This is a genomic window from Serratia sp. 3ACOL1 (assembly GCF_003668775.1).
GTDB classification, from domain to species: Bacteria; Pseudomonadota; Gammaproteobacteria; order Enterobacterales; family Enterobacteriaceae; genus Chania; species Chania fonticola.
Genome location: NZ_CP033055.1, coordinates 4840238 through 5070923, shown reverse-complemented (window position 1 = coordinate 5070923; position 230686 = coordinate 4840238). Strand labels below are relative to the sequence as shown.

231 protein-coding genes, 7 tRNA genes, 3 rRNA genes and 5 pseudogenes (1 of these 246 only partly in view) are annotated in these 230686 nt (G+C 53.5%); 82 read left to right on the top strand and 164 right to left on the bottom strand.

Annotation, left to right across the window (positions count from 1 at the left end; genetic code table 11):
- Positions 1-174: 174 nt before the first annotated feature.
- The 7 genes from D9980_RS23020 to rlmE all read right to left on the bottom strand — a co-directional run bounded on the left by D9980_RS23020 (position 175) and on the right by rlmE (position 5987).
- Positions 175-251: transfer RNA gene (locus D9980_RS23020), tRNA-Met, on the bottom strand.
- 60 nt (positions 252-311) lie between these two features.
- Positions 312-398, bottom strand: a tRNA-Leu gene (locus D9980_RS23015).
- A 69-nt stretch (positions 399-467) separates the two neighbouring features.
- Positions 468-803: a preprotein translocase subunit SecG gene (gene secG / locus D9980_RS23010; RefSeq protein ID WP_024483369.1), complete on the bottom strand. Its 336-nt coding sequence runs from the start codon at positions 801-803 to the stop codon at positions 468-470.
- Positions 804-1052: 249 nt separating this feature from the next.
- Positions 1053-2390, bottom strand: coding sequence for a phosphoglucosamine mutase (gene glmM, locus D9980_RS23005; protein WP_024483368.1), 1338 nt, complete (start codon positions 2388-2390; stop codon positions 1053-1055).
- A gap of 7 nt (positions 2391-2397) precedes the next feature.
- On the bottom strand, positions 2398-3231 hold the full coding sequence (gene folP / locus D9980_RS23000) for a dihydropteroate synthase (protein ID WP_121608522.1): 834 nt from the start codon (positions 3229-3231) through the stop codon (positions 2398-2400).
- Between the two features lie 138 nt (positions 3232-3369).
- On the bottom strand, positions 3370-5301 hold the full coding sequence (gene ftsH / locus D9980_RS22995) for an ATP-dependent zinc metalloprotease FtsH (RefSeq protein ID WP_024529076.1): 1932 nt from the start codon (positions 5299-5301) through the stop codon (positions 3370-3372).
- A 56-nt stretch (positions 5302-5357) separates the two neighbouring features.
- Positions 5358-5987: a 23S rRNA (uridine(2552)-2'-O)-methyltransferase RlmE gene (rlmE, locus tag D9980_RS22990; protein ID WP_021179046.1), complete on the bottom strand. Its 630-nt coding sequence runs from the start codon at positions 5985-5987 to the stop codon at positions 5358-5360.
- A gap of 143 nt (positions 5988-6130) precedes the next feature.
- Here rlmE and yhbY point away from each other — a divergent pair, with 143 nt between their 5' ends.
- Positions 6131-6424, top strand: coding sequence for a ribosome assembly RNA-binding protein YhbY (yhbY, locus tag D9980_RS22985; RefSeq protein ID WP_121608521.1), 294 nt, complete (start codon positions 6131-6133; stop codon positions 6422-6424).
- Between the two features lie 115 nt (positions 6425-6539).
- Here the strand turns inward: yhbY and greA are convergent, their stop codons facing one another.
- Entirely contained in the window at positions 6540-7016 is a 477-nt protein-coding gene (greA, locus tag D9980_RS22980) for a transcription elongation factor GreA (RefSeq protein ID WP_021179044.1), read from the bottom strand.
- Positions 7017-7305: 289 nt separating this feature from the next.
- Here greA and dacB point away from each other — a divergent pair, with 289 nt between their 5' ends.
- From dacB to pmrB, 3 genes are read left to right on the top strand one after another with little or no spacing between them, the layout of a single operon-like run.
- On the top strand, positions 7306-8739 hold the full coding sequence (dacB, locus tag D9980_RS22975; protein WP_021807522.1) for a serine-type D-Ala-D-Ala carboxypeptidase: 1434 nt from the start codon (positions 7306-7308) through the stop codon (positions 8737-8739).
- An 11-nt stretch (positions 8740-8750) separates the two neighbouring features.
- Positions 8751-9413 carry a two-component system response regulator PmrA gene (gene pmrA / locus D9980_RS22970; protein WP_121608520.1) on the top strand — a complete coding sequence of 221 codons (663 nt, stop codon included), beginning with the start codon at positions 8751-8753 and terminating at the stop codon, positions 9411-9413.
- On the top strand, positions 9410-10474 hold the full coding sequence (gene pmrB / locus D9980_RS22965) for a two-component system sensor histidine kinase PmrB (protein WP_121608519.1): 1065 nt from the start codon (positions 9410-9412) through the stop codon (positions 10472-10474). The genes pmrA and pmrB overlap by 4 nt, the downstream gene beginning before the upstream one ends.
- 106 nt (positions 10475-10580) lie before the next feature.
- Here pmrB and cgtA read toward each other — a convergent pair whose 3' ends face one another.
- From cgtA to rplU, 4 genes are all read right to left on the bottom strand, one after another.
- The gene (gene cgtA, locus D9980_RS22960) at positions 10581-11753 is read right to left on the bottom strand and encodes an Obg family GTPase CgtA (RefSeq protein ID WP_024483364.1); all 1173 of its coding nucleotides are present in this window, start codon (positions 11751-11753) and stop codon (positions 10581-10583) included.
- Positions 11754-11769: 16 nt separating this feature from the next.
- Entirely contained in the window at positions 11770-12741 is a 972-nt protein-coding gene (locus D9980_RS22955; protein WP_021807524.1) for a DMT family transporter, read from the bottom strand.
- Positions 12742-12848: 107 nt separating this feature from the next.
- A complete protein-coding gene (rpmA, locus tag D9980_RS22950) occupies positions 12849-13106 on the bottom strand; it encodes a 50S ribosomal protein L27 (protein WP_004933559.1) in 258 nt (85 codons plus the stop codon).
- Between the two features lie 17 nt (positions 13107-13123).
- Entirely contained in the window at positions 13124-13435 is a 312-nt protein-coding gene (rplU, locus tag D9980_RS22945) for a 50S ribosomal protein L21 (RefSeq protein ID WP_004955927.1), read from the bottom strand.
- 269 nt (positions 13436-13704) lie between these two features.
- On the opposite strand from rplU, the gene ispB reads away from it, so the two are divergent.
- Complete coding sequence (gene ispB, locus D9980_RS22940) at positions 13705-14676, top strand: octaprenyl diphosphate synthase (protein WP_121608518.1); 972 nt, start codon at positions 13705-13707, stop codon at positions 14674-14676.
- 44 nt (positions 14677-14720) lie between these two features.
- Here the strand turns inward: ispB and D9980_RS22935 are convergent, their stop codons facing one another.
- A complete protein-coding gene (locus D9980_RS22935; RefSeq protein ID WP_121608517.1) occupies positions 14721-15095 on the bottom strand; it encodes a DNA-binding protein in 375 nt (124 codons plus the stop codon).
- 263 nt (positions 15096-15358) lie between these two features.
- Positions 15359-15715, bottom strand: coding sequence for a DNA-binding protein (locus tag D9980_RS22930; RefSeq protein WP_024483361.1), 357 nt, complete (start codon positions 15713-15715; stop codon positions 15359-15361).
- 181 nt (positions 15716-15896) lie between these two features.
- Here D9980_RS22930 and D9980_RS22925 point away from each other — a divergent pair, with 181 nt between their 5' ends.
- Positions 15897-16157, top strand: coding sequence for a helix-turn-helix transcriptional regulator (locus D9980_RS22925; RefSeq protein ID WP_071783710.1), 261 nt, complete (start codon positions 15897-15899; stop codon positions 16155-16157).
- A gap of 62 nt (positions 16158-16219) precedes the next feature.
- Here D9980_RS22925 and mdh read toward each other — a convergent pair whose 3' ends face one another.
- Entirely contained in the window at positions 16220-17158 is a 939-nt protein-coding gene (mdh, locus tag D9980_RS22920) for a malate dehydrogenase (protein WP_021179035.1), read from the bottom strand.
- Positions 17159-17623: 465 nt separating this feature from the next.
- Here mdh and argR point away from each other — a divergent pair, with 465 nt between their 5' ends.
- The 3 genes from argR to yhcN (D9980_RS22905) all read left to right on the top strand — a co-directional run bounded on the left by argR (position 17624) and on the right by yhcN (D9980_RS22905) (position 19158).
- On the top strand, positions 17624-18094 hold the full coding sequence (gene argR, locus D9980_RS22915; RefSeq protein WP_021179033.1) for a transcriptional regulator ArgR: 471 nt from the start codon (positions 17624-17626) through the stop codon (positions 18092-18094).
- Positions 18095-18497: 403 nt separating this feature from the next.
- A complete protein-coding gene (yhcN, locus tag D9980_RS22910) occupies positions 18498-18761 on the top strand; it encodes a peroxide/acid stress response protein YhcN (RefSeq protein ID WP_024483359.1) in 264 nt (87 codons plus the stop codon).
- Between the two features lie 133 nt (positions 18762-18894).
- Positions 18895-19158 (top strand): peroxide/acid stress response protein YhcN, encoded by a 264-nt coding sequence (gene yhcN / locus D9980_RS22905; RefSeq protein WP_121608516.1) that lies wholly within the window; start codon positions 18895-18897, stop codon positions 19156-19158.
- A 213-nt stretch (positions 19159-19371) separates the two neighbouring features.
- On the opposite strand, the gene mpl is transcribed toward yhcN (D9980_RS22905), so the two are convergent.
- A complete protein-coding gene (gene mpl / locus D9980_RS22900; RefSeq protein ID WP_121608515.1) occupies positions 19372-20751 on the bottom strand; it encodes a UDP-N-acetylmuramate:L-alanyl-gamma-D-glutamyl-meso-diaminopimelate ligase in 1380 nt (459 codons plus the stop codon).
- A 170-nt stretch (positions 20752-20921) separates the two neighbouring features.
- On the opposite strand from mpl, the gene fbp reads away from it, so the two are divergent.
- Complete coding sequence (gene fbp, locus D9980_RS22895; protein WP_029711176.1) at positions 20922-21926, top strand: class 1 fructose-bisphosphatase; 1005 nt, start codon at positions 20922-20924, stop codon at positions 21924-21926.
- A gap of 34 nt (positions 21927-21960) precedes the next feature.
- Here fbp and D9980_RS22890 read toward each other — a convergent pair whose 3' ends face one another.
- Positions 21961-23514 carry a methyl-accepting chemotaxis protein gene (locus tag D9980_RS22890; protein WP_121608514.1) on the bottom strand — a complete coding sequence of 518 codons (1554 nt, stop codon included), beginning with the start codon at positions 23512-23514 and terminating at the stop codon, positions 21961-21963.
- Positions 23515-23772: 258 nt separating this feature from the next.
- On the opposite strand from D9980_RS22890, the gene ppa reads away from it, so the two are divergent.
- The gene (gene ppa, locus D9980_RS22885; RefSeq protein ID WP_024483356.1) at positions 23773-24300 is read left to right on the top strand and encodes an inorganic diphosphatase; all 528 of its coding nucleotides are present in this window, start codon (positions 23773-23775) and stop codon (positions 24298-24300) included.
- Positions 24301-24350: 50 nt separating this feature from the next.
- Here the strand turns inward: ppa and D9980_RS22880 are convergent, their stop codons facing one another.
- From D9980_RS22880 to D9980_RS22870, 3 genes are read right to left on the bottom strand one after another with little or no spacing between them, the layout of a single operon-like run.
- Positions 24351-24701, bottom strand: a complete 351-nt coding sequence (locus D9980_RS22880; RefSeq protein WP_024483355.1) for a gamma-glutamylcyclotransferase — start codon at positions 24699-24701, stop codon at positions 24351-24353.
- A 2-nt stretch (positions 24702-24703) separates the two neighbouring features.
- Entirely contained in the window at positions 24704-28528 is a 3825-nt protein-coding gene (locus D9980_RS22875) for a translocation/assembly module TamB domain-containing protein (RefSeq protein ID WP_121608513.1), read from the bottom strand.
- Entirely contained in the window at positions 28525-30261 is a 1737-nt protein-coding gene (locus D9980_RS22870; protein ID WP_121608512.1) for an autotransporter assembly complex family protein, read from the bottom strand. The genes D9980_RS22875 and D9980_RS22870 overlap by 4 nt, the downstream gene beginning before the upstream one ends.
- Before the next feature lie 284 nt (positions 30262-30545).
- Here D9980_RS22870 and msrA point away from each other — a divergent pair, with 284 nt between their 5' ends.
- Together msrA and D9980_RS22860 are read left to right on the top strand one after the other, a co-directional pair.
- Positions 30546-31184, top strand: coding sequence for a peptide-methionine (S)-S-oxide reductase MsrA (gene msrA / locus D9980_RS22865; RefSeq protein ID WP_121609075.1), 639 nt, complete (start codon positions 30546-30548; stop codon positions 31182-31184).
- A 175-nt stretch (positions 31185-31359) separates the two neighbouring features.
- Positions 31360-32691, top strand: coding sequence for a hemolysin family protein (locus D9980_RS22860; RefSeq protein WP_065684098.1), 1332 nt, complete (start codon positions 31360-31362; stop codon positions 32689-32691).
- A gap of 187 nt (positions 32692-32878) precedes the next feature.
- Here the strand turns inward: D9980_RS22860 and D9980_RS22855 are convergent, their stop codons facing one another.
- Entirely contained in the window at positions 32879-33085 is a 207-nt protein-coding gene (locus tag D9980_RS22855; RefSeq protein ID WP_021179022.1) for a DUF1107 domain-containing protein, read from the bottom strand.
- Positions 33086-33415: 330 nt separating this feature from the next.
- On the opposite strand from D9980_RS22855, the gene D9980_RS22850 reads away from it, so the two are divergent.
- Positions 33416-33967, top strand: a complete 552-nt coding sequence (locus D9980_RS22850) for a YtfJ family protein (protein WP_024483351.1) — start codon at positions 33416-33418, stop codon at positions 33965-33967.
- Positions 33968-34008: 41 nt separating this feature from the next.
- On the opposite strand, the gene cysQ is transcribed toward D9980_RS22850, so the two are convergent.
- The gene (cysQ, locus tag D9980_RS22845; protein WP_024483350.1) at positions 34009-34749 is read right to left on the bottom strand and encodes a 3'(2'),5'-bisphosphate nucleotidase CysQ; all 741 of its coding nucleotides are present in this window, start codon (positions 34747-34749) and stop codon (positions 34009-34011) included.
- A gap of 254 nt (positions 34750-35003) precedes the next feature.
- On the opposite strand from cysQ, the gene D9980_RS22840 reads away from it, so the two are divergent.
- Both D9980_RS22840 and ytfE read left to right on the top strand, forming a co-directional pair.
- A complete protein-coding gene (locus D9980_RS22840; protein WP_162304312.1) occupies positions 35004-36956 on the top strand; it encodes a bifunctional 2',3'-cyclic-nucleotide 2'-phosphodiesterase/3'-nucleotidase in 1953 nt (650 codons plus the stop codon).
- A gap of 120 nt (positions 36957-37076) precedes the next feature.
- Entirely contained in the window at positions 37077-37742 is a 666-nt protein-coding gene (ytfE, locus tag D9980_RS22835; RefSeq protein ID WP_024483348.1) for an iron-sulfur cluster repair protein YtfE, read from the top strand.
- 44 nt (positions 37743-37786) lie between these two features.
- On the opposite strand, the gene D9980_RS22830 is transcribed toward ytfE, so the two are convergent.
- The gene (locus D9980_RS22830) at positions 37787-38407 is read right to left on the bottom strand and encodes a peptidylprolyl isomerase (RefSeq protein WP_021179017.1); all 621 of its coding nucleotides are present in this window, start codon (positions 38405-38407) and stop codon (positions 37787-37789) included.
- A 341-nt stretch (positions 38408-38748) separates the two neighbouring features.
- Between D9980_RS22830 and D9980_RS22825 the strand changes: the two genes are divergently transcribed.
- A complete protein-coding gene (locus tag D9980_RS22825) occupies positions 38749-39417 on the top strand; it encodes an OapA family protein (protein WP_024483347.1) in 669 nt (222 codons plus the stop codon).
- On the opposite strand, the gene D9980_RS22820 is transcribed toward D9980_RS22825, so the two are convergent.
- From D9980_RS22820 to D9980_RS26760, 6 genes are all read right to left on the bottom strand, one after another.
- Positions 39414-39773: a DUF488 domain-containing protein gene (locus D9980_RS22820; protein WP_024483346.1), complete on the bottom strand. Its 360-nt coding sequence runs from the start codon at positions 39771-39773 to the stop codon at positions 39414-39416. The two genes, D9980_RS22825 and D9980_RS22820, sit on opposite strands and share 4 nt — an antisense overlap.
- 110 nt (positions 39774-39883) lie before the next feature.
- Positions 39884-40336: a 50S ribosomal protein L9 gene (rplI, locus tag D9980_RS22815; RefSeq protein WP_004933629.1), complete on the bottom strand. Its 453-nt coding sequence runs from the start codon at positions 40334-40336 to the stop codon at positions 39884-39886.
- Between the two features lie 39 nt (positions 40337-40375).
- Entirely contained in the window at positions 40376-40603 is a 228-nt protein-coding gene (rpsR, locus tag D9980_RS22810) for a 30S ribosomal protein S18 (protein WP_000135199.1), read from the bottom strand.
- Between the two features lie 4 nt (positions 40604-40607).
- Entirely contained in the window at positions 40608-40925 is a 318-nt protein-coding gene (gene priB / locus D9980_RS22805; protein ID WP_065684090.1) for a primosomal replication protein N, read from the bottom strand.
- Positions 40926-40933: 8 nt separating this feature from the next.
- Positions 40934-41332 carry a 30S ribosomal protein S6 gene (rpsF, locus tag D9980_RS22800; RefSeq protein WP_004933634.1) on the bottom strand — a complete coding sequence of 133 codons (399 nt, stop codon included), beginning with the start codon at positions 41330-41332 and terminating at the stop codon, positions 40934-40936.
- A gap of 143 nt (positions 41333-41475) precedes the next feature.
- Complete coding sequence (locus D9980_RS26760) at positions 41476-41622, bottom strand: hypothetical protein (protein WP_162304311.1); 147 nt, start codon at positions 41620-41622, stop codon at positions 41476-41478.
- 181 nt (positions 41623-41803) lie between these two features.
- Here D9980_RS26760 and D9980_RS22795 point away from each other — a divergent pair, with 181 nt between their 5' ends.
- A complete protein-coding gene (locus D9980_RS22795; RefSeq protein WP_065684089.1) occupies positions 41804-42070 on the top strand; it encodes a DUF1471 domain-containing protein in 267 nt (88 codons plus the stop codon).
- A gap of 88 nt (positions 42071-42158) precedes the next feature.
- Here D9980_RS22795 and yjfP read toward each other — a convergent pair whose 3' ends face one another.
- On the bottom strand, positions 42159-42911 hold the full coding sequence (gene yjfP / locus D9980_RS22790) for an esterase (protein ID WP_121608510.1): 753 nt from the start codon (positions 42909-42911) through the stop codon (positions 42159-42161).
- Between the two features lie 99 nt (positions 42912-43010).
- Here yjfP and bsmA point away from each other — a divergent pair, with 99 nt between their 5' ends.
- Positions 43011-43319, top strand: a complete 309-nt coding sequence (bsmA, locus tag D9980_RS22785) for a biofilm peroxide resistance protein BsmA (protein WP_024483343.1) — start codon at positions 43011-43013, stop codon at positions 43317-43319.
- Positions 43320-43385: 66 nt separating this feature from the next.
- On the opposite strand, the gene D9980_RS22780 is transcribed toward bsmA, so the two are convergent.
- From D9980_RS22780 to nnr, 17 genes are all read right to left on the bottom strand, one after another.
- Positions 43386-43994 carry a hypothetical protein gene (locus tag D9980_RS22780; protein ID WP_121608509.1) on the bottom strand — a complete coding sequence of 203 codons (609 nt, stop codon included), beginning with the start codon at positions 43992-43994 and terminating at the stop codon, positions 43386-43388.
- Positions 43958-45916, bottom strand: a complete 1959-nt coding sequence (locus D9980_RS22775; RefSeq protein WP_121608508.1) for a filamentous hemagglutinin N-terminal domain-containing protein — start codon at positions 45914-45916, stop codon at positions 43958-43960. The genes D9980_RS22780 and D9980_RS22775 overlap by 37 nt, the downstream gene beginning before the upstream one ends.
- 395 nt (positions 45917-46311) lie before the next feature.
- On the bottom strand, positions 46312-47940 hold the full coding sequence (locus D9980_RS22770) for an isovaleryl-CoA dehydrogenase (RefSeq protein WP_121608507.1): 1629 nt from the start codon (positions 47938-47940) through the stop codon (positions 46312-46314).
- Between the two features lie 123 nt (positions 47941-48063).
- Positions 48064-48795, bottom strand: a complete 732-nt coding sequence (gene rlmB, locus D9980_RS22765; RefSeq protein ID WP_021179009.1) for a 23S rRNA (guanosine(2251)-2'-O)-methyltransferase RlmB — start codon at positions 48793-48795, stop codon at positions 48064-48066.
- A 60-nt stretch (positions 48796-48855) separates the two neighbouring features.
- Complete coding sequence (rnr, locus tag D9980_RS22760) at positions 48856-51375, bottom strand: ribonuclease R (RefSeq protein ID WP_074032086.1); 2520 nt, start codon at positions 51373-51375, stop codon at positions 48856-48858.
- A 59-nt stretch (positions 51376-51434) separates the two neighbouring features.
- A complete protein-coding gene (gene nsrR, locus D9980_RS22755) occupies positions 51435-51860 on the bottom strand; it encodes a nitric oxide-sensing transcriptional repressor NsrR (RefSeq protein ID WP_024483339.1) in 426 nt (141 codons plus the stop codon).
- Positions 51861-52079: 219 nt separating this feature from the next.
- The gene (locus D9980_RS22750) at positions 52080-53378 is read right to left on the bottom strand and encodes an adenylosuccinate synthase (RefSeq protein ID WP_065684083.1); all 1299 of its coding nucleotides are present in this window, start codon (positions 53376-53378) and stop codon (positions 52080-52082) included.
- Between the two features lie 97 nt (positions 53379-53475).
- The gene (locus D9980_RS22745) at positions 53476-53676 is read right to left on the bottom strand and encodes a DUF2065 domain-containing protein (protein ID WP_021179005.1); all 201 of its coding nucleotides are present in this window, start codon (positions 53674-53676) and stop codon (positions 53476-53478) included.
- A gap of 106 nt (positions 53677-53782) precedes the next feature.
- Positions 53783-54793 (bottom strand): protease modulator HflC, encoded by a 1011-nt coding sequence (gene hflC / locus D9980_RS22740; protein WP_021807553.1) that lies wholly within the window; start codon positions 54791-54793, stop codon positions 53783-53785.
- A gap of 3 nt (positions 54794-54796) precedes the next feature.
- Positions 54797-56065, bottom strand: coding sequence for an FtsH protease activity modulator HflK (gene hflK, locus D9980_RS22735; RefSeq protein WP_121608506.1), 1269 nt, complete (start codon positions 56063-56065; stop codon positions 54797-54799).
- A 92-nt stretch (positions 56066-56157) separates the two neighbouring features.
- A complete protein-coding gene (hflX, locus tag D9980_RS22730; protein WP_121608505.1) occupies positions 56158-57438 on the bottom strand; it encodes a ribosome rescue GTPase HflX in 1281 nt (426 codons plus the stop codon).
- Positions 57439-57536: 98 nt separating this feature from the next.
- Positions 57537-57848, bottom strand: coding sequence for an RNA chaperone Hfq (hfq, locus tag D9980_RS22725; RefSeq protein WP_021179001.1), 312 nt, complete (start codon positions 57846-57848; stop codon positions 57537-57539).
- A 113-nt stretch (positions 57849-57961) separates the two neighbouring features.
- Positions 57962-58903 (bottom strand): tRNA (adenosine(37)-N6)-dimethylallyltransferase MiaA, encoded by a 942-nt coding sequence (miaA, locus tag D9980_RS22720; RefSeq protein WP_121608504.1) that lies wholly within the window; start codon positions 58901-58903, stop codon positions 57962-57964.
- Positions 58896-60758, bottom strand: coding sequence for a DNA mismatch repair endonuclease MutL (mutL, locus tag D9980_RS22715; RefSeq protein ID WP_121608503.1), 1863 nt, complete (start codon positions 60756-60758; stop codon positions 58896-58898). Before mutL ends, miaA begins: the two co-directional genes overlap by 8 nt.
- Positions 60759-60786: 28 nt before the next feature.
- Complete coding sequence (gene amiB / locus D9980_RS22710; RefSeq protein WP_121608502.1) at positions 60787-62523, bottom strand: N-acetylmuramoyl-L-alanine amidase AmiB; 1737 nt, start codon at positions 62521-62523, stop codon at positions 60787-60789.
- Positions 62524-62530: 7 nt separating this feature from the next.
- Positions 62531-63001, bottom strand: a complete 471-nt coding sequence (gene tsaE / locus D9980_RS22705) for a tRNA (adenosine(37)-N6)-threonylcarbamoyltransferase complex ATPase subunit type 1 TsaE (protein ID WP_024483333.1) — start codon at positions 62999-63001, stop codon at positions 62531-62533.
- A gap of 10 nt (positions 63002-63011) precedes the next feature.
- Positions 63012-64526 (bottom strand): bifunctional ADP-dependent NAD(P)H-hydrate dehydratase/NAD(P)H-hydrate epimerase, encoded by a 1515-nt coding sequence (gene nnr, locus D9980_RS22700; protein ID WP_121608501.1) that lies wholly within the window; start codon positions 64524-64526, stop codon positions 63012-63014.
- Between nnr and queG the strand changes: the two genes are divergently transcribed.
- Entirely contained in the window at positions 64525-65664 is a 1140-nt protein-coding gene (gene queG / locus D9980_RS22695; RefSeq protein WP_059199518.1) for a tRNA epoxyqueuosine(34) reductase QueG, read from the top strand. The genes nnr and queG overlap by 2 nt on opposite strands.
- Before the next feature lie 288 nt (positions 65665-65952).
- On the opposite strand, the gene D9980_RS22690 is transcribed toward queG, so the two are convergent.
- The 4 genes from D9980_RS22690 to D9980_RS22675 form a co-directional block, all read right to left on the bottom strand.
- Positions 65953-66028 (bottom strand) — tRNA-Gly (locus D9980_RS22690).
- Positions 66029-66083: 55 nt separating this feature from the next.
- Positions 66084-66159 (bottom strand) — tRNA-Gly (locus tag D9980_RS22685).
- A gap of 64 nt (positions 66160-66223) precedes the next feature.
- Positions 66224-66299 (bottom strand) — tRNA-Gly (locus D9980_RS22680).
- 233 nt (positions 66300-66532) lie between these two features.
- Entirely contained in the window at positions 66533-67351 is an 819-nt protein-coding gene (locus tag D9980_RS22675) for a helix-turn-helix domain-containing protein (protein WP_121608500.1), read from the bottom strand.
- A 217-nt stretch (positions 67352-67568) separates the two neighbouring features.
- Here D9980_RS22675 and D9980_RS22670 point away from each other — a divergent pair, with 217 nt between their 5' ends.
- Positions 67569-68618 (top strand): efflux RND transporter periplasmic adaptor subunit, encoded by a 1050-nt coding sequence (locus D9980_RS22670; protein WP_121608499.1) that lies wholly within the window; start codon positions 67569-67571, stop codon positions 68616-68618.
- Positions 68602-70140: a DHA2 family efflux MFS transporter permease subunit gene (locus D9980_RS22665; RefSeq protein ID WP_121608498.1), complete on the top strand. Its 1539-nt coding sequence runs from the start codon at positions 68602-68604 to the stop codon at positions 70138-70140. The genes D9980_RS22670 and D9980_RS22665 overlap by 17 nt, the downstream gene beginning before the upstream one ends.
- 62 nt (positions 70141-70202) lie before the next feature.
- Here D9980_RS22665 and orn read toward each other — a convergent pair whose 3' ends face one another.
- Complete coding sequence (gene orn / locus D9980_RS22660; RefSeq protein ID WP_021182111.1) at positions 70203-70748, bottom strand: oligoribonuclease; 546 nt, start codon at positions 70746-70748, stop codon at positions 70203-70205.
- Positions 70749-70910: 162 nt separating this feature from the next.
- On the opposite strand from orn, the gene rsgA reads away from it, so the two are divergent.
- The 3 genes from rsgA (at position 70911) to mscM (ending at position 76275) form a co-directional block, all read left to right on the top strand.
- On the top strand, positions 70911-71960 hold the full coding sequence (gene rsgA / locus D9980_RS22655; RefSeq protein WP_021182110.1) for a small ribosomal subunit biogenesis GTPase RsgA: 1050 nt from the start codon (positions 70911-70913) through the stop codon (positions 71958-71960).
- Between the two features lie 63 nt (positions 71961-72023).
- Positions 72024-72917, top strand: coding sequence for an archaetidylserine decarboxylase (asd, locus tag D9980_RS22650; RefSeq protein WP_121608497.1), 894 nt, complete (start codon positions 72024-72026; stop codon positions 72915-72917).
- Between the two features lie 4 nt (positions 72918-72921).
- Positions 72922-76275, top strand: a complete 3354-nt coding sequence (mscM, locus tag D9980_RS22645) for a miniconductance mechanosensitive channel MscM (RefSeq protein WP_121608496.1) — start codon at positions 72922-72924, stop codon at positions 76273-76275.
- A 92-nt stretch (positions 76276-76367) separates the two neighbouring features.
- Here the strand turns inward: mscM and epmA are convergent, their stop codons facing one another.
- Positions 76368-77345: an elongation factor P--(R)-beta-lysine ligase gene (gene epmA, locus D9980_RS22640; RefSeq protein WP_065684070.1), complete on the bottom strand. Its 978-nt coding sequence runs from the start codon at positions 77343-77345 to the stop codon at positions 76368-76370.
- Positions 77346-77748: 403 nt separating this feature from the next.
- Here epmA and frdA point away from each other — a divergent pair, with 403 nt between their 5' ends.
- The 5 genes and pseudogenes from frdA (at position 77749) to blc (ending at position 81687) form a co-directional block, all read left to right on the top strand.
- Positions 77749-79551: a fumarate reductase (quinol) flavoprotein subunit gene (gene frdA, locus D9980_RS22635; RefSeq protein WP_024484775.1), complete on the top strand. Its 1803-nt coding sequence runs from the start codon at positions 77749-77751 to the stop codon at positions 79549-79551.
- Positions 79544-80278, top strand: a complete 735-nt coding sequence (locus D9980_RS22630; protein ID WP_024484774.1) for a succinate dehydrogenase/fumarate reductase iron-sulfur subunit — start codon at positions 79544-79546, stop codon at positions 80276-80278. The genes frdA and D9980_RS22630 overlap by 8 nt, the downstream gene beginning before the upstream one ends.
- Positions 80279-80294: 16 nt before the next feature.
- Positions 80295-80687, top strand: coding sequence for a fumarate reductase subunit FrdC (frdC, locus tag D9980_RS22625; protein ID WP_021182104.1), 393 nt, complete (start codon positions 80295-80297; stop codon positions 80685-80687).
- A 12-nt stretch (positions 80688-80699) separates the two neighbouring features.
- The gene (frdD, locus tag D9980_RS22620; RefSeq protein ID WP_021182103.1) at positions 80700-81059 is read left to right on the top strand and encodes a fumarate reductase subunit FrdD; all 360 of its coding nucleotides are present in this window, start codon (positions 80700-80702) and stop codon (positions 81057-81059) included.
- Between the two features lie 95 nt (positions 81060-81154).
- Positions 81155-81687, top strand: a pseudogene (gene blc / locus D9980_RS22615) (outer membrane lipoprotein Blc).
- Here the strand turns inward: blc and sugE are convergent.
- From sugE to efp, 4 genes are all read right to left on the bottom strand, one after another.
- Positions 81681-81998 (bottom strand): quaternary ammonium compound efflux SMR transporter SugE, encoded by a 318-nt coding sequence (gene sugE / locus D9980_RS22610; RefSeq protein WP_021182101.1) that lies wholly within the window; start codon positions 81996-81998, stop codon positions 81681-81683. The pseudogene blc and the gene sugE overlap by 7 nt on opposite strands.
- 228 nt (positions 81999-82226) lie before the next feature.
- On the bottom strand, positions 82227-82358 hold the full coding sequence (locus tag D9980_RS22605) for an entericidin A/B family lipoprotein (RefSeq protein WP_021807577.1): 132 nt from the start codon (positions 82356-82358) through the stop codon (positions 82227-82229).
- 120 nt (positions 82359-82478) lie between these two features.
- Positions 82479-82610, bottom strand: coding sequence for an entericidin A/B family lipoprotein (locus D9980_RS22600; RefSeq protein WP_021182099.1), 132 nt, complete (start codon positions 82608-82610; stop codon positions 82479-82481).
- Between the two features lie 69 nt (positions 82611-82679).
- The gene (gene efp / locus D9980_RS22595; protein WP_024484772.1) at positions 82680-83246 is read right to left on the bottom strand and encodes an elongation factor P; all 567 of its coding nucleotides are present in this window, start codon (positions 83244-83246) and stop codon (positions 82680-82682) included.
- Between the two features lie 42 nt (positions 83247-83288).
- Here efp and epmB point away from each other — a divergent pair, with 42 nt between their 5' ends.
- Positions 83289-84320, top strand: a complete 1032-nt coding sequence (epmB, locus tag D9980_RS22590; protein WP_121608495.1) for an EF-P beta-lysylation protein EpmB — start codon at positions 83289-83291, stop codon at positions 84318-84320.
- A gap of 107 nt (positions 84321-84427) precedes the next feature.
- On the opposite strand, the gene D9980_RS22585 is transcribed toward epmB, so the two are convergent.
- From D9980_RS22585 to D9980_RS22570, 4 genes are all read right to left on the bottom strand, one after another.
- On the bottom strand, positions 84428-84772 hold the full coding sequence (locus tag D9980_RS22585; protein WP_024484770.1) for a DUF4156 domain-containing protein: 345 nt from the start codon (positions 84770-84772) through the stop codon (positions 84428-84430).
- Between the two features lie 302 nt (positions 84773-85074).
- Entirely contained in the window at positions 85075-86721 is a 1647-nt protein-coding gene (groL, locus tag D9980_RS22580) for a chaperonin GroEL (protein ID WP_024484769.1), read from the bottom strand.
- A gap of 48 nt (positions 86722-86769) precedes the next feature.
- Complete coding sequence (locus D9980_RS22575) at positions 86770-87063, bottom strand: co-chaperone GroES (protein ID WP_004952634.1); 294 nt, start codon at positions 87061-87063, stop codon at positions 86770-86772.
- Positions 87064-87399: 336 nt separating this feature from the next.
- A complete protein-coding gene (locus D9980_RS22570) occupies positions 87400-87891 on the bottom strand; it encodes an FxsA family protein (protein WP_024484768.1) in 492 nt (163 codons plus the stop codon).
- Positions 87892-88242: 351 nt separating this feature from the next.
- Here D9980_RS22570 and aspA point away from each other — a divergent pair, with 351 nt between their 5' ends.
- From aspA to D9980_RS22540, 6 genes and pseudogenes are all read left to right on the top strand, one after another.
- The gene (gene aspA, locus D9980_RS22565; RefSeq protein WP_021807586.1) at positions 88243-89679 is read left to right on the top strand and encodes an aspartate ammonia-lyase; all 1437 of its coding nucleotides are present in this window, start codon (positions 88243-88245) and stop codon (positions 89677-89679) included.
- Positions 89680-89801: 122 nt separating this feature from the next.
- On the top strand, positions 89802-91103 hold the full coding sequence (locus D9980_RS22560) for an anaerobic C4-dicarboxylate transporter (RefSeq protein WP_024484767.1): 1302 nt from the start codon (positions 89802-89804) through the stop codon (positions 91101-91103).
- 126 nt (positions 91104-91229) lie between these two features.
- Positions 91230-91553 (top strand): divalent cation tolerance protein CutA, encoded by a 324-nt coding sequence (gene cutA / locus D9980_RS22555; protein WP_021807588.1) that lies wholly within the window; start codon positions 91230-91232, stop codon positions 91551-91553.
- A pseudogene (locus tag D9980_RS22550) lies at positions 91529-93243 on the top strand (protein-disulfide reductase DsbD). The gene cutA and the pseudogene D9980_RS22550 overlap by 25 nt, the downstream one beginning before the upstream one ends.
- Before the next feature lie 40 nt (positions 93244-93283).
- Positions 93284-93859, top strand: a complete 576-nt coding sequence (locus D9980_RS22545; RefSeq protein WP_021807590.1) for a transcriptional regulator — start codon at positions 93284-93286, stop codon at positions 93857-93859.
- A gap of 180 nt (positions 93860-94039) precedes the next feature.
- Positions 94040-94115: transfer RNA gene (locus tag D9980_RS22540), tRNA-Phe, on the top strand.
- Positions 94116-94196: 81 nt separating this feature from the next.
- Here D9980_RS22540 and D9980_RS22535 read toward each other — a convergent pair.
- From D9980_RS22535 to D9980_RS22480, 12 genes are all read right to left on the bottom strand, one after another.
- The gene (locus D9980_RS22535) at positions 94197-95630 is read right to left on the bottom strand and encodes an anion permease (protein ID WP_121608494.1); all 1434 of its coding nucleotides are present in this window, start codon (positions 95628-95630) and stop codon (positions 94197-94199) included.
- 183 nt (positions 95631-95813) lie between these two features.
- Complete coding sequence (acnB, locus tag D9980_RS22530) at positions 95814-98390, bottom strand: bifunctional aconitate hydratase 2/2-methylisocitrate dehydratase (protein ID WP_121608493.1); 2577 nt, start codon at positions 98388-98390, stop codon at positions 95814-95816.
- A gap of 44 nt (positions 98391-98434) precedes the next feature.
- Positions 98435-99013, bottom strand: a complete 579-nt coding sequence (locus D9980_RS22525; protein ID WP_121608492.1) for an alpha/beta hydrolase — start codon at positions 99011-99013, stop codon at positions 98435-98437.
- Between the two features lie 25 nt (positions 99014-99038).
- Complete coding sequence (citG, locus tag D9980_RS22520) at positions 99039-99911, bottom strand: triphosphoribosyl-dephospho-CoA synthase CitG (protein WP_121608491.1); 873 nt, start codon at positions 99909-99911, stop codon at positions 99039-99041.
- Positions 99883-100431, bottom strand: a complete 549-nt coding sequence (citX, locus tag D9980_RS22515; RefSeq protein WP_121608490.1) for a citrate lyase holo-[acyl-carrier protein] synthase — start codon at positions 100429-100431, stop codon at positions 99883-99885. The genes citG and citX overlap by 29 nt, the downstream gene beginning before the upstream one ends.
- Positions 100428-101951 carry a citrate lyase subunit alpha gene (citF, locus tag D9980_RS22510; RefSeq protein WP_121609074.1) on the bottom strand — a complete coding sequence of 508 codons (1524 nt, stop codon included), beginning with the start codon at positions 101949-101951 and terminating at the stop codon, positions 100428-100430. Before citF ends, citX begins: the two co-directional genes overlap by 4 nt.
- 29 nt (positions 101952-101980) lie before the next feature.
- A complete protein-coding gene (citE, locus tag D9980_RS22505) occupies positions 101981-102856 on the bottom strand; it encodes a citrate (pro-3S)-lyase subunit beta (RefSeq protein ID WP_024531090.1) in 876 nt (291 codons plus the stop codon).
- Entirely contained in the window at positions 102856-103146 is a 291-nt protein-coding gene (gene citD / locus D9980_RS22500) for a citrate lyase acyl carrier protein (protein WP_121608489.1), read from the bottom strand. The genes citE and citD overlap by 1 nt, the downstream gene beginning before the upstream one ends.
- A 66-nt stretch (positions 103147-103212) precedes the next feature.
- Positions 103213-104259: a [citrate (pro-3S)-lyase] ligase gene (citC, locus tag D9980_RS22495; RefSeq protein ID WP_121609073.1), complete on the bottom strand. Its 1047-nt coding sequence runs from the start codon at positions 104257-104259 to the stop codon at positions 103213-103215.
- 80 nt (positions 104260-104339) lie between these two features.
- A complete protein-coding gene (locus D9980_RS22490) occupies positions 104340-105200 on the bottom strand; it encodes a fumarylacetoacetate hydrolase family protein (protein ID WP_121608488.1) in 861 nt (286 codons plus the stop codon).
- Positions 105201-105281: 81 nt separating this feature from the next.
- Entirely contained in the window at positions 105282-106526 is a 1245-nt protein-coding gene (locus tag D9980_RS22485) for an MFS transporter (protein WP_121608487.1), read from the bottom strand.
- Positions 106527-106613: 87 nt separating this feature from the next.
- Entirely contained in the window at positions 106614-107705 is a 1092-nt protein-coding gene (locus D9980_RS22480; RefSeq protein ID WP_121608486.1) for a 4-oxalomesaconate tautomerase, read from the bottom strand.
- Positions 107706-107867: 162 nt separating this feature from the next.
- Here D9980_RS22480 and D9980_RS22475 point away from each other — a divergent pair, with 162 nt between their 5' ends.
- On the top strand, positions 107868-108794 hold the full coding sequence (locus D9980_RS22475; RefSeq protein WP_121608485.1) for a LysR family transcriptional regulator: 927 nt from the start codon (positions 107868-107870) through the stop codon (positions 108792-108794).
- Positions 108795-108922: 128 nt separating this feature from the next.
- On the opposite strand, the gene D9980_RS22470 is transcribed toward D9980_RS22475, so the two are convergent.
- From D9980_RS22470 to D9980_RS22440, 8 genes are all read right to left on the bottom strand, one after another.
- Entirely contained in the window at positions 108923-109417 is a 495-nt protein-coding gene (locus tag D9980_RS22470; protein ID WP_238393663.1) for a hypothetical protein, read from the bottom strand.
- Between the two features lie 110 nt (positions 109418-109527).
- Positions 109528-110307: a helix-turn-helix transcriptional regulator gene (locus D9980_RS22465; protein ID WP_098929025.1), complete on the bottom strand. Its 780-nt coding sequence runs from the start codon at positions 110305-110307 to the stop codon at positions 109528-109530.
- 16 nt (positions 110308-110323) lie between these two features.
- The gene (locus D9980_RS27120; RefSeq protein ID WP_238393662.1) at positions 110324-111076 is read right to left on the bottom strand and encodes an MFS transporter; all 753 of its coding nucleotides are present in this window, start codon (positions 111074-111076) and stop codon (positions 110324-110326) included.
- Positions 111058-111690, bottom strand: a complete 633-nt coding sequence (locus tag D9980_RS27115; protein WP_238393661.1) for an MFS transporter — start codon at positions 111688-111690, stop codon at positions 111058-111060. Before D9980_RS27115 ends, D9980_RS27120 begins: the two co-directional genes overlap by 19 nt.
- The gene (locus D9980_RS22455) at positions 111687-112598 is read right to left on the bottom strand and encodes a hypothetical protein (protein WP_121608483.1); all 912 of its coding nucleotides are present in this window, start codon (positions 112596-112598) and stop codon (positions 111687-111689) included. The genes D9980_RS27115 and D9980_RS22455 overlap by 4 nt, the downstream gene beginning before the upstream one ends.
- A 13-nt stretch (positions 112599-112611) precedes the next feature.
- Positions 112612-113520: a TauD/TfdA family dioxygenase gene (locus D9980_RS22450; protein WP_121608482.1), complete on the bottom strand. Its 909-nt coding sequence runs from the start codon at positions 113518-113520 to the stop codon at positions 112612-112614.
- Between the two features lies 1 nt (position 113521).
- On the bottom strand, positions 113522-115081 hold the full coding sequence (locus tag D9980_RS22445; protein ID WP_121608481.1) for an AMP-binding protein: 1560 nt from the start codon (positions 115079-115081) through the stop codon (positions 113522-113524).
- Positions 115078-115761 (bottom strand): thermostable hemolysin, encoded by a 684-nt coding sequence (locus D9980_RS22440; protein ID WP_121608480.1) that lies wholly within the window; start codon positions 115759-115761, stop codon positions 115078-115080. Before D9980_RS22440 ends, D9980_RS22445 begins: the two co-directional genes overlap by 4 nt.
- 511 nt (positions 115762-116272) lie before the next feature.
- On the opposite strand from D9980_RS22440, the pseudogene D9980_RS27110 reads away from it, so the two are divergent.
- The 4 genes and pseudogenes from D9980_RS27110 to D9980_RS22420 all read left to right on the top strand — a co-directional run.
- Positions 116273-116532 (top strand): annotated as a pseudogene (locus tag D9980_RS27110) (phosphonate ABC transporter, permease protein PhnE); the annotation flags it as partial.
- Positions 116533-116755: 223 nt separating this feature from the next.
- The gene (locus tag D9980_RS22430) at positions 116756-117859 is read left to right on the top strand and encodes a hypothetical protein (protein ID WP_121608479.1); all 1104 of its coding nucleotides are present in this window, start codon (positions 116756-116758) and stop codon (positions 117857-117859) included.
- A 429-nt stretch (positions 117860-118288) separates the two neighbouring features.
- The gene (locus tag D9980_RS22425) at positions 118289-118582 is read left to right on the top strand and encodes a DUF1778 domain-containing protein (protein ID WP_121608478.1); all 294 of its coding nucleotides are present in this window, start codon (positions 118289-118291) and stop codon (positions 118580-118582) included.
- Positions 118579-119067, top strand: coding sequence for a GNAT family N-acetyltransferase (locus D9980_RS22420; RefSeq protein ID WP_121608477.1), 489 nt, complete (start codon positions 118579-118581; stop codon positions 119065-119067). Before D9980_RS22425 ends, D9980_RS22420 begins: the two co-directional genes overlap by 4 nt.
- A 90-nt stretch (positions 119068-119157) precedes the next feature.
- Here the strand turns inward: D9980_RS22420 and D9980_RS22415 are convergent, their stop codons facing one another.
- A complete protein-coding gene (locus tag D9980_RS22415) occupies positions 119158-119760 on the bottom strand; it encodes an NAD(P)H-dependent oxidoreductase (RefSeq protein WP_121608476.1) in 603 nt (200 codons plus the stop codon).
- 108 nt (positions 119761-119868) lie between these two features.
- On the opposite strand from D9980_RS22415, the gene D9980_RS22410 reads away from it, so the two are divergent.
- Both D9980_RS22410 and D9980_RS22405 read left to right on the top strand, forming a co-directional pair.
- Positions 119869-120492 (top strand): TetR/AcrR family transcriptional regulator, encoded by a 624-nt coding sequence (locus tag D9980_RS22410; protein WP_238393660.1) that lies wholly within the window; start codon positions 119869-119871, stop codon positions 120490-120492.
- A gap of 36 nt (positions 120493-120528) precedes the next feature.
- Positions 120529-121062, top strand: a complete 534-nt coding sequence (locus D9980_RS22405) for a metal-dependent hydrolase (RefSeq protein ID WP_121608475.1) — start codon at positions 120529-120531, stop codon at positions 121060-121062.
- A 25-nt stretch (positions 121063-121087) separates the two neighbouring features.
- Here the strand turns inward: D9980_RS22405 and D9980_RS22400 are convergent, their stop codons facing one another.
- Together D9980_RS22400 and gltP are read right to left on the bottom strand one after the other, a co-directional pair.
- The gene (locus D9980_RS22400) at positions 121088-122362 is read right to left on the bottom strand and encodes a hypothetical protein (RefSeq protein ID WP_121608474.1); all 1275 of its coding nucleotides are present in this window, start codon (positions 122360-122362) and stop codon (positions 121088-121090) included.
- Positions 122363-122479: 117 nt separating this feature from the next.
- The gene (gene gltP, locus D9980_RS22395; RefSeq protein WP_121608473.1) at positions 122480-123796 is read right to left on the bottom strand and encodes a glutamate/aspartate:proton symporter GltP; all 1317 of its coding nucleotides are present in this window, start codon (positions 123794-123796) and stop codon (positions 122480-122482) included.
- Between the two features lie 889 nt (positions 123797-124685).
- On the opposite strand from gltP, the gene acs reads away from it, so the two are divergent.
- The 3 genes from acs to actP all read left to right on the top strand — a co-directional run bounded on the left by acs (position 124686) and on the right by actP (position 128796).
- Entirely contained in the window at positions 124686-126644 is a 1959-nt protein-coding gene (gene acs / locus D9980_RS22390; RefSeq protein ID WP_024484748.1) for an acetate--CoA ligase, read from the top strand.
- A gap of 191 nt (positions 126645-126835) precedes the next feature.
- Entirely contained in the window at positions 126836-127147 is a 312-nt protein-coding gene (locus D9980_RS22385) for a DUF485 domain-containing protein (RefSeq protein WP_024484747.1), read from the top strand.
- Positions 127144-128796 carry a cation/acetate symporter ActP gene (actP, locus tag D9980_RS22380; RefSeq protein WP_121608472.1) on the top strand — a complete coding sequence of 551 codons (1653 nt, stop codon included), beginning with the start codon at positions 127144-127146 and terminating at the stop codon, positions 128794-128796. The genes D9980_RS22385 and actP overlap by 4 nt, the downstream gene beginning before the upstream one ends.
- Before the next feature lie 407 nt (positions 128797-129203).
- On the opposite strand, the gene rrf is transcribed toward actP, so the two are convergent.
- The 4 genes from rrf to D9980_RS22360 form a co-directional block, all read right to left on the bottom strand.
- Positions 129204-129319: ribosomal RNA gene (rrf, locus tag D9980_RS22375) — 5S ribosomal RNA — on the bottom strand.
- 102 nt (positions 129320-129421) lie between these two features.
- Positions 129422-132329, bottom strand: a 23S ribosomal RNA gene (locus D9980_RS22370).
- 242 nt (positions 132330-132571) lie between these two features.
- A tRNA-Glu gene (locus D9980_RS22365) sits at positions 132572-132647 on the bottom strand.
- 145 nt (positions 132648-132792) lie between these two features.
- Positions 132793-134333: ribosomal RNA gene (locus D9980_RS22360) — 16S ribosomal RNA — on the bottom strand.
- Together the 16S, 23S and 5S rRNA genes with 1 tRNA gene alongside form the textbook arrangement of a ribosomal RNA operon.
- A 517-nt stretch (positions 134334-134850) precedes the next feature.
- On the opposite strand from D9980_RS22360, the gene D9980_RS22355 reads away from it, so the two are divergent.
- Positions 134851-135393 carry a gamma carbonic anhydrase family protein gene (locus tag D9980_RS22355; RefSeq protein WP_121608471.1) on the top strand — a complete coding sequence of 181 codons (543 nt, stop codon included), beginning with the start codon at positions 134851-134853 and terminating at the stop codon, positions 135391-135393.
- 33 nt (positions 135394-135426) lie between these two features.
- On the opposite strand, the gene aroE is transcribed toward D9980_RS22355, so the two are convergent.
- From aroE to dprA, 5 genes are read right to left on the bottom strand one after another with little or no spacing between them, the layout of a single operon-like run.
- Positions 135427-136245, bottom strand: a complete 819-nt coding sequence (gene aroE, locus D9980_RS22350; RefSeq protein WP_121608470.1) for a shikimate dehydrogenase — start codon at positions 136243-136245, stop codon at positions 135427-135429.
- A gap of 11 nt (positions 136246-136256) precedes the next feature.
- Positions 136257-136826, bottom strand: coding sequence for an L-threonylcarbamoyladenylate synthase type 1 TsaC (gene tsaC, locus D9980_RS22345; protein WP_121608469.1), 570 nt, complete (start codon positions 136824-136826; stop codon positions 136257-136259).
- Positions 136827-136833: 7 nt separating this feature from the next.
- The gene (locus D9980_RS22340; protein ID WP_024531126.1) at positions 136834-137379 is read right to left on the bottom strand and encodes a type I DNA topoisomerase; all 546 of its coding nucleotides are present in this window, start codon (positions 137377-137379) and stop codon (positions 136834-136836) included.
- 25 nt (positions 137380-137404) lie between these two features.
- The gene (locus D9980_RS22335; RefSeq protein WP_021182206.1) at positions 137405-137878 is read right to left on the bottom strand and encodes a DUF494 family protein; all 474 of its coding nucleotides are present in this window, start codon (positions 137876-137878) and stop codon (positions 137405-137407) included.
- Entirely contained in the window at positions 137850-138971 is a 1122-nt protein-coding gene (dprA, locus tag D9980_RS22330; protein WP_121608468.1) for a DNA-protecting protein DprA, read from the bottom strand. The genes D9980_RS22335 and dprA overlap by 29 nt, the downstream gene beginning before the upstream one ends.
- 132 nt (positions 138972-139103) lie before the next feature.
- Between dprA and def the strand changes: the two genes are divergently transcribed.
- The 5 genes from def to mscL all read left to right on the top strand — a co-directional run bounded on the left by def (position 139104) and on the right by mscL (position 143939).
- Entirely contained in the window at positions 139104-139613 is a 510-nt protein-coding gene (gene def, locus D9980_RS22325; protein WP_024485624.1) for a peptide deformylase, read from the top strand.
- A 17-nt stretch (positions 139614-139630) separates the two neighbouring features.
- Complete coding sequence (gene fmt, locus D9980_RS22320; RefSeq protein WP_121608467.1) at positions 139631-140575, top strand: methionyl-tRNA formyltransferase; 945 nt, start codon at positions 139631-139633, stop codon at positions 140573-140575.
- A gap of 72 nt (positions 140576-140647) precedes the next feature.
- The gene (gene rsmB / locus D9980_RS22315) at positions 140648-141937 is read left to right on the top strand and encodes a 16S rRNA (cytosine(967)-C(5))-methyltransferase RsmB (RefSeq protein ID WP_121608466.1); all 1290 of its coding nucleotides are present in this window, start codon (positions 140648-140650) and stop codon (positions 141935-141937) included.
- Positions 141938-142007: 70 nt separating this feature from the next.
- The gene (trkA, locus tag D9980_RS22310) at positions 142008-143384 is read left to right on the top strand and encodes a Trk system potassium transporter TrkA (protein ID WP_021182211.1); all 1377 of its coding nucleotides are present in this window, start codon (positions 142008-142010) and stop codon (positions 143382-143384) included.
- Between the two features lie 138 nt (positions 143385-143522).
- Positions 143523-143939: a large-conductance mechanosensitive channel protein MscL gene (gene mscL, locus D9980_RS22305; RefSeq protein ID WP_021808121.1), complete on the top strand. Its 417-nt coding sequence runs from the start codon at positions 143523-143525 to the stop codon at positions 143937-143939.
- Positions 143940-144014: 75 nt separating this feature from the next.
- Here the strand turns inward: mscL and D9980_RS22300 are convergent, their stop codons facing one another.
- The 41 genes from D9980_RS22300 to fkpA form a co-directional block, all read right to left on the bottom strand.
- On the bottom strand, positions 144015-144221 hold the full coding sequence (locus D9980_RS22300) for an alternative ribosome-rescue factor A (protein ID WP_021808122.1): 207 nt from the start codon (positions 144219-144221) through the stop codon (positions 144015-144017).
- A 79-nt stretch (positions 144222-144300) separates the two neighbouring features.
- A complete protein-coding gene (gene zntR, locus D9980_RS22295) occupies positions 144301-144732 on the bottom strand; it encodes a Zn(2+)-responsive transcriptional regulator (RefSeq protein WP_039996322.1) in 432 nt (143 codons plus the stop codon).
- A 151-nt stretch (positions 144733-144883) separates the two neighbouring features.
- Positions 144884-145273, bottom strand: a complete 390-nt coding sequence (gene rplQ, locus D9980_RS22290; RefSeq protein ID WP_004929726.1) for a 50S ribosomal protein L17 — start codon at positions 145271-145273, stop codon at positions 144884-144886.
- 40 nt (positions 145274-145313) lie between these two features.
- Positions 145314-146303, bottom strand: a complete 990-nt coding sequence (gene rpoA / locus D9980_RS22285; RefSeq protein ID WP_002919219.1) for a DNA-directed RNA polymerase subunit alpha — start codon at positions 146301-146303, stop codon at positions 145314-145316.
- 26 nt (positions 146304-146329) lie between these two features.
- Complete coding sequence (gene rpsD, locus D9980_RS22280) at positions 146330-146950, bottom strand: 30S ribosomal protein S4 (protein ID WP_021182216.1); 621 nt, start codon at positions 146948-146950, stop codon at positions 146330-146332.
- A 33-nt stretch (positions 146951-146983) separates the two neighbouring features.
- Positions 146984-147373 (bottom strand): 30S ribosomal protein S11, encoded by a 390-nt coding sequence (rpsK, locus tag D9980_RS22275; RefSeq protein WP_004929731.1) that lies wholly within the window; start codon positions 147371-147373, stop codon positions 146984-146986.
- A gap of 16 nt (positions 147374-147389) precedes the next feature.
- On the bottom strand, positions 147390-147746 hold the full coding sequence (rpsM, locus tag D9980_RS22270; RefSeq protein WP_021182217.1) for a 30S ribosomal protein S13: 357 nt from the start codon (positions 147744-147746) through the stop codon (positions 147390-147392).
- A 146-nt stretch (positions 147747-147892) separates the two neighbouring features.
- Complete coding sequence (rpmJ, locus tag D9980_RS22265) at positions 147893-148009, bottom strand: 50S ribosomal protein L36 (protein WP_002227352.1); 117 nt, start codon at positions 148007-148009, stop codon at positions 147893-147895.
- Between the two features lie 33 nt (positions 148010-148042).
- The gene (gene secY / locus D9980_RS22260; RefSeq protein ID WP_021182218.1) at positions 148043-149374 is read right to left on the bottom strand and encodes a preprotein translocase subunit SecY; all 1332 of its coding nucleotides are present in this window, start codon (positions 149372-149374) and stop codon (positions 148043-148045) included.
- A gap of 8 nt (positions 149375-149382) precedes the next feature.
- Positions 149383-149817: a 50S ribosomal protein L15 gene (gene rplO, locus D9980_RS22255; RefSeq protein ID WP_021182219.1), complete on the bottom strand. Its 435-nt coding sequence runs from the start codon at positions 149815-149817 to the stop codon at positions 149383-149385.
- A 3-nt stretch (positions 149818-149820) separates the two neighbouring features.
- Positions 149821-150000 (bottom strand): 50S ribosomal protein L30, encoded by a 180-nt coding sequence (gene rpmD / locus D9980_RS22250; RefSeq protein ID WP_004956161.1) that lies wholly within the window; start codon positions 149998-150000, stop codon positions 149821-149823.
- 6 nt (positions 150001-150006) lie between these two features.
- On the bottom strand, positions 150007-150507 hold the full coding sequence (gene rpsE / locus D9980_RS22245; RefSeq protein ID WP_021182220.1) for a 30S ribosomal protein S5: 501 nt from the start codon (positions 150505-150507) through the stop codon (positions 150007-150009).
- A gap of 14 nt (positions 150508-150521) precedes the next feature.
- Positions 150522-150875, bottom strand: coding sequence for a 50S ribosomal protein L18 (gene rplR / locus D9980_RS22240; RefSeq protein ID WP_021182221.1), 354 nt, complete (start codon positions 150873-150875; stop codon positions 150522-150524).
- A 9-nt stretch (positions 150876-150884) separates the two neighbouring features.
- Positions 150885-151418 carry a 50S ribosomal protein L6 gene (gene rplF / locus D9980_RS22235; protein WP_021182222.1) on the bottom strand — a complete coding sequence of 178 codons (534 nt, stop codon included), beginning with the start codon at positions 151416-151418 and terminating at the stop codon, positions 150885-150887.
- Positions 151419-151432: 14 nt separating this feature from the next.
- Positions 151433-151825 carry a 30S ribosomal protein S8 gene (rpsH, locus tag D9980_RS22230; protein ID WP_021182223.1) on the bottom strand — a complete coding sequence of 131 codons (393 nt, stop codon included), beginning with the start codon at positions 151823-151825 and terminating at the stop codon, positions 151433-151435.
- Positions 151826-151855: 30 nt separating this feature from the next.
- Positions 151856-152161, bottom strand: a complete 306-nt coding sequence (rpsN, locus tag D9980_RS22225; protein ID WP_021182224.1) for a 30S ribosomal protein S14 — start codon at positions 152159-152161, stop codon at positions 151856-151858.
- A gap of 13 nt (positions 152162-152174) precedes the next feature.
- Positions 152175-152714: a 50S ribosomal protein L5 gene (gene rplE / locus D9980_RS22220; RefSeq protein WP_021808125.1), complete on the bottom strand. Its 540-nt coding sequence runs from the start codon at positions 152712-152714 to the stop codon at positions 152175-152177.
- 14 nt (positions 152715-152728) lie between these two features.
- Positions 152729-153043 carry a 50S ribosomal protein L24 gene (gene rplX, locus D9980_RS22215; RefSeq protein WP_021808126.1) on the bottom strand — a complete coding sequence of 105 codons (315 nt, stop codon included), beginning with the start codon at positions 153041-153043 and terminating at the stop codon, positions 152729-152731.
- Positions 153044-153053: 10 nt separating this feature from the next.
- Complete coding sequence (gene rplN, locus D9980_RS22210; RefSeq protein WP_020837240.1) at positions 153054-153425, bottom strand: 50S ribosomal protein L14; 372 nt, start codon at positions 153423-153425, stop codon at positions 153054-153056.
- Positions 153426-153591: 166 nt separating this feature from the next.
- Entirely contained in the window at positions 153592-153846 is a 255-nt protein-coding gene (rpsQ, locus tag D9980_RS22205; protein ID WP_021182227.1) for a 30S ribosomal protein S17, read from the bottom strand.
- A gap of 1 nt (position 153847) precedes the next feature.
- Complete coding sequence (gene rpmC / locus D9980_RS22200; RefSeq protein ID WP_002218942.1) at positions 153848-154039, bottom strand: 50S ribosomal protein L29; 192 nt, start codon at positions 154037-154039, stop codon at positions 153848-153850.
- Positions 154039-154449 (bottom strand): 50S ribosomal protein L16, encoded by a 411-nt coding sequence (rplP, locus tag D9980_RS22195; protein WP_004929764.1) that lies wholly within the window; start codon positions 154447-154449, stop codon positions 154039-154041. The genes rpmC and rplP overlap by 1 nt, the downstream gene beginning before the upstream one ends.
- Before the next feature lie 12 nt (positions 154450-154461).
- Positions 154462-155160 (bottom strand): 30S ribosomal protein S3, encoded by a 699-nt coding sequence (rpsC, locus tag D9980_RS22190; protein ID WP_004956187.1) that lies wholly within the window; start codon positions 155158-155160, stop codon positions 154462-154464.
- 17 nt (positions 155161-155177) lie between these two features.
- Complete coding sequence (gene rplV / locus D9980_RS22185) at positions 155178-155510, bottom strand: 50S ribosomal protein L22 (RefSeq protein WP_004391423.1); 333 nt, start codon at positions 155508-155510, stop codon at positions 155178-155180.
- Positions 155511-155524: 14 nt separating this feature from the next.
- Positions 155525-155803: a 30S ribosomal protein S19 gene (gene rpsS, locus D9980_RS22180; RefSeq protein ID WP_004929772.1), complete on the bottom strand. Its 279-nt coding sequence runs from the start codon at positions 155801-155803 to the stop codon at positions 155525-155527.
- 14 nt (positions 155804-155817) lie between these two features.
- The gene (gene rplB / locus D9980_RS22175; protein ID WP_021182228.1) at positions 155818-156642 is read right to left on the bottom strand and encodes a 50S ribosomal protein L2; all 825 of its coding nucleotides are present in this window, start codon (positions 156640-156642) and stop codon (positions 155818-155820) included.
- An 18-nt stretch (positions 156643-156660) separates the two neighbouring features.
- Positions 156661-156963, bottom strand: coding sequence for a 50S ribosomal protein L23 (gene rplW, locus D9980_RS22170; protein WP_021182229.1), 303 nt, complete (start codon positions 156961-156963; stop codon positions 156661-156663).
- Positions 156960-157565 carry a 50S ribosomal protein L4 gene (rplD, locus tag D9980_RS22165; protein ID WP_021182230.1) on the bottom strand — a complete coding sequence of 202 codons (606 nt, stop codon included), beginning with the start codon at positions 157563-157565 and terminating at the stop codon, positions 156960-156962. The genes rplW and rplD overlap by 4 nt, the downstream gene beginning before the upstream one ends.
- Before the next feature lie 10 nt (positions 157566-157575).
- Positions 157576-158205 carry a 50S ribosomal protein L3 gene (rplC, locus tag D9980_RS22160; RefSeq protein ID WP_004956193.1) on the bottom strand — a complete coding sequence of 210 codons (630 nt, stop codon included), beginning with the start codon at positions 158203-158205 and terminating at the stop codon, positions 157576-157578.
- 31 nt (positions 158206-158236) lie between these two features.
- On the bottom strand, positions 158237-158548 hold the full coding sequence (gene rpsJ, locus D9980_RS22155) for a 30S ribosomal protein S10 (protein ID WP_001181005.1): 312 nt from the start codon (positions 158546-158548) through the stop codon (positions 158237-158239).
- Between the two features lie 362 nt (positions 158549-158910).
- The gene (gene bfr / locus D9980_RS22150; RefSeq protein WP_024485621.1) at positions 158911-159390 is read right to left on the bottom strand and encodes a bacterioferritin; all 480 of its coding nucleotides are present in this window, start codon (positions 159388-159390) and stop codon (positions 158911-158913) included.
- 74 nt (positions 159391-159464) lie between these two features.
- Positions 159465-159659, bottom strand: a complete 195-nt coding sequence (gene bfd / locus D9980_RS22145; RefSeq protein ID WP_024485620.1) for a bacterioferritin-associated ferredoxin — start codon at positions 159657-159659, stop codon at positions 159465-159467.
- Positions 159660-159792: 133 nt separating this feature from the next.
- Positions 159793-160977, bottom strand: coding sequence for an elongation factor Tu (gene tuf / locus D9980_RS22140; RefSeq protein WP_046808028.1), 1185 nt, complete (start codon positions 160975-160977; stop codon positions 159793-159795).
- A 71-nt stretch (positions 160978-161048) separates the two neighbouring features.
- Positions 161049-163163 carry an elongation factor G gene (gene fusA, locus D9980_RS22135; protein WP_121608465.1) on the bottom strand — a complete coding sequence of 705 codons (2115 nt, stop codon included), beginning with the start codon at positions 163161-163163 and terminating at the stop codon, positions 161049-161051.
- 90 nt (positions 163164-163253) lie between these two features.
- Positions 163254-163724: a 30S ribosomal protein S7 gene (gene rpsG / locus D9980_RS22130; RefSeq protein WP_021181637.1), complete on the bottom strand. Its 471-nt coding sequence runs from the start codon at positions 163722-163724 to the stop codon at positions 163254-163256.
- A 91-nt stretch (positions 163725-163815) separates the two neighbouring features.
- Positions 163816-164190 (bottom strand): 30S ribosomal protein S12, encoded by a 375-nt coding sequence (gene rpsL / locus D9980_RS22125; RefSeq protein WP_021181638.1) that lies wholly within the window; start codon positions 164188-164190, stop codon positions 163816-163818.
- A gap of 144 nt (positions 164191-164334) precedes the next feature.
- A complete protein-coding gene (gene tusB / locus D9980_RS22120) occupies positions 164335-164622 on the bottom strand; it encodes a sulfurtransferase complex subunit TusB (protein ID WP_121608464.1) in 288 nt (95 codons plus the stop codon).
- 9 nt (positions 164623-164631) lie between these two features.
- Positions 164632-164991: a sulfurtransferase complex subunit TusC gene (gene tusC, locus D9980_RS22115; RefSeq protein WP_121608463.1), complete on the bottom strand. Its 360-nt coding sequence runs from the start codon at positions 164989-164991 to the stop codon at positions 164632-164634.
- 9 nt (positions 164992-165000) lie between these two features.
- On the bottom strand, positions 165001-165390 hold the full coding sequence (tusD, locus tag D9980_RS22110) for a sulfurtransferase complex subunit TusD (protein WP_121608462.1): 390 nt from the start codon (positions 165388-165390) through the stop codon (positions 165001-165003).
- A complete protein-coding gene (locus tag D9980_RS22105; RefSeq protein ID WP_162304310.1) occupies positions 165390-166112 on the bottom strand; it encodes a transcriptional regulator in 723 nt (240 codons plus the stop codon). Before D9980_RS22105 ends, tusD begins: the two co-directional genes overlap by 1 nt.
- A gap of 326 nt (positions 166113-166438) precedes the next feature.
- A complete protein-coding gene (fkpA, locus tag D9980_RS22100) occupies positions 166439-167317 on the bottom strand; it encodes an FKBP-type peptidyl-prolyl cis-trans isomerase (protein WP_121608460.1) in 879 nt (292 codons plus the stop codon).
- A 317-nt stretch (positions 167318-167634) separates the two neighbouring features.
- Here fkpA and D9980_RS22095 point away from each other — a divergent pair, with 317 nt between their 5' ends.
- Positions 167635-167862 (top strand): SlyX family protein, encoded by a 228-nt coding sequence (locus D9980_RS22095; RefSeq protein ID WP_024482693.1) that lies wholly within the window; start codon positions 167635-167637, stop codon positions 167860-167862.
- 45 nt (positions 167863-167907) lie between these two features.
- Here the strand turns inward: D9980_RS22095 and slyD are convergent, their stop codons facing one another.
- From slyD to kefG, 4 genes are all read right to left on the bottom strand, one after another.
- Complete coding sequence (slyD, locus tag D9980_RS22090; protein ID WP_021181645.1) at positions 167908-168495, bottom strand: peptidylprolyl isomerase; 588 nt, start codon at positions 168493-168495, stop codon at positions 167908-167910.
- Positions 168496-168589: 94 nt separating this feature from the next.
- A complete protein-coding gene (locus tag D9980_RS22085) occupies positions 168590-168793 on the bottom strand; it encodes a YheV family putative zinc ribbon protein (protein ID WP_037376686.1) in 204 nt (67 codons plus the stop codon).
- A gap of 14 nt (positions 168794-168807) precedes the next feature.
- The gene (gene kefB, locus D9980_RS22080) at positions 168808-170616 is read right to left on the bottom strand and encodes a glutathione-regulated potassium-efflux system protein KefB (RefSeq protein ID WP_024482695.1); all 1809 of its coding nucleotides are present in this window, start codon (positions 170614-170616) and stop codon (positions 168808-168810) included.
- On the bottom strand, positions 170616-171170 hold the full coding sequence (gene kefG, locus D9980_RS22075) for a glutathione-regulated potassium-efflux system ancillary protein KefG (RefSeq protein ID WP_024482696.1): 555 nt from the start codon (positions 171168-171170) through the stop codon (positions 170616-170618). Before kefG ends, kefB begins: the two co-directional genes overlap by 1 nt.
- Positions 171171-171304: 134 nt before the next feature.
- Here kefG and D9980_RS22070 point away from each other — a divergent pair, with 134 nt between their 5' ends.
- Entirely contained in the window at positions 171305-173224 is a 1920-nt protein-coding gene (locus D9980_RS22070; RefSeq protein ID WP_024482697.1) for an ABC transporter ATP-binding protein, read from the top strand.
- A gap of 129 nt (positions 173225-173353) precedes the next feature.
- Here D9980_RS22070 and D9980_RS22065 read toward each other — a convergent pair whose 3' ends face one another.
- Positions 173354-174874: a nicotinate phosphoribosyltransferase gene (locus tag D9980_RS22065; protein ID WP_121608459.1), complete on the bottom strand. Its 1521-nt coding sequence runs from the start codon at positions 174872-174874 to the stop codon at positions 173354-173356.
- Positions 174875-175008: 134 nt separating this feature from the next.
- Positions 175009-175869 carry a ribose-phosphate diphosphokinase gene (prs, locus tag D9980_RS22060; protein ID WP_121608458.1) on the bottom strand — a complete coding sequence of 287 codons (861 nt, stop codon included), beginning with the start codon at positions 175867-175869 and terminating at the stop codon, positions 175009-175011.
- 138 nt (positions 175870-176007) lie between these two features.
- Between prs and D9980_RS22055 the strand changes: the two genes are divergently transcribed.
- Complete coding sequence (locus tag D9980_RS22055) at positions 176008-176727, top strand: NUDIX domain-containing protein (RefSeq protein WP_121608457.1); 720 nt, start codon at positions 176008-176010, stop codon at positions 176725-176727.
- A gap of 1065 nt (positions 176728-177792) precedes the next feature.
- On the opposite strand, the gene D9980_RS22045 is transcribed toward D9980_RS22055, so the two are convergent.
- Positions 177793-178113, bottom strand: coding sequence for a hypothetical protein (locus D9980_RS22045; protein WP_162304309.1), 321 nt, complete (start codon positions 178111-178113; stop codon positions 177793-177795).
- A 338-nt stretch (positions 178114-178451) separates the two neighbouring features.
- Between D9980_RS22045 and D9980_RS22040 the strand changes: the two are divergent.
- Positions 178452-179557: pseudogene (locus tag D9980_RS22040) on the top strand (glycosyltransferase).
- A 22-nt stretch (positions 179558-179579) separates the two neighbouring features.
- Here D9980_RS22040 and D9980_RS22035 read toward each other — a convergent pair.
- The gene (locus D9980_RS22035; RefSeq protein WP_370454359.1) at positions 179580-180818 is read right to left on the bottom strand and encodes an alpha/beta hydrolase-fold protein; all 1239 of its coding nucleotides are present in this window, start codon (positions 180816-180818) and stop codon (positions 179580-179582) included.
- A gap of 637 nt (positions 180819-181455) precedes the next feature.
- Here D9980_RS22035 and D9980_RS26885 point away from each other — a divergent pair.
- The 6 genes and pseudogenes from D9980_RS26885 to D9980_RS27355 all read left to right on the top strand — a co-directional run.
- The gene (locus D9980_RS26885) at positions 181456-181719 is read left to right on the top strand and encodes a microcin H47 (RefSeq protein ID WP_071783764.1); all 264 of its coding nucleotides are present in this window, start codon (positions 181456-181458) and stop codon (positions 181717-181719) included.
- A gap of 581 nt (positions 181720-182300) precedes the next feature.
- On the top strand, positions 182301-183491 hold the full coding sequence (locus D9980_RS22020; RefSeq protein ID WP_238393659.1) for an MchC protein: 1191 nt from the start codon (positions 182301-182303) through the stop codon (positions 183489-183491).
- A gap of 14 nt (positions 183492-183505) precedes the next feature.
- Entirely contained in the window at positions 183506-183943 is a 438-nt protein-coding gene (locus tag D9980_RS22015) for a toxin-activating lysine-acyltransferase (protein WP_121608452.1), read from the top strand.
- 111 nt (positions 183944-184054) lie between these two features.
- Entirely contained in the window at positions 184055-185329 is a 1275-nt protein-coding gene (locus D9980_RS22010) for an HlyD family secretion protein (RefSeq protein ID WP_121608451.1), read from the top strand.
- Positions 185322-187421 (top strand): peptidase domain-containing ABC transporter, encoded by a 2100-nt coding sequence (locus D9980_RS22005; RefSeq protein WP_121608450.1) that lies wholly within the window; start codon positions 185322-185324, stop codon positions 187419-187421. The genes D9980_RS22010 and D9980_RS22005 overlap by 8 nt, the downstream gene beginning before the upstream one ends.
- Positions 187422-187614: 193 nt before the next feature.
- Positions 187615-187704, top strand: a pseudogene (locus D9980_RS27355) (NUDIX hydrolase); the annotation flags it as partial.
- 3 nt (positions 187705-187707) lie between these two features.
- Here the strand turns inward: D9980_RS27355 and tauD are convergent.
- The 9 genes from tauD to D9980_RS21955 all read right to left on the bottom strand — a co-directional run bounded on the left by tauD (position 187708) and on the right by D9980_RS21955 (position 196731).
- Positions 187708-188556 carry a taurine dioxygenase gene (gene tauD / locus D9980_RS21995; RefSeq protein ID WP_121608449.1) on the bottom strand — a complete coding sequence of 283 codons (849 nt, stop codon included), beginning with the start codon at positions 188554-188556 and terminating at the stop codon, positions 187708-187710.
- Positions 188553-189386: a taurine ABC transporter permease TauC gene (tauC, locus tag D9980_RS21990; protein WP_024482702.1), complete on the bottom strand. Its 834-nt coding sequence runs from the start codon at positions 189384-189386 to the stop codon at positions 188553-188555. Before tauC ends, tauD begins: the two co-directional genes overlap by 4 nt.
- Positions 189383-190150 (bottom strand): taurine ABC transporter ATP-binding subunit, encoded by a 768-nt coding sequence (gene tauB / locus D9980_RS21985; RefSeq protein WP_121608448.1) that lies wholly within the window; start codon positions 190148-190150, stop codon positions 189383-189385. The genes tauC and tauB overlap by 4 nt, the downstream gene beginning before the upstream one ends.
- Before the next feature lie 10 nt (positions 190151-190160).
- The gene (gene tauA / locus D9980_RS21980) at positions 190161-191156 is read right to left on the bottom strand and encodes a taurine ABC transporter substrate-binding protein (RefSeq protein ID WP_121608447.1); all 996 of its coding nucleotides are present in this window, start codon (positions 191154-191156) and stop codon (positions 190161-190163) included.
- A 93-nt stretch (positions 191157-191249) separates the two neighbouring features.
- Positions 191250-192377, bottom strand: coding sequence for a Gfo/Idh/MocA family protein (locus tag D9980_RS21975; protein ID WP_121608446.1), 1128 nt, complete (start codon positions 192375-192377; stop codon positions 191250-191252).
- Positions 192374-193438 carry a sugar phosphate isomerase/epimerase gene (locus D9980_RS21970; protein ID WP_121608445.1) on the bottom strand — a complete coding sequence of 355 codons (1065 nt, stop codon included), beginning with the start codon at positions 193436-193438 and terminating at the stop codon, positions 192374-192376. Before D9980_RS21970 ends, D9980_RS21975 begins: the two co-directional genes overlap by 4 nt.
- Positions 193435-194511, bottom strand: a complete 1077-nt coding sequence (locus D9980_RS21965; protein ID WP_121608444.1) for a Gfo/Idh/MocA family protein — start codon at positions 194509-194511, stop codon at positions 193435-193437. The genes D9980_RS21970 and D9980_RS21965 overlap by 4 nt, the downstream gene beginning before the upstream one ends.
- Positions 194504-195766, bottom strand: coding sequence for an MFS transporter (locus D9980_RS21960; protein WP_121608443.1), 1263 nt, complete (start codon positions 195764-195766; stop codon positions 194504-194506). The genes D9980_RS21965 and D9980_RS21960 overlap by 8 nt, the downstream gene beginning before the upstream one ends.
- Positions 195767-195813: 47 nt before the next feature.
- The gene (locus tag D9980_RS21955; RefSeq protein WP_121608442.1) at positions 195814-196731 is read right to left on the bottom strand and encodes a GNAT family N-acetyltransferase; all 918 of its coding nucleotides are present in this window, start codon (positions 196729-196731) and stop codon (positions 195814-195816) included.
- Between the two features lie 329 nt (positions 196732-197060).
- Here D9980_RS21955 and D9980_RS21950 point away from each other — a divergent pair, with 329 nt between their 5' ends.
- Positions 197061-198041, top strand: coding sequence for a LacI family DNA-binding transcriptional regulator (locus D9980_RS21950; protein ID WP_121608441.1), 981 nt, complete (start codon positions 197061-197063; stop codon positions 198039-198041).
- Here the strand turns inward: D9980_RS21950 and D9980_RS21945 are convergent.
- A complete protein-coding gene (locus D9980_RS21945) occupies positions 198033-198815 on the bottom strand; it encodes a PhzF family phenazine biosynthesis protein (RefSeq protein ID WP_121608440.1) in 783 nt (260 codons plus the stop codon). The two genes, D9980_RS21950 and D9980_RS21945, sit on opposite strands and share 9 nt — an antisense overlap.
- Before the next feature lie 9 nt (positions 198816-198824).
- Positions 198825-199427: a LysE family translocator gene (locus tag D9980_RS21940; RefSeq protein WP_121608439.1), complete on the bottom strand. Its 603-nt coding sequence runs from the start codon at positions 199425-199427 to the stop codon at positions 198825-198827.
- Positions 199428-199544: 117 nt separating this feature from the next.
- On the opposite strand from D9980_RS21940, the gene D9980_RS21935 reads away from it, so the two are divergent.
- From D9980_RS21935 to D9980_RS21925, 3 genes are all read left to right on the top strand, one after another.
- A complete protein-coding gene (locus D9980_RS21935) occupies positions 199545-200525 on the top strand; it encodes a hydrolase (RefSeq protein WP_121608438.1) in 981 nt (326 codons plus the stop codon).
- A complete protein-coding gene (locus tag D9980_RS21930; RefSeq protein WP_021808044.1) occupies positions 200522-200755 on the top strand; it encodes a YheU family protein in 234 nt (77 codons plus the stop codon). Before D9980_RS21935 ends, D9980_RS21930 begins: the two co-directional genes overlap by 4 nt.
- A gap of 151 nt (positions 200756-200906) precedes the next feature.
- Entirely contained in the window at positions 200907-201776 is an 870-nt protein-coding gene (locus tag D9980_RS21925; protein ID WP_021808045.1) for a phosphoribulokinase, read from the top strand.
- Between the two features lie 36 nt (positions 201777-201812).
- Here the strand turns inward: D9980_RS21925 and D9980_RS21920 are convergent, their stop codons facing one another.
- Both D9980_RS21920 and D9980_RS21915 read right to left on the bottom strand, forming a co-directional pair.
- Positions 201813-202991 (bottom strand): amidohydrolase, encoded by a 1179-nt coding sequence (locus tag D9980_RS21920; protein WP_121608437.1) that lies wholly within the window; start codon positions 202989-202991, stop codon positions 201813-201815.
- Between the two features lie 5 nt (positions 202992-202996).
- The gene (locus D9980_RS21915) at positions 202997-204187 is read right to left on the bottom strand and encodes an MFS transporter (protein ID WP_121608436.1); all 1191 of its coding nucleotides are present in this window, start codon (positions 204185-204187) and stop codon (positions 202997-202999) included.
- A 192-nt stretch (positions 204188-204379) separates the two neighbouring features.
- On the opposite strand from D9980_RS21915, the gene D9980_RS21910 reads away from it, so the two are divergent.
- A complete protein-coding gene (locus D9980_RS21910) occupies positions 204380-205288 on the top strand; it encodes a LysR substrate-binding domain-containing protein (RefSeq protein ID WP_121608435.1) in 909 nt (302 codons plus the stop codon).
- 2 nt (positions 205289-205290) lie between these two features.
- Here the strand turns inward: D9980_RS21910 and D9980_RS21905 are convergent, their stop codons facing one another.
- Positions 205291-205698 carry an OsmC family protein gene (locus tag D9980_RS21905; protein WP_021181673.1) on the bottom strand — a complete coding sequence of 136 codons (408 nt, stop codon included), beginning with the start codon at positions 205696-205698 and terminating at the stop codon, positions 205291-205293.
- A 381-nt stretch (positions 205699-206079) separates the two neighbouring features.
- Here D9980_RS21905 and crp point away from each other — a divergent pair, with 381 nt between their 5' ends.
- Together crp and D9980_RS21895 are read left to right on the top strand one after the other, a co-directional pair.
- The gene (crp, locus tag D9980_RS21900) at positions 206080-206712 is read left to right on the top strand and encodes a cAMP-activated global transcriptional regulator CRP (protein ID WP_005969523.1); all 633 of its coding nucleotides are present in this window, start codon (positions 206080-206082) and stop codon (positions 206710-206712) included.
- Between the two features lie 56 nt (positions 206713-206768).
- On the top strand, positions 206769-208844 hold the full coding sequence (locus D9980_RS21895; RefSeq protein ID WP_121608434.1) for a YccS/YhfK family putative transporter: 2076 nt from the start codon (positions 206769-206771) through the stop codon (positions 208842-208844).
- Between the two features lie 31 nt (positions 208845-208875).
- Here D9980_RS21895 and D9980_RS21890 read toward each other — a convergent pair whose 3' ends face one another.
- On the bottom strand, positions 208876-210093 hold the full coding sequence (locus D9980_RS21890) for an aspartate aminotransferase family protein (protein WP_059199471.1): 1218 nt from the start codon (positions 210091-210093) through the stop codon (positions 208876-208878).
- A gap of 94 nt (positions 210094-210187) precedes the next feature.
- Positions 210188-210763 (bottom strand): aminodeoxychorismate synthase component II, encoded by a 576-nt coding sequence (locus D9980_RS21885; RefSeq protein WP_059199470.1) that lies wholly within the window; start codon positions 210761-210763, stop codon positions 210188-210190.
- Between the two features lie 216 nt (positions 210764-210979).
- Here D9980_RS21885 and D9980_RS21880 point away from each other — a divergent pair, with 216 nt between their 5' ends.
- Positions 210980-211339 carry a type II toxin-antitoxin system RelE/ParE family toxin gene (locus D9980_RS21880; RefSeq protein WP_121608433.1) on the top strand — a complete coding sequence of 120 codons (360 nt, stop codon included), beginning with the start codon at positions 210980-210982 and terminating at the stop codon, positions 211337-211339.
- On the top strand, positions 211323-211646 hold the full coding sequence (locus tag D9980_RS21875; RefSeq protein WP_021181678.1) for a DNA-binding transcriptional regulator: 324 nt from the start codon (positions 211323-211325) through the stop codon (positions 211644-211646). Before D9980_RS21880 ends, D9980_RS21875 begins: the two co-directional genes overlap by 17 nt.
- Before the next feature lie 209 nt (positions 211647-211855).
- Here the strand turns inward: D9980_RS21875 and D9980_RS21870 are convergent, their stop codons facing one another.
- From D9980_RS21870 to ppiA, 4 genes are all read right to left on the bottom strand, one after another.
- Positions 211856-213382, bottom strand: a complete 1527-nt coding sequence (locus D9980_RS21870) for a helicase HerA-like C-terminal domain-containing protein (protein WP_121608432.1) — start codon at positions 213380-213382, stop codon at positions 211856-211858.
- Between the two features lie 135 nt (positions 213383-213517).
- Complete coding sequence (btsR, locus tag D9980_RS21865; RefSeq protein ID WP_021181680.1) at positions 213518-214243, bottom strand: two-component system response regulator BtsR; 726 nt, start codon at positions 214241-214243, stop codon at positions 213518-213520.
- Positions 214243-215928: a sensor histidine kinase gene (locus tag D9980_RS21860; protein ID WP_024482722.1), complete on the bottom strand. Its 1686-nt coding sequence runs from the start codon at positions 215926-215928 to the stop codon at positions 214243-214245. Before D9980_RS21860 ends, btsR begins: the two co-directional genes overlap by 1 nt.
- A 296-nt stretch (positions 215929-216224) precedes the next feature.
- A complete protein-coding gene (gene ppiA, locus D9980_RS21855; RefSeq protein WP_021181682.1) occupies positions 216225-216794 on the bottom strand; it encodes a peptidylprolyl isomerase A in 570 nt (189 codons plus the stop codon).
- Between the two features lie 311 nt (positions 216795-217105).
- Between ppiA and D9980_RS21850 the strand changes: the two genes are divergently transcribed.
- From D9980_RS21850 to tsgA, 6 genes are all read left to right on the top strand, one after another.
- Entirely contained in the window at positions 217106-217411 is a 306-nt protein-coding gene (locus D9980_RS21850; protein WP_024482723.1) for a PTS sugar transporter subunit IIB, read from the top strand.
- Positions 217412-217427: 16 nt separating this feature from the next.
- A complete protein-coding gene (locus D9980_RS21845; protein ID WP_024482724.1) occupies positions 217428-218753 on the top strand; it encodes a PTS sugar transporter subunit IIC in 1326 nt (441 codons plus the stop codon).
- 25 nt (positions 218754-218778) lie between these two features.
- Positions 218779-219117: a PTS lactose/cellobiose transporter subunit IIA gene (locus tag D9980_RS21840; protein WP_037411230.1), complete on the top strand. Its 339-nt coding sequence runs from the start codon at positions 218779-218781 to the stop codon at positions 219115-219117.
- Positions 219114-220424, top strand: a complete 1311-nt coding sequence (locus D9980_RS21835) for a 6-phospho-beta-glucosidase (RefSeq protein ID WP_024482726.1) — start codon at positions 219114-219116, stop codon at positions 220422-220424. Before D9980_RS21840 ends, D9980_RS21835 begins: the two co-directional genes overlap by 4 nt.
- An 89-nt stretch (positions 220425-220513) precedes the next feature.
- Positions 220514-221494, top strand: a complete 981-nt coding sequence (locus tag D9980_RS21830) for a LacI family DNA-binding transcriptional regulator (protein ID WP_121608431.1) — start codon at positions 220514-220516, stop codon at positions 221492-221494.
- Positions 221495-221727: 233 nt separating this feature from the next.
- Complete coding sequence (gene tsgA / locus D9980_RS21825) at positions 221728-222912, top strand: MFS transporter TsgA (protein WP_024482728.1); 1185 nt, start codon at positions 221728-221730, stop codon at positions 222910-222912.
- 119 nt (positions 222913-223031) lie between these two features.
- Here the strand turns inward: tsgA and D9980_RS21820 are convergent, their stop codons facing one another.
- Positions 223032-224315, bottom strand: coding sequence for a cytosine deaminase (locus D9980_RS21820; protein ID WP_121608430.1), 1284 nt, complete (start codon positions 224313-224315; stop codon positions 223032-223034).
- Positions 224316-224602: 287 nt separating this feature from the next.
- Here D9980_RS21820 and nirB point away from each other — a divergent pair, with 287 nt between their 5' ends.
- From nirB to cysG, 4 genes are all read left to right on the top strand, one after another.
- Positions 224603-227152, top strand: coding sequence for a nitrite reductase large subunit NirB (gene nirB / locus D9980_RS21810; protein WP_121608429.1), 2550 nt, complete (start codon positions 224603-224605; stop codon positions 227150-227152).
- Positions 227149-227478, top strand: coding sequence for a nitrite reductase small subunit NirD (gene nirD / locus D9980_RS21805; protein ID WP_121608428.1), 330 nt, complete (start codon positions 227149-227151; stop codon positions 227476-227478). Before nirB ends, nirD begins: the two co-directional genes overlap by 4 nt.
- Positions 227479-227976: 498 nt before the next feature.
- Entirely contained in the window at positions 227977-228777 is an 801-nt protein-coding gene (nirC, locus tag D9980_RS21800) for a nitrite transporter NirC (protein ID WP_024482731.1), read from the top strand.
- Positions 228778-228830: 53 nt separating this feature from the next.
- Positions 228831-230234 carry a siroheme synthase CysG gene (cysG, locus tag D9980_RS21795; RefSeq protein ID WP_121608427.1) on the top strand — a complete coding sequence of 468 codons (1404 nt, stop codon included), beginning with the start codon at positions 228831-228833 and terminating at the stop codon, positions 230232-230234.
- Positions 230235-230356: 122 nt separating this feature from the next.
- Here cysG and trpS read toward each other — a convergent pair whose 3' ends face one another.
- Positions 230357-230686, bottom strand: the final stretch of a protein-coding gene (trpS, locus tag D9980_RS21790; RefSeq protein WP_021181695.1) for a tryptophan--tRNA ligase. The gene runs 675 nt beyond the window's last position; only the last 330 of its 1005 coding nucleotides appear in the window; its start codon lies off the right edge, out of view; the stop codon is at positions 230357-230359.

Sequence of the window (230686 nt, the reverse complement as noted above, 5' to 3'; positions counted from 1 at the left end):
TTCTGTTGCCAAATAACAAAAAACCCCGAAAATTCGGGGCTTTATGCAACTGGACCCTGTTTGCCGCAAAGCGGCTTCGGTGCAACTTTCTAGCAAGTGTCATTTTCAAATGTTGATCGAGAAAAGCGGAATTCAATCGAAAAGTGTATTTGAAAATAGACACTTAAAGGAAAGTGGTTGCGGGGGCCGGATTTGAACCGACGACCTTCGGGTTATGAGCCCGACGAGCTACCAGGCTGCTCCACCCCGCGTCCGAAAACGTGGCAAATATTACGCCGATAATTGCAAAAACGCAAGTTATCTCTGGGATTTGGTACCGAGGATGGGACTCGAACCCACAAGCCCGTTAGGGCACTACCACCTCAAGGTAGCGTGTCTACCAATTCCACCACCTCGGTACTGATTTTTACTGCTAACGGCTATTTCTATTGAGGTCGAAAACAACCGTTTTAAAACTTTTCAGCGGCTTACTGCGGGATATCACTGACCGGCTTAGCTGGTGCTGCCGGCGTGCTAGTCTGCTCAGTTTGCGCTGGCTGACCCAGGTTTTCCCACTCGCTGCCTTTCTTGCCCTGATTGGTGCTCAGGTTGCCCAGGATCAGACTGATGACGAAGAACAGCGTCGCCAGAACAGCCGTCATGCGGGTCATAAAGTTGCCTGAACCGGTCGATCCGAAGAATGTGCCAGAAGCACCTGCTCCGAATGAGGCTCCCATATCAGCGCCTTTACCTTGCTGTAGCATGATCAGAGCGACTAGCCCGATCGATATCAGCAAGAAAATTACCAGAAGAGCTTCGTACATAGTGGTACCTGTATCCTTGCGGGTTCACCGCGTGCCAAATGCTTCTCACCCCAGATGCTTCCAAACTAAAGAAGGCGTGGCGTGTCACTAAAACAGCCCACTGAAGCGGGTGTGAATACTAACCAAAGCCATCAAAGCGCGCAAGGGCAATTTGCAACCGCCGATGCGTTTGCGGAAAAAAACAGCAAAAGCAGGGCTAAACGGGAAATTACGCAGGCACTGACAGCGTACCTGCGTAAAAACAGCGTGTTAACCTGCCAACTTGACCGCATCGGCGATACGGTGCGCCAACGCGATAACCTGCTGTTCATCTTCGCCTTCCACCATCACGCGGATCAGCGGTTCAGTGCCCGATTTACGCAGTAGTACGCGGCCACGACCCGCCAATTCGGCTTCGACCTGCTCAGCGACCTTCAACACCGCCTCTGACTCCAGCGGGTTATGCTCACCGACAAAGCGCACGTTGACCAGGATCTGTGGCAATAATTTCATACCGCTGCACAGGTCGTGCAGGCTCATGTTATTCCGCACGATTGCCGTCAACACTTGCAGGCCAGCGACGATACCGTCCCCGGTGGTGGTTTTGTCCAACAGGATCACGTGGCCGGAGTTTTCCGCCCCAATGCGCCAGCCCAACTCTTGCAGTTTTTCCAGTACGTAGCGGTCCCCCACCTTGGCACGGGCAAACGGGATACCGAGCTGCTTCAGTGCCAGCTCCAGACCCATGTTACTCATCAGGGTCCCCACAGCACCGCCGCGCAGTTGCCCCTGGCGCAGGCCTTCACGAGCGATGATGTAGAGGATCTGATCGCCGTCGACCTTGTTACCCAGGTGATCCACCATCATCACGCGGTCGCCATCGCCATCAAAGGCCAGGCCAACATGTGCCTGTTCTTCCAGCACGCGAGCCTGCAGTTGACGCACATCGGTAGCGCCACACTCTTCGTTGATGTTCATGCCATCCGGCTCACAGCCGATAGCGATCACCGTGGCACCCAGCTCACGCAAAACGCTTGGGGCAATGTGATAGGTAGCACCGTTAGCACAGTCCACCACGATCTTCAGCCCGTTCAGGCTCAGTTCGCTTGGGAAGGTGCCTTTACAGAATTCGATATAGCGCCCTGCGGCATCGACAATGCGGCTGGCTTTACCCAACTCGGCAGATTCGACGCAGGTCAGCGGTTTTTCCATTTCCGCTTCAATCGCTTCCTCCACATCGTCAGGCAGTTTGGCGCCGTCGATGGAGAAGAACTTGATGCCGTTATCGTAAAATGGGTTATGTGAGGCAGAAATCACGATCCCGGCTTCCGCACGGAACGTTCGGGTCAGATAAGCTACCGCTGGGGTTGGCATCGGGCCGGTAAACGAAGCGGACAGCCCCGCCGCCGCCAGCCCGGCTTCCAACGCCGACTCCAGCATATAGCCAGAGATACGGGTATCTTTACCGATGATGATTTTGCGGGAACCATGGCGCGCCAATACCTTACCGGCCGCCCAACCTAGCTTGAGGACGAACTCAGGGGTTATCGGGCTGTCACCCACCTTGCCACGAATGCCGTCGGTACCAAAGTATTTGCGTTCGCTCATGTTTCTACTATCCCTTAGCTGAAAGTGTTGCCTCGACGACACGCATCGCCTCGACGGTTTCTTTGACATCATGCACTCTGACTATCTGCGCCCCCTGCATCGCGGCAATCACCGCACAGGCAACGCTGCCGATAACCCGCTGTTCGGGTGGGACATTCAATAGCTGCCCAATCATAGATTTACGCGACATCCCCACCAACAGTGGCAAGCCAAAGTGATGAAATTCCGCCAATCGGGCCAGAAGCTGATAATTATGCGCTAAATTCTTACCGAAACCGAAGCCTGGGTCGAGTAACAATTTCTGTTTTGCTATGCCGCCTGCAATACAGCGGTCGATATGCTGCTGGAAAAACGCATTAACGTCCGCCATCAGGTCATCGTAATGCGGTGCCTGTTGCATGGTACGCGGCTCGCCTTGCATGTGCATCAGGCACACTGGCAGACCGCTTTCGGCGGCTGCCTGCAGCGCACCAGGCTCCTGCAATGAGCGAACGTCGTTGATCAGATGCGCGCCAGCTTTGGCGGATTCGCGGATCACGCCGGCTTTTGAGGTATCCACCGAGATAAAAATCTCAAACCGCTGCGCCAAGGCTTCAACTACCGGCACGACGCGCTCAATCTCTTCTTCTTCACTGACTTCGGCAGCACCCGGGCGCGTGGACTCGCCCCCTACATCGATCATCGTTGCACCCGTCGAAATCAGCGCATGCGCATGCAGCAGAGCATCATTCAGCGAATTATGTCGCCCGCCGTCAGAGAAGGAGTCTGGGGTAACGTTGAGGATCCCCATCACCCGAGGATGGTTAAGATCGAGGATTTGGTCGCGCACGGTTAACTGCATGATTAATCTACCTTGGAGTCAATACTACTCTGTTGCCTGGAGTGGATCCCGCCCCTCTCACCCAGGAGAGGTCGCAATTTTCAGCCAGCAATAAAAAACCCCGGCTGGCCGGGGTTTTATTTTACGCTACAGCCGATGTTACTTGTCGAGCTGTTCAGACATGGTGTTGCCTGGGTTTGGCGTACGCGGCTCATCTACCGGCGTTGGCGCTTTTGGTGTGCCACCGTTGTCGGAGTTGTTGCTTTTCGCCACGTCGTCCCAACCTGCTGGCGGACGCACATCTTTACGGTTCATCAGGTCGTCGATTTGTGGTGCATCGATGGTTTCATATTTCATCAGTGCATCTTTCATCGAATGCAGGATGTCCATGTTTTCCATCAGCAACGCACGTGCACGAATGTAGTTGCGCTCAATCAGGGATTTGACTTCCTGGTCGATGATACGTGCGGTTTCGTCCGACATGTGTTTCGCCTTGGCCACGGAACGGCCCAGGAACACCTCGCCCTCTTCTTCCGCATACAGCAATGGCCCCAGCTTCTCAGAGAAGCCCCATTGGGTCACCATGTTGCGGGCGATCGAGGTAGCGACTTTAATATCGTTCGATGCACCGGTAGAGACTTTTTCCGGCCCGTAAATAATTTCTTCTGCCAGACGGCCACCGTACAGGGTGGAGATTTGGCTTTCCAGCTTCTGACGGCTGGCGCTGATCGCATCCCCTTCCGGCAGGAAGAAGGTCACGCCGAGCGCACGGCCACGAGGAATAATCGTGACTTTATGCACCGGGTCATGCTCAGGAACCAGGCGGCCAATGATGGCGTGGCCCGCTTCGTGATAGGCGGTCGATTCTTTCTGTGCTTCCGTCATCACCATGGAGCGACGTTCCGCACCCATCATGATCTTGTCTTTGGCTTTTTCGAATTCCACCATCGACACCACGCGCTTGTTGCCACGTGCTGCGAACAGGGCCGCTTCGTTGACCAGGTTGGCCAAGTCCGCACCGGAGAAGCCCGGAGTACCACGTGCAAGCACAGAAGCATCAACATCTGGCGCCAACGGCACGCGACGTGAGTGCACCTTCAGGATTTGCTCACGGCCACGTACGTCTGGCAGCCCAACTACCACTTGGCGGTCGAAACGGCCTGGACGCAGTAACGCAGGGTCCAGTACGTCAGGACGGTTGGTTGCCGCGATGACGATAATGCCTTCGTTGCCTTCAAAGCCGTCCATCTCAACCAGCATCTGGTTCAGCGTTTGCTCACGTTCATCGTGACCACCGCCCAGACCCGCGCCACGTTGGCGACCTACGGCGTCGATTTCATCAATAAAGATGATGCACGGTGCTGCTTTCTTGGCCTGTTCGAACATGTCACGGACGCGGGATGCACCCACACCGACGAACATTTCGACGAAGTCAGAACCAGAAATGGTGAAGAACGGGACTTTCGCCTCGCCGGCAATCGCTTTCGCCAGCAGGGTTTTACCGGTACCCGGAGGGCCAACCATCAGCACGCCTTTCGGGATCTTACCGCCCAGCTTCTGGAAACGGCTCGGTTCGCGCAGGTAGTCTACCAGTTCACTCACTTCTTCTTTTGCTTCGTCACAGCCTGCAACGTCGGCAAAAGTGGTTTTAATCTGGTCTTCCGTCAGCATACGGGCCTTGCTCTTGCCGAAGGACATCGCGCCCTTGCCGCCGCCGCCCTGCATTTGCCGCATGAAGAAGATCCAGACCCCAATCAACAACAGCATTGGGAACCAGGAAATAAAGATGGAAGCCAGCAAACTTGGCTCTTCCGGTGGCTCACCAACAACTTTCACGTTTTTGGTTAACAACGTATCCAGCAACTTCGGATCGTTGACCGGAATGTAAGTGGTGTACTTGTTGCTGTCTTTACGGACAACGTTGATTTCACGCCCATTAATGCGCGCTTCACGGATCTGATCTTGGGTCAGTTCGGTCATGAAGGTAGAGTAATCTACCCTACGGCCATTAGACTCGCTGGGCCCAAAGCTCTGGAATACCGACATCAAAACGACCGCGATGACTAGCCAGAGAATTAGGTTTTTCGCCATGTCACTCAAGGGATTAACCTCATATTACAACTGTGTTAACAAACAGCGTTAGGGTACTACAGTTTCCGCCCTGTCGCTACAATGTACACTTCACGCGAACGTGCGCGAGAAGCGTCTGGCTTACGAATCTTAACCTTCGTAAACAGGGAGCGAATTTCCCGTAGGTACTCGTCAAAACCATCTCCCTGGAACACCTTCACCAGGAAACTACCGCCTGGTGCGAGAACATCACGACACATTTCCAGTGCTAATTCCACCAGATACATCGATTTTGGGATATCGACCGCCGGGGTGCCGCTCATATTCGGGGCCATGTCAGACATGACTACCTGAACCTTACTATCACCTACACGTTCCAACAGTGCTTTGAGGACCAGTTCATCACGAAAATCGCCCTGAAGGAAATCGACGCCAACGATAGGATCCATTGGCAAAATATCACAGGCAATGATACGCCCGTTACCACCAATCTGGGTTACCACATATTGCGACCAACCGCCCGGTGCAGCCCCCAAATCAACGACCGTCATACCCGGCTTGAACAGTTTGTCACTTTGCTGTATTTCATCAAGTTTAAACCAGGCGCGCGAGCGCAGCCCTTTTTTCTGCGCCTGAAGCACATATTTATCGCTAAAGTGTTCTTGGAGCCAGCGACTGGAACTGGCCGAACGCTTTTTATTTGCCATCGAGTATTCCAACTATCCTAAAAAGAGTCTCATGCCAGGTTCGCTTCTCACGTAAACTCAATTCGGTGCAGACCGATTTGGTGATACACATGAGATGGCGGTAGAATGTACCGTTTTCAATCCCAACTTAAGCAAAAAAGACAATGAATCTGAATAATAAACAAAAACAACACCTGAAAGGCCTGGCACATCCGTTAAAACCGGTGGTCATGCTGGGTAATAACGGTCTCACCGAAGGGGTGTTGGCTGAAATTGAGCTGGCTCTGGAGCATCACGAGCTGATCAAAGTAAAAATTGCTGCCGAAGATCGCGAAACCAAAACCCTGATCGCCGACGCTATTGTGCGTGAAACGGGTGCCTGCAATGTGCAAGTGATCGGCAGTACGCTTATTCTTTACCGCCCGGCGAAAGAGCGCAAGATCACTTTGCCGCGCTAATCCGCAATCTGTTTGCTGAGACGGTGCCATGCGCCGGGCTCAGATAAAAGGCCGCTTGCGGCCTTTTTCCTTTCTTTACAAAACCCTGCTGAACTTTTAACCAACTCGGGCGAAATTAAAGATATTCCACTTTCAGAATTTCGTATTCTACATCACCACCCGGGGTTTTGATGACAACAACATCATCCTGCTCTTTGCCAATCAGGCCACGAGCCATCGGTGAGTTGACAGAGATAAGATTTTTCTTAAAGTCTGCTTCATCATCACCCACGATGCGGTACGTCACCTGATCTTCGCTATCCAGGTTCATCACCGAGACGGTAGCGCCAAAAATCACGCGGCCAGTCTGAGGCATTTTGGTGATGTCAATCACCTGCGCATTGGACAGTTTGGCCTCGATTTCCTGGATACGCCCTTCACAGAAACCCTGCTGTTCACGAGCGGCATGGTACTCGGCGTTTTCTTTCAGGTCACCGTGTTCGCGTGCGGTAGCGATGTCGGCAATGATTTTCGGGCGACGCACACCTTTCAAATATTCTAGTTCTTCACGCAGCTGTTCTGCGCCAAACAAGGTCATCGGGATCTGTTTCATCGTTAAATACCTCTAAATCTATCCTGTTCAAATATACCCGTGGTGTAGCAAGCATCCCCAGGGCATTAGCGTCATCCTGACGTGTTCGTATGAAATTACGGCAGGCGTTGCGCCTTCCGTCTCCAGGCGATAAACAAAAGAAACCGAGCTCGGAGGTTTGCTCCAAGTCAGCGTCGATTTTGCATTTTGATACGCATTTTAGCCTAGAGTTCCTTAAGGGTCATCGTTTACTTTATCCCTTGATGCACCGTAGTATGACAGCACGTTATCCAGCTGTTACCCCGAGATTATGCGTTTTTCACGAATTGTCAGTGTATTGGCCTGCGCATTTGCTGTTAATGCCCATGCGGCCCCGGTTGAAGATTACACCCAATATTTGCCTGATGGGGCGAACCTGGCCCTGATCGTTCAGAAGATTGGCGCGACCACGCCAACCATCGACTATCACTCACAGCAAATGGCACTCCCGGCCAGCACCCAGAAGGTGCTTACCGCGCTGGCGGCTTTGTTGCAGCTCGGGCCGGATTATCGCTTCACCACGACACTGGAAAGTCAGGGCAACATCACGGATGGCGTGTTGCGTGGCAACCTTATCGCCCGTTTCAGCGGAGATCCCACCTTCAAGCGGCAGAATCTGCGCAATATGGTGGCGGAACTGAAAAAACAGGGAGTGCGCGAAATCAGCGGCGATGTGCTGGTCGATACCTCGGTATTTGCCAGCCATGACAAAGCGCCCGGCTGGCCCTGGAACGATATGACCCAGTGCTTCAGCGCCCCGCCAGCGGCAGCGATTGTCGATCGCAACTGTTTCTCGGTTTCCCTTTACAGCGCCCCTAACCCCGGTGAGATGGCGTTTATTCGCGTGGCTTCATTCTACCCGGTCAATATGTTCAGCCAGGTAAGAACGCTGGCGAAAGGCTCTCCGGATGCCCAATATTGTGAACTGGATGTGGTTCCGGGCGAATTGAACCGCTTTACACTGACGGGATGCCTGACCCAGCGCAGTGAGCCACTGCCGTTGGCATTCGCCATTCAAGACGGGGCCAGCTATGCCGGCGCCATCCTGAAAGATGAGTTGGTCAAGTCAGGGATCCAGATTGGCGGCCATTTGAAACGCCAAACCCAGCCAGGCATGACGGGCACGGTCATCGCCCAGACGCAGTCTGCACCGTTGCATGACCTGCTGAAAATCATGCTGAAGAAGTCGGACAACATGATTGCCGATACCGTGTTTCGTACCATCGGCCATGAACGCTTCGGCGTACCGGGCACCTGGCGCGCGGGGGCTGATGCAGTACGTCAGGTTCTGCGCCAGAAGGCCGGGGTAGATCTGGGTAACAGCATCGTGGTGGACGGCTCTGGCCTGTCGCGCCACAACCTGCTGGCACCTGCTACCATGATGCAGGCGTTGCAATATATTGCTCAGCACGACAGCGAGCTCAACTTTATCTCGATGCTGCCGCTGTCCGGTTATGATGGCACGCTGCGCTATCGCGGTGGCCTGCACGAAGCCGGGGTCGACGGTAAGGTTTCTGCCAAAACCGGGGCGCTGCAAGGGGTCTACAACCTGGCTGGCTTTATCACTACGGCCAGCGGTCAGCGCCTTGCCTTTGTCCAATATCTCTCTGGTTACGCGGTGCCACCAGAAGATCAGAAACAGCGCCGAGCGCCGCTGGTGCGGTTCGAAAGCCGGTTGTATCGGGATATCTATCAGAACAATTGAGGCCCAAGGGCATGAAGCTACTGATTGTTGAGGACGATGAGTTATTGCAGCAAGGCGTGGCGTTGGCAATGTCCAACGAAGGCTACGCCTGTGATTGTGCGGCCAGTGCTGCGCAGGCCAATAGCCTGATCGTCACCAGCCAGTACAGTATGGTGATCCTTGACCTCGGCCTGCCAGATATTGACGGTGCCACCCTGCTGCGGCAGTGGCGTCGTCAACACATCAGCATCCCGGTGTTGATCCTCACCGCTCGTGACGCGTTGCAAGACCGTGTCGATGGCCTGGACGCCGGTGCCGATGACTATCTGGTCAAACCCTTTGCGCTGATTGAGCTGCAAGCCCGGGTGCGCGCTTTGATCCGCCGCTATCAGGGCCACAGCGATAACCTGCTGCAACAGGACGATCTGACGCTCAACCTGTCCAGCCAGCAGGTGTATCTGCAACAGCAGGCGATAGACGTCACGCCGAAAGAGTTTGCCATTCTGTCGCGTCTGATGATGCGGGCCGGGCAAACCGTCAACCGTGAGCTGTTGCAACAGGATCTCTATACCTGGAACGACGATCTGGGCTCGAATACCCTCGAAGTGCATATGCACAACTTGCGCCGTAAACTGGGCAAAGATCGTATCCGTACCATACGTGGCATCGGTTACCGTCTGGAGCCCGCATCTTGATCAGCATGCGCCGTCGTTTGCTGCTGATGTTGGCCCTGATCCTGCTGGTCACCCAGCTCATCAGCGCGTTTTGGTTATGGCACGAAAGCCAGGAGCAGATCAGTTTCCTGGTGGATGAAACCCTCTCAGCCAAAGCCCGCAACGAGCGGGTCGATACCGAGATTGCCGAAGCGATAGCTTCTCTGCTAGCTCCTTCATTGATCATGATGGTGGTGACCTTGCTGGCCTCCTTCTGGGCCATCAGCTGGATTATCCGGCCGCTGAATCAACTGCAGGAAAAGCTGGAGAAACGTTCGGCAGATAATCTGACCCCTTTGCCGGTATCCAACGACAGTCTGGAGATGATGGCGGTTACCAAGGCACTGAATCAGTTATTGTTACGCCTTGACCATACCATCCAGCAGGAACGCCTGTTTACGGCCGATGCGGCCCACGAATTACGCACGCCGCTGGCGGGGATCCGTTTGCATCTGGAACTGATGGAGCAACAGGGGGCCACGGGCAGTAAGCAGCTGATCTCCCGCATTGACCAACTGATGCACGTGGTTGAGCAATTGCTGATGCTGTCACGTGCCGGGCAGGATTTCGCCAGTGGCCATTACCAACAGTTTGACTGGGTGGCCAACGTTATCAAGCCACTGCAGGGTGAGCTGGAGGAGCTTGCCGCTCTACGCGGGCAAAAGATTGTCTGGCAACTGCCAGCCAGTGCCCCGACCCATGGCGATCCGGTGCTGCTGCGCTTGATGCTGCGTAATCTGGTTGAAAATGCGCACCGTTATGGCCCTGAGAAGAGTGTCATTCGTGTTCAGCTCACCCCCGAGAATAATGGACAACGCTTACAGGTTCTCGACGAGGGGCCGGGTATCAAACAAGAGATGGCGGGAGAGTTGACTCAGGCCTTCCGCCGGATGGACCAGCGTTATGGTGGCAGCGGGCTGGGATTGAATATCGTGATCCGTATCGTTCAGTTGCACCGCGGCTGTCTACGTCTGGAAAACCGCACCGATGCCAGCGGCCTGGATGCACAGTGCTGGTTACCCGATAATATTTTAAATCAGTAAACACCAGGGCGCAGCATGCAGCGCCCCTACGTAACAGATTTTCAGCCGTCCAAAAAACAACAAGGGCCCGGTTCATCGAACCGAGCCCTTACTTTATTACGCAGAATTACTTCTGGTAGACGATTTCGACGCCTTCGTCGTCATCTTCATCCCAGTCATCATCCCAATCGTCATCCGCTTCAGCTTCCACTTCAGCGATCTGCTCACGGTGGTAATCATCCCACATGAACTCGACTTTTTCTGGCGCGCTTTCTTCGATCGCCATGGCTTTAGGTTGCGTATTGATGAAGTTCATCACGTCCCAGCACAGCGCGTTAACGCCTTCGCGGTTCGCAGCGGAGATCATGTAGTACTTACCTTCCCAACCCATGCCTTCTACGATCGCCTTGGCGCGCTCGGCGGCCTCTTCCTCGTCCAGCAGGTCAACTTTGTTGAACACCAGCCAGCGTGGCTTGTGCGACAAATTCTCGCTGTACTGGTTGAGCTCGTTGATGATCACCTTGGCATTCTCTACCGGATCGGACTCGTCGATCGGCGCAATGTCCACCAGGTGCAGCAACACGCGGCAGCGCTCCAGGTGTTTCAGGAAACGGATCCCCAGCCCAGCACCTTCATGTGCGCCTTCGATCAGGCCAGGAATGTCCGCCACCACGAAGCTTTGTTCATGGTCCATACGTACCACGCCCAGGCTCGGTACCAGCGTGGTGAACGGGTAGTCCGCCACTTTTGGCTTGGCGGCAGAAACCGCGCGAATGAAGGTCGACTTACCGGCGTTCGGCAGGCCCAACATGCCCACATCCGCCAACAGCAACAGCTCCAGCAGAATATCGCGCATCTCGCCCTTGGTACCCAGCGTTTTTTGGCGCGGAGCACGGTTTACCGAGGATTTGAAACGGGTGTTGCCCAGGCCGTGCCAACCGCCCTTCGCCACCATCAGACGCTGCTGATGGCGGGTCATATCACCGAGGATCTCACCGGTGCCCTGATCCTGTACACGGGTACCGACCGGCACCTTGATTTCGACGTCTTTACCGCGTTTACCGGTACAGTCACGGCTCTGACCATTCTGGCCACGTTCGGCACGGAAAGATTTTTCAAAGCGGTAATCGATAAGGGTATTCAGGTTTTCGTCTGCCACCAGGTAGACGTCACCGCCGTCACCGCCGTCACCGCCGTCTGGCCCACCGTTCGGGATGTATTTTTCGCGGCGGAAGCTGACGCAACCATTACCGCCATCACCTGCCACGACCAGGATCGTTGCTTCATCTACAAACTTCATTTACCGTCTCCGTAACTCATTCACCGGGCCGCTTCAAAGAAGCAACCAGGTTGGTTTCTGCCCGTCGCGGCCACCAACGGTGACCAATTGCGGAAAACATGGCACCTGCAACCACCACAAAAGCACCTACATAGCCAACGACATTCAATGCCGGGGCCGTAAATACCTGTGGCCAGGCCAGCGCCAATAAATCTGAAAACAGCAGGGTAAACAGGGGAGTCAGCGTGATTAACGCACTCACCTGGGCCGCCTGCCAGCGCGCCATCGCTTCCGCCAGCGCACCATAACCAATCAGCGTGTTAGCACCACAGAACAGCAGACAGGCCAATTGCCAGCCGCTGAGCTGGAAAATCACCGCTGGCTTCGCAAGCGGGAATAACGCGATCGCACATAAAGTGTACAACAAGACCAGGATCTGCGGTGAGGCCAATCGACGCAGTAATACTTTCTGCGCCACGCCATAGGTCACCCAAACCATGGCTGCACACACGCCCAACAACACACCGAGCGTGTAATCTGTGAACTGAGTGAAGATCTCGATCAGGCTGACGTTGAAAAACAGCATCAGCCCGCAGATCAGCATCAGAGCGCCAATCACCTGAGTGATACGCATCCTTTCTTTCAGGATCAATACGCTGGCGAACATCATGCCCACCGGCGAGAGTTGGCCGATAACCTGCGAGGCCGTCGGACTCAAATATTGCAGCGAAGAGCTGAAGAAGACAAAGTTGCCCAACAACCCGGCAGTGGCGATCGCCAGCAACAGCAACCAGCGGGGTTGACGGAACATTTTCACCGGGGGTAAACGCCCGCGCACTGCCAGGATCATCCCCAGGCCGATGGCGGCAATCGTAAAGCGATACCAGACGATGGTAAACGGCTCCATCACTTCCAGCACTTCTTTCATTGCGATAGGCAGTGCGCCCCAGCAAACCGCTGTGGTGACCGCCAGAAAAATACCAACGCCAGCCTGCTGTTTTTTTTCCATCTTCTCACTGTCTGTGCGTTGTGCCGCCAAGCACAAGCAATCTATAAATGTAAAAAGCCCCGCAACGAATTGCGGGGCTTAACATCTATTTCGTAAGGCTCGAAAAATTATTCAGCTTCGATGCTGATAAATTTACGATTGCTCGGGCCTTTAACTTCGAATTTGACTTTACCGTCTTTCAAAGCAAACAGAGTGTGGTCTTTGCCGCAACCCACGTTGGTACCAGCGTGGAATTTGGTGCCGCGCTGACGAACGATGATGCTGCCTGCCAGTACTGCTTCGCCGCCAAAGCGTTTTACGCCCAGACGTTTAGCTTCTGAATCGCGACCGTTACGAGTCGAGCCGCCAGCCTTTTTGTGTGCCATTAATCCGCTCTCCTAACTTAAGCGCTGATGCCGGTGATTTTAACATCAGTGAACCACTGACGGTGACCTTGCTGCTTACGATAGTGCTTACGACGACGAAACTTAACAATCTTGATCTTTTCGCCACGACCGTGAGCAACCACTTCAGCTTTGATCTTACCGCCATCGACGAAAGGAACGCCGATTTTGATATCTTCGCCATTAGCGATCATCAGAATCTGGTCAAACTCAACCGCTTCACCAGTTGCGATGTCCAGCTTTTCCAAGCGAACGGTCTGACCTTCGCTTACTCGGTGTTGTTTACCACCACTTTGGAAAACCGCGTACATATAAAACTCCGCTTTCCGCGTGCCCAACTGTTCAGTACAGAGCGCGCTATAAATATTCACAATAGGGCGCGAATTCTACGCAATAATCCCGCATATGACAAGAGCAGATTAGGGCCAGAAGGTGAAAAAAGAAGAAAAAAAACACAGTTTCTCTCACAACGTTTATCTGGGCCGATTTTCAAGTACAATCAACAGGACAGTTACCGCCATGTACCGATGTGAGCAGCGTTCTCATCGCGGTCAACAGAAACACAGCTGAAAAAAATACAATGAACCTAGAACAAATTACTGAGTTAACCGCGCAAGATATGGCGGCCGTGAACGCAACAATTCTCGAACAGTTGAATTCCGATGTCACGCTCATCAATCAACTTGGCTATTACATTATCAGCGGTGGCGGTAAGCGCATTCGCCCGATGATCGCCGTTCTGGCGGCACGGGCCTTGCACTATCAAGGCGATAAACACATTGCCGTTGCTGCCCTGATAGAGTTCATCCATACCGCTACCCTGTTGCATGATGACGTGGTGGATGAGTCCGACATGCGCCGTGGCAAGGCGACCGCCAACGCGGCGTTTGGCAATGCCGCCAGCGTGCTAGTGGGCGATTTCATTTATACGCGTGCTTTCCAGATGATGACCAGCCTGGAATCGCTGCGCGTGCTGGCAGTGATGTCCGAAGCGGTCAACGTGATCGCCGAAGGGGAAGTGCTGCAGTTGATGAACGTCAACGATCCGAATATCAGTGAAGAAAACTATATGCGGGTCATCTACAGCAAAACCGCTCGTCTGTTTGAGGCGGCAGCCCAGTCATCAGCCATCCTCTCAGAGGCTAACCCGGCCGAAGAGCAGGCGCTGCAAGACTATGGCCGCTATCTTGGTACGGCATTCCAACTGATCGACGATCTGCTGGACTACAGTGCAGACGGCGTGACCCTGGGTAAAAATACCGGCGATGACTTGAACGAGGGCAAGCCGACGCTGCCGTTGTTGCATGCGATGCATAATGGCAATGCCGAGCAGTCTGCGATGATCCGTGGCGCGATTGAACAGGGGAATGGCCGCCATCTGCTGGAGCCGGTTCTGGCTACCATGCAGGAGTGTGGTTCACTCACCTATACACGTCACCGCGCAGAAGAAGAAGCGGACAAGGCGATCGCCGCATTGCAGATTTTGCCCGACTCGCCATATCGAACCGCACTGGAAGGATTAGCGCATCTGGCGGTTCAACGAGACTTTTAAGAAATTTAAGTTTCTTAATATTCAAATAGGCCTGTTTTGCAGGCCTATTTATTTGCCTTGCTAATGAGATCCAGCAGCCCCGCAGCCCCATTCTCCGCCAGAAAACTCAATAAAACCGCGTATTCGTCAGGTTTCATACCTGCCAGATAGCTCTGCAAACGTGCCCAAGGATCGCCATCACGGGAGACGGTATAAGCCGCCGGTTCCTCTGCGGCAAGAGGATATCGCTGGGGATACAACTCGTTTTGGGTCGAGAGGGGCAGGCTGCTGATATGATACTCCTTAGTCACTCCCTGCTTGCCAAAACGCCGCTGCCATCGCCAGTTTTGCTCACGTGCTCGCTTATTGACCCCTTGCGGGGAGCTACCCAATTCGCCCTTCTCTTTCAGTTCGTTGGCGGTAAACCACTCCTGGTCCATTCCCCCCTCCTTGATCTCGGCGTTGCCCCTAACTGACTTATCAGACCTTCCAGTTGCATGAACAACTAATGCCAATAAGTTAGTTATAACATTAACCAAGCCGTTGCCAATAACCAAAAATTTGGCGAAATACTCAAGAAACACTTACCAAATAAGGAGGATGAAACAGAGAGGCGACGCAGAAAGGTGCTTGTTGGGAGCACCATATGGCTACTCGGGCGCACATGCGGCGCCCCTACAAAGTGCACGTCAGCTGAGGAGATTTACTGTTTGTTCTTTTCGGCAATCCAGGTCAGCAGGCTATCCATACCTTCACGCATCAAAAATGCCATCACTTGACCACGCTCACTGTCTGAAAGGTGGTAATAGTATTCGATCCACACCGCCAGTGGGTCCTGACGTCCGGCCTCATAGATCGCAGGCTCTTCGCGCAATACCAGCAGGTTTTTGACGCCGGTAGGCAAGCTGTCGATATGGTATTCCAGCGCCTTGCCTTGCACGCCTTTGCGGCGACGGCTGAGCCAATTTTCGCGCCGGGCCATCAGATTGATTCCCTGTGTAGAGGACGGTAATCCTGCGATGCCTATCAGCTCCTTGGCAGCAAACCACTCGTTTTTCATAGCCATGATCTCGGGACAATTGTGTGGCAAGACAAATTTTTCAGAAACCATAAGGTATTTTTGGGAAACTTGGTGGTATCCTAGTTTCTGAATAAACGCTTCACGTTGTTCAAACGATTAATACTTACCTGTTAGTTATACCACTAACAGAACTTTCTCTAATCAAAAAAGGAATGAAAATATGAATTCACGGGACCCAGATTGGCATCCAGCAGACGTCATCGCGGCTTTGAAGAAGAGAGGTACCACTCTGGCTGCGGTTTCACGGGGGGCAGGGCTAAGTTCATCGACGTTGGCCAACGCGCTGTCACGTCCTTGGCCCAAGGGAGAGTGGTTGATTGCTGATGCACTGAACGTACATCCGGCAGAGATCTGGCCGAGCAGATATTTTGATCCGCTCACCCATCATCTGCGAGATCGGAAAAGTCGAATCAAATCATGATAAACATAAGAAAGCCGCCGGATTCGGCCCGGCGGCTTATCAAAACATCACATACTGAGGGATCAGTTGTTGATAAACTTCTCACCCAGTTCGATATCTTTGTGCAGCACGTCCAGCATTTCGCTCAACGCTTTTTGCTCGAAGGCACTCAGGGTACCGATGTCTTTACGCTCTTCGATACCGTTTTTACCCAGTAGCAGCGGCTGTGCAAAGAAGCGGGCATATTTGCCATCCCCTTCAACATAGGCACATTCCACTACGCCTTTCTCACCGCTCAGCGCACGTACCAGAGACAGGCCAAAACGTGCAGCAGCCTGGCCCATAGACAGGGTTGCAGAACCGCCACCGGCTTTGGCTTCAACCACTTCGGTACCCGCATTCTGGATACGTTTGGTCAAGTCAGCCACTTCCTGATCGCTAAAGCTTACGCCTGGGATCTGCGACAGCAGAGGCAAGATGGTCACGCCTGAGTGGCCGCCAATCACCGGTACGTTCAGCTCTTCCGGTTGTTTGCCTTTCAGTTCCGCGACGAAGGTGTTGGAACGGATGATGTCCAGCGATGTGATACCAAACAGTTTGTTTTTGTCGTACACACCCGCTTTCTTCAACACTTCTGCCGCAATGGCCACCGTGGTATTCACCGGGTTGGTGATGATACCGATGCAGGCTTTCGGGCAGGTTTTAGCCACTTGCTCAATCAGGTTGCGTACGATGCCAGCGTTAACGTTGAACAGATCGGAACGATCCATCCCTGGTTTACGCGCAACGCCAGCAGAAATCAGCACCACGTCCGCACCGTGCAACGCAGGAGTTGCATCTTCGCCACTGAAGCCTTTGATTTTAACTGCGGTTGGGATGTGGCTTAAGTCAACGGCAACGCCTGGGGTAACAGGGGCAATGTCGTAGAGGGAGAGTTCAGAACCTGAAGGAAGCTGGGTCTTGAGTAGAAGGGCGAGGGCCTGGCCAATACCGCCAGCAGCACCGAGAACTGCAACTTTCATCCTATACTCCTTTATTGTCTTAAATATAAAAGCGCCGTGAATTCTTTGGTCACGGACCTTAATTTATCACGCCTTTAAAAACAACCTCTTAACAGTCGGTTTTAGATCTGGCGCAATAAAATGGCCGATGTTGCGAGCATTTTAAAGTAAATAGCTTATGCATTAAGGGCATAGCGCACACTAATCGAAAATAGTGCCAAGCTTTTCACGATCGCGTTAACCGGCGGTTACATTACACCCTTACGTAACATCAGAACAACATCATTTTAATAACATTTTCGTTACCGGAGAGCTGACTCGCTTCCCGCACCGAAAGGGCATATTCATGAGCAACGGATTTTGTTAAAATCGCGCTCTTGCCTTTCTGTCTGGGCATTTTTGATTTTCCAGACGGCCCCCATATTGCATAAAAATGCATTTATATGCATAATAATCAGCTCTATTACCAACATTCCACGGTGCAAAATGCGTAATCCCGCAAAGCAGGAAGATCTGATCAAGGCGTTTAAGGCGTTATTGAAAGAAGAAAAATTCAGTTCTCAGGGCGAGATCGTTTTGGCGCTGCAAGAAGAAGGCTTCGAGAACATTAACCAGTCCAAGGTATCACGCATGCTGACCAAGTTCGGGGCGGTACGCACGCGTAATGCAAAAATGGAGATGGTGTACTGCCTCCCGGCCGAACTCGGTGTCCCAACCACCACCAGCCCGCTCAAGAATCTGGTGCTGGACGTGGACCATAACGACGCGGTGGTGGTGATCCATACCAGCCCAGGTGCGGCGCAGCTGATTGCCCGTCTGTTGGACTCACTGGGCAAATCCGAAGGGATCCTGGGCACCATTGCCGGTGACGACACTATTTTTGTCACTCCGGCCAGTTCATTTACTGCACGCCAACTGTTTGAAGCCATTCTCTCCTTGTTCGAACAGGAACTTTGATGCATTCAGCGCAGCCTGCGGCGCTCCGTCGCGGGCTGTGCATCCTTTATTAACCCTTCATTTACTTCTTCCGCACTGCCTACCACGTTTAAAACTGCCAAAAAGCCGACCTGCAGCACATTTCAATGACATTTCTGGGTGACTGGTGATAGTGACTGGAAGCTTCCGCACTTTTAGTCAAAAGCACTTAGCTCATTGAAATTACAAAAATTTAACATCAAAAGTGTATTTTATCGCCGTTTTTTATTCCATTAGGTTATTAAAAGTAACGGCCACCCCAATAAAGTTTCACTAGAAACTGTTAGTCAGCTATTAATTTTTGCCGTTACTAGATGTATACTCATTTTCGTGACGTAAATCACAGTTCATTGGAACTGATAAAAGAATACGAAGAGGATAAATCATGAAAATTAAAACTACCGTAGCAACAATTAGCCTACTGTCCATGCTGTCTTTCGGTGCATTCGCAGCACAATCCGTTGATGCTTCACAGGCTGAAAAACTGCAGTCTGCCGGTACCATCACCGTGAGCGGCGTCGGTGCAGCACCTTCTGATATCCGTCAGGCACTGTCTGCCAAAGCCGATGCCCAAGGCGCGACTGCTTACCGCGTGATCGAAGCTCGTAACGAAGGCAACTACCACGCTACCGCCGAGATTTACAAGTAAGTACAAGATGTTATGTGAGCATTGCACGACAACTCTCTGGTAAAAAACCAACTAGATAACGGCCTTCAAGTATAAAAAACGCTGTAAAGCCCTTCCAGGCCGTTATCTCTGAACGATTAAGGATCCAAGTATCATGAACATGAAAACTACTCTCGTTGCACTTAGCCTGCTGTCTGCCGTTTCTTTCGGTGTTTCTGCGGCTAACCTGGTCACTGATGCCCAAGCCAGCAATCTGCAGTCTGTCGGCACCATTACCGCTAGCGGCGTGGGTGGCGCACCTTCTGATATCCGTCAGGCGCTGTCTGATAAAGCGGACCAGCAAGGGGCCAAAGCCTACCGCGTGATCGAAGCCTATGAAAATGGCAACTGGCACGCAACGGCTGAAATCTACAAGTAAAACACCGAGGTCGCGCTTACTGAACTGACTACCCTCGTCACTGCCACTGCCGAGTTCTCAGGTAAACGTTATATCCTCGGAAATTGTCGTCGTCCTATCCGACGACCCCCATTGCCCTCGCACGCGAGGGCTTTTTTATGGGTATAAAAAAGGCCGCATCAGCGGCCTTGGTATTGGAACAAGCGCCGCACGCGACGCCTGTTTAACTAAACGCTAGTAGGTTTCTTTCGGTTCGGCCTTGTTAGCCAGGCCTGCCAGCAGTTTGTCATGAATGCCGCCAAACCCGCCGTTGCTCATCACCAGAATATGGTCACCCGGCTGCGCGGTTTTCACAATCATCTCCACCAGCGTATCCAGATCGGCACTCCAGTGCGCGGGCTGGACGCAAGCTTCGGCAACTTCCGCTACCTGCCACGGGATGTGGTGAGGCTGGAACAGGAACACTTCGTCGGCACGGCCAAGTGAAGGTGCCAAATCGTTTTTGCTGATCCCCATTTTCATGGTATTTGAGCGAGGCTCCAGCACGGCCAGGATACGTGCGGTGCCGCCCACTTTGCCACGCAGCGCCGCCAAGGTAGCCAGAATGGCTGTCGGATGATGAGCAAAGTCGTCATACACCGTGACGCCGTTGGCTTCACCACGCAATTCCAGACGGCGGCGAGCATTGATAAAGTCACCCAGTGCCCGGCAGGCATCGGCTGGCTGTACGCCAACATGGCGGGTGGCGGCGATCGCCATCAGGCCGTTATGCATGTTGTGTTCGCCCACAAGCGACCAGTTAACCTCCCCTACCTTCTCGCCGTTGAGGAACACTTCGTAATGGCTGGCATCCGTCGTCAGTTTGTGTGCGCGCCACGCGCCCCCTTCCCCGACCCATTCCTGTTCGCTCCAGCATCCCATCGCCATCACCTGTTTCAGATGGGTGTCGTTTTCCGGCAGGATAATCTTGCCTTGGCCCGGCACCAGGCGTACCAGGTGGTGGAACTGCTTCTGAATGGCTTTCAGATCGTCAAAGATGTCGGCATGATCGAACTCGAGGTTGTTCATGATCAACGTGCGCGGGCAGTAATGAACGAACTTGGAGCGTTTGTCGAAGAAGGCACAGTCATACTCATCGGCTTCGATGACAAAGAACGGGCTGCCGCCAAGACGGGCCGAGACATCAAAATTGCCCGGTACGCCGCCGATCACAAAGCCCGGCTGATAGCCGCAGGCTTCCAGGATCCAGGTCGCCATCCCGGCGGTAGTGGTTTTACCATGTGTTCCCGCTACCGCCAGCACCCAGCGATCGCGCAGGACATAATCATGCAGCCACTGGGGGCCAGACATGTAAGGAATGCTCTGCTCCAGCACCGCTTCTACGCATGGATTACCACGGCTCATGGCATTGCCGATAATCACCAGATCCGGAGCCGGATCCAACTGGGCAGGATCGTAACCCTGGATCAGATCGATCCCCTGCTTTTCCAGTAAGGTGCTCATAGGAGGATAGACGTTGGCATCTGAACCGGTCACCTCATGCCCCAGTGAACGAGCCAACATGGCTAGCCCACCCATAAAGGTGCCACAGATCCCAAGAATATGTATGCGCATTAGGTCTCTCATTTTAGTGCAACGATTTACTGCCTATTCTAGCGCTCAGAATCGCTCAGAAGAAATGGATTTGCCTATGAATCGCAAGTTGCTTTGGGCTACACTGCTGACGAAAACGTTGGCGGTATGTTAACAAGCCGCTATCCATCCGTAGATTCAGGGATTGTGTCATGAAAACGTTAGGCGAATTTATCGTCGAGAAACAACACGACTTCTCTCACGCCACCGGTGAGCTGACCTCATTGCTTTCTGCCATCAAACTGGGTGCCAAGATCATTCACCGTGATATCAACAAGGCGGGTTTAGTTGATATCTTGGGGACTAACGGCATTTCCAACGTTCAGGGCGAAGTTCAGATGAAGCTGGACCTGTTCGCGAACGAAAAGCTGAAAGCAGCGTTGAAGGCTCGTGGTGAAGTTGCGGGCATCGCGTCGGAAGAAGAAGACGAGATCGTGATTTTCGACGGCGAGCGAGCTGAGAATGGCAAGTATGTGGTGCTAATGGATCCGTTGGACGGCTCGTCCAACATTGATGTGAACGTCTCGGTCGGGACGATCTTCTCTATCTATCGCCGCATCACTCCGATTGGCACGCCAGTCACCGAAGAAGATTTCCTGCAGCCTGGCCATGCACAGGTAGCGGCCGGTTATGTAGTTTATGGCTCTTCCACCATGCTGGTATACACCACCGGTTATGGCGTACATGCCTTCACCTACGATCCGTCGCTAGGGGTGTTCTGCCTCTCCCACGAGAAAGTGCGCTTCCCGGAAAAAGCCAATATGTATTCCATCAACGAAGGTAACTACATCAAGTTCCCGCTCGGGGTGAAGAAATACATCAAATACTGCCAAGAGCAGGATGAAGCCACCCAGCGCCCTTATACCTCACGCTATATCGGTTCACTGGTTGCCGACTTCCACCGTAACCTGCTCAAAGGTGGCATCTATATCTACCCAAGCACCGCCAGCCACCCACAGGGCAAGCTGCGTCTGCTGTATGAATGCAACCCGATGGCGTTCCTGGCTGAACAGGCCGGGGGTAAAGCCAGCGATGGCAAAAACCGCATTCTGGATATCGTGCCGCAACAACTGCACCAGCGTGCGCCATTCTTCGTCGGAACCAAATCGATGGTAGAAGACGCCGAACGCTTTATTGCTGATTTCCCAGACCAGTAACGCTATAAAAGGGGCGGCATGCCGCCCCTTCACATCACAGTTTGAACACAGCCATACTCTGTGCCAATAGCTGCGCCTGCTCTTCCAAAGAGCGCGTTGCTGCCGCAGACTCTTCCACCAGCGCCGCATTCTGCTGTGCCACCTGATCCATTTGTACTACCGCCAGGTTAACCTGCTCGATACCACTGCTTTGTTCGCGAGTGGCCGCCGAGATTTCACGCATCAGCGCCGTGACGCGCCCGACTTCGCCCGTTATTCCGTTCATGGTCTTCGCCGCCGTAGCCGCCATCTGTTCACCTTCCCGCACACGGTGTTGTGAAACTTCGATCAGCCCTTTGATCTCTTTGGCCGATTGCGCACTACGTTGGGCCAGGTTGCGTACCTCACCGGCCACCACGGCAAAACCACGGCCTTGCTCACCGGCACGTGCCGCCTCTACCGCCGCGTTGAGCGCCAGGATATTGGTCTGGAAGGAGATACCGTCCATCACGCTGATGATATCGGCGATGCGTCGGGAGCTGTCGGTAATGGCCTGCATCTTGCTCATCACCTGGCTGACCACGTCACTGCCCTGCTCGGCAATATCGGAGACGCTCAGTGCCAACTGGTTGGCCTGTTCGCAGTTTTCAGCATTCATTTTCACCGTAGAGGTCAACTGCTCCATACTGGCGGCGGTTTGCTCAAGCGAAGCGGCCGATTCCTCCGTACGCTGCGCCAGATGAACGTTACCCGCAGCCAACTCACGGGAGCCGGTGTCGATCTGGCTGCTGGCATCGCGGACTTTACTGACCGACATCACCAGCGATTGCTGCATACGCTGCATGGCGCTTACCAGGCGCCCCATTTCGGTATCACCTTCACCGCTAATTTCGTGGGTCAGATCCCCGGCGGCGATATGCTCCAATTGGACGATCGACTCATCTAACGGGCGCAGCAAGATCACACGCATAGCAAACCAGGCCAGCACCGCCAGTAACATGCTGAGTAGCCCAGCCGCAACGATCAGGATAATCTTGGTGCTGGCATTACTTTCTGCCTCACGCGCATGCTGCTGGCCAATCTCCATGGCAAACGCGCGGAATTCACTAAGATCGGCTTCAAAAGCAATGCTCAACTTAGAGATATGATTTTCTTGAATGGCGTAATAGTCATCCAACTTCCCCGCCTTTATCGCCGCCGCCATGGGCGCAATGCCTTGCTCCAGATAGGCGCGATAGCTCGCCTGCATCCGCATTGAGAATTGGCGACCTCGTTCGGTCACCGTTCCCACGTCGACAAAGCGCGCCATTTCCTTTTTCGACTGTTCCAGATAGCCATAAATGCGCCCCACCGAGGCGTCAGCAACCTCAATCTGACCAATCTCGCGCTGGCGTACTGCAAGCGAGGCAGCCGTTCTGGCCCGTAGCGCCAGGTTGGAGCTGTTGGCCAACGAACCCAGCTCTTCCCCCAGGATCTGGTTCAGAGTCTGTAGCGAACGTGTTCCGTCGTTAATGGCTTTAACCCCGATGATGCTGACAACAATCAACAGCAACGTCATCAGGCTCAACAGGGCAATCAGCCCGGCCTTAACGGTGATCTTCTTTAACATGAGTGTTTCCCGGCTTTAGAAAAAAGTAGCTTCAGATGTAGAGGAGGCAAGAAGGCAGGGTCAGCTAGCTGCTGGACCGTTATTATTTGAGGAAGTTATCGGCAGCCGGGGAGTAAACTTCAATCAATGAGGGATTAATCTGGAAAAGGTGCTGTTATCGGCCAGGCAGCAGCTCAATGATGAAAAGGACGGGAAATCACAAAAGACTCCGCTATAATAGCCGCCACTCCATTTCTGGTTTGATTAAAGGAAACCGACATGAGCTTGAACCTGGTCCCTGCTGGCAAAGACCTGCCAGAAGACATCTACGTAGTTATCGAAATCCCGGCTAACGCCGATCCAATCAAATACGAAATCGACAAAGAAACCGGCTCGCTGTTCGTTGACCGTTTCATGTCCACGGCGATGTTCTACCCGTGCAACTACGGTTACATCAACCACACTCTGTCACTGGATGGTGATCCGGTAGACGTGTTGGTGCCAACCCCATACCCACTGCAACCAGGCTCAGTGATCCGCTGCCGCCCAGTTGGCGTGCTGAAAATGACCGACGAAGCCGGTGAAGATGCGAAACTGGTTGCCGTACCGCACAGCAAACTGACCAAAGAGTACGATCACATTAAAGATGTGAACGACCTGCCAGAACTGCTGAAAGCGCAGATCACCCACTTCTTTGAACACTACAAAGATCTGGAAAAAGGCAAGTGGGTAAAAGTGGATGGTTGGGCAGACGCTGCTGCAGCCAAAGCTGAGATCGTTGCCTCTTTCGAGCGCGCCAAGAAGTAATTCTCGCCCGAACTGATAAAAAAACACCGCCCAGATGAGCGGTGTTTTTTTTACTGCTTTTCGTCAAGACGCTTGAGCCAGTCACCGCTTTCAATCCGCGGGAAACCGTCCACGCTGTGTCTATACAGGTAGATCCACGCACTGCCATAAGGCGTACGGATCAGCTCGCGCTTGTAGTCTTTGGTATTGCTTTTCAACTCGTCCAGCTCGGCCAGAATCGATGAGTTAATACGATACACTTCGCAGTGTACCGTGCCCTCTCCAGGGATCGCCGCCGGGTAGTGCCCCAGATTATAAAGCTGGTAGCCTTCTAACTCATGTTCACCCAACCATTGGGCGTTGGTCATCCAATGGCTGTTTCCCTGTTTGCGTCGTAAACTGCCGTAGACAATTATTCGCATAGCTAAAACTCAAACTGATAGAGCACATCCAGTGCCTGGTCTAGACCAGACACCGCTTCCAGATACAACCTAGGCATCAGGCGGTATCGCAACGTCAGCGTGGCCAATGAGTCGAAGATCCCCACCCCATATTTTACTTGTAAGCCAGGGAGGACATAGCCGCTCACCACTACCTGAGAGCTGTCGCCAACTCCCTCGGTATCAAGGGCCAGATTACTTACGCCAAACGCCTCGCCGATTTTACCCACAAGTTGACCACTTTGTGCAACCCCCATACCAATTAACATTGAGGTCATGGCGTTGCCATCAGCACCGCCAGCCCCTAATCCCTGGCCACGCAGCAGGTAAGACAGCGCTTCTTGCTGAGACATGGCCGGATCGGAGAACACCTCAAGCCTTGGCGCATCGGCCATGCCGGTCACGCGGACACCAGCGGTCACGTCATTTTCCGTAGCATCCGGATTACGGATCGCCTCAATATTCAGCAGCGGTTGATCTGGTGGCCCAGAGAATATCAGTTGGCCTTTACGCACGAGCAGATCCTGGCCATACGCATGGAAACGCCCCGATGGAATATTAATCTGGCCATGTACTCCCAGACCATTCTGGTCCTGTGCCACACGCAGATCGCCACGCAATCTGGCTTTCAGGCCAAATGCATCCAGACGCACGTCGTTACCCACGCGGATCGTCAGATTGCTGTTGATTGGGATCCCTGCCGTCGCCGGTTGGATCGGCTTGAGCTGGTTATTCAACATCACTTCATCAGGAGAAACTCCGACTGCGCTTTCTGGCAGCTCCTGCACCGTGATGCGCGCCCAAGGGATACCTACGCTACCATTGAGTGAGAACAGCTGCGGTGTGGCTTCGAACACCACATCTGGTGAAACATCAATACGGACCATTGGCGGCAGGGTCACCCGCAGCCGATCGCCCTTGGCTGCAATACGTGCACGCCAGGCATTGATATCCCGCCAGTCGGCATCCCCGGACAGATTGAGCTGCCCATGCGTGGTCGCCAGCAATCCTTCCAGGGTCGAAGTCATCCCGTTGAAGTTCAGCGCCAGGCGGCCTTCGGTCATATCGAACGGCATCCAGTGGCCAACGATCGCCACCTTATCCAGCGCCAGACGGCCAAACACCAGCGGGTTCTGCGCATTGCCGCCTAATTGCAGGTTGGCATTCAGCAGCCCCGCGGCTTTCTCGCCCTGCGTCAGTATCGGGTTAAGCAGCGCCAGCGACACATTGGTGATATTGACGTTGCCGCTGATGGTACGACGTACCTGCGGATCGGCAATCTGAACGTTACCGTTAAACTGCCCGTTATTAGTCAGTTTGATCAGCCAGTCTGCCTGTGCCCGGCCATTGTTCAGGCCCGCATTGAGGTTTAGCGTGTCAAAGGCGATCGGCAATGCGGCGCCCTGCACCTGCTGCACCACTTTTACTCCTTTGCCAACCAGTGAAACCTTCGCCTGTGGCAATGCGCCCCCCGGTTGCCAACTTACGTCAGCTCGGCCAGTAAAGACCCCGTTCATGGCGGTATCCGGCCCCAGGAACGGTTTGATCATTGCCAGGTCGAAGCGGTTGAGTACCACGCTAGCCTGGCCGCTGGCCCCCGCCTCGATGGTTCTAGGTACGCACAGCTCGGCATTCGGGTTCACCCAGCAATGCGGCCCTACGCTGATTTTCTGTTGCGTATTCAGGTAATCCAACGCGATGGCACGGCTAAGACGCCATTCCCCCACCGGTGTATCAAAATGAGTGTTGTTCAGGTTGCCTCGCCAGCGTTGTTGCTGACGATCAAAGCTGCCCTCCAGGGCCAACTGCCCGGAGACTGGCTTGCCATCGATGTTCAATTGCAGCCGATGTTGGCGCTCGCTGCCTCTGGCATCCAACGTCAACAAATTGACCTGCAGCGCGTCCTGTTTGAGCTGTTCAACCCGTACCGCCAGTTGCCCCTGGATCTGATCGCTGGAACGGACATCGCCGTTGACCTTCACCCGATTGATGTGCAGCGCCTGCCATTGCAAGCCTGTCGCGGTAAGATCTGCCAACAGCTGTGGTGCCTGCAAATTCCCGCGCAGCTTCAACTGCCCGCGGACATTTCCAGCAAGGCCCGGCAAGGCGCCGTCGAGATGCGCCGCATCAACATTGGCATCCAGCACCCAGCTTTTCTCATCCAACTGGCCTTTAATGTTGAGCGTATTGCGCCCCAACGCCAGATCGATACCCGGGATCGTCCACTGCCCGGCCGCATTGCCACGCAGGGAACCGCGCGCCGATACCTTGTTTTGTTTCACATTGCCATCGAGCTGCAGCACCGGCACCTGTAATTGCCAACTGCCGCCGTGCAGGCTGCCACGGGTGGTGATTTTCCCTTCCAAACGCGCTGGCCATTCCGGCCATTGCTTGGCGGTATTAATGCCTGAAAGCGTCAGCTGTGATGTCCAACTGATCGCTTTGCTCCAGTCCACCAGCGCCGTCAGATCGGTGTTCCCCTCCAGCGCAACCAACCGCAGGCGCTCGAGTCTGAACTGTTCAAGATTACCTTTACCATCCAGCTGTAGCACAGCCGGTGGCAGATCCTGGCCTTTGAAATTGGCGCGGGTAGAGAGCGCATAATCTGCGGCCTTGCCGTTAAAGCGCAGGCGGAAGTCATTGACCTGATACTGTGGCTCGCCAGTCAGCGGCCATTTCAGCTGTTTGCTTTGCAGTGTCAGCGCCAAGGGTAAACCCACCTCTGCCAACTGGGTTTGCACATCCAGCTGCGCACCAACGGGGCCAGACAGGTTAAGCGCCACTTTCAGCTCTTCACGCAGCCCACCAGACACATTCAGCTTCGCCTTCTCGCCTTTCAGCGGATCGATATTCAGCGTGCTGTTGGCCACCATTTCCACCGGCCAACTGCCGGTCAGCGTTGCCTGCCCTTTGGCGGAAAGCATGCCTTGCGGCGATCTCACGTCAAAACGATCCAGCTGAATGTGCTGATCTTTGGTGCTGGCCTGCAGCTGCAAGCGGGTGATCGACACCTCAGTGTCCCCGGTCAGATGTAGCTGCTCGCCGTTGATTTCCTCAACGGTAATATCCAGCGGCAGGCGAATTTCTGGCAGATCCGGCAGCAGCGGTTTGGCAAACAACGCCTTCAGAGTTTCGCCCAACGGTTGCTCTTCCGCTGGCGGTGGCACCAATGCTGGCGCAACCGTCGTTTTCTCTGCCACCTTGTCTGCCACTTTCTCCGCTGCGGGCTGCAGTGCCTCCGGCAAAGGATTCACCGGCGTTTTTGGCAACGCGATCAGCAAAGCGCGCACCGTAGTTGGCATCAACGTCAATGCACGTTCCTGCCACTGTGCGCCAGTGCTGAATTCTCCCAACGAGATCGCCGTATCGTCCACGGTAACCTTGACGTTATTCAACGCCAGCTTACGCAGGGTAATGGGATAAGGCGTGCTGAGATCGCCGATCGGCTCGTTGCTTTCCTCAACCGGCGCAGAAGGCGCCATTTCGGCGGTTTTCACCACCACATCAACATCCCGTGCGGTCAGCGCATTGACGCACAATGAACTGCGTTTAAAACAGGAGAGATCTAGCGAGAGATGGAACTGCCCGGCGTTAACTGCCACACCCGGCATCTGATACTTCACACCTTTCAGGGTCAGATCGCGCCAGCCACCACTGACCGCCGCAATTTCCAACCCGGGTACCCAGCGGGCAGCCCCGTTGATCACCATATGCAAGCCGGTCGTGGTGCCAAGCAGAAACGCCAACGTGCCGATCAGCAGCAACAGCAGGATCAAAAATCCCAGACAAATCTTTTTTATCAGGCTCATAGTTCAGGCCCCAAACCGATATAAAACTGTAGGCCGTGGGTTTCTTGATCCCCAACCGGCGCGGCGATATCCAGTTTCACCGGCCCTACCGGCGATTGCCAGCGCACGCCAACGCCCGCACCGGTCTTGAAATTGCTGTCTGAGAATTTATTGACCGCCTGCCCGGAATCCACAAACATCGCCCCCCACCAGCGGCCAGTGACGTTATATTGATACTCCAGCGAACCCGTCACCATTTTAGAGGCACCGGTCAGTTTGCCGTCATCTCCCCGCGGGGAAATGCCCTGGAATTTATAACCACGGATACTGCGATCGCCACCGGCGAAGAAGCGTAAATCCGGCGGCACTTTGTCAAAATCGTTGGTTTCGATCCAGCCAACCTGACCACGGACCACAAAGCGGTTTTTCTCCCCCAAGCTACGGATCCAGACGTTTTGTGCCTGCAATAGCGCAAAGTCCACCCCGGAGCCCCAGGTAGTATCCGACACGTCGATGGAATAGCGCTGGCTGTCACCCCACACAGGCATCAGGCCTCCCCGTGAACGCGTTCGATTCACGGTCACCCCAGGATAAAGCAGCATGGTGGTATTGGTGACAGAACCCTGGGTAAAGTGGTCCAGACGCCAACTGAGGTTCACCGCATGTTGCCAGCCGCTGGAGAGATCCCAGTTACGCGAAGCCACGATCTTGGTACTGTCAGATTGGGTGTCGTTCAGATCGGTACGTTTGAAACCGCCCTGTAACAGGTAATACTGTTCTAGCGGGTTGCGTAGCAATGGGATTTTATAGGTCAGATCCAACTGCTGCTCCGGCTGAGAGATACTGGCAGCGGTTACCAGGCTGTGGCCACGATCGTTCAGCCAGGGCTTTCTCCAGGTTCCTAGCACCCGTGGACCAATGTCGGTAGAAAAACCGCCACCTAGCTCCACGATATTGCTGCTACGCGGCGTCACCACCGCATCTAGCGGCAGGATCTTGCTCTCTTTAGAGTCGGTAAAGTCTGGAGACACCACCACCGAGTTGAACCAGTTAGTGGCGGATAAACGGCGGTTCAGCTCGGCAAGATCGTTCGAACTGTAATAATCCCCCTGATGGAAGGGAAGCAGATTTTGCAGATAGTCCTCGCGGATTTGCGAGCCCTTGAAAATCACTTTACCGAAGTGATAGCGCTCACCGCTGTCGAAATCTATGTCCCAGAACGCCTTATGCAACTCTTCCGCCACGCCAAGTTGGCTCTTGAGCATTTGAGCATCAAAATAGCCTTTACGCAGCGCCAGGTTGGTCAGCGAACTTTTAAAACTGTCGAACTGGCCATGGTTGAGGATCTCGCCAACCGTTGGCCGATCGGTTCTGACCAGATTCAGATAATCTTCGTCGGTTCTGGCCCCGCCTTGCAGCTGGATATCCACACCTGCAATACGCACCGGTTCACCCGGATCGACCTTGGCGATCAATACCGGACGCGAAAGCTTCGGGTTATCATCAAAGGTGAATTCAATCGTAGGCTGATAATAGCCCAACGGCCGCAACCCCAGGCGGATGGCAGCATCCACTCGAGCGCGAAAACGCCCCTCGGCATTAACCTCTTCCGGCGTGATCGCTGAAAGGCGCACACGAACGTTGCGCTCCAAATCCCCACTCAGGCCGTCAACCTGCAGCCGCACATTCGCCGCTAACACCGACGGCGTAACGAATAGCGCACATAACACGCAAAGGACACGATATCGTGGCACAGGTGCTCCTTAATTGATTTTTCTGTCCTGTCAGTACCTTTGCTCTGGTGCTGGGGCGGTGCTATCAGACTGCCCCCCTTACCTTTAGATCCCAGACGTTGCCCATACGGCATCGACCGTTACCGAAAACAAGACGCATTCTTAGCTTTTGGCGCTCAAAATACTGCGTTAAGCTGATACATAAACCTTAGATAGGGCTTATTGTGGGCAAAGAAGCGGCCAGTTACAACTGACACGCGTTCCTATTAGGCTAATTCTTATTATGGCAACAGGAGTCAAACGTGGTGCAATCTTTTGATAAGTCTCAAAACATCGATAAGGCGAGTGCGCTTCCTGGCCGTACTACGCCGATGCCCGTCGCTACGCTTAACGAGGTGACCGGCCATTCCATGACCTTCGTGCCCGAGGGGATGGCAACGGCCATCTTTGGCATGGGCTGCTTTTGGGGCGTTGAACGCCTGTTTTGGCAACAGCCAGGGATTTATAGCACTGCCGCAGGCTATAGCGGTGGCTATACGCCAAATCCAACCTATCGCGAGGTATGCAGCGGCCAGACTGGTCATGCCGAAGTGGTACGCGTAGTGTTTGACCCGCAGGTCATCAGCTACCGCCAGCTGTTACAGGTCTTCTGGGAAAACCACGATCCTGCGCAGGGCATGCGCCAGGGCGGAGATATCGGTACCCAATACCGCTCTGCTATTTACTACCTGGATGCAGAACAACAGGCCGAAGCGGAGCAAAGCCTGCAAGCGTTCCAACAGGCGATGGATAAAGCGGGCGATCAACGCACCATCACCACCGAAATCGCACCGGCACTGCCTTTCTACTATGCAGAAGATGACCACCAGCAATACCTGCATAAGAATCCAGGCGGCTATTGTGGCCTGGGCGGCATTGGGGTTTGCCTGCCTCCACAGGGTTAAACTGTTAATTTTTAACCACTGGCGGCCCTCACGGGGCAACTGCTATACTGTGTTGGGCCGCGTTTGCGGCCCGCTTTTGTGGGCGCGTGATATAACGCCCCTTGGATCCACCTTTTTAAACGGTATGACCCCTCCGAAAGATCGCCGACATCCCGTCGGTACGAATGGATAGACTATGTTAAACAGTATTTTACTGATTCTTTTTCTGATCGCAGTGAGTGCGTTTTTCTCGCTTTCAGAAATCTCTCTGGCTGCGTCACGCAAGATCAAACTCAAACTGATGGCTGACGAAGGCAACATCAATGCCGCCAGAGTCCTTAAGCTGCAGGAAACCCCTGGCCTCTTCTTTACCGTGGTGCAAATCGGCCTCAACGCCGTAGCCATCCTCGGCGGGATCGTCGGCGATGCCGCCTTCTCCCCTAGTTTCAAATTGATTTTCGACCGCTTCCTGTCACCCGAGATTTCCGAGCAGGTAAGCTTTATGTGCTCGTTCGTGATGGTGACCAGTATGTTCATCCTGTTCGCGGATTTAACCCCGAAGCGCATCGGTATGATTGCACCAGAGACGGTTGCCGTCCGGATCATCAACCCGATGCGTTTCTCGATCATGCTGTTCCGCCCGCTGGTCTGGTTCTTCAACGGCATGGCCAACCTGATTTTCCGCATGTTCAAGCTACCGATGATGCGTAAAGACGACATCACCTCCGAAGATATTTACGCGGTGGTGGAAGCCGGCGCGCTGGCCGGGGTACTGCGCAAACAGGAACATGAGCTGATTGAAAACGTCTTCGAGTTGGAATCGCGTACCGTGCCCTCTTCGATGACGTCCCGCGAAAGCGTGATTTACTTCGACCTGCGCGAAAGTGAAGACAGTATTAAAGAAAAGATCTCCACTCATCCGCATTCCAAGTTCCTGGTGTGCGACGGCCATATCGATCAGGTCGTTGGTTATGTTGACTCCAAAGACCTGCTGAACCGCGTTTTGGGCAACCAGAGCCTGGTACTGAGCAGCGGCGTGCAGATCCGCTCGGCGCTGATCGTGCCGGATACCCTGACCCTGTCAGAAGCGCTGGAAAGCTTTAAAACCGCCGGTGAAGACTTTGCGGTGATCCTCAATGAATATGCTTTGGTGGTCGGGATTATTACGCTGAACGATGTGATGACCACGCTGATGGGCGACCTGGTCGGCCAAGGTCAGGAAGAGCAGATCGTGACGCGTGATGAGAACTCGTGGCTGATTGAAGGTGGGACGCCAATCGAAGACGTGATGCGTGTACTGCATATCGATGAGTTCCCACAGGCTGGCAACTACGAAACCATCGGCGGCTTCATGATGTACATGCTGCGCAAGATCCCGAAACGTACCGACTTTGTGAAATATGCCGGGTACAAGTTTGAAGTGGTCGATATCGACAGCTACAAAATTGATCAGCTATTGGTCACCAGGCTGGTCGACAAACCGATCACTGTGCTACCAAAAGCCCCCGACGAAACGCCTCAGGCATAAACATTAACGGCCCCTTCGGGGCCGCAGTTACTTTTGCTTTGCAGGTGGCTCTACAATTACCCTAAGAATTTCAAGTCGCAGCTAGGCGACAAGCTTGTTCATCCCCAGGAGCTTACTATTGTAAGTGACTGGGGTTAACAAGTGCAGGTAACAACGCTGCGGCTTGAAAGGCGACGGGTATCGCGCTTTAGCCCATTTCGGCCTGTAGCAACAACACCTGCCGGTTAACTTCTGACATCACGTTGAAGTGGCGCTTGTCACGAACCTTCGGCAACAGGATTTTCCCCTTGTCGAATTCGAACGCCCCCACATCCTTGATGTACAGCCGCCCCCGGAACAGGGTTTTTACATACGTAGCCACTTTCAGTGGGTTATAACGCTGGAAGATTCTCATAGTTGTTACTCTCCTCCCGTTGGATCCATGCGCTCAGCGAGCGGCCAAAGTGGCCACCTCGACATTCGGAGCGCAACTTGATTGCTTTCTAGTAGACTGAGTAAAGCCTATTTCGTTCAACTCTGCCTGGATTTCTATCCTGGATTTACACTTTCTGACAGAATTGTGTATACCTATTTATAACCTTTGCAGTATATCCATTCAAAAATCGCGTGATTGCCCCCAGAAGGAAAAACTGCGATCCGGTTAACAGGACAGACCTCGGATGAGCACCTATGCTTTAATCACCTTGAGTCATATTGAGACTTATTTCCCTCTGCAGGAGAATGCATGAAAAATAGCATGCTGATAATATCGCTGCTGTTGGCCCCGATGTTGGCCTCTGCTCACAACCTTCAACTCCACCAACGCGTGGCACCGATCGGCGTCAGCGATAAGGGCGAGTTGGACTATGTTGATAATAAGTTTAGCTACAAAGGTTGGAATAGCGCGCAGCTTGGTGGAAAAGTGCGAGTGGTGCAGCATATTGCTGGCCGCACTTCGGCCAAAGAGCTCAACGATCCGCTGATTGAAGCCATCAAGACCGCTAAGCTACCGCACGATCGTTACCAAACGACGACCATCGTCAACACCGACGACGCCATCATCGGCACCGCCATCTTTGTGCGTAACAGTATTGAAGACAGCAAGAAAGAATTCCCTTGGTCGCAGTTCATTGTCGACAGTAATGGCAACGTCAAAAAAGCTTGGGACCTGCAACCAAAAGGCTCGGCAATAGTGGTGCTAGACAAAGAAGGCAAGATCCAGTTTGCCAAAGATGGCGCACTGACGCCGCAAGAGGTGCAGCAGGTGATGGAGATGCTGCACCAGTTGCTGAAATAGCGCTTAAACGGCGTCCCGCAGGGCGATGAGCGGGGCGCTGCCTAAAACAGAGAAACCCTAAAGCCAGGGTTCAGGAAAGACTCACGCGGGGTGTATAACAGCGGCTTGCCCTGCCAATCGTGGATCTGAGCCCCGGCAGCAACAGCTACCGCGTGCCCTGCCGCCGTATCCCAGATATTGGTTGGCCCAAACCGTGGGTAAAGCTGCGCCCGCCCTTCCGCCACCAGGCAGAACTTCAGTGATGAGCCTACCGAGATGGTTTGGTGTTCGCCCAACTGTTGCAGGTAATCCTGTAATTCCTCATCGCTATGAGAGCGGCTGACCACCACCAACGGTAGCTCGGCATTACTGACGCTAATCTCACGACGTCGGCCCCCTTCTTCCTTCCAGGCTTTGCCGCGTTCAGCCAGATACAGCACGTCCATCGCCGGAGCGTAGACCACTCCCATTACCGCCTCACCCTCTTCGATCAGCGCGATATTGACCGTGAACTCACCGTTACGATTTAAAAACTCTTTGGTACCGTCCAGCGGATCGACCAGCCAGTAACGCGTCCAGTTGCGGCGGACTTCCCAGGCGGGAGGGTCTTCCTCTGACAGCAGTGGGATCTCCGGCGTCAGTGCCGCCAGACCCCGCTTGATAATATGGTGCGCGGCCAAATCCGCGGCGGTCACCGGTGAATCATCTTTTTTCTGTGCCACATCAAGCGGTTGTTCACCATGATATACCGCCATGATCGCCGTACCCGCTTCGCGGGACAGCTGGCAAATCTGCTCCAACATAGTGCACCTCAGACATTAAGTTCCATGGGACATTTCCCCTTTCTATAGCTTGCAGCCTAGTTTTTTTTTGGCGGAATATCCATCTCAACTCGCTAAGCTGCGGTATTTATTCAAGTCTTCTCCGTCACAACTTTGCATATCGGTAGGTTACATTCGGCCAATTTATGCCAGACTTCACAGTTTACTGAGAGAGGTAGTGGTAATTACATACCCCCTTGAGATGCCCCTCGAAGAATAATCCAATGGAGATAACCATGATCAAGCGCCCTTTGGGACTATCTGCCCTGGCCCTGCTGGTCTGCGCCTCAACGCAGGCAGCCACGGTTGACCTGCGCGTGCTGGAAACCAGCGACCTACACGGCAATATGATGGACTTCGACTATTACAAGGATAAGCCCACCGATAAATTCGGCCTGGTGCGCACCGCCAGCCTGATCCAACACGCTCGCCAGCAGGTGACCAACAGCGTACTGGTCGATAACGGTGACGTCATCCAGGGCAGCCCAATGGCTGACTATATGGCTGCCAAGGGCTTGAAACCCGGCGACCTGCACCCGGTCTACAAGGCGATGAATACCCTGGATTATGTTGTGGGCAATATCGGTAATCACGAGTTCAACTACGGGCTCGACTACCTGAAGAATGCCCTGGCCGGAGCCAAATTCCCCTACGTCAACGCCAACGTTATTGATGCCACCACGCAAAAACCGTTGTTCACTCCCTATATTATTGTCGATACCCCGGTAAAAGACCGTGATGGCAAAGCTCATACTTTACGTATCGGCTATATCGGCTTTGTGCCGCCGCAGATCCTGGTGTGGGACAAAGCCAACCTGCAGGGGAAAGTGACCGTCAACGACATCACCGAAACCGCCAAACGCTACGTACCGGAAATGCGTCAACAAGGGGCCGATCTGGTCGTCGCGATCCCCCACTCTGGCCTTTCCAGCGACCCCTATAAAGCCATGGCGGAAAACTCGGTGTACTACCTCAGCCAGGTTCCAGGCATCGATGCCATCATGTTCGGCCATGCGCACGCAGTGTTCCCCAGCAAGGACTTCGCCAATATCAAAGGCGCGGATATCGATAAAGGTTTGCTGAACGGCGTGCCTGCAGTGATGCCCGGCCAATGGGGCGATCATCTCGGCATCGTGGATCTGCAATTGAATAACGATGGAGGAAATTGGAAGGTTATCGCAGCGAAGGCGCAAGCCAGACCGGTTTATGACAAAGAGAACAAGCGTTCGTTGGCAACAGAAGATCCCGCATTGATCAAGGTGTTAGAGGAAGATCATAACGGAACGCGTGAGTTCGTCAGCAAGCCTATCGGCAAGTCCGACGGCAATATGTACAGCTATCTGGCCCTGATCCAGGACGATCCTACCGTGCAGATCGTCAACAATGCGCAAAGAGCCTACGTTGAGCACTATATTCAAGGCGATCCGGATCTGGCCGATCTGCCGGTATTGGCCGCTGCTGCACCGTTCAAAGTAGGTGGCCGCAAGAACGATCCCGCCAGCTTTGTCGAGGTGGAAAAAGGCCAGCTCACCTTCCGCAATGCCGCCGATCTCTATCTCTACCCCAATACCCTGGTGGTGGTTAAAGCCAGCGGTAAGGAAGTGAAAGAGTGGCTGGAGTGCTCCGCCGGGCAGTTCAACCAAATTGACGTTAATAGCAGCAAACCGCAAGGGCTGATCAATTGGGACGGTTTCCGCACCTATAATTTCGACGTGATCGACGGCGTCAATTATCAGATTGACGTCAGCCAACCGGCGCGTTACGACGGAGAGTGCGCGTTGATCAATGACCAGGCAGAACGTATCAAGCAGCTGACCTACAAAGGCAAGCCGATCGATCCTGACGCCCAGTTCCTGGTTGCGACCAACAACTATCGTGCCTACGGCGGCAAGTTTGCCGGAACGGGCGATAAGCATATCGCCTTTGCTTCACCGGATGAGAACCGCGCGGTATTAGCGGCCTACATCAGCGAAGAAACCCAGAAGCACGGCGCGGTGCATCCACAGGCAGACAATAACTGGAGTTTGGCGAGCTTCCACAGCCCACAGCCGCTGGATATCCGCTTTGAGACCTCCCCTAGCGAGAAGGCTGCTGCATTTATTAAAGATAACGCGCAGTACCCGATGAAGTCAGTGGGTAACGACAGTATCGGCTTTGAGTTGTATAAGATCGACCTAAAAGCCAAGTAATTGAGCGTTAGGCGCGTTACGGCGCGCCTTTTTGGTTCTACCCCTTTTTAACCATGGCGCACCCTTTAAATTGCATTTAAAATGCATGTTATAAATTTCTTCCTTTAAAGGGGCATCATCATGGATTACCGTAACCAATCCCTAGGCGCACTCGCCATTGCAATCCCACGAGCCAGCAAGCTGTTCCGCGACTACGATCTGGACTTCTGCTGCGGGGGTAAGCAAACCCTGGAGCGCGCTGCCAGCCGCAAAGAGCTGGATCTGGATAAGTTGGAAAGTGAGCTGGCCGCACTGGCGGCGGACCCGGTGGATACCCGCGATTGGCGCCTGGCCCCGCTGGCTGAGATCATCGATTACATCCTGCCACGCTTCCACCAACGCCACCGCGAACAGCTGTCAGAACTGGTGTTGATGGCGGAAAAGGTTGAACGCGTCCACGGCGACAAGCCCACCTGCCCACGCGGGCTGGCCAAGCAGCTAAACCTGATCCGGCTGGATCTGGAAAATCACATGATGAAGGAAGAACAGATCCTGTTCCCGCTGATTAAACAAGGCATGGGGCAACAGGCGGCAGGGCCGATTTCGGTGATGGAACATGAGCATGATGAGGCTGGCGAACAGTTGGAGGTGGTGAAATTCCTCACCAACAACGTCACTCCACCGGAAGGGGCCTGTAATACCTGGCAAGCGCTGTACAACGGTATCAATACGTTTATCAGCGATCTGATGGAGCATATCCATCTGGAGAACAACCTGCTGTTCCCGCGCGCACTGAGCGGCAGATAAAACCAGGGCGCCGTGAGGCGCCCTTACTGTAACACTAGAGCCGATTACAGAATTTCGAGCAGCTCAACGTCAAACACCAGCGCGCTGAATGGCGGGATGGATGCGCCTGCACCACGCTCGCCATAGGCCAGGTTGTGAGGGATATACAGCTGCCACTTGGAGCCAACCGGCATCAGCGTCAGGGCTTCGATCCAGCCTGGGATCACGCCGCTGACCGGGAACTCGGCAGGTTGACCACGTTCAACGGAGCTGTCGAACACATCACCGTTGATCAGGCGGCCGGTGTAATGCACACGCACGCGATCCTGACGTGATGGGATTGGGCCATTGCCCTGCTCCAGTACGGAGAACTGCAGGCCAGACTCGGTCAGCGTCACTTCGTCACGCTTGGCGTTATCTTCCAGGAACTTCTGGCCTTCAACGGCCATCGCCTGCTGTCGCTCAAGGCGTACAGCATCCGCACGTTCGTGGATTTCGCGCAGTGCACGATGGACCACATCTACCGGAACCGCCGGGGCATTCCCTTCCAGCGCGTCACGCAGGCCAGCCAGCAGAGCTTCTGGTTGTAAACCTTGCAGGCCGGACTCTTGCAGTTGCTGACCGACCTGTAAACCAATCCCGTAACTTGCTTGCGCTTCAACGCTATCAAAAGAAGGGGTTGTCATGGGGTTTTCCTTTAGTCTGTAAAAAGTCGAAAGCGCAGCATAACAGCGCGGCAAAGCCGGGTAAAATCTTGTGTGGAGAATGATGACTTTTGTCGTAGAAAAAGAAACAATAACCTGCTGTTAACGTTTGGTGTCATTATTCTCTCGGCTACCAATCGCTTCAAACAGTTAGCGATATAGACCCGGTACGGCTCAAGGCCGGCACCGAAGTGGCGCAGTACAGAGACTATTCGCCCCTCAAGGTGCACAAGTGCACTGCGGCTTGAAACCATAGGGTATACTGGGGTCAGCGATACACTTTTTGTAAAGTGACAAATTTACGCAGTTGAAGAGAGGTCACCATGGGCAGAATCGCGCCCAGGAGAAGGAAAACCACCCGTGTCTACCAGCCATTGCTGCGCACCTGGCTGAACCTGAGCCAACGCCTGAAGCCTGGCCCGGCACCGGAAACGCCAGCAACCACAGATGAGCCGGACTCACCACCGCCACAGCAGAGCGGCAAGGGGCAAAGGCTCAAAGCGTTGTTGCTGAAAATATGGCACCTGCCGGACAGCCTCCACTGGATGGAACCGCTGCCCTATTTTCACCGCCGTTGGGTGATTATTTTTGGTGCTATCCTGCTACTGTCGCTGCTTTGGCCGTATTCCGACGATAACGCGCGTCCGTTCCCGGTCACCAGCCAGGAAAACCAGATACCGTTGCAAGCTCAGTTACAAAACGATGGCCAACAAACGGCAGGCGAAAGCGATAGCTGGCAGCGATATCAGATCCAGGCTGGCCAAACTCTGGCGCAGCTGTTCCGTGACAACAACCTGCCGGTGAACGAGGTGTTTGCCATGGCGCGAGTTGAAGGCAACGATAAGCCACTCAGCAATCTGAAGGCCGGGCAAGAAGTGCGTATCGAACGCAATGCCAACGGCGTGATCACCGCGCTCTCAGTCACCACCGTGGATAACAGGGAAGCCCTGTTCCGCCGCCAGAACGATGGCAGTTACCTGCGCGTTCGCTAATCTTTAAGCTGGTCCAGCAAAAAATCACGCAGTACAACCCCCTGGTTGTGCTGTGTGTCCTTGCTGCCATACAGCAGGGTCAACGGCTCACCTCGCTTTAACAACGCCACCAGCGGCTGCCAGGCCTCATTGGCGACCAACTGTTGGCGATAGAGTGCAACAAACTCATCCCATTGGTCGGTATGCTGATGAAACCACTGGCGTAACGCCGTATCCGGTGCCACCTGCTTAAGCCAGATGACTCCCTGCAATCTCTCCTTACTCACACCGCGCGGCCATAGCCGGTCGGTCAGATAGCAGTGCTCCGGTGCCGGGCCGCTGAAATCGTAGACTCGCTGTAAGATAATTTCTGCCATTTTCGCCTCTCCTTGCCAACAGATGGCCTCAGAGTAGCGCGTTTTACCCGGCGCTGAAAAGCAAAACGCCAGCACTAGGCTGGCGTTTTAACTTGGTGTACTAAAGCCGATTAAGCTTCAGCAACCACAACTACATTCAGCTGTGCGAACACGTCGCTGTGTACCTGGAAGTGCACTTCGTGCTCACCAGTGGTACGCAGAACGCCGTTCGGCAGACGAACTTCGCTCTTGGCAACTTCAACGCCTGCCGCAGTAACTGCGTCAGCGATGTCGCGGGTGCCGATAGAGCCGAACAGTTTACCTTCGTCGCCTGATTTAGACGCGATGGTGACTGAACCCAGTTCGTTGATCTTGGTTGCGCGAGCTTCAGCAGCAGCCAGAACGTCAGCCAGTTTGGCTTCCAGTTCAGCACGGCGTGCTTCGAAGAACTCTACGTTTTTCTTGGTAGCAGGAACAGCTTTGCCCTGTGGTACCAGGAAGTTACGGGCATAACCCGCTTTAACGTTAACCTGATCACCCAGGCTGCCCAGGTTTGCTACTTTATCAAGCAGAATAACTTGCATTACCTTATCCTCTCAAAGTCGTTAATGGACAGTGGCCGATTACTGATGACGATCAGTGTACGGCAACAAAGACAGGTAGCGCGCGCGCTTGATAGCACGGGCCAGCTGGCGCTGATATTTTGCACGAGTACCGGTGATACGGCTCGGGACAATTTTACCACTTTCAGTGATGTAGTTTTTCAGCGTAGCGATGTCTTTATAGTCAATCTCTTGAACGCCTTCCGCGGTGAAACGGCAGAACTTGCGACGACGGAAATAACGTGCCATTTGGCTAGTCTCCAGAATCTATCAATTCAATCTGCTCGGCATGCAGGACCAATTTGTTCAGCCCGTTGCGCCCTTGATGGCAGCTAACGAAGCCTTGAACGGTAACCTGACTGCCGACCGTTAATCTTTGAGTTAAAGCTTGTGACTGTTGTCCGCTGACAACCACGGGCATTCGGCACCATGCTTGCCTGCTGAATCCGGCTTCCATCTGCGACGATCGGTGCTCAAGCACAAATTGGCAGTGGGGTATCCCGGAAGGACTCACTTTTCGCACCGGCGTCTTGCACACTGTGCCAGACAACACCAGACGATTAGCCGTCACGACAGCAATTACTCTTCAGAATCCCCAGCATCTGCATCATCTGCGGTTTCGTTAGCGAAGTCTTCGCGGCGATCGCCACGACGTTCGTCTTTCGCTTTAACCATCGGAGATGCTTCAGTTACCGCGTGCTTAACGCGCATAACCATGCTACGGATAACGGCGTCGTTGAAGCGGAAGTTAGTTTCCAGCTCATCGATCGCTTCCTGCGGAGCTTCAACGTTCAGCAGAACGTAGTGGGCTTTGTGCAGTTTATTGATCGGGTAAGCCAGTTGACGGCGGCCCCAGTCTTCCAGACGGTGAATCTGACCTTGCGCGTTAGTGATGGTAGCACTGTAACGCTCGATCATGCCCGGAACCTGTTCGCTTTGGTCAGGATGGACCATAAAAACGATTTCGTAATGACGCATCGAATTGCTCCTTACGGATTATTCAGCCTCCTGTCAGGGTCAACCGCGGCCCATGGAAGCAAGGAACGTGTGTATGTGTGCGGCTGAAAAATGACGCGTAATCATACCGGCGCAAGGGGGGGAACTCAAGGACTGAGTAGGATTTATTGAGGTTTATGCGTAAGGCCACGAGAAATAGCACGATTTGCTGGCAGAAAAAGCGATGTATACCGATCCATAGGTTTTAAAAATCCTTCAACAAAATCATCAGCCCACTGGAAATCATTATCATTTTTTTTGAATAAGGCCATCAAAATCTCCCCCTATTTAATCCTGACTATCGGACTAAAGTTAAATTATCCGCCGCAGAAAGCGCAGCGATAAAGGGTTGCAGTTATTCAATATTGATAAATAACTTTTTGCTTAATGAGCAGTATATCGGCTGCGGGCCAAGTGACACGCCGCTGTAGCAAAGAGTTAAGAGAGGCACCTATGAAACGTATCACCATCGCTACCGCTATCGCGTTGCTGCTTTCCGCCAACGCCATGGCCGCCACTGAAATCACCGCACACCAGGCCGCAGAACGCCAAAGCATTGGCTTCGTCAGCCTGACTCAGGAAGTGGTTTCGCCCGACGACGCGACGTCCCAAATCAACAAGATTGCCGATCAACGCGGCGCCAGCGCTTACCGGATTGTTGCGCTACATGAGCCAGGCAGCACCGCGTCTATCCACGTCAGCGCCGAGCTTTATCGCTAACCGAAAAATGCAGCACCAGGGAACCCTGCCGCACCAAGAGGCGGTCGATCAGTAACAGCCATGCCTTGCCCCCTCCCTCGGGGGCTTTTTACAGTGCATCCTGGAAGAAAGCTGCGGTAGCGTTCAACGCCCCAGGGGTAATACGATGGCGTACTTCCGCTTCAGTGAGGTAGGTCAACCTCCGATCCAGGCCGCGCTGGCGTAACTCACTGGCCAAGCGCTCACTCTCCGTCGCTGGCACCACATCATCGGTTTCACCATGCCATAACAGCAGTGGCCGCCCGGCAAAACTCTCCCAATGCTGTTCAACCTCATAAGAGACCAAGGGCGCAAGACGCGCCTTGAGCGCGGGCTGCTCCAGCGGCTGGCCCTGCGCATCCAATGGCGGATAAAGCGTCTGCGCCAGTGAGGTAAAGTAGCCCGATCCCATCAGGCTGGCGGCCGCTTTCACCCAAGGATAACGGGTAAATGCCCCTAAAGTGGTCATGCCCCCCATCGAAGCGCCCGCCACGCCAATGCGATCCCCGGCAATTAGCCCACGCTGCTCAAAGTGCGTTTTGAGCGCGGGTAACTCATCGACGTTACTTTTGAGGATTTCCCAGAAATGCGCCAGCCGCCGTGCTTCATCACCATCAAACCGCTCACCGTGCATCGCACAATCGGGCAGCACCACCCGGAAACCGACCTTGGCCAGCGCATAGGCAAAATAGGCGTACACCTCTTTCGATGAGGTATAGCCGTGATAGAAGAAGATCGTAGGCAACGGTTGCTCATAGCGCCCGGCAGGCACAGCATGGATCACCGCAACATCACCCACCCGCTCATCATGGATCTCGATCATGTATTCCCCCTGTGCTCAATCTTCTCTATGATGGCAAAAATCGGCCCGAAACCTTAGTTCAACCCATTCTACTCTATGCGAAAGAGTAATGAGGCCAGCATGAATCTTTCCCGTACGTTGATCACCCTATTGCTGTTTGGTTTGTTATCCGGCTGCAGCGTATTTAAAACCACACCCAAACCCCCACCACCGCCTACCTCTCAGGCACAAGAGATCACCCGCGCCCAAACCACCGAGTTGGAGAAAATGGGAACGATCAGCGCGCTGGTGCATGGCAGTCCGATGAACGTGGAAGCCGAGATCCAGCGCAAAGCTAACGCCAGCGGGGCACGCTATTACATGATCATCATGAACAGCGAAACCATCGTGCCGGGCCAGTGGTATTCACAGGCGATACTTTATCGATAGCGCTGGCTCTGAGAGATAAGTAAAAACGGGTGCCTGAATAGGCACCCGTAAAAGAGATTTACGCGATTACTCTTTGATTACCGGCCCAGTGACATCACCGTTATTGGTGTATCTCCCCGTCAGATTCAGTTTCACACCTTCCAGGCCGCCGATCACCGCGCCGCGCCGGTTAGTTAAATTCTGGCTGTTGATCGTGGTGACCTTCTCGGACCATAATTGACCGCTGTTGGTCAATGCCCCGTTGATGCGAATATCCAGCCCTTCTCTACCGTGGACCAAGCCGCTGTTGGTAAAGGCTGAAGTCACTTCTACGCTACTGCTACCTGTTGAAGAGATCGTGCCATTGCCGTTATCCAGACGGTTAGCCAGCAGCGACAGAGAAGCCACACTTGAAAGGGTGCCGCGGTTATTATCCACGTTGCCGGCATACTTCATGTTCAAGTTGCCGCCGCTGGCGGCAATCAGACCCCGACTGTTGTACACCCGGTTACCGGTCATGCTCAGATCGCCCATGCTGATAATGCCCCCCTGAGTGTCCTCCGGCATATCGATATGCACGCCCATCACTCGACCAAAATTCTCACCATTACGGTTATAGAGAGTCGCCGCCTTTATTTCTGCCGTCTTCTCGGCAAAAATCAGCCCCTCGTCATTGCGCAATGTGTCGGTATGCACATGAACCTCCTGCCCCCCAACAAGCCCGCATTGTTGTTGACCGTGCTGGCATACAGCTCCGTGCTACCCAGCGCGCTACGGATCACGCCATAGTTGTTATTAAGGGCATTGTTGATGCGAACGTCATTGCCCTTGTCCAGGGTTAACCCACCCGTGCGGTTATCCAGGCTGTTTGCTCGCAGCAACAACTTACCCTCACCGCTAACACTGCCATCCCGGTTGTCCATGGCGTTGATATTGTCGAGCTGGATATCCCCCATTGCAGAGATCTGCCCACTCTCGTTGAGCAGGTTACTGCCGTTGGTGTTTACGTTCAGCACCTTGGTCGCTTGCAGACTACCGGTTCTATTGGTCAGTAGCCCACTGTTGATATCCAACACCCCAGCCGACTCAATCAAGCCGTTGGTGTTATTGAACGCAGCTTTGTTTGTTGTCAGCTTAAAATCGTCACCTGCACTCATTTTGCCGTTAGCGCTATTGTTCAACGTACTGCTGGTAGACAGATTTACCTGATGTTGAGCCGCTATTTCGCCGCCACGGTTATCAAGCGTGCCGCCAACGGTCATCGACAGATCGGACGACGAAGAACCAAACGCAAAAATCTGCCCATTACGGTTATCCAGTGCACCGCTGATGATAGTGGAGTTACCACTGGTGGTGATCCGGCCATGGTTATTGTTCAACTGACCCGTTTTCAGGGTCATACCCAAGGTGCTGTAAATGCCGGTATCGTTATTGCGACCAGTATTGGTCAGCAACTGCCCATTGGTATCGATAGTGACCTGTGAACTGGATTGCACCATACCGTTGGTATTGTTCAATTGCCCACTATTGATGCTCACAGAGCCGATGGCGGCTATGTTGCCGTTGGTATTGGTAATGCGGTTTTTAAGGGTATTGATAGTGATACCACCGTTCCCGCCGGTGATTTTCCCCCTGGTATTATTAATAGTGCCTGTGGTGTTCAGTGTGTTGGCGTGTGCGGCGGATAGGGTCCCTGAACGGTTATCCAGCACACCATTAACGTCCATCACCAGATCTGAGGTGGAAGCCGCGATGGTACCGGCATTACGAACACCCACACCGCTTTCTGTACCCACCAGGGTGATCTTGCCAGCATACATCCCCCCCAATGCGGCAACGTCAATCCCGACGCCAGGTCTGCCCAACGCCGAGGCCAGCGCAGTCGCCTGGGTGTTGTCCGCATTGACGTTATTACGGCCAGTGGTCACTTTCAAATCCTTGGCCCAGACACCGGCATTAATCGCCACCGAGCGAGCAATCAAATCGGTATAATTACTGTCGCCGCTGTTCAGGCCATTGCCATTAATAACAATGCTGCCTTTTTCCGTTTTATATCCCTGTATGGCACCATCGGCAATCTGGGCAGTACCGGTGGTCAGCGTTGCTCTGCCAGCATTAATAAACCCGCAGCCGCTACAGGTAATACCGGCCGGGTTAGCAATAATTACCTGAGCCTGCTGACCTGCAACTTCCACCATGCCATTTAACACGCTGGCCCGATTAGAGTTGACCTCATTAAGGATCACCGAGGCCGCCCCACCGCTTAAATTTGCATTACCCGCAAGACTTCCCGCCAGTTGGCTATTCGCACCATCGACGCTGTTATTCAGCACCACACCGTTTTTATCAACGTTGAACTGGTTGAAGATATTATGCGAAACACCGCCTTTACCCGCTGCGTTGATATTCACCACGGTCGCCCCATTCGCCCCTGCATTAACCGCGGGGCTAGACGCCTGCCCGGCATCGGCAACGATAGCCGCATTAGCCACGGAGACGCAGCCAAAAGCCAGCAGCCCGGCAAAGTAGAGTGGTGAAAGATTCATCTGCAGAGATGAATTGTGCTTTTCCTTACGTGTCGATAAATCGGTAGTGGACGAGTGTTTACTATATGCCATGCTGTTAATTCCTTTTACACAATAGGAAAGCCTGTAGATTGCCCCGAACAAGCTGCAATAAAAACAAGACTTTCCCAAATAAATAATTAGCACAGATTGGCACTCACGAGCCGTGCTTAATCTCCATTACATTAAAAATGTAACATACAACCCGTTACCCACTCAGCCAATTAGTTAATCAGAACCCAAAAAAGGGTATACCCCATACATTAACGAGAATCATCCTTAAAATCACACCGAAATACATCTTGGGTGCTTACACGAAATTAATATCACGCGGGATATTTCTATAATTAATCATTCGAGCTGAAATCAGGCAGGAAATTATACATCCAATGCCATCAGCCTATTATCTGATGGCATTTCCCTCTAGGCTATAAGCCCCGTGTTCCTGTTTATCCCCCCATAGCCCGCTGGAGTAGCGTATCGCACACCTCAGCAGGCAGCACTCTATCTCCACGATAATCCAGAGTTAAGTGGCACCAGGCTTCTCCAATTGGCGGGCTGGCATGCTGCAGCAGTTGGGCGGCACAGCACAGATCGAATAACTGCTGGGTTAGCAAACGCCCCATTTCTTCACGCGGTTGGCGCATACGTTGTTGCCATTGCCGCCAGGCGCGATCGAACAACCTGTTCTGCCCGCGCACCGGCAACAGTTCCTGCTGCAGCAACTCTAGCGCACCAGGCAACTTGTGCAGACTGCGCATCACGTCCAGGCACATGATGTTGCCCGACCCTTCCCAAATGCTGTTTACCGGTGCTTCTCGATACAGACGCGGCAGCTCGCTGTCTTCGCAATAGCCAATCCCTCCCAGCACTTCCATGGCTTCCCCGATAAATGCCGCACCTTGATGACAGATACTGTATTTTGCCGCCGGGGTCAGTAAGCGGCTGTAGACCACTTCGCCTTCATCCCCCCGGCTTTCCCAGGCTCGCGCCAAACGGAGCAGCAAAGCGGTATGCCCCTCAAGCCGTAACGCCATACGGGCCAACACCTGCCGCATCAACGGCTGTTCAATAAGGCATTTACCAAACGCCTGCCGTTGCAGAGCATGGTACAGCGCCACCGAAAGGCTGCGGCGCATCAGTCCATGGCTACCCAAAGCGCAATCGAAACGGGTCATCCCCCCCATCTTGAGGATTTGCCTGACGCCATCCCCTTCATCGCCCAATAACCAGGCCGTTGCGTCCTGAAACTCGGCTTCGCTGCTGGCATTGGAACGGTTGCCCAGCTTGTCTTTAAGTCTCTCCAGGCGGATGGCATTGCGAGTGCCGTCAGGAAGGAGCCGGGGTAGGAAGAAACAGGAAAGCCCTCCCTCCGCCTGTGCCAATATCAAATGGGCATCGCTTTGTGGCACCGAAAAGAACCATTTATGGCCCACCAGGCGATAGGCCTCCCCATTGCCGCGACTGGCGAGCGGCACGGCGGTGGTGGTATTACTCAGCACGTCCGAGCCGCCCTGCTTTTCCGTCATCCCCATACCGATCAACAGCCCGCGCTTCTGTGCACCGGGCAGCAGATGAGGATCATAACGATCGGAAAGTAACGGGGATAGCCAGGATTGATACTCCTTTGGCAGAGAACGCTGTAGCAGTGGGATAGCGCCAAAGGTCATGGTGATAGGGCAGAGCGTGCCAGCCTCCACCTGAGCGTGCAACACAAAGCGGGCGGCACGGGCCACCAAGGAGCCAATACGGGCATCTTCCTGCCACGGCAGGTTGTGCACCCGGTTAGCGACCAGCCCCTGCATCAGGATGTGCCAGGCTGGATGAAAGCGCACGTCGTCCAGGCGTTGCCCGGTGGCGTCATAGCGCAGCAACTCCGGTGGGTTGGTATTGGCCAGCCGCCCCAACTCCAGTGACTCCTGTGTGCCTAGCTGTTGCCCAAGCGAGGCTAAAACATCGCTATCCCAACCCGCCAACTCGCGCTGCAACGCTTCACGCAACGGCGTATCAGACAGGAAAAGGTTGCTGTTCCCCAAGGGCTTGGGTTGGTTAAAGACGGTATGCGTAGTCCAGACCATGAGATTGCTCCCTGATTAACGCTTCAGGGGTAATTATGGTCATTAGCTGGATTTCTGCCGCTGGCGGGATCACAAGATAGGAGATTAGAGGTAGGGGTGACAGGTTTCACCCCTATTAAATCATCAGCTGCGCTGGCGCACCGCTTCAAACAGACAGACACCGGTCGCTACCGAGACGTTCAACGAGGAAACCGTACCGGCCATCGGAATGCTGATCAGTTCGTCGCAATGTTCACGGGTCAAACGACGCATACCTTCACCTTCCGCGCCCATCACCAGCGCCATCGGGCCGGTCATTTTGCTTTGATACAGCGTGTGGTCGGCTTCACCCGCCGTGCCCACGATCCAGATGTTCATCTCTTGCAGCAAACGCAGGGTACGAGCCAGGTTGGTGACGGTGATCAATGGGACATTCTCGGCCGCACCGCAGGCCACTTTCTTCGCCGTCGCATTCAGTTGGGCAGAGCGATCGCGTGGGACGATCACCGCATGGACACCAGCAGCGTCGGCACTACGCAGGCAAGCCCCCAGGTTATGGGGATCGGTAACGCCGTCCAACACCAGCAGGAATGGCGTTTCAACGCTTTCCAGCAGCCCAGGCAGATCGTTCTCCTGATATTTCCGCCCTTCACGCACCCGCGCAATAATGCCCTGATGGACGGCCCCTTCGACCTTCTCATCCAGCCATTGGCGGTTAGCCACCTGGATCACAATACCGGTCGCTTCCAGCTCGGCAATCAAAGGCTGTAAGCGGCGATCGTCACGCCCCTTGAGAATAAACACTTCCAGGAAACGTTGTGGATCGTTGTCTAGCAGGGCTTTGACAGCGTGAATACCGTAGATAATTTCGCTCATGATGCTCTTTTAACTGTGCGGCCGGGGGTGACCCGGCCGGGGATAATAACGTGCGGCAGGTTAACCCTGCTCGGCACCTTTCTTCTTGCTGGCACGCTTGGCTTTGGTCGCGGCCGCTATCTTTTTGGTTTTATCAGACGCTTTTTTGGCTTTCGCCTTCGGATCGGTTTTCGCTTTCGCCTTCGGGTCTGGCTTCACCTTGTCTGCGGGTTTGGCCTTGGCCCCGTCTTTTTTACGGAAGGCGCTGTCTGGCTCAAAGTTGGCAGGCGTCTTGCCGCCACGGCGTTTACGTTGAGCCTGACTACGGCCCGCTCCGGCACCGTCGCGCAGCGTACGCTGGCCGCCATTCTTGGCACGTTCGCGCTCGGTTTTGCCTTCACCACGCGGTTTGCGGGTGCTGGAAACCAGGGCGAAGTCGATCTTGCGTTCGTCCATATGTACGGCCTCAACACGGATCTCCACCGTATCTCCCAGGCGATAGACCATGCCGGAAGATTCGCCGATCAGACGCTGGCCGATATTATCGTAGCGATAGTAATCGTTATCCAGCGTGGACACGTGTACCAGACCATCGATAAACAGATCGCTCAGGCGGACGAAGAAACCAAAGCCGGTGACGCTGGCAATAACGCCGCTAAACACTTCACCGACGTGATCCTGCATAAAGTCGCACTTCAGCCAGTCCGCCACATTACGCGTAGCTTCATCGGCACGGCGCTCGGTCATCGAACAGTGCATACCCAGTTGCAGCATCTCTTCCAGATCGCTGTGCCAGCCTCCGGTTGGCGTCCAGCGCTCTTTCTGCTCACCTTGCTCCTTCGCCAACACGTACTTGATGGCGCGGTGCAGTGACAGGTCCGGGTAACGACGGATAGGCGAAGTAAAGTGGCCATAAGAAGCCAACGCCAGGCCGAAGTGGCCACGGTTTTCCGGATCGTAGATCGCCTGTTTCATCGAACGCAGCAGCATGGTTTGCAGCATTTCACGGTCCGGACGTTCCGATACTTCGTCCATCAAAGTGGCGTAATCTTTCGGCTGCGGCTTCAGGCCTCCGCCCAGGGTCAGGCCCAGTTCGCTCAACACGCTGCGCAATGCAGAAATGTGATCGTCGCTTGGGCGATCGTGCACGCGGAACAGCGCAGGTTCGTTATGCTTTTCAACAAAGCGTGCCGCCGCAACGTTCGCCATGATCATGCACTCTTCGATCAGTTTGTGCGCGTCATTACGTACCGTTGGCTCTACGCGCTCAATACGGCGTTCGGCGTTGAAGATAAACTTGGCTTCTTCGGTTTCGAAGGCGATACCACCGCGTTCGGCTCGAGCCTGATCCAACACTTTATACAGCGCATGCAGCTCCTGCAGGTGTTTGACCAACGGATGATACTGCTCGCGCAGCTCCTGATCGCCCTGCAAGATATGCCAGACCTTAGTGTAGGTTAAGCGCGCATGGGAGCTCATTACCGCTTCGTAGAATTTAAACGAAGACAGACGGCCCGATGCGGAGATGGTCATCTCACTCACCATACACAGGCGGTCGACCTGCGGGTTGAGCGAGCACAGGCCGTTGGAAAGCACTTCCGGCAGCATTGGCACCACTTCCGACGGGAAGTAGACTGAGGTGCCACGGCTACGGGCTTCGTCATCCAACGCCGTGCGCGGACGCACATAGTAGCTGACATCGGCAATCGCGACCCACAGGCGCCAGCCGCCACCGCGTTTCTTCTCGCAGTACACGGCATCATCGAAATCGCGAGCGTCTTCGCCATCAATGGTGACCAGCGGCAGGTGACGCAGATCCACACGCCCTTTCTTGGCGGCTTCCGGCACCTGCTCACTGAGGTCGGCAACCTGCTTCTCCACCTGAGGTGGCCAGGTATGCGGGATCTCATGGGTACGCAATGCGATATCCACCGCCATGCTGGTGCCCATTTTATCGCCCAGGATCTCGACGATCTTGCCTACGGCTTTGGTGCGGCGCGTTGGGCGCTGGGTCAGCTCGACCACCACCATAAAGCCCATCCGCGCCCCGCTGACCGAGTCGGCAGGGATCAGAATATCGAAGCTCAGGCGGCCGTCATCCGGCACCACGAAGCCGGTACCGGCATCGGTGAAGTAGCGGCCAACAATCTGGCTGGTTTTGGGCACCAGGACGCGCACGATACGCGCTTCGCGGCGGCCTTTGCGATCTTCGCCCAGCGGTTGAGCCAACACCACATCGCCGTGGATGGCCATTTTCATTTGCTCGGCGGAGAGATAAAGGTCGTCTTTACGCCCTTCAACCCGCAGGAAGCCGAAGCCATCGCGGTGGCCGATCACCGTGCCACGCAGCAGGTCCAGACGCTCCGGCAGGGCATAGCACTGGCGGCGGGTAAAGACCAACTGGCCATCACGCTCCATCGCACGCAGGCGACGGCGCAAGGCTTCCAGCGCTTCTTCGCCGGATAAGTTCAGTTCATTGCCCAATTCTTCGCGGCTGGCCGGCGTTTCACGTTTCGCCAAATGGGCCAGGATAAATTCGCGGCTAGGAATTGGGGATTCATATTTTTCTGCTTCTCGTTCCAGGAATGGATCTTGTGACATTGAGGTTCCTCCGTTGTCATCAGCAGGGTGTCGCTGAGCCTTGTCTTCTCAGTAACGCTTTATTCGACAAGCAAAAGCTTGTAGAGCGGTGAATTGTCTTCGACCATGTCGGCCAATGTGTGACTATCCAGCTCCTCAAGGAAATTCTTTACCGCCTGCTGGAGCACTTGCTTCAAACGGCAGGCTGGAGTGATATGACAAAAATCGCTGCTGCAGTTAACCAACGAAAGCGGCTCCAGCGCCCGCACCACGTCGCCAATACGGATGCTCTCAGCCGGTTTACCCAAGCGTATACCGCCGTTTTTACCCCGTACGGCGGTCACAAAGCCTTCACGGCTCAGCTGATTGATAATTTTTACCATATGGTTACGGGAAACCCCGTACACCTCCGTAACCTCAGAGATGCTGGTCATTTTGTCCGCAGGCAATGATGCCATATAGATCAATGCCCGTAGGCCATAGTCAGTAAAACTTGTTAACTGCACGTTTACCTCTGGGTATCTGCCGATTTTCGGCGATTTTCTTTACTATCTTATTGGATGATAAACCAGCCGGAGAGTTCGCAGCTAATTATTTAGCGCATAGGTGACTCTCAACCGGAGCAACGAAGGGATTTTGTGAGGTGAAAACGCCATCGGGGAGGATACATGAGGCAAACAAACCGGGACTTGGCCCGGTTTGTTTGGTGACAGTAGGTAAACAGATTATGCGTCGAACGGATCGCGCAGGATCATGGTTTCGCTACGGTCTGGGCCAGTAGAGATAATGTCTACCGGTACATCAGTCAGCTCTTCGATGCGTTTGATGTAGTTCAGCGCTGCCTGTGGCAGTTTGCTGTAATCTTTCACACCAAACGTCGTTTCGCTCCAGCCCGGCATGGTTTCGTAGATTGGCTCGATACCTTCCCAACCTTCTGCAGCCAGTGGCGTGGTGGTCATTTCGCGGCCGTCCGGCATGCGATAGCCCACACAGATCTTCACTTCTTTCAGGCCGTCCAGCACGTCCAGTTTGGTCAGGCAGAAGCCAGACAGGGAGTTGATCTGCACGGCACGGCGAACGGCAACCGCATCCAGCCAGCCGGTACGACGGCGACGGCCAGTGGTAGCACCAAACTCATTACCCTGTTTGCACAGGTATTCGCCGGTTTCGTCGAACAGTTCGGTTGGGAACGGGCCTGCACCTACACGGGTAGAATAGGCTTTCACGATGCCCAGCACATAGTCCACGTAACGCGGGCCAATGCCAGAACCGGTTGCTACGCCACCCGCGGTGGTGTTGGAAGAAGTCACGTACGGATAGGTACCGTGATCGATATCCAGCAGCGTACCCTGCGCACCTTCGAACATGATCAGGTCGCCACGCTTGCGCGCACCGTCCAGCAGTTCGGAGACGTCTACTACCATCCCGATCAGGATATCGGCAATCGACAGCACATAGTCAAGGGTGGTCTGGTAATCAACGGCTTCTACTTTGTAGTAGTTAACCAGTTGGAAGTTGTGGTAATCGATGATGTCTTTCAGCTTGGTAGCGAAGGTGGCTTTATCGAACAGGTCGCCAACGCGCAGACCGCGACGAGCAACTTTGTCTTCGTAAGCCGGGCCGATACCACGGCCAGTGGTGCCGATGGCTTTGGCGCCACGCGCTTTCTCACGCGCATTATCCAGGGCGACGTGATAAGGCAGGATCAGCGGGCAGGCTTCAGACAGTAACAGACGTTCGCGTACCGGGATGCCGCGCGCTTCGAGTTCACCCATTTCCTTCATCAATGCGTCTGGCGCCAAAACCACACCGTTGCCGATGACGCTGGTCACGTTTTCACGCAGGATACCTGAAGGAATTAAATGAAGAACGGTTTTTTCACCGTTGATAACCAGAGTGTGGCCAGCGTTATGGCCACCTTGGTAGCGCACAACATATTGAGCCCGTTCAGTCAGTAGGTCTACGACCTTACCCTTACCTTCGTCACCCCATTGGGTGCCCAGTACGACGACGTTCTTACCCATTTTAAAATCACCAGGTTGCTTAAAAATGGATTCTACCACCCTAATTCTTCAGTTTCAGCACTTTTAGCATACGATTGCGTACTTTTTCGGCTAAACTTTAAACCCCCGTGTGTGCACGCAACATGTAGTAGATCACACAGCCTGCAACCACTAATCCCCCACCAAAACGCCGCAGCGTGGCATCGGGTAGTTGCGACATTGTCTGAACCATTTTACGCCAGGCCTGTGGGAACAACATCGGCCCCAGCCCTTCCAGCACCAAAACCAACCCAAGCGCCAGCCAGATTGTCGAATTCATCGTTCCCCCAAAAAAAGAAAGGCCCGCGTTTAAACGGGCCTTGGTTCTACCCCTGTTCTTTCAAGCCATGGCCTGAAAGCTATCGGGGATCGCCATCATGCTGACGTTATCTGTTGCGCGTAGCAACCGGCGACTTCATGTAGCGGAAGAAATCGCTGTCCGGGCTCAGCACCAACACGTCCTGGTTGCCAGGGCCGAAGCTGGTTTCATAAGCACGCAGGCTACGGATGAAAGCATAGAAATCCGGATCCTGGCTGAAGGCATCGGCAAACAGTTTAGCGGCTTCCGCATCGCCCGCACCGCGGGTGATACGCGCCTGACGCTCTGCTTCCGCGATGGTACGGGTCACTTCGTAGTCAGCGGTGGCTTTGAGCTTCTCGGCCTCTTCCTTACCTTGTGAACGGTGACGACGGGCTACCGCCTCACGCTCTGCACGCATACGCTGGAAGATCGCATCGGACACTTCTGCAGGCAGGTTGATCTGCTTGATACGGACGTCCACCACTTCAATACCCAGTGCCGCCATGCTGTTCGGGTTAACCGCTGGCTGTTTGCCATTGGTTTCACGCTCAACACGGGCTGCAGCAGAAGCAATAGCGTCATCGGCTTCGGTAGCGGCGGCTTCTTCGCCGTCACCCACGGTACCGGTGTTCAGCGCATCACGCACGTCTGCCATCAGACGGCCACGGGAGTCGGTCACGATGTCACGCACGTCCAAACGGCCAATCTCGGAACGCAGACGGTCGTTGAACTTGCGTTTCAGCAGCAGTTCCGCCTGAGAAACGTCACCACCACCGGTGGCCAGGTAGTAGCGGCTGAAATCACTGATACGCCATTTCAGATAGGAGTCGACGATCAGGTCTTTCTTCTCGCTGGTCACGAAGCGATCGGCCTGGTTGTCCATGGTCTGGATACGAGCATCCAGCATTTTCACGGTTTCAATAAACGGGATCTTGAAGTGCAGACCCGGAGCATAAACCAGCGGTTTGTTTTCGCTGTCGCGCAGTACTTTACTGAAACGCAGCACGATGCCGCGCTCGCCTTCCTGAACCACAAACATTGAGGCGTAAAGGGCTACCAACACCACCGCGAGGATAACTATGAAAGACTTACGCATTGATTATTCTCTCCCTACGCGTGTGTTGTCGCTACGCTGCGCATTAGCCCGGCGTTGGTCCATGATGGAACCACTGCTAGAACTGTTGGTGCTCGCCTCCGATGAAGAAGTCGAAGCTGGCGCAGGGGCGAGAAGGTTCTGTCCGGCATCTTTGCTGCCTTCGGTAGCCGACTTACCGGCACCGCGCAGCATCTGATCCAGTGGCAGCACCATCAGATTGTTATTGCCTTTGTTGTCTGCCACCAACACCTTACGGGTGTGGCTCAGCACTTTTTCCATGGTTTCGAGGTACAGGCGCTCACGGGTAATTTCCGGTGCGGCTTTGTACTCCGGCAGCAGCTTGGCGAAACGAGCAACCTCACCCTGGGCTTCCAGAACGGTCTGGGCCTGGTAGGCGCGCGCATTTTCCAGCAGGCGTTGTGCAGCACCGTTGGCACGTGGCTGGACTTCGTTGGCGTAAGCTTCTGCTTCACGAATGGATTGCTGCTCGTTCTCACGTGCGGCGATCGCATCATCAAACGCGGCTTTCACCTCTTCCGGCGGACGTGCAGCCTGGAAGTTGACGTCCAGCAGAGTGATACCCATTTTGTACGGACGGATGGTCTCTTCCAGTACACGCTGAGTGTCGCTACGGACGATGGTACGGCCTTCGGTCAGGATCTTGTCCATGGTGTATTTACCGATAACACCACGCAATGCGCTGTCTGTCGCCTGTCTCAGGCTGTCGTTGGCATCGGTTACGCTGAACAGATAGGCTGCCGGATCGGAAACGCGGTACTGCACGTTCATCTCGACACGAACCACGTTCTCATCAGAGGTCAGCATCACACCGGACGCGGACAGGTCACGGACTGACTCCACGTTAACCGGGCGAACCTGATCGATAAACGTCGGTTTCCAGTTCAGGCCTGGCTGCACCAGATGGCTGAATTTACCAAAGCGAGTGACCACACCACGTTCGGCTTCTTTGATGGTATAGAAACCGCTGGCGGCCCAGATCACCACCACTGCAACCGCAGCGATGCCGACAATCTTGCCACTGAAGCCCGGCCCGATTGAACCCGTTCCACCGCTGTTGTTGCCGTTGGAGCCTTTGCCACCGCCGGTCAGGCTGCTCAATTTCTTGCTCAGCTTGCGGAAGATATCGTCTAAATCCGGTGGCCCTTGATCGCGACCGCCTTTATTGTTACCGCCAGAGTTGCCGCCATTATTATTGCTGCTCCCCCACGGGTCGCGGTCCTGTCCGTTATTACCGGGCTGATTCCACGCCATGTTTTAGCTCCATTATTCTGTGATTGGGTACTTCAGGCTAATGCTTAGCCCACTCTTCTATTGAGCGGGCACACAAATGTAACAGGATATGATCATACGATAAAGTTAATCAGTTCCTGTTCCTGCTTGCAGAGGCGACGCCACTCCACGATCGGCATACGCACCACCACGCCGATACTGCCGTCCTCTTCATTCCACTCTTTTTCGATCGCCTGAAGCTGGTAGAAACGGCTACGAAGACGGCCTGCCTGTGGCGGTAAGCGCAGCTCATAATGCGCGATTTCCCCCGATAAGCGCTCCGTCAACGCCTGAAATAGCAACGGGATACCTTCACCGCTGGCGGCGGACAGCCACACTCGGATCGGTAAATTTTCCTCGTTGCGATCGATACGCGGGACAAAATCATCCAGCATATCTATTTTGTTCATCACTAACAGTGTAGGGATTTCATCCGACTCAATCTCTGCCAACACGGAGTTCACCGCTTCGATGTTTTCATCCACCCGGGTATCCGCGGCGTCGATCACATGTAACAACAGAGAGGCCTGGCGCGTCTCTTGCAGTGTCGCTTTGAACGCGGCAACAAGATCGTGCGGCAAGTGCCGGATAAAGCCTACGGTATCCGCCAACACGGTATCGCCTACGTCCGCCACGTCAATACGCCGCAGGGTAGGATCCAGGGTGGCAAATAGCTGGTCCGCCACATACACTCCGGCAGACGTAATTCGGTTAAACAGGGTTGATTTGCCGGCGTTGGTGTAACCCACCAGCGATACGGTTGGCACATCGGCACGGGTACGCGCTCGTCGCCCTTGATCGCGCTGCTTCTCTACGCGCTCAAGGCGCTTAAGGATCAGGCTGATGCGATCGCGTAGCAGACGACGGTCAGTTTCTAACTGAGTCTCCCCCGGCCCGCGCAGGCCAATCCCCCCTTTCTGACGTTCAAGGTGAGTCCAACCACGAACCAGACGAGTGGCAATATGACGCAATTGCGCCAACTCTACCTGCAGCTTACCTTCATGGGTACGGGCACGCTGGGCAAAGATGTCGAGAATCAACCCGGTGCGATCGATCACCCGGCATTCACACAGGCGTTCGAGATTTCTCTCCTGCGCTGCGGAAAGGGCGTGATCAAACAGGACAACAGACGCGCCGCTGGCTTTCACCGCATCTGCAATTTCTTCGGCCTTTCCTTCACCGACAAAGTATTTTGGGTGAGGTGCTTTGCGGCTACCAGTAACCACTTGCAAAGCCTCGACGCCCGCAGAGGACACCAGCGATTCGAACTCACTGAGATCTTCTGTATCTTTGTCTTGCGAGAAATAGATATGAACCAGGACGGCCTGCTCACCGGCTTCATAACGGTCAAACAAGCGTGCAACCTCTCAAACGGAACAAAACCGCGAGTTTGGGGGACATAAACAGCACTGCGCTGCTTATGCTCCCCGTCATGGTTGACTCGCAACGCGCTTTATTCAGCGTCATCGCTTTCCTGCTGCGGCTGTTGCGGCGCAGACGGGTTGTTACCATGGTGATAATTGCTGGTGCCGCCGCTGCTCGGGGTGTTGCTGTGGTGCGATACCGGGCGCGATGGAACAACGGTAGAGATAGCGTGCTTATAAACCATCTGGCTCACCGTGTTCTTCAACAGGATGACAAACTGGTCAAAAGACTCAATCTGGCCTTGCAGCTTAATACCATTCACCAAATAAATAGAAACCGGAACACGTTCACGACGCAATGCGTTCAGGAACGGATCTTGCAAAGATTGCCCCTTAGCCATTCTATCTTTTCCTTATTTGTTTGTTGTTTTTAACCAAGAACCTGTCGGCTCAAAATAAACGACCTAAAAAATTTGCGCGCTGAATACTCATCAATTGTACACAATCACTCAACCTATGCACTAACAACCTGTGTTACCGAGTCTAAAGCCTCTCCCGGCTTTTCACTGTCCAACCACCGAACCGACTCCCAACCCCGTAACCAGGTCATCTGGCGTTTGGCCAACTGACGTGTTGCGCAAATACCTCGAAAAACCATCTCATCGTAACTAATCTCGCCAGAAAAATATGACCACATCTGGCGATAACCGACACAGCGAATGGAAGGCAAATCCGTATGCAAATCACCCCGTGCAAAAAGTGCACGCGCTTCCGCCTCAAAACCCGCCGCCAACATCTGATTGAACCGCAGCTCGATACGTTGATGCAACAACTCCCGGCTGACTGGCGCTATCGCAAATTGGTGAACATGATACGGCAACGATTCACCCGAAATTTTAGTCAGTTCAGTTAAAGTTTTACCCGAAATCAAAAAAACTTCCAGTGCTCTGGAGAGTCTCTGTGGATCATTCGGATGAATACGTAACGCGGAAACCGGGTCTATCGTCTGCAATTGGCGGTGTAAAGCCTCCCAACCAAGCTCTGCCGCCTGCTGCTCAATCTGCTCGCGCACGGCGGGATCGGCAGAGGGTAACGGCGATAAACCTTCCAGTAACGCCTTAAAGTAAAGCATTGTGCCCCCCACCAACAGCGGAATACGCCCGGCGGCAGTAATATCGGCCATTTCCCGCAACGCATCGGCACGAAAATCGGCCGCCGAATACGCTTGCGCAGGATCGCGGATATCGATCAAACGGTGTGGTGCCTGGGCAAGCTCTTCCGCCGAGGGTTTGGCGGTGCCGATATCCATACCGCGATAAATCAGGGCGGAATCGACACTGATCAGTTCGACGGGCAAGCGCTCACGCAGCGCCATCGCCAAGGCGGTTTTGCCTGAGGCCGTTGGCCCCATGATAAAAATGGCTGGGGGACGAGGGGTCATTTCAATTTCAGTCATGCTTAAGTGCTGCCAATGCAGCCTGCAAATCAACGGGTTGTAAAAGAGCGGCAGGAGGGGATTTGACCAGTTGCGGGCAAAGTCGTTCAACTTCTGTCAACAATTGTATCGCTTGCGAGCTGTTCCATACTTCGTGTTCGCTGCCTAATTGGCTGGCGATCCAGATGGATAGCACTGTTGGCGACATCTCCTGATGTTCGGCCAGATAGCCTAACAGCTCGGGTATCAACTTTTGTAAATTTTGTTGGCGTAATGGTAAAGGTACTGCGCGCAAAGTCACACGCCCGTGATCGGATTGCAGCTCCAACCCCATTTTGGCCAGCAGCGCCTGGTGTTGCACGCAGGCGGCCGCTTCATTTTTATTCAACGTCAGCTTAATCGGGATCAACAGCGGCTGTGGCCGTAATCCCTCTTCCGGCGGGCAAAGCTGCGCCTGACGCAGCCAACGTTCGGCCATGGTCAGATTCAGTAACGCCAGCTGCTGACGCTGTTCAACCAGCGCATAGCTCGGCGGGCAGATCATCAGGACACGGCCAAAACTGTGCTGACTACCGGCGAGCGGAGTTTCCTGCACGGCGTTAACCGGCGGGAACAGCGGCTGTTTTACCGTATCTGCTGGCGGCGTAGCCTGCAACAGCTTGCCATACAGCTCGCCTTCACGTTTTTGGTAACCCGCACCTGCCTGATAGGCTGGCTGCGGGGCACGTTCACGGGCAGCGGAGGGTTCAGCAGGCTGACGTTCACGCTGTGGCGCAGGCTGGGAGAAGTGGTTGCCACCGGCAGCAACGCGGTTCTCCGGCTGCCAGACGGGAGCCTCTTGCGCAGCGGACTCTTCAGCCATTGGCAGCGCGACATTACCCGCCTGCTGCAGCACCGTGGTAACCGCCTGGTAGATAAAATCATGTACCAGCCGAGCCTGATGAAAACGCACCTCATGCTTGGCCGGATGGACGTTGACATCTACCTGATGCGGATCCACTTCCAGATACAGCACATAGGCAGGCAGTTGATCGTCTTTCAACTGATCCTGATACGCCTGACGAATGGCATGATTAATTAGCCGATCGCGCATCATCCGGCTGTTGACGTAGCAATATTGCATTTCGCCAAGCTGACGCGCCCCTTGCGGATCGGCCACCCAGCCGCGAATGCTGAGATCGCCATGCTGCCAGGAAATCGCCAACGCATGCTGCAAGAAGGCGGGACCACAAATGCTGGCCAGACGCCGCTCATGCTGGCTTTCTTCTTTTGCCGCGCGATACTGACGCATCAGCTTGCCGTTATGGCTGAGGTTGATCGCCACATCGAAACGCGCCAGCGCTATGCGCCGCACCACTTCGTCGATATGGCCAAATTCGGTTTTTTCGGTGCGCATGAACTTGCGCCGTGCGGGGGTGTTGTAAAACAGATCGAGCACTTCGAGCGTGCTACCCACCGGATGAGCTGCCGGTTTGACGGTGACCGCCTGATCGCGCCCTTCCGCGTAGGCTTGCCAGGCTTCGCTCTGTTCCGCCGTGCGTGAGGTCAACATCAGACGGGACACCGAGCTGATACTGGCCAACGCTTCGCCGCGAAAGCCCAGGCTGACTATGGCCTCCAGATCGTCAAGCGTACTGATTTTACTGGTAGCATGACGTGCCAGGGCCAAGGCCAGATCGGCTTTGGCAATGCCGCAGCCATTATCACGGATGCGGATCAGTTTGGCCCCGCCGCGTTCGATATCAATATCAATCCGCGTTGCCCCGGCATCCAGACTATTTTCTACCAGTTCCTTCACTACCGACGCAGGCCGTTCGACCACTTCTCCGGCGGCAATCTGGTTGGCTAGCTGTGGCGGTAACACCTGGATAGGCATGGGGCTCCCTCTGTTGTTGGCATCAAGCCTACGGAATGATCAGCGTCCGATCCAGCGGCGCAACATCCGACTTTAATTTGTTAACCCGTTTAAGATCGCTGACGCTGACGCCATATCGCGCGGCGATGGATGACAGCGTATCACCGCGAGTCACCTTATGTTTGCTCGGTTTAGCGCTTTTTGCCTTGGCCTTGGCCTGAACCGGTGCTGCTGCCGTTTTTCCGGCAGGGACCTTCAGGCGTTGGCCGACCCAGACGCCATCTTTTTTCAGCTTGTTCAGCTCACGTAGCGCCGCCATGCTGGTGCCATAGCTATCGGCAATGCCGGAAAGCGTTTCCGCCCGCTTCACCACATGGATCTGCGTTTTTCCTACGCTGGCGCGACTTCTGGCCGGGCTGGTCACCGGCTCAGGCTGTCTGAGATCGTCTGTTGTGGAGTTAACCGCCGCTGCGACGTCCAGCGGGCGGTTTTCCACCTTTGGGTCGGCTTGTAGCGGATGCGCCAGGAAATAACCGCGCAGGCCGTTGTGGATCGCCCGTGCAATTTTATCCTGATATGCGCTACTGCCCAGCAGTCGCTCCTCCGTGCTATTACTGATAAACCCGGTTTCCACCAGTAAAGATGGAATATCCGGTGAACGCAGCACTCCCAGGCTGGCGTGTTCCGGACGGCGTTTGTGTAATGAACCTACGACCTGTAACTGCTGTAATACCTTGACGGCTACGTCATAACCGACGCGCTGCGAATGACCGAACTGCAGATCCAACACCGCCTGGCTCAGATAAGGGTCGGCTTGGCTGTTGGCCAACAGATCGCCCGCACCACCCAGCAGTTCGGACTGTTTCTCGTGCTGTTCCAACCAACCGGCCATCTCGCTGTTAGCCCGGCGATTGGACAATACCCAAACCGAAGCCCCTTTGGCGCTACGATTCGGCGCAGCATCCGCGTGGATGGACACCAACACGTTTGCCCCCTGCTTGCGCGCCACGTCAGAACGGCCCATCACCGAAATAAAGTAATCCCCGTTACGCGTCATCACCGCTTTGAACATCGGATCGGCATCCAACAACGCACGCAGACGATGCGCGATGGCAATGGTGACATTTTTCTCTTTCAGGCCGTTTGGCCCGATAGCGCCAGGATCTTGTCCACCATGGCCTGCATCGATCGCCACCACTACCCGATCGCCAGAACCGGCGGACACCCGGCTGCTACGTGGGGTAATGCTGGTTGCCGTACCTGATACCGCAGCCGACTTCGGAGTAAATGGATTGGCGTTACTCGACGTAACCGGCGCTTTACGCACTGGCTCAGTCACCACCGGCACAGGCACCGGTGCCTTACGAACGGTGTTGGTCGTCGTCTTGGCTTCTGAGGTGATGGTGAAGACAACAATGTAACTGTTACCCTCTTGACGCGTCGACACACGGGTTTTGGCATGTTGGGTTAAATCAAACACCAAGCGTACGGTTTGCGCATTTTTCGGCTGACTGGAACGAATTCTTTTTACCAGGTTTTGGCCGCTGAAGTTCAACGGCAGGCCGCCCACCTTGCCAGTTTGGGTAACGTCCAGCACCACCCGATCCGGGCCATGTAACGTGGCGAAGGTATACTCCGGAGGGCCGGTAAAGCTCACCGATACCGTGGCCTCACGCTGAGCATTGGTCACTTTGACGTCGGAGAGGGACGATGCCGCCCAGGCACCGAACGGCCCCAGCAACGCAAGCAAGGCAATCACAGCAAATCTTCTTAACCCATACATCATTGCTGCGTCATCCTTGTTGCTCCTGGATACTTTCTAATAATTGTTCGCCATAGGCGGAAACTGCCTGGAGCTTCGCCTGACGCCCTTCGTCATGGTAACTGAGATGCAGTTCCAGATCGGGATCGGGCAGCACGCCGGTACCCTGCTGCGGCCACTCGACCAGGCAAATCGAGTCCTGGGCAAAATAGTCGCGGATACCCATAAATTCGAGTTCTTCCGGGTCGGCCAAGCGATAAAGATCAAAGTGATAGACCGCCAGCGGTTGCAGCGCATAAGGTTCCACCAGCGTATAGGTTGGGCTTTTCACATTGCCCTGATGGCCTAACGCCTGCAAAAAGCCGCGGCTGAAGGTGGTTTTACCGGCACCCAAATCGCCATAAAGATAAATCACGCTGGCACGATCGCACGCCTGGGCCAAGACGGCCCCCAGTGCGACTGTGGCTGCCTCATCCGGCAGCGGTAAAACGAGTTCTTTCATTCGATAATGTCTATTTTGCCAACTCAGAGTTAACGTAATGAGGGATCACCGGCAGCAGATCGGTGGCCAGTAATCCCCTTGTTCCTTGTTTTGCAGCAATATGATCCGCTGCTGCGCCGTGCACTACGCAACCCGCGCAGGCAGCATCATACAGCGGCAGCTTTTGCGCCAGCAAACCGCCAATGATACCCGACAGCACATCTCCCATGCCACCGGATGCCATGCCAGCATTGCCAACGTCGGCGATCGCCATCTGTCCATGCTCATCGGCGATCAAGGTGCCTGCGCCTTTCAGCACCACAACGCCGCCGTATTGCGCGACCAACCTGCGGGTTGCAAGTAAGCGATCACTCTCAATATCAGCGGTGCGGCAGCTCAATAATCGCGCGGCTTCACCAGGATGCGGGGTAATAATGCGATTCTGACGCTTCTCGGGGTGTAATGCCAGTAAGTTAAGCGCATCCGCGTCCCATAATGTTGGTTTATCACTGGCTTGCAGCTGTTGCAACGCATTGCGGCCCCAATCACCCTGGCCAAGCCCCGGGCCAATCACGACCACATCGGCCCAGTCCAGCGCCGGTTGCAGGATATCATCACTCAGACGCTGCACCATCAACTCAGGCCGGGCGGTCAGCAGCGGCCCAATGTTTTCACTGTGAGTAAGCACTCGCACTAGTCCAGCCCCAGCACGCAGTGCGGCTTCCGCAGCCATGCGGATTGCCCCGCCAAAGCCGTGATCGCCCCCCACCAGCAGTAAACGACCCTGCTCCCCTTTATGAGAACAAGGGCGGCGAGGCTTCAGCCACCTGGCCAAATCGCCAGCCGTAATACGCTCGATCTGCGGGGACTGTGTTGCCAGCCAATCCACCAATCCTAGCGTACTGTAATGAAGTTGCCCCACCCAATCACGAGCCTGCCCGGTCAGCAAGCCTGGTTTGAGTGCAATAAAAGTCAGCGTATGGGCCGCACGGATCGAGGCTCCCGGCACGGCTCCGCTTTCAGCCAGCAGGCCAGAAGGAATATCCAAAGCAACCACTGGCGCATCGGCTCGGTTGGCCGCTTCGATCAGGGCATCATAGGGCGCTCTGGGGGCTGCCCCCAACCCGGTACCTAACAATCCATCAATGATGAGATCGACATCCTCTGGCCAACGGCTGGTCGCTGGCAGGGCTTCTCCGCCACTTGCCAACCAGGCTTGCCGGGCGTTGGCAGCCTCTGGGGGCAATGGACGAACGCCTTCGCAGGCGATGAGCGTCACCTTGATACCCGCCGCACGGGCCAGACGAGCAACCACATAACTATCGCCACCGTTATTGCCATGCCCACACAGCACCAGCCAATGCCTGCTGGCCGGATACCGGTCGCACGCCAGCTCGTAAGCCGCCGCACCGGCACGCTCCATTAACGAATACAAGGAGAGGCCCAGCGTTGCGGCAGCAGCAGGTTCTGCCTGGCGGATCCAGTCTGCAGACCAAACAGAGTGTGGTAAACTGGAACAGTATTGTTTCTCACTATGGCCCGTCATGACACACCCCCTCGATCTCGATCAACTAGCCCAACATATCAAGCAATGGGGGCAATCGCTAGGATTCCAGCAGGTGGGGATCTGCGATACCGATCTCAGCGCGGAAGAACCCAGATTGCAGGCGTGGCTGGATAAGCAATACCACGGCGAGATGGAGTGGATGGCACGCCACGGCATGATGCGCGCACGGCCACATGAATTATTGCCCGGCACACTGCGGGTGATCAGCGTGCGCATGAACTATCTACCCGCGAAAGCCGCGTTCGCCAGTACGTTAAAAAACCCGCAGTTGGGCTACGTTAGCCGTTATGCGCTGGGGCGTGATTATCACAAGCTGCTACGCCAGCGGCTAAAAAAGCTCGGCGATCAAATCCAGGCTTACTGCGGTGAACTGAATTTCCGGCCCTTTGTGGATTCGGCCCCCATCATGGAGCGAGCCTTGGCCTCAAAAGCCGGCATTGGCTGGGTTGGTAAACACTCACTGATCCTCAACCGCGACGCTGGCTCCTGGTTTTTTCTGGGCGAGTTGTTAATCGATTTGCCCCTGCCGGTGGATAAGCCGCAGGAAGAGCAGTGTGGCCGCTGTGTCGCCTGTATCACTACTTGCCCCACCGGTGCGATAGTTGCCCCTTACACCGTCGATGCCCGGCGCTGCATCTCCTACCTGACCATCGAGCTGGAAGGCGCTATTCCAGAAGAATTCCGCCCTCTGATGGGCAATAGAATCTACGGCTGCGACGATTGCCAGCTCATTTGCCCATGGAACCGCTTCTCGCAGTTAACGGATGAAGACGATTTCAGCCCCCGCGCTGCGCTGCATGCCCCGCAACTGATCGAGCTGTTTGGCTGGAATGAGGAGAAGTTTCTACGTATCACCGAAGGCTCTGCCATCCGACGCATCGGCCATTTGCGCTGGTTACGCAATATCGCGGTAGCACTCGGCAACGCCCCTTATCTGGATCAGATCGTTATCAGCTTGCAGACCCGGCAAGGTCAGGATCCGATGCTGGACGAGCACATCAGTTGGGCACTGGCTCAACAGCTTGCACGCCGTGAAGCTCTGGCGGTTGAGGTGCAGACGATGCAGAAAAAACGTTTAATTCGGGCGGTCGAGAAAGGATTACCGAGGGATGCCTAGAAAACCCTCAGACTCTCCCTGTGGATTTGTGCATAAAAATAAAAATGCGTTGTCTTTCAAGCGTCACAAAAAGAGCAAGTGATCGAGATAACGTTTTATAAGAAATAAATATTGATGATTATCAATAAGATATAAATTTCATTTGTGAGGCGTTGCAATTTTGCACAGAAGGTATTATGTACAGGATCTGTGGATAACTCTGTTCACAACATATTTTCTGAGTATGTATAACTGAAAGAAAGTCACACCGGAAGCGGCGTAGGATTGAATCTAAACTGGAGATAAATTTGGAGCGGGAAACGAGACTCGAACTCGCGACCCCGACCTTGGCAAGGTCGTGCTCTACCAACTGAGCTATTCCCGCATTGATATGCTTGAAGCATGCGGCCAACAATGAACAACATGGCCTTTGAAATTTTTGGAGCGGGAAACGAGACTCGAACTCGCGACCCCGACCTTGGCAAGGTCGTGCTCTACCAACTGAGCTATTCCCGCGTCGCATGGGTGTTACTTTAACTACTTTTTCTTCATCATGCTACATCAGCAGCATTTTTGAAGTTGGAGCGGGAAACGAGACTCGAACTCGCGACCCCGACCTTGGCAAGGTCGTGCTCTACCAACTGAGCTATTCCCGCCCGGCGTAACGATGGTGAATGGAACGAAATTCTTCATCGGTACGGGGTGCGCATTATACGAGAAATCCTTTTCGCCGCAAGCCCCTGAAAGCAAAAAAACGCGAATTTTGTCTGATTGCTGCTTTAAGCACCGAAATGGTGAATTTTCGCGCCGGGATAGGCAAAAACCTGTTTTGCGGGCAACCAAGGTCAGGATTTGGTCCCTCATCACGGTGAACAACCAATGGTTCAACTCACAGCGACTTACGCTTGGAGAAATAATGGGCGGGAGAATCGCCGAAACACCGTCTGAACATCGCGATAAAGTTGCTGGGGGTCGCGTACCCCAGGGCATCAGCAACACTGCTCACAGACATACCATTAGCCAGCATTTCCAACGCGTGAGACAACCTTGCCTGTTGACGCCATTGTGCAAAACTGTTGCCCGTCTCGGCCATAAACAAACGCGACAGGGTGCTGGGGGAAAGCCCTCCCCAAGCTGCCCAAGCTTGCAAGGTCCGCGTGTCATCAGGTTCGGCAAGGATCGCATTGGTGATCCGCAATAAGCGCCGGTCGGTAGGCATTCTCAAATGCAGCGGCTGATGAGGCGAACGCCGGATTTCATCCAACAACACCGCAATCATCCGCTCCTGTTCAACCTGCAAAGTCTCTTCAAACGACCAAGATACCGCACGGCGTACCAACGCATTCATCAACTCACTGATACCAATCACGCAGGGTTGATCGGGCAACGCTTTGCTCGCATCAGGCGTAATCAGCACCGTCCAGCCGCTCATGACGCCGCTGATGCTGACTTTGTGCGGCTCATGTGAGGGTATCCAGCCGGCGCGGTTCGGTGGTAACAGCCAGGATCCCTGTCTGGTGCGAACATGCAACAAGCCGTTCTCCACGCAGAACAACTGCCCCCGCAAATGCTGATGCCAATCGTATTCACGCGTCCCCAGACGAAACTCAAGACCCGGATCGTCTTCACCCCACATAGCAATCAGCGAAGGGCCATCGGCACGTTCACTGAGATCGGATGGATGATTGGCAAGCGCCGCTACCGTCATGACTACTTCTCATTATTTTTAGCATAAATAACGTTATCCAACTTTTCGCCAGTTGTCCATTATTCATACTTTCTCCGCTCTTTGACCAACCAGAGGTGCCTAATGAACAATGTTAAGACCACTCCCCCCACCCCGCGAAAAGTAAACGCCCTTGGCTGCTGTATTTACTGGGGGCAGCCTGTCTGCTTGCCGCCATCCTCTGGGGGGATGGTATGGCATGTATGGTCGCTGGTATGCCAGCACCGATAACGCCTATGTTCAGGGGGATGTCGTACAGATCACGCCACAGTTTCATGGCACCGTGGTCTCCATCAACGTCGATGACGGCGAATGGGTGTTCGCTGGCGATACGCTGGTTATGCTTGATCCTGACGACAGCCAACTGGCACTGGACAATGCCGAGGCCCATCTGGCCAACGTGGTGCGTAAAGTGCGAGGTTTGTTTAGTGCGGTCAGCGGTGCCAAGGCCGAAATCGCTGCCCGCCAAGCCACGCGGGACAAAGCGCGCGCTGATTACCAACGACGCCGCGCACTAACCGTTTCCGGTGCCATCTCCAAAGAGGAATTAGCCCACGCCAATAACGCCTTTCTGGAGGCACAGAGCGCGCTGGAGGCTATCGAGCAACAGTACCAGCAAAATCTCTCATTAGTGGATAACACCAGCCTGGCTTCACACCCAGAAGTGCTGGCAGCAATAGCGGCATTGCGTGTCGCTTTCCTCGATCGCTCACGCACCACCATCGTTGCCCCGGTCACGGGGTATGTCGCCAAACGTAAGGTGCAGTTGGGCCAGCGAGTACAGCCAGGCGAAGCGCTAATGGCCGTCGTACCGCTGGATAAAGTCTGGGTCGAGGCTAATTTCACCGAGGCCCAACTGCGTGATATTCGCATCGGTCAACCAGTAGAGATCTATGCCGATGTCTATGGCAAAACCATTCGCTATAACGGTCAGGTACAGCATCTGGGTATTGGGACCGGTGCTGCGTTTGCGTTGCTGCCCGCACAAAACGCCACTGGGAACTGGATCAAGATCGTTCAACGGGTGCCGGTACGAATTGCCCTCACCCAGCCTGAGCAGCTTATCAGCCACCCGTTGCGCGTTGGCTTGTCCATGCAGGTCAATGTTGATTTGCATGACCGTAGCGGTGCGCTATTAGCTCAACGCTCGCCAGAGCCCTTGCTGGCTACCGATGTCTACCGCGATCAACTGAGCCAGTCAGACACCTTGATCGAACGGATCGTTAAGGCTAATGGGGGGAATTTATGAGTCCCACGATCCCCGCCCAGGATTTCCGCCCCCCAGCGTCAACTGGACCACCTTTGGTCTGGCTCTGGCGGTATTTATGTACGTGCTTGATGGCACTATCGCCAATGTCTCCCTGCCGACCATCGCCGGTAATCTGGGAGCCAGCAGTAGCCAAAGCGCCTGGGTGATCACCAGTTTTGCCGCCAGCAACGCGATTGCCTTGCCACTCACGGGTTTTCTGGTGCGTCGCATTGGCCAGCTGCGGCTGTTTCTCTGGTCAATGGGATTGTTCACTGCCGCCTCATTAGCATGCGGAATGGCCATCAATATGGAAATGTTAATTCTCTGCCGTGTGTTACAAGGAGCCGTAGCCGGGCCACTGATCCCGACAACCCAAGCGCTGATGTTGTCGATTTACCCGCCAGAAAAACGAGGGTATGCCCTGTCCATGATCGCCATGGTCACCGTGGTCGCTCCAGTTGCGGGCCCCTTGCTCGGTGGGTGGATCACCGATTTTTATTCATGGCGCTGGACCTTCCTGATCAATATCCCGGTCGGCATTTTTGCCTGCACCCTGGTTGCCAGCCAAATGCATGGCCGCCCCGAGAGCACCATGCGTGCCAAGGTGGATCGCGTTGGGCTACTCGCGTTGATCCTGGGGGTGGGCGCACTCCAGATCTTGCTGGATAAAGGCAATGAAGAGGATTGGTTCAACTCTACCCAGATCGTCTTGCTGGCTATCGTCGCCGTGGTCAGCTTGCTGTTTTTTGTGATCTGGGAACTGACCGACTCACAACCGATCGTTAATTTGCAGCTATTTCGGCATCGCAATTTCCGGGTGGGCACGCTTGCGCTGATAGGTGCCTATTCCGCTTTTTACGCCACCAACGTCATCATGCCGCTTTGGCTACAGCGTACCTTGGGCTACCCCCCCATCTGGGCAGGGTTAGCCGTTGCCCCCATGGGGATTTTGCCGCTGCTGCTGATGCCCTTTATGGGCAAATATGCGCCGCGTTTCAACATGCGCTGGCTGGTATGCGGCGCTTTCATCCTGCTGGCCACGGCCTCTTACCTGCGCTCAGGCTTTGTCATTGATATTGATTTCCAACATATCGCGCTGATCCAACTGCTGCAGGGGCTCGGGCTGGCACTCTTTATCATGCCGATCAACGCCATCTTGCTCTCCGATCTCAAGCCGGACGAGATTGCGGCAGGCTCAGGGCTTGCCACCTTTATGCGTACGTTAGGTGCCAGCCTGGCAGTCTCCATTACGACCTTGATGTGGGATCGCCGTGCGGTTTCCCATCACGCCCAATTAGGCGAATCCCTGACCGTCTACGATCAAGAGACTCGTCAGGCGGTCACAACTTTAGAGCTGGGCCAGGCGCAGTCAGGCTATGAACGCCTGAATAATCTGGTCTCCGAACAGGCCGCACAGATCGCCTTCAATGATATTTCTTATGCGCTGGCTGGCGTGTTTCTGCTAGCCATCGTGCTGGTTTGGTTCGCCAAACCGCCCTTCGTACCTAAAGCCAAACCCTAGATCCCCAATAGAAAAGGGGGCGTGGATTACTCCTCCGCCCCCTTTTATGAACCTGATCCCGGCTACAGCTGAATAAAATGCTCGCGGTAGTACGCCAGTTCCGCAACGGATTCGCGGATATCATCCAACGCCTGGTGAGTGCCCTGCTTTTTGAAGCCTGGCAGGATCTCCGGTTTCCAGCGGCGCGCCAGCTCTTTCAGGGTGCTGACATCCAGATAACGATAATGGAAGTAGGCTTCCAGCAGCGGCATATAGCGGAACAGGAAACGGCGATCCTGACCAACGCTGTTGCCACAGATAGGTGATTTACCTGCTGGCACCCACGCTTGCAGGAAAGCGATAGTCGCCAGCTCGGCGGCACGATCGTCATGCTTGCTGGCTTTAACGCGCTCCACCAGCCCACTGCCGGTATGCGTGCGCACATTCCAGTCATCCATTCGCGCCAGTTGCTCATCTGATTGATGCACCGCGATCACCGGTCCTTCGGCAAGGATATTCAAATTGGCATCGGTCACCAATGTCGCGATCTCGATAATGCGATCGCGTTCAGGGTCCAACCCGGTCATCTCCAGATCGATCCAAATCAGGTTGTTTTCGTTTCCTGTCATGATTTTTCCTGCGTAAAAGCCGAAAGATAAACAAACCACGGGCAAACCCGCGGCTAATGCCAGCGTGCGTGGCGGTCAAGAACGGTTATTTAATATAAAATAGCGTGTATCATAGCCTTTTTGCTCGCCCCGAGCGATAAATGCCGATTCAAGTGAGGCTCAGTGAGTAAGAACAAACTGTCCAAAGGTCAAGAACGCCGCGTACAGGCCAACCATCAGCGTCGCCTGAAGCGTACTGACAACAAGCCGGAGCTGGATGATTCCCAATTGGGCGAACCGCAAGACGGGATCGTCATCAGCCGCTTTGGCATGCATGCCGACGTGGAAGCCGCAGACGGCGTCCAGCATCGCTGCAACATTCGCCGCACCCTACGTTCGCTGGTTACCGGCGATCGCGTGGTCTGGCGCCCTGGTGTAGGCACTCATGCGGGGGTCAAAGGCATCGTAGAAGCGGTGCATGAACGCACCTCGGTGCTGAACCGCCCTGATTTCTACGACGGCGTTAAACCCATCGCCGCCAATATCGATCAGATCGTCATCGTGTCGGCCATTTTGCCCGAACTTTCACTCAATATGATCGATCGCTACCTGGTCGCCTGCGAAACGCTGCAAGTCGAGCCACTGATCGTGCTCAACAAGATCGACCTGCTGGACGCCGCAGCACGTAAGGTGGTCGACGGAATGATGGACATCTATCGCCATATTGGCTACCGCGTTCTCGAAGTGTCCAGCCAGACCCGCGAAGGGATGGAAGCCTTTGAACAGGCGCTGGTCGACCGTATCAGCATCTTTGCCGGGCAGTCCGGTGTGGGCAAATCCAGCCTGTTGAACGCCCTGCTGCCGCAGACGGAAAAGCAAATTCTGGTAAATCAGGTTTCCGACGTCTCCGGCCTGGGGCAACATACCACCACGGCGGCGCGCTTGTATCACTTCCAACATGGCGGTGATGTTATCGACTCCCCTGGCGTGCGTGAATTTGGTCTGTGGCATCTGGAGCCAGAGCAAGTCACCCAGGCCTATGTCGAATTCCGCGACTATTTGGGCGGTTGTAAATTCCGCGACTGCCGCCACGACACCGATCCGGGCTGCGCCATTCGCGCCGCGATGGAAAGTGGCGCGATAGCCAAAGAGCGTTTCGACAACTATCACCGCATCCTGGAAAGCATGGCGCAGGTTAAAACCCGCAAAAACTTCCCGGACGCAGATAACTGATCCACAGTGCGGGGGTTGCGCTAATCGCCCCCTCGCCCTTATATCCCCTTTCAAGAGGTTAATGTGCTGGATAGCATCAAGATTAAATTACAGTATTGGCTGCCAAAGCTGGCGTTAACCCGCCTGGCGGGCTGGGGCGCAGATAAAAAGGCCGGTTGGCTGACAAAGCTGGTGGTAAAAGCGTTTGCCCGCTATTACCGCGTGCAGATGCAGGAAGCACAGAACCCGGATTTAGCCTCCTATGCCACATTCAATGAATTCTTCGTTCGTCCATTACGTGATGGCGCACGCCCGATCGTAGCGGAGCCTCACGTGCTGGCACTGCCAGCAGATGGTGCCATCAGCCAGCTCGGTGCGATCCGCGACGATCAGATTTTCCAGGCCAAAGGCCATAACTACACGCTGGAAGCCCTGCTGGCCGGCAACTATCTGTTAGCGGAGCCTTTCCGTAACGGCCTGTTCGCCACCACCTATCTGGCCCCAAGCGACTATCACCGCGTCCATATGCCTTGTGACGGCACACTGCGCGAAATGATCTACGTGCCGGGCGATCTGTTCTCGGTTAACCCGCTGACCGCCGCCAACGTGCCGAATCTGTTTGCGCGCAATGAGCGTGTGATCTGCGTATTCGATACCGCCTTTGGGCCGATGGTGCAGATCCTGGTCGGTGCGACTATTGTAGGCAGCATCGAAACCGTCTGGGCCGGTACCGTCACGCCACCCCGCGAAGGCATCATCCGCCGCTGGACCTATCCAGCCGAAGGCATGGAAGGCGCGATCCAACTCGTTAAAGGTGAAGAGATGGGCCGCTTCAAACTCGGTTCCACGGTCATCAACCTGTTCACACCTGGCAGCGTACAGTTCGCTCCACACCTGAACAACGGCACCGTAACCCGGATGGGCCAGGCTTTTGCTGAAGCCGCAGCCGCACCAGAAGCCACCTTCGAAGGGAATTGATGCTGTGCGCCTGATTATCGCTTTATTGCTCAGCCTGCTACTGATCCAGCCGGTTCTAGCCGCCGCGATCCCCAACGAGTCCCAGTTACGGCAAGAATTGAAGCTGGCCGAGGGCAATAAAAACGCGCCTAATCAGGCGGAAACGGTTGAGGCGCTGCAAAGCGCCATCAACTGGCTCACCGAACGCAAAGAGTCGCAGAACAATTCCCAGCAGTATCAGCGGGTGATCGACGATTTCCCGAAGATGACGCAGGAACTGCGCCGCCAACTCACCCTCGAAGAAGCCAAAATCCTGCCCAACGGCGAGAACCTGCCCGCCAGCGATCTGGAACAGTTAATTCTGCAAACCAGCAGCCAACTGCTGGAACAGGCCCGCCTGTTGCAACAGGAGCAGGACCGGACACGCGAGATCAGCGACTCTCTCAGCCAACTGCCACAGCAACAAACCGAAGCCCGGCGTGCGTTAACGGAAGTTCAGCGCCGTCTACAAGCTCAGGGCAATAACCAAACTACGCCATTGGCACTGGCGCAGCTTGCCCTGTTACAGGCAGAGGCGGCGGCACGTAAAGCGAAAGTGGATGAGCTGGATCTGGCTCAACTCTCGGCCAATAACCGCCAGGAACTGGCGCGGATGCGTGCCGATGTCTACAAAACGCGGCATGAAAAAATTGATGTCCAGTTACAGGCGCTGCGTAACAACCTCAACAGCCAACGCCAGCGGGAAGCGGAACGGGCGCTGGAAAAAACCGAGCAATTGGCCGAACAGAACGGCGATTTACCCGCCAGCCTACGCAAGCAGCTGCAAATCAACCGTGAACTTTCTGCTGCGCTGAACGATCAGGCGCAACAGATGGATCTGATCTCTTCCCAACAGCGCCAGGCCGCCGCACAAACGCTGCAGGTGCGCCAGGCATTGAGCACCATCATTGAGCAGTCCCAATGGTTGAGCGCCTCTACTGCGCTGGGGGAAACCCTGCGCGCCCAGGTCGCCATCTTGCCAGAAATGCCAAAACCCCGGCAGTTGGACAGCGCCATGGCCGATCTGCGCGTTCAACGCCTGAATTTTGAAAACCAGCTGGAAAGCCTGCCACAGCGCGCCAAAGAGTTTAAACAAGACGACGGTAGCCCCCTGACCAGCGCCCAACAGCGTATCGTCGATGCTCAGCTACGTACCCAGCGTGATCTGTTGAATTCGCTGCTGTCCGGCTGCGATACCCAGATCCTTGAGCTGACCAAGCTGAAGGTGGCCAACACCCAGTTGGTCGATGCGCTGAACGAAATTCAGGATGCAGCGCACCGCTATCTGTTCTGGGTGCCAGACATCAGCCCTATCACCCTGTCGTATCCGCTCAATGTGGCACAGGATCTGACCCGTGTACTGTCACTGGATACCCTGACGCAGCTCAGCGGCGCCTTCGTGATGATGGTCACTAGCCGGGAAACCTTGATCCCGCTGTTTGGTGCGGTGCTGTTGGTGATTTTCAGCATCAGTTCGCGTAAGCATTACCATGCGTTCCTGGCGCGGGCCAGCAGCAGAGTGGGCAAGGTCACGCAAGATGAATTCCTGCTGACGTTGCGTACCGTATTTTGGTCGATCCTGGTGGCCTTGCCGCTGCCGGTATTGTGGGCAGCGTTGGGCTTTGGCTTGCAGAATGCCTGGCCGTATCCGGTTGCTGTTGCAATCGGTGAGGGCGTCACCGCCACGCTGCCAGTGCTGTGGATCTGTATGATCAGCGCCGCCTTCGCCCATCCGCAAGGGTTGTTCATCGTGCATTTCCGCTGGCCGGTGAAACAGGTTTCCCGCGCCATGCGTTATTACCAGATGTCGATCTGGCTGATCGTGCCGTTGATTATGGCGCTGATCACCTTCGACAATCTCAACGATCGCGAATTCGCCAATACCCTTGGCCGCCTGTGCTTCATTCTGCTCTGTCTGGCGCTGGCACTGGTCACCAACAGCTTGAAGCGGGCCGGTATTCCACTGTATCTGGATAACAAAGGCTCCGGCGAAAACATGATCAACACCGCGTTGTGGGGGCTGTTGCTTTCCGCACCGCTGATTGCTGCGTTGGCTTCCACCGTCGGCTATCTGACCACCGCACAGAAACTGTTGGCACGCCTGGAGACCTCGGTTGCCATCTGGTTCCTGCTGTTGGTGATTTACCACATTATCCGCCGCTGGATGCTGATCCAACGCCGCCGCATCGCCTTTGACCGTGCCAAGCAACGCCGTGCCGATATCCTGGCGCAGCGTGCCAAAGGCGAAGAAGAATCCACACATACCCCTAACAGCATTGAAGGTGCGATTGAGGTAGATGAAACGGAAATCGATCTGGATGCCATCAGCGCCCAGTCGCTGAGGTTGGTGCGTTCGATCCTGACGATGGTGGCACTGGTCTCGGTGATCGTCCTGTGGTCAGAGATCCACTCGGCCTTCGGCTTCCTGGAAAATATCAAGCTCTGGGATGTCAACTCCACGGTGAATGGCATTGATATTGCTCAGCCGATCACCTTGGGGGCACTGCTGATCGCCATCCTGGTGCTGATCGTCACCATGCAGCTGGTGCGTAACCTGCCAGCGTTGCTCGAGTTGGCGGTGTTGCAGCACCTGGATCTGACGCCTGGCACCGGCTACGCCATTACCACCATCACCAAGTATCTGTTGCTGCTGTTCGGGGCGATCCTCAGCTTTTCCTGGATCGGTATCGAGTGGTCGAAACTGCAGTGGGTGGTCACCGCGCTCAGCGTGGGCTTGGGCTTTGGTATGCAGGAGATCTTCTCCAACTTTATTTCTGGCCTGATCATTCTGTTTGAAAAACCGATCCGCATCGGCGATACGGTGACGATCCGTAACCTGACGGGCACCGTCACCAAGATCAATACCCGCGCCACCACTATTTCAGACTGGGACCGCAAAGAGATTATCGTGCCTAACAAGGCCTTTATTACCGAGCAGTTTATCAACTGGTCGCTGTCGGACACGCTGACCCGTGTGGTGCTGACCGTACCGGCACCGGCAGAGGCGAATACGGAAGAGGTGACCAAGATCCTGATCAACTCGGCCGAACGTTGCTCACTGGTGCTGGATAACCCAACACCGGAAGCCTATCTGGTCGATCTGCAACAGGGTATTCAGATCTTCGAACTGCGTATCTACGCCGCCGAAATGGGCCACCGCATGCCGTTACGCCATGAGATCCACCAGTTGATCCTGGCAGGTTACCGTGAACACGGCATCACGCTGCCATATCCACCGTTCCAGGTTCGCACCGAGACGCTGTCGCGCATGACCAGTAATGGCCGTACGCCGCCTTCAACCCCACCGCGCAATACACGCCGCGAGTCGGGCGGGCTATAAAAGCAAAAAGGGTTCGGCAACAAACCGAACCCTTTTTACTGGATAAAAAACGGGCGCAGCATGCAGCGCCCCTACATTGCACGAGGACGCGGTTATGCCCGGCTGACCGGAAACGCGATCACTTCGCTCAGGCTTTCGGCTCCCAACGCCAACATCACCAAACGATCGACGCCCAATGCCACGCCCGCACACTCCGGCATACCATGCTTCAAGGCATCCAGCAGATTGTTATCAATCGGGTGCTCCGGCAAGCCACGCGCTACGCGTTTACGATTGTCCTGCGTAAAGCGCTGGCGTTGCTCATCGCCGTCGGTCAACTCGCGGAAACCATTCGCCAACTCAAGGCCTTTGAAATAGACCTCGAACCGCTCCGCGACACGGTGATCTTCGGTGCTGATCTCTGCCAGCGAGGCCTGTGAAGCCGGGAAGTGGTAAACGAATGCCGGTTTATCACGGCCGATATGGGGCTCGACGCCCACGGTAAACAGCAGTTGCAGCAAGGTATCGCGGTCTTCTTCCGTATCGGCAATGTTGCTCAGATCGAGCTTGGCCGCAGCCTCGCGCAGCTGTGCCTTCTCTGCCGACAGCGGATCGAGATCCAGATGGCGCAGGAACGCCTGCTGATAGGACAGGGTTTCGGCACTGTCGCAATCCAGTACCTGTTGCAGCAAATCGTCCACCTCGTTCATCAGGCGGTACATATCATAGTGCGGGCGATACCATTCCAGCATGGTGAATTCAGGGTTGTGATGCCGCCCCGCTTCTTCATTACGGAAGCTGCGCCCCATCTGATAGATCGGGCCGCTCCCTGCCGCCAGCAGGCGCTTCATGTGGTATTCCGGGCTGGTCATCATGTACAGCGTCAGGCCATCTGCCGCGCCCGGGCCGACGAAACGCGTCTGGAACGGGACCAGGTGGATGTCGGTGACTGTCGCCTGGCTCATGGCCGGGGTCTCAACCTCCAATACGCCACGATCGGCAAAGAAACGCCGGATCTCAGCCAGTATCGCTGCGCGCTTCAACAAATTGGCGATAGGTGCACTTGGCTGCCAGCTTGCCGTTTCGCTCATGGTAATTACTCCGAAATCAAACAGGGGGTGCAGTCTACTCGCATCCTCTCAAGCAAACAAATTCTTGGCTATTGTGTGCGCTGGTCTACATTAAAATCATAAAAAACATATAAGCCATATAAACCACCGACAATCGCGCTAATCAAAGACAAAGGCGAGGCAACACCTTATTTTTGCAGGAATGCCTCTTGCGTAACGGTTAAAAGGCAAAACAATCGATCACATCAAATTTCTACTACTTAACTTTAGGTATAGTGATAACCCTATATTCGGTAGCAGTTATCTATCCTTAGTGTTTAGTTTAAAAAGTCACTGAATTTAGCTTAGCACCCGAAGCACCTTTATAAATATTAAGCATAGATTAATTAAATTGTCGTTTTAACGAGAACATTGGAGGAGTGCAGTGCAAACCTTTAACGCCGACCTAGCCATCATTGGTGCCGGGGGAGCTGGTTTACGGGCCGCTATAGCCGCCGCGGAAGCCAATCCCCAACTGAAAATCGCGCTGATATCTAAAGTATATCCAATGCGTAGCCACACGGTAGCCGCCGAAGGGGGCTCCGCCGCAGTCACTCAGGATCACGACAGCTACGACTATCACTTCCAGGACACCGTAGCCGGTGGCGACTGGCTGTGTGAGCAGGACGTAGTCGACCACTTTGTTCACAGCTGCCCACGTGAAATGGCCCAGTTGGAGCAATGGGGTTGCCCGTGGAGCCGTAAGCCAGACGGTTCGGTCAACGTGCGCCGCTTTGGTGGCATGAAGATTGAACGTACCTGGTTTGCCGCCGATAAAACCGGCTTCCACATGCTGCACACCCTGTTCCAGACTTCGCTGAAGTATCCGCAAATCCAACGTTTCGACGAGCACTTCGTGCTGGACGTACTGGTAGATGATGGCCAGGCGCGCGGCGTGGTTGCCATGAACATGATGGAAGGCACCCGAGTGCAGATCCGTGCCAACGCCGTCATCATGGCCACCGGCGGTGCTGGCCGCGTTTATCGCTATAACACCAACGGCGGCATCGTCACCGGCGACGGTATGGGGATGGCGTTCCACCACGGCGTGCCACTGCGCGACATGGAGTTTGTGCAATATCACCCAACCGGCCTGCCAGGCTCAGGCATCCTGATGACTGAAGGCTGCCGCGGTGAAGGCGGTATTCTGGTTAACAAAGACGGCTACCGTTACCTGCAAGACTACGGTATGGGCCCGGAAACCCCGCTGGGCGAGCCAAGAAACAAATATATGGAGCTGGGCCCGCGTGACAAAGTGTCGCAGGCTTTCTGGCATGAATGGCGTGCTGGCCGCACCATCGCCACCCCGCGCGGCGACGTGGTCTATCTGGATCTGCGCCACCTGGGCGAGAAGAAACTGCTGGAGCGTCTGCCGTTCATCTGTGAACTGTCGAAAGCCTACGTGGGTGTCGATCCCGTTAAGGATCCAATCCCGGTCCGTCCAACCGCGCACTACACCATGGGCGGTATCGAAACCGATCAGAATTGTGAAACCCGCATCAAAGGCCTGTTCGCCGTCGGCGAATGTTCCTCGGTTGGCCTGCACGGCGCGAACCGCCTGGGTTCCAACTCGCTGGCTGAGCTGGTGGTATTTGGGCGTGTGGCAGGTGAACACGCAGCCCGCCGCGCGCTGGAAAGTGGCCCGGCCAACGGCAGCGCTTTGGAAGCACAAGGCCGCGACGTGGAAACCCGCCTCAGCAACCTGATGAAGCAGGAAGGTAGCGAGAACTGGTCGAAGATCCGCGATGAAATGGGTCTGTCGATGGAAGAAGGCTGTGGTATCTACCGTACGCCGGAGCTGATGCAGAAAACCATCGATAAGCTGGCAGAGCTGAAAGAGCGCTTCAAGCGCGTCAAAATTACCGACAACTCCAGCGTGTTCAACACCGATCTGCTGTACACCATCGAGCTGGGCTATGGCCTGGACGTTGCCGAATGTATGGCGCACTCGGCCTTCAACCGTAAAGAATCGCGCGGCGCACACCAGCGTCTCGACGAAGGTTGCACCGAGCGTGACGACGTGAACTTCCTGAAACATACGCTGGCGTTCCATAACCCGAACGGTGCACCACGCCTGGAGTACAGCGACGTGAAAATTACCAAACTGCCACCGGCCAAGCGTGTTTATGGCGCAGCAGCCGAAGCGCAAGACAAAGAGAGAAAGGATAAGGAGCAGGCGAATGGCTGAGCTGAAAACCCTGAAAATCGAGGTCATGCGCTATAACCCGGAACGCGACGCCGAGCCGCATTTCGAGACCTTCAGCGTGCCTTACGATGAGCAGACTTCGCTGCTGGACGCACTGGGTTATATCAAAGATAACCTGGCACCAGACCTGTCCTATCGCTGGTCGTGCCGTATGGCCATCTGTGGCTCTTGCGGCATGATGGTCAACCGAGTGCCTAAGCTGGCCTGTAAAACCTTCCTGCGTGAATATACCGATGGCATGAAGGTTGAGGCGTTGGGCAACTTCCCGATCGAGCGCGATCTGGTGGTGGATATGACCCACTTTATCGAGAGCCTGGAAGCGATTAAGCCTTACATCATCGGCAACGATCGCAAGCCGGAAGATGGCCCGAACGTGCAGACCCCGGCGCAAATGGCGAAGTATCACCAGTTCTCCGGCTGCATCAACTGTGGCCTGTGCTATGCCGCTTGCCCACAGTTCGGCCTGAATCAGGAGTTTATCGGCCCGGCAGCGATTACGCTGGCACACCGTTATAACCTGGATAACCGCGACCACGGCAAGAAACAGCGTATGCCGCTGCTTAACGGCCAGAACGGTGTCTGGTCCTGTACGTTTGTTGGCTACTGCTCTGAAGTCTGTCCAAAACACGTCGACCCGGCCGCTGCGATCCAGCAGGGCAAGGTAGAGAGTGCCAAAGACTTCATGATCGCAATGCTGAAACCGCAATAAGGGAGGGGAGACAGCAATGACAACACAACGTAAGCCCTATGTGCGTACCATGACGCCAACCTGGTGGCAAAAGCTGGGTTTCTACCGTTTCTACATGCTGCGTGAAGGTACTTCGGTGCTGGCGGTGTGGTTCAGCATCGTGCTGATCTACGGCGTCTTTGCCCTGAAGGGTGGCCCTGAAAGCTGGGCCGGGTTTGTCGGCTTCCTGCAAAACCCGCTGGTGCTGCTGATTAACATCATCGCCCTGCTGGCCGCCGCGCTGCATACCAAAACCTGGTTCGATCTGGCACCGAAAGCCGCCAATATCGTCGTCAACAGCGAGAAAATGGGGCCGGAGCCAATCGTTAAGGCGCTGTGGGCAGTGACGATCGTCGTCACCGTGATCATTCTCGCCGTAGCGTTACTGTAATCCGGAGGAAACATGATAAATCAATCACCTAAGCGCTCTGACGAGCCGGTTTTCTGGGGATTATTTGGCGCTGGCGGTATGTGGGGAGCGATCGTTGCTCCGGCTATCGTGCTGCTGGTCGGCATCCTGTTGCCACTCGGCCTGTTCCCCGGCGAAGCTTTAGGTTATGAGCGCGTCCTGGCGTTTTGCCAAAGCTGGATCGGCCGCCTGTTCCTGCTGCTGATGATCATTTTGCCATTGTGGTGCGGGCTACACCGTATCCACCATGCCATGCACGATCTGAAAATCCACGTGCCTGCAGGCAAATGGGTGTTCTACGGCCTGGCAGCTATCCTGAGCGTCGTTACCCTGATCGGGGTCGTCACGCTGTAATACCTCTGGCGGCCAACTCCCGTTGGCCGCCTATTCCGCTACTCCCACTCTTTCGACTACACTGTTTATCTGTAACTGAAAAACAGGAGTCACCCATGCGTTTTTGGTCAAAGCTGTGCGTCATTTTATCCGCCCTCGTTTCCGTTGCCTGTAGCGTGACACCCCGAAGGACGTCAAGGTCATAGATAACTTCGATAGCAAACGCTATCTGGGCACCTGGTATGAAATCGCGCGTCTGGATCATCGCTTTGAACGAGGCCTGGAGCAGGTTACGGCCAATTACAGCCCGCGTACAGATGGTGGCCTGAAGGTGATTAACCGGGGTTTCGATAGCAAAAAACACCAGTGGCAGGAGAGCGAAGGCAAGGCGTACTTTATCGGCTCGCCGCAGACGGCCTCGCTGAAAGTTTCATTCTTCGGCCCTTTCTATGGCGGCTATAACGTCATCGAACTCGATCCGGAGTACCGTTATGCGCTGGTTTGTGGCCCAAACCGCGACTATCTGTGGATATTGTCGCGCACGCCGACGTTGGAAGCCGCCACGCGCGACAGACTGGTGCAGATTGCCAAGGGCTACGGCTTTGATACCGAAGCGTTAATCTGGGTCAATCAGCAGCCCACTCATTGACTGCTGAATTTTAGCCCCAGGATCCCGGCCACGATCAGGCACAGGCTGAGAATACGCATGATGTTGGTCGACTCACCGAGCAGCACCATGCCCATTACCGCCGCGCCCACCGCCCCAATCCCGGTCCACACGGCGTAAGCCGTGCCCGCAGGCAACGTTTTCATGGCGTGCGCCAGCAACACCATGCTCACCACCATCGCAGCGACGGTAATCAAACTGGGGGTCAAACGGGTAAAACCGTGGGTATATTTCAGGCCAATAGCCCAGACGACCTCTAACAGGCCCGCAAAAAGCAAAATTATCCATGCCATGACACTGGCTCCAGAACTGATGGGGTCGTCCCCAGACAACAGAAGCGCAGGCGGGTCGTCCCACTTGGCTGATTGAAGACGTGGATTATAACCAACGAAGATGGCAAGTCACAAGGCGACGAAATGGCGAGGTTGCTCATATTTGCCGGTGCCGAACATGCTCGACTGTAGGGGCGCTGCACGCTGCGCCCGTTTAGCAACATGCAGTGCCCCAATGTGCGGTCTTAATTACTGTGCGCTACGCTGGATCGCCTGACCACCAGCTTCAACATCTTTGCCCACGCCTTCGGTAGTATTACAGCCCACCAGCGATGACAGGATCAACAAGGAAAAAATGGCGAAAATAGTTTTCTTCAGCATAAGATTACCCTTATTCGTTATTAGTGAAAAAGTGTAGCTCTCTAAGCGTAGTAAAAATCAGGAGGGTTGCCGGAATAAACGGATTTTTCTGTATTATCCGATTAATGGCGCTAATTGATTTCAGCCAGCGCTGCGGGAAATCGCACCGCCGAGGTGTTGAACGTCTTCACCAAAACCACGGAAGGTATTACAGCCGCTGAGAGACATCAGCAACAACAGAGAGACCACGGCCAACAGCGTTTTCTTCATCATGCGGTTCTGCCAACGAGTGACGGGAAGGGATAATACAGAGGAACCACGGGGGTTCCTCTGTATTGAAACTTATTTAACGCGGGAGACGTATTCGCCAGAGCGGGTGTCAACCTTGATCACTTCGCCAATCTGCACGAACAATGGCACTTTAACTACTGCGCCGGTGCTCAGGGTAGCTGGCTTGCCGCCGGTACCTGCGGTGTCGCCTTTCAGGCCTGGATCGGTATCAGTGATTTCTGCTTCGATAAAGTTCGGTGGCAGCACAGCGATAGGACGGCCATCCCAAAGGGTGACGATACATTCCGCGTTGTCCTGCAGCCATTTAGCCACGTCAGAAACGGTTTTCTCTTCAACCTGATGCTGTTCAAAAGTCTCAGGGTGCATGAAGTGGTAGAACTCACCGTCGTTGTACAGGTAGTTCATGTTGGTATCTACCACGTCCGCGCCTTCGCAGGAGTCGGTAGACTTAAAGGTTTTCTCAACGCGGGTGCCGGTCAGCAGGCGACGCATTTTTACACGCGCAAAAGCCTGGCCTTTACCTGGTTTAACGAACTCGCTGGATTCGACAGCGTAAGGTTCGCCTTCGAACATGATTTTAAGACCCGGACGGAAATCGTTGCTAGAATAAGTCGCCATGATGGCCCTCTGAAAATTTAAACTGGTAGCTTAGCCAAAAAAATGGCACACATTATAACCCAAAACACGGCGCATAGAGAAGATTGGTTGCATCAACTCGCCGATGTTATTACCGACCCAGATGAATTACTGCAGCTTCTGTCACTAAATACGCACCCGGAACTGCCACAGGGGCGCGATGCACGCCGCCTGTTTGCGCTACGCGTACCGCGAGCCTTTGCCGCGCGTATGCAACCCGGTGATGCCAATGACCCGCTGCTGCGCCAGGTACTCACCGCCAGCGCAGAATTCATCGATGCCCCAGGCTTCACGACCGATCCGCTGGATGAACAGCGCAGCGTGGTGCCGGGGTTGCTGCACAAGTATCGCAACCGTGCCCTGCTGTTGGTAAAAGGCGGCTGTGCGGTTAACTGCCGCTACTGTTTCCGCCGTCATTTCCCCTATCAGGAGAACCAGGGCAACAAGGCAAACTGGCTTCAAGCGTTGGAGTATATCCGTCAACACCCGGAACTGGATGAAATTATTTTCTCCGGGGGCGATCCGCTGATGGCCAAAGACCACGAACTGGATTGGCTGATCGGGGAACTGGAGGCCATCCCACACCTCAAACGCCTGCGTATTCATACCCGCTTGCCGGTGGTGATCCCCGCCCGCATCACCGCCACGCTGTGCCAACGCTTCTCGGCATCGCGCCTGCAGGTGCTGATGGTCACCCATATCAATCATGCCAACGAGATTGACCCACCGCTGCGCGCCAGTATGGCACAGTTGCGTAGCGCCGGAGTGACGCTGCTGAACCAAAGCGTGCTGCTACGAGGGATCAATGATAACGCGGATACGCTGGCAACGCTGAGTAACGCCCTGTTTGATGCGGGGATCCTGCCCTATTACCTCCACGTGTTGGATAAAGTGCAGGGCGCGGCCCACTTTATGGTCAGCGACGACGAGGCTCGTGCGATCGTGAAAAGTTTGCTGGGCAAGGTTTCCGGCTATCTGGTACCCCGCCTGACCCGTGAGGTCGGCGGCGAACCCAGCAAAACGCCGTTGGATCTGCGCCTAACGCAAAGCTCGTAGGGGCGCACACGCTGCGCCCGTTTAATAACATGCCGCACGCATATGAATGCAAAAAGAGGAATGCCTGGGCATTCCTCTTTTGTTTTATACGGGTGCTTATGCCAGCGTTACGGGCACTTATACACCTGGCCGATCATTTTGCTGTCCAACGGTGCAAAACTTGAAAGCAGGTTCTGGCTTGGGCTAGTCGCACCGTAAATCACGTTGCCGCCCATTGCTGCTGCCTTGTTGCGCAGATCGTTAGCCGCGCCGCGCATGGAGCTGCCCTCACCACCACTCCCCGACAGCCAGTTGCTCTGAGTGCCGGTGACTTCGCCTACCAACTGGCATTCTGCGGCAGGCTTGGTGTCGGTAAATTTGACCTGTTGACCTGCGGCGGTCAGTTCATTGGTGCTGCTGCACCCTGCCAGCAGCAGCGCTGCCGATAGACCCAGTAAGGCTTTAATCCGCATCTTGTTCCCCATATGATGTTGAGAATTACGCAAAAGCTTATCAGAAAGCGTTGCCATCTCTTAAGCATCCGTTGCCACCGGCCACAGGTGCCTGGTCAACGTCTTGAGCGACAGCTGATGAACTATCAGTTTACACGCTTAATAGATACGGTCTGCAAAAATATCATCAAATTCAGCACTGACGCATCGGTAGCCGCTGACGATGATAAAAACAGACGCAGCAATCAGCCCCCACACGAAGAGGGTAATAAAAAACCCGGCCGAAGCCGGGTTTTGTGGTTAGCTCACAGAGGTGAGGGGAATTACATCATTCCGCCCATACCACCCATGCCGCCCATACCACCAGCGCCACCCATGTCTAACTTGTCTTCTTTCGGCAAGTCAGTGATCATGCACTCGGTGGTGATCATCAGGCCAGCTACAGAGGCCGCGTACTGCAGAGCAGAACGGGTCACTTTAGTTGGATCCAGGATACCCATCGCGATCATGTCGCCGTATTCTTCGGTGTAAGCGTTGTAGCCGAAGCTGCCTTCGCCTGCTTTCACCTTATTGGCAATCACAGAAGCTTCTTCACCGGCGTTGATCACGATCTGACGCAGTGGAGATTCCATAGCACGCAGGGCAACTTTGATACCCACGTTCTGGTCTTCGTTATCGCCTTTCAGGCCAGAAATTTTGTCTGCTACACGGATCAGCGCTACGCCACCGCCAGCAACCACGCCTTCTTCTACCGCAGCACGGGTAGCGTGCAGGGCATCTTCAACGCGGGCTTTCTTCTCTTTCATTTCAACTTCAGTTGCGGCGCCAACTTTGATAACGGCAACGCCGCCAGCCAGTTTAGCAACACGCTCTTGCAGTTTTTCACGATCGTAGTCAGAGGTCGCTTCTTCGATCTGCTGACGGATCTGGGAAACGCGGCCCTGAATGGTGGTTTCGTCGCCCACGCCATCGATGATGATGGTGGTGTCTTTGTTGATTACGATGCGTTTTGCCTGACCCAGATCTTCCAGGGTAGCTTTTTCCAGCTCCAGACCGATCTCTTCAGAGATCACGGTACCGGCAGTCAGGGTAGCGATGTCTTGCAGCATGGCTTTACGGCGGTCGCCGAAGCCAGGTGCTTTAACCGCAGCCACTTTCACGATGCCACGCATGGTGTTAACCACCAGGGTCGCCAACGCTTCGCCTTCAACATCTTCAGCAATGATCAGCAGTGGTTTGCCCGCTTTCGCAACGGCTTCCAGCACTGGCAGCATTTCACGGATGTTGGAGATTTTCTTGTCAGCCAGCAGGATGAACGGGCTTTCCAGCTCGATAGAACCGGTTTCTGGCTTGTTGATGAAGTACGGAGACAGGTAGCCGCGATCGAACTGCATACCTTCAACCACGTCCAGCTCGTCTTGCAGGCCGGTGCCTTCTTCAACGGTGATCACGCCTTCTTTGCCCACTTTCTCCATCGCTTCTGCAATCAGTTTACCCACGGTTTCGTCGGAGTTTGCAGAGATGGTGCCTACCTGAGCGATAGCTTTAGAGTCAGAGCAAGGTACGGATAATTTTTTAAGCTCTTCAACCGCAGCGATAACCGCTTTGTCGATACCGCGCTTCAGGTCCATCGGGTTCATGCCGGCAGCCACAGCTTTCAGGCCTTCGGTGATGATGGATTGAGCCAGTACGGTTGCAGTGGTGGTACCGTCGCCCGCAGCGTCGTTCGCTTTAGAGGCAACTTCTTTCACCATTTGTGCACCCATGTTCTCGAACTTGTCTTCCAGTTCGATTTCACGAGCAACAGATACGCCATCTTTGGTGATGGTAGGAGCGCCGAAGGATTTATCCAGCACTACGTTGCGGCCTTTCGGGCCCAGAGTCACTTTTACTGCATCAGCGAGAACATTCACGCCGCGGAGCATCTTCACGCGAGCGTCATTGCCGAATTTTACATCTTTAGCTGCCATTGGTATTTCCCTTCAACTCGTTCAGTTCAGAAGATTTATAAAGCGTTATTACGCTTCAACAATTGCCAGAATGTCGCTTTCGGACATGATCAACACTTCTTCATTGTCGATCTTCTCTGCTTTCACGCCGTAACCGTCGTTGAAAATCACGATGTCGCCTACTTTCACATCCAGCGGCTGGATGTTGCCGCTTTCCAGAACACGTCCTTTACCAACGGCTACCACTTCACCACGAGTAGATTTACCCGCTGCAGAGCCAGTCAGAACGATGCCGCCAGCAGATTTTGATTCAACTTCTTTGCGCTTGACGATAACGCGGTCATGCAATGGACGAATACTCATTGAACGCTCTCCTGTAAGAAGGTTTCTATCAGATTTAGGGTTGTGCGCCAGATTATTGATACCGGCTCCGTGGGATTTGAAATGGGGGCGTTCCATCCCCCTTCAAGGGGCAGCAGCAAAAAAATTTTCGATTTGATGGCCTGCGGTGAACGCCATTAGCAAAAACGCGGCCGATCTCCCCTCACCCCGACCCTCTCCCACTATACGGACCGGATAACACATGGGTACTTGTTTAGGGAGAGGGGGTAGTCCAGAGTCGCGGTCAGGTACCGGGGGCAATTGTAGCACGTTCAGTCCCCTCTCCCTTTGGGAGAGGGTTAGGGTGAGGGGAAATTATCAGCGGTCGTCACGCTTGTCGCGATCGTCGGGTTGATGATCCAAGGTGTAGCGGTCGTCTTGCTTGCGCTGGAATTCACCGTCGAAGGTATTGCCATTGGCGGCTCCGCCGTTCTGGCCCCAACCGCCTGGGCGATAAACGGCGAGATGCGGCATCAGCTTCAGCGTCAGCGATTTCTGCACCGGCGGCAACAGCAGCAACAGGCCAAGGAAATCGGTGAAGAAGCCCGGTATCACCAGCAGGAAACCCGCCAGCACCAGTGAAACGCTTTTCACCATCTCCGCTGCCGGGCTTTCGCCCGCTGCCAGCTTCTGTTGCATCTGCACAAAGGTCTTCATGCCCTGATTACGCACCAGGGAAACACCGACGCAGGAAGTAAACACCACCAGCAGCAGCGTCATTGCCACGCCGAACACGGCGGCAACTTTAATAAACAAGGATATCTCTATGTAAGCCAGTAGAAATATCAGCAGTAACGGTAACCAGCGCACCTGGTTCTCTCCTCTAGGTAGAGTCGGCGTACCCGCCCGATGGCGCATACGTGATAAATGGGGCCGCTAATCGGCCAACCTTTCTACAATGGGGGCTTCCCGCCGCCATTTCAACCGGGCGATCTTTTTTATTCTCTTTGCCGCAAACGTGAAGCCCTTCACAGAAACCAAAAGCTGTCATTTGCTGAAGCACCATATAGTGATCTACGTTCATTCATTTATTACCAACCAGCATATGATCTGGGTAGCGACAATAGCTGCGGTCAATACTTCCGCAGTAGACCCGCTCGGCAACATTATTTTGTTATCCTGCACATAATTATATTCGGCAGCAACATAGAGAAGGTTCTCATGTCAAACAACATTCGTATCGAAGAAGACCTATTAGGAACACGTGAAGTCCCAGCAGAAGCCTACTACGGTGTTCATACTCTGCGTGCGATTGAAAACTTCTATATCAGCAACAGTAAAATCAGCGACGTTCCTGAGTTTGTACGCGGCATGGTGATGGTAAAAAAAGCCGCCGCCATGGCAAACAAAGAGCTGCAAACCATCCCACGTAAAATTGCCGACGTCATCATCCAGGCATGTGATGAAGTACTGGATAAAGGCAAATGCATGGACCAATTCCCGGTGGATGTGTTCCAGGGCGGTGCTGGCACCTCGCTGAACATGAACACCAACGAAGTACTGGCAAACATCGGCTTGGAGCTGATGGGCCACCAGAAGGGTGAATACCAATACCTGAACCCTAACGATCACCTCAACAAGTGTCAGTCTACCAACGACGCTTACCCAACCGGGTTCCGCATCGCGGTTTACGCCTCCAACCAGAAACTGATCGATGCTATCAACCAACTGCGTGAAGGGTTTGACCGTAAGGCCAAAGAGTTCGAAACCATCCTGAAAATGGGCCGTACCCAGTTGCAGGACGCGGTGCCAATGACCCTGGGCCAGGAATTCCACGCCTTCAGCGTGTTGCTGAATGAAGAAACCCGTAACCTGCACCGTACCGCAGAGTTACTGCTGGAAGTGAACCTGGGTGCGACGGCGATCGGTACCGCGCTGAATACCCCGGAAGGTTACCAACACCTGGCTGTTAAGAAACTGGCGGAAGTCAGTGGCCTGCCGGTGGTACCTGCCGAAGACCTGATCGAGGCCACCTCCGACTGTGGCGCCTACGTGATGGTGCACAGTGCGCACAAGCGCCTGGCGGTCAAACTGTCCAAGATCTGTAACGACCTGCGTCTGCTGTCTTCCGGCCCACGTGCTGGCCTGAACGAAATCAACCTGCCTGAACTGCAGGCCGGTTCTTCAATCATGCCAGCCAAAGTGAACCCGGTGATCCCAGAAGTGGTTAACCAGGTTTGCTTTAAGGTGATCGGCAACGACACTTGCGTTACCATGGCCGCCGAAGCAGGCCAGCTGCAGTTGAACGTGATGGAACCGGTAATTGGCCAGGCGATGTTTGAATCAATTCACATCCTGACCAATGCCTGCTATAACCTGCTGGAAAAATGCATTAACGGTATTACCGCCAACAAAGAAGTGTGCGAGTACTACGTATTTAACTCTATCGGTATCGTCACCTATCTGAACCCGTTCATTGGCCACCACAACGGTGACATTGTCGGCAAGATCTGTGCTGAAACCGGCAAGAGCGTACGTGAAGTCGTGCTGGAACGCGGTTTACTGACCGAAGCTGAGCTGGATGACATCTTCTCCGTAGAGAACCTGATGCACCCGGCATATAAGGCGAAACGCTATACAGATGAAAATGAACAATAATAGACTCATCCGGTAGCCTGAAAGGCACGCTAATCCTCTGGATAGCGTGCCTTTTTTCTTTCCGAAAACACAAAGCTGTAACGTTTGGTTTTCATAAAAATCCATTTTAAGGGGTAAACACTATGCTAGTAGTAGAATTGGTGATCGTTCTACTGGCCATCTTTTTGGGGGCCAGGCTGGGCGGTATCGGAATAGGCTTTGCAGGCGGTCTTGGGGTGTTGGTGCTGGCGATGATTGGCGTTAAGCCAGGCAGCATCCCCTTCGACGTTATTTCAATCATTATGGCGGTTATCGCCGCTATCGCCGCTATGCAGGTCGCTGGCGGGATGGACTATCTGGTGCAGCAAACCGAAAAACTGCTGCGTAAAAATCCAAAATACATCACTATTCTGGCCCCCATCGTCACCTATTTCCTGACCATCTTCGCCGGTACCGGTAATATCTCCCTCTCGGCCCTGCCGGTCATTGCAGAAGTGGCTAAAGAGCAAGGCATCAAACCTTGCCGCCCTCTGTCTACTGCCGTGGTTTCTGCGCAGATTGCCATTACCGCCTCGCCTATCTCAGCAGCGGTGGTGTATATGTCTTCCGTTATGGAAGGCCACGGCGTGAGTTACCTACACTTGCTGATGGTGGTGATCCCTTCCACCTTCCTGGCTGTGATACTGATGTCGCTGCTGGTCACTTGGTTGTTTGACTCCAAGCTGTCTGACGATCCTGTGTATCAAAAGCGCTTCGAAGAAGGTCTGGTTGCCCTGCGTGGTGAGAACGTCATCGTGATCAAACCGCGTGCGAAAACCTCCGTGCTGCTGTTCCTGGCTGGCGTACTGAGCGTAGTGGCTTATGCCATCATCAACAGCCCAAGCATGGGGCTGGTGACGACGCCGCTGATGAACACCACCAATGCCATCTTGATCATCATGCTGAGCGTGGCCACCCTGACCACCATCCTGTGTCGCATCGAAACCGACCTGATTTTGAACTCCAGCACCTTTAAGGCCGGGATGAGCGCCTGTATCTGTATCCTGGGCGTAGCCTGGTTGGGTGACACCTTTGTGCAGGCCAACCTTGACTGGATCAAAGAGACTGCGGGTACTGTGATCCAATCCCATCCTTGGTTACTGGCGGTGATCTTCTTCTTCTGTTCGGCGTTGCTGTACTCTCAGGCCGCCACTGCCAAGGCGTTGATGCCGATGGCGCTGGCCCTGAACGTCACCCCGCTGACGGCGATCGCTTCCTTTGCTGCCGTTTCTGGCCTGTTTATTCTGCCAACCTACCCTACCCTGGTGGCGGCGGTACAGATGGACGATACCGGGACGACACGCATCGGGCGCTTCGTGTTTAACCACCCGTTCCTGATCCCTGGCACCTTGGGCGTGGCGTTTGCCGTCATCTTCGGCTTCCTGATTGGTAGCGTTATTCTGTGATCCTCAAGCGGGGCTTCGGCCCCGCTTTCTCCTCCTCATTCCCCTGCTGTTGATAATCTAACCTTCTAGCCAACACCGCTTCAGGGTATAGTGCCCTGTTACCAAACCTGGTTGAGAGGGCCGAAGATGTCTGATTGCGAAGCTATCGTCATACTCTGTACCGCACCCGATGAAGCCACAGCGCAAGAGCTGGCGGCACGCGTCCTGGGGGAGAAACTGGCGGCCTGTGCCACGCTGCTGCCTGGGGCAACATCGCTGTATTACTGGGAAGGGAAACTACAACAGGAATACGAAGTGCAGATGCTGTTTAAAAGCGATCGCCAGCATCAACAAGCGCTACTCACCTACCTGAAACAACATCACCCGTACCAGACACCCGAACTGTTGGTGCTGCCGGTGATGGCTGGAGATAAAGATTACCTGTCATGGATCAACGCCTCATTAAACTGATATTGCTGCTGTGCAGCCTGTTCTTCCTGCCCACTGCGGCTCAGGCTTCACTGTTCGGCCAAAGCACGGGGAACCAGTTCGTCCCCGTCGATCAGGCATTTGCCTTTGATTTTAAACAACAGGGCCCCCAGCTGACGCTAAGCTGGCAAATCCGCCCTGGTTACTACCTGTACCGCCAGCAAATCAAGCTGGTGCCACAGCAGGCAACACTAGGCCAGTTCGAGCTGCCCGCCGGGCTGAAGCATAAAGATGAATTCTTTGGTGAAGTGGCGATATTCAAGGAACCCTTGGCCCTGAGTATTCCCCTGTTGCAGGCGGGTGACAATGCCAGCCTGAGCGTCACTTACCAAGGGTGTGCTGAGGCCGGATTCTGCTATCCACCTGAGACCCGTGTGATCCCGCTGAGCGCAGTGGCACTTGCCGCAGAGCCCGCAGCACCGGTAGCCATAGCACCAGCAGAAACAGCACCTGCCAATCTGCCCTTCTCCCCCTTTGGGCCTTGTTGATTGGCATCGGTATTGCGTTTACCCCTTGCGTGTTGCCGATGTATCCGCTGATTTCCGGCATTATTCTGGGCCGTGAGCGGCCACACAGCAGCGGGCGCATTCTGGTGCTGGCCGTGGTGTATGTGCAAGGCATGGCGCTGACCTATACCCTGCTCGGCCTGGTGGTTGCCGCCGCCGGGTTGCAGTTCCAGGCCGCGCTGCAACACCCTTACGTGCTGATCGGTCTGTCGGTGCTGTTTGTCGCCCTGGCACTGTCCATGTTCGGCTGCTACTCCTTGCAGCTCCCCTCTTCACTGCAAACGCGGCTGGCCAACTGGAGCAACACCCAGCAGGGTGGCTCGCTGGTGGGCGTGTTTGTGATGGGCGCTCTGGCAGGCCTGATCTGCTCGCCATGCACCACCGCCCCGCTCAGCGCCATCCTGTTATACATCGCCCAAAGCGGCAATATGTGGGCCGGTGGCGGCACGTTGTATCTGTATGCCCTAGGGATGGGTATCCCATTGGTGATCGTGACGCTGTTCGGCAACCGCCTGCTGCCTCGCAGCGGCCCGTGGATGCAGTACGTCAAGGAAGCCTTTGGCTTTGTGATCCTGGCGCTGCCGGTGTTCCTGCTTGAGCGGGTGATTGGCGACGTCTGGGGGCTGCGCCTGTGGAGCCTGCTCGGTCTGGCGTTCTTCGGCTGGGCATTCGTCCTGAGCCTGAAATCATCCCGTGGCTGGACACGAGCCATCCAGGTGCTGCTGTTAGCGGCGCTGGTGATTTCGGCGCGCCCATTGCAAGACTGGGCATTCGGCAGCACTGCTTCTGAGCAGACGGCCCAGCCGCATCTGAATTTCACCCGTATCAATAACGTTGAGCAGCTTAACCAGGCGCTACAACAGGCACAGGGCAAGCCGGTGATGCTGGACCTGTACGCGGACTGGTGTGTCGCCTGCAAAGAGTTTGAGAAATACACCTTCAGCGATCCAGCGGTGCAGACCCAATTGGCCGATACGGTGTTGCTGCAGGCCGACGTAACGGCCAACAATGCCGAGCAGGCAGCCTTGCTCAAGCACTTGCAGGTGCTTGGCCTGCCGACCATTTTGTTCTTTGACCGAGATGGCAAAGAGTTACCCGCAGCCCGCGTGACGGGCTTTATGAACGCAGAAGCCTTCGACGCACATTTGCAGAAAACCACTCGGTAAACGACACTGAGTTTCAGAACATTTTTTGGAGGGAGCACTAGTGCAACGTGAACAGGTTTTAAATACAGCCTTGGAGCTGTTGGAAAAACAGGGCCTGGCGACCACCACCTTGGAAATGCTGGCAGAAAAACTGGGTGTGCCATACAGCGACTTCAAACCGTTTTGGCCGGACCGTGAAGCATTGCTGTATGACTGCCTGCGCTACCACGGCCAGCAGATTGATACCTGGCGCCGCCAGTTGCAGCTTGATGAGACGTTGAGCCCGCAGCAAAAGCTGCTGGCGCGTTATGACGTACTGGCTGAGCACGTGCAGAATGAACGCTACCCTGGCTGCCTGTTTATTGCCGCCTGTAGCTTCTTCCCTGAGAGCGACCACCCGATCCATCAACTGGCCGAGCAGCAGAAGATCACCTCGCTGGACTTCACCCGCGATCTATTGCGTGAGATGGATGCCGACGACGCCGACTCGGTAGCGCAGCAGATGGAACTGGTGCAGGAAGGCTGCCTGAGTAAATTGCTGATAAAACGCCAGTTGCAGGATGTGGCTGTCGCCAAGCGGCTGGCCGAAGATATCTTGCATATTGCCCAGTGCCGTCAGTTTGGTGCGTTAAGCTAAAGCCTCCCTTACCGGGCTTACCACGTAGGGGGCGCTGCATGCTGCGCCCGTTGATAACCAATGGGATAAGGCCGTATTCTGCGCGCTTTGCCTGAAAAGCCAGCAATCGGCGCTGTTTTCACGTTTTTCGTCACAAATCCGTTGACGCCGCACGGCCAATACGGTTTAATGCGCCCCGTTGCCCGGATAGCTCAGTCGGTAGAGCAGGGGATTGAAAATCCCCGTGTCCTTGGTTCGATTCCGAGTCCGGGCACCATCATTTAGAAGAACCCGCCTATGGCGGGTTTTTTGCTTTTGGGTTAAAACTTCCCCGCTATAAGCCCGCTAAACGTTCCCTCTACAAAAAGCCCTGACTGATTAAAAACTGCCACCACGGCATACCAATCATCACGTGAACAACGAACGTGAGTAAGGCAATCACAGTCCCGGTGATCCACCATGATTTGATGTCATTATAGCCAGCAGAAAATACGATAGGCCCTGCGGCGCCACCATAGTGAGTAATGCACCCACCATAGGAGTTGGAAAATAATATGGCTAAAGCCAGGATCATCGGCGGTGCCCCTGCCACCATGCCGACAGTGGCAAAAACCGGTACCATCGCGGCGACATAAGCACCGCCGGAAGCAAACAGATAGCGGATAAAAATGCTGATCAACAGCAGTATAATCACCACGTAATTGCCTGAACCGCTAAAGGTAAAGTGATGAGAAAACCAATCGGCTAACCAGGTGAAAAAACCGGTCTTGGATAAGGTACTGCTCAGGCCAATAATCCCGCCATACCAAATCAGCGTGCTCCATCCACCTTTGTTTTTTAGAATATCATCCCAACTGACCACGCCAGAAAGCAAGGCAAGCACCATCACAATAATCGCAACGGTCGCCGCATCAATCCCTAACTCACCGGAGAATATCCAGCCTAGTAATGCCAACAGAAATATAATCATCAACCCTTTTTCCCTCTTCGTCATAGGGCCTAAGGTCGCCAAACCTTCAGCAGAGAGGGTTTTATTGTCGATACATTTCAACTCTGGGGGTGAGATCTTATAAGTGATGTAGGGAATAACCGCCAGCATAATTAACCCCGGTATCCCTCCGGCCAACGCCCAACCCAGCCAACTTATCTTGATATGAAAGATGTCGGACATCAGGCTCAATGCCAACGCATTGCCGGCAAAGCCAGTTAAGAACATATAACTGGTGGTTTTCGTCACCATATAGATATTGATCATAAGAAAACGCCCGGCCTTACGCGGGCTCTTCTCTGGATCGGAGCCTAAGGCTACCGCGATACTATTGATGATAGGAAAAATTATGCCACCAGCTCGGGCGGTGTTTGACGGCGTCGCCGGGGCAAGGATCAAATCAAGCAATACCGTGACATAGCCGAGCCCCAGCGTGGTACTGCCTATCCGCCCAATCAGTTTATAGGCAATACGCTTTCCAAGCCCTGTGGTGACGAAAGCAGCGCTTAGGGTAAATGCGGCAAAAACCAGCCAGGTAGTCCCTGATGCATAGCCGCTTAACGCCGCACTGAATTTTAGTTTGCCATCACCCAACGTCTCAATCACCACAGCGGATGCGGCAACCGCAGTCAATAAAACCACCGGTTCGGGGTAGGGCTTAATCACCAATCCGATAATCGCTGCCAAATAAATCCCCAAAAGCTTCCAGGCCATTGGAGAAAGACCTTCGGGTGCGGGAATAGCAAATACCAGCAGAGGGATTACCAAGATCAATCCCATTTTCCATACATTGGTTTTTATCATAATCACTCACCTAGATATCATATTAATCGCTGAAGTAATTGGCTATAGAACTCACCATCCTATTTCCCTCAAACGGATTAAGATAATTTTTGATAATATTAACGCGAATACCCCTCAGGCATTGCCGATAAAAGCCTGAGAGGCACGACCATTTAATCAAGAATGCACAGCGTACCGATTAATTTAACTGGCATTACCCTCCAGATAAAAAGGCATGCGGTTAAATGACAAATAGCGATAAGTATCCTGAGCGGTATCACTTATATTCGCCATGTAGCCAAGATATTCCTCCACCTCAGGAAGTTGCCCCGTCATGGCCGTTATCGCACTTAATTCAGCAGAGGCTAGATAAACCTTGGCATCCACACCTAACCGATTGGGAAAATTGCGGGTTGAGGTTGAAACGACACGGCTTCCCGGTTTAACCCTGGCCTGATTCCCCATACAAAGTGAACAACCTGAGGGCTCGATCCTGGCTCCTGACTTGATAAAATGACTGAAGTAACCTTCATTACTCAACTGTACCGCATCCATTTTTGTTGGCGGAGCTAGCCAGAAACGTGTCGCAACCTCACCTTTGTGCTGCGCTAACAGCTTACCGGTGGCACGAAAGTGACCGATATTGGTCATGCATGAGCCAATAAACACCTCGTCAATTTTTTCGCCTGCCACTTCAGAAAGTAAATGAACATCATCAGGATCGTTGGGCACACACAGGATCGGCTGTGTTATTTCAGACAAATCGATATTGATAACAGCGGCATACTCGGCATCAGAGTCTGCACTCAATAACTGAGGATTGGCCAGCCAGGCCTCCATTTCCTTGATTCGTTGCCGGAGAGTCGGCTGATCCTGATAACCCTGTGTCATCATCCAATTCAGTAACGCCACGTTGGATCTTAGATACTCTTCGACTTCGGGCTGGCCGAGTTTAACCGTACACGCCGCCGCAGAACGTTCAGCTGAAGCGTCGGCCAGTTCAAATGCCTGCTCAACCTTCAGCCCCGTCAACCCCTCAATTTCGAGGATACGGCCTGAGAACACATTCTTTTTATCCTGCTTTGCAATCGTCAGCAGGCCCTCTCTGATGGCGAAATATGGAATGGCGTGCACTAAATCACGCAGAGTGATCCCCGGTTGCCTCTCACCATGAAAACGGATCAAGACCGATTCGGGCATATCCAATGGCATAATCCCGGTTGCCGCCGCAAAAGCCACCAGCCCCGAACCTGCAGGAAATGAAATGCCTATCGGGAATCGGGTATGAGAGTCAGCCCCGGTCCCCACGGTGTCCGGCACTAGCATACGGTTTAACCAAGAATGCATGATACCGTCGCCGGGGCGCAGTGAAACACCACCTCGTTGAGTCATAAAGTCAGGTAATGTCTGTTGCAGATTAACATCGACTGGCTTTGGATAAGCCGACGTGTGGCAAAACGATTGCATCACCAGATCGGCAGAAAATCTCAGGCAGGCAAGGTCTTTCAACTCATCCCTCGTCATGCCACCAGTGGTGTCCTGCGAGCCTACCGTGCTCATTTTGGGTTCGCAATACTGACCCGGGCGCACCCCTACGGTGCCACAGGCTTTACCCACTATTTTTTGTGCCAAGGTATAACCGGTGTGCTTTTCTGCCGGAACAACAGCCTGCCGAAACACGTCACTAGGCGGCAATCCCAATGAAGTACGCGCTTTAGCAGTGAGATCACGGCCAATAATCAGTGGAATGCGTCCGCCCGCCCTGACTTCATCCAAAAGTACCGGGCTTTTTAACACAAACCGGCTCACGACTTCTTCACTGTCATGGCGACGGATCTCGCCTTGGGCTGGATAAAGGTCGATCACATCGCCCATCGCCAGTGAGGTGACGTCTACTTCAATCGGCAGTGCCCCCGAGTCCTCCAACGTATTGAAGAAGATCGGCGCGATTTTTCCCGCCAGCACTATGCCGCCACAGCGTTTGCCGGGTACAAAAGGAATATCCTGGCCGATATACCATAAGATCGAATTGGTTGCCGATTTGCGCGATGAACCGGTGCCGACAACATCCCCCACATAGGCTAAAGGATGACCGGCCTGGCTTAACGCCGCTAACTGGCTGACTGGCCCGATGATGCCTGGCAGATCGGGCGTGATGCCTTCACGGGGAACACTCAGCATCGTCAGCGCATGCAGTGGAATATCAGGGCGTGACCAAGCTTCTGGCGCAGGAGACAAATCGTCAGTATTAGTTTCTCCCGTCACCTTCATGACCGTTAAGGTGATTTTTTCTGCTACCGCAGGGCGAGAGGTAAACCATTGCGCGTCGGCCCAAGAAAGAAGAACCTGCTGAGCCATTACATTACCTTGCCGAGCCTTGCTTTCAACCTCGGCAAATTTGTCGAAAACCAGTAACGTCGCAGCCAGCTCTTTGGCCGCCAAAGGGGCTAACACCCCGTCATCAAGCAAGTCTATCAGTGGCTGTACGTTATATCCCCCCTGCATCGTACCTAAGAGGCGCACCGCTTCTTCTCGGATTATCAGTGGGGAATCAGCTTTTTGCTGCGCAATATGGTCAAGAAATTCTGCCTTGATTTTTGCGGCATCATCTACCCCGGAAGGCACATGGTGAGCTAATAATTGCAGTAAGAAATCCCCTTCATCCGGTACCGCTGATTGCAGCAGTTTAACCAGTTGGACCACTTGTTCGGCCGTTAACGGTTTGGGTGGGATGCCTTTTTCGGCGCGCTCAGCGCTATGTTGCTTATAGTCGGCTAACATTGCTTTCTCCTGAAAATCCATTAAATATTCATGTTAAAAATATTTTACTCATTGAATTTATTGATCACTTGCTTGGCAAACTGCCCCACCCGTGTCAGGCCGTAGTCCCAGGGACCAAACCCGGATTCCGCATTGATATGCCCTGCCTCACCGACATCAACCAGCTCACTACCCCATGCCTGTGCCCAATATTCTGCGCGAGCAAAACGCATTAACGGGTCGTTATGGCTGGCGAATGCCAGGCTCGGTACCGCCAAAGGTTGGTTATTGATGCGCTCTTCTAATTCAAAACGTAGCGGCTCGGCCGGTGCTACCAATACCACTCCGGCCACTCCCGAAATCCCACTCTGGACGACATAACAGGACGCCAAGGCACCAAAGCTGTGTCCGATCAAAATGGCCGGTTGCTTACAGGCCAATAGCTCCCGCCGGATGGCTAATCCCCAACTGTCCAAATCGGCCTGAAACCAGTCCCGTTGGCGGATCCTGCGCCACAATGGAAAACGCCGGGACCAGTGGCTTTGCCAATGCTCCTCACCGCTGTCGCGCACCCCAGGGACCAGTATCATGGTCAGGTGTGCCGCCACCTCGGCCAGTGCGTTGTCCACTTCTGTCATGTGCATCAGGCTCGATCCTTGTTAAAACCCGTCAGCATGGGTACTGAGCCAATAGCCAGGTCACAGCCAGCAGATCGGCACTGCCACCGGGGCTGAGGTTATCCGCGGTCATCCGTTGATCCAGCATAATCAACGCCCTGCGACGCTCGGCAAGCCCGGCGTCCTTCATCTCTAACAGTTGCCGGGCCTGGCGTTGCACAAAGCGCAAGCCAGCAAGCCCGCCACGCGATACCAGATTGGTATCGCAGTTATGCGCCATCAGCGTCAGCAGCACATGCCATAACACCTGTTCTTCTGCGTAGCCGGCTTTGCAAGCCTGCTGCCACGCCGGTAATGCGTATTGCCGTACCGTCATGAACCCGCTGGCTGCTTCCCCCCTGGCCCCCTTCATGCCGTATTGCTGATACAACCGCTCGCCTACCGTGACAACCCGACGCCCCTGAACCAGCTCCTGCTCCACCAGATGTGCGCTCAGGGACGACACGGCCTGGCAAAGAGTGGTGCTGGTGATCGCTTGCTGCTGCCCCGCCAGGCGCCCCGCCGCCGTACACAACAAGCCCAGCGAGAAAATGCCCCCCTTGTGAGTATTCACTCCGCCAGTAGCCCGGAACATATCCTGCTCACACGCCAACCCCACCGGCCTCACCCTGCTTAACGCCACGTAGCCTTTCTCGTTGGCCGACAGTTCCCCCGCCGTGACGAAACGACTGAACCAGGGAGCTATCGCCGCGATACTGCGGTGAAACAACGGCAAATCCATATCACGATGGGCACCGTTACCATCCCGGTCCACCAAGCCCGGTTTGGGAGTCAGTTCTACTTCACGGCGTAAAGCTTCGACGGACAATTGTGCAATGGCGCCAGCAGTAATGGGCTCACACTGATGAGCTGTTGACGTAGTCATCAATCTTGTCCTCTATACTCTGTAACAACCGCGATAGCGGGTGTTTGCCAGAACGGGCACAAGCATGCGCGGGTTCATCGCAAACCAGACAGGGACGAGCGGGCTGCCCGAAAAGACTGCGGCTCAATAACCCATCTTGTGGGCTAAAAACATCCATATCCCATAACCGCCCTAAAGAGTGATGGTTCTCCAACGCAATCGTGGCACGTTTTACCGCCGCTGCAGGTGCGGTTACCGCCCAGAAAGCCTCCGCGCCTTCAGGCAACCAGAAAACCTGATGCTGACTGATCCCCCACCCGGCTCCCTGCACCAACTGCCCGAACGTCATTAATGCCACCTGCATGACCTGACGGGCTTGCGGGCTATCTTTAACCTCGCCAGGCCAGACTAACGTCAGTGAAACCAGGGTCTCTTGCCAGCGAGCCAACCAGACTCTTTGCCGTTCGGCCCGTCGATCCCGGGCCGCCAACAACGCCTCCAGAGTCACCGGGGTTGGCGCAACAGCAGGGACGTTACTCATGGCTGTTTAACCTGGCGGACGACGTCAATAACGCTACCATCGCGGTAACGGATCACTCCGACAATGCGATCCTCAAACTCGATGGGTTTCGGCTCACCGGAAATTTCCAATGTCCGCTCATGCAGTGCTTCAATGCTCATTAGCGGCAGGCCGGCAACCAACAGGCGTTGGTATACCTCCGGGCGTGCAGGGTTCACCGCAATACCATGGTCGGTGACCAAAACATCAATGCTTTCGCCAGGGGTGACGCAGGTCGTCACGTGGCGCACCACCGTAGGAATACGGCTGCGGATCAAGGGCGCGACCACGATGGTCAGATTTGCGGCGGCAGCCACATCACAATGCCCGCCCGAAGCCCCGCGCATGACACCGTCCGATCCGGTTATCACGTTTACGTTGAAGTCGAGGTCAATCTCCAACGCGCTGAGGATGACGATATCCAACTGATCACAACAGGCCGCTTTAGCTGCCGGGTTGGCGTAAACGCTGGTCGAAATTTCCACATGTCGCGGATTTTTTGCCAGTGAGGAGGCTGCGCTACTGTCAAAGCTTTGCGTATCCAGCAGGGTTTCAATCAAGCCTTTCTCGTGCAGATCGACGAGGCTGCCGGTGATCCCTCCCAACGCAAAACTTGCCACAATGTTTTGGCGTAGCATGCGGGCTTCAAGAAAACGGGTGCAGGCCGTTGATGCAGCACCAGAGCCGGTTTGTAGCGAGAAACCGTTGTTGAAATAGCCCGAATGCTCGATCACATCGGCAGCAGTTCGGGCAATCATCAGCTCACGCGGGTTACTGGTCACACGCGCCGCCCCTACGCTGATTTTCGCCGGGTCACCAACCTCCGTGACCTGCACTATGCTATCTACCTGAGTCTGCAAAATACTGGCAGGCATATTGGGGAATGGGACGATTTCCTCGGTCAGCAGCACCACGTGGCGAGCATACTGTGCATCCACCATCGCATAACCAAGTGAGCCACAGCGTGACTGGCCTGCTGTCCCGTTGGCATTGCCATACTCATCGCTGCAAGGCACGCCGAGGAAGGCCACATCAATGGTGATTTCACCACTTTCAATCAGCTTCACCCGCCCGCCATGAGAATGGATCTGCACCGGTTCCTTCATCAGCCCGTTAGAGATAGCCTCTGCCAACGGACCACGCATGCCCGAGGTATAAATTTTGCTGATAACGCCGTTGCGAATATGTTCGATCAGTGGCGCATTGCAGGTCATCAGAGAGCTGGAAGCCAAAGTGATGTTTTTCAGTCCCTGCCTGGCCAGCAGGTCCACCACGGTATTGATGACTTTATCGCCCTCACGAAATCCATGATGAAAGGAGATCGTCATACCGTCGCGCAAACCACTGCGGGTAATAGCGTCTTCCAGGCTGGCACACAGTTTGCGCTCATGCTTTTGACGGGCATCGGCCAGGTAAGGAGTATGGACGTTGGCACCACTGAATAGCGTCCAGTGATGCTCATCGGCACAGTGCTGGCGCAATGAATCAATTACATTAATCATCGACTTTTCCCGTTGGTTCCGTTTAATCATCATTGACGTACACCTGATGCATGGGCGCGATCGAGTACGATGCGGGCATGATTAATGATCGGGGCATCAATCATTTTCCCATTCAGTGAGATGACCCCAAGTCCTGCACGTTCACCTTCTTCTGCGGCGGCAATCACCCGCACTGCGTAATCCACGTCTTCCTGTGTCGGCGCGTAGGCGTTATGCAACAACTCTATCTGGCGGGGATTAATCAGGGATTTGCCGTTAAAGCCCATCCGGCGGATCAAATCCACCTCACGTAAGAAACCCGCTTCATCATTGATATCGGAATACACCACATCAAATGCATCAATTCCTGCCGCCCGAGCCGCATGCAGCACCGCGTTACGGGCATAGAACAGCTCGGTTCCGTCACCCCGTTCAGTTTGCATATCCATCACATAATCAAACGCGGCCAAAGCAATCCCCATCAGACGTGGAGAAGAGCGGGCAATTGCCACCGCATTGATTACGCCAACAGCCGATTCAATCGCCGCCATCAAACGGGTTGATCCCACAGGGCGACCGCAAGACTCTTCAATGCGGGCGACTTCATTTTCCAGTTGGTAAATATCATCCGGGCTGTCGGTTTTTGGCAGACGAATTACATCAGCACCGCCGCGAACGGCTGCCTGCAAGTCTTTCAAACCAAATGGCGTATTTAGCGGATTGATGCGTACCACCGTTTCAATGTCGCGATACATCGGGAGCTGCAGTGCATGAAAGACCAAAATACGGGCGCTGTCTTTTTCCCGCAGAGACACCGCATCTTCCAGGTCAAACATGATTGAATCCGGTTTATACACAAATGCAGTCGACAACATGGCCGCATTTGAACCGGGGAGAAATAACATGCTTCGACGCAACTTTTTCATCACAACACCTCCCAGTTGAGCGTTTCGTCCTGTGTGCCGCGTAACACCGCACACTGAACCCTGGCTCGGATAACACAATCCAGCGCACCTTTGTCATCAATGATCACCAGCCCATCCGTGACATCGAGCGCCCTCAGGGTTTGGTGCACGACTGCCGCTATCTGCTCACCAAACTGCTTGAACACTTCACTGTTAATGACGACGTCCAGCCCTCCCTCTGACGGACTCACCTTGACCAACAAATCGCTGGACTCAAAGGTGCCAGCCAGAGCCGCCTTAGTTATTTTCATGGTATGAATTCCTGCCTCGAGACATTGGTAAAATGGGTAACCTTATTGACGGTTGATGAACGCATTTCAGGATGTACAGACCGGTAAGCAATAGGATTGTAGATAGGGCAACGTGGTCTTGGGCACAATGTCCTCAATAGCCTCGGCCTGATGTTGTCGTAATAGCTGGCGTACATCGGAAGCGGAAATCGCCCGGCCATTCAAGGTGGTTTTACGGTCGATCTCCACCACGCTTATTGCCCGTGAGATTGCGTTGTCTGAGCCTTCCAGCCAGTAATGCATGGCATCGTTATATTGTGCTGTGACTGCGCAATGGGGTTCCGTGCCGACAAAACGGTGAGTGATCCCTAACGCAGGCGCGATATAGCGGCGGAAAATAAGCAGATCCATCGCTGAATAGGTTTCGTTAATCACCTTCTGTTCTTTGAGGAAATAACTGGGGAATGTTGCCCGGGAAATCATGTAACAAGTGCCGGGGTGGACCGTCAGGCCACTGAGGTCGGCCACACCTTGGCGTACCATTTCCAACCGTTGCGCGAACGGGAACAGTGAAACATCCTCACTTACGACAAAGATATGCAACCAATCACAGGCTTGCAGTGCCTGCTCGACCAAATAACGGTGGCCGAGAGTGAAGGGGTTGGCATTCATCACGATACAGCCGATACGCATGCCCGGCTGCCTGAACGGCTGGAGCGAGGCGCGATACCGGGCTATACCCACCGGCGTGTTTTCCAGCAACACGCTGATACCTGGAACCTCAGCTATCGGGAAAAAACCGCATCCGCGGAAGAAAATCTTATTTTCAGGGCGGGTATACAAGAAAAGGTGTATGTTGCCACGCTGGGCGGCCAGCTTAGCCACCTCTTCGACAATCCGTACGCTGAGCTTTTCCCCACGCCAGGCAATATCCACGGCCACACACTTGATGGTGTTACCCGCCAAACCGGCACAGGCGATGATGTTCTTGCCCTTACGGGCAATGACAAACAGCTCAATGTCCCGATCTACCCCCAGATGGCAATGCTGTAAAAACGAGTGTATCTCTCCGATCCAAACGACATCATCGGTAACTGAAATCACTTCAAATTCAACGGAGTCAATGATATCCATCAAGGGTACTCCCAGGCTGCCGTCCATAACGTCACTCCCACCTTTTTGACATCTCTGCTGATGTTCTGGAGCCCGTTTTATTACGCAGGAATGTTGCATCGTGAACTGGCTTCAACAATTGAGTTGCGTAAATGGCCAATGTTTTCAATCTCTACTTCGATACAATCCCCCGATTTCATAAACAGTGGAGGATTACGTTTTTTCCCAACCCCACCCGGCGAACCAGTGATGATGACGTCACCAGGGCTGAGGAAGGTGAAGGTGCTGATGTACTCAATTAATTCAGCGACTTTGTAGATCATGCTGCTGGTATGGTCGTCCTGGACCAAGTGGCCATTCAGATAGGTACGGATAGATAAAGCGTGGGGATCGGGAATTTCATCGACCGTAGTGAGAAAAGGCCCGAAAGAGCCGGTTTTACGCCAGTTCTTACCGGCGGTATACCAACTGTGCTGCCAATCGCGTACCGAGCCGTCCATATAGCAGCTGTAACCCGCGACATACTCAAAGGCCTGCTCACGACCAATGTTCTCACCTGACTTACCAATAATGACCGCCAACTCACCTTCGTAATCAAACTCCTTGGTTAACCCAGGTTTGATGACATCGGTATCGTGGCCGGTTTGAGAGTCGGCAAAGCGGACGAATAACGTGGGTGCTGGGTTCTGTTCATTAAACTCTTTACGTTTCTCCGCATAATTCATGCCGACACAAAGGATTTTACCTGGCTGTTCAATGACCGGCAGGAAGGTAAGATCATCGAGAGAAATATCAGGCTGGCAACGGATAAATTCACGAGCCAACGCAAGAGAATCACCTTCCAACAATGATTTCAAAGTGGGGTACCGCGCACCAATTTTATCCCCCAGATCGATAATGCCGTTGGGAGTATAAATACCGTAACTTTTTTGACCACCGTGGCTATAGCTTGCGAGTTTCATAAAAGCGCCTATTGGATTTTCCTGGGCCGGCAAGAAACACGCTCATTGCCGGCAATAATAATTCACTGCTTAAAAACGGGGCTATTCATTACTCTTGGCGGGGACAAGTTGGATGTTACCCACAGCCCCTAAATAATTGGCTACCACAATCCCAATCCCCAGCAAGGCGATAATGAACCCTGTCATCCCTGGCCAGCCGAATGTGGCAAAAACCATTCCATTGCAATAACCGATTACCGAGCCCCCCATATAGTAGAAGAACAGATATAACCCCGTTGCTTGCCCACGAGAATGGGTCGCGTTTTTACTCACCCAGCTTAAGCCGATTGAGTGACAACCGAAGAAGCACCCGGTAAAAATGACTGCACCAACAATGAATACGGCGGTATTTTGTGTCAACGTCAGCAACATCCCGACAATCATCATCACGAAAAGGCCAGCCAATACTTTCATTCCACCAAACTTCGCAGATAAACGCCCTGCCTGTGGTGCAGTGAAGAAACTCAAAGCAAAACTGAATGAAATCAATCCAGCTTGCGCATGTGACACATTAAACGGCTCTTTAGCCAAGAAGAAAGCAAGATAGTTATACAAAGAGGTAAATACACCAAAAATAATAAAACTGACGACAAACATTAGCGCCAACTTTTTATTTTTAAAGTGTTGCGCGCCTTCTTTCAGAACACGGGTGAAATTTATACTTTTTGATGCCTGGAATTTTTGGGACTCCGGCAAGACAAAATACACCATCAACGAGACCAGCATCAAAAGCACGGCAAAGCCGTAGAAGATGATGTCGATGGAGACATAGTCAATGAGTTGGCTGGCTAGAACACGTCCTGACATACCGCCTATCGAGTTACCAAATACAAAGTATCCGGTGACCACCCCAGCGACGACGGGAGCCACTTCCTCACTGATATAAGCGGTCGCCGCTGCCGCTATACCGCTGAGCGCCAACCCAATAACACCGCGTAGCATCACCAACAACGCCCAGGATTCAACGAGGGGGCATAGGAGAGTGAGTACGCCACCGGTAAACAGCGACACTATAATTAACCGTTTCCGTCCAAATCGGTCTGAGAGCGTGCCGGTAAATAGCAAGCCTATCGCCAATAACGCGGTCTCCGCGGAGAGAATAATACTGACATGGCTAACGGCAACGTCATACTCAATGGCTAAACGAGGAAGCAGAGGTTGTATAAAAAATAAAGAGGCTAGTTCAGCCAACCCTGAGACAGCCAGGGCCAGTATTACGCGATAATAATTTCTGGCACTGACACCGCTGCCTTTTCCTGGCAGATCAGCCGATTTGGACACAGTCATTATGACCTCATATTTATATTAAGTGTAGGTACAGAGAGATAAATCACAGTTAAATAAAACATGTCTACTCATTGAGACAATACGAAATCAATAAGCGTCTTCCGTTTCTAAATCCCCTTCAGCCACACACACATTACCAACAAATAATTTTCGGGCAGTCCTTATCACTGAGGCACGGACACTTTCCATTTCACTCCCTGTTTTAACCAAAGAGATATCAATTTTTCCGCTGGGGTGCTCAATGACGACGTGTTCGAGAAAGACACCCGCCGGTTGGTCAACGAATTGATTGGCTATACTCCCTGGCATCAGGCAGGCGGTAGCAATGCCTACTGAGCCCGTAATGGCTAATGATTTATGACAATTATGGGGCATAAAATAACGGACTTTTAAGGTGCCACCTGCGCTAGCTTCACTTAATAATACCGGTTTAGGTATCACCTTTTTACTGACATCGCCCAACCCCATGGCCAACCCGGCTTTTAATCTGATATTTTCGAGCGCCTGAAGAAAGTTTTTATCCGCGTCTAATGCCTGTGGCGATTCGTCACCGCGTTTACCTAAATCGCGGGCGTTGATTAACACCATGGGCATAGCCATATCAATGCAAGTCACACCGATACCCTCTATAACATCGATGACCTTACCTGTCGGGAGTAATTTACCCGTTTTGGAGCCGGCAGAATTCAAGAAAGTCAGCCCAACCGGTGCCGCACTACCTGGCACGCCATCGATCGTGGTATCGCCTTCATAGGTCACAATTTTATCAGGGGTCTGAATATCAGCATCGATCAGGGTTCCGGTATTGAGATTACGAATTCGCACCCGGGTCACGGGATCGGTAGCAACCACCAAGCCCTTTTCAATAGCAAAAGGCCCAACGGCACACAGCATATTGCCGCAGTTTGGCGTGGTATCCACATGCCGCTCTTTTACCATCACCTGTGCAAACAGATAATCGATATCAGCATCAGCGCTGGTCGATGGGCTCACTATCGCCACCTTACTGGTTTGCGGGCTTCCACCGCCGATGCCATCGATTTCAAGTTCATGACCGGCCCCCATCAGGGACAAGAGTATTTCATCTCTTGCTTCCCGCTCCTGAGGTAAGTCGCTGGCCAATAATACGGGACCTTTAGAGGTCCCTCCACGCATGAGCACACAAGGGATCTGCAACATAATTAATCATCTCGGCAGTGAACAACTTTTGATGACACAAGATTCCCATAAGGTGATCAATTACTCTAATGCCGAAAATCGGGAGATTGATTCGATTTTGACATTAATACCGATGCTATCATTGGGGTTAAACAGGCCTCTTTCTTCATTTAGGGTTAAGCGATGCAGCATGAGCTACAAGGGATCCAAGCTTTTGTAAAAGTTGCAGAATTTTGTTGCTTTACCAAGGCCGCTGAGGCGCTGAACGTCACTCAACCCGCGCTAACGCGCAGAATTAAAAAGCTGGAAGAGAGCCTGGGTACGCCGCTGTTTGAACGTTCGACTCGCCGGGTCAGTCTGACCGCTGTCGGCAAGAGTTTTTTACCTAATGCACGGAATTTGCTCAATTTATTTGAAAATTCAGTGTTAAATATTAAAGAGATGGCCTCGCACCAGGTTGGGAAAGTCACGTTGTCTTGTCTGCCTACTGCCGCATTCTATTTCCTACCTACCGTTATTCGTGACTACAATGCCTCTTATCCAAATATTCGTGTGCGGATCCTTGAGCACGGTACAAATAATTGCCTGGAAGCGGTGCTAAATGGCGATGCTGACTTCGGCATTAACATGATCAATGTCACACATCCAAACGTTGAATTTATGCCGTTAGTTAATGAGCCCTTTGTGCTGGCTTGTCGACGAGACCATCCTTTGGCTCAAAAGCCATTGGTGATGTGGGAGGAATTGGATGGGTACCCACTTATTGGTGTGAGACGTTCCAGCGGTAATCGCCTTCTCATTGAGAAAGCCCTGGAGAATACCAAGTGGGATCCGAATTGGTTTTACGAAGTTCGCCATCTTTCTACCTCGTTGGGGCTGGTTGAGGCGGGCTTGGGAATTGCGGCACTTCCCAGCCTGGCCATGCCGAAAGATGACCACCCTACCTTGGTGAGTCGCCCCTTGATTGAACCGGTGGTGAGAAGAACGCTCGGTTTGATTCAACGCCGTGAAACCTCACTTAGCCCGGCAGCAGAACGATTCAAGGAGATGCTGTTACAACTGTGGTCAAACGACCGGAATAGCCCTTGGGTCGGGAAATTCAACCTGTGACTGTAGAGGTAGAACTTCACGACAGCAATACGAAGTTCCAGAGTGTGACGGGGTTTGCCCATAAAAATGCACCTTACTCAGTTGGTGCCCAACTTTTTGGGGTGCAGTTCATGTACGGCGGGGAGCAGTTACCCAAGCGAACGGGCAAATAGATTAAACGCTAATAGGTTTATCTGTAACTGGCTGTGTAGCAGCATGATGACAAGGATCAACAAGGTACATACCATTTGAGTGATCACCGCGTTATGTAAGCGAGCAGTGTTCTCATCCCAACCAGGTTCGCCGGGTTGTAGCGTGGTCAAAGCCTTGTTAGCTGGATCGCGCAAGCGTTTTTCGGCAAGTGAATCAATGATAAATACCAACACACTGAGGATGAACCACAGTTGAAACACTCGGTGCCAATCTTGTAACCAAAACATGACGATCCCACTAAGCATAAGTACCCAACCGGCAATATTGTAATAAGTATCAGCCGCACTCAAGCCGTTTAACAGCAGGGTTTTATTCCCCCCTTGGCAACGTTTTAAACGTGCGGAAAGCCAAGGAGAAAACAGCAATGGCCCAGTTGCAGCAACAGCCGCCAGAACATGTACTACTTTGATAAAATCGTAATTTAACATCATTTTCTCCACTCATATCAGCATTGCGCTATACAGTACGTGAGAAAATAAATGGCAGGAATGTTCAAAATAAACAATTTATAGAATGAAACGGACAATTTGCCGTTGTCTGATTAATCAATCTTACGCAAGGGATAATCCTGCAAACATTTCCGGACTCTCCCTGGGCAATTAGCGGCGACTCGTCGAAACCAATGGCCAAAAGAATCTCCAGAGGAGAAGCCTAACATTGCAGAGATCTGACCGTTAGAAAGCCCTTTAGCCAACCCCTGCCAGGCTACTGCAAGCAGTAGACGATTATGCCACTCGGTATAACGCATCCCGGTCTCTTTGAGAAACAGGCGGGCTAGCGTGCGCTCTGTTGCCCCAACCAGACTCCCCCACTCACTCAGGCTACGGCGCTGGGCTGGGTTATCTATTAGGCTACAAGTGACCTTTTTAAGGCGACTATCTTTCGGTAGTGGCAAAGATAGATTGCTATCGGGTTGTTCTTCGATCTCTTCAAACAGCATTTGCAACATACTGTTGCGACGTGCCTCTGTGAGAGGCTGCTTAGCAGCCGCCAACCGCTCACATAACGCCACGATAAGTAATGAAGAATCAAGCAGTTTAATTTGGGAAGTGGGTGCGTAGCACAGTTCTGGCGTAATGTAGAAGACTGTCAGATCAACACGGTTATAGGCCCGTCCCCAATGTATTGTATTAGGAGGTATCCACACGGCCATCCCGGGTTTAAGCAACCAGTGTTGCTCCGGCGTATGTCCGTAAAGTACCCCGTGATTAACCAAAACGAATTGCCCAAGCGGGTGGCTGTGGGGTAAATTTTCCTCCGCCACCACCCTGTCTAGCACTCGTTCAATCACCAATGCATCGTAATCTGTTGTTTCATCCATTTCTTCCACCAAATACTTATTTTTTCGGGTATGTGCGGGGCAGTAACAGCGTAAAACACAAACCCACCAGCATACTCACCCCCAGAATACCGAAGCAAACCTGAAAAGCATGAACACCGGATAAATGAAGCTGTATGGTAGCCAGAGCATTTACCCCCAATGCAGCCCCCAAATTACGTAAAAACTGCACGGTTGCGGTCCATGTTCCTAAACGATCGGTTGGTGCTATATTTTGTGTAAAAACCAACGTGGTGGTAGCCGTAAAGCCCATTCCCAGCCCGATCAACAGAAGCGCAAAAGCCACCAACGCGGTCATATGGTGCCCCAAGGCTGGGATCATCAAAAGTGCTCCTGCCGCCAGCAAAAGCATGCCGAAAAGCGCCATATACAAATAGCCTGTTCGGGACAACTTACTGCCACAGAATGCCGCCCCTATCACCCATCCCATCGCTGCCAGCATAATCAGTAGACCGGCTACTACTGCCGAACCCGCTTGTTGGCTCAGAGCCAAGGGTATCAACGTGACCGAGCCATATAAACACGCACTGGAAAGTAACACCAAAATAATGACTGAAAACAATGCCCTACGCTGAAGGAATGGTAACGGAATGGGACTACTTTCTGGACATGCGCGAACACGCAACCCTAACAGCAGCAGAGACACCAACATCATGCCCCATAATATCGGTATGATCCCGTTCATACCTTTAGGCTGGCTCAAGAGCAATAACAGGCTGCTTGCTAAAATCATCAACAGCAATTGTGCCAATATATCGACACGTACCCTGCCCCCCTTTTTCCTACCGTCGGGGTTACCCATAACATCAGCAATGCCAGAAGGCCCACAGGGAGATTGAACCAAAAAATCATGCGCCAACCAAGCGTGCTTGCAAGCACGCTTCCCAATAGAGGCCCCACAATCGCAGAAAGCCCCCATACCCCACTCAACATGCCCTGCATTTTCCCTCGTTTCTCAATGTCAAACAGGGCTGCTAGCAGCGAATAAGACAATACAATAATGCCTCCAGCCCCCACTCCCTGCAACGCCCGCGCCAGAATCAATACAGGCATGCTTGGGCTCAATGCAGCGAGAACCGAAGCCGCTAAAAATAACATTAGGAAAAGCTTGAGCGTTGCTGAAACACCGAGTCTATCGCCACAGGCTCCCGCTAACGGAGCCACCAAAGCAACTGGTAACAGGAAAGCAGACATGACCCAGGGGTAGAGGGCAGGATGGCCCAATTGTTGACCGATTGTAGGTAGCACAGTGGCAACAATAGTGCTATCCACGGCCGCCAAAAATAGCGCGGCGATCACTGCCAATACGCCCAAACTCTGCTTCTTTTGCGGTATTTCTGCCGCTATTAATGTTTGCTCTTTCATAAATGCCTCAACCCCGTATGAACCCGCGACGCCTGAGAGAACTGGCGAACAATTGCCGCAGTCTCTTCATCCATATAGTCATCCACTTTGCGGATCAAATCGCCAGACTGAACGATTTCACGAAAGCGCATGGTCATATCCAACTGGGTTTTCGCCGCGTGATTCCCTTCTGTGTAATCCAAATCAAACGCCGCTTTCACCGTTTCAGCACTTGCCTTCGCCAATTGAGTATTCAGCGCCTCCGTTTCTTGGATCAAGTGATGCATGCGCTTACGTTCTGCCGCCGTGAAGGTAGGGATTACCTGCTCAAAAATAGCGTGGTCACACTGAATATGGCGCGCTTCGTCGAGCCCATGGAAATGCAGCAGCTTCGTCAGAAAACTATGTTGCATAGGATCCAACACTTTGAGTCGATGCTCGAAGACAGTAATAATCGATTCGCCCACATAAGCCGTGGAGCACAATGCCGCCAGCTTAATTAGCGGTGCATCATTCTCATCGCAGTAAAGTTCGACACGCTGTTTGAACAGGTTGTTCTCCAGTTTGATATCGCGCCCCGATAGGTGGCGAACATACTGATAGAAACTGTTGGCGTGGTTAATTTCTTCCGCTGCGAAACACGAAACCGCGTGATAAAGGCCATCCTCCGCCATAAACGGAGTGTTATCGGCCTGCAATTCACACAAAGTGCGGCTCATAACAGTGGCCACATGCATTTCAATTTCAGCCAATTGCGCCAGTTCTTTGTACAGATAGGCCACGGCCTTATCTTCCTGACCAGCTTCTCCTACCAACGCGCACGAAAGGAAATCCAGTTCGTCACCCACTGCCGCTTGCTCCCACGGCATTCGGTTAGGATGTAGATAGTTGAGATGAGCGTATTCATTGATCTGTTTGAAAATATTCATGAGGAATGTTCCATCAGGCAATATAAGAAAGCGCATTGAAAATAGTGCGGGATTTATCTTCGATCTGGCGGCGACCATGCATCACGCGGGTGTTGTCGATCAACACTATGTCACCGTGCTGCCAACCAATGTCATAAGTGAAGCGATCGCACACAGCCTCGGCTTCTGCGAGTAGATCAGCCGGGATTTCCTCGCCATCAGCAAAAGTGATCAACGGCTTCTCATAGTTGTTGGATGGCCCAAATATGCTGTTAGCAAAGTTGAGTGCCTCACGCGGATTAATGCGGCTGGAGCGGATAGCAGGCGTCTCGAACTGATAGCGAATAGCGCCGTCATCGTTAAGCGTAATACTCGCCCCTGGAGTACCCACGACCAGCGATAATAGGTGATCCAGTGTGGTCTCCTCTATGCTGGCAGGAGCATTTGGCTGACTGGCAAGCACGTGGAAAGCATACGTTTTCCACTTTTTTTCTTCCACGCGACGGGAGTACATGATGTCTTGTGCGCTAAACGCAGCACGAGCATGCGGGCTAAGGTGCTGATAGACCTGTTTGCCATCGCAGACGGTGGTTTGTGAACCATGCTCAGGTGCCTTCTGACAATAAAACCAGCAAAGATCGGGCCAAAACGGGCTGTTTCCATTCTCACAGTGCAGGCCCACTTTATCGTAACCGGCATCAACCTTTTGCGCTGTATCACCGTTAAAGCTACGAGCTGGATCAAGACTAATACGGCCACTAGTTTGGCGTACCAGACGCGAGAAGAGTTCAATGCTGTGTTTAAAACCACGTAATACAATATAACCGTGCCTCGTAAGTTGTGAGAACAGGTAATGTGGCAATAGACTGGTGACATCACCCTCGTCCAGAGAAGTAACTATCAGGCCGGTATCACTGACATGTGTAGTTTCACGAATATTCATGCTATGGCAGTCTCATGTTGGGCAAAAAATCAAATACGGCGTTACGGCGCGGGCGACCAGTAACGGTAAACAGGTGTTCCATAATTTCGGGGCTATGTGGTAGTAAGACCGGTTCAGCAATCTGTTCGATCTCATTGAGATTTTCTCGGGCAAACGTAATGATGGCCTGACGTATGGTTTGGGCTTGTGCAATGTCATCCACCACAAAGATGCCGCTGAGGAACTGCTGCTTATCACCATAGACGATGGCCTGCAAAACTCCGGGTACAGTGCGGTAGGCTGACTCCAGCCACTCAGGCGAGATGTTGCGTCCATTCGCAGTAATGATCATGGTTTTCTTGCGGCCAATGATCGAGATATAGCCTTCGTCATCCTGGGTCGCCAGATCGCCCGTATGCAGCCATCCGTCCTCATCGATTGAGCAACTGCTGGGATCTTCATTCGAATAGCCTGCAAATAGTGAAGTGCTACGCAAGCAAAGCTCACCCTCTTCACTGATTCTGACTTCGACGTGTGCTAGCGGCTTACCCACGGTGCCAATACGGTTGGCATTGCGCGAGTTCCAGGTGGCAACAGAACTGTTTTCGCTCAAACCATACCCCTGATAAATTGGGATACCGAGCCGCTCCAACTCGAACAAGATATCTGCGTTAACCGGTGCACCACCGGCTGCCAACAGTGGCACCGTTTCTCGCCCAAACAGTGCAGTCATCAGGCCCGGCTTATCGCCATGTGCCTGCGCTTTTTCTGCCAACGCCTCAACCAATGCAGGGGTTAACGTCAGCGATGAAGGGCTCGCCTGGCGAAGGATCGCCAACCGTTCTAAAGCCGTGACTCCTGGGCTACCCAGCGGGGGCATATCACGCGGCGGCATTACCACCGCACCGCCGGAGGTCAATGGCATATACAGAGCTGTCACCTGTTCAATCAACAGGCTCAATGGCACCAGATTCAGATAGCGCTGGTAATCATCCTTTGCGGCTCGCAGCCAAAGCGCGTCAACCAACGCATCTAAACCGTGGCGACGTATCAGTACGCCCTTAGGCTGCGAAGTAGTACCGGATGTGTGAATCACTTTAATAATGGTATCTTCAGCCATACGTGCAGCAATATGCCTTAGGGGCTGCGCCTGCGTCGGCGTTTCACCGCAGGTTACCGCCATCACCGCACCAGCGAGTTGCAATCCGCTCTGCTGCCAATGCGCTAAGCGTTCGGCCCCAATCTCATCGGTTAAGATGACTTGGCAGTTGAGCAATAACCAAGCCGCCTGCTCACCTGAGAATGCCAACGGAACCGGGACTTCAATCAAGTTGGCCAACAACAGTGTCACATCAGCCAGCACCCACTCCGGCGTATTCCCCATCACCACGCCTACAAGAGCTCCTCCCTGTATATGCGCCAACAGCTTTGCGGCCAGTTGGTGCGCCTCATGAATAAGTGCCTCATAGGTGTAGTATGTCGTTTCCCGATAATGGCCATCTTGAGCTCTATGTAGTTGGATCACCGCCGCCGCCTGCGGATTTTTTTCAGCCTGGGCCAAAATTGCATTCAGGATATTCATGCCGCTACCTGCGATGATCCCAGGGCTGAGCGCACCAGATGTTCAAACTCGGAGAAAACCAAACGCCCGCAAAAGTGATTAAACAAATGCCCACACTGCTCTAGCAAAATCACACCGGTTTGTGGTGCCTGATCGTAGTAGCTACCCCAGGCGACTTTCTCTTCTGGTGAAAGACGTGCGGAAGATGCTTCTGCTAACATGGTGAAGGGGATTTGATGGAAGGCCAATAATTTACGCAGGCGTCGGGTGGAGGTACACAGAATCGCTTTGCTGCCCATTAACCACGCAATAATGGGAACAATGCGGATGAAATCTGCGGCGGCGTTGGGATTATCAGAAGCTAGCGAACCAATCTCCACCACTTGATGGCGAGATAATACATGGTCCGTTTGCTGAGAAATTAATACATCAAGCGGCGCATCTAGATAACGTTCAGAAAATAAGCATTGACCTAGCGCAGAAAAAGAAATACCGGTACAAGCGAGCAACTCCCCAGAATCTTTATCCTTGCAAGTAATAATAACATCCGGATCAGGATTAGCTGTAGCCTTGTAATTATCATGATAAACCCTAGAAATATATTCCCGTAATTTCCCAGCTTGTTCATCATGTCGCCCAATAATTTCTATCTGCGTTGAAAGTATATCACCGCACTGTTGTTTATGCATAAAAACACTCATTTTTAGCATTTCCTCAGGTTAAGTACTGCTGTAAGTGATGCTAATGCTTGGTTGTGTATTTGAAAATGACTCATTAAGACAAAAACTCGAACGAAACAGACAACCAGCCAACCCTTGTGAATTTAATTATAAAAAATCAATTAATTAGCGCATGGAAATTGACAGCATGAATACTGTAAAAATAAAGAACATTTAATTGAATCAAGAAAACAGGCATTAAAGCATTAGCAAAATGTGACCATTAATGAATTGCGACTACATTGGCAATAGATTGAGTTTCTTTTTCCGCAATCCGCCATTAATGAAAAAACTGGCTGCGCATTCAAAAAAAACCAATGATCACAAATAATTATAGCGAGCATTTCGTAATACCTTTGTGTCAAGCGCCTTGTAATCAAGAGAACGAAAGGTCGAGTTAAGCTCTATCTGCTAAATTCAAGCTGTTTACTACATAGGGATATAACCCTGAATCCTAGGAGTTCCCATCAGTTCATCGGATACAACGAGTAACCTGCTCGCTGTAGACATCGCCATCTGGAGATTGATTTTTGTTCGTTCACTTGGCCTTGGGGGGCTGGCCATTATGATGTGGGATACCGGGTTACTGGGGCGCCTGTATGCAAAAGAGCTTGAGGCCAAAGATCGCGCTCCCGGAAAGGGGCTAGACACGTTAGTGCCAATGGCCTGCAAAAGCATCGCTTTGCTATCTTCACGCAAACTTTTCCGACCTTCCTAGCTTTAAGCCTGTTTCAGACTGCATCCAACACTCGTTAAGCTACTGTGCTGGGCTTTGCCGGCTCAGGCGATGTAGGTCTTACGAGTACCTCATTAAAACAGCATAAAAAAACACCTGATTGTCCCCCGGTCATCAAGGAAGCAACTATTGTTAAGGTACGGGCTGTTTGTCTGCTTAAGGCTCTCACCACAGATGTTAGCGGAAAGACCCCAAAGAAGCCGTACCACCTAAATAATATTGTCATTTTGCGAGGTGCACATGCTTTATGTTGATATCCCTAGCCGTGAAGAATATTCCTATTTAGCTGATATTCATGCGGATGCTTGTATCTCGATTTATCTTGAAACCTCGCCTCTACGCCAGCACTTAGAGGCCAGTAAAATTCAACTTGGTAACTTCATCAAGGAGGCTCTGCTGCAGGTTGCAGACAGCGGCCTGGATAAACGCCGTGTTGCCTTGTTGGAAGAACAGCTTCGCTCTGTGCTGGAAGATGAGTCATTTTGGGACCTGCATGCACGCAGCCTGGCGGTGCTTGCAACACCAGACAGTATACGAACTTACCGGCTGGCCAATGAGCTGTCCAATCGACTTGAAGTGGGCAAACGTTTCTACCTTAAACCATTACTACGTGCGTTAACCTTCCCACATTCGGCCTACATCCTTGCACTCTCTGAAAACCAGACGCGCCTGATCGAATTTTTTGCTGATGCTCCCGCAGAAGAGATGACAGTGCCAGAGATGCCCACCGCCATGAAGGATGCCATGGGGGATGCAGCATTGAATGACCACCACCATGGCGCGACACATCATAAAGTGCGGCTGGCGCAATATACTCGCAAAATTGACCAGGCGTTACGTCCACTGTTTGCCAGACATGATTCTCCGCTTATCCTTGTCAGTACCGAGCCTCTGGCCTCGATCTACCGTTCAACAAACTCGTTGGCCAACCTGGCAGATGAAACGCTTTTCAAAAATGCAGAGCACCTTGGTACTTCTGAATTGGTAACGTTGGTGCGGCCATTAATGGATATCTATTATCAGGAGCAATTGAACGCGTTAGCCTCGCGCTTCGAAACGCGCCTAGGAGAACGCCGGGTCACTCAGGATCTTTCAGATGCGGCAAGAGCAGCCACGTTCGGCGCCATTGATTTGTTACTGATTAACCTCGACTGCAAGCTGAAAGGCACCATTGATGAACAGGGATTAATCACTTTCAGTGACAACGATGAGGATGACGCCTACGATTTAATAGATGAGATTGCCAAAAGAGCGATGGCTACCGGAGCAAGAGTTTTAGCAGTACGCAGCGACGATTTACCTTCCGGTGCCGATCTTAACGCCATATTACGTTTCCCGCTATAAAGACTCTGTCTGGTTAAGGAAGGTGCGATCAAATTAGGTCGCATCTTCTTGGATAGCCAGCACCGAGGAACAAACTTCCGTAGTATCAATTCTCATCAGAGAGAAGTTTTAAACACGCCGCTTTGACTTCATCCATCAGTTGTTTAGCCAGCGGGGGGCACTCCAACCTGTTCGTTTGCGGCTGGTAAAAATATGTTGGTAGCAACGGTGCCTCTGCAAGCTCAGAATTGTGAACGTAGCAATGGGAACCGACAATATCACTGACCAAGCGGCTAATTTAGCTGCTGTTCTGGGTTAATTGGCCTTCAGAGATTTGGGAGCCACACTTTTTCAGTGTTCTCCAACAAGTTGCTCGGCGATAGGTGTGTAATGACATTAACGTTACGTATCTGTATACTTAGTATCCAGTAATACATTGAGGACTTCACCATGTCGGCAGCTAATAGTGTTCCCGTAAGGCGTGAGACATTAAATCTGCGGATCAAAACCGCTGAGCGTGAGCTTATCGATCGTGCCGCGAAAGCCAGAGGAAAAAACCGCACCGATTTCGTGCTGGATGCCGCTCGTGCTGCCGCTGAAGAGGCACTGATTGAACAGCGTATTATCATGGTCGATCCCGAAGCCTACCAAGAGTTCCTGACACGTTTGGATCAAGCTCCTGCACCCAATGCTGCATTACGCAAGACCATGCGTTCTGTTGCACCGTGGGATCAAAAAAAGTGATCTCCTCCCCTCAGCCTCTCCGTGCCGAGCACGTCAGAACAGCTTTCTGCTGTGGCGTGGAAAGCATGGATAATTGGCTGAAGCAGAGGGCGATAAAAAACCAGTTAACGGGTGCATCTCGTACCTTCGTTTGCTGTGATGACATGAAAGTGATGGCCTATTACTCGCTGGCATCCAGCGCCATCATGACTAATGCAGCCCCTGGCCGTTTTCGCCGCAATATGCCCGACCCTATACCGGTGGTGATATTGGGACGGCTAGCGGTGGATCAAGCGTTACATGGGCAGGGGGTTGGGCGTGCATTAGTGCGTGATGCAGGTTTACGGGTCATCCAGGTTGCTGAAACTATTGGCATTCGCGGAATGCTGGTGCATGCGCTATCCGTTGAGGCCAGAGAGTTCTATCTACGAGTGGGATTTGAACCTTCCCCCCTCGATCCGATGATGTTGATGATAACGTTGGGGGATTTGATCGAGAGTCTTTAGTGGGGGGAAAATAACGGGATAATACAACCTAAGGTGAGGAGCGCTCGCAACTGATTTCTTGAAGCTTTATTGCGCTCCCTCCTCAACGGACTACTCGGCGTAAGCGGGTTGAAAAACAGTGCGCCCGATCTGACGCGCTGCATCGAGGTAAGCCTTTGGCTCCCCCAGTTTTGGCAGCAATAACATTTCGTTAGTCGCCACCTGAGCACCACAATAATCAAAAATACCGTGCGTTATCTGCGCGTTAAAGGCATCGGTAAAGCCGTGACGGTCATAAACGCCCTTGCTTGCCGCACCAAGAGCAACCAAATGCACCGGTAAATGCCCCAGTTTTTTGACCACCGCCCCATCTACAGTCTCTTCATAAGCCCAACCATTAGAAAACACGCGGTCTACCCAGCCCTTAAGCAAGGCAGGCATGCTCCACCAGTAGATTGGGAACACCAGAACCAAGGCATCCGCACCATCGATACGCTTCTGTTCTGCCAGAATATCCGCGGGAACGGTGGCCGTTTTTAAAAATGCGGCGATATCTGCGCCACCGTACACCGGGTCGAAACCTTCCTGGGTGAGATCGGCAATTTCAAACGTATGGGCAGGATTGGCAGCCGTTATCCCTTCGGCAATAGCGGCTGCAACGCCATGGGTTAATGACGTATCGAGAGGATGGGAAACAACGATGAGTGCGTGCATTGGGGTGGCTCCTATTGTCAGGGCGAGGTATAAAACGTACTCTATATACCAACAGTAAGTTACCATCGGTAAGTTACCTTTAGTATATAACTCTGTCAACGGGTAAATATGGCTATGGTCTCCAAACCACATTCGCGAGTTCGGCTATCGAGAGAAGAGCGTTATCAGCAGTTGCTGGCAACCGCATGGGAAATCATTCATCAAGAAGGCACCGAAGCGCTAACGCTCGGCCATCTGGCTGAACGCTCGGGCGTCACCAAGCCGGTCGTGTATGACCACTTCACCAACCGTTCGGGCCTGTTTGCCGCGCTGTATCAAGAGTTTGATTATCGTCAGACCGAGCGGATGGATGAAGCTATCCAAAATACCCAACCAGAGCTGGCGGCCTTGGCCTCGGTGATTGCCACTTCCTACATTGAGTGCGTGCTGCTGCAAGGCCGTGAGATGCCTAGCGTCATGGCTGCACTAGCCGGTACGCCCGAGCTTGAGAAAATCAGGAATGATTACGCAGTGGTGTTCATTGAGAAATGCCGCCAGATCTTTGCCCCCTTCTGCTGCGATAACCAGCTTCAAGACGCCGCGCTATGGGGTATGCTCGGCTCTGCAGAAGGGCTATCCTACGCCACCAGCTGTGGCGCGATTACGGCAGCCCAGGCTAAGGAAGAGTTATTCGGCATCATTATTTCGATGGTGCAGCGAAGTGGCGATCGGCCGGATATGGCTATGCCATAATAAGCACAGTGTTACCCCTCATCATGGAAGAGAGTTATGCCGACGATCGTTACCCACGCCGCGGTGCCGTTATGTCTCGGTTTAGGGCTGGGCCAAAAAATCATACCGCCCCGCTTGCTGCTCGCGGGCGTGGTACTGTCTATGCTGCCGGATGCCGACGTGCTGGCATTTAAATTTGGCGTGGCTTACGGCAATCAGTTCGGCCATCGCGGTTTCACGCATTCACTGCTGTTTGCACTCCTGATGCCTAGCTTGGCACTGCTGTTCTACCGCTGGTTCAAGGCTAACCCCGTCAAGACCTGGTTGTTCCTGTTTATCTCGCTGTTATCCCACAGTTTGCTGGATTCGGTGACCACCGGAGGCAAAGGCGTCGGCTGGCTGTGGCCATGGAGTGACGAGCGTTTCTTTGCGCCCTGGCAGGTGATCCGCGTAGCGCCGTTTAGCCTCGAGAAATACCTGACTCCTGCTGGGCATGCGGTGATCATGTCGGAATTACTGTGGGTTTGGTTGCCTGGAGCCATCTTGATGACCGGCATGATAGCGCTGCGTAAGTTCATGCAGCGCAAGTGAGAGATTGATTAGGTTGGTAAGCGGCTTAACCGACAAAATCAATTCTGGTCAGCATTAACGTGCCTTGTTGCAGAGTAAACTCTACACGCATTCCACCTTCACAAACTTCTGACAGCCCAGGGATCAGCAGGTTGGAACCAGTGCCGATAAATACGGCAAGCGTTCCGTCCTCAAAATCACCCGAACCGACCGAATCGCAGGTGCCTTCAATCAGTACTCTCTTCGTCCCATCATGGTAATAGAACTGCCCGTCCTCCTCGGCTGGGAAGTATTTTCTGGCCTGTTCCAACGGAGTTAATGAGTTCACCCGGAAATCAATTACCTGCTTTTTAGTGAGGTTGACACCCAGCAGCGGTATTTCCTTCAAACCATTCCTGACTTGCTGCGCATAGTGGTCGAACAGTGCTGGGGTTATGCTTTGTTGATGTTCATCAGGCGTTCCTGCCAGGAAGGTATCAGCGACGTTCTCAAGCGGGAAGAGAATATGCGCCTTTAAATAGGCCATATCCGCCGTCTTGATCGCCTGTTGGAATAGCTGGAACTGAGTGAGCATCTCAACCTTGAGGCTGTCATCGATCTCCTGAGGAGCTGCCGAGAGGAGTGGCTGCTTCACCGCCGCCAACAGCTTTTGTTCGGTGATCGCCGAGGCTGGCCCACTGAAGTTGCACTTCTCCACGGTCTTGCTCTCAACCATCAGCGCCTGCCACTCTGCCTTGGCATCTTTGGCCATAATGGCATCGTAGTAATTCATCCCTTGCCGATCCTGGCTCTCTTCCCCTTCCAGCCGCCCGCAGAAATACGCCATCTTGCCGGTTGTGCACAGGTGAGAAACCACAAATCTGGGTTGGGCAATAGCCCCTTGATAACTGCGTCGGACCGCGTCCAGCAACGGCTTACGTTCGGCATCATAGAACCCGACGTTTTGGCACCCGCTCGCAGCCGGCTCATCTTGAATAGTGCTATGGCATTGGGCCTGCGCCGGTGAATCGACATAAGAGTCAAAATTGCGCACCGTCGTCCAGAAACCTTCCGCTGACTGCTGCAGTTCCCGATCGTAGACCACCGTCTTGCCGTTAATTTTGGCGCTACCGCTGCCATCATTAGTTTTGGCGGTGGCGCAGAAATACGCCTGCGAGCCGGAAACGCTCAGCTGTTTAACCACAAACTGGATATCGGCGGGATAGCCGATATTGGCACGCATCTGATCCAGAATGACACGCCGTAGCGGATCGTTGGCATCCAGCGTCTGCCCTTGAACATAGGGGGATAACAATACCAGCAACAGCGCATATCTTTTCATTGGGCAAACCTCATCCTGAGCAGGCCTTACAGAGAGCGCTAGTATTGGAACAATTTGGCCATCATTCAATAAAAAAACCCGCCAGCGGCGGGTTTTGAGATAAAGAGATGGAGCGACTTACGCCTGATTGGCAGGGGTCACTTTACTGGCCAGGAACTCCTGCTCGTAGGCCAACGACTTTTTACGGTCGAACTGATGTTCCCATTTGGCAATCACCAACACCGCCAGCGCATTGCCCACCACGTTCAGAGCCGTACGCGCCATATCGAGGATACGGTCAACGCCGGCGATAAACGCCAAACCTTCCAGCGGAATACCCACGCTGCCCAAGGTCGCCAACAGCACCACAAAGGAGACACCCGGCACTCCGGCAATCCCTTTTGAAGTCACCATCAGCGTCAGCACCAGAATGATCTCTTGCCCCAGCGACAGCTCAATGCCGTATAGCTGTGCAATAAAGATGGCGGCAATACTCTGGTACAACGTAGAACCGTCCAGATTGAAAGAGTAGCCGGTAGGCACCACGAAGCTGGTGATGGATTTTGGCGCGCCGTAGGCCTCCATCTTTTCGATAATGCGCGGCAACACGGTTTCCGAACTGGCCGTTGAGTAAGCCAGGATCAGCTCTTCTTTCAAGATGCGGATCAGCGTCCAGATACGCAGGTTACACAGCCGCGCAACGGCCCCCAGAACCACCAAGGCAAAAAAGGCGATAGCGAAATAAACCAGCACTACCAGCTTGGCCAATGGCAAGAGCGAAGCGAAACCGAAGTTGGCTACCGTGACCGAGATCAGACCAAACACCCCAATAGGAGCGTAACGCATGATCATGTGGGTCACCTTGAACATGCTCTCGGCCACCGCTTTGAACACCTTCAGCAGCGGCTCTTTGGTCTCTTTCGGCAAGGAAGACAAGCCCAGGCCAAACAGCACCGAGAAGAAGATGATAGGCAGCATGTCGCCTTTGACCATCGACGAGAACACGTTAGAAGGAATTAACGAAAGGATGGTGGCAACCAGGCTATGTGAGCCGCTTTGCACCTGTTCCGTCGTTTTTTCATACTGTGAGATATCGACCGCGGTCAGCGCCGACATGTCGATGCCGTGCCCGGGTTGAAAAACATTAGCCAATGTCACACCCACGATGATGGCGATGGTGGTGATCACTTCAAAATAGATAATGGTTTTCAATCCAATACGGCCCAGCTTTTTGGTATCGCCAATACCGGCAATACCGACGATTAGCGTGGAAATAACAATAGGCACCACGATCATCTTGATCAAACGAATAAAGATATCACCGGCGGGGCTCAATATATTACTGACCATCCACTCACGCGATTCCGTTTGATTATGCAGCACTGCGCCCAGGATAATACCCAATACCAACGCGATCAGGATTTGCCAGGCCAGGCTGATTTTTACATTTTTCATACCCAAAAAGTCCTCAAAGACTCCGTGCCAACGTGTTAAACACACCTAGGCTCCGGAAGGAATACTTAATCATTTATTACAGGCTTATGTTTGTGAACCTCTGCGCCAACTGCCCTTGGTGTAACGCAGTATAAATCTGTACCATCTGAAGGCGGGCTTCTGCAAGCCTTGTTTCATCTCGACTTTGTCCGTTTCGCCAGCAAAAAACCAACAAACAAAAAACGAACTGCAACATAATTACTTGTTCTAAAAAACATAATATTATCTTGGGCGGAACAATAGCCGATAGGATAGGACGATTTTTAATCCAAATAAAAGTGCGTGATTCGTCATTGCATTTGCATATTTAGTCTAAAAGTGTGTTTCCATATTGTTAACGCAAGGTTTAAAAAAAGAAAATAAAAGCCCCATGTGAACACCTTCAACATACTAAGATAAGTCTTAATATGATTCGAAAAACTAATAAATTACTATGAAATCATTCACCAAACATCTTGTTTGTATTTTCAAAAAAACCAACATAATAAAAGCAGAAAAAAATAACCCGTCGACAGGTTACAGCTAACAATTATGCTGAGTATTTATAGCAGTCATTAATAGAGTCTGATTAGCTGTAAAATATAACTTCGGTCTTATTGTTTCCTGCATCACCAAGCCGATGCCTCGCGCTTAATATTTTTAGTTATCTAAAAACTTTTTTAACAGAAATACGCCCATTACCGTCTTTTCACCGTCAACCAAACAGTTACACAACACAATTACGACAGTAACTATTACAAATCAACATCTTCGTTGCGTGATCTGCCGCCCAAAAAAGAAACAAACCGTCATGGCAAACTATACTTAACCATCAGTTGACATATCATTAACAATTCTAAGGAGAAAAACCATGAGCCAACTGCACAAACACGCCATTCCTTCTGCAATTGCAGATCGTGCCCTGATCAATCCGGAGCAATACCAGCAATATTATCAACAGTCTGTACAAGACCCAGCGGCATTCTGGGGCGAGCACGGCAAGATCCTCGATTGGATCAAGCCCTATACCTCAGTGAAGAACACCTCTTTCGATCCTGGTCATATCAGCATCCGCTGGTTTGAAGACGGTACCCTTAACCTGGCGGCAAACTGCCTGGACCGCCACTTGGCCGAACGCGGCGACCAAACCGCCATCATCTGGGAAGGTGACGACCCGACCCAATCGGCCAAGGTCACCTACAAGCAGCTGCACCACGATGTCTGCCAGTTCGCCAACGTACTGAAAAAGCTCGGGGTGAAAAAAGGCGATGTGGTGGCCATCTATATGCCAATGGTGCCTGAGGCCGCCGTCGCCATGCTGGCCTGTGCGCGCATTGGCGCCGTGCACTCGGTGATCTTTGGGGGCTTTTCCCCAGAAGCCGTAGCGGGCCGTATTATCGACTCCAACTCCAAACTGGTGATCACCGCTGATGAAGGGCTGCGTGCTGGCCGCGCGGTACCGCTGAAAAAGAACGTCGATGATGCGCTGAAGAACCCAGGGGTGAAAAGCGTCAACAACGTGGTGGTCTTCCAACGCACCGGCAAGCCGGGCTACTGGCAAGAAGGGCGCGATCTCTGGTGGCATGAGCTGACCGAAGGCGTATCTGCCGACTGCCCACCGGAAGAGATGAACGCGGAAGATCCGCTGTTTATCCTCTATACCTCCGGCTCAACCGGCAAACCGAAAGGCGTGGTACATACCACCGGGGGCTATCTGGTTTACGCCGCGCTGACCTTCAAATACGTCTTTGATTACCATGATGGCGACGTCTATTGGTGCACCGCCGACGTGGGCTGGGTTACCGGCCATAGCTACCTGTTATATGGCCCATTGGCCTGCGGTGCCATTACGCTGATGTTTGAAGGCGTGCCGAACTACCCAGGCGTAAACCGTCTGTCGCAGGTAGTGGATAAGCATCAGGTCAATATCCTGTATACCGCACCAACGGCAATCCGCGCCCTGATGGCCGAAGGCGACAAAGCAATCGAAGGCACCAAACGCGATTCGCTGCGCATTATGGGTTCCGTGGGTGAGCCAATCAACCCAGAGGCCTGGGAGTGGTATTACAACAAGATTGGTAACGCAAAATGCCCGATCGTTGATACCTGGTGGCAGACCGAAACCGGTGGCTTCATGATCACCCCGCTACCAGGAGCTACCGAGCTGAAGGCTGGCTCCGCCACTCGCCCATTCTTTGGTGTGCAACCGGCATTGGTCGACAATATGGGCACCCCGCAGGAAGGCGCTTGCGAAGGCAACCTGGTGATCACCGATTCTTGGCCAGGCCAGGCTCGAACTCTGTACGGTGACCATGACCGCTTCGAGCAAACCTACTTCTCTACCTTTAAAGGCATGTACTTCAGCGGTGACGGCGCACGCCGTGACGAAGATGGCTATTACTGGATCACCGGCCGTGTCGATGACGTGCTGAACGTTTCCGGCCACCGTCTGGGCACGGCCGAAATTGAATCCGCATTGGTATCCCACCCCAAAATTGCCGAGGCTGCGGTGGTAGGTATTCCACATAACATCAAGGGTCAGGCAATTTATGCCTATATCACCCTGAATCATGGGGAAGAGCCAACGCCGGAACTGTATGCCGAAGTACGTAACTGGGTGCGTAAGGAAATCGGGCCGATTGCCACGCCTGACATTCTCCATTGGACCGACTCTTTGCCAAAAACGCGGTCTGGCAAAATCATGCGGCGTATTCTGCGCAAAATTGCCGCCGGTGATACCAGCAACCTGGGGGATACCTCAACGCTGGCGGATCCGGCCGTAGTCGAAAAGCTGTTGGAAGAGAAACAATCAATGAAAGTTCCATCCTAATCCGCGCTGCCTCCGGCCGTTCGTCTGCCATGCGCAGCTGAACGGCCTGTATACCTGAAAGCTTTCAACTGCAGTAAAGCCGATCCCAGACATTTGGCTGGGATGGGTCAAAGCGGCCCGCAGAGCGCCGATTTGCCAGCTGGAAGGGTATCGCGTGGCGTACTTGTTCAATACCTATTGGAGAAACTCGGATGAATGAAGATATTTATCAAAGGATTGAAGAAAACCCGCGCTTTCAGGAGCTGGTGCAAAAGCGCAGCCGTTTCGCCTGGCTCCTGTCACTGATCACACTCGCGCTGTACGTTGGCTTTATCTTACTGATCGCCTTCGATCCTCAGTGGCTGGGGACTCCACTCGGTCCCGGATTAACCATTACCCGTGGGATCCCGGTTGGCGTGGGATTGATCGTGATTTCTTTCGTGTTAACCGGGATCTATGTTTATCGTGCCAACGGTGAATTCGATCGCCTGAATGCTGAAATCCTGCGCGAGGTACAACAATGAAGCGCCTACTTTCAGCTACCGCACTGTTGGCCCTGCCAGGCCTAAGCCATGCCGATGCCATTGGTGGTGCAGTACAGCGCCAACCGCTGAACATCCAGGCCATCATCATGTTCCTGCTGTTCGTCGGTGCCACCCTTTACATCACCTACTGGGCTTCCAAACGTACCCGATCTCGTCAGGATTACTATACCGCTGGCGGGCGCATCACCGGGTTGCAAAATGGCTTGGCTATCGCCGGCGACTTTATGTCTGCGGCATCGTTCCTCGGTATCTCCGCACTGGTTTATACCTCCGGCTATGATGGGCTGATTTATTCCATTGGCTTCCTGATTGGTTGGCCAATCATATTGTTCCTGATTGCCGAGCGGCTACGTAACCTTGGCCGATATACCTTCGCCGACGTGGCCTCTTACCGCCTGAAACAGAAGCCGATTCGCTCCCTTTCAGCCTGTGGTTCCCTGGTGGTGGTGGCGCTGTACCTGATCGCCCAGATGGTGGGCGCGGGCAAATTGATCCAGCTGCTATTCGGCCTCAATTACCACGTCGCCGTTGTCTTGGTCGGTATATTGATGGTGCTGTATGTCCTGTTCGGTGGCATGCTGGCTACCACCTGGGTGCAAATCATCAAGGCCGTGCTGCTGTTGGCCGGTGCCAGCTTTATGGCGCTGATGGTGATGAAATCCGTCAACTTTGACTTCAATACCCTGTTTGCCGAAGCCGTGAAGGTGCATCCGAAAGGGCTTGCCATCATGAGCCCTGGCGGACTGGTCTCCGACCCTATATCCGCCCTCTCCCTGGGTCTGGCATTGATGTTCGGGACCGCCGGTTTGCCACATATCCTGATGCGTTTCTTCACCGTTAGCGATGCCAAAGAAGCGCGTAAGAGCGTGTTCTATGCCACCGGTTTTATCGGTTACTTCTATATCCTGACCTTTATTATCGGTTTCGGCGCGATCCTGCTGGTCAGTGGCAATCCGGCCTTCAAAGATGCCAGTGGGGCATTGCTGGGCGGAACGAACATGGCGGCGGTGCATCTGTCTAACGCGGTGGGGGGTAACTTCTTCCTCGGCTTTATCTCGGCAGTGGCATTTGCCACGATCCTGGCGGTGGTTGCCGGGTTAACGTTGGCAGGTGCTTCGGCGGTGTCTCACGATCTCTATGCCTGCGTCATCAAAAACGGCAAAGCGACCGAGCGTGACGAGCTGAAAGTCTCCAAAATCACCGTGGTATTGCTCGGGGTGGTAGCTATCGCGCTGGGGATCCTGTTTGAGAAGCAGAACATTGCCTTTATGGTGGGGCTGGCATTCTCCATTGCGGCCAGCTGTAACTTCCCAATCATCATTCTTTCCATGTACTGGTCACGTCTGACCACGCGGGGAGCAATGATCGGCGGGTGGCTTGGTCTGTTAACCGCAGTGATCCTGATGATCCTGGGCCCGACTATCTGGGTGCAAATCCTCGGCCATGCCAAACCGATTTATCCTTACGAATATCCAGCGTTGTTCTCTATGCTGGTCGCCTTTATCGGCACCTGGTTCTTCTCTGTGACCGACAATTCGTTGGTTGGGCAGCAAGAACGCGTGAAATTCCGTTCCCAGTTTGTACGTTCACAAACGGGGTTGGGGATTTCGCAGGGGAGTGCACACTAAGCCGTTGATTTGGGCTGAGGTTGACTCGGCCCTGCTTTAAAGAGTTAGCCTGCTGGGTCTTCCGGCAGGTTAATTTGAGTCAGATCGTGTGATCGCCCCTCACCCTAACCCTCTCCCACAGGGAGAGGGAACCGATCGAGTCCGCTGGTTTCTCTGTGTAACCCTTCAAATTTCTTATTACGCATCACTGCCGAAACGGCATGGGTTCATCAAAGGTTCCGACTTGCCGAAGCCGCACAGGCTCACCCACGATGCCGGACTGCTCCCTCTCCCTAACACGGGGGTTCAGGATATTCTCGATGGGTACTCTGGGAGAGGGCTGGGGTGAGGGGTTTTCACTGTTATTTCCTGTTTTCTGCGCATAGCAAAAAGGCCATCCTTGCGGATGGCCTCTTGGCTTAATTGATGCCTGGCAGTGTCCTACTCTCGCATGGGGAGACCCCACACTACCATCGGCGCTACGGCGTTTCACTTCTGAGTTCGGCATGGGGTCAGGTGGGACCACCGCGCTATTGCCGCCAGGCAAATTCTGTTTCATTCTTGGCCGTTACTTTCGTAACCACCAGAACCAATCTCGGAACGTCGCTGAAAATTGTCGTCTACTCTAAAACACCTTTGGTGTTGTAAGGTTAAGCCTCACGGATCATTAGTACTGGTTAGCTCAATGCATCGCTGCACTTACACACCCAGCCTATCAACGTCTTAGTCTTAAACGTTCCTTCAGGGGCCTTAAAGGCCCAGGGAAGACTCATCTCGAGGCAAGTTTCGCGCTTAGATGCTTTCAGCGCTTATCTTTTCCGCACTTAGCTACCGGGCAGTGCCATTGGCATGACAACCCGAACACCAGTGGTGCGTTCACTCCGGTCCTCTCGTACTAGGAGCAACCCCTCTCAATCTTCCAACGCCCACGGCAGATAGGGACCGAACTGTCTCACGACGTTCTAAACCCAGCTCGCGTACCACTTTAAATGGCGAACAGCCATACCCTTGGGACCTACTTCAGCCCCAGGATGTGATGAGCCGACATCGAGGTGCCAAACACCGCCGTCGATATGAACTCTTGGGCGGTATCAGCCTGTTATCCCCGGAGTACCTTTTATCCGTTGAGCGATGGCCCTTCCATTCAGAACCACCGGATCACTAAGACCTACTTTCGTACCTGCTCGAGCCGTCACTCTCGCAGTCAAGCTAGCTTATGCCTTTGCACTAACCTCACGATGTCCGACCGTGATTAGCTAACCTTCGTGCTCCTCCGTTACTCTTTGGGAGGAGACCGCCCCAGTCAAACTACCCACCAGACACTGTCCTCACCCCGGATTACGGGGCCGAGTTAGAACATCAAACATTAAAGGGTGGTATTTCAAGGTTGGCTCCATGCAGACTGGCGTCCACACTTCAAAGCCTCCCACCTATCCTACACATCAAGGCTCAATGTTCAGTGTCAAGCTATAGTAAAGGTTCACGGGGTCTTTCCGTCTTGCCGCGGGTACACTGCATCTTCACAGCGAGTTCAATTTCACTGAGTCTCGGGTGGAGACAGCCTGGCCATCATTACGCCATTCGTGCAGGTCGGAACTTACCCGACAAGGAATTTCGCTACCTTAGGACCGTTATAGTTACGGCCGCCGTTTACTGGGGCTTCGATCAAGAGCTTCGCCTTGCGGCTGACCCCATCAATTAACCTTCCAGCACCGGGCAGGCGTCACACCGTATACGTCCACTTTCGTGTTTGCACAGTGCTGTGTTTTTATTAAACAGTTGCAGCCAGCTGGTATCTGCGACTGGCTTCAGCTCCGAGAGCAAGTCTCTTCACCTACGCGCCAGCGTGCCTTCTCCCGAAGTTACGGCACCATTTTGCCTAGTTCCTTCACCCGAGTTCTCTCAAGCGCCTTGGTATTCTCTACCTGACCACCTGTGTCGGTTTGGGGTACGATTTGATGTTACCTGATGCTTAGAGGCTTTTCCTGGAAGCAGGGCATCAACTACTTCTGCACCGTAGTGCATCGTCATCACGCCTCAGGGTTGATAGCGTTCCGGATTTACCAGGAACACCCCCCTACACGCTTAAACCGGGACAACCGTCGCCCGGCTAGCCTAGCCTTCTCCGTCCCCCCTTCGCAGTAACACCGAGTACAGGAATATTAACCTGTTTCCCATCGACTACGCCTTTCGGCCTCGCCTTAGGGGTCGACTCACCCTGCCCCGATTAACGTTGGACAGGAACCCTTGGTCTTCCGGCGAGCGGGTTTTTCACCCGCTTTATCGTTACTTATGTCAGCATTCGCACTTCTGATACCTCCAGCAAACCTCACAGTTCACCTTCAACGGCTTACAGAACGCTCCCCTACCCAACAACGCCTAAGCGTCGCTGCCGCAGCTTCGGTGCATGGTTTAGCCCCGTTACATCTTCCGCGCAGGCCGACTCGACCAGTGAGCTATTACGCTTTCTTTAAATGATGGCTGCTTCTAAGCCAACATCCTGGCTGTCTATGCCTTCCCACATCGTTTCCCACTTAACCATGACTTTGGGACCTTAGCTGGCGGTCTGGGTTGTTTCCCTCTTCACGACGGACGTTAGCACCCGCCGTGTGTCTCCCGTGATAACATTCTTCGGTATTCGGAGTTTGCATCGGTTTGGTAAGCCGGGATGGCCCCCTAGCCGAAACAGTGCTCTACCCCCGAAGATGAGTTCACGAGGCGCTACCTAAATAGCTTTCGGGGAGAACCAGCTATCTCCCGGTTTGATTGGCCTTTCACCCCCAGCCACAAGTCATCCGCTAATTTTTCAACATTAGTCGGTTCGGTCCTCCAGTTAGTGTTACCCAACCTTCAACCTGCCCATGGCTAGATCACCGGGTTTCGGGTCTATACCTTGCAACTATTCGCCCAGTTAAGACTCGGTTTCCCTACGGCTCCCCTATACGGTTAACCTTGCTACAAAATATAAGTCGCTGACCCATTATACAAAAGGTACGCAGTCACACCACGAAGGTGCTCCCACTGCTTGTACGTACACGGTTTCAGGTTCTATTTCACTCCCCTCGCCGGGGTTCTTTTCGCCTTTCCCTCACGGTACTGGTTCACTATCGGTCAGTCAGGAGTATTTAGCCTTGGAGGATGGTCCCCCCATATTCAGACAGGATGTCACGTGTCCCGCCCTACTCATCGAACTCACAATTAATGCATTTTAGTGTACGGGGCTATCACCCTTTGCTGCGCGACTTTCCAGACGCTTCCACTAACACAAGAACTGATTCAGGTTCTGGGCTGTTCCCCGTTCGCTCGCCGCTACTAGGGGAATCTCGGTTGATTTCTTTTCCTCGGGGTACTTAGATGTTTCAGTTCCCCCGGTTCGCCTCGTATGGCTATGTATTCACCATACGATAGTGTGTCGAAACACACTGGGTTTCCCCATTCGGGTATTGCCGGTTATAACGGTTCATATCACCTTACCGACACTTTTCGCAGATTAGCACGCCCTTCATCGCCTCTGACTGCCTAGGCATCCACCGTGTACGCTTAGTCACTTAACCTCACAACCCGAAGGTGTTTCTGTAAACAGAGACACTGTCGCGCTGTTTATTTGAGAGACTCTATGACAGGTTAATCCTTACCCCAATATTTCTACGGAGGGATAAGTTTCAGCTGTCATGTTTCAATTTTCAGCTTGTTCCAGATTGTTAAAGAGCAATATCTTAAACACGACTCGCAAGAGTCATCTTTAAGATAATCAGTCACGAATGACCGGTGATAATGTCTTTCACTCATTATCGGATGGCGTCCCCAAGGGGATTCGAACCCCTGTTACAGCCGTGAAAGGGCAGTGTCCTAGGCCTCTAGACGATGGGGACACGAAAATCCGATTAAATAAAACTTCTTAATCGGTTCGTATCAGCATGAGTCCAGAAGACTCATTACATCAACAGGTAGCGCTTTGCTCATTACTTTTCATCAGACAATCTGTGTGGACACTGCACTCAACTGCATATCTTTAGGTAAGGAGGTGATCCAACCGCAGGTTCCCCTACGGTTACCTTGTTACGACTTCACCCCAGTCATGAATCACAAAGTGGTAAGCGCCCTCCCGAAGGTTAAGCTACCTACTTCTTTTGCAACCCACTCCCATGGTGTGACGGGCGGTGTGTACAAGGCCCGGGAACGTATTCACCGTAGCATTCTGATCTACGATTACTAGCGATTCCGACTTCACGGAGTCGAGTTGCAGACTCCGATCCGGACTACGACATACTTTATGAGGTCCGCTTGCTCTCGCGAGTTCGCTTCTCTTTGTATATGCCATTGTAGCACGTGTGTAGCCCTACTCGTAAGGGCCATGATGACTTGACGTCATCCCCACCTTCCTCCGGTTTATCACCGGCAGTCTCCTTTGAGTTCCCGCCATTACGCGCTGGCAACAAAGGATAAGGGTTGCGCTCGTTGCGGGACTTAACCCAACATTTCACAACACGAGCTGACGACAGCCATGCAGCACCTGTCTCACAGTTCCCGAAGGCACCAATCCATCTCTGGAAAGTTCTGTGGATGTCAAGAGTAGGTAAGGTTCTTCGCGTTGCATCGAATTAAACCACATGCTCCACCGCTTGTGCGGGCCCCCGTCAATTCATTTGAGTTTTAACCTTGCGGCCGTACTCCCCAGGCGGTCGACTTAACGCGTTAGCTCCGGAAGCCACGCCTCAAGGGCACAACCTCCAAGTCGACATCGTTTACAGCGTGGACTACCAGGGTATCTAATCCTGTTTGCTCCCCACGCTTTCGCACCTGAGCGTCAGTCTTTGTCCAGGGGGCCGCCTTCGCCACCGGTATTCCTCCAGATCTCTACGCATTTCACCGCTACACCTGGAATTCTACCCCCCTCTACAAGACTCTAGCTTGCCAGTTTCAAATGCAGTTCCCAAGTTAAGCTCGGGGATTTCACATCTGACTTAACAAACCGCCTGCGTGCGCTTTACGCCCAGTAATTCCGATTAACGCTTGCACCCTCCGTATTACCGCGGCTGCTGGCACGGAGTTAGCCGGTGCTTCTTCTGCGAGTAACGTCAATGAACGGTGCTATTAACACCGAACCCTTCCTCCTCGCTGAAAGTGCTTTACAACCCGAAGGCCTTCTTCACACACGCGGCATGGCTGCATCAGGCTTGCGCCCATTGTGCAATATTCCCCACTGCTGCCTCCCGTAGGAGTCTGGACCGTGTCTCAGTTCCAGTGTGGCTGGTCATCCTCTCAGACCAGCTAGGGATCGTCGCCTAGGTGAGCCATTACCTCACCTACTAGCTAATCCCATCTGGGCACATCCGATGGTGTGAGGCCCGAAGGTCCCCCACTTTGGTCCGAAGACGTTATGCGGTATTAGCTACCGTTTCCAGTAGTTATCCCCCTCCATCGGGCAGTTTCCCAGACATTACTCACCCGTCCGCCGCTCGTCACCCAGGAGCAAGCTCCTTGTGCTACCGCTCGACTTGCATGTGTTAGGCCTGCCGCCAGCGTTCAATCTGAGCCATGATCAAACTCTTCAATTAAAAGCTTGATTTGCTTCAACTCGTGAAGCGATGCTCGAAAATTAACTTTCGTAATAATTCATTCGCATGAATTACTGCTTGGTCACTCTTCAAGACTTGATATTTTTTTGCTACCGAAGTAGCTGGATATCGTCTTGTGAGTGCCCACACAGATTGTCTGATAAATTGTTAAAGAGCAGTGAGTTACGCGCTTTCGCTTGCTAACTCGAGGTGGCGTATATTACGCTTTCCTCTTTCAGAGTCAACCTTAATTTCAGGTTTTTTTCTCTGCGACCCCCGGAGACTCTGTGAAGTTGTTCACATGTTCCGTGTCGATGGAGGCGCATTATAGGGATCCCATTTTTTTCCACAACCCCTTTTTAGATCTTTTCTTACCGACTGCGCACTTTTCCGCCCTTTCGCACGGATCTTGCCCGATCAAGGCCATTTTACCGACGATCCTCCGTGTTAACTGGTTGTAATTCCACCGTCAAAGTCTAGTATTGCCGGTAATAAGATCCTTATACGAGGCAATCCCATGTCCAATTCAGTGCGTCCTTATCTTCATTATTCCCCTCAAATTGGCCAACGCGTCATGATCGATCCTTCCAGCGTAGTGATCGGCAACGTTGATCTGGCTGATGACGTCAGCGTTTGGCCCTTGGTTGCCATCCGCGGTGATGTCAACGCGGTAAAGATCGGCGCACGCAGTAATATCCAGGATGGCAGCATTCTGCATGTCACCCATCAATCCGATTACAATCCGGCGGGTTACCCTTTATTGATCGGCGAGGATGTCACCGTGGGGCATAAAGCCATGTTGCATGGCTGTACCATCGGTAATCGCGTTTTGGTGGGGATGGGCTCAATTCTGCTCGACGGTGCCGTAATAGAAGATGATGTGATGATTGGTGCTGGTAGCCTGGTCGCACCCGGCAAGCATCTGGAAAGTGGCTACTTATATGTAGGCAGCCCTGCGCGCCGGGTTAGAGCCTTGACTCCGGCGGAACTGGAAGGGTTACGTTATTCGGCCAATAACTATGTACGTTGGAAAGACGAATACCTTAGCGAAGATTTCTGACTGCCCGCCCTGCTTGCCAGAGCGGGGCAACCCTCACCCCGCCATTTCCTGACGTAATTGCTGCAATACCGGTTCGATCTCCGGCATCACGCCATGCCATAAAAAGAAAGCATGGGCAGCCTGCCCCACCAGCATACCTAAACCGTCCGCATAATGTTGCGCCCCCAACTGCTGCGCCCAAGCCAGGAATGGGGTGCCACCCTGTTGGTAGAACATGTCATAGCACCGGGTCGTGCTGTGGATAATGCTGTCAGGCAGTGCGGGGATCTCCCCCTTGAATCCTGAAGCCGTCGCATTGATCACTAAATCAAAATGCTGCTGATCCAGCCGATCCAGCGGCAAGGCGGCAATCTCACCTAGATGCCGGAACGCCGCTGCCAACTCCTCGGCGCGGCTGAAGGTGCGGTTAGTCAACACTACTTCACAGCCAAAGGAGAGCAGCGGCAGGATCACGCCGCGCGCAGCACCGCCCGCCCCCACCAACAACACGCGGTCATCTGGCCGAATCAACCGCTGGCGTTCAAGATCCGACAGCAAACCTATACCGTCGGTGTTATCCCCCAGCAGCTTTCCATCAGGCAATACCTTTAGCGTATTCACCGCACCGGCCATTGCCGCCCTTTCGCTAAGTTCGCTTGCTGCCTCATAGGCACATTCCTTAAAAGGAACGGTGACGTTGGCCCCTTGGCCACCAGCAGCAATAAACCGTTGCAGGGTAGGTACAAATCCGTCCAACGGAGCCAGCATGGTGCCATAGGGATGTTCGATCCCGGTTTGCTGCGCAAATAGCGCGTGGATGCGGGGGGACTTACTGTGAGCAATCGGATTGCCGAATACCGCGAACTTCTCCATAGATCTAGCCTCTAGCCCTGACGGATCAGCTCACCGGTCAAAGCATCTCTGATTTCAGAAGGGTTTAACCGGCCACCCACGTTACCTGACAGCACTGGGAAAGCGTCACCAAACTGCTGCTGCACTTCAGCCACGGTGCGGCACGGCTCTTCACCGCTTAAGTTGGCACTGGTTGACACCAACGGCTTGCCGAACTGACGGCACAGCTGTTGCACCAAGGGATGATCGCTAACGCGCACGGCCAACGAACTAAAGCGGCCAGTCAGCAAGGCTGGCGTTTGCGGTTTTGCCGGGATCACCCAGGTTACCGGGCCAGGCCAGCTGGCAAAGATCGTGGCACGCTGCTGCTCATTCAATACGCCATCATCAATATAAGGCGCTAGCTGGGCATAATCGGCAGCGATCAGGATCAAGCCTTTTTCCCACGGACGTTGTTTCAAGGCCAACAGCTGTTTGACGGCCTGTTCGCTATCTGGGTCACACCCCAGACCGAATACCGCTTCTGTTGGATAAGCGATTACCTGCTGGTTTTCCAGCGCGGCAATAATAGGCGCGAATGCGGAAGTTTGTTCTGGGTTCATAGCTTGATTATTCTGAGATAGCGACGGGTTTTCCGCACAGTTTACTGGCACAGCAAAGCGTTGGGCCTTTTGCCGTGCGCTTTTCCATCAGTAATGGATAGTGGCAGTAAGCACACTCACCGGCGACGGGTTTAAAATTGAGCACAAACTGACATTCCGGGTAGCGATCGCAGGAATGGAACACCTTGCCAAAGCGAGATTTGCGCTGCAGCAGTTGACCTTGACCACACTGAGGGCAGGCGATGCTGGTTTCATCCGGTTTGTCGATCACTTCGGTATGATCGCAGTCGGGATAGTGGCTGCAACCGATAAACATGCCATAACGCCCCTGGCGCAACACCAGCGTTGCCTGGCATTTCGGGCATTGCTGGCCCTCCAGCACTTTGACAATATGGCCATCCGCTTGCGCTTTTAAAGGCCGGATATACTCGCACTGCGGATATTGAGAACAGCCGAGGAAGGGGCCGTGGCGACCACTGCGGATCACCAACTCGGCCCCGCATTCCGGACAGGGTTCATTTTGCCTCGCGGCAAAAATCGCTGGTTTTGTCATAACGTCTTCTATGCCTGTTACCTACTCAGTGCAGGTAACCTTCGTTTACTTCAAACAACAGTTCTTCCATCTGCTGATAGGCGCTCTCATATCCGGGGATATTGAACAACACCATCAGCACTACCCATTTCAGATCTTCGAGATCAAATTCCGTATTATCCAAAGCCATAACACGATCGATAACCATTTCACGGGTTTCGAGGTTCAATACCTGGATCTGTTCTAGGAACAGGAGAAAACCACGGCAACCGGCATCTAAACGCACACTCTCTTCTTCGGTGTAGATCCGCATAGCCAGCGGATCGGCATCCATAAAATAAGGGGCATTCTCGCCTTCCTGGAGGTCTGCAAGCTTTTCGAGCCAATTCAACGCGTTGAAGATATCATCACGATCAAATCCTGCTTCGGTAAGATCGTCGGTCAAGGTATCCTGATCAACGTGCATCTCTGGCTCATTGTGGATATAGGTCTCAAACAAATACATGAGTACGTCGAACATGGCATGCCCTCCTTATTCGGACATAGCCGCCGGGTACAGCTGCGATCCAACCTGCTAACTCCAGATCGAGTAATTTGATTACTACCTCTGGCACAGGTTGGCCGGCACGTTCAGCGACGACGTCAACAGGTGTCACCTCATCTCCTACGTTAGCCAACACATCGGCAAATGGCAATTCAACTTCGGCCTCTGATGCAGAAATAGTTGTATTTTCGCTCACGGACAGCCATTGCAGCCCACTTCCCAGCTGTTCTGCGATATCTTTTGGGCCTGTGACCAGGCTGGCCCCCTGCTGGATCAGCCAATGAGTTCCCTCGCTCATCGGGTTACCCAACGCCCCCGGCAGGGCAAACACTTCACGCCCCTGTTCCAACGCGTAGCGCGCGGTGATCAGCGACCCGCTACGCAATGAAGCCTCTATGACCACCACGCCCGCACTTAACCCACTGATAATACGGTTACGACGCGGGAAATGAGCCGCCAGCGGCAAATCGGTAGCCAGATGCTCGGAAATCACCGCTCCGCCCTGTTCAATGATTTGCTCTGCCAGCCGGCGATGGCGGCGTGGGTAGATATTTGCCAGCCCACTGCCCAATACCGCAATGGTAACCCCTTCAGCCTCCAAGGTAGCACGGTGACAGATCCCATCAATACCAATAGCCAAACCGCTGGTGATGGCGAAACCGCAATGCACCAACCCGCTGGCAAAGTAACTGCCCCACTGCTCGCCATAGTGGCTGAACTGGCGGCTACCCACCATGGCAATTTGCGGTAGTTGCAAAGCCCCTACATCGCCCTGCACCATCAGTAATAACGGCGCGTCATCGATATGCGCCAAGAGTTCGGGAAACGCTGGCTCACCGTATCGCACCATATGATTGCCCGGCTGCTCCAGCCACTTGAGCGTTGCCTTGAGATACTGCCCATGCCCCCGCCGAAACTGTTTTTGCTGCTGGTCATTCAGCCCCAGGGGCTTGAGCAATCGATAAGGATCGCCGCCTTCGGCAATCAGGCGATCGGTAATCTGGCTGGCTTGCAGTGCGTCGATCTTTGTCACCGCATGCATACGTAGAGCGATTTCTTCTGGCCGCATGGAGCATTCCCTCGCTGCAATTAGGGGATTACCAATTCGTGCAATTGGTCTGGGATGCTGTCAATCAGGCCAAGAAATGTCTAGAATAGAAGCTAATCACTGTTCATCACTCGGATACAGATCTTAAGATATATGTCAGTCTTGCAGGTATTACATTTCCCAGACGAGCGGCTACGCAAAATTGCGGCCCCGGTAAAAGAAGTCAATGCAGATGTCCAGCGCATCGTGGATGATATGTTTGAAACCATGTACGCAGAGGAAGGCATTGGCCTGGCTGCGACTCAGGTCGATATTCATCAGCGCATTATCGTCATCGACGTTTCTGAAAACCGCGATCAACGCCTGGTGTTGATCAACCCGGAACTGCTGGAAAAAAGCGGTGAAACCGGTATCGAAGAAGGCTGCCTTTCCATCCCTGAGCAACGCGCCTTGGTGCCACGCGCAGAGAAAGTGAAGATCCGCGCCCTCAATCGTGAAGGACAACCTTTTGAGCTTGAAGCCGATGACCTGCTGGCAATCTGTATCCAGCATGAAATGGATCATCTGGTTGGCAAACTGTTTGTCGATTACCTGTCGCCGTTGAAACGCCAACGTATCCGTCAGAAACTGGAAAAAATGGCCAAGCTTGAAGCTCGCGCCTAACCGATCAGGAAATCAACGTGTCTGACTCTTTACGGATTATTTTTGCCGGAACCCCAGACTTTGCAGCGCGTCACCTAGACGCGCTGTTGTCATCTGGGCACCAGGTGGTCGGCGTCTTCACCCAGCCCGATCGCCCCGCAGGCCGCGGTAACAAACTGACGCCAAGCCCGGTCAAGGTGCTGGCCGAACAGCATCAAATCCCCATTTTCCAGCCTAAGTCACTGCGCCCACAAGAGAATCAGCACCTGGTTGCCGACCTGAATGCGGACGTGATGGTGGTGGTAGCCTACGGCCTGATCCTGCCGAAAGCCGTGCTGGATATGCCGCGCCTGGGCTGCATCAACGTTCATGGCTCTTTGCTGCCACGCTGGCGCGGTGCGGCACCGATCCAACGCGCTTTGTGGGCTGGCGATAGCGAAACTGGCGTAACTATCATGCAAATGGACGTGGGTCTCGATACCGGCGACATGATGCACAAGATCGCTTGCTCGATCGAATCCACGGATACCAGCGCCAGTCTATACAACAAGCTGGCAGAGCTGGGGCCACAAGGGCTGCTGATCACCTTGCAGCAATTGGCGGCGGGTACGGTACAGCGCGAAGTTCAAGACGAGGCGCTGGTGACCTACGCAGAAAAGCTGAGCAAGGAAGAGGCACGCCTGGACTGGAGCCTTTCCGCCGAACAGTTGGAACGCTGTATTCGTGCTTTCAATCCTTGGCCAATCAGCTATTTCACCATCGACGATCAGCCGGTGAAAGTCTGGCAGGCAACCGTGCTGGCGGAAACTGCCAACACAGAACCGGGTACTATCGTACACGCCGACAAGCACGGCATTCAGGTTGCTACCGCGCAAGGTATTCTCAACCTCACGCAGCTCCAGCCTGCCGGTAAAAAACCGATGTCGGCACAAGATTTACTGAATTCTCGCCGCGAATGGTTCACGCCGGGCAACCGGTTATAAGCCACTCCCACTGCCCGGCCATTGTTGCCGGGCTGTTCGTTTCTTAATGCCGATCGTAATCCGCCTTAGCCTATGAAAAACAATTACAATCTCCGAAGCATTGCTGCCAAGGCCATCGGCCAGGTACTGGATCAAGGGCAGTCGCTCAGCACCATTTTGCCCACATTACAAAAGAATATTTCTGACAAAGACCGTGGGCTATTGCAGGAACTCTGCTTTGGTACGCTGCGGGTGCTGCCGCAGCTCGAATGGTGCATTCAGCAGTTGATGGCAAAGCCTATGACCGGCAAACAGCGCCCACTGCACTATTTGCTGATGGTTGGCCTGTATCAGTTGCTGTATACCCGTATTCCACCGCACGCAGTGTTAGCCGAAACGGTTGAAGGCGCGGTCGCCTTGAAGCGCCCACAGCTGAAAGGATTGATTAACGGTGTACTGCGCCAGTTCCAACGCCAGCAAGAAGAACTGCTGGCACGTGCAGCCAATAACGAAAGCCGCTATCTGCACCCTAGCTGGTTGCTTAAACGCATCAAACTGGCTTATCCGGCACAGTGGGAACAGATCGTTGATGCCAATAATCAAAAGCCGCCAATGTGGCTGCGCGTCAACCGTCTGCACCATACCCGTGAAGATTATCTGCAGCTTATGCAGCAGGCCGGTATTACCGCCGAGCCTCATGCGGAGTATCGCGACGCAGTTCGCTTGCTGGCTCCATGCCCGGTAACGGACTTGCCCGGTTTCTCCGATGGCTGGGTAACGGTACAGGACGCCTCCGCTCAAGGTTGCGTTGATCTGCTGGATCCGCAAGACGGTGAGCAGATCCTCGATCTTTGTGCAGCCCCCGGCGGCAAAACAACCCATATTCTGGAAGCCGCGCCCAAAGCTCATGTGCTGGCAGTGGATATCGACGAACAGCGTTTAAGCCGGGTGAAAGAAAACCTGAAGCGCCTGCGCCAACATGCAGAAGTTCGCCAGGGTGATGGCCGTACCCCGCAAGAGTGGTGCGGTGACCAACAGTTCGATCGTATCCTGTTGGATGCCCCTTGCTCCGCCACCGGCGTTATTCGCCGCCACCCGGATATCAAATGGCTGCGTCGTGACAGCGATATCGCCGAACTGGCTGCTTTACAGAATGAAATTCTGGAAGCTATCTGGCCACGTCTGAAACCCGGCGGCGTAATGGTTTATGCAACCTGCTCTATTCTGCCGCAGGAAAATAGCGAGCAGATAGCCGCGTTCCTGCAACGTCACGGCGATGCCAAGCTGGTTGAAACCGGTGACACACAATCACCAGGTAAACAGAATCTGCCTCATCCTGAGGATGGCGATGGTTTCTTTTACGCTAAGCTGATTAAAATATAACTGTTCAGGGAGCGCCCGCGGGCGTTCTCAACTTTCGGCCACGGCCGTCGCAGATCGAGCAGAGAAATCGATGAAAATAATTATTCTTGGCGCAGGGCAAGTTGGCGGAACACTGGCTGAAAACCTGGTGGGTGAAAATAACGATATCACCGTGGTCGATACCGACACCGGTCGTCTACGCCAGTTGCAGGACAAGTTTGACCTGCGCGTCGTCCAGGGGCACGGCTCCCATCCACGTGTATTACGCGAAGCCGGTGCCGAAGATGCCGATATGCTGGTTGCCGTTACTAACTCTGACGAAACCAATATGGTCGCCTGTCAGATTGCTTATACGCTGTTTAATACCCCGAATCGTATTGCACGGATCCGGGCGCCGGATTATATCCGTGAGTCCGAGAAGCTATTCCATCCAGAGGCGGTGCCCATCGACCACCTGATCTCGCCGGAGCAGTTGGTTATCGATTACATCTATAAGCTGATCGAATATCCTGGCGCCTTGCAGGTGGTGAACTTTGCCGATGGCAAGGTCAGCATCGCCGCAGTGAAGGCCTATTATGGCGGCCCACTGGTGGGGAATGCTCTGTCTGCCATGCGTGAGCATATGCCACATATCGATACTCGCGTGGCGGCTATTTTCCGCCATGATCGCCCTATCCGCCCGCAAGGCTCGACCATAATCGAAGCAGGCGATGAGGTGTTCTTCGTTGCCGCATCACAGCACATACGCGCGGTAATGAGTGAGCTGCAACGGCTCGAAAAGCCCTACAAACGCATCATGATCGTCGGCGGTGGTAACGTGGGTGCCGGACTGGCACATCGGCTAGAAAAATCGTACAACGTGAAGCTGATTGAGAAGAACCAGCAACGTGCCGCCGAGCTGGCAGAGCAACTGCACGATACCATCGTGTTTTATGGCGATGCCTCCGATCAGGAGCTGTTGGCCGAAGAGCATGTCGAGCAGGTGGATGTATTTATTGCCATCACCAACGATGACGAAGCCAATATCATGTCTGCCATGCTGGCCAAACGCATGGGAGCCAAAAAGGTGATGGTATTGATCCAGCGCCGTGCCTATGTCGATCTGGTCCAGGGCAGCGTGATTGATATCGCGATTTCTCCGCAGCAGGCCACCATCTCCGCACTGCTGGGCCATGTGCGTAAAGCCGATATTGTCAGCGTCTCCTCACTGCGCCGCGGCGTTGCCGAAGCCATTGAAGCGATTGCCCATGGCGATGAAAGCACCTCCAAGGTCGTAGGCCGTATGGTAGAAGAAATCAAGCTGCCGCCAGGTACCACCATTGGGGCGATCGTGCGTGGCGATGATGTGATCATTGCCAACGGCAACAGCCGGATCCAGCAAGGCGACCACGTGATCATGTTTATTACCGATAAGAAATTTGTGCCAGACGTTGAGCGTCTGTTCCAACCAAGCCCGTTCTTCTTATAGATACTTAAATCATGCGAATGGTTTTTGACACATCCGGAGTCGAGAATTAGGAAAAACCAAAAATTTTCCTATACTGATTGTGTCAAAGGGGAATTGCTTTGTTAAAATTGCGTTACTAATTTTTTGAGGGGTGTTCTGATGGGTATGTTAAAAGAGTTCCGCGAATTTGCCATGCGTGGCAACGTCGTCGATCTGGCAGTGGGTGTGATCATTGGTGCGGCATTCGGTAAAATCGTTTCTTCCTTGGTTGCCGACATCATCATGCCACCTTTGGGGCTGCTGATAGGTGGCGTTGATTTCAAACAGTTCCATCTGGTACTGCGTGAAGCCAAAGACAATGTCCCAGCAGTAGTGATGAACTATGGCTCCTTCCTGCAGAATATCTTTGATTTCGTGATCGTCGCCTTTGCGATCTTTATGGCTATCAAGTTAATGAACAAAATGCGCCGTAAAGAAGTTGAAGAGCCAGCCGCACCGCCTGCGCCAACGGCCGAAGAGAAGCTGCTGACAGAAATCCGCGATCTGCTGAGTCAGCAACAGCAGCCCAAGCTGTAATTCAGAGCTATAAGACGGGCGCAGCATGCGGCGCCCCTACTTTTGAGCCATCTTGCGAGATGGCTTTTTTGTGGCTTAAAACCAGAAGGCCAGTGGTAAATTGTCGTTGGGCAATTTACCACTGGCCTCCCAGTTACCGCCTTTTGCGTGTTTATCTTTACGCCGGTAGCTGCCTTTCCCTTTACTGTTCTTCTCTACCCGTTGGCGGAAAAGAGGATCGTGTAGCAACGCCTCAATGGCATTGTCCTGGATCTTGCCTTTGGTATGACGATATTGAGTCATCACGGTCTTCCTGTTGGTTGGTGATAATAAACGCGCCGATAATACTGCTGGCCAGATAAAAATTAAAGTCCATACGCCACTAAACCGCACTTTTGGCTTTCTCTTCGCTAGCTCCCTGCTCCAAAGCCTCCAGAATCGAACAATAATTGCTGGTGTGTTCGCTACCACAGCAGGCATCGCTGAGTCTTTTCAGCGACTCGCGCATTCTGGTTAACTCGGTCAGTTTGCTTTCAACCTCATGTAGGCGCGCATCAACGATGGACTTCGACTCTTCGCAGGTGTGATGCTCTGGATCTACACGGATCGACAGCAACTCGGCGATAGTTTCAAGCGTGAAGCCCAGCTGTTTGGCATAGCGGATAAAACGCAGGCGCTGTAAGTCCTGATCGCTATACAGCCGATAGCCGCCTTCGGTACGAACATGGTGATCCATCATGCCTTGCTTCTCGTAATAACGTACCGTATCTGGCGTTACGTCAGCCAGCTTGGCTAATTGCCCAATCTTGAACATCATGATTTCTCCGTATTGCACTTATCACTGATAGCCTGAGCATAGCGGATATGGGGAGGGATCTTAAGCGTTGCCAGGAGGGGAAAGCACGTTTGGCGAGCTACAGACGTAAAAAAACCGGGCAAGCCCGGTTTTTCTACGCTTCTACAGATTACTCTGCAGTTGCTACTTCTGCTTGAGACTCAGCACGATCAACCAGCTCGATGTATGCCATCGGCGCGTTGTCGCCTGCGCGGAAGCCACACTTCAGAATGCGAGTGTAACCACCGGCACGGCTCGCAAAACGCGGGCCTAGCTCGTTAAACAGTTTTGCCACGATCTCGTTATCACGAGTACGGGCGAATGCCAGACGACGATTAGCAACGCTGTCGGTCTTGGCAAGAGTAATCAGCGGCTCAACAACGCGACGCAGCTCTTTCGCTTTTGGCAGGGTCGTCTTGATGATCTCATGACGAACCAAAGAGCCGGCCATGTTACGGAACATAGCCTGGCGATGGCTGCTGTTACGGTTCAGTTGACGACCACTCTTACGATGGCGCATGACCTTATCCTTCTCAGTAAAACCTTAACCTGTGATCCGGTTACTCGTCAGCAATGCTAGCCGGTGGCCAATTTTCCAGGCGCATGCCCAGAGAAAGTCCACGGGAAGCCAGCACGTCTTTAATCTCAGTAAGAGATTTTTTACCCAGGTTAGGCGTTTTCAACAGCTCAACCTCGGTACGCTGTACCAGATCACCGATGTAGTGGATAGCTTCTGCCTTAAGGCAGTTAGCAGAGCGGACAGTCAATTCCAGATCGTCAACAGGGCGCAGCAGGATCGGATCGAACTCTGGTTTCTCTTCTTTCACTTCCGGCTGACGTACATCACGTAGGTCAACGAAAGCTTCCAGTTGTTCAGCCAGAATGGTTGCCGCACGGCGGATCGCCTCTTCAGGATCGATCGTGCCATTGGTTTCCATCTCGATGACCAGCTTGTCCAGGTCGGTACGCTGTTCTACACGCGCTGCTTCAACATTGTAGGCAATACGCTCTACAGGGCTATAGCAGGCGTCAACCAACAGACGACCAATCGGGCGCTCATCTTCTTCCGAATGAATTCGGGCAGAAGCCGGCACATAACCACGACCGCGCTGAACTTTGATACGCATGCTGATAGCAGCGTTCTCATCGGTCAGGTGGCAGATAACGTGCTGCGGCTTGACGATTTCGACATCACCATCATGGGTAATGTCGGCAGCGGTCACAGGGCCAATGCCAGATTTATTCAGGGTAAGAATAACTTCATCTTTCCCTTGAACTCTCACCGCCAGCCCTTTCAGGTTGAGCAAGATCTCCAGGATATCTTCCTGTACGCCTTCTTTGGTGCTGTACTCATGTAGTACACCATCAATCTCAACCTCGGTCACCGCGCAACCCGGCATAGATGAAAGCAGAATACGGCGCAGTGCGTTGCCAAGAGTATGGCCAAAGCCACGCTCTAACGGCTCAAGGGTCACCTTGGCGTGCGTCGAACTGACTTGCTCGATATCTACCAGGCGCGGTTTTAGAAACTCTGTCACAGAACCCTGCATTGTGTCCTCTCTTTGAAACTCAAGCCTTACTTGGAGTAAAGCTCGACGATCAGGTGTTCGTTAATGTCGGCGGACAGATCGGTACGTTCAGGAATACGTTTGAACACACCTTCCATCTTCGCAGCATCAACTTCCAGCCAAGTCGGCTTTTCACGCTGCTCAGCCAGCTCCAGAGAAGCCTTAACACGAGACTGCTTTTTAGCTTTCTCGCGGATGCTGACTACGTCATTCGGAGATACCTGATAAGAAGCGATGTTAACAACGCGACCATTTACCATAACGGCTTTATGGCTAACCAGCTGACGTGATTCTGCACGAGTGGCGCCGAAGCCCATACGGTAAACTACGTTGTCCAGACGACCTTCCAGAAGGGTCAACAGGTTTTCACCGGTGTTGCCTTTCAGGCGGGTTGCTGCTTTGTAATAGTTACGGAATTGACGCTCCAGAACACCGTACATACGGCGAACTTTTTGCTTTTCACGTAACTGTACACCGTAGTCAGACAGACGCGGTTTACGCGCACCGTGTTGACCAGGTGGCTGTTCAATTTTGCACTTTGAATCTATCGCGCGAACGCCAGACTTCAGGAACAGGTCTGTGCCCTCGCGGCGGCTAAGCTTGAGCTTAGGACCCAAATATCTTGCCATTTTCTTTCTCCAACAATCCGAAAAGCAGGGGCGTTACACGCGACGCTTTTTCGGTGGACGACAACCGTTATGAGGAATCGGAGTCACATCGGTAATATTAGTGATGCGGAAACCAGCCGCGTTCAGAGCGCGGATAGTAGACTCACGACCAGGACCAGGTCCTTTGACCATAACTTCCAGGTTCTTGATACCGTATTCTTTAACTGCGTCAGCACAACGCTCGGCTGCAACCTGAGCTGCAAACGGAGTTGACTTACGAGAACCACGGAAACCGGAACCACCGGCTGTTGCCCAACCCAAAGCATTACCCTGACGATCGGTAATAGTCACAATGGTGTTGTTGAAAGAAGCATGGATATGAGCCACGCCGTCAGAGACTTGTTTTCTTACACGCTTACGTGTACGAACAGGTGCCTTTGCCATTATTCAATCACCCCGATTATTTCTTGATCGGTTTACGCGGACCCTTACGGGTACGTGCGTTGGTCTTAGTACGCTGACCGCGAACTGGCAGACCACGACGATGGCGTAAACCACGGTATGTACCAAGATCCATCAGACGCTTGATGCTCAGGGTAACTTCACGACGCAAATCACCTTCAACAGTGAATTTGGCAACTGCTTCACGCAGTTGTTCAATTTGCTCTTCAGACAGCTCACTGATCTTAACATTTTCAGCAATACCCGTCTCAGCACAGATAGACTGTGAACGAGTTTTGCCGATTCCGAAGATCGACGTTAACGCGATAACGGTATGTTTATGATCAGGAATGTTAATGCCTGCTATACGGGCCACTATGCACTCCTACTAATTTTTACGGCAACACCATTCTGAAAAGCCCGTTTTCAGGATACTCAAATAATGTTGCAGCTACATACAAAAGATTGGCTGGCTAATCTAGCCAGCTCAACCCAACTTTGCAAGAAAAATATGCGAGATAATCAGCCTTGACGCTGTTTATGCTTCGGCTCGGCGCTGCAAATCACACGAACGACACCGTTACGCTTAACGATTTTGCAGTTACGACATAATTTCTTGACGGAAGCACGAACTTTCATTTTTACTCTCCGTAACTTCTCAAACGCACCAGATTAGCGGTTATAGCCTTTCAGGTTTGCTTTCTTCAATGCAGACTCGTACTGACTTGACATCATCAGAGTTTGCACTTGAGCCATAAAGTCCATGATGACGACAACCACGATCAGTAGCGAGGTACCACCAAAGTAGAATGGTACTTTCATTGCATCACGCATGAACTCCGGGATCAGGCAGATGAAAGTAATGTACATCGCGCCCACCAGGGTTAAACGCGTCATCACTTTATCGATATATTTCGCCGTTTGCTCTCCCGGACGAATTCCTGGTACGAAGGCACCGGACTTCTTCAGGTTATCTGCTGTTTCACGCGGGTTGAAAACCAACGCCGTGTAGAAGAAACAGAAGAAGATGATTGCAGACGCATAGAGTAACACATAAAGCGGTTGTCCAGGCTGCAAATACAGCGAAATCGTTGTCAGCCAGTTCCAACCGGTACCGCCCCCAAACCATGATGCAATCGTGGCAGGGAACAGAATAATGCTGGAAGCGAAGATTGCCGGGATTACCCCTGCCATGTTCACTTTCAACGGTAAGTGTGTGCTCTGTGCTGCGTAAACACGACGACCCTGTTGACGTTTCGCATAGTTAACGACGATACGACGTTGACCACGTTCAATGAAAACAACGAAGAAGGTTACTGCAAACACTAATACTGCAACCAACAGCAACAAGAGGAAGTGCAGGTCGCCTTGCCGAGCTTGCTCAATAGTATGGCCAACTGCCGGCGGAAGACCCGCCACAATACCCGCGAAGATAATGATTGAGATACCGTTACCGATACCACGCTCAGTAATCTGCTCGCCCAGCCACATCAGGAACATTGTCCCGGTAACCAGACTCACAACCGCAGTAAAGTAGAACGCAAAGCCTGGGTTTAACACCAGGCCCTGCATACCAGGCATATTCGGCAAACCGGTAGCAATACCGATCGACTGGAATATGGCCAACACCAGCGTACCGTAGCGGGTGTACTGGCTAATCTTGCGACGGCCAGCCTCCCCTTCTTTCTTGATTTCCGCCAACGCTGGGTGAACCACCGTCAGTAACTGGATAATGATCGAGGCCGAAATGTACGGCATGATCCCCAGAGCAAAAATAGAAGCACGGCTGAGAGCACCACCAGAGAACATGTTAAACATTTCAATGATGGTGCCTCTCTGCTGTTCGAGCAGTTTGGCAAGCACAGTGGCATCGATACCAGGAATCGGAATGAAAGAGCCAATGCGGAAAACAATCAGCGCGCCGATAACAAACAAAAGTCTGCGCTTCAGCTCACCGAGTCCGCCTTTAGCACTTTGAAAATCTAATCCTGGTTGCTTAGCCATCAGCTTACTTATTCCTCAATTTTACCGCCAGCAGCCTCGATAGCAACACGAGCGCCTTTGGTGACACGCAGACCACGCAGGGTAACCGGACGAGTGATTTCGCCAGAAAGCATAACTTTCGCGAACTCGATCTGGGTACCAACAACGTTAGCGGCTTTCAGCGTGTTCAGGTCGATTACGTCGCCTTCAACAAGAGCCAGTTCAGACAGACGAACTTCTGCCGTGATCATAGCTTTGCGAGAGGTGAAGCCGAATTTCGGCAAACGACGATATAAAGGCATCTGACCACCTTCAAACCCACGACGTACGCCACCGCCAGAACGTGAGTTCTGACCTTTGTGACCACGACCGGCGGTTTTACCCAGGCCAGAACCAATACCACGACCTACACGCTTAGGCGCATGCTTGGCACCTTCAGCCGGAGACAGAGTATTTAAACGCATCTGTTACTCCTCAACCTTAACCATGTAGGAAACCAGGTTGATCATACCGCGTACAGCAGGAGTATCCTCGCGCTCTACGGTGTGACCAATACGACGCAGACCCAGACCGAGCAGTGTAGCTTTATGCTTCGGCAGACGGCCAATGGAGCTGCGAACTTGTGTAACTTTGATAGTCTTAGCCATGGTCAATTACCCCAGAATGTCTGCAACGGATTTACCACGCTTGGCAGCGACCATTTCAGGAGACTTCATATTAGCCAAAGCGTCGATAGTTGCACGAACCACGTTGATCGGGTTGGTGGAACCATAAGCTTTAGCCAGTACGTTGTGCACCCCAGCAACTTCGAGAACGGCGCGCATTGCACCACCCGCGATGATACCGGTACCTTCATGAGCTGGCTGCATGAACACACGGGAACCCGTATGAGCACCTTTAACAGGGTGCTGCAGGGTGCCGCCGTTCAGCGCGACATTCATCATGTTGCGACGGGCTTTTTCCATCGCTTTCTGGATCGCTGCTGGAACTTCGCGTGCTTTGCCGTAGCCAAAACCAACGCGACCGTTACCATCACCAACTACTGTCAGTGCGGTAAAGCTGAAAATACGGCCACCTTTTACGGTTTTAGATACGCGGTTTACCGCGATCAGCTTTTCCTGCAGTTCGCCAGCTTGTTTTTCGATGTGAGCCATCTTAAACCTCTTCCTTAGAACTGAAGGCCAGCTTCACGGGCAGCATCTGCCAGTGCCTGGACTCGACCATGATATTGGAAACCGGAACGGTCAAAGGATACTTTCGCAATCCCTTTTTCCAACGCGCGCTCAGCCAGAGCTTTACCTACGGCTGCTGCTGCGTCTTTGTTACCGGAGTACTTCAATTGCTCAGTGATAGCTTTTTCTAAAGTAGAAGCGGCTACCAGAACTTCAGAACCATTAGGAGCAATGACCTGTGCGTAAATGTGACGCGGGGTACGATGTACCACCAGGCGGGTTGCACCCAGTTCTTTGAGCTTACGGCGTGCGCGGGTCGCACGACGGATACGAGCAGATTTCTTATCCATAGTGTTACCTTACTTCTTCTTAGCCTCTTTGGTACGCACGACTTCGTCGGCGTAACGGACACCCTTGCCTTTATAAGGCTCAGGACGGCGGTAGGCACGCAGATCTGCAGCAACCTGGCCAATAACCTGCTTATCAGCGCCTTTCAGCACGATTTCAGTTTGGCTTGGGCATTCAGCAGTAATACCTGCTGGCAGCTGGTGATCGATTGGGTGAGAGAAGCCCAGGGCTAAATTCACCACGTTGCCTTTAACAGCAGCACGATAACCAACACCTACCAGTTGAAGCTTCTTGGTGAAACCTTCGGTAACACCGACAACCATTGCGTTCAGCAGAGCGCGCGTGGTACCCGCTTGGGCCCATGCGTTAGCAAAACCTTCGCGCGGGGCGAAAGTCAGTGCGTTAGCTTCTTGCTTCACTTCAACGGCGTCATGGACTGTACGAGTCAGCTCGCCGTTCTTACCCTTAACCGAAATAACCTGACCGTTGAGTTTTACCTCTACGCCGGCAGGAATGACGACGGGTGCTTTTGCAACACGAGACATTCTTTCCTCCCGAATTAAGCTACGTAGCAGATAATCTCGCCACCAAGACCAGCTTGGCGAGCTGCACGATCGGTCATAACACCTTTAGAGGTAGAAATAACAGCGATACCCAGACCGGCCATAACTTTTGGCAGTGCATCTTTTTTCTTATAGATGCGCAGACCTGGACGACTGATACGCTGAATGCTTTCTACCACTGCCTTACCCTGGAAGTACTTCAGTACCAGTTCCAGAACAGGCTTGGTGTCGCCTTCAATTTTGAAATCTTCAATAAAACCTTCTTCCTTCAGCACGTTGGCAATTGCCACTTTCAGCTTGGAGGAAGGCATGGTGACCGCAACTTTGTTCGCGGCTTGACCGTTACGGATACGGGTCAGCATATCCGCGATCGGATCTTGCATGCTCATCTGTCTTTACTCCCGTGATTCAATTGGTAATTACCAGCTAGCCTTTTTCAAGCCTGGTACTTCACCGCGCATAGCGGCTTCACGTAGCTTGATACGGCTCAACCCGAATTTGCCCACATAACCATGTGGACGGCCAGTTTGACGGCAGCGTTTACGCTGACGAGACGGGCTGGAATCACGCGGCAGAGACTGGAGCTTGAGAACAGCATCCCAACGATCTTCGTCAGAAGAGTTCACACCAGAAATGATAGCTTTCAATTCCTCGCGTTTAGCGCGGTACTTGTCAGCCAGTTTCACGCGAACGACTTCGCGTGCTTTCATTGATTGCTTAGCCATCAGTAACCCTGCCTTACTTGCGGAACGGGAAGTTAAAAGCAGCCAACAGCGCGCGGCCTTCATCATCAGATTTCGCAGAAGTGGTAATGGTAATATCCAAACCACGAACGCGATCGACTTTGTCGTAGTCGATTTCTGGGAAGATGATTTGCTCACGCACACCCATGCTGTAGTTACCACGGCCATCGAATGACTTAGCGGACAAGCCACGGAAGTCACGGATACGTGGAACAGCAATGGAAATCAGACGCTCAAAGAACTCCCACATGCGTTCGCCACGCAGAGTTACTTTACAGCCGATCGGATAGCCCTGGCGGATTTTGAAGCCTGCAACAGATTTGCGTGCTTTGGTGATGAACGGCTTTTGACCGGAGATTGCTGCCAAGTCAGCTGCTGCATTATCCAGCAGTTTCTTGTCAGCGATCGCTTCACCAACACCCATATTCAGGGTGATCTTCTCGACCCGAGGGACTTGCATGACAGAGTTGTAATCAAACTGAGACATCAGTTGTTTGACTACCTCGTCTTTGTAGTAATCATGCAGTTTCGCCATCGTCATACTCCAAATTACTTGATAGTTTCGCTATTTGATTTGAAGAAACGGACTTTTTTGCCGTCTTCGAATCTAAAGCCTACACGGTCAGCCTTACCGGTAGCCGAGTTGAACAGCGCAATGTTGGAAACCTGAATAGCAGCTTCTTTTTCAACAATGCCACCTGGTTGGTTCAGGGCCGGGACCGGCTTCTGATGTTTCTTAACCAGGTTGATACCTTCAACAATGACCTTACCAGCAGACAGGACATTTTTTACTTTACCGCGTTTACCTTTGTCTTTCCCGGTAAGCACGATAACTTCGTCATCACGACGGATTTTCGCTGCCATGGTTCGCTCCTTAGAGTACTTCTGGTGCCAGAGAGATAATTTTCATGAACTTCTCATTACGCAGTTCACGAGTTACCGGCCCAAAAATACGCGTACCGATAGGTTGCTCGCTGTTATTGTTTAAAATAACGCATGCATTACCATCGAAGCGAATGACAGAACCGTCCGGGCGACGTACACCCTTCTTGGTGCGCACCACTACCGCCTTCAGCACATCGCCTTTCTTCACCTTACCGCGAGGAATTGCTTCCTTGATGGTAATTTTGATGACGTCGCCGATGCCTGCGTAGCGACGGTGCGAGCCACCTAGAACCTTGATACACATTACGCGACGTGCACCGGAGTTGTCGGCCACGTTCAGCATAGTCTGTTCTTGGATCATGTTAGTGCTCCGCTAATGTCAACTACAACTTTAGGACCCATTACTAGGTCGTTGAAAAGCCCCATAACCGAGGGCGCAGCATTATAACACCGCTTCCAAAGTATGGGTAGAAAAAATAAACGGCTCACTTTCTGAGCCGTTTATTAAGTTAGAGTCAGCTACTCTATTACAGAATCGCTTTATCTACAATGCGAACCAACGTCCATGACTTAGTCTTGGACAGTGGACGGCATTCGCGGATTTCTACCACGTCACCGATACCACATTCGTTGTTCTCATCATGTACATGCAGCTTAGTCGTACGCTTGATGAATTTCCCGTAGATCGGGTGCTTCACCGTACGTTCGATAGCAACAACCATGGATTTCTCCATTTTGTCACTAACAACACGACCTTGCAGAGTACGGATAATATCAGTCATTTTACGCACCCGCCTTTTCAGTCAGTAAAGTCTTAACGCGTGCGACATTACGGCGCACTTGTTTCAACAGGTGAGTTTGTTGCAGTTGGCCACTCGCCGCCTGCATGCGTAAGTTGAATTGCTCACGCAGCAGGTTGAGCAGCTCAGTGTTCAGCTCTTCAACACTTTTTTCACGCAGCTCTTGTGCTTTCATTACATCACCGTCTTAGTTACAAAGGTGGTTTTGATCGGCAGTTTAGCTGCTGCCAGCTTGAACGCTTCACGGGCGACTTCTTCTGGAACGCCGTCCATTTCGTACAGGACTTTGCCAGGTTGGATCAGGGCAACCCAATATTCCACGTTACCCTTACCTTTACCCATACGCACTTCAAGAGGCTTCTCGGTGATTGGTTTGTCCGGGAATACACGGATCCAAATCTTACCTTGACGCTTCACTGCACGAGTCATTGCACGACGAGCTGCTTCGATTTGACGAGCAGTCAGACGGCCACGGCCAACAGCTTTCAGACCGAAAGTGCCGAAGCTAACATCCGTACCTTGCGCCAGACCACGGTTGCGGCCCTTGTGCACCTTACGGAATTTTGTACGCTTTGGTTGTAACATCAGCGACTCTCCTTACTTGCGGCCTTTACGCTGCTGCTTTTTAGGTTGAGCAGCCGGTTCCGGTTGTTCAACTGCAGCCATACCACCCAGGATCTCACCTTTGAAGATCCATACCTTAACGCCGATTACACCATAAGTGGTGTGCGCTTCAGATGTGTTGTAATCGATATCCGCACGCAGTGTATGCAACGGAACACGACCTTCACGGTACCATTCGGTACGCGCGATTTCAGCACCGCCAAGACGGCCGCTTACTTCAACTTTGATACCTTTAGCGCCAAGACGCATTGCGTTCTGTACAGCACGCTTCATAGCACGACGGAACATAACGCGACGTTCCAGCTGTGAAGTGATGCTGTCAGCAACCAATTTTGCGTCCAGTTCCGGTTTACGGACTTCGGCGATGTTAATTTGCGCAGGAACGCCAGCGATATCCGCTACGACCTTACGCAGTTTTTCGACATCTTCACCTTTCTTGCCGATAACGATGCCAGGACGAGCGGTGTGAATAGTCACACGGATGCTCTTCGCTGGACGCTCGATAACGATGCGAGAAACGGAAGCTTTCGCCAGTTCTTTAGTCAAGAATTGGCGAACTTTAAAGTCGCTGTCCAGGTTGTCAGCGAATTCTTTGGTATTCGCATACCAAGTAGAGTTCCAAGGTTTGACAATACCCAGGCGAATACCATTAGGATGTACTTTCTGACCCATTGCTAGTCTCCAGAGTCTCAGCGATCGGACACAACCACAGTAATGTGGCTGGTGCGCTTCAGGATGCGATCTGCACGACCTTTTGCACGAGGCATAATGCGCTTCATGCTTGGGCCTTCGTCTACGAAGATTTTCGTGACTTTCAGATCATCGATGTCAGCGCCATCGTTGTGTTCTGCGTTAGCAATGGCAGACTCCAGCACTTTCTTGACCAGACCAGCAGCTTTCTTGTTGGTGTAGGCCAGAGTTTCCAGAGCTTGCGACACTTTCTTACCGCGGATCAGGTCTGCAACAAGGCGAACCTTCTGAGCAGAAGAACGAGCGTGGCGATGTTTAGCGATAGTTTCCATCTCTTCCTCCTACCTTAGCGCTTTTTAGCTTTTTTATCAGCCGCATGGCCGCGATAAGTACGAGTCGGCGCGAATTCACCCAGTTTGTGACCGACCATTTCATCGGAAACAAATACTGGTACGTGCTGACGACCATTATGGACAGCGATGGTCAAACCGATCATGTTAGGAAAGATCGTTGAACGACGGGACCAAGTGCGCAAAGGCTTCTTGTCACCGCTTTCCACCGCTTTCTCTACCTTCTTCAGCAAGTGCAGGTCAATAAAAGGACCTTTCTTGAGAGAACGTGGCATGGCTTATCCTCTAATTATTTTTTACTACGGCGACGTACGATGAACTTGTCAGTACGCTTGTTGCTACGGGTCTTCTTACCTTTGGTCTGAACGCCCCACGGAGTTACCGGGTGCTTACCAAAGTTACGACCTTCACCACCACCGTGCGGGTGATCGACTGGGTTCATCGCCGTACCGCGAACGGTAGGACGAATACCACGCCAACGTGCAGCACCTGCTTTACCCAGAACGCGAAGCATATGTTCAGCGTTACCGACTTCACCCAGGGTGGCGCGGCAATCAACTGGAACTTTACGCATTTCGCCAGAGCGCAGACGCAGAGTTACGTAGGAACCATCACGTGCGACGATCTGAACGTAGGCACCAGCAGAACGAGCCAGCTGGCCGCCTTTACCTGGTTTCATTTCTACGTTATGAACCGTTGAACCTACTGGGATGTTGCGCATAGGCAGGGTGTTACCCGCTTTGATTGCAGCATCAACACCAGATTGGATCTGGTCACCAGCTTTCAGGCCTTTCGGCGCCAGGATGTAACGGCGTTCGCCGTCTTTGTACAGAACCAGCGCGATATTCGCGGAACGGTTCGGATCGTACTCCAGACGCTCAACCACAGCAGGGATACCATCTTTGTTGCGTTTGAAGTCAACCAGACGATAATGTTGCTTGTGGCCACCACCGATATGACGGGTGGTGATACGGCCATTGTTGTTACGACCACCGCTTTTGCTCAATTTCTCAAGCAGCGGGGCATAAGGTTTACCCTTGTGCAGCTCAGGGTTAACCACTTTAACAACGTGGCGACGACCCGGAGATGTAGGTTTACATTTAACAATTGCCATTGTTCTTACTCCTCCGACTTACTCTGCGCCGCCGATGAAGTCCAAGTTCTGGCCTTCCTTCAGGGTGACGTAAGCTTTTTTCCAGTCGCTACGACGACCAACACGCTGACCTTGACGCTTCACTTTCCCTTTTACTACCAGGGTGTTAACGTCTTCGACTTCGACTTCAAACAGTTTCTGCACTGCAGCTTTAATTTCTGCTTTGGTCGCGTCTTTGGCAACTTTGAGTACGATGGTGTTGCTTTTTTCCATCGCAGCGGATGCTTTTTCAGATACGTGCGGTGCACGCAGCACTTTCAGCAAACGTTCTTCACGGATCATGCCAGCATCTCCTCAACTTGCTTCACAGCATCAGCAGTCATAACCACTTTGTCGAAGGCGATCAGGCTAACTGGGTCGATACCTGCTACATCGCGCACGTCAACCTTGTACAGGTTACGAGCTGCCAGGAACAGATTCTCATCCAGTTCACCGGTCACGATCAGCACATCTTCCAGGGCCATATCTTTCAGTTTCTGTGCCAGCAGCTTAGTTTTAGGCGCTTCTACAGAGAACTTCTCGACAACGATCAGACGATCTTGACGTACCAGTTCGGACAGGATGCTTTTCAGCGCGCCGCGGTACATCTTTTTGTTTACTTTCTGACTGTGGTCTTGTGGCTTCGCAGCGAAGGTTACACCACCAGAACGCCAGATCGGGCTCTTTACAGTGCCTGAACGCGCACGGCCTGTACCTTTCTGGCGCCACGGTTTTTTACCGGAACCAGTCACTTCAGCACGGGTCTTCTGAGCACGGGTACCTTGACGGGCACCTGCTGCATAAGCAACAACAACCTGGTGTACCAGCGCTTCGTTGAAATCACGACCGAAGGTAGTTTCGGAAACAGTCAGCGCGCTTTGCGCGTCTTTCAATACTAATTCCATTGCTATCCCCTTACGCCTTCACAGCTGGTTTAACGATCAGGTTGCCACCGGTTGCGCCCGGTACAGCACCCTTAACCAGCAGCAGGTTGCGCTCAGCGTCAACACGTACTACGTCCAGGCTTTGAACGGTTACACGCTCGTCACCCAGGTGGCCAGCCATTTTCTTGCCTTTGAACACTTTGCCCGGAGTCTGGTTCTGACCGATAGAACCCGGAACGCGGTGAGACAAGGAGTTACCGTGGGTTGCATCCTGAGTACGGAAGTTCCAGCGCTTTACAGTGCCAGCAAAACCTTTACCTTTGGAAGTACCGGTAACATCGACTTTTTTAACGTCAGCGAAGATTTCTACGCTGATTTCTTGACCTGCAGCGAACTCTTGACCTTCTTCAAGGCGGAATTCCCACAGACCACGGCCAGCTTCGACGCCAGCTTTAGCGAAATGACCCGCTTCCGGTTTGGTCACACGGTTAGCTTTTTTGCTACCGGTAGTGACCTGAATGGCACGGTATCCGTCGTTGTCCAGGTCTTTAACCTGAGTCACGCGGTTCGCTTCAATTTCAATCACGGTTACTGGGATAGAAACGCCATCTTCAGTGAAGATACGAGTCATGCCCACTTTTTTACCGACTAAACCAATCATTGTTTCAACCTCTCAATCGTCAATGACCTGATTAACCCAGGCTGATCTGCACGTCTACACCGGCAGCCAGATCCAGACGCATCAGAGCATCAACGGTTTTCTCAGTTGGCTCAACGATGTCAACCAGACGCTTGTGAGTGCGGATCTCGTACTGATCACGCGCGTCTTTGTTGACGTGCGGGGAGATCAGAACGGTAAAGCGCTCTTTGCGAGTTGGCAGCGGGATCGGACCACGGACTTGCGCACCAGTGCGCTTGGCAGTCTCGACGATTTCCGCAGTTGATTGATCGATCAGACGATGATCAAACGCTTTCAGGCGGATACGGATTCTTTGGTTCTGCATGAGACCAGAGCTCCAATTATTTATAAACGTAAATAATTACTCCTCACACCCATTTCGATTGATGGGGGAGTGTAATCGTCAACATATAACCCCATATCGGGAGTATTGTTCGAAGGGCAAAACGTTCTTGCCAATCGACTGATTCGCTAAAATCAGGCTTACCAAGATTAGGTAAGCCCGCGCATTATACGCAAACCAGGCCAGGTTGCAAGCTACGGATGGAAATATGCTCAGAATAGACGGCAATTTATTGGTTTGGCGAGGATCGGGAGAGTTTGGGGGAAGTGCGCGGCGTAGTGTGTTACTCCCCTGCCCTACCAGTTCTGAAGATACTGGCCAAGGAGGGAGGGGAGCCGTAAATGTCAGTCTTTGCGTTCCAGCACTTGCGCCTGGCAATAGTTTTGGATGCCAAGCCGCTCAATCAGGCTCAGCTCAGTCTCCAACCAGTCGATATGCCCTTCCTCATCGGCCAAAATCTCTTTCATCAGATCGCGGCTGACGTAATCATGGATAGAGTCTGCATAGGCGATACCTTCCCGTAGGTTCTTGGCACCATCCAGCTCCAGGGCCAAATCGGACCTCAGCATCTCTTCGACATCTTCGCCGATATTCAGCTTGCCGAGATCTTGCAGGTTCGGTAACCCTTCAAGGAACAGGATACGCTCGATGTAGCGATCGGCATGTTTCATCTCATCGATCGACTCGTGATATTCCTTCTCATTGAGACGCATCAGGCCCCAATTTTTGAACATACGCGCGTGCAGGAAGTATTGATTGATGGCAACCAGCTCGTTACCGAGCAGCTTGTTGAGGTGAGCAATGATCTTTTTATCGCCTTTCATAGGTAAATCCTCCTGGGCAGTTCTAAAAGTGTAGAAGCTGCGGGCCAAGAGTCAAAAAATAACCCTACTATTTATTAGGCGACTTCATGCATATGAATCAGGGTTGCGCGTTCCTCCACCATAATTTGCCTTGCCTGACGAATGCATTTACCGCAGTCAGTTCCAATCGGCACCAGCTCACGCAGTTGCTTCATGGTATGGGGATTGTGCTGACGCACCGCCTTACGGATAGCTTTGTCAGACACAGCATTACACAGACATACGTACATAGAGAGACTCACTTCTTAACCGATGCAGTAAGTCTAAATAAGAATCGTTTTTATTTCAATTAAGATTGGTAAAAAATTGTATAAAAAAAGGGCACCGAAGTGCCCTCTTTTAGTGCTTATAAATTATTCGCGATTAAGCGATAACTTTAGCAACAACGCCCGCACCTACAGTACGGCCGCCTTCACGGATTGCGAAACGCAAGCCTTGGTCCATAGCGATTGGGTGGATCAGGGTAACAACCATGTTCACGTTATCGCCTGGCATTACCATCTCTACGCCTTCTGGCAGTTCGATGGTACCGGTCACGTCAGTTGTACGGAAGTAGAACTGTGGACGGTAGCCTTTGAAGAATGGAGTATGACGACCACCTTCTTCTTTGCTCAGGATATACACTTCTGAATCGAACTGAGTGTGCGGCTTGATGGAACCTGGTTTAGCCAGTACCTGACCACGTTCGATGTCTTCACGCTTGATACCACGCAGCAGAACACCAACGTTCTCACCAGCACGGCCTTCGTCCAGCAGTTTGCGGAACATTTCAACACCAGTACAGGTAGACTTAACGGTGTCTTTGATACCAACGATTTCAACTTCTTCGCCAACTTTAACGATACCGCGCTCAACACGACCGGTAACTACGGTACCACGACCGGAGATGGAGAATACGTCTTCGATTGGCAGCAGGAACGGCAGGTCGATAGCACGCTCTGGTTCTGGGATGTAAGAATCCAGGTGACCGGCCAGCTCGATGATTTTAGCTTCCCACTCAGCTTCGCCTTCCAGTGCTTTCAGCGCTGAACCACGAACAACCGGCAGGTCATCACCAGGGAAGTCATAAGCAGACAGAAGTTCACGAACTTCCATTTCTACCAGTTCCAGCAGCTCTTCATCATCAACCATGTCGCATTTGTTCATGAATACGATGATGTAAGGAACGCCAACCTGACGACCCAGCAGGATGTGCTCACGAGTCTGAGGCATAGGGCCGTCAGTCGCAGCTACAACCAGGATAGCGCCGTCCATCTGAGCAGCACCGGTGATCATGTTTTTCACGTAGTCGGCGTGCCCTGGGCAGTCAACGTGCGCGTAGTGACGAGTCGGGGTGTCATATTCAACGTGAGAAGTGTTGATGGTGATACCACGAGCTTTTTCTTCTGGCGCGTTATCGATCTGGTCGAAAGCACGTGCAGAACCACCGTAGGTTTTAGCCAGAACGGTAGTGATTGCAGCGGTCAGGGTAGTTTTACCGTGGTCAACGTGGCCGATAGTACCAACGTTAACGTGCGGTTTGGAACGTTCAAATTTTTCTTTAGACACGGCTATATTCCTTAACTCTTTTGCTCCCCCCTCATGGAGGGAGCACTGATCAATGTGTTAAACCCGAAAGCTTATTTACCACGGGCTTCAATAACGGCCTGAGCGACGTTGTTCGGCGCATCATCGTACTTCAGGAACTCCATGGAGTAAGAAGCACGGCCTTTGGTCAGAGAACGCAGTTGAGTTGCGTATCCAAACATCTCGGACAACGGAACTTCAGCGTGAATCTGAACGCCAGTAGCGTTGGATTCCTGACCTTTCAGTTGACCACGACGACGGCTAAGGTCACCGATGACGTCACCAGTGTTCTCTTCCGGCGTTTCAACTTCAACCTTCATGATAGGCTCAAGCAAAACAGGTTTTGCTTTCTTAAAGCCATCTTTAAAGGCGATAGACGCGGCCAGTTTAAACGCCAATTCGGAGGAGTCAACATCGTGGAAAGAACCGAAATGCAGACGCACACCGAGATCAACTACCGGATAACCGGCCAGTGGACCAGACTTAAGTTGCTCCTGAAGACCTTTATCAATGGCAGGGATGTATTCCGTTGGGATCACACCACCTTTAATGTCATTGATGAACTCGTAGCCTTTCGGATTTGAGCCCGGCTCCAGTGGGTACATGTCGATAACAACATGACCATACTGACCACGACCACCAGACTGCTTGGCGTGTTTACCTTCGATGTCAGTAACTTTCGCGCGAATCGCTTCACGGTAAGCAACCTGTGGTTTACCCACGTTCGCTTCAACGTTAAATTCACGACGCATACGGTCAACCAGGATATCCAGGTGAAGTTCACCCATACCTGCGATGATGGTCTGACCTGATTCTTCGTCAGTCCATACGCGGAATGATGGGTCTTCCTTCGCCAGACGGCCCAGAGCCAGACCCATTTTTTCCTGGTCAGCTTTGGTTTTTGGTTCTACCGCTACGGAGATTACCGGCTCTGGGAACTCCATACGCTCAAGAATGATCGGGCTAGTAGGATCACACAGCGTATCACCGGTAGTTACGTCTTTCAGACCGATTGCCGCAGCGATGTCGCCTGCACGAACTTCTTTAATCTCTTCACGCTTGTTAGCGTGCATCTGAACGATACGGCCCAGACGCTCACGCGCGGACTTCACGGAGTTCAGAACGGTGTCACCGGAGTTAACAACGCCAGAGTACACACGGAAGAACGTCAGGTTACCCACGAATGGGTCGGTAGCGATTTTGAACGCCAGTGCAGAGAACGGCTCGGAGTCGTCAGAATGACGTACAGCCGGGGTATCTTTACCGTCGTCCAGAATACCGTTGATAGCTTCAACGTCATTTGGTGCTGGCAGGTATTCGATAACCGCATCCAGCATTGCCTGCACGCCTTTGTTTTTAAAGGCAGAACCACAGGTTACCAGAATCACTTCGTTGTTCAGCACGCGCTGACGCAGAGCTTTCTTGATTTCTTCCTCGGTCAGCTCTTCGCCGCCCAGGTATTTGTCCATCAGCTCATCAGAGGCTTCAGCAGCAGACTCAACCAGATTCTGGTGCCATTCAGCAGCCAGTTCTTGCATGTCAGCTGGGATCTCTTCGTATTCGAAGGTCACGCCTGCATCAGCTTCGTTCCAGTTGATGGCTTTCATTTTCACCAGGTCAACAACACCGGTGAATTTCTCTTCTGCGCCAATTGCCAACTGCAATGGAACCGGGTTTGCGCCCAGACGAGATTTAAGCTGACCAACAACTTTCAGGAAGTTGGCACCCATACGGTCCATTTTGTTAACGAACGCGATGCGTGGCACTTTGTATTTGTTAGCCTGACGCCATACGGTTTCAGACTGTGGCTGAACACCACCAACAGCACAGTAAACCATTACCGCGCCATCAAGCACACGCATGGAACGTTCTACTTCGATGGTGAAGTCAACGTGCCCTGGGGTGTCGATGATGTTTACACGGTGCGGCTCAAACTGCTTGGCCATACCAGACCAGAAAGCAGTTGTCGCTGCAGAAGTAATGGTAATACCACGCTCCTGCTCTTGTTCCATCCAGTCCATGGTGGCGGCGCCGTCATGAACTTCACCGATTTTGTGGTTTACACCGGTGTAGAACAGGATACGTTCGGTAGTTGTGGTCTTACCGGCGTCGATGTGAGCACTGATACCGATATTACGGTAGCGCTCAATGGGTGTTGTACGAGCCATTTGATTCCTCTATTGCCTTAGGCGGTTCGGTGAAACCAAGCGGGTTGGCTTCTTAAAGCGCCCACTTGGTTAGCAAAACTACTGCATGGATTACCAGCGGTAGTGGGCGAACGCCTTGTTGGCTTCTGCCATACGGTGAACGTCTTCACGCTTCTTAACAGCAGAACCTTTGTTCTCTGCTGCATCAGACAGTTCGTTCGCCAGGCGCAGAGCCATGGATTTATCACCACGTTTACGAGCGGCGTCAACGATCCAACGCATTGCCAGGGCATTACGACGAACCGGACGAACTTCAACTGGTACCTGGTAAGTAGAACCACCAACGCGGCGAGACTTAACTTCTACAGTCGGGCGCACGTTGTCGAGAGCGACTTCGAAAGCTTCCAGGTGACCTTTACCAGAACGCTGAGCCAGGGTCTCCAGCGCGGTATAGACGATTGCTTCTGCAGTAGATTTCTTGCCATCTACCATCAGAATGTTTACAAATTTAGCCAACAGCTCGGATCCGAACTTAGGATCTGGCAGGATTTTACGTTGGCCTATTACGCGACGACGTGGCATGGAAATACTCCGTTGAAAATTTCAGGATTGTCCAAAACTCTACGAGTTTATTTTGACATTAAAATGTTTGGCCTTACTTAACGGAGAACCATTAAGCCTTTGGCTTCTTCACGCCGTACTTGGAACGAGCTTGCTTACGGTCTTTAACGCCGGAGCAGTCAAGTGCACCACGGACGGTGTGGTAACGCACACCTGGCAAGTCTTTAACACGACCGCCACGGATCAGGATTACGGAGTGTTCCTGCAGGTTGTGGCCTTCGCCACCGATGTAAGAACTCACTTCGAAACCGTTAGTCAAACGCACACGGCAAACTTTACGCAGTGCAGAGTTTGGTTTTTTCGGGGTGGTAGTATATACGCGAGTACATACGCCACGTTTCTGCGGGCAAGCTTCCAGCGCTGGAACGTTGCTTTTAGCAGCCTTCACAGAGCGTGGTTTGCGAACCAGCTGATTAATCGTAGTCATTAAAAAAAGCTCCTGGGTTTTGCTTCGTTTTTTGCTTCGTAAACATGTGATAAATCCCCCGTATGCACTATTGGCACAGTACGAGGACGCAGAATTTTATGGCTGACTGGTAGAGGTGTCAAGAAATATACAACATTGCACGCATTACCATGCCATTTGGCTGTGGTGTTTCTCGGTTAACACAACGAAGTCAGTATAACCGATCGGCGTGATTTTGGGTGAAAAATGACCAGACAGGCCTCTGGCATCCAGATCGTCCTGCAGCGCATAAAGGGATATGGGGGCATTGAGCAATAAATCAAGGCTGGCGCTACCGGCCAGGCCGGCCAGTACGCCGTCTTGCAGTAACAGCAGAGCATCACCTTCTCTGGTGAGCCTTAACAACGCAGGCAGGTCGCAACGGGTTGGGGAATGGCTGAGGGTATACAGCATCAAAATTTCCTAGAAAGTCATGACTACATCGTAAGCAGCCAGTTTCTGGCGCAGAGTATCTGGCGGCAGAATTTCGGCCTTCAGCACCCAGTCGGTGACCTGTTGCAGACCGCGCTCCTGGATGGCCGTTGCGCAGAGATAACAGTTTTCAACGTCATACAGCGGCAATACGCCAAAGGTGGCGATGTAATTGCGGGCCAGGATCTTTTCGGGTTGTTGACCTGGCAGCAGTTGCAACACGCCATCGCCGACAAAAAATACGCCGATATCCTCGCTCAGTGCCGACGTCGCCAGTACCGCATCCAGCCCTTCCCGACCAGTTGCACTGCCATGTGGCCCTTGGGTAAATACAAACGCAACTCGCTTCATTCTGCTCACTTAAAACTGTACCAGGCGATCGTTGCTCAGCGCCGCTTCTGCCAATGAGCCCAAACCGCTGAGGGTAAACCCCGGCTGCAGGTTAGCGGCCGCCAACGCCAACTGTGCGGCTTCTTGCTCATCGGTCACGCCACGGCGCAAAGCTGCCGCCACACAGACATTAAGCTCCACGCCATGTTGCTGCGCCAGAGCCGCCCACGCCCGAACCAGATCGAACTCATCGCTGGCCGGAGATGATAGCTGGTTAGCATTCAGCACCCCTTCACGATAGAAAAAGACGCTGGTAATGCGGTGGCCAGCCGCCAACAGGGCCTGGGCGAACTGCCAAGCGCTGCTAGCTTGCTGAGTGCCATAAGCCGGGCCGGTGACTAATAGGCAGTAGTTAAGCATCAGCGCTCATTGCCCAGCAGATCGCCACTCTTGAACTGGCGGATATACAGGTAAACGGTATGTTTGGAGATATTCAGACGATCGGCAACCTGATTGATCGCGTCCTTGATATCAAAAATGCCTTTCTCATACAGGTTGAGTACGATCTGGCGATTTTTGGCGTTATTGGACACGTTGCGATCGGCATTCACCTCTTCGATGGTGAACTCCAACGTCTGCGCCACCAGATCGTCAACCGAGGAGGCGAAGTTGACAGAGGAAGCCACCTCCTGCGTTTCCGGCGGCATAAAGGTCTGCATGATCTGCGAAAACGGCACATCGAGGTTCATGTTGATACACAGCAGGCCGATCACCCGCTGTTCGCGATTGCGGATGGCAATCGTCACCGACTTCATCAACACGCCACTTTTGGCCCGGGTGAAATAGGCTTTGGAGACGCTGCTATCATCGCCCGCCATATCGTGCAGCATACGCAGTGCCAGATCGGTGATTGGTGAACCGATTTTACGCCCGGTGTGTTCACCATTGGCGATACGCACGGCGGAGCATTTCAGATCCTCCAGGGAGTGCAGCACGATTTCGCAGTGCCCACCAATCAGCATCGCCAGCCCGTCGACCACGACTTCATACGACTTCAGGATTTCATGGTCCGTCTGACTAAACGGACGCTCATTCAGCAAATCAAGTTCGCTGGCTTCGCTGGATAAAAGCGAATTTGACATCGAAGATACCACCTACATAGATCGCCTGTGCCAGGGGACGCAACTAAAACGGCTCGCGCAAGAGGCAATCGCTGCCGGGAGCAGTTTTAGGTACACGCCCTAAGGGGCAGGCGCATGATTCATAAGTTCAGACCCAGAGTCTAGCAAAACGGTCAGATGCTGGTTCTTACATTTGCGCGTGATATTGACGTTAAGCCCGATGCCCGGCAGGCGTCAAGCGATCAGTAAAGGCAGGGAGTAAAGTTGCAGGATATTTTGCATTCTTGGTAGCGCAGAAATGAAAACCGCCGCGAAGAACGTTCGCGGCGGTTGGGAAAATCTCAGACTTATTTGGCTTTAGCGTCTGCAGCAGCTTCATCAGCCGCTTTTTCTGTTTTGTCGTCAGCCTTGGCTGCCGGTTTCACATCCAGCAGTTCAACGTCAAACACCAGCGTGGAGTTGGCAGGGATCCCTGGAACGCCATTTTTGCCGTAGGCCAGAGCCGGTGGGATAACCAGCTTGATCTTGCCGCCTTTCTTGATGTGCTTCAGGCCTTCGGTCCAGCCTGGGATCACGCCGTCCAGACGGAATGACAATGGCTCGCCGCGATCGTAGGAGTTGTCAAACACGGTGCCGTCGGTCAGGGTACCTTTGTAGTTTACCACTACGGTATCGCTGTCTTTCGGTGCTTCACCGGTCCCTTCTTTCTCTACTTTGTACAGCAGACCAGATTCGGTTTTCTTCGCGCCTTTTTCTTTGGCGAAGGTTTCAGCGTATTTAACGCCTTTCGCTTCGTTTTCTTTCGCGTCCTGCTCCATCTTCGCCTGAGCGGAAGCCTTCACGCGCACTTCAAAACCTTGCAGGGTTTTTTCGATGTCAGAGTCATTCAGCTTGCTCTGCTTGGCAAACGCGTCCTTAACAGCCCCGAGCATCACATCTTTGTCCAGCTTGATGCCCAGTTTTTCCTGTTCATCCAGCGAGTTTTCCATGTAGCGGCCAAGTTGCACACCCAGTGCGTAAGCTACCTGCTCATCGTCATTCTTGAACTTGCCAGTGCTTGGTGCTTCTGCAGGTTTAGCCGCTTCAGCAGCAGGCGCAACCTCACCGGTCGTGGTAACGGTGGCTGCATCAGCAGGTTTGGCCGCATCGGCTGCCATAACTTGGGTCGCATTCAGAGCAAGAGCCATAGTGGTTGCCAGAAGCGTGACTTTAAACAAAGATTTCATCCATTTCTCCAGTGTCTGAAGCGGTGCCTCAAACCATCATTAAGTAAGTTAACCGGGCTACTATAGCTGCCTGAAACAAAACAAAACAGTCACACAGGTAACCAATCGAGTCAAGATGTGACCTCATATTGGTAGCAAAGTTCAAGAAAAATAAAAATAGCATTGATAATTAACGATTTTATTTAACGACTTTGCGGATTGAATTGCCCGATCTGCGGCAGTGAAAAACTGCTTGCCGAAATTGGCAGGCACAAAGCCGACCGCTACTGATAACATAGTGCCAGAATCCCGGATTTAACAGTGCCAGAGGTAACATCATGCACGAGAAAAACTACGAGAACCTGCTGCTGCGGTTGGAAGAGATGGAAAGCCGCCAGGCCTTTCAGGAAGTGACGATTGAGGAACTCAATCAAACCGTGGTGCAGCATCAGCTTGAAATGCTCAAGATACAAGAGCATCTGCGCCTGCTGACCGACAAACTGCGCGCCAGCCAACCTTCGATGATCGCCTCGCAGTCAGAAGAGACGCCGCCCCCGCATTACTAAAAAAGGCCGCCGAAGCGACCTTTTGTTGCAGTTACAGCACCAGGATTAGTGGCAGCCGCAACCACCGTTGCCACCACAGCCGCCTTTCTTGCCGTGGTCATGATCGTGGTCGTGATCGTGGCCATGACCGCCGCAGCAGCCGTCACCGTGTTCGTGGTGATGATCGTGCTCACCGTGAACGTGGCCGTGGGCCAGTTCTTCTTCGGTCGCTTCACGCAGCGCCACAACTTCTACGTGGAAGTTCAGGTCTTGGCCAGCCAGCATGTGGTTACCATCAACCACTACGTGGTCACCATCAACTTCGGTGATTTCAACCGGAACCGGGCCCTGATCGGTATCAGCCAGGAAGCGCATGCCTACCTGCAGTTCATCAACGCCCATAAAGACGTCTTTAGGAACGCGCTGCACCAGGTTTTCATCGTAGTTGCCGTAAGCTTCGTTAGCGGCGACATGAACGTCGAAACGATCACCAGCTTCGTGACCTTCGAGTGCTTTTTCCAGACCTGCGATCAGAGAGCCATGCCCGTGCAGATAGTCCAACGGTGCACTCACCGGAGACTCATCAACCAAAACACCGTCTTCTGTACGTACTTGGTAAGCCAGGCTGACCACCAAGTCTTTTGTTACTTTCATGATATCTCCTACCGTTGGAAACTAAATCGGTGGAGATTGTAGCGGAAATCTCCAGCGCTGTACCCTTCAGCATAAAAAATCACGGCAGATAACGCTACTCCGGATGAAAAATACCGATCACCTGCTCCTGCGGGCGAACGTGTTTTTCCACCTGTTGCTCGGTCTGACGCTGATGGTGGCCACACTTGACGCACTCCACCACTTCAACCTGGTCTTCACGCCAAACCGCCAGCGTATCCATAGCGTTACAGCTTGGGCAAACCGCCCCGGCGATAAATCTTTTACGTGTTGCAGACATCATTGTGCTCCGAATTATTCGTATTCATCCCAACCGTCGAACTGCCGTTTTTCTTTTTGCATTTCACGGTGGAAAAGTTCTTCCAGCTCGCGCCGGGCTTCTTTCACGCGGGAAATCTGGGCCACGTCCCCCAGATGCGGAGGCATCAGTTCACGCAGCATGCGCATATCCAGACGGCGAAAATGCTGCTGAGCGCGATAAGCCTGATGCGGGTGCATTCCCAACTCCGTTAACGCCTTGCGCCCTAGCTCCAGAGCGCTGGAGAAAGTTTCCCGGCTAAACTGTTTTACGCCAGCCTGTAGCAACTCATGCGCTTCCACACGCCCCCGCGCCCGCGCCAAAATGGACAGGTTGGGGAAGTGCTGCTGGCACAGATGGACGATGGCCATGGTATCTTCCGGCTCATTACAGGTAATGACGATAGATTTGGCCTTTGCCGCACCGGCTGCCCGCAGCAGTTCCAGCTCCGTGGCATCCCCGTAATAAACCTTGTAACCGTAGCGGCGCAATACGCCAACCGCACTAACATCCCGCTCAAGCACGGTGATACGCATCTTGTTAGCCATCAGTAAGCGGCCAACCACCTGCCCGAAGCGGCCGAAACCGACGATGATCACCTGCGGATCGTCGTCTGCCACATAGGGCGCTTCTTCATCCTCGTCTTTGGCGTTATAGCGGCGGGCCAGAATGCGATCGATAATCTGCATCAGCAGCGGCGTGGTCATCATTGAGAGCGTCACCACGACCAGCAGCAAGGCCAGTTGATCGTCGTCGAAGATATGCTGCGTCGACGCCGCCGAGAACAGCACGAAGGCAAACTCACCGCCCTGGCTCAGCACCCCGGAAAATTGCAGACGCACCGAACGCCGCAGGCCAAAAATACGCGCCAACGAGTACAACACACCTGACTTCACCGCCACCAGGATCACCACGCCAAACAGCACTTCCAGCAGATGGGTATACAACACGCCCATATTCAGTGCCATGCCTACCGAGATGAAGAACAACCCGAGCAACAACCCCTTGAAAGGCTCAATGGCGATTTCCAGCTCATGGCGATATTCGCTCTCTGCCAGCAGCACCCCGGCGATAAAAGTCCCCAATGCCATCGACAGGCCAAGGGCATCCATAAACAGCGCAGCCCCCAGCACCACCAACAACGCGGCGGCGGTAAATATTTCACGCACCCCAGATGAGGCGATATAACGAAATAGCGGACGTAACAGGAAACGCCCGCCGATCAGCATGCCGCCGAAGGCTGCGACCTTCATGGCGATTTTCGCCCAATCGTCGCTGGTGCCTGCGCCACCGGCCAGGATCGGGATCAACGCCAACGCCGGGATCACCGCCATATCCTGGAACAGCAGCACCGAGAAGCCTAACTGGCCCCCTTCGTTGCGGTTCATTCCCTTTTCACGCATCAGCTGCAGCGCCATGGCCGTCGATGACATGGCCAGACCAATGCCGCCGATCACCGCCGCCTGCCAAGCGAAATGGCTGAAATAAAGCAGCGCGCCGAGCACTGCCGCCGTGACCAATACCTGCCCGGCACCGACACCAAAGATCGAACGACGCAGTTCCCATAGTTTGGCCGGGTTCAGTTCCAGCCCGATGATAAACATCAGGAACACCACACCCAACTCGGAGAAATGCAGAATTTCATCCACATCCCGGATGAATCCCAATCCCCACGGGCCGATGGCGATACCGGCAATCAGATAGCCTAAAACGGCCCCGATCCCCAGACGACGGGCAATGGGCACCGTCACCACCGCGGCAAACAGGAACAGCAGTATGGCGGTTAATAGCGCGGAACCTTCCATCAGTGCCTCCCGGTGTGCGGTAAAGGATTACGCAACCAATCGCCATAGGCGCTGGCATGGCTGCTCAGCACTTCCGGTTTCTGCCGGCGTGCCCAGTAGACGAGGATCGGCGTCAGCCAGTGCATATGACACATGGCCGCGGTGAGCTCAAAAGGGCGCAGAATATCCTCGATCGGATAGCGATTGTAACCGCCGGTGCGATAGGCGCCCTCCGGCTCCCCGGTGGTGATCACCGAACGCCAGTATTTGCCTGCCAGGGCATTGCCGCCCATCCCGCTGGCAAAGCCACGGGACAGCACACGGTCCAGCCACTCTTTCAGCAAGGCCGGGCAGCTATAGGTGTATAAGGGGTGTTGGAAAACGATGACCTGGTGGTCGCGCAGCAGCTGTTGTTCGTGGTGGATATCAATAAAGAAATCCGGATAGTGCGCGTATAAATCGTGCACGGTGACATGTTCCAACTGCTGTGCCGGTTGTAACAAAACCCGGTTTGCTACCGAGTCCTGGGATTCCGGATGGGCATACAGCAGCAAAACCTTCGGCGGCTGTGACATCATTCCCCTCCAAAGCGTCGTCAGGGTGGCGGATTTCCGTTACCATGCAACGCAAAGACTAATAATAGGACTGCTACGCGTCCTGTTAACGTAAACTCAATTCAATTTAACATACTCTGAACAAACGGCGCTTTATGATTGTTTTCTCCTCGCTACAAATCCGACGCGGCACCCGCGTCCTGTTGGACAACGCCACGGCGACGGTTAATCCAGGTCAGAAGGTCGGCCTGGTGGGTAAGAACGGCTGTGGGAAATCTACGCTGCTGGCCCTGTTGAAAGGTGAGATCGCCGCAGACGGTGGCAGCTACACCTTCCCAAACAACTGGGCGCTGGCCTGGGTGAATCAGGAAACACCGGCACTGGACGTGCCCGCCATTGAGTATGTTATCGATGGAGATCGGGAATTCCGCCAGTTGGAAGCCGAATTACAGGTGGCAAACGATAATAACGACGGCCACGCCATAGCCACGCTGCACGGCAAGCTCGATGCCCTGGATGCCTGGACCATCCGTTCCCGTGCCGCCAGCCTGTTGCACGGTTTAGGTTTTTCCAATGAACAGTTGCAAAGCCCGGTGCGCGCCTTCTCGGGCGGATGGCGCATGCGCCTCAACCTGGCACAGGCTTTGGTTTGCCGTTCCGATCTGTTGTTGCTGGACGAACCCACCAACCACCTGGATCTGGATGCGGTGATCTGGCTGGAACGCTGGCTGAAAAGCTATCCGGGCACCCTGGTGCTGATTTCGCATGACCGTGATTTCCTCGACCCAATCGTCGACAAGATCCTGCACATCGAAAATGAGACCATCAACGAATATACCGGCAACTATTCCTCCTTCGAGCGCCAGCGCGTCACCAAACTGGCACAGCAGCAGTCGCTGTATCAGAGCCAACAGGAAAAAGTGGCGCATCTGCAAAGCTATATTGACCGTTTCCGTGCTCAGGCCACCAAGGCCAAACAGGCCCAGAGCCGCATCAAGATGCTGGAGCGGATGGAGCTGATTGCCCCGGCGCACGTCGATAACCCGTTCACGTTTAGCTTCCGCCAACCCGAAAGCCTGCCGAACCCATTGCTGCGGATGGAAAAAGTCAGCGCAGGCTATGGCGACAAAGTGATCTTGCAGTCAATCAAGCTCAACCTGGTGCCCGGTTCACGTATTGGCCTGTTGGGGCGTAACGGCGCCGGTAAATCAACGCTGATCAAAATGCTGGCTGGCACGCTGGAGCCGCTAAGCGGGGAGATCGGGCTGGCAAAGGGCATCAAACTGGGTTACTTCGCCCAGCATCAGTTGGAGTTCCTGCGCGCCGATGAGTCACCACTGCAGCATCTGAGCCGCATCGCCCCTCGCGTGTTAGAACAGCAGTTACGCGATTACCTTGGTGGCTTCGGCTTCCAGGGCGATAAGGTCACCGAAATCACCGAACGTTTCTCCGGCGGTGAAAAGGCACGGCTGGTGCTGGCGCTGATCGTCTGGCAGCGCCCTAACCTGCTGCTGCTCGATGAACCGACCAACCACCTGGATCTGGATATGCGCCAGGCGTTGACCGAAGCGCTGATCGATTTCGAGGGGGCATTGGTGGTGGTTTCGCACGATCGCCACCTGCTGCGTTCTACTACCGACGATCTGTATCTGGTGCACGATGGCCAGGTGGAGCAGTTCGAGGGCGATCTGGACGATTACCAGCAGTGGCTTAGCGATCTGCAAAAGCAGCAGGCGCAACAGGATGCCGCACCGAAGCAGGATAACGGCAACAGCGCCCAGGCGCGTAAAGACCAAAAGCGCCGTGAAGCCGAATTCCGTACGCAAACCCAACCACTGCGTAAGCAGATCGCCAAGCTGGAACAACAGATGGATAAGCTGGGTGCCGAATTGGCCGCGGTGGAAGAACAGTTGGCAGACTCGGCGCTGTACGACATCAGCCGTAAAGCCGATCTGACCGCCTGCCTGCAAAAGCAAAGCCAGGCCAAGTCCGCTCTGGAAGAAACGGAAATGACCTGGCTGGATGCCCAGGAACAGCTGGAAAATCTGACCCAGGCGTTTGAAGCAGAGAGTTGATTTAACGCCCCCTCACCCTAGCCCTCTCCCACAGGGAGAGGGGATCTATCGTGCTACAGCTTAACTCTGGTTATAATATTTTAGATCAACCAGTTAAATATTAACTCCGTAATCACCTACGAGCTCAATTCAGCTCCCTCTCCCTGTGGGAGAGGGTTGGGGTGAGGGGCAGGCAATGCGCTGACGGATCTGCTCCAGCGACTCCTGGTTATAGAGTTTTCCATCCAGGAAGCGCGTTTTCAGTTCGCCCTGCTGCTCCTGTTGCCAGTCCTGATTATCCAGCAGTTGATATTCCCCTTCCCCATCGCGGATCACCCGTAACAAACCGCGTGCAGATTGTTTCAGGCCGCTGTCGGTCTTCGGCTGTTTGAAGATGGGGCGCCCCACTCCGTTCACCTCACCGTAGGTGGCCTTCATCGCGAAACCAAAAGTATCGCGGGTATTATACTGATAAGTAAAGGAACCCACGCCAAACACCACGTTAGAGCTGGCAAAACCTTTCGCCTCCAGACGTTGCAGAATTTCCTGGGCGCGCTCCAAAGTGATGGAGTCTCCATAAATCAGCCCGACATGCGGATCCAACACTTTGTAGCCCTTGCTGTTTACCGTGCCGCCAAAGATCTCCCACAACACTTCCACCGAGCCTTTCTCTTCGGCGCTGCGTTGCGCACTGCGGTCGCTGTCGTCGCCGGTTCCACAAAGAATAGCTACCGGATCGCCACTGTCTGGGCGGAAGACCACTCGGCCATCGCGCGCCATGATTTTGCTGTGCAACTCACGGGTAAACTCCGTCAGCACCTGCCAGTAATCCCAGGTATCCGACACGATGGAAACCAACCCATTCGGGTAGAGATCTTCAATCAGGCGGCGGAACGTTTCGATCTCCGTTGCCTGCTCACCCATGCACATTACGCTATGTTCGGTGGCGGGGATGCTGCCAGCCACGAAGTAGTCTTCAGCGGTTGGATAATACTTCTGTGCGTATAGCACCGCGGGAATGTTGTCGGTGCCCTTGAAGCTGAGCAAATGCCCGGTACCGGCCTGCGCGACATCATGCATACCCGACATACCGCGGAAGGAAAAGTCGTGGCATTGGAAATCCAGATGCGCCACATCGTCACAGGTTTTTGCCGCCCACATCTGGCAGATCTTGCGGTAATGATGGGCAATGGTGGCGTTGGTGGAAGCCTTCCACAGTTCGGCCGAGATCACCGTTTCCAGGTAGTTGACCAGCCAGAAGAACTCCTCAAGCGTATTGGTGATGGTCAGCACTGGCACCTTCATCTTCAACTTGCTGCCCTCATCTAATCCTTTGATATGCAGCGGCAGATAGCCCAACCGATGCAGCGCGCGAATATGCTCCGCGCAGACCCGATCCTGACCAATGTAGCTGTCCATCAGCTTTTTATATTCCCCTACCACCTGCTCTTCCGGTTGGGCAAAGAATTGCTGATTAAATAAATCCACCATGAACCACTGTAAAAAGCCCTGCAAACCGAAGAACACCAGTTGGCCGTCCGGCAGCGGGGAAGCAAAGAACCGATCGCTGCGCGGCGTGAAGTTGGAGTAGATACGCGTGGTGCCCAGCGGATACTGCTCACGGTGTGACACTTTGTAGCCATCAATCGCCAAAATAGGATTAGTTAACATAGTCGGTTCCTTAGTGAGCGTATACCCGTCGCCTTTCAAGCTGCAGCGTTGTTACCTGCACTCACCCACCCCAGTCACTTACTAATGTAAGCTCCTGGGGTGGGTGAGCTTGTCGCCTAGCTGCAGCTTGAAATTCATAGGGTATAAATAGATTCAATATCAATCAGTTCAACACGTTGCTCAGCGAGTTCCGCCGCAGCATAGGAAGTGGTGGTATAGATGTTATCGATGCCTTGGTTCAGCAAAGCTGCGGTGCCTTTGGAGAACACCCCGTGGGTGACATACAGGTTGACCGTACGCGCCCCCGCCTGACGCAATACCTGGGCCGAGCCGATAAAGGTGCCGCCACCGTCGCACAGGTCATCCACAATCAGCACGTCTTTGCCCTGCACATCGCCAGCCAGCAGTTCGAAACCCGTCAGTTCGCCGCTGAACACGTCCCGGTGTTTGGTCAGGATGCCGTATTGTGCGATGCCAAAGTGGGCCGCCACCGCGTGAATTTTTTTCAGCGCTCCTGCATCCGGAGCCATCAGGAACAGCTGCTGCTGGGTTAATAAATTGGCCAGTCTGCTGCTGTGCTGCATGCACTGCTGCTGAGTAATGATGTGCATGTTGTCGATCACGGCGGCAGCTACTTCACTGTGTGGATCCAGCACCGTCACACGGTCAAACGCCAAGGTGTTGAGTAATTGGCCGAACACCTTGAGCGCGAAGCTGTCGCCGGAGGTCATATGGCGATCTTGGCGGGCATAGGGCAGATAAGGCAGCTCAAGCAGACTTTCTTTGATCAGGAACTGGTGGCGTACCGCCTGCGTCAACTGTGCCAACAGCATGAAGTCATCCATGCTGCACATGGCGCTGGCACGAATACGCATCTGCGAAGCCCCCGTTGTTTCAGGCTTTGCAAACCGGGCATACACCGCCCCATCGGGAAACTGTCCGGTTGTCACCTTCACTTCAATGTCGTTCAAAAACAACTGCAGTTGTGCGCTCATATTCTTCCCTCCCCACCAATAAATGTCTTAATCGCAGCAAATTCGCTTAACCATTTGTTTATTTACGCTTTTAATAATTATCATTAGCCGGCAGCTATTGTTATATTGTCTCAAAGACCTTTTTAGCCGAGCGCCAGCATGACCACGCAAGACGAGTACCTGAAAAACTACGATCCGCGCCTCTTCCCCTCACCGCTTGTCACCGTCGACAGCGTGCTGTTTACCGTACACGGCGGGAAGCTGTGCGTGCTGTTGGCCAAGCGCGCTAATCAGCCTTTCCTCGATCAATGGGGATTGCCCGGCGGATTTATCGATTTGCAGCGCGACACCTCCACGCAAGCGACGGCCGCACGTAAACTGAGGGAAAAAACCGGTGTGGTGCCGCCCTATCTGGCACAGTTGGCCAGTTTTTCTGGCCCGGAAAGGGATCCGCGTGGCTGGAGCCTGACCACGGTCTACTTTGCTCTGATCGCCCATGCCGATTGCCAGCCGCATATCGTCGACGTAAGTGACGTAGCTTGGGTGCCGTTGGACAACCTGCAAACACAGCAGCTAGCTTTCGATCATCAAACAATCGTGGAAGAGGCACTCCAGCGGCTACGGCAAAAAACGGCTTACTCCATGCTGCCGGTCTATTGCCTACCAGCGGAGTTCACGCTTTCCCAGTTGCAGGAAGTGATTGAGATTATTTTGTCGCATACGGTGCAGCGCAAAAGCCTGATGCGGCGTTTTGACGCTTCGGAGATGTTTGAGGAAACCGGCGAGAGAGTGGCAACAGGCGCACGTAAGGCACGCCTGTACCGCAGGAAAGCGGGGGTAGATATGAGAAACTTTTCCAGAAACCTGATGGTGGAGTGATCCTCAGGCACATTTCAATTTAAACAATTATAGTTTGATCATCGCTGTAGCTTAAAGGTTAAGCACTAGTGTTAGCTGTTGACGTCACCCCACACCGGAGCCACCACCCCTGCCGAAACCACTGTCACCACCTACTACAAGGTTAGGATTATAGTTAAGGTTGTAGGAGCCAACGCCTTGAGTCACTCCAGGAACAGTTGTATAACCGTTCTAAATCCTGTCGCATATCTCACCTGCAACGTATACACCAATTGCACCTGCGTATCCGTTTCTACCTAATAACCATTGTACCAGCCGTACTGCCTACGATCTTTTCGATCAGCACCGCTCACTGTACGCAGGTTTAACCTCACTAATTCCTCTCATTTTTGTCTCGCTCCTTTTGTTTGAAAAAAACGAAGACAAAACCCACGAAAAAACAACCAAATAGCACAATAAGAAGATCAGCAATATGATCTATATTTAATTTTCGGCTTAAATAGTTACCGCCTGTATAAATAAGATAAAAATATGCTGAGCCTCTCATCCATTCATTAAAAAAATGACGAGCGAAACCTTTTATCTCCATCACATATCCTCTTTATCATAAGACAACAGAGTTTCATTTGAATCAAGACTTTTCACACTGTAATGGAAAGCTTATATCTAAAATAGGGCGAACATCACTGTAGATTACAGAGCCCAGCCTTAAACAGTCAACCTTGAATTAGGAAATTCTTGCATAACCAGAACGCATCAATTAGTTACTAACTTTACGTGACTTATTGGTTTTTATTATTAACTGGTTAAACTAACGCCTTCAGATTAGCCCATTCAGAACAGAAGTAACTATTTATCGACCACTGCACCGAAATCTCTCTACGCTGGGCCCCGCAAAAAAACATTGCAATGAAGCAGGGGTTAAAACAATATACTGGCAAGCGTTTCTATCATCCGTTGGACTTATGCGATTACCAATACTACTGTAAATGGCCCCTGGAGAGAGAATGACTTTCCCCTTGGATCAGATATCTCAGAAACGTAACGCAACCAATCTAAAGAAAAAGTAACAGATATATGCCAGCCCTACCAATTAACATGCAACATCCCGATCTTACCCATTTTTAAGTAGGCCCCTATACTTGGAGGGGGCTCGTTCGTTGATACCTGAAGTAACAGGGTTTCAGCAACTTCCCATGAAACGTGCTCGGTGATTGCAACCAGTTGGATCGCTTTTTTGAGAACAAATTTTTTGACCTCACCAACCTCCTTCTCCTGTAGAAACGTATGCAGGAAGATGTCACCAAACACGGTGCTTTTCAAATCTTCAGCTGTTTTGCATACCATCAGACGATCAAATCCATGATCATAATCATATGGAACAGCGCAGAAAAAAGCCGTCTCCATTGCCACTCGCTTAATACTTATCAATTGTATTCGCTCCATCATCGCTCCTTGACAAAGGCCTCCCCAATAGACATTAATAATTATGCTATGTCAAAGCAATTTTCTACTAGAACACTTTTACACTCCACAACATCTGATATATTAAAAATCATGTTACACCGACTTCCGTCTCCGCTAACAGTTCTGGCATCAGTATTATCCATAAGGTTGGTCAATAAGAATGCCTTATCATAATTAAGAGAGGAATCATTAACCTGACAGGTAATACATTATGACCTACATAATCAAGAGGCCTGCGTTAGATTTTCAAATTTCAATCAAAAGGGAGGGGTTTTCTCATGCGTATTCTCTTTATTGGTCCACCTTTGTACGGGCTGTTGTATCCAGTGATCTCCCTTGCTCAAGGCTTTCGTGTGAATGGACATGAAATACTGGTCGCGAGCGGAGGAAAATTTGCTCAGAAAGCAGCTGAGGCAGGCCTAGTTGCGTTTGATGCCTCGCCCGGGCTCGATTCTGAGGCCGAATATAGGCGTCGGGAGGATTTACGAAAGAAGAACAACATCGTGGGAAATTTCTCTTTCTTTAGCGATGAGATGGCCGACCGTGTGGTTGAATTGACAGGTCATTGGCAACCCGACCTGATTGTATATCCGCCACTGGGTTCCGTAGGACCACTGGCTGCAGCAAAGTATGGTATTCCGATAGTCATGCAAACTGTGGGATTCGGCCACACTCCTTGGCATGTAAAAATGGTGACAAGATCGTTGGCTAATGCCTACTCTCGTCATGGTGTCGATGCGCCGCCACGTGATCTTGCTTGGATCGATGTCACACCACCGAGTATGAGCATTCTGAAGAATGATGGTGAGCCAATAATTTCAATGCAATATATTCCCTACAACGGGGAGGTGTTTGGGAGGAGTGGTGGGAAAGGGCCCCAGACAAAAAACGTTTGTTGATTAGTCTTGGTACCGTTAAGCCCATGGTTGATGGGCTAGATCTGATTTCTTGGGTTATGGACTCGGCAAATGAGGTGGATGCCGAAATCATCTTACAGCTAGCAGCCAACGCGCGTACTGGTTTGCGAAAGTTGCCGTCAAATGTGCATCTTGTTGACTGGATCCCGATGGGCGTATTTCTCAATGGTGCCGATGGATTTATTCACCATGGTGGGGCAGGGAATACCCTGACAGCCTTACATAGCGGGATACCACAGATCGTATTTGGCCAAGGGGCAGATCGCCCGGTTAATGCCAAGGCTGTCGTGGATCGAGGTTGTGGGATCATACCTGGCAAGAATGGATTGACGAGTGACCTTATCAATCAATTCTTAGGAAATGCTGAGCTACGCACCGCTTCGGCACAAGTCGCTGCAGAAATGGCCGCACAAGCAGCCCCTTCCGTGGTTGCGCAAAGTCTTGTCGCAAAACTGAAGTGCGGCTGACAGCACAACCAGTAGTTGGCTATTACAGCTCGGTTAGTCCGTCTATGAGGGCTCCACGCCACCAGGCATAATCGTGGCCGCCGGTATAGATTGAGAGATCGCTTTTTACGCCGGTTGCAAGCAAACGTTGGTGCAATTGCTGAACATGAGGAACAGTCACTCCTTCTAAAGAACCAACGCATAGCCGGATCCGAACCTGCTTAGGAGGCCTAGATAGCACGTGTTCGCTCAACCAGGATGTATCATTCTCGGTGAACACGGAGGGACGTGTGTTTTTATCCGGTTTCCACCAGATGGAAGGAGAGTGACAAAGCACGGAACCGAATATACCAGGAGCATATAACGCGGCCATGAGTGCAGTAACGCCACCAAGGCTTTGCCCAGCTAGAACGGTATTTGAACGGCCTGCCCATGTTCTATCTGAATAATCCGAGCGCAACTGAGGCACTAGGCGCTCGGCAATATCAAGCACAAGCTCATTATTGCCCCCCAGGATCGCAGAACGGTCGAATTCATTGAGATTGTCAATCCCGAGCACGGCCAATGGGCTGATACGGCCGTTATTGATGGCGATATCGATGGCACCAAGGACGCCTACGTGGTCGAACCACGTTTCAGCATCAAGCAACACCAATAATCCCAAAGGCGTTGACCTAGATACATCGGGAATATACAGACGTACACGGCGCTGGTTGCCAGCAACAAATGGATAAGAAGTAGCAATCACACCAGCATAAGCTCCTGCGACGCCTTCCCACTCTCTTTGCTCAGGAGAATGCTCTAAGGCCAGGATAGACTCCTCGACCCCTCTTACGTTAATAACTGATGTTTTGTTAAGCGGATCGGCTTTACCGACAATCGGAGAGAAGCGACCACCAAGCTGCGAGACGATTTCGGGTGAGGTCCCTTGTGGAATTTCGATGATTGTGTATGAACCGCGGTACGTGGAATGCAATCGTAAAGTCAGCGTCCAAATATCGCTAGACGGAATGTGGGTCATTAACCCCTTGTCGACATCATCTTTATCGGTCACACGGTTTAAGCGAACATATACACCGTGCAACAACTTTCCCGTACGCCATAGAAAGGTGATATCGCGCTCGTCATTTTCTCCGTGCGCCTCAATGGAAAGAGGAATACTGACAGACTCCACGTCACGCCAGAACTGAGCTATGTCCAGTAATGTGCGTGTTGCAAGCTGGGCGCGTATACGTACCATGGCTGCGACATCATGGGGCGTAAAGGGTGATACATTCCGTATTTTTAGCATTTCACTGGCTCAAAGGTTTAATGTTTGTAAGAAAAGAACCTAGTTTGTCACAATGCATATGTGCACCTCCTTTAGCAAATAACCACCGACGACGGCCTCTTTGAGAACGTAAGTATCTGGTTTGAAGAACAGTCATTGACCATACTAAAAAAAACTTGACTCCACACGAATATCATGCAATTTTTACATAAAAATGTAAATAGTAATCATTCTCTTTATGCAAGGTGAAGATGGAACTTACTACAAAACTGATTAGTACGGATGATGGACTTCAGGCTATGCCCCTTGTAACAATGGTTGCTTTGAGCATTGGTAACTACTTTTCCTGAATATTCTTTTCCATATTTTTATAAATAATGGGAAAGAACAATTCATATATTACAGAGGGGCATAACTATGACTAATGAGGCAAGTTTCTCGTGGGTAAATAAACTAGCTGCCATACTTAGCTTTCCGCTAACAGTCATCTTTGTATCATTTTCATCACTAAAAGTTGTTGGAGAAGGCAATTCACTTGTCGACATTTTCTTATCCTTTGTTATTTACATTGGATTTCTTGGTCTAATCAGGCTGACGAGGAAGTTTTTGATTTGGTTTTCTTAGTAAGCTGAACATAAATGGAGGTTTTATGAAAGAATTGACGTCGTCACAATTAAATTACATTTCAGGAGCAGGTGGAGCACCAGCAACAACTGCAAACGCAGTGGGTGTCGGGGCTATCGCTGGGGCTATAGGTGCAATTGCTTCTAGCGCGGCTGCCGGGACTCCAATTGGGCCGCCAGGCATGATAATCGGAGCTGTTATGGGTGGGTTAAGTGTAGCCATCGGCGCAGGCATAGGAGGACCAGGTAGTTCAGGGAGTGCCAGCTCTGCTGCAGGTTTCGGCAGCTAATTATCAAGATTTTGATACTTTGAATATCCTATACATGTTAAGTGGTTATAAATCTGACGTATAAAGATACATCACTCTCGGATGTATCTTTATACTTAATAAACTCAGGCTTAAATTGTTAATTTATCAGGTGACTCGAGTGTAATAACCGCGATTTGAGGGATGCCTGCCCGAGAGTAAACAGCTCTCATACAAGGAAAATACAGTGGAGACTATAACCGGATGAGCCACTCCCCTTCACTAGCTGATCTAAGCGAAAACCTGGTGCCCTTCTGCGCTCGCCAGGTTACGTCCTCTTTGATATGGAGCGCCCCAGATCTCGAAGATAAAGAAACATTGCGCAATGCCTGTAGTTATCTAATAGATGCCTCCAGTTCAGCTCCTGCCAAAGTGTTTCATGCAGAACGTTATGGTGGCAGCGGTATTCAGCGAAATGGTGGGGGGCCCGCTGCGGTTTCGATGGTCGCTATCAGGTTAAAGGGATCGGGGCAAACCCTTTAGTTGGAAATGGTTCAGACCGGCGTCATACTAATGGTGCACTTGGTGCTATTCATGCAATTTATGAAACATTATGGGGAGAAGTGCTGGCACAGCTATTACCTTATGGCGCAGTACAAACACAGGCCGTATTACTCACCGACCAATATATAGACATTACGTTCGAACGGTCCAAGGTGCCCTCACGGCGTGCATTATTGGTTCGTAAACCGGTGATTCGCCCAGCACATTTCGAACGGGCCCCTTACTTTCAGCCTCAGTCTGAATATCGCGGACAATTGATGCACGATGCCCGGCGGGTTAGAGCAGTGATCCACATGCTGCCAGCGAATTTACCAGCTCCGCCTGCAGGGTTCAGCGAAAAAGCTTATCGCGACCCACAGCTCTACTGCATTGAAGGATTATGTGAGATGGCCCGGCGCCAAGCATGGCAGATGGCATTTTGCCGTACTCGCTTTTTGAGGCTGACAACGTCACCATCCAATATTGCAATGGATGGCAGGCTATTGGATTTCAACGGGCTGAACTGTTTGTTCCCCAGTGATTATCACTACGATTTCGGATACAGACTCAGGCTTACAGAACTGATGAAAGAGCCGGAGATTCTTCAACAAGGGCTGTCTGATCTCTGTCTGTATCTCGGCAAATACTTGTTCGATCCTGCATTCACCATGATTTCCCGCCATCAGGTTGAGGACACTTTTCAGCAGACCTTTCAGAAAGCCTGCTACCACGGATACCTGGAACTGCTGGGAATTCCTGTAGACCTCCTGTTCCTAAAAGAGATACCTGAAACACTGAAACAGCTGGTAGACAGCTTTCTTAAATTGCTCGACAACCGTAGCGGAACACTACACTGTCCAAATTACGACGAGAAAACCGGGTCACCACTGGAAAAGCTTGTATTGCACCTAATTCGCCGTAGCCAAGGGCAATTAGTCGAGGAAGACACTGACTTAGAGCATGATGTACATTTCACGCGCACATTACGGTGTTTTACCGAAACCCTCCACTGGCTAGTACAAACCTGCAAGGTTCGGCAGTTCGATATATCAATTATCCTGAAAGAAATGGAACAACATGCGCGGAAAAGAGTGCAGCCTAGAGCATGTTTGAGCAAAGCGCGGATGTCAGAGGAGATCGCAGTCCTACTGGACTCTTATGGCAATGATGCTCTGTCTCTGCAACAGGCACTTTCCACCATGGGAGCGAGAATGCAGATATTTGCCAGAAAGGCGTTGAGTAGTCAGCAACCGATCAGGTATGTGCTGTAAAAGGATGAATAAACATGACGTCATATATAAGAGAGAACACCAATGGCCGGGAGGTGTGGTCAACTCACGAACAGATTGGTTTTGCCGTAAGTTGTATGCTCCATAATCGTAATTACAGCCTCTATCCGGTTTTAAGCATTCAGCTCTGGACAGAATTCGCGATACATTACAACCAGATAAAATTCCTCTTCGATACGCGCGGTCTGCCACTGGCCTATGTCACGTGGGCCTACTTGGAAGTCGATACTGAAGAACGGTTACTCAGCGACCCTGAGTTCAGACTACATCCTTCCGAATGGAATGAGGGGGACAGGATTTGGATCCTCGATTTTTGTTGTAAGCCTGGTTTTGGTCGTAAGGCCATCGAGCGTTTCATCCAGCTACGTCCATGGGGTGAAGGACAGGTGCACTGGCAGAACCGAAGGAAAAAAATCATGATCTTTCGACCATAACTTCTTGTTAAAGGAATATATGTGCTCAATACCTTTGACTACACTCCTTTAATCGTAATAGGTAGGCTAATTGTTTATGCATTGTGAAAGATGAAATTAAGGACATTTATTGTGTTTCGTAAGGATGCGGTAGAAAACAGAAAGATGAAATGGCGGGGAAGGGCAATTTTACTTCCGGGCATCCCTCTCTGGTTGAGCATGCTAGGCTGCGTTTTTTTTATAACAGCATTCATGACATTCATCATCCTAGGTTCTTATACTCGTCGCGTTAATGTTAGCGGAGAGATAGCTACTTGGCCACGGGCCGTTAATATTTACTCTGGCTCACAGGGTTTTGTGGTAAAACAATTTACCCATGAGGGTCAGATAATTAAAAAAGGCGATCCTATTTATCAGCTCGACGTCAGTAAAAGTACGCGAAGTGGTGTTGTCAGTGAAAATAAACGCAGAAATATCGAAAACCAACTACTCCGTGTGGATAATATCACCTCACAACTAAAGATAAGTAAGAAAACCACATTGAGTACACTAGAAAAACAACATCTACAGTATAGCAATGCTTTCAGACGCTCATCAGATATCATAAGACGGGCCGAGGAAGGAATAAGAATAATGAAAGATAACATGGACAATTACAGAAAATACCAGGCAAAAGGACTTATCAATAATGACCAATTGACTAATCAGGTAGCGTTATATTATCAGCAACAAAATAATTTACTCAACCTGATTGGACAGAACGAGCAGAATGCCCTGCAGATAACCAGTCTGGAGAGTCAGTTCCATACTCAGGCGGCTGAGTTCGATAACCGTATCTACCAGATGGAGCTACAGCGATACGAATTGCAAAAGGAGCTGCTTGATACCGATATGGGGGGGGAAATTATTATCCGCGCGTTATCAGATGGAATAATAGATTCGCTGAGTGTCACCGTGGGACAAATGGTGAATGTTGGAGATAGCCTACTGCAGATCACCCCCAAAAATATAGAACGTTATTATCTGATTATCTGGGTACCCAATGATGCCGTTCCTTATATCGCTGTAGGGGATAAAGTCAACATTCGTTATGAAGCATTTCCCGCCGAAAAATTCGGACAATTTTCAGCCACAGTGACGACAATAACCAGAACTCCAGCCTCAACGCAGGAAATGCTGACTTACCAAGGCTCCCCAAAAAATACGCTGGATGCATCTATCCCTTGGTACAAAGTGATTGTTAAACCAGAAAAACAGGTCATCAGCTACAACGGGAAACCCCTGTATTTGGAAAATGGTATGAAAGCACAAAGCACCTTATTTCTGGAAAAAAGAAAAATTTATCAATGGATGCTATCACCATTTTATGACATGAAGCACAGCGCAACAGGACCGGTAAATGAATAACATTAAATTCAAAGAGATCACTAACAAACTGGATATGCGATGGGGACGACGTCTCCCCATCATTCACCAGACAGAGTCCTCCGAGTGCGGGATAGCCTGCTTAGCGATGATATGTGGCCATTATGGCAAGAATATTGACCTGATATCGTTACGCCGCCAATTCAATCTGTCAGCACGTGGAACCTCACTGGCCGGTATCAGCGGTATCGCCGCACAGTTGGGAATAACCAGCCGGGCGCTATCGCTGGATCTGGACGAGCTGAGTACCCTGAAAACTCCCTGTATCCTCCATTGGGACTTTAACCACTTCGTCGTGCTGGCAAACGTTAAGCGCAACCGTTTTGTGATCCATGACCCCGCGCGTGGACGTAGAACGGTGGGACTGGCTGAGATGTCTCAATATTTTACCGGAGTAGCGGTTGAAGTCTGCCCCGGTAGCGAATTTGCGGCGGAGACGTTTAAAAACAAAGTGAGCCTGAATACGCTTATTGATAGCATTTACGGGATTAAAAGCACACTGACAAAAATTTTCTGCCTATCGGTGGTCATCGAAGCTATCAATCTGGTAATGCCGATAGGCACACAACTGGTCATGGATCATGCAATACCGGCTGGCGATAGGGGATTACTAACCCTCATTTGCGTCGGGCTGATATTTTTTATTCTTCTTCGGGCTGCTGTAGGTATGCTCCGCGCTTGGTCATCACAGGTCATGGGAACACTCATCAATGTGCAGTGGCAATCAGGTCTGTTTAACCACCTATTGAGGTTGCCACTAGGATATTTTGAACGACGCAAGCTAGGTGATATCCAGTCCCGTTTTGGTTCTCTGGATACGTTACGTGTCACATTCACAACCAGCGTGGTCGGTGCCATCATGGACAGTATCATGGTGGTCGGCGTTCTGGTGATGATGGTTCTGTACGGAGGGTATCTGGCCTGGGTTGTTCTGGGTTTTACTACCGTATACGTCTTTATTCGCCTGCTAACCTACGGCTATTACCGGCAACTATCGGAAGAAACATTGGTCCGCGACGCACGGGCTAGCTCATATTTTATGGAAACCCTCTATGGCATAGCAACGGTGAAGATGCAGGGTATCGCAGAGCGACGGTTAACGCACTGGCTTAACCTCAAAATTGATGCCATCAATTCAGGCATCAAAGTTACCAAAATGGATCTGCTATTTGGCGGTATTAACACATTTATCGCGGCGAGTGATCAGGTAGTGATTTTGTGGCTAGGTACTAGCCTGGTGATCGACAACCAGATGACCATTGGGATGTTCGTGGCGTTTGGAGCATTCCGTGGGCAATTCTCTGATCGGGTAGCTTCGCTGACTAGTTTTCTGCTGCAATTACGGATGATGAGCCTGCACAACGAGCGCATTTCCGATATTGCGCTACATGAGAGAGAAGCTAGAAAACCAGAGATTCCCATTGTCGCCGAGATGTTTCCAGCCATGCTTGAAACGCAAGATCTTAGCTACCAATATGATAGTCAGTCTGCCCCCGTATTCAATGACTTAACTATCCGAGTTGCCCCAGGGGAAAGTGTCGCGATAATTGGCCCCTCTGGAGCTGGGAAGACAACGCTGATGAAAGTGTTATGTGGGTTGTTTGAACCCAGTTCAGGCAAGGTGTTGGTAGACGGTACAGATATACGCCAACTGGGCGTGAACAACTTTCATATGATGATTGCCTGCGTGATGCAGGATGACAGGCTGTTCTCCGGCTCAATACGGGAGAATATTTGCGGATTTTCGCAAGATATAGATGAGGACTGGATGATTGAGTGTGCCAGAGCCAGTTATATTCACGATGTGATAATAAAAATGCCTATGGGCTATGAAACGCTAATAGGGGAACTAGGAGAAGGACTGTCCGGTGGACAAAAGCAACGTATTTTTATCACACGAGCACTTTACCGGAAACCAGGCATTTTATTCATGGATGAGGCAACCAGCTCTCTAGACAACGAAAGTGAACGTTTTGTGAATCAGGCGATAAAAAAAATGAATATAACCAGGGTTATTATCGCGCACAGAGAAACTACAATCCGAACAGTTGACAGAGTTATTTCATTACAATAGAGAGTGAAAAAATATATTATTAAAAAATGAATTAACCACATAGGATTGGGGGTTAAATATTTCCATCATCATTATTTAAAAAATTCATTTTTTGTTCATAAAATAGCATTGTTCGCTCAAATTATTATGTAATTACCCTAACAAACGGATAGCATGGACATTACAATAATACACCATATTTAATGAAAAATGAGTGGCAACAGGCGCACGTAAAGCACGCCTGTACCGCAGGAAAGCGGGGGTAGATATGAGAAACTTTTCCAGAAACCTGATGGTGGAGTGATCCTCAGGCGCGATAGAACGGCTTATCCCCCAGAATGGTTGCGCGGTGCATAATGCGCCGCTGAGGCAGGTAATCCGCGTTGGCATAATGCTGCGTAACCCGGTTATCCCAGATGGCAATATCGTTGGCCTGCCAGCGCCAGCGCACTTGAAACTCCGGCTTGGTGATATGCGCAAACAGGAAGTTCAGCAGAGCATCACTCTCCTTCGCCGCCAGATCGACAATCCGCGTAGTAAATCCTTCATTGACGAACAGCGCCTGCTTGCCGGTCACCGGATGGGTGCGGATCACCGGATGCAGCAACGGTGGATTTTTCTGCACGGCCAACTGCCAGCGCTGATGCTCTTCCTCACTGCCACGATGTTTATATTCGGGGAACGACTTGGTGAAGTCATGCTCCGCCTGCAACCCGACCAACAACTGTTTAAAGGGTGCAGACAACGCTTCATAAGCGGCAATCCCGCTAGCCCACAGCGTGTCGCCACCGGTCGTCGGCAGCTGCTTGGCGGCTAAAATCGCCCCCTGCGGCGGGTTTTCGATAAAGGTGACGTCGGTATGCCAGTTGTCGTTATCCGGCGGGTTATCGTCATGAGTATCCAGCACAATGATCTCCTCCACGTCGGGAGCATGTGGATACACCGGGTGAATATGCAGATCGCCGAAGCGCCCTGCCAGCTCACGCTGTTGTAGCGGTGTGATTGGCTGATCGCGCAGGAACAGCACCTGGTGTTTGAGCAAGGCATGGTAAAGCTGTTCAAACTGACCATCGCCCAGTGGTCGCGCCAGATTGACGTTTTCCACCAACGCGCCGATATATGGCCCCAACGGGGTAATTGCTAAACGTTCGTTCATTGCTGTACTCCATGCCAGGGGGTCAAGCGGCGCTGTAAGGCACGTAGCCCCAGCTCCAGACCAAATGCGATTATCGCAATCACGCTGATACCGGCGATCACCACGTCGGTCGCCAGAAACTCACCAGCGGACTGCACCATAAATCCCAGACCGCGCGTGGCGGCAATCAGTTCGGCGGCCACCAGCGTAGACCAGCCGACGCCCAGGCCAATACGGATGCCGGTCAGAATTTCCGGTAGCGCACTAGGCAACACCACAAAGCGCAGCAATTGCCAGCGGTTGGCTCCCAAAGCCTGCGCGGCACGAATGCGCACCTGCGCTACGCTGCGTACGCCTGCCACGGTCGAAAGCGTCACCGGGGCAAAAATCGCCAGGTAGATCAGTAGGATTTTCGAGGTTTCACCGATGCCAAACCAGATCACCATCAGCGGCAGATAGGCCAGCGGAGGTACCGGGCGATAAATTTCAATCAGGGGATCAAGCAGGCCACGTACTGTCTCACTTAGCCCCATCGCAATACCCACCGGGACACCGATCACCACAGCGGCCAGTAATGCCACCAGGATCCGCCCCAGACTGGCGGCCAGGTGTTGCCACAGCGTGGCATCCATAAAGCCTTGCGGGCTGGCAATGACCACCAACTGATGCAAGACCTGCTGCGGTGCGGGCAGAAATAACGGGCTGATCAGCTGCAAGGCGGTTACCGCCCACCAGACAGCCAATAGCACCAGCAAGGTTGCAGTGCTCAGCTTGAGGCTGCGCGGCAGCGTGAAACGAGATTGGCGCACCGCTGTCGGTACTGCGGCTTTCAGAACAGAATGCAGGCTCATAGCAAGGCCTCGCGCTGTTGGAACACCCGGCCCAGCACGTATTCACGCTGGGCGATAAACTCAGGATCGGACTTGATGGCGCGGCAAGCCTCTCCGGCGGCATAGCGCTGGCCAAAATTCAGCGATAAACGCTCCACCACCTGCCCAGGGCCAGGAGAAAGCAGTAACAGCTCGCTGGCCAGGAACACCGCTTCTTCGATGTCATGGGTGATCAGCAGCACCTGCTTGCCGGTATCGCGCCAAATGTTCAACAGCAGTTCCTGCATCTGTTCGCGAGTGAACGCGTCCAGTGCCCCGAAAGGCTCATCCAGCAGCAACAGCCGAGGGTCAGCAGCCAAGGCGCGAGCAATACCCACCCGCTGACGCATCCCACCGGACAGCTGCCAGATGAAGTGTTGCTCATAGCCGGTCAGCCCAACGCGTTGCAACATCTGCTGCGCCACCTTGCGGCGTTGCGGCTTGGCCACACCAGCCAGCTGTAAGCCAAACTCCACGTTATCCACCACGTTGCGCCACGGCAGTAAGCCTTCATGCTGGAAGACCACGCCCCGCTCGGCCCCCGGGCCTTTGACGGGGACATCATCCAGCGTAATGCTGCCTGCCGTTGGCTCAATAAACCCGGCGATCAAATTCAGCAACGTGGTCTTGCCGCAGCCAGAAGGCCCCAACACCACCACCAGTTGCCCTTTGGCTATCTGGAACGACACATCGCGCAGCGCCGCACGCCCCTGATAATCGGCCGAAAGATGGTTAACGTTTAGCATGGCGGATCCCTTACGACTGCGGCGCAGCCTGCACCTGTTTGACAAAGCGGTCGGTCACATAGGCGCTGTAATCACTGTCCACCTGCGGGATCTTGCCTTGTTGCTTAAGGAACTCGGCGGTATCACGAATGGCTTTATCTACCGGCAGGCCCAGTTGAGTGATCTGATCGGCGACCGGCAGGTAGCGGTTACCCTTGACCAGTTCCGGCACCTGTTCTGGCGGCACTCCGCTCAGGCGAGCCAGCGTGCTCAGGTTGCTTGAGTCTTTCAGCCACTGCTCCGGCTGTGCCAAATAGGCTTTCTGCGCTTGCAGGGCGCTGGCAGCAAACGCGGTGACAACTTCCGGATGCTGCTCGGCAAAGTCTTTACGCACAACCCACACGTCCAGCGTTGGTGAGCCCCACTGGCCAACCTGCTCGGAATCGGTCAGCACCTTGCCCTGTTTGGCGAGTTCATTGACCACCGGAGCCCATACATAAGCCCCGTCGATATCCCCACGCTGCCAGGCCGCCGCAATGGCTGGCGGCTGCAGGTTGAGAATTTGCACCTGGTCAGGTTTGATGCCCCAGTGTTTCAGGGAGGCCAGCAGGCTGTAGTGAGTGGTGGAAATGAACGGTACCGCAATGCGCTTACCGATCAGATCCTGGGGAGATTTGATGTCCTTTTTCACCACCAGCGCTTCGGAACTACCCAGCTGCGAGGCGATCAGGAACACTTCGATAGGGAGCTTCTGGCTGGCGGCCACGGCCAGCGGGCTGGAGCCTATATTGCCAATCTGCACATCGCCAGAGGCCAGCGCACGCAACACGCTGGAGCCGCTGTCGAACTTGCGCCAGTCAACGGTCGCGCCAGACTGTTTGGCAAAGCTGTTTTCCGCCTGCGCCACCTTGGCGGGTTCGGCGGATGTCTGGTAAGCCACGGTGACGTCCACTGCCTGGGCACTGGCCGCACCGAGCGATAAAGCCAACAATACTGCACTGCGTAATGAGAAAAGTTTGCTCGCCATGATCCGCTCCGTTGATAAAATTCTGTGCTGTGACCAACAGTTTTATCTGAGCGGCGCCAGGCAATAAAAGAATAAAAAAATCTTCTTTATTACTTATGGCGATATCAACTCCACCCACTCTCCTCCCGCACGGCTACTGCGCTGAGCGGCATCAATAAATGCCATCCCTTGCACGCCGGTTTCAATCCCTGGTAACAACGGTGCCGCCGTAGGACCATCACGCAAACAGCGGGCCGCTTCACGGTAAATCTGGCCAAACCCTTCTAAATAGCCCTCAGGATGTCCTGCGGGTACGCGGGCCAGCAGGCGGTTTTCTGCATGCTGAAATGCCGAGGCGCGGGTGATGCAATAGGCGGGCGCGTCAAAAGGCCGTATCCATAGCTGGTTCGGGTTTTCCTGGCAAAACTCCAGGCTGCCCTCACTGCCGTAAACTCGTAACTTCAGCCCATTCTCATGACCACAGGCCACCTGGCTTGCCCAGAGCCGGCCTTTGGCACCGTTGGCATAGCGCATCTGCACCCGCACATCGTCGTCCAGCTTGCGCCCCGCAATGAATGACGTCAGCTCAGCGCTGATCGCCTCAGGCAACATGCCACTGACAAACTCAGCCAGTTGCCAAGCGTGGGTACCTACGTCACCGATGCAGCCGGATCCAGCTTTTTCCGGCTGCGCACGCCAACCGGCCTGCTTGTTGTCGGTCAGCTCCAGCGGTTTTGCCAGCCACTGCTGCAGATATTCCACCTCGACGAAGCGGATCTCGCCCAACTCCCCCGCCAATACGCGGCTACGTGCCTCACGCACCAGCGGGTAGGCGCTGTAGTTATGGGTCAGGATCAGTTGTCTGCCGCTTTGGCGCACCGTTTGTGCCAGTTGCAGAGCCTCGGCATAAGAGGTGCATAACGGCTTATCGCAGATCACATCAATCCCTGCGTTGAGAAAGGCGCTGGCGACTGGAGCATGCAAATGATTCGGGGTCACGATCGCGACGACATCAATCCCATCCTCTCGTGCCGCTTCTGCCTGCGCCATCTGGTTAAAATCGGCATAGCAGCGATCCGGTTGCAGATGCAACAACGCCCCGGTGCGCAGACAGTTTTGCCTATCGGAGGAGAAAGCCCCGGCGACCAGCTCAAACTCATCATCCATCCGCGCCGCCAACCGATGTACCGCGCCGATAAACGCACCTTCACCGCCGCCCACCATTCCCAGCTTCAATCTCATGATGCATCCTCCACACCCAGCATGGCTCTGACTCGTGCCCGGTCAGTATCTACTGAGGCAAAATCATCAAAGGCCCGTTCCGCTACCGGAATAATATGGCGAGCGATAAAGGCGGCACCTTCGCGTGCCCCCGCCTCCGGCGACTTAAGGCAGCACTCCCATTCCAACGTAGCGACTCCAGGGAAGCCGTACTGCGTCAGCTTGCTGAAAATCGCTGGGAAGTCGATCTGCCCGTCCCCCAACGAGCGGAAGCGCCCAGGCCTTTCCGGCCACGGTTGGTAGCCCCCATACACGCCGCTGCGAGCATTGGGGCGGTACTCGGCATCTTTGACGTGAAACGCCCGGATACGTGGGTGATAACAATCGATAAAGCCCAGATAGTCCATCTGCTGCAAATGCAGATGGCTCGGATCATAGAGAATATGGCAGCGGGGATGGTTGCCGACCTTGGCCAGAAAGCGTTCAAAGGTCACGCCGTCATGTAAATCCTCCCCCGGATGTAGCTCATAGCACACATCTACACCAGCCCGATCGAAGGCGTCCAGGATCGGCAGCCAGCGCTTGGCCAACTGTTCGAAGGCCTCCTCCAGCAGTAACGCATTATGCGGCGGCCACGGATAGAAATAGGGCCACGCCAATGCCCCAGAAAAGGTCGCATGGGCCGTTAGCCCCAAGCGCTGCGAAGCCTGCGCCGCCAGCAGCAGTTGTTCCGTTGCCCAGGCCTGCCGCTGCTGAGGCTTGCCCCGGACTTCTGACGGAGCAAAGCCGTCAAAGGCCAGATCGTAGGCTGGATGGACGGCGACCAGTTGCCCTTGCAAATGCGTCGACAGCTCGCTGATACGGATGCCGTGCCGCCCAAGCCGGGCGACGATCTCATCACAATAGTCCTGGCTACGCGCCGCCAGTGCCAAATCGAAAATGGCTGGCTCCAACGTGGGGATCTGGACGCTGGTGAAGCCCAGCCCGGCAGCCCACTCCGCCAAACCATCCAGCGTATTAAACGGGGCCTGCTCGGCGATAAACTGCGCCAGAAACAATCCCGGCCCCTGCATCATCTTCATGCTTCTCTCCCTAATATCACCGTACGTTGGCTGCGTACCGCCTCGTCCGCCGCCAGCACCACCCGTAAGCTGTTCAACGCATCCTGAAGATGCTGATTGAGATCCAGCCCCTCACGAATAGCCTGTAAAAAGTACCGCTGTTCACTCAGACACAGCGCTAAATGGTCCGGCTCATCCTGACAGTCGATCCAGCGATCCGGCCGCGTAAAGCGGTTCTCGTCGTCCAGATCGGCATAATGCACCCGCAATGATTCGGTTTTGGTATGCCCCCCAACATCGTCAGAAGCCCTTTCGTGATGACGAGCCACGATCGAAACCGCGCCGCGCGGCCCAATGACGTCTTTCACAAAGTAGGCCGTTTCACTGATCATCGGCCCCCAGCCAGCTTCGTACCAGCCGATCGAACCGTCGGAAAAACGCACCTGTAGCTGGCCGTAGTTATACATCCCCTGCGGCAGGTCATCGGTCAGCCGGGCGCCGATAGCGCTCACGCTGATCGGCTCCGCCTGTGCCATCTGGCACATCACGTCCAGATAATGTACGCCGCAATCGACGATTGGCGACAATGACTGCATCAGGTTGCGATGCACATTCCACATCTGCCCGTGGCTTTGCTGGTTGAGGTTCATCCGCATCACCAAAGGCTTACCCAAACCCCGAGCGAGTTCCACAAACTGCTGCCAGGAGGGGTGATGGCGCAGGATATAGCCCACCACCACCTGTCGTTGTGCCTGATGGGCGGCAGCAATTACCCTTTCAGCCCCTGCTACCGTAGTGGCGAGCGGCTTTTCGATAAACAGATGACATCCCGCCGCCAGCGCCGCCAAGGCGTAGGCTTCGTGGGTATCCGGATAAGTGGTCAGGCACACGGCATCGGGCCGGGTTTGCGCCAGCGCCAACTCAAAGTCGCTAAAGGTGGGATAACCGCCCCCCAAGTGTTGATTGAGCAGCTCACGCGACTCGCCCCGAGCTACCAGCCCGCAGATTGTCACCCCTTCCATAGCGTGGTAAGCCTCGGCATGGGACGCCCCCATGTTGCCGCAGCCCACCACCAGCACCCGCAAATCAGCCATCGCGTTTCTCCCCTGCTGGAATATCCCGGTAGTTGAAGGTGAAGAAGAACAGCGCGGCGATCGCCAATGCGCCGAAGGCTGGATACCACCAGAAATGCTGCCATTGTGGCAACGCCGCAGCCCCTTCCGCCGTCACCATATGGTTAAACAGCGCACCGCTGATCTGCGAACCAATCAACATACCGATGCCGTAGGTGAACAGCACCAGCAGGCTTTGTGCCTGGCCTTTTACCTTGTCGCCCGCCACTTTATCGGTATAGATAAAGCCGATAACGAAGAAGAAGTCATAGCACATGCCATGCAGGATGATGCCGAGGTAGATCATCCAGCGCATTTCTTCGGTAATGCCCAGTGCAAACATCACGTAGCGCAGGAACCAGGAAAGCATGCCGATCATCAGCATGTACTTGATCCCCAAGCGGGCAAACAGGAACGGGATCAGCAGCATGAAGAACAGCTCAGACATTTGCCCCAGCGACATCACGCCACCCACGTTGGTGAAACCGGCCGCGGCAACGAACGGCGCGGCATAGGCGTAATACGCCGCCAACGGGATGGAGATCAGCGTGGCACAGATGATAAATACCAGGAAATGGCGCTGCTTGAGCATCGCGAAAGCATCCGCACACAGCAGATCGCGCATTTTTACTGGCTTGCCGCGTTCCGGTGCCGGGGTATGCGGCAGCGTAAAGCTGTAAATCGCCAATACCAACGAGGCTACGGCAGCCAGCGTAAAGATATCGGTACTGTCCGACAGGCCGCTGGTGCCAACGAGCAGCCCGGCAACAATCCAGCCAAAGGTGCCGAATGCCCGTACTACAGGGAAGGCTTTCTCGCTGTTACTCAGGCTGTAAAACGCCACGTTATTGCTCAGGGCAATGGTGGGCATGTAGCACAGCATATAGCCAAAGATGATCCACAGCAGCCCGCTGCCCTGCCCCTCGGCAAAGAACCCTGGCATCATCCACAGCAGGCCAGCCCCAATCAGGTGCAGCACGGCTAACACTTTTTGCGAGGCAAAGAAGCGATCGACCACCATGCCCAGCACAAAAGGCGACAGGATGGAGGCAATTGGCCCGGTGGAATAGGCATCGCCTATGATCGCGGCCAGGCCATATTTACCCATCACCACGCCGAGCGTGACGTACCAGGCCCCCCAGACAAAAAATTGCAGGAACATCATCAGTGCCAGCCGTGGCACCACCCATTTGAACGTGGCGCTTTTGGCCCCCAAGGCCTGGCTATCTGTTTGCATAACTCCCCCATCGGTGTTGGTTGGTTAATACGGCAACGACGCCGGTGCTAACCGCTTTCCGGCAAAAAGGACGGCATCACCACGCCGCCGGGTTGTTGCGCCTGGCCTTTCACCTGCGCGATATGTAATTCACAAATTCGTCCGCCCCAGCGCAGCAAAACCTGGCTAAGCGCGGAGCGCTCTGCGGGAACCAATACCACCGGTGTCGTACCGCGATGATGGCGATCGAGCATCCAGCCAAGTAACTCCAGGGCGATCTCTTCGCTATGGCAGCACCCCGGCCCCAACATACGGGAGGCCGGATGCGCCACCGAGGCCAGATAACCGCCGATGCGATCGTCCAACTCCCAGACGGCAACCCGCCACAGTCCACTGATGTCATTGAGGAAATAATCGATATCGCGCTGGCGTTCGATGCCCAGTATTTCGCGCTCCAGCTCCAGGATGGCGGGCAGGTCGTCAAGCCGGGCTGCCCGTACCTGGCCGCGAGTCAGGCGTGGGTAAGCAAATCCCTGGCTCGGCACCGGGACCGCCATATCCTGATAGAGGGCATACGGGGTAAATCCCCCGCGCTGGTAGAGCGAATAGGAATCCAGGTTCAGCGCGCTGGAAAGCAAACGAACCGGTAAGCCACCCGCCAGTTCATCGGCCTTGGCCAACAAACGGCTGGCAATCCTGCGGCCAAAATAATCGGGATGAACATTCATGATGCCCAACCCCAAATGAGTTTCACGCGGGTGGAAAAAGCAGGAGCCACAGATTGCCCCTTGTTGATCGCGCGCAATCCAGTGGTGGCCCTCATCCAACTGCTGGTAAACATCAACAAACAGGCCGCAACTTTCCGGCCCGGCAGAGAAGATGTCGCCCAACCCGTGGCGCTGATACCAGGCATTGGTTGAGCAATGGATCAGAGCAGCAATCTCGCTGCGATCCTCTGCCTGCGCTAGCTGAAGCTGTATCTCCATCTGCCACCTCCTATTGCGTCGGTCTTTCGGGATTTCGCGGCAAAAGCCAAAATGAAATCGATTACATTTAGCTGATGAATAAAATGTAATCGATTTCTTTTTTTCGGCAACCCGATTAAGCTAGATAAAAGCGTCGAGAAGAGAGATCTGTAATCGGCGTCACAAATTGCCCGTAGGGATCAGATTGATGCCAAATTGGCAATGAGGCTAAATGTGTCGAGGTCGAATATATACGACCGTAGGGGCGCCGCATGCTGCGCCCGTTTAACAGCAACACAGCCTCTACATAGTGTGCATTGCCATATAGTAGGCAGAAGGAAAAGCAAACCATGTCGATAGCAAAGGTGGCGAAAATCGCTGGCGTCTCAGCGGCCACCGTCTCACGGGTGTTGAACGGCCAACAGATCGTCAAACCAGCCACTCGCGATAAGGTCCTGGCGGCGATCCGCGCATGTGACTATCAACCCAACCTGCTGGCACGCCAGCTGCGCACTGCCCGCAGCGGGATGCTGCTGGTACTGGTGTCCAATATCACCAACCCCTTTTGCTCCCTGGTGGTACGCGGTATCGAAGAAGAAGCCGAACGCCACGGTTACCATATTCTGCTGTGCAACTCGGAATCCAACCCCACCCGTGAATCCGCTTACCTCAGCCTGCTAAGTGGCAAGGTAGTCGACGGCGTGATCACTATGGATGCCATCAGCTGTTTGCCGGGGCTGACCGCCATGATCGGTGATTTCCCCTGGGTGCAATGCGGCGAAGGGGATACCCAATTCCGCGCCTCCTCCGTCACCATCGATAATCACCAGGCCGCCATGGCCGGTGTGCAGCACCTGGCAGCCAAAGGCCGCCAGCGGATCGCGTTGCTCAATGGTGATATGCGTTACCTGTATTCACAGCAACGGGAACAGGGCTACCGGCAGGCGTTGGCCGAGCTGGGGCTGGACTATTGCCGGGTGGAATACGTCGAAGGGCTGGATTACGCCGCTGGAGCCAAGGCGATGAGTGATTTGCTGGCAGACGGGCCACGGCCAGATGCGGTATTTGCCATTTCGGATGTGATTGCCGGAGGCGCGATGAGTGCCTTGCACCAGCAGGGCTTGCGTATTCCAGAAGATATCGCGGTGATGGGATTTGACGGTGTTCCGTTTGGCAGCATCACCACTCCGCCGCTAACCACCATCGTACAGCCCATGCATCAGTTCGGCGTGCGTAGCGTGCAGTTGCTGCTGGAGAAAATTCAGGGCCAACAGTTGCCCCCTTGCCACGACGTGCTGGATTGGCAACTGCTGGAACGGAGTTCAACCTGAAAGAGAACCACGCAAGAAGATGCGCGCGTAGCCACCCAGCAACGTACGTTCTCCTTGCTGCTCGCAGAACAACTCGCCGCCGCGTGATGACAGCTGCTTAGCATGCAATACGTGGCGGCCAAGGCGCGCCGTCCAGTAAGGCATCAGTATGCAATGGGCGGAGCCGGTGACCGGATCTTCGCTGCGATCCATTGAGAAATAGCGCGAGACAAAATCCACCTCATCACCCGGAGCCGTGACGATCACGCCGCAACCCACGTGGTCGATCAGCTCGGGGATCGCAGGTTGTACCGCCCTGACCTGCGCCTCATCGGCCAATACCGCCATCAGCGACTGGGCTCGCCACACTTCCTGCGGTTGCACACCGAGTAAAGCGGCCAACTGTGGCGGTTCAGCAATTTTCTGTGGTGGGCGAGAAGGGAAATCCAGGATCAGCCGTTCACCGTCGGCCGCATCGCGTTTGACATACAGCTCACCGCTTGCGGAACGGAAACGGATATCGCTCAACCCCGGGTTGACCACGTTTAACAGCACATGCGCCGTGGCCAAAGTAGCATGCCCGCACAGATCCACTTCCCGCGTTGGCGTGAACCAGCGGATCGCATACATGTCGCCATCCTGCCAGACGAAGCTGGTTTCCGGCAGGAATAGTTCATTGGCGATAGCCTGCATCTGCGCCGTTTCCAGCGGTTGTTGCAGCAGGCAGACACCGGCCGGGTTGCCCCGCAGCCCTTCGCCAATAAAGGCATCAACATGGAAATAGTTTTCGGCCATTACAGTTCCTTAATGCCAAATCAGTAATACACAGGCGGCGGTTAACAGCCCCATCGACACGTTAAAGATTATCCAGGCTTTCTTGCTGCGCAGCAGGCGGCCAATCACCGAACCAAAACCCAACCAGATGATCCCGGCAACGATGTTGACGGCAAAGATACCGAAGGCGATGGCCAGAATCGAGTGGTTGTATTTATCCCCCGCCATGCTAAAGCTCGCCACCGCCCCCAGCGCCATCAGCCAGGCTTTGGGGTTGAGGAATTGCAACAGCCAGCCTTGGTACAGGCGCACCGGCTTCGGTGGCGGCGCGTCGGTTTCCAGCTTTTCATAGGCTGCCGTCGCTACTTTCCACGCCAGCCACAACAGATAAAGGCTACCGAGGATTTTCAGGATCAGGTGCAAGGAAGGATAAATCAGGATCAACCCACCAACGCCAAATGCTACCAACACCAGGATACTTTGCATGCCCAACATGATGCCGATCATCAGCCATAATGAACGCATAAAGCCGAAATTGGCCCCTGAGGTGGTGAGCAACATATTGTTGGGGCCAGGGGTGATCGCGGCCACCCACAGGAAGCCTAGCATCGAAAGAAATAAACTCAGTTCCATGAAGCGGGTGCTCCTCACCCAAATGACTTTTTTGCAGTATGATTGCTAATACATGTGTTTGAAGCTAACAGTGCGGTTCGGATCACACAATAGCCGCCAACAAGAATTTTATTCATTATGTATGAATCCTTTCGCCCCCTGACCGGGGCCAGTAATCCACACCTGCAAACCCTGCTGCCACGGCTGGTGCGCCGCCGCATACAGCTGCAACCCCATTGGCAGCGGCTGGAGTTGCCGGACGGCGATTTCGTCGATCTGGCCTGGAGTGAAGATCCGCAACTGGCGCGCGATAAACCTCGCGTGGTGCTGTTCCATGGATTAGAGGGTAATTTCTACAGCCCTTACGCACATGGGCTGCTCAATGCCTGGCGCGAGCAAGGCTGGTTGGGCGTGGTGATGCATTTCCGTGGTTGCAGCGGCGTGCCCAACCGTAAGCAACGCATCTACCATTCCGGTGAAACGGAAGATGCCCGCTTCTTCCTGCGCTGGCTACGTGACAGCTTTGGCGAAGTGCCAACGGCGGCGGTCGGGATTTCCCTGGGCGGCAATATGCTGGCCTATTATCTGGCCCAACAGGGCAATGACAGCCTGCTACAGGCGGCAGTGGTCGTTTCCGCCCCGCTGATGCTGGAACCTTGCTCGCTCCGCATGGAACAGGGATTCTCACGCGTTTATCAGCGCTACCTGCTGGGCCAACTCAAGCAAAATGCCACCCGCAAGCTGCTGCACTATCCAGGCACCTTGCCGTTGGATCTGTCGCAACTGAACAAGCTGCGGCGCATTCGCGAGTTTGATGATGTGATCACCTCGCGCATTCACGGCTTCAGCGATGCGGTCGATTACTATCGCCGTTGCAGCGCCCTGCCGCTATTGCCGCAGATCACCACGCCGCTGCTGATCATTCACGCTAAAGACGATCCGTTTATGACCGATGCGGTGATCCCCGACCTCGCCAGCCTGCCACCTAATATCGAATATCAGCTGACGGAGTGCGGTGGCCACGTCGGCTTTGTCGGCGGCACCTTGAAAAAACCGCAAATGTGGCTGGAGCAACGTATCCCGGCCTGGCTTTCTCCTTTTTTGGAACCCACCAAGTGATTATTCCCTGGCAAGAAATTGAACAAGAGACTCTCAACAGCCTGATAGAATCCTTTGTATTACGCGAAGGAACCGACTACGGCGAGCACGAACGTTCGCTGGAACAGAAGGTCGACGACGTGCGCCGCCAGTTGAAAAGCGGCGAAGTGGTGCTGGTGTGGTCAGAGCTACATGAAACCGTCAACATCATGCCTCGCGGGCAGATCCGCGCCGGGCAGGAGGAAATTTAGTCTTATTGCGCGCTATGACTGAGGGAAAAAATCAGGTAACAATGCAGTATTGCAAACCAACGCGCACAATTTCGCCTTGGGCGAAAGGGTATCAGCCATACTAAAAATCTCATTCTGAGCCTGCGCATTTAATACGGAGTGACCCTCGATCATGTCTGCCAAACATCCCGTTATCGCGGTGACCGGTTCCAGCGGTGCCGGCACCACCACCACCAGCCTGGCGTTCCGCAAGATTTTTCAGCAGCTAAACCTGCGCGCTGCCCAGCTGGAAGGCGACAGCTTCCACCGTTACACCCGGCCGGAAATGGATGCGGCAATTCGTAAAGCCCGCGATATGGGGCGCCATATCAGCTACTTCGGCCCGGAAGCCAACGACTTTGGCCTGCTGGAGCAGAGCTTTATCGAATACGGCAAGAACGGCACCGGCCGCTCACGTAAATATCTTCATACCTACGACGAGGCGGTGCCTTACAACCAGGTTCCTGGCACCTTCACGCCTTGGGAGCCACTGCCCGCCCCCACGGATGTCCTGTTCTACGAAGGGCTGCACGGCGGCGTAGTGGCCGATCAGATCGACGTAGCCAAACATGTCGACCTGCTGGTCGGCGTGGTGCCGATCGTCAACCTGGAGTGGATCCAGAAGCTGATCCGCGATACCGGCGAGCGTGGCCATTCCCGTGAGGCGGTGATGGACTCGGTAGTCCGTTCGATGGAGGATTACATCAGCTACATCACGCCACAGTTCTCGCGCACCCATATCAACTTCCAGCGCGTCCCGACGGTGGACACCTCCAACCCGTTTGCCGCCAAGGCGATCCCTTCTCTGGACGAAAGCCTGGTGGTGATCCACTTCCGCGGTCTGGATCAGATCGACTTCCCTTACCTACTGGCGATGCTGCAAGGATCGTTTATCTCGCATATCAATACGCTGGTGGTGCCGGGTGGTAAAATGGGGCTGGCAATGGAGCTGATTATGGCACCGCTGGTGCAGCGGCTGATGGAAGGCAAGAAGATCGAATAAGTTATCGGGCGCGGCTAATCTCCGCGCCCGCCGTCGTTAGCGCATCAACAGGTGGCGGATAAAACCGACGTGCAGTTTCACGCCGATCTGCATCGCCGCCTCATCCAGTTTAAAACGGGGATTATGCACGCCATAAGTGGCACCGATCGCCTCGTTGCCGCTGCCGATAAACAGGAAGCACCCCGGCACTTTCTCCTGATAGGAGGAGAAATCCTCGCTGCCAAACATCGCGCTGGTCAATTCCCGCAACGCCTGTGGCCCCACGGCTTCGGCCACCACCTCGCGCGCAATGGCGCAGGCATCAGGGTGGTTATTACCGATGGTATAGCCACGCGTCCAGTCAACCTTGTAGCTGGCACCGTGCGCCTGGCTGATCCCAGCGACGGTTTGCTCAACCAACAGCGGCACCCGATCACGGACTTCCTGATTATGAGTGCGTAGCGTTCCTGCCAACCGAGCGCTGTCTGGAATGACGTTATAGCTGTCACCTGCCTGGAAGGTTGCCACCGTCAACACCGGGGCATTTAACGGATCAAGCTTACGTGCCACGATCTGCTGCAAAGCACTAACGATCTCCGCACCAATCGGCACCGGATCGATACACAGATGCGGCATCGAGCCATGCCCACCCTTACCCTGCAATACAATGTCGAAGTTATCGCTGGAGCCACTGAACACGCCCTGCTTCATCCCCACCTCACCGGTCGGGAAGTTGGGCATGACATGCAGGCCGAAGATCATCTTCACGCCATCCAGAACCCCCAGGTCTACCAGCTGTTGGGCTCCGCCCGGTGGCACTTCTTCAGCATGCTGGAAGATAAAACGCACCGAGCCTTGCAGCTGCGCCTGCAACTGGCACAGCACGCTGGCCGCGCCTAGCAACATCGCGCTGTGGGCATCATGGCCGCAGGCATGCATCACCCCTGGCCGGGTCGAGCAGAAAGGCTCGTCGCTTTCCTCCTGGATCGGCAAGGCGTCAATATCGGCACGCAATGCATAGCACGGCCCCGGCGCTGCGCCCTGCAATTCGGCAACCACGCTATTCGGCGTAGGACGGGTGATCTTCAACGGACCAAGGTTAGCCAGTTGTCCGGCGATGTAATCTGCCGTCTGCGCCTCTTGAAATGACAACTCCGGATTCGCATGCATATGACGCCGCCACTGCAATACCTGTTGTTCCACGCCGTCAATCAGTTGTTCAATGTTCATGTTCATACTCCTTAATTCAGTGCCGGTTGGCGTGCTTTGCCCGCCAATGGCAGGATCACCAGCCCGGAAACCACCATAGCCAGTGCCAAAAAGATAAACGTCGTCATGTAGTTGTGGCTGATGGTGATCAGATATCCCATGGCGATAGGGGCCACAAAGCCACCCAAGGTGCCGCCGGTGTTAATCAGCCCCATCGCTGCCCCCATCACTTCCGTAGGCAAGCGCTTCATAGGCAAGGTAAACACCGTGACGAACGAGGCCATCAGGAAGATATAACCCAGGAACAAGAACAGGCTGGCCGTCAGAGCCGATTCGCTGGTAAACACCAGCCAGATGCACAAGGCGCTGAGCAGGGAACTGAAGAAGATCACCCACGGCTCATGCCCTTGCAGGTAGCGCCCGACCAGCCAGCCGGTGCCGAGTGAGGAGATCCAGATCCCCAGACCGCCGGCTGCCACCACCATGCTGGAGACGTCAAGCGGCATTCCGCGCTGCTGTACCAGGAATTTCGGCAGCCAGGCCATCAGGCCGTACGACGGGATGTTGATACAGAAAATCGCCACAAACAGCAGCAGCACGATTGGGTTTTTCAGCAGAGCCTTATAGTTGGCTGCGGCTGCCCCAGCTTTGGCGGGCGCCACCTGTGGCGGATTGGGCACCAGCCACAAGATGCAGGCGGCAATCAAGAATGCCAACAGGCCAAGCGCAGAGAACGACCCACGCCAGCCGATGTGATCCAGGCAATAGACCACGACCAGCGGCCCGACGGTCATCGCCAACCCGGCGGAGGACAGCAGAATGGACTGCGCGAAGGTGCGCTGTTCCAGTGGGAAGTTCGCCACCACCGCCTTGGCGCAGGAACACGGATAGCCGGAGTGGCCAATGCCGGACAGGAAGCGGAACGTCACCAGCAGGCCCAGGCCGAACCCCAGAATGCCAAAGCACAGGGCGAATCCCCCCAGCAGCAGTAACGAACTGCACAGCACTTTCTTAAAGCCAAAGCGGTCATTGAGCCAGCCCGCCGGTATCTGGAACAGGGAATACGCCAGGAAAAACATCCCGGTAATGTAGCCCAGCTGTTCCGGCTGTAGATTGAACTCGCGTTCGATAGGTAACAGCGCAAAACCCATCACGGTTTTATCGATGTACACCACGACATAGCCCACAAACAGCAAAAAAATCATTAGCGAACGATTTTTCATCGCCGATATTCCTTTAAGTTATCACCCAGGCTGCCCACCAGCGTGGCGGGCGTAGTTTAATAATGTGATCCAGGTCACTTTATAGTTTTAATAACAGTCACTTACAACAACATGCTGAAATTATCGCCTTTTGCCGAGCGGCATAAGATACAATTTTGTAAGGGGTGATGCTTTTTATTGATAGGGTGGGAAATGCGCTATTTACCGAAGTTACAGCAGTTGAAAGTCTTCCAGCAGGTGATCCGCAGCGGCAGTATTCGCGGGGCGGCACGCGCGCTGGAGCAATCTCAACCGGCGGTGAGCCGCACCATCCGTGAACTGGAACAGATCCTGGAAACCCAGTTGATCAATCGCAGCAGTCAGGGAATGACGCTGACCGAAACCGGGCGCGCCTTCGCCCTGCGAATGCAGTTGATCCTGGAGGAATTGCAGCGCGCCGCCGACGAGATCCAGCAGTTGAATCAGCATTCGCAAGGTAACGTCGCCATTGGCTGCTCTTCGCTACTCGCCCTGACGGTATTACCGGAACTGGTCGAAGCCTTTAAACAGCCATTTCCGCAGGCCAATCTCCTAATCCGCGAGGCGCAGCTTTCTACGCTACTGCCAGCATTGCGCGAAGGTCGCCTGGATTTTGCCGTGGGTACCGTCAGCCCGGAACTTCCGCTGGAGGATCTGGTGCGTGAACCGCTGTTCAACGCCTCTTTTTGCATTATCGCACGCCAGGGGCACCCACTGGCGCAGGCAACCTCGCTGGACGAGCTGCGTGAGGCCAAGTGGTTATTACCGGAAACCGATATGGGATATTACCAACAGTTGCGCGCGGTACTAGGCACCTTCTATCAGCAATTGAGTCGCTCGCCCATTCGCTCGGACTCGGTGACCTGTGGTTTGAATATGGTGTTGGAGGCGGATTATTTGACTATCGTGGCGCAGGCGATGAGTACACCGTTCCATTTGCAGCATCGGCTGGTGACATTGCCTATCGACACGCTGCCGCAGGCTCAATACTGCGTACTGTATTCACAGAAATCGCCGCTAACCGTGACGGCACGGCGATTTCTTGATTTATTGCGTGCCCACTGCCTGCGCTACCCTTGGTAGGATCAGGCCACTTCGCGGATTTCGAAGCTGTGGGTAATGCTGGCGGCTTTACCCAGCATCAAGGAGACGGAGCAGTATTTCTCGGCGGAAAGATCCACCGCGCGCTCGACAATCTTATCGGTCAGCCCTTTGCCGGTGACGATAAAATGCAGATTGATATGGGTAAACAGACGCGGTGCTTCTTCACGACGCTCGGAGGTCAGTTTTACCTCACAGTCACGCACATCGTTACGCCCTTTTTGCAGGATCGACACCACATCGATGGCGCTACAGCCGCCGACGGACATCAACACCATTTCCATCGGGCTTGGCGCTTTATCGCCAGCATTGCCATCCATCAAAACCTGGTGACCAGACGCAGACTCACCCAGGAATGTCAGCCCTTCTACCCACTTAACTCTTGCCTGCATGTTACACACTCCGGTTAATTTCTTAAAAACAGGGTACGCTTTCGCATACATTCTGGCAACGTAACCTGACGCTAATCATGCTGAAGCGAGACAACACAAGACACCCGCCTCACTCTGTGCTACAAACAGAGCCGCAATAACTCTTTCCAGGTCACCGATTTCAGGGATATGTCCAAGGAAAGGCCCCTATATTGGTTTGTTAACAGAATGTAGCTTGCAGCTCTCCCTGCAAGTTAATATGCTAGAGCACAAGCGTATTTCTATAACACGCCTCAAAACCTGTTGATAGCCACAATTAAAACACCGGGCTATAAGCACGTTTTACAGGGAACTCTGACCCCTGTGATACAAGGCAGCGATAACAACAGAGGATAACAGCGAATGGTTCTCGGCAAACCGCAAACAGACCCGACTCTCGAATGGTTCCTGTCTCATTGCCATATCCACAAATATCCATCGAAGAGTACGCTTATTCACCAAGGTGAAAAGGCCGAAACGCTTTACTACATCGTCAAAGGCTCCGTCGCGGTGCTGATTAAAGATGAAGAAGGCAAAGAGATGATCCTGTCCTACCTTAACCAGGGGGATTTCATCGGCGAGCTAGGATTATTTGAAGAAGGCCAGGAGCGTAGCGCCTGGGTACGGGCCAAAACCGCCTGTGAAGTGGCTGAAATTTCCTACAAGAAATTCCGCCAGTTGATCCAGGTTAACCCGGATATCCTGATGCGCCTGTCCGCACAGATGGCTAACCGCCTGCAAGTCACCTCAGAGAAAGTGGGTAACCTCGCCTTCCTTGACGTTACCGGCCGCATTGCACAGACCTTGCTGAACCTGGCAAAACAGCCTGATGCCATGACTCACCCAGACGGCATGCAGATCAAAATCACCCGCCAGGAAATTGGCCAAATCGTCGGTTGCTCACGTGAAACCGTCGGTCGTATTTTGAAAATGCTCGAAGATCAAAACCTGATCTCCGCGCACGGCAAAACCATTGTCGTGTACGGTACGCGTTAATCCCCAGAGAAACGGTGCAGCAATGCGCCGTTTCTTTACCTGCTGAATAGCCAACCATGTGGCGCCGCCTGATCTACCACCCGGAAGTCAACTACGCACTGCGGCAAACGCTGGTGTTGTGCCTGCCGGTGGCGTTTGGTTTACTGATTGGCAACCTGCAACTCGGCATGCTGTTCTCGTTGGTGCCCGCCTGCTGCAACATTGCCGGGCTGGATACGCCGCACAAACGCTTTTTCAAACGCCTGGTCGTGGGCGGCTCCCTGTTCGCACTCAGTAGCCTTCTGCTGCAACAAGCCTTGCTGTGGGATCTGCCGTTACCCTTGCTGATGCTGGCAATGGCGCTGTTGCTCGGCGTAAGCGGTGAGATCAGTCCGCTGCACGCACGCCTGCTACCAGCCGCATTGGTCGCCGCCATCTTTTCCCTCAGCATGGTAGGCACCGTGCCAATCTGGCATGCCCCTTTGCTGTATATCGTCGGCACCGCCTGGTACGGGCTGTTTACCTGGGCCTGGTTCAAGCTGTGGAAAGAGCAGCCGATGCGCGAATCCCTAAGCCAGCTGTATATGCAGCTGGCCGACTATTTTGAAGCCAAATACTCATTACTGACGCAGCACACCGATCCTGAAACGGCCCTGCCCCCGTTGTTGCAGCGCCAGCAGAAAGTGATGGACCTGATCAGTCTGCTATACCAACAGCTTAATTTCCTGCCCCATGCCAATAATCTGGAGCAAAAGCGCCTGCGACGTACGTTTCAGGTGGCGCTCGATTTGCAAGAGCACATCACCGTCAGCCTGCATCTGCCGGAAGAAGTGCAAAAGCTGGTGGAGCAAAGCCAGGCCGAAGCGATTATCCGCCGCAACGCCCAGGTGATCGCCACGCGCCTGCGGGTGGTGGCCGACGATATTCTCTATCATCGGCACTCTGCGCGTTTCAGCATGAAGAATGAGCTGGCGGCGCTGGAAAAAGTGGCCTCACAGCACGCTGATAACCCGGTTGGGCAGTTCTGCTATTACCACTTCAGCCGCATCGCGCGCCTGCTACGCACTCAGCACCCACTGTACCGCCGCAATCTGATGGCCAATCAGTCACGCCTGCCTTTCTGGCCTGCGGTGGTGAGCTATCTATCGTTTAAATCCAACGCCCTGCGCAACGCCGCCAGGCTGGGGGTCATTCTGGCGGCCGGCAGCAGCCTGGGCATGCTGTTCAACCTGCCAAAACCCTATTGGATCTTGCTGACCATCATGCTGGTCAGCCAAAACGGCTATAACGCCACGCGGGTGAGGATCCAGCACCGTGCCCTCGGCACGTTAGCCGGGCTGGTGATTGCCGCTGGACTGTTGCAACTACAGATGCCGGAAAGCGTGACGCTGAGTATCATGTTGGCCATCACCCTGGCGGCCTATCTGATCCTGCGGAAAAACTACGGGCTGGCGGTGATGGGCTTCACCGTGACCGCCGTCTACACCTTGCAGCTGTTGGCGCTGAACGGTACCCATTTCCTGGTTCCCCGCCTGATCGATACCCTTATCGGCTGCGTACTGGTGTTTGGCGGCACGATCTGGCTATGGCCGCAGTGGCAGAGTGGCCTGCTGCGTAAAAACGCTCATCAGGCTCTGGAGCACGATCAGACGGCACTGCGACTCTTGCTGGAAGAACAGGAACCCGATCCCAGCGAACTGGCCTACACGCGCATGCAGGTCAATCAGGCGCATAACGCCCTGTTTACCTCGCTCAATCAGGCGATGCAGGAACCGGGGTTTGAATCGAATTATCTGGCTGATATGCGGCTGTGGATCACCCATAACCAGTTTATTGTTGAACACCTGAATGCGATGACCATTCTGGCGCGCGAGCACTATATGCTGACGCCAAAGCTGGCGCAGGAGTATCTGCAGACCTGTGAGATCGCCTTGCAGAGCTGCCAGCAGCGGTTGGAATATGACGGCCCGAGTACCAGCAACAGCATCATGCAGCCGCCAGACCTGCACCCGGACATGCCGGTCACCGAGATGGAACGACATCTGCGGCGGATCCTTTCTCACCTGACCGTGATGCATACCATATCGTCACTGGCGTGGCGCCAGCGCCCACATCATGGGATCTGGCTGAAGCGCAAACTGCGGGAAAGCTGAGGTTAGCGCGACCGCAGCCCCGCAGACTTGATTAGCCGTTAATCACATCCTGTACGGCCAATTCGAACAGCGCCATGCCTTCGTCGATATCTTTCAGCTCAACCACCAACGAAGGAGCAAAACGGATCACGTTTGGCCCGGCGTTGAGGATCATCAAGCCACGTGCAGCGGCGGCAGTGAGGAAATCGCGCGCTTTACCGTGATAGCCCACCTTCAGTTCCGCACCGATCAACAGCCCCATGCCACGAATATCGCTGAACACATCGTATTTCTTACCGATCTCCTGCAAAGCCTGAACAAACAGCCCACGACGCTGCTCAATCCCGCTTAGCACCTCTGGCGTGTTGATCACATCCAACGCTGCCTCTGCCACCGCACAGGCCAGTGGGTTGCCGCCGTAGGTGGTGCCGTGGGTGCCAACCTGCATCACCGAGGCAATCTCTTCGGTGGTCAGCATCGCACTCACCGGGAAACCGCCGCCCAGCGCTTTAGCGGTGGTGAGGATGTCTGGCGTAATGCCGTAATGCATATAGGTAAACAGCTTGCCGCTACGGCCCATACCGCTTTGCACTTCATCAAACACCAGCAGCGCCTGATGTTGGTCGCAAAGTTCACGTACGCCCTTGAGGAAGACAGGATCGGCAGCGGTAATGCCCCCTTCACCCTGAATAGGCTCCATCACTACCGCACAGGTGTGATCGTCCATCACCGCTTTCACCGCGGCCAGATCGTTGAAAGGTACATGCACGATATCGGCCGGTTTCGGCCCAAAGCCGTCGGAATATTTTGGCTGCCCGCCCACGGAAACGGTGAACAGCGTACGGCCATGGAAAGCGTTATTAAACGCGATAATCTTGGTTTTATACGGGCTATGACGGGTGATGGCGTAATGACGAGCGAGCTTGAAAGCCGCTTCGTTAGCCTCCGCACCCGAGTTGGCGAAAAACACCCGGTCGGCGAAGGTGGCAGCGATCAATTTACTGGCCAGGCGCAGCGCGGGCTCATTGGTGAACACGTTGCTGGTATGCCACAGGGTTTCGCCCTGCTGCTTTAAAGCCTCAACCAGTGCCGGATGGCAGTGCCCCAACGCAGTCACCGCGATGCCACCAGAGAAGTCGATATACTCTTTCCCCTGCTGATCCCATACGCGGCTCCCTTTGCCCTTCACCGGCACAAACTGGGCGGGTGCATAAACAGGCAGGATAACCTGATCAAAGGTGCTGCGGGTAACTGCGGTTTTTTCGGTCATTACTGGCTCCAGGCGGCTAACTATCAAGTGAAAATATAATCACAAAATATGCATAAAAAACCAACCAAGGGCAAGCTTAAAAAACCACTAACGGCTAACTTCCAAGGAAATTACCCAGCAGTTGGTGCCCCTGTTCGCTGAGAATGCTCTCCGGGTGGAACTGCACACCCTCCAGCGCCAGCGTCCGGTGGCGGATCCCCATGATCTCATCCCGTTCGCCGTCACGTTCGCTCCAGGCGGTCACCTCAAAGCACTCCGGCAACGTCGCAGCATCCAGGATCAGTGAATGGTAGCGGGTGACGGTCAGTGGATTATTCAATCCCTTGAACACGCCGAGATTTTGATGGCGGATAGCAGAGGTTTTGCCGTGCATCACCTCCCGGGCACGAACCACGTCGGCGCCAAACGCCTGGCCCAACGCCTGATGACCAAGGCAGACACCAAGGATCGGCAGCTTACCGGCAAAATGGCGAATGGCAGCCAGCGAGATGCCCGCCTCATTTGGCGTACAGGGGCCAGGGGAGATCACCAGATGCTGCGGTGCCAGCCGCTCGATATCGGCCAGTTGCAGTTCATCGTTACGCTTCACCAGCACTTCTGCACCCAGTTCGCAGAAGTACTGATAGAGGTTGTAGGTAAAAGAGTCGTAGTTATCGATCAGCAGCAGCATGTTTAAATGAACTTAGTATGAAGGATCGTTACGGTCGCCCGTATCAAATAGCTAGATAGCCGAGTTTATCTAACCTTCGCCGTTACACCTATAGCCACGTTCGAACAGTACTCCATAAAGACGGACAGTTTTGCTGATTTGAAAACGTTGAATCAGCCAAAAAAGAGAGTAATCTAGCACCAAGTGCTATAGTTAAGGTAACAGGATGTCAACCTAATGCGCGTATTTAAAACCAAATGGTTTGCCAAAACGGCCGAATCTCATGGCATCAAAGATAGGGAATTATGCCGGGCTATTGACGCAGTGATAGAAGGGAAAGCCGATGACCTCGGAGGCGGAGTATACAAGAAGCGCCTAAGGGAGAATCGTGATCGCGCCATAATATTAGCCAAAGGCGGAGTGCATTGGTTTTACACGTTCCTGTATGCTAAACAGGATATGGTCAACATCGATAAACGTGAACTTGCTGGATTTCGAGAGTTAGCAAAGTACTACGCGGTACTTACAGATGAAAAGATTATGGCATTGATTACAAATAAAGAGCTGGTGGAGATTTGTCATGACCGCAAAAAGTAAATTCAAAAGTCCTGCGTTTGAAGCCATCCATAGTGCAGCTTCTGGGTTATTCAGCGTTGATGCCATCCCGCAGGAGACAATGCGTAGCTTCGATCAAGCCTGCATCAGCAGTGTCAAAGATCTTCAACCACTTGAAATCAAAGCATTGCGAGAAAAACTCAATGTCAGCCAGCCAGTCTTTGCCCGTTATCTGAACACCAGCGTTTCTACAGTACAAAAATGGGAAAGCGGTGCAAAACGCCCCAGTGGCCTGTCGTTGAAGTTACTTACCGTGGTCCTGAAACATGGGCTTAAGGTGTTGATTTAATGACTTGCTCAATCATCCAGTTTCACACCAAGCATCCTGAGCAGTTTTAGGGCTTTAGCCTGGAAATTGCTCAGATGCTATCAGAGAAATTTGTGAGGCAAGCCATTTCGCAGACACTGTCTGCGAAATCTGCTCTGACTGCCAAGTTTGAAACCGCTGGCAAAGCTAAACGGACGCAGTATTCTGCGCCCCACAAAATAATCACAGACCTACTTTTTGCGGCCACCCATGATCGAGCCTAAAACGCCGCGCAGGATCTGGCGGCCCAGATCGCGCGCCATGCTCTTGGCGGCGGTCTGTACGATGCCGTCGTGTTTACCGCCGCGTGGACCAGTGGAGCCGAACAAGATTTCGTTCAAGCCGCCCATCAAGCCACCGCCGCTTTCCTGCCCTGCGGCCGGTTTCTGAGCCGGTTGCCCAGGCTGTGGCGTCCCCACAGTGGCAAAACCACCTGCGGCCAGTTTTTCATAGGCAGATTCACGATCCACCATATCCTCATAGCGTCCGTAGAGCGGGGATTTATTGATGGCGCTGTTCATCCCTTCGGCCCCCAACATGCCCATTTTCGATTCCGGTGCGATCACCATCGCACGCTCCACCACATTAGGCCGCCCTTTCTCATCCAGGAAGGAGACTAGTGCCTCGCCCACGCCTAGTTCGGTGATTGCCGTTTCTGCATCAAAGTCTGGATTGGCGCGCATAGTTTGGGCCGCTGCCTTCACCGCTTTTTGATCGCGAGGCGTAAAGGCCCGCAGCGCGTGCTGGACACGGTTACCCAACTGGCCCAGGACACTGTCCGGGATATCCAACGGATTCTGGGTGACAAAGTAGATGCCCACACCTTTGGAACGGATCAGGCGTACCACCTGTTCAATTTTGGTCAGCAATGCCGGTGGCGCATCGTTAAACAGCAGGTGGGCTTCGTCGAAGAAAAACACCAGCTTTGGCTGTTCCGGATCGCCCACTTCCGGCAAATGCTCAAACAGCTCCGCCAGTAGCCACAGCAAAAACACCGCATACAGCTTCGGCTGGTTAATCAGCTTATCCGCCGCCAGCAGGTTGATGATGCCGTGCCCGTTGGCGTCGGTTCTCATCAGATCGTTGATATCCAACATCGGCTCGCCAAAGAACTGATTGGCACCCTGCTGTTCCAGCGTCAGCAAACCACGCTGGATCGCCCCGATCGAGGCCGAAGAAATGTTGCCGTACTGGGTTTGGAACTGTTTGGCGTTATCCCCAACGTACTGCACCATCGCACGCAGGTCTTTCATGTCCAGCAGCAGTAAGGCGTTGTCATCGGCGATCTTGAACACCAACTGTAACACTCCGCTCTGCACCTCGTTCAGATCCAACAGGCGACCAAGCAGCAGCGGGCCAAGATCGGAAATGGTGGCGCGGATAGGATGGCCCTTTTCGCCAAAAATATCCCAAGGGATCATGGAACAGACTTGGGGTTGCCAGTCGGTAACGCCAATCGCCGCCAACCGCGCCTGCAACTTCTCGGAGGGAACACCTTCGGCCGCAATGCCCGACAGATCGCCTTTAACGTCCGCCAGAAATACCGGAATGCCAATACGCGAGAACTGCTCCGCCATCTTTTGCAGGGTGACCGTTTTGCCCGTACCGGTCGCCCCGGTGATCAACCCGTGGCGGTTAGCCAGAGCAGGTAAAATGACCAGTTCCTGCGCCGGTTTCCCGTCTTTCATCGCTTTGGCAATAATCCGTGCTTCGCTCATTTTCTGTTCCTATAACCCTGTACGGCGCGAATGCGCCCGTTGATATCATCAAGGCTATAAGCGAGACGTAAACCCGTCAAGGACAAACAAAAGGGCCCCATTCAGGTGCTCTCATGCCGAACTGAGTCGCTTACGTTATCCGCGTAACCCCAGCTCTTCTTTCAGCGATTTGAGATAGCGGCGGCTGACCGGTACCGGCTCCCCCACCGACATAATCATTTCCGCCGTGCCACTTTCTTCAAAACGGATCTCTTTGACCTGCTCAAGGTTCACCAGATATTGCCGGTGGCAGCGCACCAATGGTGTGCGGCTTTCCAACGTGCGTAGCGTCAGTTCGGTGAAACACTCCATGCCGTCATTGCGTACCACATACACCCCGGTCGAGCGTGAGCGGATAGCGATCACCTCGTCGAAACGCAGTAGGTAAATCCGGCTGTGACCGGTGCAGGGAATGTATTTCAGGTAGCCCGCGCTTTCATCTAACGCCGCAATATTCTGCGGAGCACGGCGCTGATGCAGGCGCTGCAGGGTTTTATTCAGCCGATTCGGCTCCGCCGGTTTCAGCAGGTAATCAAACGCATGCTGCTCGAAGGCCTGCACCGCGTATTCGTCATAGGCCGTCAGAAACACGATGTAGGGCATACGGTTCGGGTCGAGCATGCCAACCATTTCCAACCCGCTGATACGCGGCATCTGGATGTCCAGGAACACCACGTCCGGTTGCAAGCGGTGGATTTGGCTGATGGCCTCAATGGCATTGGCGCATTCACCAATAATGGTAATGCCCTCTTCCTCTTCCAGCAGGTGGCGCAGGTTATCGCGGGCAAAGGGCTCGTCATCAACAATCAGTACGTTCAACATCAAGCAGCCCTCGCCAAGGGAACGTTAAGGGTGATGCAAGTATAGGCTTCAGGTTCGCAGGTGACCTGCACGCCATAATCTTCACCATAGCGCACGCGGATACGCCGATCGACCAGGTTCATCCCCAACCCGCTGCCACCGGTCTGCTGACGGAACAGCCCGGCGTTATCCGTCACCTGCAGCAGCAAGTGATCACCTTCCAGACGTGCACCAATATCGACACGGCCAATCCCCAACAGATGCGAAGTGCCGTGCTTGATGGCATTTTCCACGATTGGCTGCAGTGAGAAAGCCGGTAAACGCACTGCCAGCAACTCTTCCGGTAGAGAAACGGTGATCTCCAGCCGATCGGCAAAACGGGCCTTTTCGATCTGCAGATAGGCGTTCACATGTTCGATCTCGTCCGCCAGGCTCACCTCATCGTCGGAACGCTTGAGGTTTTTGCGGAAAAAGGTCGACAGATACTGCACCAGTTCGCAGGCCCGGTCGCCATCGCGGCGGATCACCGCCACCAGCGTATTCAGGGCGTTGAACAGGAAATGCGGGTTCACCTGCGCATGCAGCAGTTTGATTTCCGACTGGGCCAGCAGCTGTTTATGGCGCTCATATTGCCCGGCCATGATTTGCGCCGACAGCAGGCTGGCAATCCCTTCCCCCAGCGTGCGGTTGATGGTGCTAAACAGCTTGGTCTTGGGTTCATACAGTTTGATGGTGCCAATCACTCGCTGGTTTTCACCACGCAGTGGGATCACCAGTGTCGAACCTAGTTTGCAATTGCCGTTGATGGAGCAGCAGTAAGAAAGCTCATTGCCGTCGGCATACACCACCTCGTTGTTATCGATGGCGCGATGGGAGTGGACCGAGGAGATCGGAGTGCCCGGCAGATGGTGGTCGTCACCAATGCCGATAAAAGCCAGCAGCTTGTCACGATCGGTGATCGCCACGGCGCCGATGCCCAGCTCCTGATAGACCACCCGCGCCACCTTCATGCTGTTTTCCTGGTCAAACCCCTGGCGCAGAATACCCTCGGTACGTTCGGCAATCTTCAACGCCTTGGAGGAGAAGGCACTGGTGTATTTCTCAAACATCGCCCGCCGATCCAGCAGGATCTGCATAAACATGGCGGCGCCGACGGTATTGGCGATCAGCATCGGCAGGACGATATGCTCCACCAGCAGCACCGCTTCGGGGAACGGACGCGCAACGATCAGGATAATCGCCATTTGCAGCACTTCTGCCACCAACGCAATCCCAGCGACAAACAGCGGGTTGAACAGCAGATCGATACGCCCGCGCCGCATGGCAATGCTATGCACAATGCCGCCAACCAGCCCTTCGGCCACCGTGGAGATCGCACAGGCGACGTCTGTCATGCCCCCCAGCGTATAACGATGCAGGCCACCCGTCAGGCCAACCAGAAAACCAACGGAAGGCCCACCCAGCAGCCCGCCCAACACGGCGCCGATGGCGCGGGTATTGGCGATGGAGTCCTGAATATGCAGGCCAAAGTAGGTGCCCATAATGCAGAACACCGAGAAAATGACGTAGCACAGCAGCTTGTGCGGCAGACGGATGGTCACCTGCATCAGCGGAATAAACAGCGGCGTCTTGCTCAGCAGATAGGCAATGACGAGGTACACGCACATCTGCTGTAGCAGCAGTAACACCTGGTTAAATTCGTACATAAAAACGGCTCATCCTGAACAACGGGGGCGATCAAAAAAGTGCCGGGTATCCGGTCTGGTTATATTCCCGTCGTCTTTCAAGCTGCAGCGTTGTTACCTGCACTTACTCACCCCAGTCACTTACCCAAAAGTAAGCTCCTGGGGATGAGTAAGTTTGTCGCCTAGCTGCAACTTGAAATCCATAGGGTATAAAAGCGGGCAATTAAATCACGTGGGATCGAAAAAAACAGTGATGCAGGCAAACATTCAGGAGGGAAAAGCAGGCCGGCCCCCAGCTAGAGACCGGCTTGGGTGATTTATGGCAGCACTTTGGCCGACAGGATCACGATAGGTTTGCTCGGGACATTCTGGTAAGGACCGACGTTGCCGGTTGGTACCTGGGAGATTTTATCTACCACGTCCATCCCTTTAACGATCTTGCCAAATACCGCGTAGCCAAAATCACGCTGACCATGATCGAGGAACGCATTGTCTGCCACGTTCAGGAAGAACTGGCTGGTGGCGCTGTCTTTATCGGCGGTACGCGCCATGGAAATGGTGCCACGCAGGTTACGCAGGCCGTTGTCGGCTTCGTTCTTGATCGGTGCATTGGTGGTTTTCTGCTGCATATCCGCAGTAAAACCGCCGCCCTGAACCATGAAACCTGGGATCACGCGGTGGAAAACGGTGTTGTTGTAGTAACCGCTGTTCACGTAGTCAATAAAGTTCTTGGTTGAGACCGGTGCCTTCTGACTGTCGAGCGCCAATTCGATATTCCCTGCCGAGGTGGTCAGCATGACGTGGGTTTCACCGGCGGCTAATGCGGCGGGTGCCATGGCTGTCAGGGAACACAGCGCAACGAAGGTCACTAAAGTACGTTTGAACATGAACGGGTCCTTTCTTTGAGATACAAACAACGGAAAGCGCTTTGATTCTAAAGAGCTGCGCCCGGCAGCGCCAGCCATTTACCTATATTTACTCAATTGCCGGACGTTTCTGAGTGCGCCCGGTTTTTTCCTGCCGACAGTATGATCCCCGTACTGATTTTTGCCAAGCCGATCACGCATTATTTGCCCATTTTCGCCCTTCAGCGGTTTTTGCGACACAAATCCCGGTTTGGATCTGCAATCCAGCTAGGCTAAACAAATGAGAGCGCTCTCATTTGCGCTGATAACCATAATAATACTGGAGAGCAATGATGAAGAAGATAGTGCTGTGCTGTGCCGCGGGGATGTCTACCAGCATGCTGGTCAAACGCATGCAAACCGAAGCGCAAAAGCGCGAACTGGCCGTGGAGATTGTGGCGGTACCGGCTGCGGATTTTGAAGCCGAGCTGCCAACCGCCAGCGTGGTGCTGTTGGGGCCACAGGTGAAGTACGAACTGGCCCGCTTCAGCCAGCTTGCCGGGCCACATGGCCTGCAGGTCGCCGTCATCGACATGATGGATTACGGCACCCTGCGCGGTGACAAGGTATTAGACCAAGCCCTCAGCCTGATCGCCTGACGCCGCGGAGAACCCCATGAGCCTATACGCTTCCCTGATGCGCGTGGTCGAAAGCCATATCGCGCCACTGGCTGGCCGGATCGGTAGCCAGCGCCATATTATTGCCATTCGTGACGGTTTTATCAGCGCCATGCCGTTTTTGATCGTCGGCAGTATCATGCTGATCGTCGCCAACCCGCCGTTTGACGCGACCACTACCTCCAGCTTTGGGCAAGCCTGGCTAGGGTTCGCCAAGAAGCACTGGGACACCATCACCATGCCGTTCTTTATGACCATGGGGTTGATGAGCGTATTTGTCTCTATTGGTACCGCCTACAGTCTGGCAAAACACTACAAAATGGACGCCCTGACCGCGGCGCTGCTGTCGCTGATGGCATTCCTGCTGGCTTCTGCGCCACAGGTCGACAACAAGATGTCCCTCGATTTTCTAGGTGGCCAGGGGGTATTCACTGCCCTGATCTGCGCCATTTGGTCGGTCGAACTGATCCGCCTGCTGAAAAAGTACAACATCACCATTCGCATGCCGGAACAGGTTCCTCCTGCCATTGCCCGTTCGTTTGAACTGCTGTACCCGGTGGTGGGCATTCTGTTGACGGTCTACCCCGTCAGCCTCCTGATGCAGAGCGAATTCCAACTGCTGCTGCCCGCCGCGATTATGCAGGTGTTCCAGCCGCTGATTTCCGTTGGCGATACGCTACCAGCCATCCTTTTGGCGGTGCTGATTGCCAACCTGCTGTGGTTTGCCGGTATTCACGGCGACAACATCGTGACCGGCCTGCTGAACCCAATCTTTATGGCTAACCTGGCCACTAACGCCGCGCTGGTCGCCAACGGTGCAGCCATGACCCAAACGCTGACCGCGCCATTCTGGTCTTTCTATGTCTGTATCGGCGGCTCTGGCTCCACGCTGGTGTTGGCCTTCCTTTATCTACGCAGCCGCTCCATTCATCTGCGCACCATCGGCAAGCTTAGCGTGGTCCCGGCGGCCTTCAATATCAATGAACCGCTGCTGTTTGGTTCACCGGTGGTGATGAACCCAACGCTGTTTATCCCGTTGATTGTGGTGCCGATGGTTAACGCCACTCTGGCTTATTTCGCCCTGCACTGGGACATGGTGGAGAAAATGGTGGCGATGGCCCCCTGGACCGCTCCGGCACCGCTGGGAGCGATGATCTCCGCCTCCTGGGATATCCGTGCCGCCGTATTGGTGCTGGTGCTGATGGTGATAGACCTGGCGATCTGGCTGCCGTTCTTCAAAGTGTATGAAAAACAACTATTGGCGCAGGAACACGAGCAAGCCGAGGCTGAACGCGAAGCCAGCAACGCCGCCGCCGCACAGTAACAGGAGAGATAACGTGACTGAACTGATGGCTGAAGTCAGCCAGGATTTTGAAAGCACCATTATGGAGCTGCTGGTATTTGCCGGTAGCGCCCGCAGCAGCGCGCTGATGGCTTTGCAACAGGCCCGTGCCGGTGATTTCACCGGTTCCGCCGAGCATATGGCCGAATCCAAGCAAGCGGTGAAGCAGGCGCATCGCATTCAGACCCAGCTGATCGGCATGGACGAAGGCTGCGGCAAACTGGCCATCACCCTAATCACCGTACACGCGCAGGATCACTTGATGAACGCCATGGTCATTCAGGATCTGGCCGATGACATGATCGAACTTTATCGCCGTCAGGTACAATTGGAGGCCCGCTCATGAGCGCATTAAAAATTGCCATTATTGGCGGTGGTAGCAGCTACACGCCGGAGTTGGTGGAAGGCCTGATCCTGCGAATTGAAGAGTTACCGGTGACCGAGCTGGCGCTGGTGGACGTTGAGCCTGGCCGGGAGAAGGTCGAGATCATTGCCGCATTAACCCAGCGTATGCTGGCCCGTAACGGCCTGGAGCAGGTAAAGGTCAGCGTGCATTTCAACCTGGACGAGGCCATTCGCGGTGCCAGTTTCGTCCTCACCCAGTTCCGCGTGGGTCAGTTGCCTGCCAGAGCAGCCGACGAACGCCTAGGCCTGAAATACCAACTGATCGGCCAGGAAACTACCGGCGTTGGCGGTTTTGCCAAGGCGTTGCGCACCATCCCGGTGATGCTGAATATCGCCCGCAAGGTTGAACAGCTGGCACCCGATGCCTGGATCATCAACTTTACCAACCCGGCCGGTATCGTGACCGAAGCCGTTTCGCGTTATACCAAGGCGAAAATTATCGGCCTGTGTAACGTGCCGATCAGCATGCATCACATGATCGCCAATATGCTGAAGGCCCCTTACGCCGAGGTACAGCTGCAATTTGCCGGGTTGAACCACATGGTGTGGGTCCACCAGGTGCTGCAAAACGGCAAGGACGTGACCGGCAAAGTGATCGACATGCTGTGTGACGGTGCCGCGCTGACCATGAACAACATCAAGGAAGAACCTTGGCCGCCGGAATTCCTGCGCGCCGTTGGGGCGATCCCCTGCCCTTACCACCGCTACTTCTATCAGACCAAAGAGATGCTGGCGGAAGAGATTGCCGCCGCAGCCGAACGCGGTACCCGTGCCGAACAGGTGATGAAAGTAGAGAAGGAGTTGTTCGAGCTGTATGCAGACCCACATCTCGACAGCAAACCTGAGCAGCTCAGTTTCCGTGGCGGTTCGTTCTATTCCGAAGTGGCGCTGGAGCTGATCAGGGCCATTCACAACAATCTCGGCACGCAATTAGTGGTCAATACCGCAAACCGTGGCGCTATTCGCGGTTTGCCAGACGATGCTGTGATAGAAACCAACTGTATCGTCGATGCTCAGGGCGCCCATCCGCTGACGTTTGGCCAACTGCCGGATTCGATGCATGCGCTGACCCAGCAGGTTAAAGCCTATGAACGCCTGACGATCGAAGCCGCCGTGCATGGCGATCGCCGCAGTGGGCTGCTGGCACTGGTCACCAATCCTCTGGTCGCCAACGCCCAAATTGCCCAGCCGCTGCTGGAAGAAGTGCTGGAGGTGAATAAAGCCTATTTGCCGCAGTTTAACGCATAACCATCAACATTGGGTTCGGCTCGCCGGACCCACTTATCTCCTGTAATCTGATCAAGTGGGGGGATAAGCCCCTAATCAGGAGCAGTAACATGGTGACACTGGAAGATGTCGCAGCGATAGCGGGCGTATCCCGCGCGACTGTGTCACGCGTGGTCAACGGCGATAACAAGGTCAAAGCGCTCACCCGCGAGAAGGTCAAACGGGCGGTGGCCGAACTGGGCTATACCCCCAACCCGGCAGCCAGGGCGTTGGCGTCCAGCCAAAGTAACACCTTGGGCCTGGTCACCACCTCATACCGAGGGGGCTTCTTTGGCGCCCTGATGGATTTCGTCCAAACCGAAGCCGAGTCCAACGGTAAACAGCTGCTGGTGACCCAAGGCCGTAACAGTGCGGAAAATGAACTGCTGGCGATCCAACGCCTGTTCAGCCTGCGTTGCGACGGCGTGATCCTGCACGTGCGCTGCCTCAGCGATGATCGGCTACGTCAGTTGGCTGCCGAACAGCGCTCCTTTGTGCTACTGGATCGCCTGGTCCCTGGCCTGGAAGATCGCTGTGTCACCTTCGATCACGTTTACGCCAGCCAGCTTGCTACCCAGCAGTTGATCGACGCGGGCCATCGGCGCATTGCCTGTATCAGCGGCCCAGCCCAGCGAGCCTCCAGCCAACAGCGATTGCAAGGGTTCCTCAATGCGATGCAGGCCGCCAATCTGCAACCGCTAGGCTGCCCGGAAGGGGTGTATGACCTGGAAAGCGGCTACCAGTGCGCTGACCAGCTGCTGCGCAGCAAAACGCTGCCTACGGCGATCTACTGCTGCAACGAAGAAATGGCGATGGGTGCCCTGCTGGCGATTAATGAACGACATCTGCGCGTACCGCAGGATATCTCATTGATCTGCTATGACAGCGGCGAGCGGGCGCCTTTTGTCCGCCCGGCGCTCACCAGCGTGCATTTCCCCATTACCGAGATGGCGCAATATGCCGCTCGTCTGCTGATAGATCCACTGACCGCACCGGTGAGCTTTGAGCCGACCATCATCCAGCGTGATTCGATCGCCACACCCGGTAGTTGATCACATAAAAATCTAAAAACCTTTCATCCCTTGCATCAAAAAATCGATGCTCGTCACATAAACTCCCGTTGTCTATGCTAGGATCCGCCTCCTGGTGGCCTGATCGGGATCTTTTCCAGTTTTTACCAGGAAAAACCTGCGGCCTTATGCCAGCTTTAAACCCTAGGGATTTCAGGTTACAGCCTGACAGCCCACGGGTATAAACCACAACAAAGATAATCAGGCCTATATACATGAATGACAGCAACCGCATCCGGCTAACCTGGATCAGCTTCTTCTCTTATGCGCTGACCGGTGCATTAGTGATCGTCACAGGGATGGTGATGGGAAACATCGCAGAGTATTTCAATCTGCCAGTTTCCAGCATGAGCAATACCTTTACCTTCCTTAACGCGGGTATTTTGATTTCAATCTTCCTTAATGCCTGGTTGATGGAAATTATTCCGCTGAAACGTCAGCTGATCTTTGGCTTTATCCTGATGCTGCTGGCCATCGCCGGGCTGATGGTGGGCAAAAGCCTGACCCTGTTCTCGCTGTGCATGTTTGTGCTCGGCGTGGTCAGCGGTATCACCATGTCGATCGGCACCTTCCTGATCACCCATATGTATGCGGGCCGCCAACGCGGTTCACGCCTGCTGTTTACCGACTCCTTCTTCAGCATGGCCGGGATGATCTTCCCGATAATCGCCGCAATGCTGCTGGCGCGAAGCATTGGCTGGTACTGGGTTTACGCCTGCATTGGGGTGCTGTACCTGGCCATCTTCGTGCTGACGCTGTGTTCCGAGTTCCCGGTTCTGGGTGACAAAGGGGAGAAAAGCAGCGAGCCGGTGGTGAAAGAGAAATGGGGCGTCGGCGTGCTGTTCCTGGCTATCGCTGCGCTGTGCTACATCCTTGGCCAGTTGGGCTTTATCCAATGGGTGCCGGAATACGCCACCAAAACCTTCGGCATGAATATCGACCAGGCGGGCAAGGTGGTCAGCAATTTCTGGACTTCTTACATGATCGGTATGTGGGTGTTCAGCTTCGTGCTGCGTTTCTTTGACCTCCAACGCATCGTCACCGTGCTGGCCGCGCTGGCAACGGGTGCCATGTACCTGTTTATCAGCACCGATAATCCTGAGTACCTGAGCTACTACATCATGGCTCTGGGCTTCGTCTCCAGCGCGATCTACACCACGCTGATCACGCTCGGCTCGCAGCAAACCAAGGTTTCCTCACCGAAGCTGGTCAACTTTATCCTGACCTGCGGCACCATCGGTACCATGCTAACCTTCGTAGTCACCGGCCCGATAGTTGCCAGCAGCGGAGTCCATGCCGCGCTGACTACGGCCAACGGCCTGTATCTGGCGGTGTTTGTGATGTGTCTGCTGCTCGGTTTTGTGACCAAGCACCGCAACCATGGGCATACCACGCATTAATTATACCAGGGGCGAACATATACTGCCGTAGGGGCGCCGCATGCTGCGCCCATTTATTGGTCGATTAAGGTTTGTCATCAATCCGAGGGTTCTGCCAACGCAGAACCCTTTTTTTATGTCTAACGCCTGAAGTCGACCTGCTCTTCCTGCTCCAGATACAGCGTGGTTTGCGCAGGCTGGGTGGCCGCGATGACCGCACCAGCACGGATCGAATAGCGTACCGGCGTCTGGCGGCGTACTGCGTCAAAACCGCTGTCTGCAGGTAAGATCACCAAATCGGCACTATTGCCTGCACGCAAACCATAATCCGTCAGATTCAGGGTTCGTGCGCTGTGGGTAGTGATCAGATTCAAACCGTCATCGATCTGGCCATAGCCCATCAGTTGGCAGACGTGGAGCCCCATATGCAGCACCTGCAACATATTGGCGGTGCCCAGCGGATACCAGGGGTCAAACACGTCGTCATGACCAAAGCAGACGTTGATGCCTGCTTCCAGCATCTCTTTCACCCGGGTGATGCCACGCCGTTTAGGATAAGTATCGAAACGTCCTTGCAGGTGAATATTCACCAACGGGTTGGCCACGAAGTTGATACCGGACATTTTCAGCAGCCGGAACAGCCTTGAGGTATAGGCCCCATTGTAGGAATGCATCGCGGTGGTGTGGCTGGCGGTAACCTTGGCGCCCATCTCCAGCTTCAACGCCAGCGCGGCCACGGTCTCCACAAAGCGGGACTGCTCGTCGTCAATCTCGTCGCAGTGCACGTCCACCAGCCGATCATATTTTTGCGCCAGGGCAAAAGCCTTGTGCAGCGACTCCACGCCGTATTCGCGGGTGAATTCAAAATGCGGGATAGCCCCGACCACATCCGCCCCGAGCCGTAACGCCTCCTCCAGCAAGGCTTCCCCATTGGGATACGACATGATCCCTTCCTGAGGGAAGGCCACAATTTGCAATGTGATCCAAGGAGCGACTTCCTGCTTGACCTCCAGCATGGCGCGCAGCGCGGTCAGTGTAGGATCAGAGACGTCGACATGGGTGCGCACATGCTGCACGCCGTTGGCGATTTGCCACTTCAACGTCTGCCACGCGCGTTGCTTCACGTCTTCATGGGTGAGCAGTGCTTTGCGCTCTGCCCAGCGTTCAATGCCTTCAAACAGCGTGCCGGACTGGTTCCATGCAGGCTGCCCGGCAGTTTGCGTGGTATCCAGGTGGATATGCGGCTCGATAAACGGCGGCAGCGCCAGCCCGCCTTCGGCATCCAACACGTCGCTGCGCCACTCCAGCCCCTCAGGCTGTGGAATGATATGCACGATCCGCCCTTGCTCAATGGCCAACTGCCATAGCCCTTCATGCCCGCTCAGGCGCAGGTTATCGATAAACTTGACCGGATTGTTCGCCATTTTTTACCTCTGCTCGGCTCACCATTTCTTTCATCATACTGGGCAATGACGAGCTGACAAAATCGCCGCTTGGCGCCTCTCCCCTTTCGCTACTCCCCAAGGAGTACTTTTTCCATTAACTGGCTCGATTCAGCTAAAGTTGAGTAAAAACCGCAACTTATCAAATATCGATATAAATCATAGATATACCACCTTAGAGGTATATAGGGGCTAGCTTGACCTGTATCAATAAATTGCCTTCTGGGAGGAATAAGGTACATCCAGGAAATCAGAATTTTGAGGCAATAATGAGCAGAGTCCAACTCGCGGTTATCGGCAACGGCATGGTCGGCCACCGCTTTATCGAAGATCTGCTGGAAAAGGCAGACAAAGACCAGTTCGACATCACCATCTTTTGTGAAGAACCACGCATCGCCTACGACCGCGTGCATCTCTCCTCCTATTTCTCCCACCACACTGCCGAAGAGCTTTCGCTGGTCCGCGAAGGCTTCTACGAAAAACAGGGTGTCAAAGTGCTGGTGGGCGAGCGCGCGATCACCATTAACCGCGCAGAGAAAGTGATCCACTCCAATACCGGCCGCACGGTGTATTACGACAAGCTGATCATGGCGACCGGCTCCTACCCGTGGATCCCGCCGATCAAAGGTTCAGAGACTCAGGACTGCTTCGTTTACCGCACCATTGAAGATCTTAACTCTATCGAATCCTGCGCCCGCCGTAGTAAACGTGGTGCAGTGGTGGGCGGTGGCCTGCTCGGCCTGGAAGCGGCAGGCGCACTGAAAAGCCTGGGCGTGGAAACCCACGTGATCGAGTTCGCGCCGATGTTGATGGCAGAACAGCTCGATCCGATGGGTGGCGACCAGCTGCGCCGCAAGATCGAGCGCATGGGTGTCAAAGTCCACACCGGCAAGAACACCACTGAAATCATCAACGGCGGCAAAAGCGCACGCAAAACCATGCACTTTGCCGACGGCAGCGAGCTGGAAGTCGACTTTATCGTCTTCTCCACCGGCATCCGCCCGCAGGACAAACTGGCTCACCAATGCGGGCTGGCTACCGCCCCACGCGGTGGCATTGCGATTAACGATAACTGCCAGACCTCCGATCCGGACGTTTACGCCATCGGCGAATGCGCCTCCTGGCAGCAGCGCACCTTTGGCCTGGTAGCGCCGGGCTACAAGATGGCTCAGGTCACCGCCGACCATCTGCTGAGCCGTGAAAACAGCTTCCAGGGTGCCGATATGAGCGCCAAACTGAAGCTGCTGGGGGTCGATGTTGGGGGCATTGGTGATGCGCACGCGCGCACCGAAGGTGCCCGCAGCTACGTCTATCTGGATGAAAGCAAAGAGGTGTACAAGCGCCTGGTCGTCAGCGCAGACAACAAAACGTTACTCGGCGCGGTGCTGGTTGGCGATACCAGCGACTACGGCAACCTGCTGCAGCTGGCCCTCAACAACATCGAACTGCCGGAAAACCCAGACAGCCTGATCCTGCCAGCCCATGCCGGCAGCAAGCCTGCCATCGGCGTAGATTCACTGCCAGAAACCGCACAGATCTGTTCCTGCTTCGACGTCAGCAAAGGCGATATCATCAAGGCAGTGAATATGGGCTGTCATACCGTGGCGGCGATCAAGTCCGAGACCAAGGCCGGTACCGGCTGCGGCGGCTGTATTCCACTGATCACCCAGGTGCTGAATGCCGAATTGAGCAAACAAGGCATTGAGGTTAACCATCACCTATGCGAACACTTTGCCTATTCCCGCCAGGAGCTGTATCACCTGATCCGGGTTGAAGGCATTAAAACCTTCGACGAGCTGTTGGCGAAATACGGCAAAGGCTACGGCTGTGAAGTGTGTAAACCGACCGTCGGTTCACTGCTGGCCTCCTGCTGGAACGAGTATGTGCTCAAGCCGCAGCACACGCCGCTGCAAGATACCAACGACAACTTCCTGGGCAACATCCAGAAAGACGGCACTTATTCGGTGATCCCACGCTCTGCCGGTGGTGAAATCACGCCGGAAGGTCTGATCGCCGTCGGCCAGATTGCCAAAGAATACAACCTGTACACCAAGATGACCGGCTCGATGCGTATCGGCATGTTCGGTGCGCAGAAAGACGATCTGCCCGCCATCTGGAGCAAGCTGATCGCCGCCGGCTTCGAAACCGGCCACGCCTACGCCAAGGCGCTGCGGATGGCGAAAACCTGCGTCGGCAGCACCTGGTGCCGCTATGGCGTGGGTGACAGCGTTGGCTTCGGCGTACAGCTTGAACACCGTTACAAAGGCATCCGTACCCCGCACAAGATGAAGTTTGGCGTTTCCGGCTGCACCCGTGAGTGTGCCGAGGCGCAGGGTAAAGACGTCGGCATTATTGCCACCGAGAACGGCTGGAACCTTTATGTCTGCGGCAACGGCGGGATGAAACCGCGCCATGCCGATTTGCTGGCCGCCGATCTCGACAACGAAACGCTAATGCGTTACCTCGACCGTTTCATGATGTTCTACATCCGCACCGGCGATAAGTTGCAGCGTACTTCGGTCTGGCTGGAAAGCCTGGAAGGCGGCATCGATTATCTGCGCAAGGTGATTATCGACGACAAGCTGGGCATCAACGCACAGCTGGAAACCGAAATTGCCCGCCTGCGCGAAGCGGTGATCTGCGAATGGAAAGCCACTGTCGAAAATCCTGCATCGCAGGTGCGTTTCGCCCACTTTATTAACAACAGCCAGCGCGATCCTAACGTTCAGGTCGTGGCCGAGCGCGAGCAACATCGCCCAGCACGCCCGGATGAACGCATTCCCGTTACTTGGCTTGCAACCGAGGAGAACAACGCATGAGCCAGTGGATCACCGTTTGCCCCATCGCCGATATTCTGCCCGCGACCGGCGTGTGTGCGCTGATCGGCACCCAGCAGGTGGCGATATTCCGCCCTTATGCCGACGAACGGCTGTTTGCCATCAGCAATATCGACCCGTTTGCCCAGGCCAGCGTACTTTCTCGCGGCCTGATTGCCGAGCATCAGGGTGAATTGTGGGTCGCCAGCCCGCTGAAAAAACAGCATTTCCGCCTGCACGACGGTTTCTGTCTGGAAGATGAGACCCGCTCCGTGGCCAGCTTCGCCAGCAGGGTAGTCGACGGCCTAGTTCAGGTGGCGGCCAAGTAATCCTTCGCCCCTCACCCCAACCCTCTCCCAAAAGGAGAGGGAGCTGTCCAGAGCACGTAGTTAGCCCATGCAGCTGCGGAAAGTAGAGAGTAGAAACAACAAAGGCAAGGTTAAACGCTAAACAATCAACTAGCTCGATCGGTCCCCTCTCCTGGGGGAGAGGGAGCTTTCCAGAGCACGTAGTTAACCCAGGCAGCTGCGGAAAGTAGAGAGTAGAAACAACAAAGGCAAGGTTAAACGCTAAACAATCAACTAGCTCGATCGGTCCCCTCTCCTGGGGGAGAGGGAGCTTTCCAGAGCACGTAGTTAACCCAGGCAGCTGCGGAAAGTAGAGAGTAGAAACAACAAAGGCAAGGTTAAACGCTAAACAATCAACTAGCTCGATCGGTCCCCTCTCCTGGGGGAGAGGGTTAGGGTGAGGGCGTTTCTTTTTGCCTAACTGACCAGCATTACCCTTATTACAAACACACTTTTTATTATTCATTTCCAGGGAAATTTATGTTCGCCGACACCATCAACAAATGTGCTGCCAACGCGGCACGTATCGTCAAACTGGCCAAAGAGAGTCCGCTCGGCTTCTGGATCAGTTCCGCTATGGCCGGGGCCTACGTCGGCCTTGGCATCATCCTGATCTTTACCCTCGGCAACCTGGTGGATCCGTCCATACGTCCGTTGGTCATGGGTGCCACCTTCGGTATCGCACTGACGCTGGTGATCATCGCCGGTTCAGAGCTGTTCACCGGCCATACCATGTTTCTGATGCTGGGCGTCAAAGCCGGTACCATCAAGCACAGCCAGATGTGGGCCGTCCTGCCACAAACCTGGTTGGGTAACCTGCTCGGTTCGGTGCTGGTCGCGCTGATGTATTACTACGGCGGCGGTAGCCTGCTGCCGATGGATACCAGCCTGGTGCATACCGTGGCGCTGGCCAAAACCACCGCCCCGGCAGAAGTACTGTTCTTCAAAGGCGTGCTGTGTAACTGGCTGGTTTGCCTGGCGATCTGGATGGCACTGCGCGTTGAAGGCGCGGCCAAATTCATCGCCATCTGGTGGTGTTTGCTGGCATTTATCGCTTCCGGTTACGAGCACTCGGTAGCTAACATGACGCTGTTTGCCCTGTCCTGGTTCGGCCACCACAGCGAAGCCTATACCCTGAGCGGTATCGGTCATAACCTGCTGTGGGTGACTCTGGGCAATATGGTCTCTGGTGCCGTCTTTATGGGCCTCGGTTACTGGTATGCCACGCCACGTGCCCAGCGTCCACAGGCTGAGATTGCTGCTGCTCGCCAAAACGCATAATGATTTTGGGGGTGAGCGATCGCCCCCGTTTACCACTTCCCCGAGGATTGCCGATGGATTACTTACCCATTTTCTGCCAACTGCAACACAAAGCCTGCCTGCTGGTCGGCGGCGGGGAAGTCGCTGAACGTAAGGCTCGCCTGCTGCTAGACGCAGGTGCTCAGTTGACCGTCAACTCGCTCCAGTTCAGTGAGCAATTCCTGATCTGGGCCGAACAAGGCCAGGTGACGCTGGTAGAAAGTGAGTTTTCTGCCGACTTGCTGACAGAAAAATGGTTAGTGATTGCCGCCACCGATCGGGTGGAAGTCAACGCCCTGGTCTATCAGTGCGCCAACCAACGGCAGGTGTTCTGCAACGTGGTGGACGACCCCAAACGCGCCAGCTTTATCATGCCTTCGATTATCGATCGTTCGCCGATTATGGTGGCCGTTTCTTCCGGGGGCAAAGCCCCGGTGCTGGCACGTCTGCTACGGGAAAAACTGGAAGCCATTCTGCCACAGCATCTGGGTCAACTGGCTCAGTTGGCGGGTTCATTGCGCCAGCGGGTAAAGCAGGAATTTGCCAGCATTGGCGCTCGTCGCCGCTTCTGGGAAAGGTTGTTCGTACACGACAGGCTGGCACAATCCCTGGCCAACGGCGATACCTCGCAGGCCAACCAGCAGGTTGAAAAACTGTTCACCGATCGGCCAGAAGAACAGGGCGAAGTGGTGCTGGTAGGCGCAGGCCCCGGTGATGCTGGCCTGCTGACGCTGAAAGGCCTGCAACAAATCCAACAGGCTGACGTGGTCGTTTACGATCGCCTGGTCTCTGAAGAAATTATGGCCCTGGTGCGCCGTGATGCCGAGCGAATCTTTGTGGGCAAGCGTGCCGGATACCACTGCGTACCCCAGGAACACATCAATCAGATCCTGGTGGAACAGGCCAGACGAGGCCTGCGTGTCGTCCGGCTAAAAGGGGGCGATCCCTTCATCTTTGGCCGAGGTGGCGAAGAACTGGAAACGCTGGCCGAAGCGGATATTCCCTTTTCGGTAGTGCCAGGGATCACGGCGGCTTCGGGTTGTTCGGCTTACAGCGGCATTCCCCTCACCCACCGCGATCACGCGCAAAGCGTGCGTTTGGTGACGGGCCATGCCAAGGCCGACGGCGGATTGGACTGGGCACAGCTTGCCGCCAAGCAGCAGACGCTGGTGTTCTATATGGGATTAACCCAGGCGGCAGAAATCCAGCAGCAGTTGATCGCTCACGGTATGGCGGCCTCAATGCCCGTGGCGCTGGTCGAAAACGGTACCTCAACTCGCCAGAAAGTGATCGAAGGCGAACTGGCACAGCTGGGTGAGCTAGCCAAACAGGCAGCCAGCCCAAGCCTGATTATCGTTGGCAGCGTCGTCAGCCTGCGCAGCAAGCTGAACTGGAATGCCTGCCGGGAAACACCAGCAGACCTAAGCAAAATAGCATAAAAAAAGCGACCCTTTGGCCGCTTCAGATTGCTAGCAATGTTGCTAAGCTTGTAGTTTCGATCCTAGGGGCGCGCATGCTGCGCCCCTAGCTGGCGAACTGACTGAGATGGTGTCTGCATCCATTAAGGATGTGGTACAAAACCTACGGCTTCATACACCTTCGCCAAGGTTTCCTGCGCACGAGCACGGGCTTTCGCCGCGCCATCACGCATCACCTGCTGTAACAGAGCCTCATCGTTGCGGAAACGGTGATAACGCTCTTGCAGCTCGACCAACATACCAGACACGGCCTCTGCTACAGCGCCCTTCAGGTGACCATACATCTGGCCCTCAAACTCGGCTTCCAACTGGGCAATGCTCTTGCCGGTCACACCGGAAAGGATATCCAACAGGTTGGACACCCCCGCTTTATTGGCAACGTCGTAACGAATGACCGGCGGATCCTGGGAATC

Excerpts from the sequence above, each read along its gene's own strand:
- epmA (WP_065684070.1), bottom strand. The coding sequence starts at position 77,345 with ATGAGCGAAACGGCAAGCTGGCAGCCAAGTGCACCTATCGCCAATTTG.
- rplQ (WP_004929726.1), bottom strand. The coding sequence starts at position 145,273 with ATGCGCCATCGTAAGAGTGGTCGTCAACTGAACCGTAACAGCAGCCAT.
- D9980_RS22665 (WP_121608498.1), top strand. The coding sequence starts at position 68,602 with ATGGGGGGAATTTATGAGTCCCACGATCCCCGCCCAGGATTTCCGCCC.
- glmM (WP_024483368.1), bottom strand. The coding sequence starts at position 2,390 with ATGAGCGAACGCAAATACTTTGGTACCGACGGCATTCGTGGCAAGGTG.
- efp (WP_024484772.1), bottom strand. The coding sequence starts at position 83,246 with ATGGCGACTTATTCTAGCAACGATTTCCGTCCGGGTCTTAAAATCATG.
- D9980_RS21875 (WP_021181678.1), top strand. The coding sequence starts at position 211,323 with ATGACCGCAAAAAGTAAATTCAAAAGTCCTGCGTTTGAAGCCATCCAT.
- citF (WP_121609074.1), bottom strand. The coding sequence starts at position 101,951 with ATGATTAATGTAATTGATTCATTGCGCCAGCACTGTGCCGATGAGCAT.
- fkpA (WP_121608460.1), bottom strand. The coding sequence starts at position 167,317 with ATGAAATCTTTGTTTAAAGTCACGCTTCTGGCAACCACTATGGCTCTT.
- rpsD (WP_021182216.1), bottom strand. The coding sequence starts at position 146,950 with ATGGCAAGATATTTGGGTCCTAAGCTCAAGCTTAGCCGCCGCGAGGGC.
- D9980_RS22830 (WP_021179017.1), bottom strand. The coding sequence starts at position 38,407 with ATGACAACCCCTTCTTTTGATAGCGTTGAAGCGCAAGCAAGTTACGGG.
- rpsN (WP_021182224.1), bottom strand. The coding sequence starts at position 152,161 with ATGGCTAAGCAATCAATGAAAGCACGCGAAGTCGTTCGCGTGAAACTG.
- rpsE (WP_021182220.1), bottom strand. The coding sequence starts at position 150,507 with ATGGCTCACATCGAAAAACAAGCTGGCGAACTGCAGGAAAAGCTGATC.
- btsR (WP_021181680.1), bottom strand. The coding sequence starts at position 214,243 with ATGTTGAACGTACTGATTGTTGATGACGAGCCCTTTGCCCGCGATAAC.
- D9980_RS22455 (WP_121608483.1), bottom strand. The coding sequence starts at position 112,598 with ATGAATATTTTCAAACAGATCAATGAATACGCTCATCTCAACTATCTA.
- tsaE (WP_024483333.1), bottom strand. The coding sequence starts at position 63,001 with ATGAAAGAACTCGTTTTACCGCTGCCGGATGAGGCAGCCACAGTCGCA.
- rplC (WP_004956193.1), bottom strand. The coding sequence starts at position 158,205 with ATGATTGGTTTAGTCGGTAAAAAAGTGGGCATGACTCGTATCTTCACT.
- D9980_RS22585 (WP_024484770.1), bottom strand. The coding sequence starts at position 84,772 with ATGCGGATTAAAGCCTTACTGGGTCTATCGGCAGCGCTGCTGCTGGCA.
- mutL (WP_121608503.1), bottom strand. The coding sequence starts at position 60,758 with ATGCCTATCCAGGTGTTACCGCCACAGCTAGCCAACCAGATTGCCGCC.
- rpoA (WP_002919219.1), bottom strand. The coding sequence starts at position 146,303 with ATGCAGGGTTCTGTGACAGAGTTTCTAAAACCGCGCCTGGTAGATATC.
- orn (WP_021182111.1), bottom strand. The coding sequence starts at position 70,748 with ATGACAGGAAACGAAAACAACCTGATTTGGATCGATCTGGAGATGACC.
- aroE (WP_121608470.1), bottom strand. The coding sequence starts at position 136,245 with ATGGAGAAGTTCGCGGTATTCGGCAATCCGATTGCTCACAGTAAGTCC.
- D9980_RS22440 (WP_121608480.1), bottom strand. The coding sequence starts at position 115,761 with ATGAGTGTTTTTATGCATAAACAACAGTGCGGTGATATACTTTCAACG.
- kefG (WP_024482696.1), bottom strand. The coding sequence starts at position 171,170 with ATGTCACAGCCGCCGAAGGTTTTGCTGCTGTATGCCCATCCGGAATCC.
- D9980_RS22430 (WP_121608479.1), top strand. The coding sequence starts at position 116,756 with ATGCTTTATGTTGATATCCCTAGCCGTGAAGAATATTCCTATTTAGCT.
- secY (WP_021182218.1), bottom strand. The coding sequence starts at position 149,374 with ATGGCTAAGCAACCAGGATTAGATTTTCAAAGTGCTAAAGGCGGACTC.
- tsaC (WP_121608469.1), bottom strand. The coding sequence starts at position 136,826 with ATGAACCCAGAACAAACTTCCGCATTCGCGCCTATTATTGCCGCGCTG.
- D9980_RS22880 (WP_024483355.1), bottom strand. The coding sequence starts at position 24,701 with ATGCGAATAATTGTCTACGGCAGTTTACGACGCAAACAGGGAAACAGC.
- crp (WP_005969523.1), top strand. The coding sequence starts at position 206,080 with ATGGTTCTCGGCAAACCGCAAACAGACCCGACTCTCGAATGGTTCCTG.
- D9980_RS26885 (WP_071783764.1), top strand. The coding sequence starts at position 181,456 with ATGAAAGAATTGACGTCGTCACAATTAAATTACATTTCAGGAGCAGGT.
- D9980_RS21970 (WP_121608445.1), bottom strand. The coding sequence starts at position 193,438 with ATGAAGATGATGCAGGGGCCGGGATTGTTTCTGGCGCAGTTTATCGCC.
- D9980_RS21840 (WP_037411230.1), top strand. The coding sequence starts at position 218,779 with ATGGCTGAAGTCAGCCAGGATTTTGAAAGCACCATTATGGAGCTGCTG.
- yjfP (WP_121608510.1), bottom strand. The coding sequence starts at position 42,911 with ATGATCGAGATCCATGATGAGCGGGTGGGTGATGTTGCGGTGATCCAT.
- rplR (WP_021182221.1), bottom strand. The coding sequence starts at position 150,875 with ATGGATAAGAAATCTGCTCGTATCCGTCGTGCGACCCGCGCACGCCGT.
- frdC (WP_021182104.1), top strand. The coding sequence starts at position 80,295 with ATGACAACACAACGTAAGCCCTATGTGCGTACCATGACGCCAACCTGG.
- D9980_RS21845 (WP_024482724.1), top strand. The coding sequence starts at position 217,428 with ATGAGCCTATACGCTTCCCTGATGCGCGTGGTCGAAAGCCATATCGCG.
- D9980_RS22480 (WP_121608486.1), bottom strand. The coding sequence starts at position 107,705 with ATGTTGCAGATCCCTTGTGTGCTCATGCGTGGAGGGACCTCTAAAGGT.
- groL (WP_024484769.1), bottom strand. The coding sequence starts at position 86,721 with ATGGCAGCTAAAGATGTAAAATTCGGCAATGACGCTCGCGTGAAGATG.
- gltP (WP_121608473.1), bottom strand. The coding sequence starts at position 123,796 with ATGAAAAATGTAAAAATCAGCCTGGCCTGGCAAATCCTGATCGCGTTG.
- citX (WP_121608490.1), bottom strand. The coding sequence starts at position 100,431 with ATGAGTAACGTCCCTGCTGTTGCGCCAACCCCGGTGACTCTGGAGGCG.
- D9980_RS22925 (WP_071783710.1), top strand. The coding sequence starts at position 15,897 with ATGAATTCACGGGACCCAGATTGGCATCCAGCAGACGTCATCGCGGCT.
- miaA (WP_121608504.1), bottom strand. The coding sequence starts at position 58,903 with ATGACTGAAATTGAAATGACCCCTCGTCCCCCAGCCATTTTTATCATG.
- D9980_RS22300 (WP_021808122.1), bottom strand. The coding sequence starts at position 144,221 with ATGACTCAATATCGTCATACCAAAGGCAAGATCCAGGACAATGCCATT.
- greA (WP_021179044.1), bottom strand. The coding sequence starts at position 7,016 with ATGAAACAGATCCCGATGACCTTGTTTGGCGCAGAACAGCTGCGTGAA.
- D9980_RS22875 (WP_121608513.1), bottom strand. The coding sequence starts at position 28,528 with ATGAGCCTGATAAAAAAGATTTGTCTGGGATTTTTGATCCTGCTGTTG.
- D9980_RS22335 (WP_021182206.1), bottom strand. The coding sequence starts at position 137,878 with ATGTTCGACGTACTCATGTATTTGTTTGAGACCTATATCCACAATGAG.
- ppa (WP_024483356.1), top strand. The coding sequence starts at position 23,773 with ATGAGCTTGAACCTGGTCCCTGCTGGCAAAGACCTGCCAGAAGACATC.
- argR (WP_021179033.1), top strand. The coding sequence starts at position 17,624 with ATGCGTAATCCCGCAAAGCAGGAAGATCTGATCAAGGCGTTTAAGGCG.
- cgtA (WP_024483364.1), bottom strand. The coding sequence starts at position 11,753 with ATGAAGTTTGTAGATGAAGCAACGATCCTGGTCGTGGCAGGTGATGGC.
- frdD (WP_021182103.1), top strand. The coding sequence starts at position 80,700 with ATGATAAATCAATCACCTAAGCGCTCTGACGAGCCGGTTTTCTGGGGA.
- rpmJ (WP_002227352.1), bottom strand. The coding sequence starts at position 148,009 with ATGAAAGTTCGTGCTTCCGTCAAGAAATTATGTCGTAACTGCAAAATC.
- D9980_RS22055 (WP_121608457.1), top strand. The coding sequence starts at position 176,008 with ATGACCACGCAAGACGAGTACCTGAAAAACTACGATCCGCGCCTCTTC.
- D9980_RS21965 (WP_121608444.1), bottom strand. The coding sequence starts at position 194,511 with ATGGCTGATTTGCGGGTGCTGGTGGTGGGCTGCGGCAACATGGGGGCG.
- D9980_RS22560 (WP_024484767.1), top strand. The coding sequence starts at position 89,802 with ATGCTAGTAGTAGAATTGGTGATCGTTCTACTGGCCATCTTTTTGGGG.
- nnr (WP_121608501.1), bottom strand. The coding sequence starts at position 64,526 with ATGACGGGCCATAGTGAGAAACAATACTGTTCCAGTTTACCACACTCT.
- sugE (WP_021182101.1), bottom strand. The coding sequence starts at position 81,998 with ATGGCATGGATAATTTTGCTTTTTGCGGGCCTGTTAGAGGTCGTCTGG.
- D9980_RS22070 (WP_024482697.1), top strand. The coding sequence starts at position 171,305 with ATGATTGTTTTCTCCTCGCTACAAATCCGACGCGGCACCCGCGTCCTG.
- cysG (WP_121608427.1), top strand. The coding sequence starts at position 228,831 with ATGGATTACTTACCCATTTTCTGCCAACTGCAACACAAAGCCTGCCTG.
- rplN (WP_020837240.1), bottom strand. The coding sequence starts at position 153,425 with ATGATCCAAGAACAGACTATGCTGAACGTGGCCGACAACTCCGGTGCA.
- D9980_RS22095 (WP_024482693.1), top strand. The coding sequence starts at position 167,635 with ATGCACGAGAAAAACTACGAGAACCTGCTGCTGCGGTTGGAAGAGATG.
- tauB (WP_121608448.1), bottom strand. The coding sequence starts at position 190,150 with ATGCTAAACGTTAACCATCTTTCGGCCGATTATCAGGGGCGTGCGGCG.
- tusB (WP_121608464.1), bottom strand. The coding sequence starts at position 164,622 with ATGCTGTATACCCTCAGCCATTCCCCAACCCGTTGCGACCTGCCTGCG.
- D9980_RS22575 (WP_004952634.1), bottom strand. The coding sequence starts at position 87,063 with ATGAGTATTCGTCCATTGCATGACCGCGTTATCGTCAAGCGCAAAGAA.
- acs (WP_024484748.1), top strand. The coding sequence starts at position 124,686 with ATGAGCCAACTGCACAAACACGCCATTCCTTCTGCAATTGCAGATCGT.
- ppiA (WP_021181682.1), bottom strand. The coding sequence starts at position 216,794 with ATGTTCAAACGTACTTTAGTGACCTTCGTTGCGCTGTGTTCCCTGACA.
- D9980_RS22750 (WP_065684083.1), bottom strand. The coding sequence starts at position 53,378 with ATGGGTAAGAACGTCGTCGTACTGGGCACCCAATGGGGTGACGAAGGT.
- D9980_RS21830 (WP_121608431.1), top strand. The coding sequence starts at position 220,514 with ATGGTGACACTGGAAGATGTCGCAGCGATAGCGGGCGTATCCCGCGCG.
- D9980_RS22600 (WP_021182099.1), bottom strand. The coding sequence starts at position 82,610 with ATGATGAAGAAAACGCTGTTGGCCGTGGTCTCTCTGTTGTTGCTGATG.
- yhcN (WP_024483359.1), top strand. The coding sequence starts at position 18,498 with ATGAAAATTAAAACTACCGTAGCAACAATTAGCCTACTGTCCATGCTG.
- D9980_RS22415 (WP_121608476.1), bottom strand. The coding sequence starts at position 119,760 with ATGCACGCACTCATCGTTGTTTCCCATCCTCTCGATACGTCATTAACC.
- fbp (WP_029711176.1), top strand. The coding sequence starts at position 20,922 with ATGAAAACGTTAGGCGAATTTATCGTCGAGAAACAACACGACTTCTCT.
- D9980_RS21960 (WP_121608443.1), bottom strand. The coding sequence starts at position 195,766 with ATGCAAACAGATAGCCAGGCCTTGGGGGCCAAAAGCGCCACGTTCAAA.
- rpsJ (WP_001181005.1), bottom strand. The coding sequence starts at position 158,548 with ATGCAGAACCAAAGAATCCGTATCCGCCTGAAAGCGTTTGATCATCGT.
- D9980_RS22955 (WP_021807524.1), bottom strand. The coding sequence starts at position 12,741 with ATGGAAAAAAAACAGCAGGCTGGCGTTGGTATTTTTCTGGCGGTCACC.
- D9980_RS22445 (WP_121608481.1), bottom strand. The coding sequence starts at position 115,081 with ATGAATATCCTGAATGCAATTTTGGCCCAGGCTGAAAAAAATCCGCAG.
- D9980_RS21945 (WP_121608440.1), bottom strand. The coding sequence starts at position 198,815 with ATGGCCGAAAACTATTTCCATGTTGATGCCTTTATTGGCGAAGGGCTG.
- rplU (WP_004955927.1), bottom strand. The coding sequence starts at position 13,435 with ATGTACGCGGTTTTCCAAAGTGGTGGTAAACAACACCGAGTAAGCGAA.
- hflC (WP_021807553.1), bottom strand. The coding sequence starts at position 54,793 with ATGCGTAAGTCTTTCATAGTTATCCTCGCGGTGGTGTTGGTAGCCCTT.
- rpsC (WP_004956187.1), bottom strand. The coding sequence starts at position 155,160 with ATGGGTCAGAAAGTACATCCTAATGGTATTCGCCTGGGTATTGTCAAA.
- D9980_RS21925 (WP_021808045.1), top strand. The coding sequence starts at position 200,907 with ATGTCTGCCAAACATCCCGTTATCGCGGTGACCGGTTCCAGCGGTGCC.
- rpmD (WP_004956161.1), bottom strand. The coding sequence starts at position 150,000 with ATGGCTAAGACTATCAAAGTTACACAAGTTCGCAGCTCCATTGGCCGT.
- D9980_RS21835 (WP_024482726.1), top strand. The coding sequence starts at position 219,114 with ATGAGCGCATTAAAAATTGCCATTATTGGCGGTGGTAGCAGCTACACG.
- D9980_RS22890 (WP_121608514.1), bottom strand. The coding sequence starts at position 23,514 with ATGTTAAAGAAGATCACCGTTAAGGCCGGGCTGATTGCCCTGTTGAGC.
- actP (WP_121608472.1), top strand. The coding sequence starts at position 127,144 with ATGAAGCGCCTACTTTCAGCTACCGCACTGTTGGCCCTGCCAGGCCTA.
- nirB (WP_121608429.1), top strand. The coding sequence starts at position 224,603 with ATGAGCAGAGTCCAACTCGCGGTTATCGGCAACGGCATGGTCGGCCAC.
- D9980_RS22045 (WP_162304309.1), bottom strand. The coding sequence starts at position 178,113 with ATGGAGACGGCTTTTTTCTGCGCTGTTCCATATGATTATGATCATGGA.
- dprA (WP_121608468.1), bottom strand. The coding sequence starts at position 138,971 with ATGCGGCCAGAAGAAATCGCTCTACGTATGCATGCGGTGACAAAGATC.
- nirC (WP_024482731.1), top strand. The coding sequence starts at position 227,977 with ATGTTCGCCGACACCATCAACAAATGTGCTGCCAACGCGGCACGTATC.
- D9980_RS21895 (WP_121608434.1), top strand. The coding sequence starts at position 206,769 with ATGTGGCGCCGCCTGATCTACCACCCGGAAGTCAACTACGCACTGCGG.
- D9980_RS21885 (WP_059199470.1), bottom strand. The coding sequence starts at position 210,763 with ATGCTGCTGCTGATCGATAACTACGACTCTTTTACCTACAACCTCTAT.
- def (WP_024485624.1), top strand. The coding sequence starts at position 139,104 with ATGTCAGTCTTGCAGGTATTACATTTCCCAGACGAGCGGCTACGCAAA.
- D9980_RS22775 (WP_121608508.1), bottom strand. The coding sequence starts at position 45,916 with ATGGCATATAGTAAACACTCGTCCACTACCGATTTATCGACACGTAAG.
- D9980_RS22005 (WP_121608450.1), top strand. The coding sequence starts at position 185,322 with ATGAATAACATTAAATTCAAAGAGATCACTAACAAACTGGATATGCGA.
- rplI (WP_004933629.1), bottom strand. The coding sequence starts at position 40,336 with ATGCAAGTTATTCTGCTTGATAAAGTAGCAAACCTGGGCAGCCTGGGT.
- dacB (WP_021807522.1), top strand. The coding sequence starts at position 7,306 with ATGCGTTTTTCACGAATTGTCAGTGTATTGGCCTGCGCATTTGCTGTT.
- rplE (WP_021808125.1), bottom strand. The coding sequence starts at position 152,714 with ATGGCGAAACTGCATGATTACTACAAAGACGAGGTAGTCAAACAACTG.
- D9980_RS22425 (WP_121608478.1), top strand. The coding sequence starts at position 118,289 with ATGTCGGCAGCTAATAGTGTTCCCGTAAGGCGTGAGACATTAAATCTG.
- kefB (WP_024482695.1), bottom strand. The coding sequence starts at position 170,616 with ATGGAAGGTTCCGCGCTATTAACCGCCATACTGCTGTTCCTGTTTGCC.
- queG (WP_059199518.1), top strand. The coding sequence starts at position 64,525 with ATGACACACCCCCTCGATCTCGATCAACTAGCCCAACATATCAAGCAA.
- tauD (WP_121608449.1), bottom strand. The coding sequence starts at position 188,556 with ATGAACGAACGTTTAGCAATTACCCCGTTGGGGCCATATATCGGCGCG.
- D9980_RS22675 (WP_121608500.1), bottom strand. The coding sequence starts at position 67,351 with ATGACGGTAGCGGCGCTTGCCAATCATCCATCCGATCTCAGTGAACGT.
- D9980_RS22400 (WP_121608474.1), bottom strand. The coding sequence starts at position 122,362 with ATGAAAAGATATGCGCTGTTGCTGGTATTGTTATCCCCCTATGTTCAA.
- D9980_RS22850 (WP_024483351.1), top strand. The coding sequence starts at position 33,416 with ATGAAAAATAGCATGCTGATAATATCGCTGCTGTTGGCCCCGATGTTG.
- D9980_RS21870 (WP_121608432.1), bottom strand. The coding sequence starts at position 213,382 with ATGAGCGAAGCACGGATTATTGCCAAAGCGATGAAAGACGGGAAACCG.
- D9980_RS21975 (WP_121608446.1), bottom strand. The coding sequence starts at position 192,377 with ATGAGATTGAAGCTGGGAATGGTGGGCGGCGGTGAAGGTGCGTTTATC.
- D9980_RS27115 (WP_238393661.1), bottom strand. The coding sequence starts at position 111,690 with ATGAAAGAGCAAACATTAATAGCGGCAGAAATACCGCAAAAGAAGCAG.
- D9980_RS22605 (WP_021807577.1), bottom strand. The coding sequence starts at position 82,358 with ATGCTGAAGAAAACTATTTTCGCCATTTTTTCCTTGTTGATCCTGTCA.
- mdh (WP_021179035.1), bottom strand. The coding sequence starts at position 17,158 with ATGAAAGTTGCAGTTCTCGGTGCTGCTGGCGGTATTGGCCAGGCCCTC.
- aspA (WP_021807586.1), top strand. The coding sequence starts at position 88,243 with ATGTCAAACAACATTCGTATCGAAGAAGACCTATTAGGAACACGTGAA.
- rpsQ (WP_021182227.1), bottom strand. The coding sequence starts at position 153,846 with ATGACTGATATTATCCGTACTCTGCAAGGTCGTGTTGTTAGTGACAAA.
- D9980_RS22795 (WP_065684089.1), top strand. The coding sequence starts at position 41,804 with ATGAAACGTATCACCATCGCTACCGCTATCGCGTTGCTGCTTTCCGCC.
- rplW (WP_021182229.1), bottom strand. The coding sequence starts at position 156,963 with ATGATCCGTGAAGAACGTTTGCTGAAAGTGCTGCGTGCACCGCACGTA.
- rnr (WP_074032086.1), bottom strand. The coding sequence starts at position 51,375 with ATGTCACAAGATCCATTCCTGGAACGAGAAGCAGAAAAATATGAATCC.
- D9980_RS22630 (WP_024484774.1), top strand. The coding sequence starts at position 79,544 with ATGGCTGAGCTGAAAACCCTGAAAATCGAGGTCATGCGCTATAACCCG.
- D9980_RS21905 (WP_021181673.1), bottom strand. The coding sequence starts at position 205,698 with ATGCAGGCAAGAGTTAAGTGGGTAGAAGGGCTGACATTCCTGGGTGAG.
- rpmA (WP_004933559.1), bottom strand. The coding sequence starts at position 13,106 with ATGGCACACAAAAAGGCTGGCGGCTCGACTCGTAACGGTCGCGATTCA.
- rplX (WP_021808126.1), bottom strand. The coding sequence starts at position 153,043 with ATGGCAGCGAAAATCCGTCGTGATGACGAAGTTATCGTGCTTACCGGG.
- D9980_RS22105 (WP_162304310.1), bottom strand. The coding sequence starts at position 166,112 with ATGTCAAATTCGCTTTTATCCAGCGAAGCCAGCGAACTTGATTTGCTG.
- D9980_RS22860 (WP_065684098.1), top strand. The coding sequence starts at position 31,360 with ATGTTAAACAGTATTTTACTGATTCTTTTTCTGATCGCAGTGAGTGCG.
- epmB (WP_121608495.1), top strand. The coding sequence starts at position 83,289 with ATGGCACACATTATAACCCAAAACACGGCGCATAGAGAAGATTGGTTG.
- rpsL (WP_021181638.1), bottom strand. The coding sequence starts at position 164,190 with ATGACTACGATTAATCAGCTGGTTCGCAAACCACGCTCTGTGAAGGCT.
- D9980_RS21910 (WP_121608435.1), top strand. The coding sequence starts at position 204,380 with ATGCGCTATTTACCGAAGTTACAGCAGTTGAAAGTCTTCCAGCAGGTG.
- D9980_RS21890 (WP_059199471.1), bottom strand. The coding sequence starts at position 210,093 with ATGACCGAAAAAACCGCAGTTACCCGCAGCACCTTTGATCAGGTTATC.
- citD (WP_121608489.1), bottom strand. The coding sequence starts at position 103,146 with ATGAAAATAACTAAGGCGGCTCTGGCTGGCACCTTTGAGTCCAGCGAT.
- D9980_RS22015 (WP_121608452.1), top strand. The coding sequence starts at position 183,506 with ATGACGTCATATATAAGAGAGAACACCAATGGCCGGGAGGTGTGGTCA.
- rplD (WP_021182230.1), bottom strand. The coding sequence starts at position 157,565 with ATGGAATTAGTATTGAAAGACGCGCAAAGCGCGCTGACTGTTTCCGAA.
- D9980_RS22065 (WP_121608459.1), bottom strand. The coding sequence starts at position 174,874 with ATGTTAACTAATCCTATTTTGGCGATTGATGGCTACAAAGTGTCACAC.
- D9980_RS26760 (WP_162304311.1), bottom strand. The coding sequence starts at position 41,622 with ATGGCCTTATTCAAAAAAAATGATAATGATTTCCAGTGGGCTGATGAT.
- citG (WP_121608491.1), bottom strand. The coding sequence starts at position 99,911 with ATGACTACGTCAACAGCTCATCAGTGTGAGCCCATTACTGCTGGCGCC.
- nirD (WP_121608428.1), top strand. The coding sequence starts at position 227,149 with ATGAGCCAGTGGATCACCGTTTGCCCCATCGCCGATATTCTGCCCGCG.
- tsgA (WP_024482728.1), top strand. The coding sequence starts at position 221,728 with ATGAATGACAGCAACCGCATCCGGCTAACCTGGATCAGCTTCTTCTCT.
- mpl (WP_121608515.1), bottom strand. The coding sequence starts at position 20,751 with ATGCGCATACATATTCTTGGGATCTGTGGCACCTTTATGGGTGGGCTA.
- tauC (WP_024482702.1), bottom strand. The coding sequence starts at position 189,386 with ATGAGCCTGCATTCTGTTCTGAAAGCCGCAGTACCGACAGCGGTGCGC.
- trkA (WP_021182211.1), top strand. The coding sequence starts at position 142,008 with ATGAAAATAATTATTCTTGGCGCAGGGCAAGTTGGCGGAACACTGGCT.
- folP (WP_121608522.1), bottom strand. The coding sequence starts at position 3,231 with ATGCAGTTAACCGTGCGCGACCAAATCCTCGATCTTAACCATCCTCGG.
- D9980_RS21915 (WP_121608436.1), bottom strand. The coding sequence starts at position 204,187 with ATGAAAAATCGTTCGCTAATGATTTTTTTGCTGTTTGTGGGCTATGTC.
- D9980_RS22475 (WP_121608485.1), top strand. The coding sequence starts at position 107,868 with ATGCAGCATGAGCTACAAGGGATCCAAGCTTTTGTAAAAGTTGCAGAA.
- D9980_RS21860 (WP_024482722.1), bottom strand. The coding sequence starts at position 215,928 with ATGTACGAATTTAACCAGGTGTTACTGCTGCTACAGCAGATGTGCGTG.
- secG (WP_024483369.1), bottom strand. The coding sequence starts at position 803 with ATGTACGAAGCTCTTCTGGTAATTTTCTTGCTGATATCGATCGGGCTA.
- D9980_RS22745 (WP_021179005.1), bottom strand. The coding sequence starts at position 53,676 with ATGAATTCGACAATCTGGCTGGCGCTTGGGTTGGTTTTGGTGCTGGAA.
- D9980_RS22840 (WP_162304312.1), top strand. The coding sequence starts at position 35,004 with ATGATCAAGCGCCCTTTGGGACTATCTGCCCTGGCCCTGCTGGTCTGC.
- bsmA (WP_024483343.1), top strand. The coding sequence starts at position 43,011 with ATGAATCTTTCCCGTACGTTGATCACCCTATTGCTGTTTGGTTTGTTA.
- rpsG (WP_021181637.1), bottom strand. The coding sequence starts at position 163,724 with ATGCCACGTCGTCGCGTAATAGGCCAACGTAAAATCCTGCCAGATCCT.
- ytfE (WP_024483348.1), top strand. The coding sequence starts at position 37,077 with ATGGATTACCGTAACCAATCCCTAGGCGCACTCGCCATTGCAATCCCA.
- D9980_RS21920 (WP_121608437.1), bottom strand. The coding sequence starts at position 202,991 with ATGAACATGAACATTGAACAACTGATTGACGGCGTGGAACAACAGGTA.
- D9980_RS22340 (WP_024531126.1), bottom strand. The coding sequence starts at position 137,379 with ATGACAAAACCAGCGATTTTTGCCGCGAGGCAAAATGAACCCTGTCCG.
- rlmB (WP_021179009.1), bottom strand. The coding sequence starts at position 48,795 with ATGAGCGAAATTATCTACGGTATTCACGCTGTCAAAGCCCTGCTAGAC.
- rplO (WP_021182219.1), bottom strand. The coding sequence starts at position 149,817 with ATGCGTTTAAATACTCTGTCTCCGGCTGAAGGTGCCAAGCATGCGCCT.
- D9980_RS21880 (WP_121608433.1), top strand. The coding sequence starts at position 210,980 with ATGCGCGTATTTAAAACCAAATGGTTTGCCAAAACGGCCGAATCTCAT.
- rpsH (WP_021182223.1), bottom strand. The coding sequence starts at position 151,825 with ATGAGCATGCAAGATCCGATCGCGGATATGCTGACCCGTATCCGTAAC.
- hfq (WP_021179001.1), bottom strand. The coding sequence starts at position 57,848 with ATGGCTAAGGGGCAATCTTTGCAAGATCCGTTCCTGAACGCATTGCGT.
- rpsR (WP_000135199.1), bottom strand. The coding sequence starts at position 40,603 with ATGGCACGTTATTTCCGTCGTCGCAAGTTCTGCCGTTTCACCGCGGAA.
- D9980_RS22820 (WP_024483346.1), bottom strand. The coding sequence starts at position 39,773 with ATGGCAGAAATTATCTTACAGCGAGTCTACGATTTCAGCGGCCCGGCA.
- D9980_RS22535 (WP_121608494.1), bottom strand. The coding sequence starts at position 95,630 with ATGATAAAAACCAATGTATGGAAAATGGGATTGATCTTGGTAATCCCT.
- rpsF (WP_004933634.1), bottom strand. The coding sequence starts at position 41,332 with ATGCGTCATTACGAAATCGTTTTTATGGTCCATCCTGACCAAAGCGAA.
- yhbY (WP_121608521.1), top strand. The coding sequence starts at position 6,131 with ATGAATCTGAATAATAAACAAAAACAACACCTGAAAGGCCTGGCACAT.
- yhcN (WP_121608516.1), top strand. The coding sequence starts at position 18,895 with ATGAACATGAAAACTACTCTCGTTGCACTTAGCCTGCTGTCTGCCGTT.
- cutA (WP_021807588.1), top strand. The coding sequence starts at position 91,230 with ATGTCTGATTGCGAAGCTATCGTCATACTCTGTACCGCACCCGATGAA.
- D9980_RS22410 (WP_238393660.1), top strand. The coding sequence starts at position 119,869 with ATGGCTATGGTCTCCAAACCACATTCGCGAGTTCGGCTATCGAGAGAA.
- cysQ (WP_024483350.1), bottom strand. The coding sequence starts at position 34,749 with ATGTTGGAGCAGATTTGCCAGCTGTCCCGCGAAGCGGGTACGGCGATC.
- rpsK (WP_004929731.1), bottom strand. The coding sequence starts at position 147,373 with ATGGCAAAGGCACCTGTTCGTACACGTAAGCGTGTAAGAAAACAAGTC.
- D9980_RS22465 (WP_098929025.1), bottom strand. The coding sequence starts at position 110,307 with ATGGATGAAACAACAGATTACGATGCATTGGTGATTGAACGAGTGCTA.
- rpmC (WP_002218942.1), bottom strand. The coding sequence starts at position 154,039 with ATGAAAGCACAAGAGCTGCGTGAAAAAAGTGTTGAAGAGCTGAACACT.
- tusC (WP_121608463.1), bottom strand. The coding sequence starts at position 164,991 with ATGAAGCGAGTTGCGTTTGTATTTACCCAAGGGCCACATGGCAGTGCA.
- D9980_RS21955 (WP_121608442.1), bottom strand. The coding sequence starts at position 196,731 with ATGGAGATACAGCTTCAGCTAGCGCAGGCAGAGGATCGCAGCGAGATT.
- fusA (WP_121608465.1), bottom strand. The coding sequence starts at position 163,163 with ATGGCTCGTACAACACCCATTGAGCGCTACCGTAATATCGGTATCAGT.
- tauA (WP_121608447.1), bottom strand. The coding sequence starts at position 191,156 with ATGGCGAGCAAACTTTTCTCATTACGCAGTGCAGTATTGTTGGCTTTA.
- D9980_RS21820 (WP_121608430.1), bottom strand. The coding sequence starts at position 224,315 with ATGGCGAACAATCCGGTCAAGTTTATCGATAACCTGCGCCTGAGCGGG.
- citC (WP_121609073.1), bottom strand. The coding sequence starts at position 104,259 with ATGGATATCATTGACTCCGTTGAATTTGAAGTGATTTCAGTTACCGAT.
- hflK (WP_121608506.1), bottom strand. The coding sequence starts at position 56,065 with ATGGCGTGGAATCAGCCCGGTAATAACGGACAGGACCGCGACCCGTGG.
- D9980_RS22085 (WP_037376686.1), bottom strand. The coding sequence starts at position 168,793 with ATGTCTGCAACACGTAAAAGATTTATCGCCGGGGCGGTTTGCCCAAGC.
- D9980_RS22485 (WP_121608487.1), bottom strand. The coding sequence starts at position 106,526 with ATGACTGTGTCCAAATCGGCTGATCTGCCAGGAAAAGGCAGCGGTGTC.
- bfr (WP_024485621.1), bottom strand. The coding sequence starts at position 159,390 with ATGAAAGGCGATAAAAAGATCATTGCTCACCTCAACAAGCTGCTCGGT.
- ispB (WP_121608518.1), top strand. The coding sequence starts at position 13,705 with ATGAACCTAGAACAAATTACTGAGTTAACCGCGCAAGATATGGCGGCC.
- ftsH (WP_024529076.1), bottom strand. The coding sequence starts at position 5,301 with ATGGCGAAAAACCTAATTCTCTGGCTAGTCATCGCGGTCGTTTTGATG.
- rplV (WP_004391423.1), bottom strand. The coding sequence starts at position 155,510 with ATGGAAACTATCGCTAAACATCGCCACGCTCGTTCTTCTGCTCAGAAG.
- D9980_RS21850 (WP_024482723.1), top strand. The coding sequence starts at position 217,106 with ATGAAGAAGATAGTGCTGTGCTGTGCCGCGGGGATGTCTACCAGCATG.
- amiB (WP_121608502.1), bottom strand. The coding sequence starts at position 62,523 with ATGATGTATGGGTTAAGAAGATTTGCTGTGATTGCCTTGCTTGCGTTG.
- slyD (WP_021181645.1), bottom strand. The coding sequence starts at position 168,495 with ATGAAAGTAACAAAAGACTTGGTGGTCAGCCTGGCTTACCAAGTACGT.
- acnB (WP_121608493.1), bottom strand. The coding sequence starts at position 98,390 with ATGTTAGCCGACTATAAGCAACATAGCGCTGAGCGCGCCGAAAAAGGC.
- D9980_RS22405 (WP_121608475.1), top strand. The coding sequence starts at position 120,529 with ATGCCGACGATCGTTACCCACGCCGCGGTGCCGTTATGTCTCGGTTTA.
- zntR (WP_039996322.1), bottom strand. The coding sequence starts at position 144,732 with ATGTTCAAGATTGGGCAATTAGCCAAGCTGGCTGACGTAACGCCAGAT.
- rlmE (WP_021179046.1), bottom strand. The coding sequence starts at position 5,987 with ATGGCAAATAAAAAGCGTTCGGCCAGTTCCAGTCGCTGGCTCCAAGAA.
- D9980_RS22670 (WP_121608499.1), top strand. The coding sequence starts at position 67,569 with ATGTATGGTCGCTGGTATGCCAGCACCGATAACGCCTATGTTCAGGGG.
- citE (WP_024531090.1), bottom strand. The coding sequence starts at position 102,856 with ATGAAAAAGTTGCGTCGAAGCATGTTATTTCTCCCCGGTTCAAATGCG.
- D9980_RS22385 (WP_024484747.1), top strand. The coding sequence starts at position 126,836 with ATGAATGAAGATATTTATCAAAGGATTGAAGAAAACCCGCGCTTTCAG.
- D9980_RS22930 (WP_024483361.1), bottom strand. The coding sequence starts at position 15,715 with ATGAAAAACGAGTGGTTTGCTGCCAAGGAGCTGATAGGCATCGCAGGA.
- tusD (WP_121608462.1), bottom strand. The coding sequence starts at position 165,390 with ATGCTTAACTACTGCCTATTAGTCACCGGCCCGGCTTATGGCACTCAG.
- prs (WP_121608458.1), bottom strand. The coding sequence starts at position 175,869 with ATGAGCGCACAACTGCAGTTGTTTTTGAACGACATTGAAGTGAAGGTG.
- D9980_RS22490 (WP_121608488.1), bottom strand. The coding sequence starts at position 105,200 with ATGAAACTCGCAAGCTATAGCCACGGTGGTCAAAAAAGTTACGGTATT.
- D9980_RS22855 (WP_021179022.1), bottom strand. The coding sequence starts at position 33,085 with ATGAGAATCTTCCAGCGTTATAACCCACTGAAAGTGGCTACGTATGTA.
- D9980_RS22825 (WP_024483347.1), top strand. The coding sequence starts at position 38,749 with ATGGGCAGAATCGCGCCCAGGAGAAGGAAAACCACCCGTGTCTACCAG.
- rsmB (WP_121608466.1), top strand. The coding sequence starts at position 140,648 with ATGAAAAACAATTACAATCTCCGAAGCATTGCTGCCAAGGCCATCGGC.
- D9980_RS22470 (WP_238393663.1), bottom strand. The coding sequence starts at position 109,417 with ATGATGTTAAATTACGATTTTATCAAAGTAGTACATGTTCTGGCGGCT.
- D9980_RS22355 (WP_121608471.1), top strand. The coding sequence starts at position 134,851 with ATGTCCAATTCAGTGCGTCCTTATCTTCATTATTCCCCTCAAATTGGC.
- D9980_RS22450 (WP_121608482.1), bottom strand. The coding sequence starts at position 113,520 with ATGAATATTCGTGAAACTACACATGTCAGTGATACCGGCCTGATAGTT.
- bfd (WP_024485620.1), bottom strand. The coding sequence starts at position 159,659 with ATGTACGTATGTCTGTGTAATGCTGTGTCTGACAAAGCTATCCGTAAG.
- D9980_RS22525 (WP_121608492.1), bottom strand. The coding sequence starts at position 99,013 with ATGCACATGACAGAAGTGGACAACGCACTGGCCGAGGTGGCGGCACAC.
- rplP (WP_004929764.1), bottom strand. The coding sequence starts at position 154,449 with ATGTTACAACCAAAGCGTACAAAATTCCGTAAGGTGCACAAGGGCCGC.
- D9980_RS22935 (WP_121608517.1), bottom strand. The coding sequence starts at position 15,095 with ATGGACCAGGAGTGGTTTACCGCCAACGAACTGAAAGAGAAGGGCGAA.
- D9980_RS21935 (WP_121608438.1), top strand. The coding sequence starts at position 199,545 with ATGTATGAATCCTTTCGCCCCCTGACCGGGGCCAGTAATCCACACCTG.
- rpsS (WP_004929772.1), bottom strand. The coding sequence starts at position 155,803 with ATGCCACGTTCTCTCAAGAAAGGTCCTTTTATTGACCTGCACTTGCTG.
- mscL (WP_021808121.1), top strand. The coding sequence starts at position 143,523 with ATGGGTATGTTAAAAGAGTTCCGCGAATTTGCCATGCGTGGCAACGTC.
- pmrA (WP_121608520.1), top strand. The coding sequence starts at position 8,751 with ATGAAGCTACTGATTGTTGAGGACGATGAGTTATTGCAGCAAGGCGTG.
- D9980_RS22770 (WP_121608507.1), bottom strand. The coding sequence starts at position 47,940 with ATGGTCTGGACTACGCATACCGTCTTTAACCAACCCAAGCCCTTGGGG.
- rplF (WP_021182222.1), bottom strand. The coding sequence starts at position 151,418 with ATGTCTCGTGTTGCAAAAGCACCCGTCGTCATTCCTGCCGGCGTAGAG.
- D9980_RS21950 (WP_121608441.1), top strand. The coding sequence starts at position 197,061 with ATGTCGATAGCAAAGGTGGCGAAAATCGCTGGCGTCTCAGCGGCCACC.
- D9980_RS21940 (WP_121608439.1), bottom strand. The coding sequence starts at position 199,427 with ATGGAACTGAGTTTATTTCTTTCGATGCTAGGCTTCCTGTGGGTGGCC.
- rplB (WP_021182228.1), bottom strand. The coding sequence starts at position 156,642 with ATGGCAATTGTTAAATGTAAACCTACATCTCCGGGTCGTCGCCACGTT.